Annotated in this window: 226 protein-coding genes and 3 tRNA genes (1 of these 229 cut by a window edge); 112 read left to right on the top strand and 117 right to left on the bottom strand. The window is 62.8% G+C overall.

Features of this window, described 5'->3' with window-relative positions:
- Positions 1–256: 256 nt before the first annotated feature.
- Positions 257–1,306 (bottom strand): LacI family transcriptional regulator, encoded by a 1,050-nt coding sequence (locus tag NKI58_RS09575; RefSeq protein WP_254816774.1) that lies wholly within the window; start codon positions 1,304–1,306, stop codon positions 257–259.
- A gap of 393 nt (positions 1,307–1,699) precedes the next feature.
- On the opposite strand from NKI58_RS09575, the gene NKI58_RS09580 reads away from it, so the two are divergent.
- The 8 genes from NKI58_RS09580 to NKI58_RS09615 all read left to right on the top strand — a co-directional run bounded on the left by NKI58_RS09580 (position 1,700) and on the right by NKI58_RS09615 (position 9,939).
- Entirely contained in the window at positions 1,700–2,938 is a 1,239-nt protein-coding gene (locus NKI58_RS09580) for an ABC transporter substrate-binding protein (RefSeq protein ID WP_292663281.1), read from the top strand.
- Between the two features lie 107 nt (positions 2,939–3,045).
- The gene (locus tag NKI58_RS09585) at positions 3,046–3,939 is read left to right on the top strand and encodes a carbohydrate ABC transporter permease (RefSeq protein WP_352448363.1); all 894 of its coding nucleotides are present in this window, start codon (positions 3,046–3,048) and stop codon (positions 3,937–3,939) included.
- Positions 3,932–4,867, top strand: coding sequence for a carbohydrate ABC transporter permease (locus NKI58_RS09590; RefSeq protein WP_352785465.1), 936 nt, complete (start codon positions 3,932–3,934; stop codon positions 4,865–4,867). The genes NKI58_RS09585 and NKI58_RS09590 overlap by 8 nt, the downstream gene beginning before the upstream one ends.
- Positions 4,868–4,872: 5 nt before the next feature.
- Positions 4,873–5,985, top strand: coding sequence for an ABC transporter ATP-binding protein (locus NKI58_RS09595; RefSeq protein ID WP_352448362.1), 1,113 nt, complete (start codon positions 4,873–4,875; stop codon positions 5,983–5,985).
- Between the two features lie 86 nt (positions 5,986–6,071).
- Positions 6,072–6,818 carry a sugar phosphate isomerase/epimerase family protein gene (locus tag NKI58_RS09600; RefSeq protein WP_352568260.1) on the top strand — a complete coding sequence of 249 codons (747 nt, stop codon included), beginning with the start codon at positions 6,072–6,074 and terminating at the stop codon, positions 6,816–6,818.
- A gap of 12 nt (positions 6,819–6,830) precedes the next feature.
- A complete protein-coding gene (locus NKI58_RS09605) occupies positions 6,831–7,979 on the top strand; it encodes a Gfo/Idh/MocA family protein (RefSeq protein WP_352633787.1) in 1,149 nt (382 codons plus the stop codon).
- A gap of 138 nt (positions 7,980–8,117) precedes the next feature.
- Entirely contained in the window at positions 8,118–9,164 is a 1,047-nt protein-coding gene (gene mgrA, locus NKI58_RS09610; RefSeq protein ID WP_352633785.1) for an L-glyceraldehyde 3-phosphate reductase, read from the top strand.
- A gap of 82 nt (positions 9,165–9,246) precedes the next feature.
- Complete coding sequence (locus NKI58_RS09615; RefSeq protein WP_352568257.1) at positions 9,247–9,939, top strand: molybdate ABC transporter substrate-binding protein; 693 nt, start codon at positions 9,247–9,249, stop codon at positions 9,937–9,939.
- Between the two features lie 47 nt (positions 9,940–9,986).
- Here the strand turns inward: NKI58_RS09615 and NKI58_RS09620 are convergent, their stop codons facing one another.
- Positions 9,987–10,316: a DUF2934 domain-containing protein gene (locus tag NKI58_RS09620; RefSeq protein ID WP_352577436.1), complete on the bottom strand. Its 330-nt coding sequence runs from the start codon at positions 10,314–10,316 to the stop codon at positions 9,987–9,989.
- Between the two features lie 190 nt (positions 10,317–10,506).
- Between NKI58_RS09620 and NKI58_RS09625 the strand changes: the two genes are divergently transcribed.
- Positions 10,507–10,857: a hypothetical protein gene (locus NKI58_RS09625; protein ID WP_023675228.1), complete on the top strand. Its 351-nt coding sequence runs from the start codon at positions 10,507–10,509 to the stop codon at positions 10,855–10,857.
- Positions 10,858–10,924: 67 nt separating this feature from the next.
- Here the strand turns inward: NKI58_RS09625 and NKI58_RS09630 are convergent, their stop codons facing one another.
- On the bottom strand, positions 10,925–12,013 hold the full coding sequence (locus NKI58_RS09630) for a S1 family serine peptidase (RefSeq protein WP_352785472.1): 1,089 nt from the start codon (positions 12,011–12,013) through the stop codon (positions 10,925–10,927).
- Between the two features lie 391 nt (positions 12,014–12,404).
- Here NKI58_RS09630 and NKI58_RS09635 point away from each other — a divergent pair, with 391 nt between their 5' ends.
- Positions 12,405–13,487, top strand: coding sequence for a trypsin-like serine peptidase (locus NKI58_RS09635; protein WP_352568254.1), 1,083 nt, complete (start codon positions 12,405–12,407; stop codon positions 13,485–13,487).
- A gap of 84 nt (positions 13,488–13,571) precedes the next feature.
- Here the strand turns inward: NKI58_RS09635 and NKI58_RS09640 are convergent, their stop codons facing one another.
- From NKI58_RS09640 to NKI58_RS09650, 3 genes are all read right to left on the bottom strand, one after another.
- Positions 13,572–14,276, bottom strand: a complete 705-nt coding sequence (locus NKI58_RS09640; RefSeq protein WP_352785475.1) for a DUF4760 domain-containing protein — start codon at positions 14,274–14,276, stop codon at positions 13,572–13,574.
- Positions 14,273–14,596, bottom strand: a complete 324-nt coding sequence (locus tag NKI58_RS09645) for a hypothetical protein (RefSeq protein WP_352853140.1) — start codon at positions 14,594–14,596, stop codon at positions 14,273–14,275. The genes NKI58_RS09640 and NKI58_RS09645 overlap by 4 nt, the downstream gene beginning before the upstream one ends.
- Before the next feature lie 157 nt (positions 14,597–14,753).
- Positions 14,754–16,955 carry a caspase family protein gene (locus NKI58_RS09650; protein WP_352785478.1) on the bottom strand — a complete coding sequence of 734 codons (2,202 nt, stop codon included), beginning with the start codon at positions 16,953–16,955 and terminating at the stop codon, positions 14,754–14,756.
- Between the two features lie 211 nt (positions 16,956–17,166).
- On the opposite strand from NKI58_RS09650, the gene NKI58_RS09655 reads away from it, so the two are divergent.
- Positions 17,167–17,571 (top strand): Fur family transcriptional regulator, encoded by a 405-nt coding sequence (locus NKI58_RS09655; protein ID WP_023675234.1) that lies wholly within the window; start codon positions 17,167–17,169, stop codon positions 17,569–17,571.
- Between the two features lie 141 nt (positions 17,572–17,712).
- Here NKI58_RS09655 and NKI58_RS09660 read toward each other — a convergent pair whose 3' ends face one another.
- From NKI58_RS09660 to polA, 3 genes are all read right to left on the bottom strand, one after another.
- On the bottom strand, positions 17,713–18,165 hold the full coding sequence (locus tag NKI58_RS09660; RefSeq protein ID WP_352568251.1) for a hypothetical protein: 453 nt from the start codon (positions 18,163–18,165) through the stop codon (positions 17,713–17,715).
- Between the two features lie 94 nt (positions 18,166–18,259).
- Positions 18,260–18,538 carry a type II toxin-antitoxin system RelE/ParE family toxin gene (locus NKI58_RS09665; protein ID WP_352577441.1) on the bottom strand — a complete coding sequence of 93 codons (279 nt, stop codon included), beginning with the start codon at positions 18,536–18,538 and terminating at the stop codon, positions 18,260–18,262.
- A 360-nt stretch (positions 18,539–18,898) separates the two neighbouring features.
- A complete protein-coding gene (gene polA / locus NKI58_RS09670; protein WP_352785482.1) occupies positions 18,899–21,847 on the bottom strand; it encodes a DNA polymerase I in 2,949 nt (982 codons plus the stop codon).
- A gap of 448 nt (positions 21,848–22,295) precedes the next feature.
- Here polA and NKI58_RS09675 point away from each other — a divergent pair, with 448 nt between their 5' ends.
- The 6 genes from NKI58_RS09675 to NKI58_RS09700 all read left to right on the top strand — a co-directional run bounded on the left by NKI58_RS09675 (position 22,296) and on the right by NKI58_RS09700 (position 28,837).
- A complete protein-coding gene (locus NKI58_RS09675; RefSeq protein WP_352853143.1) occupies positions 22,296–23,681 on the top strand; it encodes a M20/M25/M40 family metallo-hydrolase in 1,386 nt (461 codons plus the stop codon).
- A 103-nt stretch (positions 23,682–23,784) separates the two neighbouring features.
- Positions 23,785–24,405, top strand: a complete 621-nt coding sequence (locus tag NKI58_RS09680; RefSeq protein ID WP_352785487.1) for a ribonuclease D — start codon at positions 23,785–23,787, stop codon at positions 24,403–24,405.
- 43 nt (positions 24,406–24,448) lie between these two features.
- Entirely contained in the window at positions 24,449–24,700 is a 252-nt protein-coding gene (locus tag NKI58_RS09685; RefSeq protein ID WP_352568247.1) for a hypothetical protein, read from the top strand.
- Positions 24,701–24,991: 291 nt separating this feature from the next.
- Positions 24,992–27,208, top strand: a complete 2,217-nt coding sequence (locus NKI58_RS09690) for a transglycosylase domain-containing protein (protein WP_352785490.1) — start codon at positions 24,992–24,994, stop codon at positions 27,206–27,208.
- Positions 27,209–27,269: 61 nt separating this feature from the next.
- Positions 27,270–28,022: an SDR family NAD(P)-dependent oxidoreductase gene (locus tag NKI58_RS09695; RefSeq protein WP_023675240.1), complete on the top strand. Its 753-nt coding sequence runs from the start codon at positions 27,270–27,272 to the stop codon at positions 28,020–28,022.
- A complete protein-coding gene (locus tag NKI58_RS09700) occupies positions 28,019–28,837 on the top strand; it encodes a hypothetical protein (RefSeq protein WP_352448345.1) in 819 nt (272 codons plus the stop codon). The genes NKI58_RS09695 and NKI58_RS09700 overlap by 4 nt, the downstream gene beginning before the upstream one ends.
- Here the strand turns inward: NKI58_RS09700 and NKI58_RS09705 are convergent.
- Complete coding sequence (locus NKI58_RS09705) at positions 28,818–30,626, bottom strand: cation:proton antiporter domain-containing protein (RefSeq protein WP_352785493.1); 1,809 nt, start codon at positions 30,624–30,626, stop codon at positions 28,818–28,820. The two genes, NKI58_RS09700 and NKI58_RS09705, sit on opposite strands and share 20 nt — an antisense overlap.
- 227 nt (positions 30,627–30,853) lie before the next feature.
- Positions 30,854–31,303 carry a baeRF12 domain-containing protein gene (locus NKI58_RS09710; protein WP_352448343.1) on the bottom strand — a complete coding sequence of 150 codons (450 nt, stop codon included), beginning with the start codon at positions 31,301–31,303 and terminating at the stop codon, positions 30,854–30,856.
- Positions 31,304–31,743: 440 nt separating this feature from the next.
- Between NKI58_RS09710 and cysG the strand changes: the two genes are divergently transcribed.
- From cysG to NKI58_RS09740, 6 genes are all read left to right on the top strand, one after another.
- Positions 31,744–33,195, top strand: a complete 1,452-nt coding sequence (cysG, locus tag NKI58_RS09715; RefSeq protein WP_352785496.1) for a siroheme synthase CysG — start codon at positions 31,744–31,746, stop codon at positions 33,193–33,195.
- The gene (locus tag NKI58_RS09720) at positions 33,192–33,497 is read left to right on the top strand and encodes a DUF2849 domain-containing protein (RefSeq protein WP_352453967.1); all 306 of its coding nucleotides are present in this window, start codon (positions 33,192–33,194) and stop codon (positions 33,495–33,497) included. The genes cysG and NKI58_RS09720 overlap by 4 nt, the downstream gene beginning before the upstream one ends.
- 73 nt (positions 33,498–33,570) lie before the next feature.
- Positions 33,571–35,241 carry a nitrite/sulfite reductase gene (locus NKI58_RS09725; RefSeq protein ID WP_023675244.1) on the top strand — a complete coding sequence of 557 codons (1,671 nt, stop codon included), beginning with the start codon at positions 33,571–33,573 and terminating at the stop codon, positions 35,239–35,241.
- Positions 35,216–35,980, top strand: a complete 765-nt coding sequence (locus NKI58_RS09730) for a phosphoadenylyl-sulfate reductase (protein ID WP_352453968.1) — start codon at positions 35,216–35,218, stop codon at positions 35,978–35,980. Before NKI58_RS09725 ends, NKI58_RS09730 begins: the two co-directional genes overlap by 26 nt.
- Before the next feature lie 208 nt (positions 35,981–36,188).
- On the top strand, positions 36,189–36,725 hold the full coding sequence (locus tag NKI58_RS09735) for a DUF934 domain-containing protein (RefSeq protein WP_352785499.1): 537 nt from the start codon (positions 36,189–36,191) through the stop codon (positions 36,723–36,725).
- A gap of 137 nt (positions 36,726–36,862) precedes the next feature.
- Positions 36,863–37,483 carry a DJ-1/PfpI family protein gene (locus NKI58_RS09740; RefSeq protein ID WP_352785502.1) on the top strand — a complete coding sequence of 207 codons (621 nt, stop codon included), beginning with the start codon at positions 36,863–36,865 and terminating at the stop codon, positions 37,481–37,483.
- A gap of 148 nt (positions 37,484–37,631) precedes the next feature.
- Here NKI58_RS09740 and NKI58_RS09745 read toward each other — a convergent pair whose 3' ends face one another.
- Positions 37,632–38,654, bottom strand: coding sequence for a fatty acid desaturase (locus NKI58_RS09745; RefSeq protein ID WP_352469420.1), 1,023 nt, complete (start codon positions 38,652–38,654; stop codon positions 37,632–37,634).
- Between the two features lie 126 nt (positions 38,655–38,780).
- Positions 38,781–38,984 (bottom strand): hypothetical protein, encoded by a 204-nt coding sequence (locus tag NKI58_RS09750; RefSeq protein WP_023675249.1) that lies wholly within the window; start codon positions 38,982–38,984, stop codon positions 38,781–38,783.
- 236 nt (positions 38,985–39,220) lie between these two features.
- Here NKI58_RS09750 and grpE point away from each other — a divergent pair, with 236 nt between their 5' ends.
- Positions 39,221–39,856 (top strand): nucleotide exchange factor GrpE, encoded by a 636-nt coding sequence (gene grpE, locus NKI58_RS09755; RefSeq protein WP_352588352.1) that lies wholly within the window; start codon positions 39,221–39,223, stop codon positions 39,854–39,856.
- A gap of 97 nt (positions 39,857–39,953) precedes the next feature.
- Here grpE and olsB read toward each other — a convergent pair whose 3' ends face one another.
- The 7 genes from olsB to NKI58_RS09790 form a co-directional block, all read right to left on the bottom strand.
- Positions 39,954–40,829 carry a l-ornithine N(alpha)-acyltransferase gene (gene olsB / locus NKI58_RS09760; protein WP_023675251.1) on the bottom strand — a complete coding sequence of 292 codons (876 nt, stop codon included), beginning with the start codon at positions 40,827–40,829 and terminating at the stop codon, positions 39,954–39,956.
- 149 nt (positions 40,830–40,978) lie between these two features.
- Positions 40,979–43,267 (bottom strand): PAS domain-containing hybrid sensor histidine kinase/response regulator, encoded by a 2,289-nt coding sequence (locus NKI58_RS09765; RefSeq protein ID WP_352785505.1) that lies wholly within the window; start codon positions 43,265–43,267, stop codon positions 40,979–40,981.
- Positions 43,268–43,355: 88 nt separating this feature from the next.
- Positions 43,356–44,345 (bottom strand): acrylyl-CoA reductase (NADPH), encoded by a 990-nt coding sequence (gene acuI, locus NKI58_RS09770; RefSeq protein WP_352577450.1) that lies wholly within the window; start codon positions 44,343–44,345, stop codon positions 43,356–43,358.
- Positions 44,346–44,396: 51 nt separating this feature from the next.
- Positions 44,397–44,873: a signal peptidase II gene (gene lspA, locus NKI58_RS09775; RefSeq protein WP_352577458.1), complete on the bottom strand. Its 477-nt coding sequence runs from the start codon at positions 44,871–44,873 to the stop codon at positions 44,397–44,399.
- Positions 44,874–44,899: 26 nt separating this feature from the next.
- Complete coding sequence (locus tag NKI58_RS09780) at positions 44,900–45,763, bottom strand: TrmH family RNA methyltransferase (RefSeq protein WP_023675255.1); 864 nt, start codon at positions 45,761–45,763, stop codon at positions 44,900–44,902.
- Positions 45,764–46,825 carry an RsmD family RNA methyltransferase gene (locus NKI58_RS09785; protein ID WP_352453977.1) on the bottom strand — a complete coding sequence of 354 codons (1,062 nt, stop codon included), beginning with the start codon at positions 46,823–46,825 and terminating at the stop codon, positions 45,764–45,766.
- Between the two features lie 88 nt (positions 46,826–46,913).
- On the bottom strand, positions 46,914–47,168 hold the full coding sequence (locus NKI58_RS09790) for a hypothetical protein (RefSeq protein ID WP_352853146.1): 255 nt from the start codon (positions 47,166–47,168) through the stop codon (positions 46,914–46,916).
- Between the two features lie 332 nt (positions 47,169–47,500).
- Here NKI58_RS09790 and NKI58_RS09795 point away from each other — a divergent pair, with 332 nt between their 5' ends.
- Positions 47,501–48,184, top strand: a complete 684-nt coding sequence (locus tag NKI58_RS09795) for a helix-turn-helix transcriptional regulator (RefSeq protein WP_352468341.1) — start codon at positions 47,501–47,503, stop codon at positions 48,182–48,184.
- Positions 48,185–48,270: 86 nt separating this feature from the next.
- Positions 48,271–48,639 (top strand): VOC family protein, encoded by a 369-nt coding sequence (locus NKI58_RS09800; protein WP_352785509.1) that lies wholly within the window; start codon positions 48,271–48,273, stop codon positions 48,637–48,639.
- Between the two features lie 98 nt (positions 48,640–48,737).
- On the opposite strand, the gene lhpI is transcribed toward NKI58_RS09800, so the two are convergent.
- The 4 genes from lhpI to sppA form a co-directional block, all read right to left on the bottom strand.
- Positions 48,738–49,706 carry a bifunctional Delta(1)-pyrroline-2-carboxylate/Delta(1)-piperideine-2-carboxylate reductase gene (gene lhpI, locus NKI58_RS09805; protein ID WP_352568228.1) on the bottom strand — a complete coding sequence of 323 codons (969 nt, stop codon included), beginning with the start codon at positions 49,704–49,706 and terminating at the stop codon, positions 48,738–48,740.
- 52 nt (positions 49,707–49,758) lie between these two features.
- On the bottom strand, positions 49,759–50,091 hold the full coding sequence (locus NKI58_RS09810) for a LapA family protein (RefSeq protein WP_023675260.1): 333 nt from the start codon (positions 50,089–50,091) through the stop codon (positions 49,759–49,761).
- Positions 50,092–50,138: 47 nt separating this feature from the next.
- Entirely contained in the window at positions 50,139–50,423 is a 285-nt protein-coding gene (locus NKI58_RS09815; RefSeq protein ID WP_023675261.1) for an integration host factor subunit beta, read from the bottom strand.
- Positions 50,424–50,504: 81 nt separating this feature from the next.
- On the bottom strand, positions 50,505–51,461 hold the full coding sequence (gene sppA, locus NKI58_RS09820; protein WP_352568227.1) for a signal peptide peptidase SppA: 957 nt from the start codon (positions 51,459–51,461) through the stop codon (positions 50,505–50,507).
- A 308-nt stretch (positions 51,462–51,769) separates the two neighbouring features.
- Here sppA and lptC point away from each other — a divergent pair, with 308 nt between their 5' ends.
- The 6 genes from lptC (at position 51,770) to ptsN (ending at position 57,011) form a co-directional block, all read left to right on the top strand.
- Positions 51,770–52,483: an LPS export ABC transporter periplasmic protein LptC gene (gene lptC / locus NKI58_RS09825; RefSeq protein ID WP_352568226.1), complete on the top strand. Its 714-nt coding sequence runs from the start codon at positions 51,770–51,772 to the stop codon at positions 52,481–52,483.
- On the top strand, positions 52,470–53,069 hold the full coding sequence (locus NKI58_RS09830; protein ID WP_023675264.1) for an LptA/OstA family protein: 600 nt from the start codon (positions 52,470–52,472) through the stop codon (positions 53,067–53,069). Before lptC ends, NKI58_RS09830 begins: the two co-directional genes overlap by 14 nt.
- Positions 53,069–53,887 carry an LPS export ABC transporter ATP-binding protein gene (gene lptB, locus NKI58_RS09835; protein ID WP_023675265.1) on the top strand — a complete coding sequence of 273 codons (819 nt, stop codon included), beginning with the start codon at positions 53,069–53,071 and terminating at the stop codon, positions 53,885–53,887. The genes NKI58_RS09830 and lptB overlap by 1 nt, the downstream gene beginning before the upstream one ends.
- Before the next feature lie 197 nt (positions 53,888–54,084).
- Positions 54,085–55,611: an RNA polymerase factor sigma-54 gene (rpoN, locus tag NKI58_RS09840; protein WP_352568225.1), complete on the top strand. Its 1,527-nt coding sequence runs from the start codon at positions 54,085–54,087 to the stop codon at positions 55,609–55,611.
- Positions 55,612–55,902: 291 nt separating this feature from the next.
- Positions 55,903–56,487 (top strand): ribosome hibernation-promoting factor, HPF/YfiA family, encoded by a 585-nt coding sequence (gene hpf, locus NKI58_RS09845; protein WP_023675267.1) that lies wholly within the window; start codon positions 55,903–55,905, stop codon positions 56,485–56,487.
- Between the two features lie 59 nt (positions 56,488–56,546).
- Entirely contained in the window at positions 56,547–57,011 is a 465-nt protein-coding gene (ptsN, locus tag NKI58_RS09850; RefSeq protein ID WP_023675268.1) for a PTS IIA-like nitrogen regulatory protein PtsN, read from the top strand.
- A 111-nt stretch (positions 57,012–57,122) separates the two neighbouring features.
- On the opposite strand, the gene NKI58_RS09855 is transcribed toward ptsN, so the two are convergent.
- Positions 57,123–57,380: a BQ00720 family protein gene (locus NKI58_RS09855; RefSeq protein ID WP_023675269.1), complete on the bottom strand. Its 258-nt coding sequence runs from the start codon at positions 57,378–57,380 to the stop codon at positions 57,123–57,125.
- A 63-nt stretch (positions 57,381–57,443) separates the two neighbouring features.
- On the bottom strand, positions 57,444–57,869 hold the full coding sequence (locus tag NKI58_RS09860) for an Hsp20 family protein (RefSeq protein ID WP_023675270.1): 426 nt from the start codon (positions 57,867–57,869) through the stop codon (positions 57,444–57,446).
- Between the two features lie 144 nt (positions 57,870–58,013).
- On the opposite strand from NKI58_RS09860, the gene NKI58_RS09865 reads away from it, so the two are divergent.
- Positions 58,014–58,955, top strand: coding sequence for a nucleoside hydrolase (locus NKI58_RS09865; protein WP_352453985.1), 942 nt, complete (start codon positions 58,014–58,016; stop codon positions 58,953–58,955).
- 9 nt (positions 58,956–58,964) lie between these two features.
- Here NKI58_RS09865 and NKI58_RS09870 read toward each other — a convergent pair whose 3' ends face one another.
- The 6 genes from NKI58_RS09870 to NKI58_RS09895 all read right to left on the bottom strand — a co-directional run bounded on the left by NKI58_RS09870 (position 58,965) and on the right by NKI58_RS09895 (position 63,853).
- Positions 58,965–59,324, bottom strand: a complete 360-nt coding sequence (locus NKI58_RS09870) for a hypothetical protein (protein WP_352785516.1) — start codon at positions 59,322–59,324, stop codon at positions 58,965–58,967.
- A gap of 3 nt (positions 59,325–59,327) precedes the next feature.
- Positions 59,328–59,696: a hypothetical protein gene (locus NKI58_RS09875; protein WP_245274634.1), complete on the bottom strand. Its 369-nt coding sequence runs from the start codon at positions 59,694–59,696 to the stop codon at positions 59,328–59,330.
- Positions 59,697–59,748: 52 nt separating this feature from the next.
- Positions 59,749–60,363, bottom strand: coding sequence for a LysE family translocator (locus NKI58_RS09880; RefSeq protein WP_292663261.1), 615 nt, complete (start codon positions 60,361–60,363; stop codon positions 59,749–59,751).
- Positions 60,364–60,467: 104 nt separating this feature from the next.
- A complete protein-coding gene (locus NKI58_RS09885; RefSeq protein WP_352825178.1) occupies positions 60,468–61,928 on the bottom strand; it encodes an amidase in 1,461 nt (486 codons plus the stop codon).
- A gap of 6 nt (positions 61,929–61,934) precedes the next feature.
- Positions 61,935–62,843 (bottom strand): ribokinase, encoded by a 909-nt coding sequence (locus NKI58_RS09890; protein ID WP_352853148.1) that lies wholly within the window; start codon positions 62,841–62,843, stop codon positions 61,935–61,937.
- A gap of 116 nt (positions 62,844–62,959) precedes the next feature.
- Positions 62,960–63,853 (bottom strand): methylated-DNA--[protein]-cysteine S-methyltransferase, encoded by an 894-nt coding sequence (locus NKI58_RS09895; RefSeq protein ID WP_352785523.1) that lies wholly within the window; start codon positions 63,851–63,853, stop codon positions 62,960–62,962.
- A gap of 162 nt (positions 63,854–64,015) precedes the next feature.
- On the opposite strand from NKI58_RS09895, the gene NKI58_RS09900 reads away from it, so the two are divergent.
- The gene (locus NKI58_RS09900; protein WP_352576236.1) at positions 64,016–64,783 is read left to right on the top strand and encodes a class I SAM-dependent methyltransferase; all 768 of its coding nucleotides are present in this window, start codon (positions 64,016–64,018) and stop codon (positions 64,781–64,783) included.
- A 9-nt stretch (positions 64,784–64,792) separates the two neighbouring features.
- Here the strand turns inward: NKI58_RS09900 and NKI58_RS09905 are convergent, their stop codons facing one another.
- Positions 64,793–65,287, bottom strand: a complete 495-nt coding sequence (locus tag NKI58_RS09905) for a DUF2244 domain-containing protein (protein ID WP_023675281.1) — start codon at positions 65,285–65,287, stop codon at positions 64,793–64,795.
- A 22-nt stretch (positions 65,288–65,309) separates the two neighbouring features.
- Between NKI58_RS09905 and nth the strand changes: the two genes are divergently transcribed.
- Positions 65,310–66,131 (top strand): endonuclease III, encoded by an 822-nt coding sequence (gene nth / locus NKI58_RS09910; RefSeq protein WP_023675282.1) that lies wholly within the window; start codon positions 65,310–65,312, stop codon positions 66,129–66,131.
- A gap of 34 nt (positions 66,132–66,165) precedes the next feature.
- On the opposite strand, the gene NKI58_RS09915 is transcribed toward nth, so the two are convergent.
- From NKI58_RS09915 to NKI58_RS09930, 4 genes are all read right to left on the bottom strand, one after another.
- Positions 66,166–67,677, bottom strand: a complete 1,512-nt coding sequence (locus NKI58_RS09915; RefSeq protein WP_352588322.1) for a tripartite tricarboxylate transporter permease — start codon at positions 67,675–67,677, stop codon at positions 66,166–66,168.
- Between the two features lie 9 nt (positions 67,678–67,686).
- Positions 67,687–68,154 (bottom strand): tripartite tricarboxylate transporter TctB family protein, encoded by a 468-nt coding sequence (locus NKI58_RS09920; RefSeq protein ID WP_352568215.1) that lies wholly within the window; start codon positions 68,152–68,154, stop codon positions 67,687–67,689.
- Between the two features lie 79 nt (positions 68,155–68,233).
- Complete coding sequence (locus NKI58_RS09925) at positions 68,234–69,211, bottom strand: tripartite tricarboxylate transporter substrate-binding protein (RefSeq protein WP_352453992.1); 978 nt, start codon at positions 69,209–69,211, stop codon at positions 68,234–68,236.
- A 185-nt stretch (positions 69,212–69,396) separates the two neighbouring features.
- Positions 69,397–69,852 (bottom strand): DUF2214 family protein, encoded by a 456-nt coding sequence (locus NKI58_RS09930; protein WP_352453993.1) that lies wholly within the window; start codon positions 69,850–69,852, stop codon positions 69,397–69,399.
- A 225-nt stretch (positions 69,853–70,077) separates the two neighbouring features.
- On the opposite strand from NKI58_RS09930, the gene NKI58_RS09935 reads away from it, so the two are divergent.
- The 6 genes from NKI58_RS09935 to NKI58_RS09960 all read left to right on the top strand — a co-directional run bounded on the left by NKI58_RS09935 (position 70,078) and on the right by NKI58_RS09960 (position 76,069).
- Positions 70,078–70,617, top strand: a complete 540-nt coding sequence (locus tag NKI58_RS09935) for a GNAT family N-acetyltransferase (RefSeq protein ID WP_352576228.1) — start codon at positions 70,078–70,080, stop codon at positions 70,615–70,617.
- Between the two features lie 207 nt (positions 70,618–70,824).
- The gene (locus tag NKI58_RS09940; protein ID WP_352576226.1) at positions 70,825–71,802 is read left to right on the top strand and encodes a Bug family tripartite tricarboxylate transporter substrate binding protein; all 978 of its coding nucleotides are present in this window, start codon (positions 70,825–70,827) and stop codon (positions 71,800–71,802) included.
- A 157-nt stretch (positions 71,803–71,959) separates the two neighbouring features.
- Positions 71,960–72,493, top strand: a complete 534-nt coding sequence (locus tag NKI58_RS09945) for a tripartite tricarboxylate transporter TctB family protein (RefSeq protein ID WP_352453996.1) — start codon at positions 71,960–71,962, stop codon at positions 72,491–72,493.
- Positions 72,494–72,497: 4 nt separating this feature from the next.
- On the top strand, positions 72,498–74,021 hold the full coding sequence (locus NKI58_RS09950; RefSeq protein ID WP_352785531.1) for a tripartite tricarboxylate transporter permease: 1,524 nt from the start codon (positions 72,498–72,500) through the stop codon (positions 74,019–74,021).
- 15 nt (positions 74,022–74,036) lie between these two features.
- Positions 74,037–75,221 (top strand): CaiB/BaiF CoA transferase family protein, encoded by a 1,185-nt coding sequence (locus NKI58_RS09955; RefSeq protein ID WP_352465929.1) that lies wholly within the window; start codon positions 74,037–74,039, stop codon positions 75,219–75,221.
- Complete coding sequence (locus tag NKI58_RS09960) at positions 75,218–76,069, top strand: citryl-CoA lyase (RefSeq protein WP_352465928.1); 852 nt, start codon at positions 75,218–75,220, stop codon at positions 76,067–76,069. Before NKI58_RS09955 ends, NKI58_RS09960 begins: the two co-directional genes overlap by 4 nt.
- 78 nt (positions 76,070–76,147) lie before the next feature.
- On the opposite strand, the gene NKI58_RS09965 is transcribed toward NKI58_RS09960, so the two are convergent.
- From NKI58_RS09965 to NKI58_RS10025, 13 genes are all read right to left on the bottom strand, one after another.
- The gene (locus NKI58_RS09965) at positions 76,148–76,657 is read right to left on the bottom strand and encodes an NUDIX hydrolase (RefSeq protein ID WP_352465927.1); all 510 of its coding nucleotides are present in this window, start codon (positions 76,655–76,657) and stop codon (positions 76,148–76,150) included.
- Between the two features lie 130 nt (positions 76,658–76,787).
- Positions 76,788–77,093 (bottom strand): hypothetical protein, encoded by a 306-nt coding sequence (locus NKI58_RS09970; protein WP_023675294.1) that lies wholly within the window; start codon positions 77,091–77,093, stop codon positions 76,788–76,790.
- 121 nt (positions 77,094–77,214) lie between these two features.
- Complete coding sequence (locus tag NKI58_RS09975; RefSeq protein ID WP_023675295.1) at positions 77,215–77,907, bottom strand: response regulator transcription factor; 693 nt, start codon at positions 77,905–77,907, stop codon at positions 77,215–77,217.
- Entirely contained in the window at positions 77,904–80,645 is a 2,742-nt protein-coding gene (locus NKI58_RS09980; protein WP_352588308.1) for a DUF4118 domain-containing protein, read from the bottom strand. The genes NKI58_RS09975 and NKI58_RS09980 overlap by 4 nt, the downstream gene beginning before the upstream one ends.
- Positions 80,646–80,698: 53 nt before the next feature.
- Positions 80,699–81,268: a potassium-transporting ATPase subunit KdpC gene (gene kdpC / locus NKI58_RS09985; protein ID WP_023675296.1), complete on the bottom strand. Its 570-nt coding sequence runs from the start codon at positions 81,266–81,268 to the stop codon at positions 80,699–80,701.
- Positions 81,269–81,280: 12 nt separating this feature from the next.
- Positions 81,281–83,374: a potassium-transporting ATPase subunit KdpB gene (gene kdpB / locus NKI58_RS09990; RefSeq protein WP_352785537.1), complete on the bottom strand. Its 2,094-nt coding sequence runs from the start codon at positions 83,372–83,374 to the stop codon at positions 81,281–81,283.
- Between the two features lie 213 nt (positions 83,375–83,587).
- Positions 83,588–85,291: a potassium-transporting ATPase subunit KdpA gene (gene kdpA, locus NKI58_RS09995; protein ID WP_352785540.1), complete on the bottom strand. Its 1,704-nt coding sequence runs from the start codon at positions 85,289–85,291 to the stop codon at positions 83,588–83,590.
- A 25-nt stretch (positions 85,292–85,316) separates the two neighbouring features.
- Positions 85,317–85,406, bottom strand: coding sequence for a K(+)-transporting ATPase subunit F (locus tag NKI58_RS10000; protein WP_023675300.1), 90 nt, complete (start codon positions 85,404–85,406; stop codon positions 85,317–85,319).
- A gap of 333 nt (positions 85,407–85,739) precedes the next feature.
- Positions 85,740–87,221, bottom strand: coding sequence for a hypothetical protein (locus NKI58_RS10005; RefSeq protein ID WP_352785543.1), 1,482 nt, complete (start codon positions 87,219–87,221; stop codon positions 85,740–85,742).
- 113 nt (positions 87,222–87,334) lie between these two features.
- Positions 87,335–87,517, bottom strand: a complete 183-nt coding sequence (locus NKI58_RS10010; protein ID WP_352616425.1) for a hypothetical protein — start codon at positions 87,515–87,517, stop codon at positions 87,335–87,337.
- Positions 87,517–87,705, bottom strand: coding sequence for a DUF3606 domain-containing protein (locus tag NKI58_RS10015; protein WP_023675302.1), 189 nt, complete (start codon positions 87,703–87,705; stop codon positions 87,517–87,519). Before NKI58_RS10015 ends, NKI58_RS10010 begins: the two co-directional genes overlap by 1 nt.
- Before the next feature lie 230 nt (positions 87,706–87,935).
- A complete protein-coding gene (locus NKI58_RS10020; RefSeq protein WP_352785548.1) occupies positions 87,936–88,166 on the bottom strand; it encodes a hypothetical protein in 231 nt (76 codons plus the stop codon).
- A gap of 374 nt (positions 88,167–88,540) precedes the next feature.
- A complete protein-coding gene (locus tag NKI58_RS10025; protein WP_352568200.1) occupies positions 88,541–88,966 on the bottom strand; it encodes a DUF3597 domain-containing protein in 426 nt (141 codons plus the stop codon).
- Positions 88,967–89,287: 321 nt separating this feature from the next.
- Between NKI58_RS10025 and NKI58_RS10030 the strand changes: the two genes are divergently transcribed.
- From NKI58_RS10030 to NKI58_RS10055, 6 genes are all read left to right on the top strand, one after another.
- The gene (locus NKI58_RS10030) at positions 89,288–89,713 is read left to right on the top strand and encodes a cupin domain-containing protein (RefSeq protein ID WP_352568199.1); all 426 of its coding nucleotides are present in this window, start codon (positions 89,288–89,290) and stop codon (positions 89,711–89,713) included.
- Positions 89,714–89,833: 120 nt separating this feature from the next.
- Positions 89,834–90,433, top strand: a complete 600-nt coding sequence (locus tag NKI58_RS10035; RefSeq protein ID WP_352785553.1) for a YdeI/OmpD-associated family protein — start codon at positions 89,834–89,836, stop codon at positions 90,431–90,433.
- 460 nt (positions 90,434–90,893) lie between these two features.
- Complete coding sequence (locus NKI58_RS10040) at positions 90,894–91,166, top strand: hypothetical protein (protein WP_352469463.1); 273 nt, start codon at positions 90,894–90,896, stop codon at positions 91,164–91,166.
- A 270-nt stretch (positions 91,167–91,436) separates the two neighbouring features.
- Positions 91,437–91,844, top strand: a complete 408-nt coding sequence (locus tag NKI58_RS10045; protein WP_023675307.1) for a hypothetical protein — start codon at positions 91,437–91,439, stop codon at positions 91,842–91,844.
- A gap of 405 nt (positions 91,845–92,249) precedes the next feature.
- Positions 92,250–93,500, top strand: coding sequence for a tyrosine-type recombinase/integrase (locus tag NKI58_RS10050; RefSeq protein WP_352853152.1), 1,251 nt, complete (start codon positions 92,250–92,252; stop codon positions 93,498–93,500).
- 132 nt (positions 93,501–93,632) lie between these two features.
- Positions 93,633–95,465 carry an AAA family ATPase gene (locus NKI58_RS10055; protein WP_352853154.1) on the top strand — a complete coding sequence of 611 codons (1,833 nt, stop codon included), beginning with the start codon at positions 93,633–93,635 and terminating at the stop codon, positions 95,463–95,465.
- Positions 95,466–95,519: 54 nt separating this feature from the next.
- Here the strand turns inward: NKI58_RS10055 and NKI58_RS10060 are convergent, their stop codons facing one another.
- Positions 95,520–95,876 (bottom strand): hypothetical protein, encoded by a 357-nt coding sequence (locus NKI58_RS10060; RefSeq protein WP_352853156.1) that lies wholly within the window; start codon positions 95,874–95,876, stop codon positions 95,520–95,522.
- A gap of 109 nt (positions 95,877–95,985) precedes the next feature.
- Between NKI58_RS10060 and NKI58_RS10065 the strand changes: the two genes are divergently transcribed.
- The 3 genes from NKI58_RS10065 (at position 95,986) to NKI58_RS10075 (ending at position 97,933) form a co-directional block, all read left to right on the top strand.
- Entirely contained in the window at positions 95,986–96,471 is a 486-nt protein-coding gene (locus NKI58_RS10065; RefSeq protein ID WP_352853158.1) for a hypothetical protein, read from the top strand.
- Between the two features lie 87 nt (positions 96,472–96,558).
- Positions 96,559–97,137, top strand: coding sequence for a recombinase family protein (locus NKI58_RS10070; protein ID WP_352853160.1), 579 nt, complete (start codon positions 96,559–96,561; stop codon positions 97,135–97,137).
- 175 nt (positions 97,138–97,312) lie between these two features.
- Positions 97,313–97,933 (top strand): hypothetical protein, encoded by a 621-nt coding sequence (locus NKI58_RS10075; RefSeq protein WP_352853161.1) that lies wholly within the window; start codon positions 97,313–97,315, stop codon positions 97,931–97,933.
- 621 nt (positions 97,934–98,554) lie between these two features.
- Here NKI58_RS10075 and NKI58_RS10080 read toward each other — a convergent pair.
- Positions 98,555–98,848, bottom strand: coding sequence for a hypothetical protein (locus NKI58_RS10080; RefSeq protein WP_352853163.1), 294 nt, complete (start codon positions 98,846–98,848; stop codon positions 98,555–98,557).
- The gene (locus tag NKI58_RS10085; protein WP_352853165.1) at positions 98,848–99,069 is read right to left on the bottom strand and encodes a hypothetical protein; all 222 of its coding nucleotides are present in this window, start codon (positions 99,067–99,069) and stop codon (positions 98,848–98,850) included. Before NKI58_RS10085 ends, NKI58_RS10080 begins: the two co-directional genes overlap by 1 nt.
- A gap of 100 nt (positions 99,070–99,169) precedes the next feature.
- Here NKI58_RS10085 and NKI58_RS10090 point away from each other — a divergent pair, with 100 nt between their 5' ends.
- Positions 99,170–99,487, top strand: coding sequence for a hypothetical protein (locus tag NKI58_RS10090; RefSeq protein WP_352853167.1), 318 nt, complete (start codon positions 99,170–99,172; stop codon positions 99,485–99,487).
- 11 nt (positions 99,488–99,498) lie between these two features.
- Here the strand turns inward: NKI58_RS10090 and NKI58_RS10095 are convergent, their stop codons facing one another.
- From NKI58_RS10095 to NKI58_RS10135, 9 genes are all read right to left on the bottom strand, one after another.
- Positions 99,499–99,816, bottom strand: coding sequence for a hypothetical protein (locus tag NKI58_RS10095; RefSeq protein ID WP_352853169.1), 318 nt, complete (start codon positions 99,814–99,816; stop codon positions 99,499–99,501).
- 4 nt (positions 99,817–99,820) lie between these two features.
- Entirely contained in the window at positions 99,821–100,456 is a 636-nt protein-coding gene (locus NKI58_RS10100; protein ID WP_352853171.1) for a hypothetical protein, read from the bottom strand.
- 71 nt (positions 100,457–100,527) lie between these two features.
- A complete protein-coding gene (locus tag NKI58_RS10105; RefSeq protein WP_352853173.1) occupies positions 100,528–101,013 on the bottom strand; it encodes a hypothetical protein in 486 nt (161 codons plus the stop codon).
- A gap of 205 nt (positions 101,014–101,218) precedes the next feature.
- Positions 101,219–102,646 carry a virulence-associated E family protein gene (locus NKI58_RS10110; RefSeq protein WP_352853175.1) on the bottom strand — a complete coding sequence of 476 codons (1,428 nt, stop codon included), beginning with the start codon at positions 102,644–102,646 and terminating at the stop codon, positions 101,219–101,221.
- Positions 102,634–102,861, bottom strand: a complete 228-nt coding sequence (locus NKI58_RS10115; RefSeq protein ID WP_352853176.1) for a hypothetical protein — start codon at positions 102,859–102,861, stop codon at positions 102,634–102,636. Before NKI58_RS10115 ends, NKI58_RS10110 begins: the two co-directional genes overlap by 13 nt.
- A 99-nt stretch (positions 102,862–102,960) precedes the next feature.
- On the bottom strand, positions 102,961–103,359 hold the full coding sequence (locus NKI58_RS10120; protein WP_352853178.1) for a hypothetical protein: 399 nt from the start codon (positions 103,357–103,359) through the stop codon (positions 102,961–102,963).
- A 4-nt stretch (positions 103,360–103,363) separates the two neighbouring features.
- Positions 103,364–103,651, bottom strand: a complete 288-nt coding sequence (locus NKI58_RS10125; RefSeq protein WP_352853179.1) for a hypothetical protein — start codon at positions 103,649–103,651, stop codon at positions 103,364–103,366.
- A 12-nt stretch (positions 103,652–103,663) separates the two neighbouring features.
- Entirely contained in the window at positions 103,664–103,858 is a 195-nt protein-coding gene (locus NKI58_RS10130; protein ID WP_352853180.1) for a helix-turn-helix transcriptional regulator, read from the bottom strand.
- Between the two features lie 750 nt (positions 103,859–104,608).
- Positions 104,609–104,698: transfer RNA gene (locus NKI58_RS10135), tRNA-Ser, on the bottom strand.
- Positions 104,699–105,127: 429 nt separating this feature from the next.
- On the opposite strand from NKI58_RS10135, the gene NKI58_RS10140 reads away from it, so the two are divergent.
- From NKI58_RS10140 to NKI58_RS10150, 3 genes are all read left to right on the top strand, one after another.
- Positions 105,128–105,451, top strand: a complete 324-nt coding sequence (locus tag NKI58_RS10140) for a hypothetical protein (protein WP_023675308.1) — start codon at positions 105,128–105,130, stop codon at positions 105,449–105,451.
- 66 nt (positions 105,452–105,517) lie between these two features.
- Positions 105,518–106,180, top strand: coding sequence for a peptide-methionine (S)-S-oxide reductase MsrA (gene msrA / locus NKI58_RS10145; protein WP_023675309.1), 663 nt, complete (start codon positions 105,518–105,520; stop codon positions 106,178–106,180).
- A gap of 215 nt (positions 106,181–106,395) precedes the next feature.
- Positions 106,396–107,385: a BMP family lipoprotein gene (locus tag NKI58_RS10150; RefSeq protein WP_023675310.1), complete on the top strand. Its 990-nt coding sequence runs from the start codon at positions 106,396–106,398 to the stop codon at positions 107,383–107,385.
- 85 nt (positions 107,386–107,470) lie between these two features.
- On the opposite strand, the gene NKI58_RS10155 is transcribed toward NKI58_RS10150, so the two are convergent.
- A complete protein-coding gene (locus NKI58_RS10155) occupies positions 107,471–107,680 on the bottom strand; it encodes a SlyX family protein (protein WP_031194007.1) in 210 nt (69 codons plus the stop codon).
- A 182-nt stretch (positions 107,681–107,862) separates the two neighbouring features.
- On the opposite strand from NKI58_RS10155, the gene NKI58_RS10160 reads away from it, so the two are divergent.
- Genes NKI58_RS10160 through deoA form a run of 6 tightly spaced genes read left to right on the top strand, consistent with a single transcriptional unit; the run spans position 107,863 to position 114,037 of the window.
- Positions 107,863–109,395: an ABC transporter ATP-binding protein gene (locus NKI58_RS10160; protein WP_352454009.1), complete on the top strand. Its 1,533-nt coding sequence runs from the start codon at positions 107,863–107,865 to the stop codon at positions 109,393–109,395.
- On the top strand, positions 109,392–110,531 hold the full coding sequence (locus NKI58_RS10165) for an ABC transporter permease (protein ID WP_023675313.1): 1,140 nt from the start codon (positions 109,392–109,394) through the stop codon (positions 110,529–110,531). Before NKI58_RS10160 ends, NKI58_RS10165 begins: the two co-directional genes overlap by 4 nt.
- A 1-nt stretch (position 110,532) precedes the next feature.
- Positions 110,533–111,504 carry an ABC transporter permease gene (locus NKI58_RS10170; protein WP_352588275.1) on the top strand — a complete coding sequence of 324 codons (972 nt, stop codon included), beginning with the start codon at positions 110,533–110,535 and terminating at the stop codon, positions 111,502–111,504.
- Between the two features lie 6 nt (positions 111,505–111,510).
- Positions 111,511–111,903 (top strand): cytidine deaminase, encoded by a 393-nt coding sequence (cdd, locus tag NKI58_RS10175; RefSeq protein WP_292657331.1) that lies wholly within the window; start codon positions 111,511–111,513, stop codon positions 111,901–111,903.
- Positions 111,900–112,718, top strand: a complete 819-nt coding sequence (locus NKI58_RS10180; RefSeq protein WP_352588272.1) for a purine-nucleoside phosphorylase — start codon at positions 111,900–111,902, stop codon at positions 112,716–112,718. The genes cdd and NKI58_RS10180 overlap by 4 nt, the downstream gene beginning before the upstream one ends.
- The gene (gene deoA / locus NKI58_RS10185) at positions 112,718–114,037 is read left to right on the top strand and encodes a thymidine phosphorylase (RefSeq protein WP_352588269.1); all 1,320 of its coding nucleotides are present in this window, start codon (positions 112,718–112,720) and stop codon (positions 114,035–114,037) included. The genes NKI58_RS10180 and deoA overlap by 1 nt, the downstream gene beginning before the upstream one ends.
- 111 nt (positions 114,038–114,148) lie before the next feature.
- On the opposite strand, the gene NKI58_RS10190 is transcribed toward deoA, so the two are convergent.
- From NKI58_RS10190 to NKI58_RS10200, 3 genes are all read right to left on the bottom strand, one after another.
- Positions 114,149–114,709, bottom strand: coding sequence for a TIGR02281 family clan AA aspartic protease (locus NKI58_RS10190; protein WP_352588266.1), 561 nt, complete (start codon positions 114,707–114,709; stop codon positions 114,149–114,151).
- 100 nt (positions 114,710–114,809) lie between these two features.
- Positions 114,810–115,439: a uracil phosphoribosyltransferase gene (gene upp / locus NKI58_RS10195; protein WP_254816867.1), complete on the bottom strand. Its 630-nt coding sequence runs from the start codon at positions 115,437–115,439 to the stop codon at positions 114,810–114,812.
- Between the two features lie 162 nt (positions 115,440–115,601).
- Entirely contained in the window at positions 115,602–116,576 is a 975-nt protein-coding gene (locus NKI58_RS10200) for an adenosine deaminase (protein ID WP_352454014.1), read from the bottom strand.
- Between the two features lie 167 nt (positions 116,577–116,743).
- Between NKI58_RS10200 and ubiE the strand changes: the two genes are divergently transcribed.
- The 3 genes from ubiE (at position 116,744) to coaBC (ending at position 120,688) form a co-directional block, all read left to right on the top strand.
- Positions 116,744–117,520 (top strand): bifunctional demethylmenaquinone methyltransferase/2-methoxy-6-polyprenyl-1,4-benzoquinol methylase UbiE, encoded by a 777-nt coding sequence (gene ubiE, locus NKI58_RS10205; RefSeq protein ID WP_352825187.1) that lies wholly within the window; start codon positions 116,744–116,746, stop codon positions 117,518–117,520.
- A gap of 70 nt (positions 117,521–117,590) precedes the next feature.
- Positions 117,591–119,165, top strand: a complete 1,575-nt coding sequence (ubiB, locus tag NKI58_RS10210; RefSeq protein WP_352785565.1) for a 2-polyprenylphenol 6-hydroxylase — start codon at positions 117,591–117,593, stop codon at positions 119,163–119,165.
- Positions 119,166–119,230: 65 nt separating this feature from the next.
- Positions 119,231–120,688, top strand: coding sequence for a bifunctional phosphopantothenoylcysteine decarboxylase/phosphopantothenate--cysteine ligase CoaBC (coaBC, locus tag NKI58_RS10215; RefSeq protein ID WP_352620311.1), 1,458 nt, complete (start codon positions 119,231–119,233; stop codon positions 120,686–120,688).
- Here the strand turns inward: coaBC and NKI58_RS10220 are convergent.
- Positions 120,685–122,142, bottom strand: a complete 1,458-nt coding sequence (locus NKI58_RS10220; RefSeq protein WP_352620313.1) for an MFS transporter — start codon at positions 122,140–122,142, stop codon at positions 120,685–120,687. The two genes, coaBC and NKI58_RS10220, sit on opposite strands and share 4 nt — an antisense overlap.
- A 1,058-nt stretch (positions 122,143–123,200) precedes the next feature.
- Here NKI58_RS10220 and NKI58_RS10225 point away from each other — a divergent pair.
- The 3 genes from NKI58_RS10225 to NKI58_RS10235 are packed head-to-tail and all read left to right on the top strand — an operon-like array spanning position 123,201 to position 126,687.
- A complete protein-coding gene (locus tag NKI58_RS10225; protein ID WP_352785570.1) occupies positions 123,201–124,715 on the top strand; it encodes an efflux RND transporter periplasmic adaptor subunit in 1,515 nt (504 codons plus the stop codon).
- 12 nt (positions 124,716–124,727) lie between these two features.
- Positions 124,728–125,471: an ABC transporter ATP-binding protein gene (locus tag NKI58_RS10230; protein ID WP_352588246.1), complete on the top strand. Its 744-nt coding sequence runs from the start codon at positions 124,728–124,730 to the stop codon at positions 125,469–125,471.
- A gap of 37 nt (positions 125,472–125,508) precedes the next feature.
- A complete protein-coding gene (locus tag NKI58_RS10235) occupies positions 125,509–126,687 on the top strand; it encodes an ABC transporter permease (protein ID WP_352785573.1) in 1,179 nt (392 codons plus the stop codon).
- A gap of 147 nt (positions 126,688–126,834) precedes the next feature.
- Here NKI58_RS10235 and NKI58_RS10240 read toward each other — a convergent pair whose 3' ends face one another.
- The 5 genes from NKI58_RS10240 to NKI58_RS10260 form a co-directional block, all read right to left on the bottom strand.
- Positions 126,835–127,308 carry a DUF992 domain-containing protein gene (locus NKI58_RS10240; protein WP_023675329.1) on the bottom strand — a complete coding sequence of 158 codons (474 nt, stop codon included), beginning with the start codon at positions 127,306–127,308 and terminating at the stop codon, positions 126,835–126,837.
- A gap of 124 nt (positions 127,309–127,432) precedes the next feature.
- Entirely contained in the window at positions 127,433–128,290 is an 858-nt protein-coding gene (locus tag NKI58_RS10245; protein ID WP_352576190.1) for a tetratricopeptide repeat protein, read from the bottom strand.
- 161 nt (positions 128,291–128,451) lie between these two features.
- Entirely contained in the window at positions 128,452–128,724 is a 273-nt protein-coding gene (gene rpsU, locus NKI58_RS10250; RefSeq protein WP_023675331.1) for a 30S ribosomal protein S21, read from the bottom strand.
- Positions 128,725–128,989: 265 nt separating this feature from the next.
- The gene (locus tag NKI58_RS10255; RefSeq protein ID WP_023675332.1) at positions 128,990–129,376 is read right to left on the bottom strand and encodes an SET domain-containing protein; all 387 of its coding nucleotides are present in this window, start codon (positions 129,374–129,376) and stop codon (positions 128,990–128,992) included.
- Positions 129,377–129,484: 108 nt separating this feature from the next.
- The gene (locus NKI58_RS10260; protein ID WP_352576188.1) at positions 129,485–130,243 is read right to left on the bottom strand and encodes an SDR family oxidoreductase; all 759 of its coding nucleotides are present in this window, start codon (positions 130,241–130,243) and stop codon (positions 129,485–129,487) included.
- 198 nt (positions 130,244–130,441) lie between these two features.
- Here NKI58_RS10260 and NKI58_RS10265 point away from each other — a divergent pair, with 198 nt between their 5' ends.
- Positions 130,442–131,182 carry a hypothetical protein gene (locus tag NKI58_RS10265; protein WP_352785579.1) on the top strand — a complete coding sequence of 247 codons (741 nt, stop codon included), beginning with the start codon at positions 130,442–130,444 and terminating at the stop codon, positions 131,180–131,182.
- 48 nt (positions 131,183–131,230) lie between these two features.
- Here NKI58_RS10265 and NKI58_RS10270 read toward each other — a convergent pair whose 3' ends face one another.
- Positions 131,231–131,599 (bottom strand): YrdB family protein, encoded by a 369-nt coding sequence (locus NKI58_RS10270; RefSeq protein WP_352853182.1) that lies wholly within the window; start codon positions 131,597–131,599, stop codon positions 131,231–131,233.
- Positions 131,600–131,805: 206 nt separating this feature from the next.
- On the opposite strand from NKI58_RS10270, the gene NKI58_RS10275 reads away from it, so the two are divergent.
- The 6 genes from NKI58_RS10275 to NKI58_RS10300 are packed head-to-tail and all read left to right on the top strand — an operon-like array spanning position 131,806 to position 137,625.
- Entirely contained in the window at positions 131,806–133,059 is a 1,254-nt protein-coding gene (locus NKI58_RS10275) for a sarcosine oxidase subunit beta (protein ID WP_352785585.1), read from the top strand.
- A 2-nt stretch (positions 133,060–133,061) separates the two neighbouring features.
- Positions 133,062–133,481 carry a hypothetical protein gene (locus NKI58_RS10280; RefSeq protein ID WP_352785588.1) on the top strand — a complete coding sequence of 140 codons (420 nt, stop codon included), beginning with the start codon at positions 133,062–133,064 and terminating at the stop codon, positions 133,479–133,481.
- Between the two features lie 8 nt (positions 133,482–133,489).
- Complete coding sequence (locus NKI58_RS10285; RefSeq protein WP_352644114.1) at positions 133,490–133,786, top strand: sarcosine oxidase subunit delta; 297 nt, start codon at positions 133,490–133,492, stop codon at positions 133,784–133,786.
- Positions 133,783–136,776 (top strand): sarcosine oxidase subunit alpha, encoded by a 2,994-nt coding sequence (locus tag NKI58_RS10290; RefSeq protein WP_352785591.1) that lies wholly within the window; start codon positions 133,783–133,785, stop codon positions 136,774–136,776. Before NKI58_RS10285 ends, NKI58_RS10290 begins: the two co-directional genes overlap by 4 nt.
- On the top strand, positions 136,769–137,347 hold the full coding sequence (locus NKI58_RS10295) for a sarcosine oxidase subunit gamma (protein ID WP_352576180.1): 579 nt from the start codon (positions 136,769–136,771) through the stop codon (positions 137,345–137,347). Before NKI58_RS10290 ends, NKI58_RS10295 begins: the two co-directional genes overlap by 8 nt.
- A 53-nt stretch (positions 137,348–137,400) precedes the next feature.
- Entirely contained in the window at positions 137,401–137,625 is a 225-nt protein-coding gene (locus NKI58_RS10300; protein WP_023675341.1) for a hypothetical protein, read from the top strand.
- Positions 137,626–137,728: 103 nt separating this feature from the next.
- On the opposite strand, the gene NKI58_RS10305 is transcribed toward NKI58_RS10300, so the two are convergent.
- Together NKI58_RS10305 and NKI58_RS10310 are read right to left on the bottom strand one after the other, a co-directional pair.
- Positions 137,729–137,968 carry a DUF680 domain-containing protein gene (locus NKI58_RS10305; RefSeq protein WP_352448260.1) on the bottom strand — a complete coding sequence of 80 codons (240 nt, stop codon included), beginning with the start codon at positions 137,966–137,968 and terminating at the stop codon, positions 137,729–137,731.
- Between the two features lie 190 nt (positions 137,969–138,158).
- Positions 138,159–138,800, bottom strand: a complete 642-nt coding sequence (locus NKI58_RS10310) for a TetR/AcrR family transcriptional regulator (RefSeq protein ID WP_023675343.1) — start codon at positions 138,798–138,800, stop codon at positions 138,159–138,161.
- An 83-nt stretch (positions 138,801–138,883) separates the two neighbouring features.
- On the opposite strand from NKI58_RS10310, the gene NKI58_RS10315 reads away from it, so the two are divergent.
- Both NKI58_RS10315 and NKI58_RS10320 read left to right on the top strand, forming a co-directional pair.
- Positions 138,884–139,015 (top strand): hypothetical protein, encoded by a 132-nt coding sequence (locus NKI58_RS10315; RefSeq protein ID WP_352576178.1) that lies wholly within the window; start codon positions 138,884–138,886, stop codon positions 139,013–139,015.
- Positions 139,016–139,114: 99 nt separating this feature from the next.
- The gene (locus tag NKI58_RS10320; RefSeq protein ID WP_352576176.1) at positions 139,115–139,504 is read left to right on the top strand and encodes a hypothetical protein; all 390 of its coding nucleotides are present in this window, start codon (positions 139,115–139,117) and stop codon (positions 139,502–139,504) included.
- 41 nt (positions 139,505–139,545) lie between these two features.
- On the opposite strand, the gene NKI58_RS10325 is transcribed toward NKI58_RS10320, so the two are convergent.
- From NKI58_RS10325 to NKI58_RS10335, 3 genes are all read right to left on the bottom strand, one after another.
- Positions 139,546–140,040: a MaoC family dehydratase gene (locus tag NKI58_RS10325; RefSeq protein WP_031211357.1), complete on the bottom strand. Its 495-nt coding sequence runs from the start codon at positions 140,038–140,040 to the stop codon at positions 139,546–139,548.
- A gap of 39 nt (positions 140,041–140,079) precedes the next feature.
- On the bottom strand, positions 140,080–140,895 hold the full coding sequence (locus NKI58_RS10330; protein ID WP_352853186.1) for an SDR family oxidoreductase: 816 nt from the start codon (positions 140,893–140,895) through the stop codon (positions 140,080–140,082).
- 505 nt (positions 140,896–141,400) lie between these two features.
- Complete coding sequence (locus NKI58_RS10335) at positions 141,401–142,228, bottom strand: MurR/RpiR family transcriptional regulator (RefSeq protein WP_352576172.1); 828 nt, start codon at positions 142,226–142,228, stop codon at positions 141,401–141,403.
- Positions 142,229–142,374: 146 nt separating this feature from the next.
- On the opposite strand from NKI58_RS10335, the gene NKI58_RS10340 reads away from it, so the two are divergent.
- The 15 genes from NKI58_RS10340 to NKI58_RS10410 all read left to right on the top strand — a co-directional run bounded on the left by NKI58_RS10340 (position 142,375) and on the right by NKI58_RS10410 (position 158,096).
- A complete protein-coding gene (locus NKI58_RS10340; RefSeq protein WP_352448256.1) occupies positions 142,375–143,199 on the top strand; it encodes an N-formylglutamate amidohydrolase in 825 nt (274 codons plus the stop codon).
- A gap of 22 nt (positions 143,200–143,221) precedes the next feature.
- Positions 143,222–144,784 (top strand): amino acid permease, encoded by a 1,563-nt coding sequence (locus tag NKI58_RS10345; protein WP_352568173.1) that lies wholly within the window; start codon positions 143,222–143,224, stop codon positions 144,782–144,784.
- Positions 144,785–144,884: 100 nt separating this feature from the next.
- Entirely contained in the window at positions 144,885–146,255 is a 1,371-nt protein-coding gene (locus NKI58_RS10350; protein ID WP_352568172.1) for a glutamine synthetase family protein, read from the top strand.
- 63 nt (positions 146,256–146,318) lie between these two features.
- The gene (locus tag NKI58_RS10355; RefSeq protein ID WP_352853188.1) at positions 146,319–146,762 is read left to right on the top strand and encodes a helix-turn-helix domain-containing protein; all 444 of its coding nucleotides are present in this window, start codon (positions 146,319–146,321) and stop codon (positions 146,760–146,762) included.
- Complete coding sequence (locus NKI58_RS10360; protein WP_352506370.1) at positions 146,746–147,171, top strand: type II toxin-antitoxin system VapC family toxin; 426 nt, start codon at positions 146,746–146,748, stop codon at positions 147,169–147,171. The genes NKI58_RS10355 and NKI58_RS10360 overlap by 17 nt, the downstream gene beginning before the upstream one ends.
- Entirely contained in the window at positions 147,134–148,570 is a 1,437-nt protein-coding gene (locus tag NKI58_RS10365; protein ID WP_352576168.1) for an aldehyde dehydrogenase family protein, read from the top strand. Before NKI58_RS10360 ends, NKI58_RS10365 begins: the two co-directional genes overlap by 38 nt.
- Before the next feature lie 42 nt (positions 148,571–148,612).
- A complete protein-coding gene (locus NKI58_RS10370) occupies positions 148,613–149,107 on the top strand; it encodes a DUF2569 domain-containing protein (RefSeq protein WP_352576166.1) in 495 nt (164 codons plus the stop codon).
- A gap of 35 nt (positions 149,108–149,142) precedes the next feature.
- Positions 149,143–150,315, top strand: a complete 1,173-nt coding sequence (locus NKI58_RS10375) for an iron-containing alcohol dehydrogenase (protein WP_352576164.1) — start codon at positions 149,143–149,145, stop codon at positions 150,313–150,315.
- A gap of 242 nt (positions 150,316–150,557) precedes the next feature.
- Positions 150,558–151,664, top strand: coding sequence for an ABC transporter substrate-binding protein (locus tag NKI58_RS10380; protein WP_352576162.1), 1,107 nt, complete (start codon positions 150,558–150,560; stop codon positions 151,662–151,664).
- Positions 151,665–151,728: 64 nt separating this feature from the next.
- Positions 151,729–152,643 carry an ABC transporter permease gene (locus NKI58_RS10385; RefSeq protein WP_023675356.1) on the top strand — a complete coding sequence of 305 codons (915 nt, stop codon included), beginning with the start codon at positions 151,729–151,731 and terminating at the stop codon, positions 152,641–152,643.
- A complete protein-coding gene (locus NKI58_RS10390) occupies positions 152,640–153,431 on the top strand; it encodes an ABC transporter permease (RefSeq protein WP_352568166.1) in 792 nt (263 codons plus the stop codon). The genes NKI58_RS10385 and NKI58_RS10390 overlap by 4 nt, the downstream gene beginning before the upstream one ends.
- Before the next feature lie 16 nt (positions 153,432–153,447).
- A complete protein-coding gene (locus tag NKI58_RS10395; RefSeq protein WP_352576160.1) occupies positions 153,448–154,512 on the top strand; it encodes an ABC transporter ATP-binding protein in 1,065 nt (354 codons plus the stop codon).
- Between the two features lie 176 nt (positions 154,513–154,688).
- Entirely contained in the window at positions 154,689–156,239 is a 1,551-nt protein-coding gene (locus NKI58_RS10400; protein WP_352620344.1) for a cation:proton antiporter, read from the top strand.
- Between the two features lie 89 nt (positions 156,240–156,328).
- Positions 156,329–157,243 carry an endonuclease/exonuclease/phosphatase family protein gene (locus tag NKI58_RS10405; protein ID WP_352690468.1) on the top strand — a complete coding sequence of 305 codons (915 nt, stop codon included), beginning with the start codon at positions 156,329–156,331 and terminating at the stop codon, positions 157,241–157,243.
- 7 nt (positions 157,244–157,250) lie between these two features.
- Positions 157,251–158,096 (top strand): EamA family transporter, encoded by an 846-nt coding sequence (locus tag NKI58_RS10410; RefSeq protein ID WP_023675361.1) that lies wholly within the window; start codon positions 157,251–157,253, stop codon positions 158,094–158,096.
- Here NKI58_RS10410 and NKI58_RS10415 read toward each other — a convergent pair whose 3' ends face one another.
- From NKI58_RS10415 to NKI58_RS10480, 14 genes are all read right to left on the bottom strand, one after another.
- Positions 158,097–158,405, bottom strand: a complete 309-nt coding sequence (locus NKI58_RS10415) for a Dabb family protein (RefSeq protein ID WP_352690471.1) — start codon at positions 158,403–158,405, stop codon at positions 158,097–158,099.
- Positions 158,406–158,415: 10 nt separating this feature from the next.
- Positions 158,416–160,044, bottom strand: a complete 1,629-nt coding sequence (locus tag NKI58_RS10420; protein WP_352785613.1) for a GMC family oxidoreductase — start codon at positions 160,042–160,044, stop codon at positions 158,416–158,418.
- A 12-nt stretch (positions 160,045–160,056) separates the two neighbouring features.
- Positions 160,057–160,818, bottom strand: coding sequence for a 3-ketoacyl-ACP reductase (locus NKI58_RS10425; protein ID WP_352785616.1), 762 nt, complete (start codon positions 160,816–160,818; stop codon positions 160,057–160,059).
- Complete coding sequence (locus tag NKI58_RS10430) at positions 160,815–162,329, bottom strand: GMC oxidoreductase (protein ID WP_352785619.1); 1,515 nt, start codon at positions 162,327–162,329, stop codon at positions 160,815–160,817. Before NKI58_RS10430 ends, NKI58_RS10425 begins: the two co-directional genes overlap by 4 nt.
- A gap of 5 nt (positions 162,330–162,334) precedes the next feature.
- The gene (locus tag NKI58_RS10435; RefSeq protein WP_023675366.1) at positions 162,335–163,450 is read right to left on the bottom strand and encodes an ABC transporter ATP-binding protein; all 1,116 of its coding nucleotides are present in this window, start codon (positions 163,448–163,450) and stop codon (positions 162,335–162,337) included.
- Between the two features lie 4 nt (positions 163,451–163,454).
- Positions 163,455–164,399 (bottom strand): carbohydrate ABC transporter permease, encoded by a 945-nt coding sequence (locus NKI58_RS10440; protein WP_023675367.1) that lies wholly within the window; start codon positions 164,397–164,399, stop codon positions 163,455–163,457.
- Positions 164,396–165,355, bottom strand: a complete 960-nt coding sequence (locus NKI58_RS10445; RefSeq protein ID WP_023675368.1) for a carbohydrate ABC transporter permease — start codon at positions 165,353–165,355, stop codon at positions 164,396–164,398. The genes NKI58_RS10440 and NKI58_RS10445 overlap by 4 nt, the downstream gene beginning before the upstream one ends.
- A gap of 144 nt (positions 165,356–165,499) precedes the next feature.
- Positions 165,500–166,753, bottom strand: coding sequence for an ABC transporter substrate-binding protein (locus NKI58_RS10450; protein ID WP_031194023.1), 1,254 nt, complete (start codon positions 166,751–166,753; stop codon positions 165,500–165,502).
- A 59-nt stretch (positions 166,754–166,812) separates the two neighbouring features.
- A complete protein-coding gene (locus NKI58_RS10455) occupies positions 166,813–168,324 on the bottom strand; it encodes an aldehyde dehydrogenase family protein (protein WP_352785622.1) in 1,512 nt (503 codons plus the stop codon).
- A gap of 15 nt (positions 168,325–168,339) precedes the next feature.
- Entirely contained in the window at positions 168,340–169,116 is a 777-nt protein-coding gene (locus tag NKI58_RS10460) for an enoyl-CoA hydratase/isomerase family protein (protein ID WP_352568158.1), read from the bottom strand.
- Positions 169,109–170,710 carry an acyl CoA:acetate/3-ketoacid CoA transferase gene (locus NKI58_RS10465; RefSeq protein WP_352454051.1) on the bottom strand — a complete coding sequence of 534 codons (1,602 nt, stop codon included), beginning with the start codon at positions 170,708–170,710 and terminating at the stop codon, positions 169,109–169,111. The genes NKI58_RS10460 and NKI58_RS10465 overlap by 8 nt, the downstream gene beginning before the upstream one ends.
- Positions 170,707–171,723, bottom strand: a complete 1,017-nt coding sequence (locus NKI58_RS10470; protein WP_352568156.1) for a Gfo/Idh/MocA family protein — start codon at positions 171,721–171,723, stop codon at positions 170,707–170,709. Before NKI58_RS10470 ends, NKI58_RS10465 begins: the two co-directional genes overlap by 4 nt.
- Positions 171,720–172,775, bottom strand: a complete 1,056-nt coding sequence (locus NKI58_RS10475) for a LacI family DNA-binding transcriptional regulator (protein WP_352454053.1) — start codon at positions 172,773–172,775, stop codon at positions 171,720–171,722. The genes NKI58_RS10470 and NKI58_RS10475 overlap by 4 nt, the downstream gene beginning before the upstream one ends.
- Entirely contained in the window at positions 172,732–172,989 is a 258-nt protein-coding gene (locus tag NKI58_RS10480; RefSeq protein WP_352785627.1) for a hypothetical protein, read from the bottom strand. The genes NKI58_RS10475 and NKI58_RS10480 overlap by 44 nt, the downstream gene beginning before the upstream one ends.
- A 28-nt stretch (positions 172,990–173,017) precedes the next feature.
- On the opposite strand from NKI58_RS10480, the gene NKI58_RS10485 reads away from it, so the two are divergent.
- Together NKI58_RS10485 and fcl are read left to right on the top strand one after the other, a co-directional pair.
- A complete protein-coding gene (locus NKI58_RS10485) occupies positions 173,018–174,169 on the top strand; it encodes a dihydrodipicolinate synthase family protein (RefSeq protein WP_352785630.1) in 1,152 nt (383 codons plus the stop codon).
- Between the two features lie 162 nt (positions 174,170–174,331).
- Positions 174,332–175,294, top strand: coding sequence for a GDP-L-fucose synthase (gene fcl, locus NKI58_RS10490; protein WP_352785633.1), 963 nt, complete (start codon positions 174,332–174,334; stop codon positions 175,292–175,294).
- 66 nt (positions 175,295–175,360) lie between these two features.
- Here the strand turns inward: fcl and NKI58_RS10495 are convergent.
- A tRNA-Val gene (locus tag NKI58_RS10495) sits at positions 175,361–175,435 on the bottom strand.
- A gap of 104 nt (positions 175,436–175,539) precedes the next feature.
- Positions 175,540–175,902, bottom strand: coding sequence for a cell cycle two-component system response regulator CpdR (gene cpdR, locus NKI58_RS10500; RefSeq protein WP_006199474.1), 363 nt, complete (start codon positions 175,900–175,902; stop codon positions 175,540–175,542).
- A 153-nt stretch (positions 175,903–176,055) separates the two neighbouring features.
- On the opposite strand from cpdR, the gene NKI58_RS10505 reads away from it, so the two are divergent.
- From NKI58_RS10505 to NKI58_RS10515, 3 genes are all read left to right on the top strand, one after another.
- On the top strand, positions 176,056–176,997 hold the full coding sequence (locus NKI58_RS10505) for an N-formylglutamate amidohydrolase (RefSeq protein WP_352488728.1): 942 nt from the start codon (positions 176,056–176,058) through the stop codon (positions 176,995–176,997).
- A gap of 328 nt (positions 176,998–177,325) precedes the next feature.
- The gene (hisN, locus tag NKI58_RS10510; protein WP_352568152.1) at positions 177,326–178,099 is read left to right on the top strand and encodes a histidinol-phosphatase; all 774 of its coding nucleotides are present in this window, start codon (positions 177,326–177,328) and stop codon (positions 178,097–178,099) included.
- Positions 178,100–178,201: 102 nt separating this feature from the next.
- Positions 178,202–178,711: a DUF1579 domain-containing protein gene (locus NKI58_RS10515; protein WP_352588141.1), complete on the top strand. Its 510-nt coding sequence runs from the start codon at positions 178,202–178,204 to the stop codon at positions 178,709–178,711.
- Positions 178,712–178,731: 20 nt separating this feature from the next.
- Here NKI58_RS10515 and NKI58_RS10520 read toward each other — a convergent pair whose 3' ends face one another.
- Positions 178,732–179,703, bottom strand: a complete 972-nt coding sequence (locus NKI58_RS10520; protein WP_352633671.1) for an alpha/beta fold hydrolase — start codon at positions 179,701–179,703, stop codon at positions 178,732–178,734.
- A 474-nt stretch (positions 179,704–180,177) separates the two neighbouring features.
- Here NKI58_RS10520 and NKI58_RS10525 point away from each other — a divergent pair, with 474 nt between their 5' ends.
- Entirely contained in the window at positions 180,178–180,642 is a 465-nt protein-coding gene (locus tag NKI58_RS10525; protein WP_023675381.1) for an Hsp20 family protein, read from the top strand.
- Between the two features lie 90 nt (positions 180,643–180,732).
- Here the strand turns inward: NKI58_RS10525 and NKI58_RS10530 are convergent, their stop codons facing one another.
- Positions 180,733–181,785: a threonine aldolase family protein gene (locus NKI58_RS10530; RefSeq protein WP_352576130.1), complete on the bottom strand. Its 1,053-nt coding sequence runs from the start codon at positions 181,783–181,785 to the stop codon at positions 180,733–180,735.
- 475 nt (positions 181,786–182,260) lie between these two features.
- Here NKI58_RS10530 and gltB point away from each other — a divergent pair, with 475 nt between their 5' ends.
- Both gltB and NKI58_RS10540 read left to right on the top strand, forming a co-directional pair.
- The gene (gene gltB, locus NKI58_RS10535) at positions 182,261–186,991 is read left to right on the top strand and encodes a glutamate synthase large subunit (RefSeq protein ID WP_352785639.1); all 4,731 of its coding nucleotides are present in this window, start codon (positions 182,261–182,263) and stop codon (positions 186,989–186,991) included.
- Between the two features lie 143 nt (positions 186,992–187,134).
- Positions 187,135–188,589, top strand: coding sequence for a glutamate synthase subunit beta (locus NKI58_RS10540; RefSeq protein WP_023675384.1), 1,455 nt, complete (start codon positions 187,135–187,137; stop codon positions 188,587–188,589).
- A 22-nt stretch (positions 188,590–188,611) separates the two neighbouring features.
- Here the strand turns inward: NKI58_RS10540 and NKI58_RS10545 are convergent, their stop codons facing one another.
- Positions 188,612–189,859 (bottom strand): SGNH/GDSL hydrolase family protein, encoded by a 1,248-nt coding sequence (locus NKI58_RS10545; RefSeq protein WP_352633669.1) that lies wholly within the window; start codon positions 189,857–189,859, stop codon positions 188,612–188,614.
- 26 nt (positions 189,860–189,885) lie between these two features.
- Positions 189,886–191,112: a lytic murein transglycosylase gene (locus NKI58_RS10550; protein ID WP_023675386.1), complete on the bottom strand. Its 1,227-nt coding sequence runs from the start codon at positions 191,110–191,112 to the stop codon at positions 189,886–189,888.
- A gap of 207 nt (positions 191,113–191,319) precedes the next feature.
- Between NKI58_RS10550 and galU the strand changes: the two genes are divergently transcribed.
- Entirely contained in the window at positions 191,320–192,225 is a 906-nt protein-coding gene (gene galU, locus NKI58_RS10555) for a UTP--glucose-1-phosphate uridylyltransferase GalU (RefSeq protein WP_023675387.1), read from the top strand.
- Between the two features lie 132 nt (positions 192,226–192,357).
- Here galU and NKI58_RS10560 read toward each other — a convergent pair whose 3' ends face one another.
- Positions 192,358–194,097, bottom strand: coding sequence for an outer membrane beta-barrel protein (locus NKI58_RS10560; protein ID WP_502896702.1), 1,740 nt, complete (start codon positions 194,095–194,097; stop codon positions 192,358–192,360).
- A gap of 177 nt (positions 194,098–194,274) precedes the next feature.
- Here NKI58_RS10560 and NKI58_RS10565 point away from each other — a divergent pair, with 177 nt between their 5' ends.
- Entirely contained in the window at positions 194,275–195,276 is a 1,002-nt protein-coding gene (locus NKI58_RS10565) for a KpsF/GutQ family sugar-phosphate isomerase (protein ID WP_023675389.1), read from the top strand.
- A 7-nt stretch (positions 195,277–195,283) separates the two neighbouring features.
- Here the strand turns inward: NKI58_RS10565 and NKI58_RS10570 are convergent, their stop codons facing one another.
- The 8 genes from NKI58_RS10570 to NKI58_RS10605 all read right to left on the bottom strand — a co-directional run bounded on the left by NKI58_RS10570 (position 195,284) and on the right by NKI58_RS10605 (position 204,846).
- The gene (locus NKI58_RS10570) at positions 195,284–195,748 is read right to left on the bottom strand and encodes an NfeD family protein (RefSeq protein WP_023675390.1); all 465 of its coding nucleotides are present in this window, start codon (positions 195,746–195,748) and stop codon (positions 195,284–195,286) included.
- A gap of 10 nt (positions 195,749–195,758) precedes the next feature.
- A complete protein-coding gene (locus NKI58_RS10575; protein ID WP_352539357.1) occupies positions 195,759–196,709 on the bottom strand; it encodes an SPFH domain-containing protein in 951 nt (316 codons plus the stop codon).
- 131 nt (positions 196,710–196,840) lie between these two features.
- Positions 196,841–197,905 carry a ferrochelatase gene (gene hemH, locus NKI58_RS10580; RefSeq protein WP_023675392.1) on the bottom strand — a complete coding sequence of 355 codons (1,065 nt, stop codon included), beginning with the start codon at positions 197,903–197,905 and terminating at the stop codon, positions 196,841–196,843.
- Positions 197,906–198,055: 150 nt separating this feature from the next.
- On the bottom strand, positions 198,056–200,083 hold the full coding sequence (locus NKI58_RS10585) for a 5'-nucleotidase C-terminal domain-containing protein (RefSeq protein WP_352785647.1): 2,028 nt from the start codon (positions 200,081–200,083) through the stop codon (positions 198,056–198,058).
- A 187-nt stretch (positions 200,084–200,270) separates the two neighbouring features.
- Positions 200,271–200,645, bottom strand: a complete 375-nt coding sequence (omp10, locus tag NKI58_RS10590) for an outer membrane lipoprotein Omp10 (protein WP_023675394.1) — start codon at positions 200,643–200,645, stop codon at positions 200,271–200,273.
- 186 nt (positions 200,646–200,831) lie between these two features.
- Entirely contained in the window at positions 200,832–202,277 is a 1,446-nt protein-coding gene (locus NKI58_RS10595) for a homospermidine synthase (RefSeq protein ID WP_352785650.1), read from the bottom strand.
- 122 nt (positions 202,278–202,399) lie between these two features.
- Entirely contained in the window at positions 202,400–203,638 is a 1,239-nt protein-coding gene (locus tag NKI58_RS10600; RefSeq protein WP_352785653.1) for a hypothetical protein, read from the bottom strand.
- Between the two features lie 158 nt (positions 203,639–203,796).
- Entirely contained in the window at positions 203,797–204,846 is a 1,050-nt protein-coding gene (locus NKI58_RS10605) for a LacI family DNA-binding transcriptional regulator (protein ID WP_352785656.1), read from the bottom strand.
- Between the two features lie 193 nt (positions 204,847–205,039).
- Here NKI58_RS10605 and NKI58_RS10610 point away from each other — a divergent pair, with 193 nt between their 5' ends.
- Together NKI58_RS10610 and NKI58_RS10615 are read left to right on the top strand one after the other, a co-directional pair.
- Positions 205,040–205,366: a MoaF-related domain-containing protein gene (locus NKI58_RS10610; protein ID WP_352616241.1), complete on the top strand. Its 327-nt coding sequence runs from the start codon at positions 205,040–205,042 to the stop codon at positions 205,364–205,366.
- A gap of 14 nt (positions 205,367–205,380) precedes the next feature.
- Positions 205,381–205,824, top strand: a complete 444-nt coding sequence (locus NKI58_RS10615; RefSeq protein ID WP_352785659.1) for a DUF6640 family protein — start codon at positions 205,381–205,383, stop codon at positions 205,822–205,824.
- On the opposite strand, the gene NKI58_RS10620 is transcribed toward NKI58_RS10615, so the two are convergent.
- The 6 genes from NKI58_RS10620 to NKI58_RS10645 form a co-directional block, all read right to left on the bottom strand.
- Positions 205,821–206,759 (bottom strand): heme-dependent oxidative N-demethylase family protein, encoded by a 939-nt coding sequence (locus NKI58_RS10620; RefSeq protein WP_352785662.1) that lies wholly within the window; start codon positions 206,757–206,759, stop codon positions 205,821–205,823. The two genes, NKI58_RS10615 and NKI58_RS10620, sit on opposite strands and share 4 nt — an antisense overlap.
- A complete protein-coding gene (locus tag NKI58_RS10625; protein WP_023675400.1) occupies positions 206,756–207,043 on the bottom strand; it encodes a YciI family protein in 288 nt (95 codons plus the stop codon). The genes NKI58_RS10620 and NKI58_RS10625 overlap by 4 nt, the downstream gene beginning before the upstream one ends.
- A 17-nt stretch (positions 207,044–207,060) precedes the next feature.
- Positions 207,061–207,723 carry an aminotransferase class IV family protein gene (locus NKI58_RS10630; RefSeq protein WP_352785666.1) on the bottom strand — a complete coding sequence of 221 codons (663 nt, stop codon included), beginning with the start codon at positions 207,721–207,723 and terminating at the stop codon, positions 207,061–207,063.
- Positions 207,672–208,823, bottom strand: coding sequence for an aminodeoxychorismate synthase component I (locus tag NKI58_RS10635; protein ID WP_031211375.1), 1,152 nt, complete (start codon positions 208,821–208,823; stop codon positions 207,672–207,674). Before NKI58_RS10635 ends, NKI58_RS10630 begins: the two co-directional genes overlap by 52 nt.
- 157 nt (positions 208,824–208,980) lie before the next feature.
- Positions 208,981–209,790, bottom strand: coding sequence for a helix-hairpin-helix domain-containing protein (locus tag NKI58_RS10640; protein WP_352785669.1), 810 nt, complete (start codon positions 209,788–209,790; stop codon positions 208,981–208,983).
- Between the two features lie 391 nt (positions 209,791–210,181).
- Entirely contained in the window at positions 210,182–212,017 is a 1,836-nt protein-coding gene (locus tag NKI58_RS10645; RefSeq protein WP_352785670.1) for a M3 family oligoendopeptidase, read from the bottom strand.
- A 152-nt stretch (positions 212,018–212,169) separates the two neighbouring features.
- On the opposite strand from NKI58_RS10645, the gene NKI58_RS10650 reads away from it, so the two are divergent.
- From NKI58_RS10650 to NKI58_RS10660, 3 genes are all read left to right on the top strand, one after another.
- Entirely contained in the window at positions 212,170–213,747 is a 1,578-nt protein-coding gene (locus NKI58_RS10650; RefSeq protein WP_352785672.1) for a sigma-54-dependent transcriptional regulator, read from the top strand.
- A gap of 359 nt (positions 213,748–214,106) precedes the next feature.
- Positions 214,107–215,975, top strand: coding sequence for a peptidoglycan L,D-endopeptidase MepK (gene mepK, locus NKI58_RS10655; RefSeq protein WP_352785675.1), 1,869 nt, complete (start codon positions 214,107–214,109; stop codon positions 215,973–215,975).
- Between the two features lie 78 nt (positions 215,976–216,053).
- Positions 216,054–216,127 (top strand) — tRNA-Gln (locus NKI58_RS10660).
- A gap of 51 nt (positions 216,128–216,178) precedes the next feature.
- On the opposite strand, the gene NKI58_RS10665 is transcribed toward NKI58_RS10660, so the two are convergent.
- Positions 216,179–216,817, bottom strand: a complete 639-nt coding sequence (locus NKI58_RS10665; RefSeq protein ID WP_352785678.1) for a 2-dehydro-3-deoxy-phosphogluconate aldolase — start codon at positions 216,815–216,817, stop codon at positions 216,179–216,181.
- A 169-nt stretch (positions 216,818–216,986) separates the two neighbouring features.
- Between NKI58_RS10665 and trhO the strand changes: the two genes are divergently transcribed.
- The gene (gene trhO, locus NKI58_RS10670) at positions 216,987–217,907 is read left to right on the top strand and encodes an oxygen-dependent tRNA uridine(34) hydroxylase TrhO (protein WP_502898810.1); all 921 of its coding nucleotides are present in this window, start codon (positions 216,987–216,989) and stop codon (positions 217,905–217,907) included.
- A gap of 22 nt (positions 217,908–217,929) precedes the next feature.
- On the opposite strand, the gene NKI58_RS10675 is transcribed toward trhO, so the two are convergent.
- Positions 217,930–218,289, bottom strand: a complete 360-nt coding sequence (locus NKI58_RS10675) for a YybH family protein (protein WP_352785683.1) — start codon at positions 218,287–218,289, stop codon at positions 217,930–217,932.
- A gap of 277 nt (positions 218,290–218,566) precedes the next feature.
- Here NKI58_RS10675 and NKI58_RS10680 point away from each other — a divergent pair, with 277 nt between their 5' ends.
- Complete coding sequence (locus tag NKI58_RS10680; protein ID WP_352576091.1) at positions 218,567–219,313, top strand: tellurite resistance TerB family protein; 747 nt, start codon at positions 218,567–218,569, stop codon at positions 219,311–219,313.
- 222 nt (positions 219,314–219,535) lie between these two features.
- The gene (locus tag NKI58_RS10685) at positions 219,536–220,291 is read left to right on the top strand and encodes an SDR family oxidoreductase (protein ID WP_352825236.1); all 756 of its coding nucleotides are present in this window, start codon (positions 219,536–219,538) and stop codon (positions 220,289–220,291) included.
- Between the two features lie 23 nt (positions 220,292–220,314).
- Here NKI58_RS10685 and NKI58_RS10690 read toward each other — a convergent pair whose 3' ends face one another.
- Entirely contained in the window at positions 220,315–220,695 is a 381-nt protein-coding gene (locus NKI58_RS10690) for a YciI family protein (protein ID WP_254816974.1), read from the bottom strand.
- 22 nt (positions 220,696–220,717) lie between these two features.
- A complete protein-coding gene (locus tag NKI58_RS10695) occupies positions 220,718–221,902 on the bottom strand; it encodes a pyridoxal phosphate-dependent aminotransferase (protein WP_352568120.1) in 1,185 nt (394 codons plus the stop codon).
- 83 nt (positions 221,903–221,985) lie between these two features.
- Between NKI58_RS10695 and NKI58_RS10700 the strand changes: the two genes are divergently transcribed.
- From NKI58_RS10700 to denD, 4 genes are all read left to right on the top strand, one after another.
- A complete protein-coding gene (locus NKI58_RS10700) occupies positions 221,986–222,672 on the top strand; it encodes a GNAT family N-acetyltransferase (protein WP_352568119.1) in 687 nt (228 codons plus the stop codon).
- A gap of 114 nt (positions 222,673–222,786) precedes the next feature.
- Positions 222,787–223,770 carry a cation diffusion facilitator family transporter gene (locus NKI58_RS10705; protein WP_352568118.1) on the top strand — a complete coding sequence of 328 codons (984 nt, stop codon included), beginning with the start codon at positions 222,787–222,789 and terminating at the stop codon, positions 223,768–223,770.
- 62 nt (positions 223,771–223,832) lie between these two features.
- The gene (locus NKI58_RS10710; protein ID WP_352448198.1) at positions 223,833–224,039 is read left to right on the top strand and encodes a hypothetical protein; all 207 of its coding nucleotides are present in this window, start codon (positions 223,833–223,835) and stop codon (positions 224,037–224,039) included.
- Position 224,040: 1 nt separating this feature from the next.
- Positions 224,041–224,674: the 5' portion of a D-erythronate dehydrogenase gene (gene denD, locus NKI58_RS10715; RefSeq protein WP_352785690.1), read on the top strand. The gene runs 338 nt beyond the window's last position; only the first 634 of its 972 coding nucleotides appear in the window; its start codon is at positions 224,041–224,043; the stop codon falls past the right edge of the window.

Below are 224,674 nucleotides of genomic sequence, written 5' to 3' on the forward strand. Positions count from 1 at the left end.
CCCATAGCCCATCGACTGTGGCCCGCGGGTTCCTTCCTCGGGGACTTTCGTACGCCTGCCGGCGCCCGAAACTCTTCACGAAAGCTGAAGGACAGCTAACCACACCGCTGGTTCCCAAAGCGGACTTTCTCCATACGGCCCAAGGCTGCCAGTCAGCAGCGCGCATTTTGCAGCCAAGTGGAATCACTGGCGTCGCAGAAATGCGGATGCCAGTTTCAACGAGCCGGATGCCAGTTCAATTTGAACGTATCCCGCTCTAGTCGGGACGGCGATAGGCCTGCACTTCGCCCGGCTCGCTCAGGCTTTGCAGGGTGCCGGGTGCGGCGCCGCCGATCCAGCCCAGCACCGAGCGGGCGAGTTCGGCGCCGGCCAGTCGGAAGTTCTCGTTGACGACCAGCAATTCGCTGCGAAACAGGTGCAGAAGCTCCGACGATTGTTTGGACACCACATCGACATCGCGGCCAAGCTTGAGGCCGGCGTCTTCGATGCCGGCGACGATGGCGAGCGTCGCGGCGGCGGCGCTGCTGATGAAACCGTCGGGGCGGCTTTCGCGGCGCATCAGCTGTGCGGTCCGCATTCTGATCTGCTCGATCGAATGATCGATCGAAACGGTGTTGAACGGAATCTCGCTGGCGCCGACCTCGCTCAGCGCATCGGCAAAGCCTGCGAGCGTGTGGCCGTGATAGGTCAGCTCGACCGGCGGCGCCAACAGAGCCAGGCGGCGGCGGCCGAGGCCGGCCAGATGGCGCACTGCCTCGGCTGCGAAAGCGTAATTGTCGAAATCATGGTAGGGATGGATCAGCCCCATATCGGTGCGGCCATGCGTGGCAAAGGGGATGCCGCGCTCCAGCATATAACGGGCCCTCGGATCGTTCGGCTGCGTGCGCGAAATGATGACGCCGTCGGCTGAACCGGTTTCCACGAGGTAGCGGATCGGGTCGAGCGGATCCTGCGAGCGCGAGTAGGGTGTCACGATCAAATGGTAGGGCGTGTCGGCAATGACTTCGGAAACGCCGTAGATGATATCCGAGACAAAGCTCATGATCTCGTGCTCGGTGTTGAGCACCAGGCTGATGACATTGGTCTTGCCGGTGCGCAGGCGGACGCCGGCACGGTTGGGCCGATAACCGATCTGCTTGGCGACAAGCTGGACGCGCCGCCTGGTCTCGGCGCCGATCTCGGGCGCATCCTTCAGCGCGCGCGACACGGTGGTGACGCCCAGCCCGGTCATGAAGGCGAGCGTCTTCAGTGTCGGCCGGCCCTGGCCCGACGCTTCGTCGGCCTTCTCTTTTTGATGCCTGTTCATTCATCCCGCCGCGTCAGGCGCATAACAGTTGCCGGACAGGCCGGCAATCGGCCGGCCGCGGGTTCGCCGCGGGCTCTCACCGAATGAAACCGCTATATACTGAAACGTTACAGATTGTCACGACCATCGCCATATCACTGGTGACAGATGCAGAACGAGCGGTGCTGCAGTCGGTGCAAAACCGTGATTCGAACGGGCTTTTCCGATTTTTTGGCGTCGCAGCATTCCATTTTGCAGTGCAACCCCTCTTGTTGCGATGCGGTAGGCCGGCGAGCCGCGCGATTTTATTCGCGCTTCGAAAAAACTTGATGCCACCTTCGCCTGAGGGGTTGCGCGCCTCAAGCAATTGCCGTATCGAAAATCTGTAACGTTTCAGATTCTGGGAGGAACGAAATGCGATACCAACTCATGACTGCTGCGCTGGCTGCGACGGTCGCGCTGCAATTTGCCGGCCCGGCGGCCGCGACGGATCTGGAAGTCACCCATTGGTGGACCTCCGGCGGCGAGGCGGCAGCGGTCGCCGAACTCGCCAAGGCTTTCGACGCAACCGGCAATCACTGGGTTGACGGCGCCATCGCCGGCTCCGGCGGCACGGCGCGGCCGATCATGATCAGCCGCATCACCGGCGGCGACCCGATGGGCGCGACCCAGTTCAATCACGGCCGGCAGGCGGAAGAATTGGTGCAGGCCGGGCTGATGCGCGACCTCACCGATCTCGCCACCAAGGAAAAGTGGACGGAAATCGTGCAGCCGAAGAGCCTGCTCGACGGCTGTACCCTCGACGGCAAGATCTATTGCGTGCCGGTCAATATCCACTCCTGGCAGTGGCTGTGGCTGTCGAACGCCGCCTTCGAAAAAGCCGGCGTGCCGGTGCCGAAGAACTGGAATGAATATGTCGCTGCGGCGCCCGCGCTTGAAAAAGCAGGCATCCAGCCGCTCGCGGTCGGCGGCCAGCCCTGGCAGGCCTCCGGCGCTTTCGACGTGCTGCTTGCGGCGGTCGGCGGCACCGACGCCTTCCTCAAGGTCTACAAGGACAAGGACGCGGAATTCGCCGCCGGGCCCGAGGTCGCCAAGGTCTTCAAGGCCGCGGACGACGCTCGCAAGATGGCGAAGAACACCAATGTGCAGGACTGGAACCAGGCCACCAACCTGGTCATCACCGGCAAGGCGGGCGGCCAGATCATGGGTGACTGGGCGCAGGGCGAGTTCCAGGTTGCCGGTCAGGTCGCCGGCAAGGACTATACTTGCCTTCCGGGCCTCGGTCTCAACGAGATGATCGCTACCGGCGGCGACGCTTTCTACTTCCCGCTGCTGAAGGACCCCGAAAAATCGAAGGCACAGGAAGTGCTGGCCCACACGCTGCTCGATCCCAAGACGCAGGTCGCCTTTAATCTCAAGAAAGGTTCGCTGCCGGTGCGCGGCGACGTCGACCTCAAGGCGGCGAACGACTGCATGAAGAAGGGGCTCGAAATTCTCGCCAAGGGCAATGTCATGCCCTGGACCGACCAGCTGCTTTCGCAGGATACGCAGAAGCAGAAGGAGGATCTTTTCTCCGAGTTCTTCGCCAAGCAGGACATGACCGTGGAAGATGCGCAGAAGCGCTTCGCCGCCATCGTCGGTTCGGCCGATTGAGCGATCGACCAACCACCTCACTCCCGCCCCTGCAAACGCAGGGTCGGGAGCTCGGGTCAAGGCCTCTTGACCCTCCGGCCCTTACCCGATCCAGCGCGGCTGTGCAGATGAGCAAGAGCGAACGCCCTAGCCAACTCTTTCGCAACCTCAATGCGAAGATCGCCTCGATCCCAATGATCCTCACCGCGCTGGTGATCTTTGTCGGCGGCAGCGCGTGGACGGTGCTTTATTCCTTCACCAGTTCGAAGCTCCTGCCACGGCTGAATTTCGTCGGGCTCGACCAGTACTACCGGCTGTGGTCGGTGCCGCGCTGGCTGGTCTCGATCGAGAACCTGCTGATCTACGGCGTGCTGTCGCTGCTGTTCTCGCTGGTCATCGGCTTCCTGCTTGCCGCCCTGCTCGACCAGAAGATCCGGTTCGAGGACACGTTCCGGACCATCTTCCTCTATCCCTTCGCCCTGTCCTTTATCGTCACCGGTCTCGTCTGGCAGTGGCTGCTCAACCCCGAGTTCGGGATCCAGGGAGTGGTGCGCAGCCTCGGCTGGACGAGCTTCAGCTTCAATCCGCTTTATGATTCCAGCATCGTCATCTACGGCATATTGATCGCCGCTCTCTGGCAAGGCACCGGGCTCATCATGTGCCTGATGCTGGCCGGCCTGCGCGGCATCGACGAGGATATCTGGAAGGCCGCGCGGGTCGACGGGATACCGACCTGGAAGACCTATCTGTTCATCATCATACCGATGATGCGGCCGGTGTTTATCACCACGCTCGTCATCATCGCTGCCGGTATCGTCAAGATCTATGACCTGGTTGTCGCCCAGACCAGCGGCGGGCCCGGCATCGCCTCCGAAGTCCCGGCCAAATATGTCTATGACTACATGTTCTTCGCCCAGAACCTCGGTCAGGGGTTCGCCGCCTCGACCATGATGCTGCTGTCGGTGATCATCGTCATCGTGCCGTGGGCCTATCTCGAGTTCGGAGGCAAGAAGCGTGTCTGACCATACCGTTTCATTGCCCGCTATTGGCGGCGCCGGCGGGCTCGAAGCCTACGGGCCGAGCGGGCCGAAGCCGCGGCATATGTTCTCGCGCCGCAACATCTTCCTCTACGGCACGCTCATCGTGGTGGCGCTCTACTATCTTTTGCCGCTCTATGTGATGGTGGTGACGTCGCTCAAAGGCATGCCCGAGATACGCCTCGGCAACATCTTCTCGCCGCCGATGGAGATCACCTTCGAGCCATGGGTCAAGGCCTGGTCGAGCGCCTGCACCGGGCTCAACTGCGACGGGCTGTCGCGTGGCTTCTGGAATTCGGTGCGCATCACAATCCCGTCGGTGATCCTGTCGATCGCGCTCGCCTCGGTGAACGGCTATGCGCTTGCCAACTGGCGCTTCAAAGGTGCCGACACCTTCTTCATCATCCTGATCGTCGGCGCCTTCATCCCCTATCAGGTGATGATCTATCCGATCGTCATCATCCTGCGCGAAGTCGGCCTTTACGGCAGCCTCAGCGGCCTGGTGATCGTCCATTCCATCTTCGGCATGCCGATCCTCACACTGTTGTTCCGCAACTACTTTACCTCCATGCCGGAGGAGCTGTTCCGGGCAGCGCGTGTCGACGGCGCCGGCTTCTGGGGCATCTATTTCCGCATCATGCTGCCGATGTCGCTGCCGATCTTCGTCGTCGCCATCATCCTGCAGGTGACCGGCATCTGGAACGACTTCCTGTTCGGCGTCGTCTACACCCGCCCCGACACCTATCCGATGACGGTGCAGCTCAACAACATCGTCAACTCGGTGCAAGGCGTGAAGGAATACAACGTCAACATGGCAGCCACCATCCTGACCGGCCTGGTGCCGCTGATCGTCTATTTCCTGTCCGGAAAATTGTTTGTGCGCGGCATCGCCGCCGGCGCGGTGAAAGGATGATGGCGATGAACGCAAACGGCAGCATTGCGGCAAACGGCACCAGCGTCTCGATCCAGAACCTGTCGCTGAATTTCGGTGCGATATCGGTGCTGCAGACGCTCAACCTCGATGTCGCCGAAGGCGAATTCATCGTGCTGCTCGGCCCGTCCGGCTGCGGCAAGTCGACCTTGCTCAACTGCATTGCCGGGCTGCTCGACGTTTCCGAAGGCCGCATCTTCATCAAGGGCAAGAACGTCACTTGGGAAGAGCCCAAGGATCGCGGCATCGGCATGGTGTTCCAGTCCTACGCGCTCTATCCGCAGATGACGGTGGAGAAGAACCTGTCGTTCGGGCTGCGCGTTGCCGGCCTCGCCAAGGACGAGATCGCCAAGCGCATCGCCCGGGCCGCCGAGATCCTGCAGATCGAACCGCTTTTGCATCGCAAGCCGGCGGCGCTGTCCGGCGGCCAGCGCCAGCGCGTGGCGATCGGGCGCGCACTTGTGCGTGACGTCGATGTCTTTCTGTTCGACGAGCCGCTCTCCAATCTCGACGCCAAGCTGCGCGCGGAATTGCGCGTCGAAATCAAGCTGCTGCATCGCAAGCTGGAAAACACCATGATCTACGTCACCCACGACCAGATCGAGGCGATGACGCTGGCCGACCGTATCGCGGTGATGAAGGGCGGCGTCATCCAGCAGCTCGATGCGCCGCAGACCATCTATAACCGGCCGGTCAACCGGTTTGTCGCCGGCTTCCTCGGCTCGCCGGCAATGAACTTCCTCGACGGCAGACTGGAGCAAGCGGCAGGCGACTGGCACTTCGTCGCCGAGGATGTGCGGATACCGCTTGCCACCTATGCTTTCGAGAAGGACCCGGTGCCAGGGCCGGCCGTGTTCGGCATCCGCCCCGAGCACGTGGCGTTCAACAGCGGCACGGGATGGCCGTTCGCAGCCACGGCAAATGTCGAGGTCGTCGAGCCCATGGGTTCCGACACGCTGGTCTGGCTGAAGCTCGCCGGCCAGAATTTCACGGTGCGGGTGACAGCCGAGCGCACGCCAAACAACGCCGAGGCGGTCGGCATCGGTTTTGACCCGATGCGCGCCTCGCTTTTCGACGCCGCCACGGGTAACCGCCTCTAGAGCATGATTTAGCCTCCCAAGACTCTTCCACTCCCCAAGACTCATCCCCCCAAAACTAACCATCCACAAGAAAACGGACAGAGACGATGAACTGGTCATTCCAACTTTACAGCGCCCGCAATTTCCAGCCTTGGGAGGGCGTGCTCAAGATGCTGGGGGAGCTTGGTTACAGCCAAGTCGAAGGGTTCGGCGGCGTCTATGACGATCCCAAGGCGTTCCGTGCCGAGCTCGACAAGAACGGGCTCGCCATGCCGACCGGGCATTTCTCGATCGACGCGCTCGAGAAGGATTTCGACGGCGTGCGCAGGACGGCCGACGCGCTCGGCATCACGCTGCTCATCTGCCCGTTCCTGAACGCCGAGTTCAGGCCGGCCGACACAGCCGGCTGGCGCGGCTTCGGCGAACGCCTGGCCAAGGTCGGCGAGACGGCCAGGAAAGCCGGCTACGGCTTTGCCTGGCACAACCATGATTTCGAGTTCAAGGCGCTTGCCGACGGCTCGGTGCCGCAGGACCATATCCTGTCCTCCGCGCCCGACATCGGCTGGGAGATGGACGTCGCCTGGGTGGTGCGCGGCGGCGTCGATCCGCTGCCCTGGATCGAGAAGCACGGCAAGCGCATCGTCGCCGTCCATGTCAAGGACTTGGCCAAGCCGGGCGAGGGCCTCGACGAGGACGGCTGGTCCGACGTCGGCCACGGCACCATCGACTGGCCCGGCCTGATCAAGGCGCTACACGCCAAAAGCGCCGCAAAATACTACGTCATGGAACAGGACAATCCCAACGATATCGAGCGCTTCGCCCGCCGCTCGATCGCAGCCGCCAAGACCTATTAGGAGCACACCAGCATGGCAACAAAACTTGGCATCGGCGTCATCGGCTGCGGCAACATCTCGAAGGCGTATTTCTCGCTGGCGCCGCTGTTTCGCGGCATCGAGATGCGCGCCTGCGCCGACATCAACATGGAAGCGGCGAAAGCGCGGGCAAAAGAGTTCAAGCTGCGCGCCGAGACCGTCGAGGGGCTGCTCAAGGCCGACGATATCGACATCATCGTCAACCTGACCATTCCGGCGGTGCATTACGAGGTGTCGAAGCAGATCCTCGATGCCGGCAAGCACGTCTATTCGGAGAAGCCCTTCGTGCTGTCGGTCAAGGAAGGGCTCGACCTGAAAAAACGGGCGGAAAGCAAGGGGCTGCGCATCGGTTCGGCCCCCGACACCTTCCTCGGCGGCGCGCACCAGCTTGTCCGCGACCTCATCGACACCGGCAGGCTCGGCAAGGTCACCAGCGGCACATGTCATGTGATGAGCCATGGCATGGAGCATTGGCACCCCAATCCGGACTTCTTCTTTCAGCCGGGCGCCGGGCCGGTGCTCGATATCGGACCCTATTACATCACCAACCTGATCCAGCTGATCGGGCCGGTGAAGCGGGTCGCGGCCTTCGCTTCGATCCCGATGACGGAACGCATCATCAGCTCGAAGCCGCGCGCCGGCGAAAAGATCCCGGTCTCCACGCCGACGACGATCCACGGCGTGCTGGAGTTCGAGAACGGCGCCGTGGTGACGCTCAACACCAGCTGGGATGTCTGGAGCCACGGCCACGCGCCGATGGAACTCTATGGCGAGGCCGGCACGGTGTTCGTGCCGGATCCGAACTTCTTCGGCGGCGACGTGCGTTTCACCGAAGCCGCCAAGCCGGTCAAGAAGCTGCCGAAATGGCCGCATCCGTTCGGCGTGCCCAACGAGATGCATTCGCAAGGCATGATGGCCAACTACCGCACCGCCGGCCTTGCCGATATGGCGATAGCGATTACCGAAGGCAGGCCGCACCGCTGCTCGATGGAACTGGCGCTGCATGCCGTCGACGTCATGACCGGCCTGTTGCGCTCGGGCGAGACCGGAAAGTTCGTTGCCATGCAGACCAGCTGCGAGCGGCCCGCGGCACTCGGCGTCAAGGCGGCGAAGGAGCTGCTGGCGAAGAAGAAAACGAAGTAGGCGGCGCACCTCCCAAGGACCGCAACAGCCTCTCCCCGTTTGCGCGGGGAGAGGCTAAGGGTGAGGCTGGAGCCGACTTGCCCGTCATCGCGTCGGCAGCCGTCGGGCGCGTTTCGATATGAGATATGAGGATTTCCCATGCCCTATGTCCCCGCCGAGAACCGCTACAAAAAGATGATCTACAATCGCTGCGGGCGCTCCGGCTTGAAGCTGCCGGCGATCTCGCTTGGGCTGTGGCACAATTTCGGCGACGACACGCCGCATAGAACCAAGCAGGCGATTACGCGCAAGGCCTTCGACCTCGGCATCACGCATTTCGACCTCGCCAACAATTACGGCCCGCAGCCCGGCTCGGCGGAGCGGGCGTTCGGCGAGATCCTGCGGAAGGACTTTGCCGGCTATCGCGACGAGCTGATCATCTCGACCAAGGCCGGCTACGAAATGTGGGCAGGGCCTTATGGCGAATGGGGCGGCCGCAAATATGTGCTGGCCAGCCTCGACCAGAGCCTGAAGCGGATGGGGCTCGACTATGTCGACATCTTCTATTCGCACCGCTTCGACCCCGACACCCCGCTGGAGGAAACGATGGGCGCGCTCGATCACGCGGTGCGCTCGGGCAAGGCGCTCTATGCCGGCATTTCCTCCTACAATTCCCAGCGAACACGCGAGGCCGCCGATATATTGAAGCAGCTCGGCACGCCTTGCGTGATCCATCAGCCGAGCTATTCGATGCTCAACCGCTGGGTCGAGGATGACGGCCTGCTCGATACGCTGGAGGGGCTTGGCGTCGGTTGCATCGTGTTCTCGCCGCTGGCGCAGGGCATGCTGACCGACAAATATCTCGGCGGCATCCCCGATGGCAGCCGCGCCAGCCAGGGCAAGTCGCTGCGCCCGGCATTCATCAACGACAAGTCCGTCGCCAATATCGAGGCGCTGAACGCCATCGCCCGTCGCCGCGGCCAGACGCTGGCGCAGATGGCGCTGGCCTGGGTGCTGCGCAGGGGCAGGGTGACGTCGGCGCTGATCGGCGCCAGCCGGCCGGAACAGGTCGAGGATTGCGTCGGCGCGCTTGAGGCGCTCGACTTCAGCGATGCAGAGCTCGCCGAGATCGACAGCTTTGCCCGCGAGTCGGACATCAATCTCTGGGCGGCATCGGCCGAGCGCAAGGGTCCGCCAAGGAAGTAGGCGACTTCGGCATCTGGTCGCCGAATGAAGGCTTAGATACGCCTTCCAAGGAAGGTCGTTACGATCGATTCGGGGTTAGGCCATGAATCAGGAAATCCGGCTTTTTGGCGCCATTGCGGTCCGCCCCGCCGTCGTTGCGCTCATACCTCGGTTCGAAGCGGCCACGGGATTCACAGTTGCGGTCAAGTGGGAGCTCAATCCGACCGTAAAGAAGCAGATTGAGGCTGGGGAAGCTTTTGACCTCGTCATCACCAATCCGAACCTGGTTCAGGATCTGGCCGCCTTGGGAAAGGTCAAGGCGGGGAGCCAGGTAGCGTTCGGCCGGATAGCAATGGGGGTGGCGGCCAAGGCTGGCAGTCGACCGCTCGACATCGGGTCCGTGGAAGCATTCGAACAGGCGTTGAAGAGCGCCAGATCGATCGCCTACGCCAGTGAAGGAACCAGCGGTGGCTACTTCTCCGGTTTGCTGGAACGTTTGGGGATAGCGGATGAGGTGAAGCCCAAGCTGGTGGCCATACCAGGAGGGCAGACAGCGCCGGCCGTGGGACGTGGGGAAGCCGAGTTGGGGGTCGTTCCCGTGACTTCGATTCTCGCGGCCGCTCCCGAGGTCATGCTTGTCGGTCGGTTTCCGGAAGAACTCCAGAGTTACGTCGACTTCGCCATTGGCATCAGCGCCGATTCAACGGACGCAGAAGCTGCCAAGCAGCTGTCGGAATTTCTGATGTCGGCAGCCGTTGATGACATCCTGGCGGCAAAGGGTGTCGAGCGCCGCTAAAAGCGTGCTTGATAAGCAGCGCTGGGAATCCCCTTCTCAAACACGCTCTAACCTTCGGCTGCCTTGAGGTTCCGCGCGGCTTCCTCGAGCGTCGCTCTGTCGTTGCCAAGCCTGTCGATCAGCTCTTGCGCCTGATCACCGGTTATCCCGGTGCGCATCGCCAGTGCCTCGACCGTCAGAACGTCGGAACTGGCGATCGTTCCAGTGGGACCGTGCTCGGCCGCGCCATCATCTGCCGGCACCGTTGTCGCGTCGTCGAGGTCAAGCTCATGTTTCGCCTGCTGCCAATGACGCTCATGTGCGCCGTGCGGGCGGCCCTCGCGCACCCAGATTTCATAGGCTCGCTGCCGAATTTTTTCATGCCGATCGTCGTCCATGGCGGTTCCTCCCTTGTGGCGTTTTCACCAACGCGGGGAGCGCCGGAACGATCCGATGTTGATGCCGAATTCGCAGACATGCCGGACAAAAGCCGGTTTCTCACCGAACAAACACCGGACATACGCGTTTTGCGGAGGAACCTGCACAGTGGGCCGGCCGTTGAGCCGAGCCTGAGCAAAGGAGATTACAATGGCCGACGAACCGAACGAATCCGCAGCACCGAAGATGACTCAACGTGAAGCTCAGGAAGCCCTGGAGAAGCAGGTCGCGCAGCTGAGGCGCGAGATCAACAAGATCAACCGAACCTTGGCCGAACGCGCGGAAGAGGCGATTGAGGACGCCGGCGATTGGTATGGCAACGCTGCTGAGCGCGCCTCGCGGACGGCACAAGCCCTGCGCAACAGGGCGCAGACAGTGTCCGGGGTTGTCCAGGAGAATCCCGGCACAATATCGTCCGCCTTCATACTCGGAGCGGCCGTAGGGGCGCTACTGGGCCTCGCCTTGGCCGCCACAGACCAGCGCCGCGATCGCTGGTTCTAGTCCCAACCTAAGGTTCCGGGCAGAAACGGCGGGATTGCTCCCGCCGTCATTCAGCAAATGACACCGGTCAGGGCGTGGCGGGCTTCTGCGCCGTGCCGAGGGCTTTGGGCGCTGCCGGCGCTGCCGTCTTCATCTTCTCTTCGATCCAGCCGGTGTAATTGGCCAGCCGCGTGTAGATGCCGTAGGCGTTCTTGTGGCCGCAGGCGGTGCTGCCGTCGGCCGGACCTTCGCCCCAGCTGACGACGCCGACCTGCACCGGGCCATCGGCGCCGGTCATGAATAGCGGTCCGCCGCTGTCGCCGTTGCAGGCGTCGCGCTCGCCGCTTGCGGTGCCGGCGCAGATCATGTTGCCGGTCAGCGGATCGGCCATGTCAGCTGCAATCGCGTTGGCGGCCGCCTCGATGCCCCTTTCCGAGTAACGCATGCGGCGGGCGAGCTCGCCGAGCGCTGCCTTCAAATCATGCGCATAAATCGCCTTGATGCCGCTGTTGCAGGTTGCGTTCGGCTGGAGGTCCAGGTCGGCGACCATCAGCGCGGTGGGAAACGCTCCGTCCTGCATCTTGCCCCAACCGGTGACCGTCGTCTTACCGGTGTCCGGTGTCGGCTCACGGGCAATTTTGATGGTCGGAGCATCGGCCGGCTCGGCCAGCCGGATCAAGCCGAGATCGTTGTCCAGCGTCTGCTCGCTATAGCGCTCGTTGACGATGATCTCCGCCGCCTTGTAGCGCTTGCCCTCGCTGAGATCGGTGGCGCCGGTGAGCACGGTGACCATATCAGGCGAAATCGGCTCGCCGTCGTCATTGAGGCAGTGCGCCGCGGTCAGCACCCATTGCGGCGCGATCAGGCTGCCGCCGCAGAACTGCGCATTCGCCTGCGAGGCCGGGCTTTTGTCCAGTCTGTTGGTGGTCAACAATGCCACCTGGAACGGGTAAGCGCCCTTGTCGGCCTCTTTGCCGCCGTAGACGCGATCGGCGCCGTCGGGGTTCTCCGCCTTGGCCTTGGCCCTGGCCTCGGCCACGCGTTTCATCGGCGAGATCGCCGCCTCCGGCCGCGCGGCCGCGTCCGTGGCATGAACGGAATTGACGGCCGGCAAGGCCGCCGCGATGCCGAGCAGTGCGGCGGCAGCAATCGGTCTGAACCTATGGATGATCTTCACCTCGAACCCCCTGAGACGATGTTCCCGACAGGTCAGTCGCCGACGCATGATCCACTGAAATGGAACCGGCCGGTGAGATCATGCTCCACGGCGAAGCATGATCCGTCACAAAGCCGAGCACCATTTCTGCTAGTCGTGCTGTCGAGCCAAACCCGCCCAAAATCCTATAGCCCCCCACGGGCTATGTGGAAGCAATTTGTCGTTGCCAATGTTGGATTATTTTAGGCAGTATACCGTTGCAGGCATTTTTGGCGGGGACCTAAACTGGCTGCACTGAATAATGGCCCGGTAAAGGCACCGGTAACCAATTTCATTTTTCTGCGCCACCACGATCTCGACAATATTTCTGTATCTTGATCCAGTCCTTGCTGCCTTTTGGGAGAGTCTCACCATGACAAAACTGACATATAGCATTATTGCGTCCGCGTTGCTTTCCACCGCAATGTGGGCGGTTCCTGCCTTGGCAGCCGATCCAGGTTCCGCCAATGCCGGCAACGGCGAAAGCATGCGGGATGTGACATCGGGCGATTACAAGCCCGGCCGGGCGAAACCGATCGCCCCGCCGAAACTGACCGAGGACGAGGCCAACCGCGCCGCGCCGCTCACCGACGAAGCAACGGCCGTCAAATCCTATGGCATCGTCGGCCGCTCCGCCGATGGCAAGGACATCAAGATCGATCCGAACGAGACGCTGAAGGACCTTGTCATCAAGGAAATGAACGCGCCCGCCGAGGGACAGAAGTCCGAGAATTCCGGGCTGAGCGGAGGCGAAGAGGCCGGCCGCCAGGTGTTCGGGACGGACGACCGGGAGCAGATCAAGAATACCAAAACCTACCCGTTCACCGCGATCGGCTACCTCGAAGGCAAATCGAAAAGCGGCAGCTATGGCAGCTGTTCGGCAACACTGATCGGCCCGCGCACGGTGCTCACCGCGGCGCACTGCCTCTACAGCCACGAGGACAAGGCCTGGCTCGACGACATCCTGTTCGTGCCGGCTCTCAACGGCAAGACTGCCGACGACGCACCGTTCGGCGCCTTTACCTATGAAAGCGCCTATATCATCCAGGGCTTCATCGACAATTACCAGGGCTTTTACGGCTCGGTCGTGCCATGGGATCTCGGCATCGTCACCTTGAAGCAGGATGTCGGCACCAACCTCGGCTGGCTGGGCTATGCCAATTATGTGGATCTCGGCGATTTCACCGCCAACATCGTCGGCTATCCCGGCGACAAGCCGATGGGCACGATGTGGAAGGCGACCTGCGAAGTGCTCGCCGAACACATCGCCACCGAGTATTTCCAGTACGACTGCGACACGTATCCAGGATCGAGCGGCAGCTCGGTCTATGCCTACGACAATGGCTCCAAGCAGCGCGTCATCACCGGCGTGAACGTGGCCGAGAGCCCGGATGCCAACACAGCCGTGCGTCTGAACGCCATCAACGTCCAGTGGATCAACAGCCTGTACAAATAGGCCTGCAGAGTTTCCGCCGCGATCGTCGCGGAAAACCGGCCGGCGGCGGAGCATTTCCGTCGCCGGCTTTCGCATTTTCGGGAATTATCTGGACTGGGCCGAGGGTGGCGCCTGGCGGACATAGTTCTCGATCGGCTGGGCGAAAGTCGGTGAACCGGCCTTGCGTTCCTTGTCGATATAGCCGGCAAAATAGCTCCAGAACGAAGCGGCATAGTCGCGGAAATAGGAGTCGGCGACCTCACGCGAGCACAGCCTGCCTTCGACGCAGAAGGAAAGGCGGTTGAGGAAATAGACGATGCGGTCGAAATTGTCGCTGAACTCGGCAAGCGGCATGTCGCCGCCGGTTGCGCTCATCGCTTCGATGCCGATGCGCTGCCTGAACACCTGTTCCTCGGTCGGCGTCGGATTGGCACTGAGCAGATTGCCGTATTTGGCGTTGAGCGCCGCCAGGCGTTGCTTGAGGGCCCGTTGCGCCTGCTGGTAGTCCTTGCTTTCCCAGAGCTCGACCAGCGACATCGTCTGCTCGACGCGCTTCTGCTCCTGGTTCGCTAGGAACTGGTAGACCGAAAAGATCAAGGTGAAGATGATCGCCAGGCGCACCAGCAATCCGGACCAGGCATAGACGAGCATGCGCCAGTCGCGATCGGTGAACGGGTTCGCCTCCTTCTTGACCTCGTGATTGCTCACCCACGGCAGGCCTTCGACGGTTTCCGGCAGCGCCACCGGCTTCTTTTGCGGTACCGGCGCCGTCACTACCTGCTGCGTTGCGTTGCCCCCCGCTTTCGTCATCCGCAGCTGTCCAGTTCTATGGTGGCGGACGGGTCGAGCACGATGCCCGGCGCCTCCAGCTTCTTCTTCAGGCAATCCAGCTGCGCCCGCGAAACGATGAACTGCACGTCAGGCGCCACCTGCGCCTTGCTCGGCGACGGCAATGGTTCGACCACGCCGCGTGAGGTGCAACTGCTGAGATCGACGACAACGGCGGCGTTGCCGGTTTTGGCGATCTGGTCGTACTGGTCGAGAAAGCAACTCGCCAGTTCGGAATTGATGACGACCTCCTTGGCGCAGAGGCCGCAAGCCTCGTCCGCCGAAGCATTCGCGGCCAGCAACAGCCCGGCGACAAGGCCGGCGGTTGTTGCGCGCCAAGAGTACGATCCTGTTCACGAACGCCCTCATCCGTTCCGTTCGGCCGCCGACAGCGGCGGTCGAAGAATGTTCATTATCAGCCGATTAGGCAAGAGGCCCGGCCGGGCACCTGACCCCGCCTCACGCGCGCGGCACCGTCTCCATCGGGAAGATCATCACGGCGCCCTTCGACCCCTTGTCGTCGGTCAGCCGCATGGCCGACCGCGTCGCCGGCGCCATGCCGATATCGGCCAGCATGTCGGCGAAGCTTGGCTGTCCCAGTCCGCGCGTTACCGAGACAACCCCCTCTTGCGCCAGGAAACTCAGATCCTGCTTCTCGCTCTGCGGCGGCGCCTCGGTCAAGACGGCGATCATCCGCTCCATGCCGAAGCTGGTGTCGGTGAATTTGAACAGGCCTTCCTCGAGCACGGCGCCTTCGGTCAGGCGCTCGGCAAGAAAATGCTGGATGGAATAGTCGGAGCCGACATAGAGCACGTTGATGTCGACCAGGTTGGTCGAACCGTTCCTGGCCAGCACGTGGACCTGATCGTCGGGCGAAACACGCGGCACCGTCGACGGTTCGATCGGCTGCAGCGTGTCGCTGTCAAAACGCTTGATCCGGAACTCGACGCTGACCTCTTCCGGCCGATAATCGGAAGCGGCGGCCAGCCTCGACAGTCCGATGGCGCGGAAGATTTTCGTCAGATTCCCTGCGGCGGCCTCGATCAATTTTTCGCGGCCGTCCGGATGAATGACGATCAACGGCGGCTTGCTGCCGCCCTTGAGCGTCATGTCGCCCGAAGCCGGCAGGAACCACAGCGCCGGCGCGTCGGTGGCATCTTCTGCGGCGCCGGCAATGGCGTTCTCGCGCAGCACTGCGAGACGCAGATCTGCGCTCCTGCCCGGCTCGACCAGCGCGATGTGGAACCCTGAGCTCTCCCTGGCCGCCAGTTCGTCGAGAACCGAGTTCGCCAGCGCGGCCTCTTTCTCGAGGCCTTTGGCCGCTGCCGGCCGCGCGACCACGAGCTTGTAGTCGACGGCGAGCTCGGCCAGCCGCGCATAGGCATTGGCGGGGATGTCGGCCAGCTTGAGCGCCGGCTTGCCGCCGAACTCGACCGGCTTGACCCGGCTTTCCAGGTTTTTCGCCGACTGCACCTGGAGATAGCCAAGCGCCTCGGACAGCGGCGACAGCGCCGACGGCAATATTGCGAGCCTGCTGCCCGGGGTGAGGCGATGCAGCAGTCCGGCGCCGATCGTGGCTTTGTCGTTCTCGATGACGATCGGCCATTGCATGACCGCGTCGGTCTTGTCGGTGCCGAAGACGCGGGCGTCGAGTTCCCCTTCGAACAGCGGCGTCGGCCGGGTGCGGCCGTCCGCCGAATATTGCTGCAGCACGGCCTGGCCGAGCTGGCGGTAGGTGATGTTGGGGTTCTCGGCCAGTTTCGACAGGATGGTGAAGGTGAACAGCCCGAAACGCGGTGCATCGGCCGTGCCCTTGGGCAGCGGCATCTCGGGCGTCGTCTCCACCGTCTGCGCCGCGTAGAAGGCGACCAATTTGCCCTTGGTGGTCGGCTCGGCGCCGGTCGGCGTCAGCTTGAAGGCCGGCTTGCGCTGCCCGTCCTCGTCAAAGCCGCGCGGCGCGGCCGACGCAATCTCGTCACAGGCTTTCACCGCAGCCGCCCTGGCAGCGTCGTCGCCGCCGACCAGATCGGCGAACTCGACCTTGCGTTCCAACTCGTCGTCGACCTCGGCGGCGCGCGTCGCAGTGCCGGAATGGCAGCAGTCGAACACGGCCCAGATAAAGGCGCCCTTGTCGCGAATAGCGTCGAGCGCGGTGCCGATCTCGTTGTCGACCAGCGCATTGGGCACGCCCTTTTCGCGGTTCACCCATTTGTCGATGTCGGACGGCAAGAAAATCTCGTCGAGGCCGTCCGTCTCGTCGCCCTTGTTCGCTGCCGGCTGCTGCGCGCCGTGACCGGACAAATGCAGGTAGACGAAATCGTCGCGCTGGACCTTGGCGGCAAGATCGGCCAACGCCGCCTTGATCGCCGCATGTGTCGGCGGTCCGTTGGCGCCTTCGACATCCTTGGCGAGCAGCGTGACGTTTTCGGCCAGGAATTTTACCGGCGCGGGCGTGTTCCCCAGGAGGTAATCGCGCACCAAGCCGGCATCGTTTTTCGGTCCGATCAGCCAGTTTTTCTTCGGCAGGTTCGGGTAATCGGTGCAGGCAACAAGCAGCGCATGGTAGGTGCGCGCCGCTGCGAATGCCCGAAACGGCACCAGGCCGGCAGCGGCCAGCGCGGACGTGCCGGCAAGCAGCGTCCGCCGCGTCACTTTGATCATGATTGCTTCCCCAAGCCCGATCGAATTTCCAAGCACGGCCAGCCTGGCCGAGGATTTTGTCAGTATTTTGAATATGGCGCCGCCGGCCAGCCGACCACCGGCTGCGAATAGAAACAGTAGCAAAAATGGCAGTTCGTCGCTATCTCAGTGGAAGAGGTCCGACTGCTTGCGAAATGGCAGCGATCGGCACGGAGCGGCTTGGAACAGGATCATGGCGGCAAGGGATGTACTGACGAAGAACCAGCTTTGCGTTCTCGAGAAGCTCGAGGCCGCCAGCGGCCCGCTCAGCGCCTATACGTTGCTCGACCAACTGCGCGAGCGCGGTTTTCGCGCGCCGCTGCAGGTCTACCGGGCGCTCGACACGCTGGTGAAATCCGGCTTCGTGCACAGGCTCGAAAGCCTCAATTCCTTCGTCGCCTGTGCCGAGCCGCACGACCACAGCCATTCGATGACGGCGTTTGCCATCTGCGACACCTGCGGCCAGGTGACCGAGTTCTCCGACCACGATGTCGGACACCGGCTCGACGAATGGGTGCGTTCGACCGGCTTCGCCGCCAAGAAGGCGGTGATCGAGTTTCGTGGGACATGTGCGAAGTGTTTGGCTGAAGCGGCTTAGCAAGCCCGAAGGCAACACTTCGAAGGCGGCGGGGCAGTATTCACGCCTCGCTGGTGGGCTCACGATGGTTCCTATGGTTTGGCGATAGCCTCCATGAGGCGGAAGCCGCCAGTCAACAAACGACCCGTTGCAGACATTCGGCTATGAAAGTGCAGTCCAAACTACCCTCTCAAGATCGGGAGAGTAGCGTGCGATGATAGCCTGTTGATCATTTTCCTGCGTGAGAATTATCTGCTTCCCAGTAGCGTCACCGAGCAATCGCATAAAGCGGTCAAGGTGCTCAACCTCGGTTTTTCCGCTGACTTGCCTTGGATCGAAGTCGAACTCAATTTCGATAACGGTGAAGAAGTGACATGCAAGCTGAATTGGCCCGACGTAAAAAGACAGTAAGCTGCCTGTTTCGCTTTCCAGGGCCGCTTCGACGCCCAATGGCATCGACTCGATCTTGCCGGAGACACTGAAACTAGCAGGCGGGGTCCATTCCAGGAGGATGTTCCAGACGCCCTGCCAATCTGCCTCAGACGTGTTCAGAACGTAGATGTCTCGCCATGAGCCGTCCCAAGCGAAATCCGATGCTATCTGTTCCCAATTCATGCATGAACCATTCTTGATGACTGCGGTTCTAGCATGACATACGCCATGAGTGCTTTCCACAAATCCCAAGTCCGCTTTCCACCTAGTTTACGGCCTAGCCAACCGGCTTCTTTGAGGTATGCCGGATGTGCAGGATTTCGATTGCATCGGAACGGGCACGATAGAAAACCTTGTAGGGGTAGCGACCTATGAAGAGAACGCGAACGCCAGGAATATCGGTCGCGTGGCCACTTTCTGGAAATTCGGCAAGTCGCGAAATCCCAGCTTGGATCCGAGAAACAACTGAAAGGGCGCCCTGGGGCGCCCGCTCGTCGAGGTAGTTGAAAATCGCCTCGCGTTCGGCAAAGGCCTGCCGCGTAAATCGGACCTTCATAGTCTGCGGCGGGTGTCTGCCGCGCGAACCGTATCCTCATCTACGAAAGTGCCGTGGTCGGCTTCTGCGAGTCCCGTTGTGATGGCGCTGCGCTCTGATTCCGACGTGGCATACACTCCGGTTCGGCGCGCCTCGATGACGCGGGCATAGTCGGCAAGCTCCTCCTGGTCTTCGCGAGGCCAAGCTTCCGCGTGCTTTACCAGGTTCTCGAGTGTCTTCGTGATCATGGGGGCAGTATACCACACCGCTGCTTTTCGTGAACCTTGAGAAAAGATGGCTCAACGGGCGCGTAGGCTGATGAAGGTAGGCCACATCAGAATATTGGGGCTCCTCAACAGGAAGTCGATATCCGTCCCCGCCCTAATGCGCCTCTTCCCAGTTGTTGGCGGCGCGGGCGTCGACGTGCAGCGGCACCGACATCGACACCGCCGGCATGGCGGCGTTCTCCATGACGTGGCAGACGACCGGGATCGTCGCCTCGACCTCGGCTTCGACGGTCTCGAAGACCAGCTCGTCATGCACCTGCAGCAGCATGCGGGCAGAAAGCCTGGCTTTTTCCAGCGCCTCGTCCATACGGATCATGGCGCGGCGGATGATGTCGGCCGCGGTGCCCTGCAGGCGGGCGTTGATCGAGGCGCGCTCGTTGAAGGCACGGACCGAAGGATTTGACGATCTGATTTCCGGATAGTGGATGCGGCGGCCGAAAATGGTCTCGACGAAGCCGTGCTCGCGGGCATAGGCCTTGGTCGCATCGATATAGTCGCGGATGCCGGGGAAGCGCTCGAAATATTTCTTGATGTAGTCGCCGGCTTCCTCGCGCGCGATCGACAGCTGGTTGGCGAGGCCAAAGGCCGAAATGCCGTAGATGATGCCGAAATTGATCGCCTTGGCACGGCGGCGCACTTCCGAAGGCATGCCCTCGACCGGCACGTTGAACATTTCAGACGCGGTGATGGCGTGGATGTCGGCGCCGTCGGCGAAGGCCTGCTTGAGCTGCGGGATTTCGGCGACGTGGGCGAGCACGCGCAATTCGATCTGGCTGTAGTCGGCGGAAACCAGCTTGTTGCCCTTGTCGGCAATGAAGGCCGTCCTGATCTTTCGCCCCTCCACGGTGCGTACCGGAATGTTCTGCAGATTGGGATCCGAGGACGACAGCCGTCCGGTCGTCGTCGCGGCAAGCGCGTAGGAGGTGTGGACGCGCTTGGTGTCGGGATGGATGAAGCCGGGCAGCGCATCGGTATAGGTCGATTTCAGCTTGGTCAGCTGGCGCCAGTCGACGATCTTACGCGGCAATTCGTGGCCTTCGGCGGCGAGGTCTTCGAGAAGCTGCGCCGAGGTCGACCACTGGCCGGTCTTGGTTTTTGAACCGCCGGGCAGACCCATCCTGCCGAACAGGATGTCGCCGAGCTGTTTTGGCGAGCCGATGTTGATGCGTTCGCCGACCAGCTGGTAGATCTCGTCCTCGAGCCGTGCGGCACCCTGTGCCAGTTCTCCGGAGAGCCGCGACAGGATCTGCCGGTCGACGGAGATGCCGCGCTGCTCCATCCGTGCCAGGACCGGCACCAGCGGCCGTTCCAGCCGTTCATAGACCGAGACCAGGCCCTTGGCGGCAAGCCGTGGCTTCAGCACCTGCCAGAGCCTGAGCGCGACGTCGGCGTGCTCGGCCCCGTAAGCCGTCGCCTTGCCGAGGTCGGCCTGATCGAGGCCGACGAAGCTTCTTCCCGAACCGGCCAGTTCCTTCAGCGGAATGGTCGCGTGGCCGAGCCATTTATCGGCCAGCGCCTCCAGGCCATGGCCACCATGAGTGCCGGCCTCAAGCACGTAGGAGATCAGCATGGTGTCGTCATAGGGGCCGACCTCGATGCCGTGACGGCTCATGACGACAAGGCGGTATTTCATGTCGTGCACGATCTTGAGGACGGATTTGTCCTCGAGCAGCGGCTTGAGCAACGCCAGCGCGTCGCGGATCGGGATCTGGTTTTCGACCGCGCCGCCGCCGAGCAGGTCGCCATTGCCGTTTTTGTGGGCAAGCGGCACATAGGCGGCGTGGCCGGGCGCGACGGCCATGGCAAGGCCGATCAGTTCGGCCCGCATCGGATCGGGCGAGGAGGCCTTAACGTCGAAGGCGACGATGCCTCTCTCCATCGCCTCGGCGATCCAGGCCTTCAGCGTCGCGGCGTCGCGGATGCAGGCGTAGGCGCTGGTATCGATCTTGCGGGCGGTGGCAGCCTCTAGGCGAAGCGCCGAAAGCAGGGATGGGGTGTCGCCTTGCTTGGCTGCGGCCGGGGCTTCGAGTGCCGCTTCGTCCGACGGCGGTGCGCTCTCGGCGGCCGCGGGCGCGCCAAAACCCATATCGGGGCCATGCGCGGTATCGGCACGCTCTATGGTGACGGGGGTGGCTGGAACGTCGCCGGCCTCGGTTCCGGTCGCTTCGGCCACGCGGCGGGTCAGCGTCGAGAATTCCATGGTCTTGAGAAAGCCGATCAGCCTGGGGCCGTCCGGCGCGTGCAACACGAACTCGTCGAGCCCTTCGGTCACCGGCACGTCGTTCTTCAGCGTCACCAGATCACGCGAGATGCGCGCCTTGTCGGCATTGGCGATGATTGATTCGCGCCGCTTGTCCTGCTTGATCTCGCCGGCGCGGGCGAGCAGCGTGTCGAGGTCGCCGAACTGTTCGAGCAATTGCGCCGCCGTCTTCGGCCCGATGCCGGGCACGCCCGGCACATTGTCGACCGAATCGCCGGTCAGCGCCTGCAGGTCGATCATTTTCTGTGGCGGCACGCCCCATTTCTCGATCACCTCGGGAACGCCGATCTGGCGGTCCTTCATCGGGTCGTACATGGCAACCGTTGGGCCGACCAGTTGCATCAGATCCTTGTCGGAAGAGATGATGGTGGTGTCGGCGCCGGCTTCGCAGGCAAGCCGGCAATAGGTGGCGATCAAATCGTCGGCCTCGTAGCCTTCCGTCTCAAGGCATGGCAGGTTGAAGGCCCTGGTCGCCTGGCGGATCAGGCCGAATTGCGGGATCAAATCTTCCGGCGGCGCCGAGCGGTTGGCCTTGTATTCGGGGTAGAGGTCGTTGCGGAAGGTCTTCGACGAATAGTCGAAAATCACGGCGAAATGCGTCGGCACGATGCCGACATCGGTGTTGCGGGCGTCCTGCGTCAGCTTCCAGACCATGTTGCAGAAGCCGAGCACGGCACTGGTCGGCAGCCCGTCGGACTTGCGGGACAGCGGCGGCAGCGCGTGATAGGCACGGAAGATGTAGCCGGAGCCGTCGACAAGGAAGAGATGATCGCCTTTTTTCATGGCACGAGGGATAGCGCGGCGCAGCGCCGCGGTCCATGCCAAAGGCGGCTTGCGCCAAGGGTTCCGGCAACACCCTGACAAATGGCGTGCGAGCTTGGCCGGCCCTGCCGGCCTGGCCGGAGCTTTGTTCGCTCACGCCTATGTTACAAAAGTGTAATTTTTGTGCCCTTGAATCGCCACGTTCGCAGACACAGATAAACGCCATCGGCAGTTTTCGCCGAAGTCCGGAGCAAGGCCCGTCCCCCGCCTATCCCGGACACTTGCGGCAGCCTATCCCCCCTCTCCGGGCTGCCGCATCGTTTCGAGTAAGGCCGCCGTGGTTCCCCCTCCACCACGGCGGCATTTTTTGCCTTTCGACAAGATCCTGCCTTGTGGCCTAACGGTCGCGGGCTTTCCGTTTCGCCGTATGGGCTCTAGATTCGCCGCCAGAATCGAAAGGCCCCGCCAGATGTCAGCAGTTTCCCCCGTCCTCGACCGCCTCGACAAGAACTTCGACCAGAGCCTCGAACGTCTGTTCGGCCTGCTCGGCATCAAGTCGATCTCCACCGATCCGGACTACGCCGCCGACTGCCGCAAGGCAGCCGAATGGCTGGTCGCCGAGCTCAAGCTGATCGGCTTCGACGCCAGCGTGCGCGACACGCCGGGGCATCCGATGGTGGTCGCGCATCACGACGGGCCGGCGGGCGCGCCGCATCTGCTGTTTTACGGCCATTACGACGTCCAGCCGGTCGATCCGATCGAACTGTGGGAAAGCGACCCGTTCGCGCCGGCGGTCAAGGAGATCGAGCCCGGCCACAAAGTGATCACCGGCCGCGGCGCGGCCGACGACAAGGGGCCGCTGATGACCTTCGTCGAGGCCTGCCGCGCCTGGAAGCAGGTGCATGGCGGATTGCCGTGCCGAATCACGATCCTGTTCGAGGGCGAGGAGGAGTCCGGATCGCCGTCGCTGAAGCCGTTTCTCGAGGCGAATGCTGACGAGCTCAAGGCCGATTTCGCGCTGGTCTGCGACACCGGCATGTGGGACCGCGATACGCCGTCGATCTGCGTCTCGCTGCGCGGGCTAGTCGGCGAGGAGATCACGGTGACGGCCGCCGACCGCGATCTGCATTCCGGGCTCTATGGCGGTGCGGCCGCCAATCCGATCCGCATCCTGGCAAAAATCCTGGCCGACATCCACGATGCGGATGGTCACGTCACCATTCCAGGTTTTTATGACGGCGTCGAGGAAACGCCCTCGCAGATATTGCAGTCGTGGCTGTCGCTCGGCGAGACGGCCGAGACCTTCCTCGGCCCGATTGGCCTGTCGATCCCGTCCGGCGAGAAGGCCCGCTCGGTGCTCGAACTGACCTGGGCGCGACCGACGGCCGAGTTCAACGGCATTATCGGCGGCTATACCGGCAAGGGCTTCAAGACGGTGATCGCCGCGCAAGCCTCGGCAAAAGTCTCCTTCCGCCTGGTCCACAAACAGGATCCGGAAAAAATCCGCGCCGCCTTCCAGGCATTCGTCAGGCAGCGCGTTCCGGCCGACTGCTCGGTCGAATTCCACCCGCATGGCGGCTCGCCGGCGATCCAGCTGTCCTACGACTCGCCCTTCCTCGCCAAGGCCAAGCAAGCACTATCCGACGAATGGCCGAAGCCGGCGGTGGTGACCGGCAGCGGCGGCTCGATCCCGGTGGTTGGCGATTTCCAGACCTATCTCGGCATGGAATCGCTGCTGGTCGGTTTCGGCCTCGACGACGACCGCATCCACTCGCCGAACGAGAAGTACGAGATGAGCTCCTTCCACAAGGGCCAGCGCTCCTGGGCGCGCATTCTCGAGGCGCTGACACGCTGAAATTGCGCCAGACTCAAGTTTTTGTTGATTTTTCGCCGGATCGCGGCAAGGACGGGCATGGTCTGTCGCGCATCGCTGCACGGGGCCGCGACCGGAGAAGACGATGAGCGACATACGTTTCCACAAAAACGATCTGCCCGGCCTGCTGCATTACGATGTCGGGGCGGTCGCCATCGACACCGAGACGCTGGGGCTGAACCCGCATCGCGACCGGCTCTGCGTCGTGCAGATCTCGCCTGGCGACGGCTCGGCCGACGTCATCCAGATCGCGCCCGGCCAGAAGAAGGCGCCGAACCTCGTCAGCCTGCTCAAGAACCGCAGCATCACCAAGCTCTTCCACTACGGCCGCTTCGACCTTGCCGTGCTCTACAATGCCCTCGGCGTCATGCCGGAGCCGGTGTTCTGCACCAAGATCGCGTCGCGGCTGACGCGCACCTACACCGACCGGCACGGGCTGAAGGACATCTGCTTCGAGCTTCTCGGCGTCGGCCTATCGAAGGCGCAGCAATCATCGGACTGGGCCGCCGAGACGCTGTCGCCCGAGCAACTCGAATATGCCGCCTCCGACGTGCTCTATTTGCACCGGCTGCGCGACGTGCTCAGCGCGCGGCTGGCGCGCGACAACCGGACCAGGGAGGCCGATGCCTGCTTCCGCTTCCTGCCGACGCGTGCGAAACTCGACCTGATGGGCTGGGATGAAGAGGACATCTTCGCCCACAGCTAATGGCCTTCTGGCACCTTAACGCCGTCGGCCGGGAGGAATTGAAATGGCTGCGCGAAAACCAATCGAGACGGCACCCAGGGACGGTTCCAAGGTCACCGTCTACTGGCAGGACAGCGACGGCGTGATGAACGAGAGCATCGCGCAATACCGTTCGCTCGACCGGCTGAAGGCGGCCGGCGGCGACTGGGACGAAAGCGATGCCGGCTGGTGGGCCTATACCGACGGCCATACGCAAAGGAAGATCGAGCCAATCAGCTGGCGGCCGGCCTCCGACGATGCGGATGCCGACGACTGAGGGTTGTCGCAACCGCCGAACTGAAGTGATTATTCTGAGGCAAAGCATATTTTGTTCTTGCTTTGTGCCGGCAGCTATGCTACTATTTTCGCTATGGTGCTCATTGGCTCCAACGACCCGCCCGCCGAGGCGGGTTTTTCATTTCCGGCTTTGGCGCTGTCGCGGGCCGCAGCCGTTCGGCAAGCGACTGAATACAGTTTATCTCGATTTTTCCCGACTTAACCCGCCTTTAAACCGCCGCATCTAGTCTTCAACCCCAACGCCATAGGCATGGGGAAGACAGCACAGCGCATGGCGAACCGGAAAGACAGCCGCATCGAGCCCAGCTTCGAGGCATCGCCGGGGGCGAGATCCTCGGCCGGTTTTTCGGTAAGCGAGGAGGACCGCGTCGTGCCGAGCAACCGAAAAGCCGCTGCAAAGCGCAAATCGTCCAAGGCCAAGCCCCCGCGCGGCGGGCGCGGCAAAAGCCGGCGCGGCGTGTTCGGCGTGCTTGCCCGGCTGTTCTACTGGTGCTTCGTGCTGGCCATCTGGGGCGGTATCGCCACTGCCGGCATCGTCGTCTATTACGGCGCGAAAATGCCGGCGGCCACCACCTGGGCCATTCCCGATCGCGCCCCCAACATCAAGATCGTCTCGGTCGACGGCCAGCTGCTTGGCAATCGCGGCATGAGCGGCGGCGAGGCCGTCGGCCTGCACGAAATGTCGCCCTATATTCCCGAGGCCGTCATCGCCATCGAAGACCGCCGTTTCTATTCGCATTTCGGCATCGACCCGATCGGCCTTTCCCGGGCCATGGTGACCAATGTGCTGGGCGGGCATTTTTCGCAGGGCGGCTCGACGCTGACCCAGCAGCTGGCCAAGAACCTGTTCCTGACGCCGGACCGCACGCTGGAACGCAAGGTGCAGGAAGTGCTCTTGGCGCTGTGGCTGGAGCACAAGCATACGAAGGTCCAGATCCTCGAAATGTACCTCAACCGGGTCTATTTCGGCTCCGGCGCCTATGGCGTCGAAGCGGCCTCGCGCCGCTATTTCGGCAAGAGCGCCCGCGACGTCACGCTGTCGGAGGCCGCACTTCTCGCCGGCCTGCTCAAGGCGCCGTCGCGGCTGTCGCCGGCGCGCGACCCGAAGGCCGCCGAACAGCGTTCGCAGCTGGTGCTCGCCGCGATGCGCGACGAGGGCAAGATCAGCGCCAAGGAGATGACCACGGCGATGAGCGCGCCGGCGACGCGTTCGCCGTCCTACTGGACCGGCTCGGAAAACTACGTCGCCGATACGATCATGGAAGAACTGCCCGACCTGATCGGCGATGTGCGCCGCGATATCGTCGTCGACACGACCGTCGACCTGACGCTGCAGAAACTCGCCGAGCAATCGATCCGCCGGCTGATCGACCAGAGCGGCAAAAAACTCAATGTCAGCCAGGGCGCGCTGGTGTCGATCGACAATTCCGGCGCGGTGCGCGCGATGGTCGGCGGTTACGACTATTCGACCAGCCAGTTCGACCGCGCCTCGGAAGCGCGCCGGCAGCCGGGCTCGGCGTTCAAGCCGTTCGTCTATATGGCGGCGCTGGAATCCGGCCGTACGCCCGACAGCGTGCGCAACGACGCGCCGATCAAGATCGGCAACTGGACGCCCGACAATTACGGCGGCAAGTATTTCGGCAAGGTGACGCTGGCGACGGCGCTGGCAAAATCGCTGAACTCGGTGGCCGCGCAGCTGACCATGGAAGTCGGGCCGAATGCGGTGGTCGAGGCGGCGCACCGCATGGGCATCCAGTCCGAGCTGACGGCCAACACATCGATCGCGCTCGGCACCTCGGAAGTGACGCCGCTGGAACTGACCTCGGCCTATGTTCCCTTCGCCAATGGCGGTTATAAGCCGGACATCCATTTCATCCGCCGGGTCACGACGAGCGACGGCAAGGTGCTCTACGAAAACAATGGCGGCGGTGCGCCGCGGGTCGTCAAGCCCGATGTCGTCGGTATGATGAACTCGATGATGACCGGCACGGTCGAGATCGGCACGGCCAGGAAGGCGGCGTTCGCCTGGCCGGCGGCCGGCAAGACCGGCACCAGCCAGAATTCGCGCGACGCCTGGTTCATCGGCTATACCGCCAATCTGACCACCGGCGTCTGGTTCGGCAACGATGACGGCAGCGCGATGAAGAAGGTCACCGGCGGCGCACTGCCGGCGCAGGCCTGGCACGAGTTCATGGTCGCCGCGCATGAGGGCGTGCCGGTGCGGCCGCTGCCTGGAACCTGGAAGTCGACGCCGCCCGACACCATCGTCCCAGACGAGATACCGTCCGATACGGCGCCGCCTGCGGCAGCTACCCAGTCGGCTTCGCGTCCCGTGCGTCCTGCCGAGACGGTCGATGCCGGCGGCCTGGCCATGCCGGGCGTCGACGGCACCACCGGATCGATCAAGCACCCGGTGCCGCCCGGCAATGTCGGCGGCCCGGTCAAGAAGCGGCAGACGTCGATCCTGGACATCCTGACAGGCGGCTGAACAACAGGCCCCCTCGCCACCGCTGCCGCGTTCCGCTACATCTCCCGTTTGGAGACCGCGAATGGCAGAGACCGACACCAGAAAGACCATTGTGCTGACCGGCGCCAGCCGTGGCATCGGCCACGCTACGGTCAAGCGCTTTTCACGCGAAGGCTGGCGCGTCATCACTTGCTCGCGCCAGGCCTTTGCCGAGGACTGCCCGTGGCCGGCCGGACCGGAAGACCACATCAAGGTCGATCTCGCCGACCAGGAGGATGTCGGCATCGCCATCTCGGAAATCCGCCACCGGCTCGAGGCGCATGGCGGCCAGCTGCATGCGCTGGTCAACAATGCCGGCATCTCGCCCAAGCTCAAGGACGGCAACAGCCGCATGAACTCGATCGACACGCCGATGCATGTCTGGCGCGACGTCTTCCAGGTCAATTTCTTCGCCCCGATCATGCTGGCGCGGGGCCTGTTCAAGGAGCTGGCGTCGGCCAAGGGCTCGATCGTCAACGTCACCTCGATCGCCGGCACCCGCGTGCATCCTTTCGCCGGTACCGCCTATGCGACGTCGAAGGCGGCACTCGGCTCGCTGACCCGCGAGATGGCGCATGATTTCGGCCCCCACGGCATTCGCGTCAATGCGATTGCGCCGGGCGAGATCGACACCGCGATCCTGTCGCCGGGCACCGAAAAAATCGTCGAGACCATTCCGCTGAGAAGGCTGGGCACCACGGCGGAAGTCGCCGACATCATCTTCTTCCTGTGCTCGCAGCAGGCGTCCTACGTGACCGGCTCGGAAATCCACATCAATGGCGGCCAGCACGTTTGAGCGAGCAGACCGATCGATATGCGCGTTTCACCGAAACCAACGTGGTTGGATCGCTTATTATCTACGAATGGGCCGCCAGTTTAGATATTTCCGGCGCGCGCGACATACTGGATCGCATAGTCGAGGTCCTCGGCTCTGAGCCTGATATCGCCACGGTCACCGACGAAAAGACGGGCAAGGATTATCTCTACCGAAACTTTGCGAAACGCGACGTCATAACCAAGAAAGATTGGCAGTCGGTCGGGTACTTGTGGAAGAGAAGTCCGGATGTGCTATCGGATTTTTCCATAGACATTGGTTGCTCTGTCGATCGTTTCAGGCTCTTCGAGATTCACATCGATCGAGCTGCTAACGCAGACGCGAAAAAAACCTTCGAAAGAATCATCAAACTGCTCGTTCAAGAGCTTCAGCCGATCTATGGCATAGGATTGTCCATGCCATATTTCTGGGGCCCAAGAGCGTTTGCGCATGGCTCAACGTCTTCCCGCTTCGCGACCGTCGACAAAACGTTCTATGGCCCGCCAGAACAGCTACGGGCCCAATCCTTTGTTTTCGGCCGGACCTTTCATGCGCGAAGTGATGAACGGCACCTCGACGTAAATCTCCGTGATGTGTTCCCATTCAACTTGCTGTCCCAGGGGCATTTGGAACGTCGGATCGACCGCAAGCGGTTGCAGAATTGGATTCAAGACAACGCCTATGGTGTCTTGCGGCAACTGTCGCCTGTGTCATGGCGGTGGGATGTTCCGCCCGAAGACATTCAAAAAATCAGAAAATTTCTGATCGATGCAGGAATCACGATTGTGAAAGAGTAGCCGTCGTGGCGGTGTCGGCAGCCAAAGCCGGCTCCGTCCTGCTCGCCGTCACCACTTCGACGATGCCGCGGGCGATCTCGCGTTCGCCCATGATGACGGTGTCGGCTCCAAGGTTTTTGAGGTGCTCGACCTCGGCATCGGAATGGGCGCGGGCGATGATTTCGATTGCCGGATTGGCGGCGCGGGCGCGCAGCACGACCTGCCCGGCCTCGAAGGCGTTGGGAATGGCCAGGATCAGCCGCTTTGCGCCCTCGGGATTGGATGCGGCGAACACGTCGCCGTTCGCCGCGTTGCCGGGTACGGTTTCGACGCCTTCGGCCTTGAGCTTCGCCAACGTCTTGTCGGCATCCTCGATGACGAGGAAGGGCAGGGCGGCCTGCTTCAGCGCCGTGCCGACGAGACTGCCGACGCGGCCGTAGCCGATCAGGATGGTGTGGCCGGTCAGCCTGGTCCTGGGCGGCGGGCCATCCTCGTTAGCAGGCGCCGCGACCGAAGCCACCTGGCCGGGCTCGGTCGCCGGGCCGATCGGCCTTGCTTCGCCGGACGGCGCCGTCCTGCCGGCGCGTGCTTCCAGCCAGGGCTTCATCCGGTCGACGGCAAGAAACATCAGCGGATTGAGGACGATCGACAGGATGGCGCCGGCGAGGATGAGGTCGCGGCCTTGTTCGGGCAGCAGTTTCAGCCCGACGCCGAGTTCAGCCAGGATGAACGAGAATTCGCCGATCTGGGCTAGGCTTGCCGAAATCATCAATGCGGTTGCGACCGGATAGCGGAAGACGACCACGATGACGAAGGCTGCCAGCGACTTGCCGACAACGATGATGGCCAGCGTCGCCAGGATCGGCCAGCCATTGCTGATCACGCTGAACGGGTCGAACAGCATGCCGACCGAAACGAAGAACAGCACGGAAAAGGCGTCGCGCAGCGGCAGCGATTCCTCGGCCGCCCGGTGGCTGAGCTCGGATTCGCTCATGATCATGCCGGCGAAGAAAGCGCCGAGAGCCAGCGACACGCCGAACAGCTTGGCCGCGCCGAAGGCGACGCCAAGCGCAATCGCAAGCACCGCCAACCGGAACAGTTCGCGCGATCCGGTATGGGCGACGTAGTGCAGGATCCAGGGGATAAGCCGGCGGCCGACCACCAGCATGACCACGACAAAGGCCGCGACCTTGGCCAGTGTGACGGCGACGACGCCCCAGACGCCGTAGCTCGCCGGCAGCGACAGCAGACCGCTGGAGTGCACCTCCACCTGCTCTTGGCCGCCGAGCACGCCGGCCAATGCCGGCAAAAGCACCAGCGCCAGCACCATCGCCAGATCCTCGACGATTAGCCAGCCGACGGCGATGCGGCCGCGCTCGGTCTCGATCAGCCGCCGCTCCTGCAGGGCGCGCAACAGCACCACGGTCGAGGCCACGGAAAGTGCCAGGCCGAAGACCAGTCCCGCGCCCATCGACCAGCCGAGCATCCAGGCAAGGCCGGCGCCGAGGGCTGTCGCGAAGCCGATCTGCACAATGGCGCCGGGCACGGCGATGGCGCGGACCGACAACAGGTCCTTCAGCGAGAAATGCAGGCCGACGCCGAACATCAGCAGGATGACGCCGATCTCGGCAAGTTCATTGGCGAGGCCGGCATCGGCGACGAAACCCGGCGTGTTCGGTCCAACCAGAACGCCGGCGATGAGATAGCCTACCAGCGGCGGCACGCGAAAACGGTTGGCAAGTGCGCCGAAGACGAAAGCCAGCCCCAGACCGGCGACGATGGTGGCGATAAGGGGCGTGTCATGCGGCATTGTCTATGGAGCGCCTTCAGGAATCGCGATGTCGGACATGCGCCGTCCAAAAGCCGCCGCCGTGGCAGTATGGAGGCTGCGACAGTCGCGAGACAACCCCGCATTCCTCATGAAATCGATGACAAAGCAGCAAAAGACGGAGAGCCGGCAAGCGTTGCCACCCGGCGCGGCCTGCTCCAAGCAGGCGCTTGCTACGGAAACGAAAGTTGCACGCCGCCGATGCCCGATCAGGTCGCCTGCAGCAGGCTCTCGATATCGGGTATGCTGTGGTTGGTCAGCGTCTTTGGGATTTCGGCCGTTATCTTATCGGTGACCTCCTTGTGCAGTTTCCTGCGCATGTCGCCCAGCACCGGCGGCGGCGCGATCAGCACGATCTCCTTGAAGCTGCCGCGATGCGCGAGCTTGTAGAGCCTGTCGGCAATCTCTTCGGCAAAACGCTCCTTGCCGAGCCGGTGCCAGTCGGTGTCTTCGACCGCACTGCGGTGGACGGAAGGGCCGTCGCTGTAGCGGCCGGGGCGGTCGGTGCCTTGTTCTCGGGTTGCCGGATTTTCCTGCTCCATCTCGTGCACGACCTGAAGGTCGGGATATTGGACGTCTCCACGGTTCTCGAGGAACAGCGCCTTTTCGCCATCTGCCACCACGATCCACAGTCCGCGTTTCAGTCTGACGTTGCTCATGGGGCGCTCCTTTTTTGATTTTTCGAGCCCATCGCCAAGCCTTTGCCGTAGGGGCATGACCGGGCCTGGGCCCATAGGGCAAACGCGTGCCGAGGCGGGAATGTTCCGGTACTCGGACCCGGTATTCCGACAAGGGCCGGCGAGAGCGCGGGGCTGCCGTCGATCGCTCGGTCAGCATCCGGCGGCTTAATCTACTAAATTGATAGAATTTAGAAAAATCTGTTTTGTGGTTAGCTCCTCCAGCCGCTAGAAAGGCAGCGGATCAAGGGCTGCAGCAGCAGCTTCAATCTGCTCCGCATTTGAATGTGGAATATTTTTCTCTTGGCCTTCATGCTTGCAGAAAAGAGATTGCCTGCTACGAAGCGATGCGCGAGTGGGTGCCTTCTGGTTTTTCGCGCCCCCGCGTAGAACTGACAAACGGTTCCAGGATTCCGCTCGTCATGCCGCAAGCCACGCCCAAGCTCAATGCCTTTCCCGTCTTCATGCGGGTCGAGGGCGAAGCCATAGCCATCGTCGGCGGCGCAGAGGAAGCGCTGGCCAAGGCGCGGCTGCTCGCGCAGTCGAGCGCTGTGCTGCGCATCGTCAGCGATGAAACAAGCCCGGAGCTGCTGGCCTTTATCGCCGAGACGGGGGCCGCCCACATCGCCGACGCCTATGATGCAGCACATCTCAATGGTGCGGTGATGGTGTTTGCCGCCAGCGGCGACGAGGCGCTCGATCGCCGCGTTGCCGGGGATGCGCGCCGGCTGGGCATTCCGGTCAATGCCGTCGACCGGCCGGAGCTATGCGATTTCTTCACGCCGGCACTGGTCAACCGCGCGCCGGTCGCCATTGCCATCGGCACGGAAGGTGCCGGCCCGGTGCTGGCGCAGATGCTGCGCAGCCGCATCGACCGCATGCTGTCGCCCTCGCTCGGTCCGCTCGCAACTCTCGCCGCATCGTTTCGCGACACCGCCGAAAGACTGCTGCCGAAGGGCAATGCCCGCCGCCGCTTCTGGAGCGATTTCTTTGGCGGTGCACCGGCCCGCGCTGTCGAGGCCGGCGAGCTTTCGCAGGCGCATGATGCGGCCGTCGGCCTGCTGCTTTCGAAAGAACCGGCATCGGGCCATATCGCGCTTGTAGGCGCCGGTCCAGGCGCCGAGGACCTTTTGACGCTGCGCGCCCATCGCCTGCTGATGGAAGCCGACGTGATCGTCCATGACGCGCTGGTGCCGGAGGCGATCGTCGCCATGGGCCGCCGCGATGCCGAGCGCCTGCCGGTCGGCAAGCGCAAGGGCTGCCATTCCAAGAGCCAGGCCGAGATCAATGCGCTGCTGGTCGAGCTTGGCCACGCCGGCAAGCGTGTCGTGCGGCTGAAGTCCGGCGACCCGCTGGTGTTCGGCCGGGCCGGCGAGGAGATGGCGGCACTTCGCGATGCCGGCGTCGCCTACGAAGTGGTTCCGGGCGTCACCGCGGCCTTCGCCGCCGCCGCCGATTTCGAACTGCCGCTGACGCTGCGCGGCGTGTCGTCGTCGATGGTGTTCACCACCGGCCATGACCTCAAGGGAAATTCGCTGCCAGATTGGGCAAAGCTCGCTATTTCCGGCGCGACGGTCGCCGTCTATATGGGCCGCTCGGTCGCTGCAGAGGTCGCCGGCCGGCTGATCGAAGCCGGCCTGTCGCCGGATACGGCCGTCGCCGTGGTCGAGAATGCCAGCCTTGCCAGCCGCCGCCGTTTCCACGGCACGCTCGCCGACCTGCCGTCGCTGGAGGCGCGCGCCGACCTCAGCGGCCCGGTGATGACCATCATCGGCGACGCGGTCGCCGGCGCCAATTTCGAACGGTCCGAGCCGCTGGCGGCACACAGGCAGGAAAGCGTGGCCCGTGCTGCCGCGCAAGGAGTGAACCAATGAAAGTCCTGACCGCGAACCGCCTCGCCGACGGCATAGCCGTCTGGTACGCCAATGGCGGCTGGGCCGAGACCATCGACCATGCCGACATCGCCCATGACAAAGCGGCCGAGGACCGGCTGGAGGCGATCGGCGCCAAGGCCTCCGCCAACAACGAAGTGGTCGACGTCAACCTGATAGACGTGACCGTGGCCAACGGCACGGTCGAAGCGGTCCGGCTGCGTGAAAAGATCCGTGCCGCCGGCCCGACCACCCGCAACGACCTGGGCAAGCAGGCCCGTCCGCAAGCCGCACGCGCGGCATAGATGACCCAAGCATGATCCCGATCATGCTCGAACGAAGAAAATAACGGGCGGACGCGCCCGGAAAGACCTGAATATGTACCGTTACGATGAGTTCGACCACGATTTCGTCAAGGCCCGCGTCGCCGAGTTCAGCGACCAGGTCGCGCGGCGCCTTGCCGGCGAGATCACCGAGGACCAGTTCCGGCCGCTTCGGCTGATGAACGGAGTCTATCTGCAGCTGCATGCCTATATGCTGCGCATCGCGGTGCCCTACGGCACGCTGAACAGCAAGCAGCTGCGCATGCTCGGCCACATTGCCCGCAAATACGACAAAGGTTATGGGCATTTCACGACGCGCCAGAACATCCAGTTCAACTGGCCGGCGCTGTCGGACATCCCGGCGATCCTGGCTGATCTGGCAAGCGTCGAGATGCACGCGATCCAGACCAGCGGCAACTGCATTCGCAACGTCACTGCCGACCACTTCGCCGGCGCAGCCGCCGACGAGGTTGCCGATCCGCGCCCCTATGCCGAAATCCTGCGGCAATGGTCGTCGGTGCATCCGGAATTCTCGTTCCTGCCGCGAAAATTCAAGATCGCGGTGACCGGCGCCGAGCGCGACCGCGCCGCCATCCAGACGCACGACATCGGCCTGCATCTGAAGAAGAACGCCGCCGGCGAGCTTGGTTTCGCCGTCTATGTCGGCGGCGGCCAGGGCCGCACGCCAATGGTGGCCAAGAAGATCCGCGACTTCCTGCCCGAAGCGGATCTGTTGTCCTACTGCACGGCGATCCTGCGCGTTTACAACCTCTACGGCCGTCGCGACAACAAGTTCAAGGCGCGCATCAAGATCCTGGTCCATGAGACCGGCGTCGAGGAGATCACCCGCCAGGTCGAGGCCGAATGGCAGGAGTTGAAGGACGCCGAGCTGAGGCTGCCGGAAGAAGACATCCGCGCCATCGACGCCTATTTCGCGCCGCCGGCGCTTGTCGACCGGCCGGAAGGCGATGAGGCGGTCAAGCTTGCCCGCCTCGACTCGAAGAGCTTTTCCGAATGGCTGGACCAGAATGTGGTCACCCATCGCCATCCCGACTACGCGGCGGTGACCATCTCGCTCAAGGGCATCGGCGAGACGCCGGGCGATGCCTCCGACAGCCAGATGGAAGCGGTCGCCGACATTGCCGAAAAATATTCATTCGACGAGCTGCGCGTCAGTCACGAGCAGAACCTGATCCTGCCGCATGTCGCGCGGGCCGACCTCAAGGCGGTCTATGACGCGCTTGTCGATATCGGGCTGGCGACGGCCAATTCCAACCTGATCAGCGACATCATCTCCTGCCCCGGCCTCGACTATTGCGCGCTGGCAACGGCGCGTTCCATTCCCGTGGCGCAGGAAATCTCGCGGCGCTTCGCCTCACTGGAGCGCCAGCGCGAGATCGGCGAATTGAAGCTGAAGATTTCCGGCTGCATCAATGCCTGCGGCCATCACCATGTCGGCCATATCGGCATCCTCGGGGTCGAGAAGAAAGGCGCCGAGCTCTACCAGGTGACGCTCGGCGGCTCGGCCGACGAGAACACCTCGGTCGGCGAGATCATCGGCCGCGGCTTCAGTTCGGAAGAGATCACCGATGCCATCGAGCAGATCGTCGAGACCTATCTCGGGCTTCGGCTGGACAGAAACGAAAGATTCATCGACGCCTACCGCCGAGTCGGTCCCGCGCCGTTCAAGGAGGCGCTCTATGCTGGCGAAGCCAAGGCCGCTTGACCGGATCGTCGACGTCGAGGCCGGCATCGCCGCCCAAGCGGCGGGTCTCGACGCGCTCTACGGCCATCTAAAGCCGCTGGAGATCATCGAGCGGTCGGCCCGGGAGTTCTTTCACGGCGAAATCGCCGCCGTCTCGTCCTTCGGCGCGGATTCGGCGGTGCTGCTGCACATGATCGCCGAGATCGACCGGACGCTGCCGGTGATCTTTCTCGACACCGGCAAGCATTTCGAGGAAACGCTCGGCTATCGTGACGCGCTGGCCGCCGATTTCGGGCTGAGCGATATCCGGGTGATCAGGCCCGACGATGCGGCGCTGGCAAGGATCGACCCGACCGGCAATCTGAACGAGACCGACACCGACGCCTGCTGCGACGTGCGCAAGGTCGAGCCGCTGGCGCGCGGCGTCGAGCCGTTCCGCGCCTGGTTCACCGGCCGCAAGCGCTTCCAGGCGGCGACCCGGGCAGCGCTGCCGGTGTTCGAGGCGGTCGGCTCGCGCATCCGCATCAATCCGCTGGCGCACTGGACGACATCAGACCAGGCCGGCTACATGCGCGCACATGCGCTGCGTGAAAACCCGCTGGTCGCCTATGGCTATCTGTCGATCGGCTGTTTCCCATGCACGCAGCCGGTGCAGCCGGGCGACGACGCGCGCAGCGGCCGCTGGGCCGGGCACGCCAAGACCGAATGCGGCATCCATTTGTCGGGGCTGGAAAGGTCGCTGACCGACGCCTCGCTTTAGGGTATGTTGATATTCAGCCGGCCTGCAAACGGCGGCTTCCTGCGCTTCCGGTGCTCACGTACCCAAAGTACGCTCCGCTCCGGTTCTCGGAAGCCACCCAGTTTGGTCGCTTCGCGCCCGCCGTCGGCTTCGGCTCGGCCTGACCTGAATCTCAACACACCCTGAGGTGTTTTGCACTTTAGAATCTTTGGACTTGGGAATTTTCTTGATGAGCGACTTGATAGCCGAAAACGCCATGAGGCTGTGGACACCGGATGAGTTCCGCGAGGACGAGTGGGTTCATGCCGAAAGCGCCGAGGCGCTGGTCGGCAATGGCCGTTTCATCCTGCCGTTGCAGGCGTTTCTCGGCCTCGATCCGGAGGTGCGGCGGTCGACGAAGGAGCGCATCGGTGTGCTGCTGCAGCCCGGCGATCAGCTCGAAAAGATCGCAGGCCTGCTCGATCAGCTGTCGCTGGTGGCGCTGGCGTTTCCGGCGTTCAACGACGGCCGCTCGTTCTCCAAGGGCGAATTGCTGCGCAGCCGTTATCATTTTGCAGGCGCTATGCGCGCCACCGGGCAGGTGCTGATTGATCAGCTGCCGCATATGCTGCGCCTCGGCTTCGATGAATTCGAGATATCGCACCCGGTGCTGCTGAAGCGGCTCGAGCAAGGTCGTACCGGCGGACTGCCGCTGTCCTACCAGCCGGCGGTGAAGCCGGAGGCCAAAGGCCCGAAATATTCGTGGCGGCGGGTGCGCGCCGGCTGATCCGCTCCAGGGGACCAGAAGCCCTATCTGGTCGGACCACATTCCCGATTCAGCCTTTTATTTTGCGCCTCTCCGCCTTAGGATAGGCCCATTATTTCGCGATCCGAATAAATGTGGCCACAAGGGAGGAACCGGGTATGGCTGGCAAGAAGATATTGATGCTCGTTGGCGAGTTCAGCGAGGAGTACGAGATTTTCGTCTTTGAACAGGCCATGCATGCGGTGGGCCACACCGTCCATGTCGTTTGCCCCGACAAGAAGGCCGGCGATATCCTGAAGACCTCGCTGCACGACTTCGAGGGCCACCAGACCTATACGGAAAAGCTCGGCCACGACTACATTCTCAACAAGACGTTTTCTGAGGTCAATCCGGCCGACTACGATGCCGTCTACGCGGCGGGCGGGCGCGGCCCGGAATATATCCGCATCGACAAGCGCGTGCAGGCGCTGGTGCGGCATTTCCATGAGACGGGAAAACCGATCTTCACCATCTGCCACGGCGTGCAGATCCTGATCGCGGTCGACGGCGTGGTGCGCGGCCGCGAAGTCGCGGCGCTGCAATATTGCGAGCCGGAAGTCACGCTGGCCGGCGGCATCTATATCGATGTTGCGCCGACCGGCGCCCATGTCGACGGCAATCTGGTGTCGGCCAAGGGCTGGCCGGGCCTTGCCGCGTTCATGCGCGAATGCCTGAAAGTGCTGGGCACCGAGATCCGCCAGGGCGAGATCCTGATGCGCGACCAGCGCAAGGCGGCTTAAGCTCGGAATGTGGAGCCCGCCGCACCCCTTAACGCATGTCGCGCAAAAGTGTTCAGCGGTTTTGCGATAACGGCATGCATAAACAAGAACCTAAAGCGCGTCGCATGAGGCCGGTCGAGCGCGACGCGCTTTAGGTGCGGCGGTGGGTCTACACGGCCATCCGCGCTTCGCGGAACGATACCAGCTTGCTGCGGCTCTCGTCCCACAGCGCCAGCTTGACGCAGCGCAGGCTGTCGAGGAGTGTGACGCGGCCGATCTCGCGCAACTCCGGATAGTCCCTCAGCACTTCCGGAAGCCGGTAGCATGGCACCTTGGCCGAGAGGTGGTGCACGTGGTGGACGCCGATATTGCCGGTGATCCAGTTCAGCACCGGCGGCAGGTCGTAATAGGACGAACCGTGCAGGGCAGCGTGCTGGAATTCCCACTCGGAGTCCTTTGTCCACTCCGTCTCTTCGAACTGATGCTGGACATAGAACAGCCAGATGCCGGCCGATCCGGCGAGGATGACGATCGGCAAATGCACGACCAGAAACGCGCCGGGGCCAACGAACCAGATGAGCAGCGCGGCGATGACCGCGATGGCGAGGTTGGTCGACATCGACGACACCCAGGGGGTGAAACCGCCCCGCATCATGCCCAAGGGCAGTCTCTGCTCGAAAATGAAGATCCATATCGGGCCAAGGCCAAACATCACCAGCGGATGGCGATAAAGGCGATAGGCGAGCCGGCCCCGCCATGACAGTTGCCGATATTCAGCGACGGTCAGTGTCTTGATGTCGCCGGTGCCGCGCTCGTCGAGGTTGCCTGCGCTGGCGTGATGGGTTGCGTGGGCGCGGCGCCAGCAATCGTAGGGCGTCAGCGTCAGCACGCCAAGCACGCGGCCGATCCAGTCGTCGGCATAGCGGTTGGCAAAGAAGGAGCCGTGGCCGCAATCGTGCTGGATCATGAAGATACGCACCAGAAAGCCGGCTGCCGGAAGGATGAGGACCAGACCCCACCAATGGCCATAGGCATAAGCGGCCGAGGACAATGCCCACAGCGTGGCGAAAGGAATGAGGGTGATGGCGAGTTCGACGGCGCTGCGACGCCTGTCGGGCTTTTTATAGCGCGACAGGATTTTCAACCAGGCGCGCTTGCTGTTTGCCACAGCTTCGGGGGAAATCATGTTCATCATGAAACATAGGCGGAGCGGCGCGCTGCCGCAAGGCGGAGATCACGCAAAGTTACTGCGGGTAAATGTCGCGCGATGGCGAGGAATTGCGGCCGCAATCGCAGGTCGCGTTGCTTGCGACGGTGTCTACCGACGGCGCCCGCCTGCGACCACCTTGGCTTCGACGCCGTCCAGGCGGTCGAGCAATTCCTTCAGACGGTCGGGAATATCGGACTCCGTGCGGAAGGCCGGCAAGGTGCGCAGAAAGCGCTTGGTCGCCTCGGTGCCGAGCTGGCGCCGGATATCGGCGGCGAGCCCGTCGCGTTTTTCGCCATTCCTGCGGGGCATCATCCAAAATCCTGTGTCGGCTTCGAAACTCTTCCAAGGGAGGAATGGTTCCCGCATTGTAGTATGCTGGCAAGCAAAGCCGTCGGGTACGGTAAAGTTTGAATTAAAATCGAAAGGTATGCGCCGTCCGCCATCAAGCCGCGGCAGCGGCTGCAGTAGCGCTTGCCCCTTGATTTTTGGCCGCTAAACCTCGATATCGGGCGCAAATCCACACCATTCGAAAATGACGGGAAACGGCGATGAGCGACCAGGCAAAAGACGAACGCGCGCCCGATGAAGCCGAGAAGACCGAGGCTGGCGCGGAGCCAAGGGAAGGTGGCGTCGACGGCGACTATGAAGCGCTTGTCCGGCTTCTGAAGGAAAACGAAGAGCTGAAGGATCGCGCACTGCGCGTCGCGGCCGACATGGAGAACTTGCGTCGCCGCACCGCCCGCGACGTCCATGATGCGCGCGCCTATGCGGTTGCCAATTTTGCCCGCGACATGCTTTCGGTGTCAGACAATCTGCGCCGTGCGCTGGATGCCATCCCGGAGGAGGCCAAGGCGTCGGGCGATGCCGGCTTCAAGGCGCTGATCGACGGCGTCGAGATCACCGAGCGCGCCATGCTGTCGGCGCTGGAACGCCACGGCGTGAAGAAGCTTGAGCCCGAGGGCGAGAAATTCGATCCGAATTTCCACCAGGCGATGTTCGAGGTGCCCAATCCCGACGTACCGGCCAACACGGTCGTGCAAGTCGTGCAGCCCGGCTATTCGATCGGCGAGCGTGTTCTGCGGCCGGCCATGGTCGGCGTCGCCAAGGGCGGCCCCAAGCATGTCGCAAGCGAAGCGCCAGTGGAGCCGGGGCCGGTCAACGAGCAGGCTGAGAAAGATGCGTGAATGGTGAATGGTTAGTAGTGAATGGTGAGTAGTGAGTAGCCAATTGCTGCTCCAGCAGTCAGTGCTATGTTCTATTCACTATTCACTATTCACTACTTCAGGCCGCAAACCGCTGCGCTTCTCCGCCATAATAATTGACGTAGCGGGCACCGATCTCCTTGACCGGCATAACCACGAACACGTCGACCGTCGAGAATTCACGGTCAATGACGCAACCGTCGCCGATGCGCGCGCCGACGCGCAGATAGCCCTTGACCAGCGGCGGCATCGCGGCGATCGCCGCCTTGGTATTGACGGCCTCGATCGGCATCAGATCCATGGAACAATAGCGCCCGGCGACGGCGCGCACGTCCCAGGATGAATTCGTCCGGCAGTGGTGGGCGAGATAGGTCAGCGCCTCCGCATGTGCCGCAGGCACGGTGCCGTGGAACGACGCGCAGCCGGTCATCACGCCGATGCCGTAGTGGTTGATGTAGGCCCAGATGCCTTGCCACAGCGCCTCGATGGTGCGCTTCGAGCGGTATTCCGGCAGAACGCAGGAGCGGCCGAGCTCGAGGAAGCGCTGGCCGGGATGCCGCGCGATCAGCTTGGTCAGCTCGAATTCACCTTCGGAATAGAAACCGCCGGCGGCCGCGGCAATCTCCTGCCGCAGCAGGCGGTAGGTGCCGACGATGCGGCGATGCTCGGGGCCGGAAAGCGAAGTATCGAAGACCAGCAGATGATCGCAGAGCGGATCGAAGCGATCGGCATCGCGGCGGTCCTGCATCTGAAACAGGTCCTTCCTGGCGCCAAGCTCGTCGTAGAACACCCGGTAGCGCACTTCCTGCGCGGCAGCGATCTCGGCCTCGTTGCGGGCGAGCCGCACTTCGAGATTGCCGATGCGGCCGAGCGATGCGCCTTTTATGACGGCATCGGCGTTCCGGCCGACGAGCAAAGGCCCGCTGGCGTTCGGCCGAGCATCACATTCCGGCATGACTGTATGCACGAGTGATTCTCCTTCGAGCCATCCCTCTTGGCACGGGGATACGGTGTAGGTGCAACAGGATTGTGACAGTACCGTGATACGGCTCTGCGGGCAATACTTCGTCGGCTGGGCAATCTATCAACCGTCTATGTTGTGCCTCAGGCGGCCGCTTGCCCTTCGACCGCATGAACCAGGGCATCGGGGTCGAGCGGCTTGGTGACGAAGCCGCTGGCACCGTGAGCGAGCACGGCGTGGCGGGTCTTTTCCTGGCTGTCGGCCGACAGCACCATGATCGGCACCGGCGGCACCGCGGTCTCCTCCTCATGGCGGCGGATGGCGGCGATGGCGTCCAGACCGTCCATGACAGGCATGTGCAAGTCCATCAGCACCACGTCGTAGCGGTGCTTGTGGCCGGTGCTGATGACCGCCTCGACCGCGGCCTTGCCGTTGCCGACCACTTTCACGCGATGCCCGGCCTTCAGCAGCGTGGCGCGGGCCAGCATGGCGTTGATGTCGTTGTCCTCGGCGATCAGCACCGACAGGCCCTGCTGGCGGGCGCCAATGGCGTGCCCCGCCTGCGCGCCGCGCCTTTGCAGTTGCGGCTCGGCGATGACCGGTGCATGGCTGGTCAAAAGCACGCGCAGCAGTGTCTCGCCGCGCACCGGCCTCGCCAGGAAGGTGGCGTAACCGTTGGCACGGAACTCGCCAAGCATGCCGCGGTCGGTCGGCGCGATCAGCGTCACTGCCTCGCAATCGGCAAATCCGCTCTGGCGCAGGCGCCTGAGCAGCCTGCCGTCGCTTTGCTCCATGGCAGCATCGATCAGAAGCACGTCACAGCCCTCGGCGAAAGCGGTGGCCTGGGCGGCGGCGGTGGCCAGATCGACCGTGCCGCCATTGGCGCGAATGGTGCGGGCGAGGGCTTCGGCCTCGACCAGGTTCTTCGATACGATCACCGCATGCCGGCCCGACAGCGCGTCCTGGCGGATCTGCGGCGCCTCGACGGCGGAAATAGCGGGAATCTCGAAGACGAATTCGGACCCCTGGCCAAGCCGGCTCGACACAGAGATAGTGCCGCCCATGGCGATCACCAGGCGTTTGGAAATGGCGAGACCGAGGCCGGCACCGCCATGCGCACGGGTCGAGGTGCCGTCAGCCTGTTCGAAGTCCTCGAATATGCGCTCCATGTCCTCCTCGCGCAGACCGGGGCCGGTGTCGGTGATGGTCAAGCAGATGCGGTCGGTGGTTTCGGTGCGGACGCGGGCGATGCTTGCCAGGACGCCGCCGCTGTCGGTGAACTTGACGGCGTTGCCGATGAGATTGAGCAGCACCTGCCTGACCCTGCCGGGGTCGGCGGTGATCAGCTGCGGCACGTCGGGTTCGACATGGCAGCCGAGGCCGATATCCTTGGCAAAAGCCCGCGCCGCCAAAAGCTCGATGACATTGTCGGCGATCTCGCGCACCGACATCGGCTGCGGTTCGGGATCGAAGCGGCCGGCCTCGATCTTGGAGTAGTCGAGCAGGTCCTCGATCAGCGCCAGCAGCGCGCTGGCCGAGGTCGAGATGGCGCCGACATAGGTCCGCTGCTCGGGCGAAAGGCTGGTGTCGGCGAGAAGCCGGGCCATGCCCATGATGCCGTTCATCGGCGTGCGGATCTCGTGGCTGACGGTGGCGAGGAAGCGCGATTTGGCCTGGCTCGCATATTCGGCCCGCTCGCGGGCGGTGATCAGCGAGGATTCGGCGCGCTTGCGAGCGGTGATGTCGCGGGCGATGGCGCGATGCGAAACGGCGCCGCTGTCCTTGTCGCGCACCGACAGCTCGATCCAAGAGAACCAGCGTGGGCCGTCCGGCGTGCGAATGGCGACGTCGGTGGAACTCAGGCATTCATGGTCGGAAAACGCGGCGTCGGGGACGATGCCGACATCGATGCCTAGTTCGGCCAGGGTCTTGCCGGCAAGCTCGCGCTGGTCGGTTTCGACAAGGTCGGCGAAAACCTTGTTGGCGTAGACAATGTGGCCGTCGCGGTCACGATGGACGACGAGATCGCCGAGTGCATCGATCAGCCCGCGAAAGCGCTCCTCGCTCTCCTGCATCTCCCACATGCGGTCGGCCAGCGTCTCGATTTCGGCGCGGCTACGGGCGGTCGTGGCATCGAGCAGGGCCACCGCGCGGCGCTCGGTGCGCCTGTTGCGCAGATGCATGGCGAGCCCGGCGATGGCTGTCGCCAAAAGGCCGATGGTGATGAAGATCGGCGCCCCGGTCAGATGCGAAAAGCCTGCCAGCACGACGATGGCGACGAGCGTCAGGAAGGGCAGGCCTTCGCGGTTGGAGGCCGGCAGTTCCGGCGCCAGCGGTGGCGCGGCGACAAGCTGCCGTCCTGGCGCCGCGGGGGCCGTCCCGTCGGCCCGTTCGGCTGGTTCCGCCTCTCTGATGCCGGGTTCCGCAATCATACGGAAATCCTGCCAGACAGAGCTTATCGAAGGTTGTGGTTGATCGCTCGAATTTTAGCGGTCGCGCTCTTTTTTATCCCTTGGGGGCTCACATATCCACCACCACGCGGCCGCGGATCTTACCCTCGACGATGTCATGCGCGGCGCCGATGATGCCGTCGAAGCCGATGCTCGTCGACAGGCTGGCAAGCTTTGCGTGGTCAAGATCGGCGCCGATGCGGCGCCAGGCCTCGAGGCGGACCGCCTTCGGCGCCATCACCGAATCGATGCCGAGCAGCGAGACGCCGCGCAGGATGAAGGGGGCGACGCTTGCCGGCAGGTCCATGCCGCCGGCGAGGCCGCAAGCGGCGACGGCGCCGCCATAGGAGGTCATCGACAGAACGTTGGCTAGCGTGTGACTGCCGACCGCATCGACGCCGCCGGCCCAGCGTTCCTTGGCGAGCGGTTTTGCCGGCTGGGTGAGCTCGTCGCGTGAAATCACTTCCGCGGCGCCGAGGTCGATCAGATAGGGGCTTTCGGCAGCGCGGCCGGTCGAGGCGATGACGTGATAGCCGAGGCTGGACAGGATCGAGACCGCGACCGAGCCGACGCCACCGGCAGCGCCGGTCACCACCACCGGGCCGCGATCGGGCACGATGCCGTGGCGCTCCAGCGCGATGACGCAAAGCATGGCGGTGTAGCCGGCGGTGCCGACCGCCATCGCATCATGCGGGCTCATGCCGTCCGGCAACGGCACCAGCCAGTCGCCCTTGACGCGGGCGCGCCCTGCAAAGGCGCCGAAATGCGTCTCACCGACGCCCCAGCCGTTCAATATGACCTTGTCACCTTCGCGCCAGTCGGGATTGGAAGACGAGATGACGGTGCCGGCGAAATCGATGCCCGGCACCAGCGGCCAGCGGCGGATTATCGGCGCCTTGCCGGTAATTGCAAGACCGTCCTTGTAGTTCACCGTCGTCGCCTCGACCGCGACGGTGACGTCGCCCTCCATCAGGTCTGCCTCGGTAAGCTCGGTCACCGCGACTGACTGGTTTTTCTCGGCGTCACGCGAAACGAGGATGGCTTTGAAGGTTTCGGGCATTTTTTCTCCTCGGGCTTGCAGATCAGAATGTGCGGCGCCAGGCGAGTGAGGTCAATCGCTCGACGCTCCGCGCCGCCAGCCAATGAGTTCGTCGAAGACGACCAGCACCGCACCAACCGAAATGAAGGCGTCGGCGAGGTTGAAGACGGCGAAGGACCAGACCGGCGTATGGAACAGGACGTAGTCGATGACATGACCGTAGATTGCGCGATCGATCAGGTTGCCGAGCGCGCCGCCGACGATCAGTGCGAAGCCGATGCGGGCAAGCAGGTGGCCGGGCGGCGTGCGGGCCGCAAGATAGAGCACGAAAGCGACCACCAGAACCGCGACGACCACCAGGCCGGTGTCGCCGAAGGACGAAAACAGCGAGAACGCGATGCCGGTGTTGTAGGTGCGGTACAGCGCCAGGAACGGAAGCAGGTCGAGCCGTTCCTGAAAGGCAAGACCGGTTTCGACTAGGTATTTCACCCACTGGTCGAGCGCTATCGCGGCGACGACCAGAAGAGCATACGGCCTCCAGGACTTCATGGTTTGCAGTTTCACGGTTTGAGATGTCACGATCTGGCGTCCTCCGGGCCGAGCTTCAGCGCGCCGCGCCGGATCTCGAACAGCATGACGCCGGTGGCCACCGCAAGGTTGAGCGAATCGGCGCGGCCGGCCTGCGGTATCCGCAGCAGTTTATCGCAGCTTGCGGCAAGCTCGTCAGGCAGGCCTTGCTGCTCGTTACCCATCATCAAAAGCACCGGGCCTTTTGAAAAATCGACCGAGCGGTAGTCGACCGCACCCTTCAGATGGGTGCCGGCGACGAGGCCGGGAAAGCTCGTTCGCCAGGCGAGAAAAGCTTCGGGCGACGCCTTGGCGACCGGCACGGCGAAAATCGAGCCCATGGTGGCGCGCACCGTTTCGACCGAAAAGGGATCGGTGGTCTCGCCGACCAAGATGACGCCCCTGGCCCCGACAGCGTCGACCGTGCGGATGACGGTGCCGAGATTGCCGGGGTCGCGGACGCGGTCGAGCGCCACCCAGACGTCGCCGTCACGGGCGCGGATGTCCTTCAACGGCAGGAATTTCTGCGAGAACACGCCGACGACCATTTGCGGATTGTCGCGGCGGGTGATGGCGACCAGCACTTTTTCCGAAACTTCAAGGACGGTGCCGCCGGCAGCGACCGTGCGCGCCGCGATCTTTTCAACCGCCGTATTGCCACGTCCGGCCTTGGCGAAGACCAATGTCCTGATCGACCAGCCGAGATCGAGCGCGTCGATGACCAGCTTCAGGCCTTCGGCCATGAAGGCATTCTGCTGGTCACGGAATTTCTTCAGCGCGAGCGCCTTGATGTCCTTGACCAGCGGGTTGGCGAGGCTGGTGACTTCCTTCACCTGCCCTGGCGCGCCCGCGTGCCGTTCGTACGCACTCATTCAGGCCACCCAGCGTGAGAACAGCGAGGTCGAAAGCGCCCGACCGGCAGATTTCTCGCGGATGATCAATTCACCCGACTCGACCGTGCCGCCCATGCCGGCGAAGGTGTCGCGCATCAGGGCATGGATGGCGAAAAAAGAGGCGCGGATCGAATAGGCGGTCAGTACCACGGCGAGCGGCTTCGGCGTCAGGATCGCGCGGCAGATATCGGTCAGCGCCGGCAGGTCCTCGAACAGCTGCCAGACCTCGCCTTTCGGTCCGCGGCCATAGGCGGGCGGGTCGAACAGGATGATGTCGTAGCGGCTGCCGCGGCGCTCCTCGCGTTCGGCGAATTTCACGGCATCGTCGACGATCCAGCGGATCGGCTTTTGCGACAAGCCCGCCATTTCTTGGTTTTCGCGCGCCCAGCCGATCGCCTTCTTGGAAGCATCGACGTGGGTGACCTCGGCGCCGGCGCGCGCCGCCACCAAGGAGGCAAGGCCGGTGTAACCGAACAGGTTCAACACCTTCACCGGCCGTTTTGCCGCCGCGATCAGTCCGGCCATGTGGTCCCAGTGCGAGGCCTGCTCGGGAAAGACGCCGACATGGCGAAACGAAGTGAAGCGGCCGAGATAATCTATGCCGTCATGCTTCATCGGCCAGGTCTCGCCGAGCGGCGTCTTGGGGAAGCGCCAGCGGCCGATGCCTTCCTCGTCGGTATCGCCGGTGAAAATGGCGTCGGCGCGCTCCCAGTCCCTGGCCGGCAAAGCCTTTTGCCAGATCGCCTGGCCCTCCGGCCGAACGATGCGGTAGGGGCCGTATTGCTCGAGTTTTTCTCCGGCGCCGCTGTCGAGCAGCGCGTAGTCCTGATTGGGGCCGACCTCGAGGATCAGCGGCAGATGTTCGGCAGGCAGCGCGCCATCGCGGCGGGATAGAGGGCGCGGCGCGGCTTTCGGCTCGGACCGGTCCTGCAGTTTAGGCTCCGAACCGGCGGTCAGGCCGGCGTCGCGCCGTCGCGGCTGCTCCGCCCCGCCCTTCGCGGGCGGGCGGCTGTCGCGGCGTTTGTCGCGAAAAGGTTTCAAGAAGGCGCATCTCCGGACGGCGGCTCGCCGCTTCTGCCACAGCACATTGACCGGCGCAACAAAAGGGCTGCCGACGTGTGCAACCGGATCAGCCGCGCCTGATCGACAGCAGGCCGACTGCGAGCGTTATGAAACCAACGGCCTTGAAGCCGGTGACGACCATATGGCCGGTTTCCCAGCTGCTCCGGATACTTTCGAAATTGTCCGGGATCGGTCCAGGCACCCAGGTGGCCAGGACATCGTTTGCCGGTTTGACCAGGGTAAACCACGCCACGAGGGCCATCAGATAAAGCACGATGGCGGCCAAAATCCACCAGAATGCCGGGCGGTCGCTGCGCAGCATCCAGGCGAGAAGCCCCGGACAGGCGATCGACGTCCAGCGGTGCGCCGACAATCGCGAAGAATTGGAACTGAGCGTTGAAGACAGTGGTTTCACGCCAGAGCGAAGGCGGCCAACTGGTCAGCCGCGGCACCGATTCCAGCACATGGGCGAAGGATGGTCCGAGGCTGAGCGCAGCGACGATGGCGGTCAAAACCGACCAGAACAACAGCAACCCGCGTATATCCATAATGGCCAGACAACGGCGTCAGGGCGCAGACGTTCCCGTCCGCCACCATGTCGCTTGCCGCCGAAAGTGCTGGGGCTCTATCGTGATTGAAACTAGGTCATGATTCATGTCCCGTGCTGAACGCCTGCTCGACCTGATCCAGATCCTGCGCCGGCATCGCCGGCCGGTCAGCGGCCGCAGCCTTGCGGGCGAAATGGGTGTGTCGATCCGCACGCTCTATCGCGATATCGCCACGCTGCAGGGGCAGGGCGCGCCGATCGAGGGCGAGGCGGGGTTGGGTTACGTGCTCAGGCCCGGTTTCATGCTGCCGCCCTTGATGTTCACCGATGAGGAGATCGAGGCGATCGTGCTCGGTTCGCGCTGGGTGGCCAAGCAGCCGGACTGGCGGCTTGCGAACGCCGCCACCGACGCGCTGGCCAAGATCGCCGCGGTGCTGCCGGACGATTTGCGCGAAGAGCTCGACGCCTCGACGCTGTTGGTCGGGTCGCGCACCGAGGTCACCGAAGGCATCGATCTCGGCGTGGTGCGGCAGGCCATCCGCGAGGAGCGCAAGCTGAGCTTTGTCTATCGCGACGCCGGCGGCGCTGCCTCCGAGCGCACCGTCTGGCCGTTCGCACTCGGCTTCTTCGACAAGGTGCGCGTCGTCGCGGCCTGGTGCGAGATGCGCCAGGATTTCAGGCACTTTCGCGCCGACCGGATATCCGGCCTCAATGCCACCGAGATGCGCTATCCGCGTCGCCGTCAGGTGCTGCTCAAAGAATGGCGGGCGACGCTCGACACGCCAAGCTAAGGCTGCTGCTCAGTTGAGACTGCTGCCAGAATCTGGCAGTGGCGTACGGTATGCTCCTCCAGTCGAAACCATCTGGAGAGCAATTCATGACACCGCCCAATTTCGTCATCCTCTTTGTCGACAAGCCTGAGCAAAGCGGCGCCTTCTACAGCGCGCTGCTTGGGCGGCAGCCGGTCGAGACCTCGCCGACCTTCGTGCTGTTCGTGCTCGACAACGGCTTCAAGCTCGGCCTCTGGTCGCGTCACACCGTGGAACCGGCCGCCGCGGCAGCAGGCGGTGGCGCCGAGATCGTCTTTGCGCTGGACACGCCGGGTCCCGTCGACGCCACCCATGCCGAGTGGGCCGGCCGCGGGCTGAAAATTCTGCAGACGCCGACCGACATGGATTTCGGCCGCACCTTCGTCGCGCTTGATCCCGACAGCCACCGGCTGCGGGTTTATTGGCAAAGGCAGTAGGGCAGTAGGGCAGTAGGCGAGAGCAAAGTAGCACTAGGCGCGGCGCCGCACGATTAGCACGGTTTCCTACTGCCCTACTGCCCTACTGCCCTACTGCCCTACTGCCCTACACTTGCCCGATACACGGCAATGCCGGCGGCGAGGTCCTCGAGGGCCGCGCCGACCGACTTGAACAGCGTGATGTCATCGTCGTTCTGCCGGCCTTTTTTCTGGCCGCGCGCCAGTTCATAGAGATCGGCGACGATGGCTTCCGGCTTCAGAACGCCGGAGGCCAGCGGCTGGACGATATCGCCTGCCTCCTTGGTGGCGCCGGCGCGGGTGTCGACATAGACCCGGGCGCGTGCAATCGCGTCGTCGTCGCTTTCGCGCATCGCCGGCGTGAAGCCGCCAACCAGATCGACATGGGCGCCGGGATTCAAGAGTGCGCCCTTGATCAGTGGCATGGTGGTGATGGTCGCCGACGACACGATATCGGCCTTTCCGAGTTCGGCGTCGAGATCGCCTGCTGCTTCGGCCGCAAAACCCTCGGCACGCAATCTTGCCGCGACCTTTTCGGCGTTGGCCGGCGTGCGGTTCCAGATGCGGATGTTCTTGATCGGACGTACCGCCGAATGCGCCTTTGCAAGGAACGGCGACAGCGCGCCGGCGCCCACTATCAGCAGCCGCGATGCGTCCGCGCGGGCCAGATAGGAGGCGGCCAGCGCCGACGCACAGGCCGTGCGCCACTGTGTCAGCCGCTGGCCATCGATCAAGGCCTGAGGCTCGCCGGTGGCGCCGTCGAGCAACAGGTAAAGCCCCATCACCGCGGGCTTGCCGACGGCATTGTTGTCGGGCGACACGGTGACGATCTTGACGCCGATATGGCCATCGGCCGAGGTGCCGGCTGCGTTGAAGTCGGTCCAGGCCGGCATCAAAAGCAGCGTCGAGGCGGCGCCATCGGGCCGCTCAACCGTGTGATGGTGCCTGACCGGCTGCACGGCGCCATCGCGAAAAGCGGCGCGCAACGTCTCGACCAGCCCGGAAAAGGTCAGCGCGCGGTCGACCTCGGCGGCGGAAATGGTCAGCATGAAAGGCTCCGTGGAGAACTAGGCCGGTTGTGCTTCAGGCCCGAGCCGCGGCTCAGTTCGTCGGCTTCGGCAAGGCTGGGCCCTGCGACGCGGTGGGCGCGCGGCTGACCGCCTGGCGCAGGTTCTCTGCCTCGGCGCCGCGCTGGCGCGCCAGCTTGCGGTAGCGGCCCTGCTTGGTCCAGGTCGCCAGGCTGCCGACGATCATGCCGATGGCCAGCGCCAGGAATAGGAAAATGAAGAGCGGCATGGTCAGCGTCAGCGCCGGATTGCCGGGGTTGAACGGATCGAGCGTGAAGGCGACCGGTTCGCGGTTGGCGACGGCCAACGCAATCAGGATGACGGCCAGCGGCACGAAAACCACGATGAGGAGAAAGCGATTGAACATGTTTTTCCGTTCGGAAGAAAAGGCGGGAGCGGTGGCGGGCGCCGCGCCTATTTGCCTCCGTTCAGCCTTTCACGCAATTCCTTGCCGGTCTTGAAGAACGGTACCCATTTCTCCTCGACCTCTACGGATTCGCCGGTGCGCGGGTTGCGGCCGGTACGGGCAGGGCGGTTTTTCACCGAAAACGCGCCGAAGCCGCGCAACTCGACCCGGTTGCCCTCGGCAAGCGCGTCGGTGATTTCATCGAAGATGGCGCTGACAATGTTTTCGACGTCGCGCAGGAAAAGATGCGGATTACGCGTGGCGATGATCTGCACAAGTTCGGATTTGATCATGAAAAGGCTCCCCGTAAAAGCAGTGCCGCCGAAATTATCAGAATGATTTTATTTGGTTTTTCACTCGTCCCAAGCGGTTCCTCAAGGGTGCCAGACGGAAACGAGACCGTCAAGAAACAAGCGGTCCGCTCCAATTTCGTGAAGGACGTCGCCGCCATGGCCGGGCAGGCCAAGCGCAGCACCGACGGTCTGCGCCATCGCCTTGGAGAACAGGAAACCACCACGTTTTTCCGTGTCCTTCCATTCCACCACCTTGAGCTTGGCATCGACACCCTTGCCTGCAAGCCAGTCGATTGCTTCGGCCTCGCCGCCGACCGCGTCGATCAATCTGTTGGTGACCGCCTGCCGGCCGGTGAAGATCGACCCGTCTGCGAGCGCCAGCGCCTCCGGCTTGGTCATGTTGCGGCGCTCGGCGACGATGCCGACGAACCAGTCGTAGCTGTCGAGGATGAGCTTGCGGACCATGGCGCGCTCATCGTCATTGGTCGGCTTGAAGGGAGAAGGCGAGGCCTTCAAGGGCGAGGATTTCACCTCCTCCAGCTTGACGCCGAGCTTGTCCATGAGGCCGCTGACGTCCGGGTACTGGATCAGCACGCCGATCGAGCCGACGATCGAGGATTTGCGTGCGACAATATGGTCGGCCGCGGTGGCGATCATATAGCCCGCCGAAGCCGCGAGCGTGCCGACCTCGGCCACCACCGGCTTGTCGGCGGCGAGCTTGCGCACTGCCTCATAGATCGACTCGCCACCGACGGTGGTGCCGCCGGGTGAATCGATCGACAGGATCACAGCCTTGACGCGCGGCGACTGACGGATTGCCTCCAGCCGCTTGATCAGTTCTTCGTCTTCGGTGATGGTACCTTCGATCTTGACCTTGGCGATGTGGTCGACAGCCGCGCCGGTGAAGTCGTCACCATAGATCCATGCCGAGAAGGCGATCAGTCCGGCTGCTGCGACGATAATCGCCGCAACACGCCAGAATGTCAGCTTGCGGCGCAAGCGGCGGCGGTCGATCAGGTCGTCGGCTCTCAATGCCATGGTCAGCCTCGTAGTCGGTGGGAGCAGATGCTTTTAAAGCAACCATTCGCGCCCGGCTACCGTTTCCTGACGGCCTTGCGCCAAAGGCCGTCTTAGGCATTCGCGGCAAGCCTCAACCTGTCACGTTCTACAGGCTCTAACACTGTGCGCCCATATCTGGTATGAGGTACAGGCTGCGCTGGGGCCATTTTCATTGTACAGGGGCGGCTGTCACATTTTTGCGGTTTTCCTCGGCTTGTGCTTGCTTGAGGGCGCCGGCACCCCACCTATAGGGCGGCCTGGCGGGCAGGGGTTTAGAAGAAGCAGTCATGTTAGCGGGACCAATCGAACCGACCAACACCGAGACGGAGTTGGCTCCCAAGGCCGCAGGCCGGGCGCGGGTCGACGCGTTTGACGTTGCGCAGCGTCATTCGCGCCGGGTCCGTATCCTCAAGCTGGCCGTGCCACTGGTCGCTGCCGTGATTGCGGTCGCGTTTCCGGTCTATTCCTATCTCATGGCTCCCGCTGCAATCGAGGTGCAGGCCGACGGCGGCGCCTTTGCCGATGGCAAGCTGGTGATGGCCAATCCCAAGCTCAACGGCTTCACCAAGCAGGACCTGCCCTATTCGATGACGGCCCTGCGCGCCATACAGGACGTCAGCAAACAGGGCATCATCGATCTGGAAGGCATCAAGGCCAAGCTGCCGATTGCGGCCGACAACACGGCCGCCATCAACGCCACGCACGGCACCTACGATCGCGACGGCAACACGCTCAGCCTGACCAGCGATGTGACCGTGTCGACGACGGATGGTGTGGTGGCAAAATTCAAATCAGTCTATCTCGACATGGGCGAAGGCACTATGAAGACAAGCGAGCCCGTCGATGTCAGCCGCGGCGGGTCGCGGATCAGGGCGGATTCGATGTCGGTCCAGGACAATGGCAAGGTCCTGGTTTTCGAGAACAAGGTGCGCGTCGACATCGATCCCGCCAGTTTGAAGGCGGCAGAGGCAAAGAGCGGAGAGACCAATGCGGTTCAGTAGTTCGGCACGGCGCCTCGCCGCGATTTCGGCGTTGCTAACCTTGGGGCTGACCTTGGGGACGGCGCCGTCGCTGGCGCAGTCCAAGGCCACCAGCCAAATGTCCGGCCTCAGGCTGTCGGGCGACAAGCCGATCCAGATCGAAAGCGACAAGCTCGAGGTGCGCCAAGCGGAAAGCGTTGCCGTCTTCACCGGCAACGTCAACGTCGTCCAGGGTCCAACTGTGCTCAAGGCCGGCAAAATGACGGTCTATTACGTCAGGGATGCAGGCGCCGCCAAAAGCGCCCAGCCGGCGGGTGCCGCGGCAATGACCGGATCCGCCAACATCGACCATCTCGAGGTCGACGATAAGGTCTACATCAAATCGGACAATCAGGTTGCCACCGGCGACCGCGGCACTTTCGACATGAAGACCGAAGTGCTGGTGCTTTCGGGCAGCAAGGTCGTGCTCTCGCAAGGCGACAACGTGCTTGTCGGCTGCAAGCTCACTGTGCAGATGAAGAGCGGCCTTGCCCAGGTCGACGCCTGCGGCGGCCGCGTCATGATGTCGATCACGCCGCCGGCGAAGTCTGGAGCAGCGAAACCCTGATGACCGGCATATCGTCGCTGCTGGCGCGTCTTCCAGGGCGCGCCGCCAGCCAACTTGCGGCACCGGCCAGGGTCACCGTCGAAGCGGCAAAGTTCAAGGGAACCTTGATCGCCAAGGGGCTGACCAAAAGCTACAAGGGCCGCAAAGTCGTCAGCGGCGTGACGCTGGGCGTGCGCGCCGGCGAGGCGGTTGGGCTGCTCGGCCCCAACGGCGCCGGCAAGACGACCTGTTTCTACATGGTAACCGGCCTGGTGCCGGTCGATGAAGGCACGATCGAAATCGACGGTTTCGACGTCACGTCGATGCCGATGTATCGCCGCGCCCGTCTCGGCATCGGCTATCTGCCGCAGGAAGCCTCGATTTTTCGCGGCCTGAATGTCGAGCAAAACATCCGGGCCGTGCTCGAAGTGGTCGAAAAGAGCCGCAAGGAGCGTGAGCGCCTGCTCGACGAATTGCTCGAGGAATTTCACATCAGCCATCTGCGCAAGGCTCCGTCGCTGTCGCTCTCCGGCGGTGAGCGGCGACGCCTCGAAATTGCCCGCGCCTTGGCAACCCGCCCCGCCTACATGTTGCTCGACGAACCTTTCGCCGGCATCGATCCGATCGCCGTCGCCGACATCCAGCAGCTCGTGCGCCACTTGACGGCACGTGGCATCGGCGTTCTGATCACCGACCACAATGTCCGCGAGACACTTGGCCTGATCGACCGCGCCTACATCATCCATGCCGGCCAGGTGCTGACCCATGGTCGAGCCGACGAAGTGGTCGCAAATGCCGATGTGCGGCGGCTTTATCTCGGCGAGGGATTTACGCTCTAAGTGCGAAATTCCGGCTCGAGCGGGATTTCCGGCGTAGTCCAGCAGCTTTTTCTTCAATTTTCTGCCTGAAAACGCTCCGACAGGCGAGTTTTACCGCTCCTCGCCTTGACAAGCAAAAGCCGGGCCAGTTTCTATGCTGGCCTGGAAAATTCCTTCCAGCAGTGCGGGTGCGTAGACGGAGCGTTTGAAACCGAACCATGGCGTTGGCGGCAAAACTACAGCTACGACAGTCGCAGTCGCTGGTGATGACGCCGCAGCTGATGCAGTCGATCCGCCTGCTGCAGTTCACCCATCTCGAGCTGGAACGCTTCATCGACGACGAGATCGAACGCAATCCCCTGCTGGAACGCGCCGAACCGCAGGAGGACGCCGCCAGCGACCAGGCGCAGAAGGGCGACGCCGCATCGGAACCGGCTGCCGACGGCGACTGGTTCGAGGCGGAAACGGCGTGGAGCGCCGAGGCGATCTCGGAAAAGCTCGATACGTCGCTGGAAAACCTGTTTCCTGACGATCCTGGTACGAGCGAGCGGCTCGGGCCCGACCTGACGGCACAATGGAAATCGGCGTCCGGCAACGGTTCCACCTCTTCCTCCGACGGCTTCGACGTCGCGGATATGGCGGCGGCGGCCATCACGCTGCGCGACCATGTCGGCGAGCAGGTGGCGCTCGCCTTTGCTGATCCGGCGGCGTGCCTGATCGCCGGCGAGCTTGCCGACGGCCTCGACGAGGCCGGCTACATGCGTGCCGACATGGCCGAGATCGCCGCCCGCCTCGGCACGGACGCCACGGCGATGGCACCGGTCCTGGCGGTCTGCCAGACATTTGAGCCAGCCGGCATATTCGCCCGCGACCTCGCCGAATGCCTGTTGCTGCAGCTGGCGGTGCGCGACCGGCTCGATCCGGCGATGAAGGTGCTGATCGCCAATCTCGAACTCCTGGCACGGCGCGATTTCCAGACGCTGAAGCGGATTTGCGGCGTCGACGAGGAGGATCTGCTCGACATGCTGGCCGAGATCCGGGCGCTCGACCCGCGGCCTGGAATGGCGTTTTCGCGCGGTGCCAGCGATGCGATCGTGGCCGACGTCGAGGTGCGTGCAGCCAATGACGGCAGCTGGACGGTCGAGCTCAATGCCGAGACGCTGCCGCGCGTGCTGGTCGATCACATCTATTTCGCCCAGGTCACGCCACATGCGAAAAACCAGGCGGAAAAGGATTTCCTTGCCGAATGCCTGCAGAACGCCAACTGGCTCACGCGCAGCCTCGACCAGCGGGCGAAGACCATTCTCAAGGTGGCCTCTGAGATCGTGCGCCAGCAGGACGCTTTTCTCGTCCACGGCGTGCGGCACCTGAAGCCGCTCAACCTGCGCACGGTGGCGGACGCCATCGGCATGCACGAATCAACGGTCAGCCGGGTCACGGCAAACAAATACATGCTGACGCCGCGCGGTGTGTTCGAGCTGCGCTATTTCTTCACCGCCTCGATCGCTTCGTCAGGTGGCGGCGATGCGCATTCGTCGGAAGCGGTGCGCGACCGCATAAAGCAGCTGATCGACGAGGAGAAAGCCATCGATGTGCTTTCCGACGATGCCATCGTGGACATGCTGCGGGAAAGCGGCGTCGACATCGCCAGGCGCACGGTGGCCAAATACCGGGAAGGCATGAACATACCCTCTTCGGTGCAGCGGCGGCGCGAAAAACGCGCTTTGGCCAGCGCCGGCCGTTGATCTCCGGCGGAATTTCCACAGCTTTCGCCCTTCATTGACAAGCGGCGACGAAGTGGCTAGAAGCCCGCCCGCATGAGACGGGCTGGCGAGTGGATTTGAGTTCGCCGATGCCCGCACGAGAGATGGTCCGTCACGACGTAGGCCACGGGACGGCCAAGAAGGCGGCTTGTGATCAACCGGAAAGTTCGGATCTAAAATCGGCGCAAGTGACGCCGCAAAAGCTTGTGCGCGCGGACCACGAGTATAAACTCGGGACAGTTTGAAGCCTGAGCAAGGAAGGTCAGTTTTCAGATGACACTGCGCATATCGGGAAAACACATGGATATCGGCGATGCGTTCCGTACGCGCATCAACGACCGTGTCGGGGAAGTGATCGGGAAATATTTCGATCGGGGCTTTTCAGGGCAAATCGTAGTCGTCAAATCGGGGTCGCGCTACACGGCCGATTGCATGATCCGGCTGGACTCCGGTGCTTCGCTGCAGGCGACCGGCGATGCCCAGGATCCAACGCTTGCCTTCGATACTGCGGCAGACCGTCTGGAAACGCGCCTCAGGCGCTACAAGCGCCGGCTGAAGTCGCACAATTCAGGCAATAGCAACGGCGAGCTCACCGACGTCGCCTATACGGTGATGGCGCCGCTTGCCGACGACGAGGAGGACATACCGGAGAATTTCGCGCCGGCCATCGTCGCCGAATCGACTATGACGCTGCGGACCATGTCGGTGGCGTCAGCGGTGATCGAACTCGACACCAAGGACAGCCCGGTCCTGGTCTTCCGCAATGCCGGAAATGACCATCTCAACATCGTCTATCGCCGGCCGGACGGGAATATCGGCTGGATCGACCCGTCCACGGCCAAGGTCGCGCAGGGGTAAAGACCAGCCGCACGCGAGCGTGGGGACTGGCGACGGCAGGCGAACAAGGGATTTCAAGCATGGATCTGAGCGATCTCGTCAGCGTTCCGGCAATCATGCCGGCGTTGAAGGCGAACTCCAAAAAGCAGCTGCTGCAATTGCTGTCCGAAAGGGCGGCGGCAATTTCCGGCATTCCGGAGCGAGAGGTGTTCGACACCATCCTGCAACGCGAGCGGCTCGGCTCCACCGGCGTCGGCAACGGCATCGCCATTCCGCACGGCAAGCTGGCTGGGGTGAAGCGGATCGCCGGCGTTTTTGCCCGGCTGGAGACACCGGTGGACTTCGAGGCCCTCGATGATCAGCCGGTCGACCTGGTGTTTCTGCTTTTGGCTCCCGAAGGTGCCGGCGCCGACCACCTCAAGGCGCTGTCGCGCATCGCGCGGGTGCTGCGCGACGCCGACACGGTTGCCAAGATCAGGGGCACGCGCGACGCCGTGGCCATCCATGCGCTGCTGTCGGACACGCAGGCCTCGCACGCCGCTTGAGGTTTTGATTAAATCCTTTGAAGGGCCGCCGTGAGCGGCCCTGTCCGTTTCCAGCCAGATCGCTGCGCCGTATTTGTCAGTCGATGGCGCCAATGTTGGTGGATAGCGACGTTAGTGGATAGCGACCGGGGTCAGATCGTTTTCCAGCGCGCCAGCCAGTGCCCGGTCGCGAGCGTCCGAAAGCAGGATCGGCTGGCCATTAGCGGCAAACAGGGCCCACAGTTCCAGACCCGGCGCGATTTCGCCGAGGCCCGGGAAACGGCCGCGCAGATCGTCGCTCGACACTTTCCTGAGATAGGCGACCGAACCTTCGCCGAGATGGGCGAATTCGCCGCTGGTCATGATGATATTCTCGTTAGTTCTGGTCATTTCAAGCCTCCTTGCCGCGAGACGCCGCTCAAGGCCATCCCGCATGAGAGCTATCGGCAAAAATCAGTCTTTCACCGATATGTTTATTTTTCGTACCAGCCGTTCGGATTCCGGCCGATCGAGATCGATCGACAGAAGGCCGTTCTTCAATTCCGCCGCAATCACCCGCATGCCGTCGGCCAGCACGAAACAGCGCTGGAACTGGCGCGCGGCGATGCCGCGGTGGAGAAATTCGCGCTCGGTGTCGTCGTTCTGACGGCCGCGCACGACCAACTGGTTCTCCTCCGTTGTGACATCGAGATCGCTTTCCGCGAAACCGGCGACGGCGAGCGTGATACGCAGCCTTTCGGTTTTGCCGTCGGCACCGCTGAGGCGCTCGATGTTGTAGGGAGGATAGCTGTCACCGGACTTTGCCAAGCGCTCCAGCGTCTTTTCCATGGAATCGAAACCGAGGAGAAGCGGGCTGGAAAAAGGCGTCATTCGGCTCATGTTACAGTGTCCTCTCAAGAGCGACATAAAGTGGAAAAACCCGGATGGCATTTTTCCCGATGGTCTTGATATGGTCCGCCGCCCGGCAGACTTCAAGCCGTCACACGTCCCGCCCAAAAAGACTTGCCAAAACAAGGAATTGAAATGCCCCAATCCCGCAGGATCATCATCGACACTGACCCCGGCCAGGACGATGCCGTCGCCATATTGCTGGCGCTCGGCAGCGCCGAGCTGGAGATCGTCGGCATCACCGCGGTGGCCGGCAACGTGCCGTTGAAACTTACCGAAAAAAACGCCCGCAAGATCTGCGAGCTGGCCGGCCGGCCGGACGTCAAGGTCTATGCAGGCGCCATCCGGCCGCTGGCGCGCGAACTGGTCACCGCCGAGGAAGTGCATGGCAAGACCGGCCTCAACGGGCCGCAACTGCCCGAACCAAAGATGAAACTGCAGGAAGAGTATGCGGTCGATTTCATAGTCGAGACACTGATGAGGGAGGAGAGCGGCACGATCACGCTTTGCGCGCTCGGGCCGCTCACCAACATTGCGTTGGCGCTGATCCGCGAGCCGAAAATCGCGCCGCGCATCAAGGAAATCGTGCTGATGGGCGGCGGCTTCTTCGAGGGCGGCAACGTCACGCCGACCGCCGAGTTCAACATCTATGTCGATCCGCATGCCGCCGATGTCGTGTTCAAATCCGGCATTCCGATCGTGATGATGCCGCTGGACGTCACCCACAAGGCGCTGACCACCGCCAAGCGTACGAAGGCCTTCCGTAAGCTCGGCACCAGGGTCGGCACGGCCACCGCGGACATGCTGGAATTCTTCGAACGTTTCGACGAGGAGAAATACGGTACCGACGGCGGCCCGCTGCACGATCCTTGCGTCATCGCGTATCTGCTGAAGCCGAAGCTGTTCAAGGGTCGCAACTGCAATGTCAGCGTGGAAACCGCCTCGGAGCTCACCATGGGCATGACGGTGATCGACTGGTGGGGGGTGACCAAGCGGCCGAAGAACGCCATGGTGATGCGCGACATCGATCATGATGCGTTTTTCGCGCTGTTGCTGGAAAGGCTGGGGCGGCTTTAGCGCCGTCTTTCATTCCCGAAGCAGACGATACGTTTCGGTGTCGTGTATGCGACGCTGTCGCTCGATCAAAACTTGCGAGCCGATGGCGCGCGGCGCGCGCGGGTCGCCATACACGAACACCAGGAGGTTACTTTCTTCGAGACGGATTCCATAGAGATAGCGGAATCCGTCACCGACCGCCCCTTCAGCATTGAGGACGTTAACCACCGTGCCTGTCACGCGCTCCACATCGACGATGGGGCTGCTCCGCCTTGCAATCAGTGCACCGATTGCCAAAATGCAGACGCCCACCACAAGGCTGGTGATAATGACGCCCCGGAGGTTTTCCCGCAGTATCAACAAGGTGAAGGCCAGCCGCGCTCTTGCCATGGTTCAATTTGCAAACCGGTAAAAGACGAAGCCATTGTCGCGCGTGACGCGCTCGATGCCGACGCGCGAGCCGATCAGATGCGGGAGGTCGTCGTAAACGAGGACCGTCGAACCGTTCTCAAGGACCAGCAGATATTGGATATTGCGCCCTTTACCCTGTCCACTTTTGATCGTTGCATCGACCGGGTCGACCGACCGGATCGGACTTGCGTCATTCGCCCATTTGTTCAGAGCCGACGGAACCATCGCCGCGAACAAAGCGATGGACAGGATCACGCCAAACGCGTTCCTTTTCAAATCCGCGTAAGTCCACGGCATAGACATGAATCCCCAACTGTTGATCCATGTGGTGGCCTGAAGGCCGACTTTCAATCGGCCTTCCTATTCCAGGATGTTGCTGTTGGCGTCGCCGGGCTCGCGGCCGTTACTTCGCCTTGGAAAACGCCAGCCACAGGCCGCCGCCGACCAGGAAGCTGCCGCTGATCCTCGACAAGAGCTTGACGCGGCCGGCCGACAGCAGACGCCCTGCGCGGCCGGCGGCCAGCGCGTAGGTCGAATCCGAGACTGCGGCGAAGATCATCGCGGTGAGACCCATGACGCCGATCTGTAGTGCGTAATTGCCTTCGGGAGCGATGAACTGCGGAAAGAAGGCGCCGAAGAACACCAGCGTCTTTGGATTGCTGATCGCCACCAGCAGCCCCTGCAGGAAGAAGCCGCCACGCGGCCTTTTTGCCGTTCCGTCGGCGTTAAGCTTGCCTTTCGAGCGGAACATCTGCACGCCCATCCAGATCAGGTAGGCGGCGCCGATCAGCCGGACCCACTCGAACCAGTGGCCCATGCCCGCGATCAGCGAAGTCAATCCGATGCCGACGATGGCGATCATGATGGCCAGCCCGGCCTGGGTGCCGGCGACATTGGCGAGACCGGCGCGCGAGCCGTGGCGGATGCTGTTGGCGATGATCAGCGTCACCGTCGGCCCCGGCACCAGGATGATGACGATGCAGGCGACGACGTAGGTGGCGTAGAGTTCCAGCGACATTTTTTCCCTCCACAGAATGCCGCTCGTGCGGCGCGCTGTCGCGATCAATGCATGGCGATGAGTTGCGTGCAAGTCGGCGAGGCGCCGACAATGCGGAGTTGATTTCAGCAGGCGCCGGCCTGCCATGGCAGCGTTGCCTCATAGGCGGCAGCCGCCCTCAGCACGGAGAGGTCACCGCGCGGTCGCCCGATCAATTGCATGCCCATTGGCCTGCCCCTGGCGTCGAAGCCCGCCGGTACGTTGACCGCCGGGCAGCCGCCCAGCGTGGCGAGCGCTGAGACCTGCATCCAGCGATGATAGCTGTCCATGGCACGCCCGGCCACTTCCCTTGGCCAGTGGGTGACGACATCGAAGGGAAAGACCTGTGCGGCTGGCAGCGCAACGAGATCGAAACGCTCGAAGAGCGACAGCAGCATTCGATGCCAGGACGAGCGCCTCACCGTGGCGGCGTGGATCTGCGGCGCGGTGAGGCGCAGTGCATGTTCCACCTCCCAAACGGCCTCCGGCTTCAGCAGACTTCGTTTCAGGAGATCGTCGTAATGCGCCTTGAGTGCACAACCGCTGCTCGCCTGGCGAAGCGTTACAAAGGCTTGCCACAGCGCTTCGAAGTCGAATTCCGGCATCAGCGGCTCGGCCTCGAAGGATACATCCGCGAACCGGCCGAGTGCTGCCTCGCAAAGCTGTAGAATGCCTGCTTCAACCGGCAGATGGCCGTTAAGATCGCCGAGCCAGGCGATGCGCCCGCCGGCCGCCGGTGCTTCCAGCCCTTCGAGGAACGAGCCTGGTTTATCATGCGACAGCGGCGCGCGAGGATGATAGCCGGCCTGAACGTCGAGCAGCAACGCCATGTCACGCACGTTACGCCCCATCGGCCCTTCGACGCCCATTTGCGCAAGAAACACATCAAGGTCAGGGCCGGCCGGCACCAATCCCTGCGATGGACGGAAGCCATAGACATTGTTGTAGGCAGCGGGATTGCGCAGGGAACCGCCAAAATCGCTGCCATCGGCAACGGGAACCATGTCGAGCGCCAGCGCGACCGCCGCACCGCCGCTCGAGCCGCCGGCGGTCAGCGCCGGGCCAAATGCGTTGAGCGTCTGTCCGAACACGGTGTTGTAGGTGTTGGAGCCGAGCCCGAATTCGGGAACGTTGGTCTTGCCGATGATGATCGCGCCGGCCTTGCGGACGCGCTCGACGAAGAAGTCGTCTTCCTCAGGCACAAAATCGGCGAAGATCGGCGAGCCGAAGGTGGTTCTCAGGCCGTTTGTCAGCGCAAGATCCTTAATCGCGATCGGCAGGCCGAACAGCGATCCGGTATCTCCTCCTCGCGCCAGATGGGCGTCAGCGCTGTCGGCCTCGCGCAGGATGTCGGCACGCTCACGCAATGAAACGATAGCGTTGACCAGCGGGTTCACCGCCTCGATCCTGTCGAGGAATGCCGCGACCACTTCGCGCACCGAAAGCTGCCGGCGCCTGATCTTCCCGGCAAGCGCCACGGCAGACAGGCGGCAGATGTCGCCGGCGGGCGGCACCGCATGCTTGGTCGTCGGGCGCATGGCTGTCATCCGGCTTCAGCCTGTAGATTTCTGCAGGGCGGCATCGACGTCCCTGGCCAGCGGGATGGCCGGCTGTGCACCGGCTTTCAGGCAGGCCAGCGAACCGGCTGCGGCAGCGCGGGCAAGCGCCTGGTCGAGCGGCAGGCCGGCTGCCAGCCCGGCTGCAAAATAGCCGCAGAACGTGTCGCCGGCACCGACCGTGTCGAGCGGGGTGATCTTCAGCGCCGGAACCATCAGGAGATCGTCCGGCGTTGCCGCCAGAACGCCGTCCGAGCCAAGCGTGACGACGATGGTGCGGCCGGTTCTCGCGGCATAGTCGCGCATCCGTGCCGGGCGGTCGCGGCCATTCAACGACAGCGCCTCGCCATAGAGGTCGAACTCGGTTTCGTTGGCGACGAGATAGTCGGCCTTGCCGAGGAAGCCGGCCGCGTCGCCATGGAAAGGTGCGGTGTTGAGCACGGTCATCGCGGCGGCTGTCCTTGCCGCGTCGAGTGCTGCCTCGACGGTCTGCAGCGGGATCTCCAGTTGCAGCAGCACGACGTCGCCGTTTTTTACGAAAGCCTTGGAAAGGTCACCCGGCACGACCGAATCATTGGCGCCCGGCACAACGGCGATCACGTTCTCGCCGTCGGCGCCGACCATGATCAACGCGGTACCGGTCGAGGCAAAGGTCTCGCCGACGCCGGACAGGTCGATCTTGCCGTCGCGCAGCAGCGCGAGAGCGTCGCTGGCGAAGCTGTCCTTGCCGACCGCGCCGACCATGCGCACCTTGGCGCCGGCGCGGGCGGCGGCCCGCGCCGGGGTTGCGCCCTTGCCGCCGGGGGCAGTAGCGAAACCGGAGCCGCGCACGGTCTCGCCGGGACCGGGCAAGCGGTCGACACTGGCGATGAGATCGAGATTGATGGAGCCGATGACGACGATCAAGAAGTGCCTCCCGCTAGCGCATACCACTCTAATTGCGCGGGAAGCTACTCCGTAAGATCGCTGCTTGTCACCCTAGCGGTCCTTGCATCGCTCCAATCGTTCCATTCGTTGGCTATTCAAGAAGAGACCTGTCCCGCCTCCCAGCCGAGGATGGCGCGTTTGCGGGTCAGGCCCCAATGGTAGCCGGTGAGTGCGCCGGACTTGCCGAGAGCCCGGTGGCACGGCACGACGAAGGACATCGGATTGGCACCGACCGCGGCACCGACAGCCCGGCTGGCGCTCGGTGCGCCGATGCGCGCGGCGATCGAGGAATAGGTGCAGGCCTGGCCCATCGGAATACGCAGCAAGGCCTCCCAGACACGGACCTGGAAGTCTGTGCCGATCATGACGACGCGCAGCGGCTGGTCGGCGCGCCACAGCGACGGATCGAAGATGCGCGCGGCATAGGGCGCCGTCGCCGCCATGTCCTCGACATAGGTCGCATTCGGCCAGCGGCTGGACATGTCGGCAAAGGCCGCACGCTCGCCGCCGGGATCGTTGAAGGCGAGGCCGGCAAGGCCGCGGTCCGTCACCATGATCAGCGCGATGCCGAAAGGTGAGATATGATAGCCGTAGCGGATGGTGAGCCCTGCGCCGCGGGTCTTGTAATCGCCCGGCGACATCGCTTCGTGGGTGACGAACAGATCGTGCAGCCGGCCTGGGCCGGACATGCCGAGTTCGAACGAGGTTTCAAGCAGCGGCATGCCGGCATCGAGCAGCTTGCGCGCATGATCGAGGGTGACGGCCTGCAGAAAAGCCTTGGGCGACAGGCCGGCCCAGCGGGTGAACAGCTTCTGCAGCCCGGTCGGCGTCTCGCCGACCTCCTCGGCCAGCACTTCCAACGAAGGCTGGTCGCGATAGTCGAGGCTGATCTTTTCGATGGCACGACGGACGATTTCGTAGTCTCCACCTTCAGCCGTGATGTCTTTCTGAAGGATTGCTGTCGTTTTGAGAGGCATTTGGGCGTTCATGGCAGTATCTCCTTGAGTGCGAATATCGTCCTTCGCGGCGCCGATCACCACCCGAAACTTGCTTTCCCGCAGCATGTACCCAGATAGAGTCGGCTTTGAATGGGAAGGACGGTCGTGGCTGGTGAAAAAGTAAACTTGACCGGGGCAAAGGAGACTTTGCTTTTGACACTTTACGGCAAGGCGCTGGAGAGCCGGCTGCCCAATTCGCTGCTCAGGGACTACTTTGCCGACGAGGCGGTGCGCAACATCGATTATGATTTCTCACGGCTCAAGGTCGACAACAATCTCGGCATCGGTCTAGCAATCAGGGCAAAGACGCTGGACGTCTGCGTTCAGGACTTTCTCGCCCGAAATCCTGACGCCATCGTACTGCATCTCGGGTGTGGGCTCGATACGCGCATATTCCGTATCGACCCGCCAGCCGGCGTGGACTGGTTCGACGTCGACTATCCCGAAGTCATCGATCTCAGGCGCAAGCTCTATCCAGTGCGGGATCACTACCATCTGATCGCTTCGTCGGTCACCGAACCTGGATGGCTGAACAAAGTACCTCGGGATCGCCCGGCCATAGTCGTGGCGGAAGGCCTGACTCCCTACCTGGGTGCCGAGGAGGGGCAGCAACTGTTTTCTCGTTTGGTGGGACATCTTTCGAGCGGCGAACTGGTTTTCGATGCCTATAGTCGCCTGGGACTGAAGATCATTCGCCTCAATTCCTCCTTCCGCGCCACCGGCGCCGAGGTCCACTGGAGCATCGAGAACCCGCATGAATTGGAGCGAGCCGTTCCGAAGCTGCGGTTCGTCGAGGACATCCCTGCCTATAAGCCGGAACATGCCGCTCGCATGCGCTGGTTCGCGAAACTGTTCGTTCGCCTTTGGAAATACATTCCAGCATTGCGCAAGATCGGCAGGCTGTTGCGCTATCGGTTCTGAAACGCTGGCTCAGCGCGCCTTGGCGGCTGCCAGAGCGCGCGAAAATGCGGTGGCAAAACTTTCGCGGTCGGCAGGGTTGAGGAAGCCGCCGATCGAGACGGTTTTTCCTTGCGCCTCGACCGCCATTCTGGTGATGCCGATCTCGGCGTGGCGGGCGATCGAAAAGCGCGCCCAGAACGGATTGAAGCGGTGTGCTTCCGATTTGCCTGACGGGGCAGTCTTGCGGATGTCGAGGCTGGTGCGCGACACCGATACCTCCTCGCGAGCCCGGGCGGCACGATAATTGGCGCGGAAGGCGATGTAGACGGCGATCACGTCGAGGCCGAAGAAGCCGAACACCGGCCAGGCGCCGCGCGACAGAAAAAAAGCTCCGGTCACCAGCCAGCCGAACAGCAGGGCGCCCATCAGGATGGCAAAGCCGGTCTTGCCCAGCGACCGGTGCGGTGTCAGCAGCGCCTGGAAAAATGGCTCGTCGGCCTGAAATGAGGCGTTTGTGTCGCTCATTGGGGAATATTATAGGAAGGCAATGACAAGCCCCAAGCCCAAAAACTCTTCTGCGCTAAAAAAAGACCTGTTGCCCGGCCGCCGCGACGGCTCGAACGTCAAGCCGCGTCCGCGGCCGGCGAGATCGCGGGCGCTTTACAGCGCGGCCGAGGTGCATGAGATTTTCCGGCGCTTTTCCGTTCAGCGGCCGGAACCGAGGGGCGAGCTCGAACATATCAACGCCTTCACGCTGTTGGTGGCGGTGGTGCTTTCGGCTCAGGCGACGGACGCCGGCGTCAACAAGGCGACGCGGGCGCTGTTCAAAATCGCCGACACGCCGCAAAAGATGCTGGCGCTAGGCGAGGCCAAGCTCGGCGACCATATCCGCACCATCGGGCTATGGCGCAACAAGGCCAAGAACGTCATCGCGCTGTCGGAGGCGCTGATCCGCGACCATGGCGGCGAGGTGCCTGAGGATCGCGATCAACTGGTCGAGCTGCCGGGTGTCGGCCGCAAGACCGCCAACGTCGTGCTCAACGTGGCATTCGGCCAGCATACGATGGCGGTCGACACGCACATCTTCCGCATCGGTAACAGGCTCGGCCTGGCGCCGGGCAAGACGCCGGAACAGGTCGAGCAAGGTTTCCTGAAGATCATTCCGGATGAATATATGCGGCACGCGCATCATTGGCTGATCCTGCACGGCCGCTATGTCTGCAAGGCGCGCAAGCCGGATTGCCCGGCCTGCGTCATCGCCGATATCTGCAAGGCCAAGGAAAAGACGACCAGCGTGCCTGCACCGCTGGTCGAGATCGCGCCGCTCGGGCCAGTAGAAGCGGCTACTGAGTCAGTGCCCGGCAAGTGACTCTGAAGTTCCTCGTATGTGGCGCCGTCCACATTCAGGAACTCTCCTCGACGAACACCTCCTCGCGCTTCTTCCTGACCGCGGGGAGAAACACGATGACGAGCACGGCAAGCGCGATGAGGAGCAGGCTGGCGCTGATCGGCCGCGTCACGAAGGTGCTCGGATCGCCGCGCGAGAGGATCATGGCGCGGCGTAGGTTTTCCTCGAGCAGCGGACCGAGCACGAAGCCGAGCAGCAGCGGCGCAGGTTCGCAGCGCAGCTTGGTCAGGAGGTAGCCAAGCAAGCCGAAGAAGGCGACGGCATAGAGGTCGTAGACGTTGGTGTTGACGCTGTAAACGCCGATCGAGCAGAACGCCATGATGATCGGGAAGAGCACATAGTAGGGGATGGTAAGAAGTTTCACCCAAAGCCCGATCAGCGGCAGGTTCAAGATGATCAGCATCAGATTGCCGATCCACATCGAGGTGATGATACCCCAAAACAGTGCAGGCTGTTCGATGGCGACATTGGGGCCGGGCACGATGCCCTGGATGATCATCGCGCCGATCATCAGCGCCATTACCGGGTTGGCCGGAATGCCGAGCGTCAGCATCGGGATGAAGGAGGTTTGGGCGCCGGCATTGTTGGCCGATTCCGGTCCGGCGACGCCTTCGATGGCGCCCTTGCCGAATTCCCCGGGATTTTTCGAGACACGTTTTTCGACGGTGTAGGAGGCAAAGGCGGCAAGGATCGCGCCGCCTCCCGGCAGGATGCCGAGCGCCGAACCGATGATCGTTCCGCGCACGATGGGAGCCGCCATGCGCCGAAAATCTTCGCGGGTCGGCATAAGGCCGGAGATCTTTCGGATCAGCACGGAACGCTCATGCTCGTTTTCGAGGTTGCGCAGTATCTCGGCGACGCCGAAGACACCGACCGCCACTGCGACGAAATTCAGCCCGTCGGCATATTCGCGGATACCGAGTGTGAAGCGGGGCGTACCGGTGTAGATATCGGTGCCGACAAGTCCCAGCAGCAGGCCGAGCACGACCATAGCCAGCGCCTTGACGATCGAGCCGTGGGCGAGCGCGACGGACGAGACCAGGCCGACGATCATCAGCGAAAAATACTCGGCCGCGCCGAATCTCAGCGCTATCGCCGTCAGCGGTGGGGCAAAGATGGCGACGAGGAAGGTCGACACCGTGCCGGCAAAGAACGAGCCTATCGCCGCGGTCGCCAGGGCTGCTCCGGCGCGGCCGTTCCTGGCCATCTGATAGCCGTCGATTGCGGTGACGGCCGACGAGGATTCGCCGGGCATGTTGATGAGAATGGCGGTGGTCGAGCCGCCATACTGCGCGCCGTAATAGATACCGGCGAGCATGATGAGAGAGGAAACCGGGTCGCCGATCTGGAAGGTGATCGGCAACAGCATGGCGATGGTTGCGGTGGCACCGATGCCGGGCAGAACGCCAATCAGCGTGCCGAGAAGGACGCCGATCAGGCAGAAACCGAGGTTTGCCAAAGATGTGGCTGTCGAAAAGCCGAGTGCGAGGTTGTTGAGGAGTTCCATTTCATCTCCTCACAACGACAGTGGCAACCACGGGCCGAAACGCCGAAACGGCAGGCCGAGTGCGTAGCTGAAGACGACGAATGCGAACAGCGTCAGGCCGGCTGACAGCACGAGTGCAGTCAGCGGCTTCATACGGCCGCTACCGAAAGATGCGATCAGCGCCGTCAGGAAGATCGACGGGATGAAGCCGAGGCCGCGCACCGTCAGGCCGAAGAAGATCGGAGCAGGCAGGATGAACAGCATGCCGCGCCACGCAATGTAACCGATCGGCTCACTCTCGAAGCGCACTGCCTCGACTAGGATGACGGCGCCGAGCAGAATGAGCACGATCGCCAGAACCAGGGGGAAATAGCCCGGCCCCATGCGAAAGGCGGTGCCGATTTCGAGGCCCAGCGACTGCAGCGCGAAAAAGGCGCCAATAAAGATCAACAGCGCGGCGCATATGCCGTTGGTTCTGTCGATTGCGAAAGGTTTCATGGCGTCCTCCCGGCCCGCCTCACGGGCGTGCCGATGCCGGTGTAAAAACGGGGCGCTGGCGGCGCCCCGTTGAAAACCTTTAGTCGGCGTACTGGCCGGCCGCTTCGATGATCGGCTTCCAGCGCGCAATCTCACTTTCCAGCTTGGCCTTGAGCGCGGCCGGCGTGGCATCGGCCTCGGGCGACGGCTTGGTGCCGAGTTCGGCAAATCGGGCGACGACGTTCTGGTCCTTCAGCGCCACCTGCAGAGATTTCGACAGGCGTTCGGTGATCTCGGCCGGCGTGCCCTTGGGTGCATAGATGCCGTGCCAGATGCCGACCTGCACCTGGGGAAGACCGGCCTCTATCGTCGTCGGCACGTCCGGCAGCACGTCTAGCCGTTGCGGCGAGGTTACGGCATAAGCCTTGATCGTGCCGCCCTGGATCTGCTTGGTGGTATTGGTCGTCTGGTCGCACATGATGTCGACCTGGCCGCCGAGAAGATCGGTCATGGCCGGGCCGGTGCCCTTGTAGGGTACGGTGACCAGCGGCGTGCCGATGGCGCTCATAAACAGCATGCCGCACAGATGCGAGGCGGCACCGATCCCGGCATTGGCAACGGTGATGCTGTCCTTGTTGGCCTTGGCGTAGTCGACCAGCCCCTTCAGATCGGTCGGCTCGAGGTCCTTGCGGCCGACGATGGTCATCGGCACCTCGGTGACGAGGCCGACATATTCGAATGCGTTCAGCGTGTCGTAGGCGAGCTTTCTGTAGAGCGTAGCACTTGTCGCCATGCCGATGTGATGGAGGAGCAGCGTGTAGCCGTCAGGCTCGGCATTTGCGACGCGGCCGGCGCCCAGTGTGCCGCCGGCGCCGCCGACATTCTCGACGATGACCTGCTGGCCGAGGTCCTTCGACATGGCTTCCGCGACAAGACGCGTGACGGTGTCAGTAGGGCCGCCGGCCGAAAACGGCACGACAATGGTGATGGTGCGTTCGGGGTAGGTCTGCGCGCCAGCGGCCGGTGGGTAAAGCATGGCGGCCGCAGCGACAGCCAGCGCGGCGACGAATTTTCTCATCGTGATTCCTCCCATGATACGAATTACCAACCGCTGCGTGGAGTTCCTCTCAAAACTGACTGTAGATGGAGCAATAACTAGCGCAACCCGACAAATGACAATCGGGCTCAAACGGCAAACTGCACGTCTATCCGCGCAAATGAGTGGGAAGGCTGGGCCGTGCGATGCCCTTCCTCCAACCTATGCTAGTAGCCATAGCCGCGCGCCATCGCCGCCGCGAACACCGGGATCAAGAGGAAGATGAAGGCCGCGGTGCGGACATAGGTGCGAACGGACGCTAGCTCCGCCGCAGGCACCTGGAAGCCGGAACTGGCGCTCGCCTGCCTGTTCCAGGACAGGAATCGGACGGTCGGGATAATCGACAACAGGCCGACAATTGCGAAAGCGGCCATCTTTGCCCAGAACATCCAGTTGTAGACGTAGAATTCCCAGCCCTTGAGACCATAGATGACGCGGCCGATGCCGGCGACGATGATCAGCATGGCGATGATGCCGTAGTGGCGATCGATGCCGACAAGCCGCTTCAGCGTCGCGGCGGACAAGTCGCTGCGGATCAGGACGAACTCGGCGCCGATGATGCCTGCCAGCGAAAACACCAGCAGATGATGGAAGATGGCAAGCACAAGGTCGGTGGTGTCCATGCTGTTCCCCTCTGTCGGACGGCAGCGCCGAAACCGAACGCACGTGAACCAATACTGGCGAAAAATAACACTGCTTGGCAGAATTCACATCAGCCTGGAAGATAATCTACACAGCCTTGGCTCTTGTTTTACGCAACGGATTTTGATTCCCCGTCTCATGCATGTCGCTGTCCTAACCGTTGGATGACCTGCATTAGGCACCGGCAACACAACCGAGACATGACCATGGCCAGTCCGCATACAATTGTCGCCCCAGTGATTGAGACCTCTCGCACGGTCCTGCGGCCGCACCGGCTGGACGATTTCGACGCCTATGTCGCAATGTGGGCCGATCCCGTCGTCACCCGTTTTATCGGCGGCAAGCCGCGCACGCGGGAGGAAAGCTGGATGCGTTTCCTGCGCCATGCCGGCCTGTGGTCGCTTCTGGGCTACGGCTTCTGGGCGATCGAGGAAAAGGCGACCGGCCGCTTCATCGGCGAGGCCGGCTTTCACGATCTGAAACGCGACATGACGCCGTCGATCGAGGGCATTCCGGAGGCCGGCTGGGCTCTGGTTTCGGGCGTGCATGGCCAGGGGTTGGCCAGCGAAGTCGTCGCACGGGTGCTTGCCTGGGGCGATGAGGCATTTGCAGCCGCGAAGACCGTCTGCATCATCGATCCGGAAAACACCGGCTCGCTGAACGTCGCGGCAAAATGCGGTTATGGCGAAGTGCTGCGAACCGTCTACCAAGGCAAGCCGACCATCCTGCTGGAGCGGCAACCCTGACGGATGCTGTTTGGCACTGCCTGCCACGTCGTCTTCGGGCGTCCGGTCCGCCAGCCTGAAAATCGCGCAGGCCGATTGTGCCGCATGCGGCGTGTTCTGTCTTTGACAGGAGGACGCAAACTCGGCATGAATTTTATCGAGCGGGTCTGAAGTCAGGCCACGTTTCTGGCAGGCACCGGAGGAGGTGTCGCGATTTGGAGGAATCCCATGCTGAACAGACGCCGATTCTTGATGAGCACCGCGGCAGCAGGTGCTGCCGGACTCGCGCAATCGCATTTTATCCCCGCCTTCGCGCAGGACGCGCCGCAGCTGCAGATTTTCGTGCCGGCGGCGCCAGGCGGCGGCTGGGACCAGACGGCGCGCGCCATGGACCAGGTGCTGCGCAGTGAAAAACTGATCTCCGGCTCGCAGATCACCAATGTCGGCGGCGCCGGCGGTACTGTCGGCCTGCCGCAATTCGTCAATCAGTGGAAGGGCAAGGGCAATGCGCTGATGGTGGCTGGCATGGTCATGGTCGGCGCGATCATCGCCAACAAGGCGGCTAACAACCTTACCGAGGTCACGCCAATCGCCCGCCTTACTGGCGAGTTCGAGGCGCTTGTGGTGCCGGCCGCCTCGCCGTTCAAGACGGCCGCGGACTTTGTCGCTGCTCTCAAGGCTGACCCGACGCAGGTTCCGGTTGCTGGCGGTTCGGCCGGCGGCTCGGACCATATATTGTTCGGCCTCATCGCCAAGACCGTTGGTGTTCCGGCCACCAATCTTTCCTATGTGCCGTTCGCCGGCGGCGGCGAGGCGCTTTCGGCGCTGCTCGGCAACCAGGTCGCGGCCGGCATCTCCGGCTATGGCGAGTTCGCCGAACAGGTCAAGGCGGGTGCGCTGCGGCTGCTGGCCATCTCCGCGGACAAACGCCAGGAGGGGATCGATGCGCCGACGATGAAGGAAGCCGGCATAGATGTCGAGCTGTTCAACTGGCGTGGCGTCTTCGCACCGCCCGGCGTCTCGGACGCCGACAAGGCAGCAATGATCAAGCTGATCGAGACCATGGCCAAGAGCGACGCCTGGGCCACCGAATGCAAGAACCGCAACTGGACGCAGATCCTGCTCACCGGTGACGATTATGCGAAATTCGTCGCAGAAGACACGGCCCGCATCGGGACGATCCTCAAGGACCTCGGCCTAGCGTGATGCTCTCGGCAAGGGGGGCAGCCTGCGCCAACCCTTGCCGACTTTCGCCAGCCGCATGGACATACGCGGCGCCGGAGGTGAAACTACGCCGAGATCGGCCGAGTGAGACCGGTCCAAGGAGAACCGGCCCGAAGGGACCGACATTGGGAGGACGATGATGAGCACCAGCGACCAGCCGGCGCCGCCGCGCCTTGCAGTGCCCGAACTGCTGATCGGCGTCGGGCTCCTCGCCTGTGCCGGTGCGGTTGCCTGGCAGACGCTGGCAATCCCGGTGTCGCCGCTCTATTCCAAGGTCGGTCCGACCGTCTTTCCCTACATCACCATGACCGGGATGATGATCCTGTCGCTGCTGCTCATCATTGCCGCCTTGCGGGGCGGATGGCAGCCGGAGGACGAAAAGGAGACGCCGACCGACTGGAAGGCGATGGGCATCGTCGCCCTCGGACTGATCGCCAATCTGGTGCTAATCCAGCCGCTCGGCTTTACCGCTGCATCTGTCATCATGTTCGTTCTCATCTGCCACGGTTTCGGCAGCCGGCGTCCGCTGCGTGACGTGCTGCTCGGGCTGATCCTGGCGCTGGCCGCCTATTTCGGCTTTGCCAGGGCGCTTGGCGTCAATATCGGCGCCGGCTTCATCGAAAACCAGCTGAACGCGATCGTCGATTCGGTCGTTGCCATGCTGAGGGGCTGACGCCATGGAAACGCTCGGCCATCTCGCGCACGGATTTTCGGTCGCCTTCTCGCCGATCAATCTCATATGGTGCCTGGTCGGCACCACGCTGGGGACTGCGATCGGCGTGCTGCCCGGCCTCGGGCCGGCACTGACCATCGCGCTGCTGTTGCCGATCACCTATCAGGTGGCGCCGGAGGCGTCCTTCATCCTGTTTGCCGGCATCTACTACGGCGCCATGTATGGCGGCTCGACGACATCGATCCTGCTCAACACGCCTGGCGAAAGCGCCACCATCGTCACCGCGCTGGAAGGCAACCGGATGGCCCGCTCCGGCCGCGGCGGTGCGGCCCTGGCGACCTCGGCGATCGGCTCCTTCGTCGCCGGCACGCTGGGCACCATCGGCGTTGCCTTCCTGGCGCCGATCGTCGTCAAATTCGCGCTGGCCTTCGGCCCGGCCGAATATTTCTCGCTGATGGTGCTGGCCTTCATCACGGTTTCGGCAGTGCTCGGCTCGTCGTCGGTGCGCGGCCTGACCAGCCTGTTCGTCGGCTTCGTCGTCGGCATGATAGGCGTCGACCTGCAGACGGGGCAGCCGCGCTTCACCTTCGGCACGAGCGAATTGCTCGACGGCGTCGACGTCATCGTCGTCGCCGTTGGCCTGTTCGCCGTTGGCGAGACGCTTTACATGGCCTCGCGCCGTTATGCCGGTAAGGACGATATCGTGCCGTTGAAAGGGTCGCTCTATATGACCGCGGCCGAATGGTCGCGCTCGTGGAGGCCATGGCTGCGCGGCGCCCTGATCGGCTTCCCGATCGGCGCCATGCCGGCCGGCGGCGCCGAAATCCCGACCTTCCTGTCCTATGCGATCGAGAAGAAACTCTCCAGACACAAGGAGGAGTTCGGCACCGTCGGCGCCATCGAGGGCGTTGCCGGGCCGGAGGCCGCCAACAATGCATCCGCGGCCGGCGTGCTGGTGCCGATGCTGACGCTCGGCCTGCCGACCTCGGCGACGGCCGCGATCATGCTGTCGGCGTTCCAGAGCTACGGTATCAATCCGGGGCCGCTGCTGCTGACGACACAGGCCGACCTGGTGTGGGGGCTGATCGCCAGCCTGTTCATCGCCAATGTCATCCTCGTCGTCCTCAACCTGCCGCTGATCGGGCTCTGGGTGCGATTGCTGAAGATCCCGGCCCCGCAACTCTATGCCGGCATCCTGGTGTTCGCCACGGTTGGCACTTACGGCATCTCGCAATCGCCGATCGACCTCGTCATCCTCTATCTGCTCGGTGCCGCCGGCTTTCTGATGCGGCGTTTCGATTTCCCGACCGCGCCCGTCATCATCGGCATGATTCTCGGGCCGCTTGCCGAAACGCAGTTCCGCCGCGCGATGACCATCTCCAACGGCGATTGGACGGTGTTCTACAAGCATCCGCTGTCGCTGACGCTGCTGACGCTGGCCTTCATCGGGCTGGTTGGACCGCATATCTGGGCCTACATCGAGCACAGACGCATGCGTGGACCGGAGCACGTGCCGGGCGATGCCTGAGCTGTTCGTGACGTCATGACAGACCTGCTTTCCGGCATCCGCATCCTTGACCTGACCAATGTGCTGGCCGGCCCCTATTGCGCCTACCAGCTGGCGTTGCTCGGGGCCGACGTCATCAAGGTCGAGACGCCGCAAGGCGGTGATCTGGCGCGCCAGCTCGGCGCCTCGCCGGAGCTCAACCGGGCGGGCATGGGCGCTTCGTTCCTGGCGCAGAATGCCGGCAAACGCTCGGTGGCGCTCGATCTCAAGCAGGAGGCCGGCCGCGAACGCTTCCTCGATCTGGTCGCTTCGGCCGACGCGCTGGTCGAGAATTTCCGCCCCGGCGTAATGGACCGGCTGGGGCTTGGCCATGCCAGGCTGAAGGAGGTCCGGCCAAGCCTTGTCTATTGTGCGATATCGGGCTTCGGCCAGACCGGGCCGATGCGCGACAATCCAGCCTACGACCAGATCATCCAGGGTCTTTCCGGGATTATGAGCATCACCGGTACACCGGAAACGGCGCCGCTGCGTGTCGGCTATCCGGTTGCCGATACGCTTGGCGGGCTGGTCGGGGCGTTCGCCATTACCGCCGCATTGGTCAAGCAGAAGACGACAGGCGAGGGCGCGTTCCTGGACGTGTCGATGCTCGAATGCACGCTTTCTGCGCTCGGCTGGCCGGTGTCGAACTATCTGACGGCGGACGTCGAGCCGCAGCCGATGGGCAATGAAAACATGACGGCCGCACCGTCTGGCGCGTTTCGCACCGGCGACGGCTTGCTCAACATCGCAGCCAACAAGCAGGAGCAGTTCATCGCGCTGTGCCGATTGATCGGCCGGCCGGAGCTGGCCTCGGATGTCCGCTTTGCCGAGCGAGAAACGCGCAAGCAGAACCGCATTGCATTGAAAGCGCTGATCGAGGATGCCTTGGCGAGCGGCTCGGCCGCCGCCTGGGAGGAGACGTTCAATCGCGCCGGCGTGCCGGCAGGCCGGGTGCTGACAATCCCGCAGATACTGCAGGAGCAACAGGTGATCGAGCGCGGCATGACGGCGCGCTTCCAGGCTGTGTCCGGAATGGACAAGCCGCTGACCGTGGTGCGCGGCGGCTTCATGGTCGATGGCAAGGCACCTTTGCCGAGCAGGCCGCCGCCGGGGCTGGGCGAGCATATGGACGAGGTTTTTGCCGACCTGCCGCCACGCGCCAAGAAAAGAGCGAAGGCATGAGCGGAACGCAAAACAAGACTGGTCGCGCGCGCGGCGAGGAATGGTGGCAGACCGGCATCATCGAGATGCGCCCCGGCGTCATCCGGCTGCGCGGCTATGAAATCCAGGATCTGATCGGTCGCGTCAGCTTTCCGGCAATGATCTGGCTCATGCTGCGCGGCGAAACGCCAAGCGAGGAGCAGGCGGCGCTGCTTGGCATCGCGCTGGGTGCTGCCGTCGACCATGGGCCGCAGGCGCCGTCGATCGCCATCGCCCGTATGGCGATCACCTGCGGCGTCGGCATCAACAGCGCCATGGCATCAGCCGTCAACGTGCTTGGCGATGTGCATGGCGGCGCCGGCGAACAGGCGCTTTCCTTCTACGGAGACATCGCTGCCGAACTGGACGCCGGCATGCCGCTTGCGGACGCCGTGTCGGCGCGGCTCGATCGTTTCCTTGCCGGGGAAAACGGTTATGTGCCCGGGCTCGGCCATCGTTTCCATCCGGTCGACCCGCGGGCGCCCCGCCTCATCGAGCTAACCCGCGACTTTGCCGCGCGCGGCATCGTCAGCGGGCGCTTCGCCGATATCGCCGAGGCGATCGAGGCCGAGGTGGCGCGGCGCAAGGGCAAAAAAATCCCGCTCAATATCGACGGCGCCACGGCCGTCATCTACGGCGAGCTCGGCTTTCCGCCGCCGCTGACGCGCGGCCTTTTCGTGCTGTCGCGCTCGGTCGGCATCCTCGCACATGCGTGGGAACAGTCGCAGGAAAGCGACCGCAACAAGGGGCCGCTGCCGCGCGAATGGCTGTGGGCCTATACCGGCACGCCGGCGCGGCCTCTGCCCGAGGAAGACGATGGCAGTCAGTGAGGCATCGGTTCAAGAGACGGCGGCGGCGGGCGCTGGAACCAATTCCATCCCGACACAGTCGGGGCAGGCCTCCATCTTCTATTGAGCGGGATCTTTTCCGAACGCCGGACCCTGCTTTTTGGGATTATGCTCCAGCTCGGCAATCCTGATGTTCCTCACCAGCGTCGAAAGATCCGGCTCGTCGATGAGCAACGCCGCGTCGGCTGGTGCCAGCCACGCACGCTGACGCCTCTTGGATTCCTGCCAGTCGGCAAGTTCCTCGGTTACCTCCAGCAAATAGACGACGACGTCGACACGGACGAAGCGGTTCGCCAGCCGCTTCCAGTAGCAATAGGTGCCGGCCGGCTGTTTCAGTGTCTTGCCGAGAACGCCGGCTTCTTCCTGTGCTTCGATGGTGGCCGCCTTGCGGCCGCTCTTGCCCTTCATCGGCCAGCCCTTCGGCACAATAAAGCGCCTTGTCGTTCGCGATGTGACCAGCATCACCTCGACTTCGCCATGCTCGTTCAGCCGAAACGGAATCGCCGCGACCTGGCGAATCCGGTCGCCCTCCCTTGCCTTGCGTACGACCTTCTTCTTGCTGGCTGCCATTCGATAATCCAGTCGAGGCGGTGCCCAAACGGCAAGGGCAGCGTTGCAAAGTCGGCCGCTTTCAATGGGGCGCAAGCGGAGCGGTTTCCACAATATATAAGTCGGCTAAATAAATGGAAAGGGCCGGTCGTCAGCGGCAGGTGCTGACAAAGCCGCTCCCCGACGGCAGCAACTGGCAAGTTGGCCTCATCTGCGGCACCTCCTGCCGTTGCGGTGTTGGGATTTGGCGATCCTGGGCACGGTACTGCTGTTGCTGCTGCTGGTATTGCTGCCGCCGCAGCCTGTTCTCCAACATCTGCAACTGGTCTTGCTGGATCAACACGTTGCGGTCGGCGGGACTGACGACCTGTGCCGATGCAGCAGGATTTACGCCCGACAGCATCGCCGCGGTCAGCATTGCCGACCCTAAAAACGTCAATAGACGAAGCCGTGACATCCATTCATTCCCGCACAAAACCGATCTTTCCTTAATATAGGGCTTTTGTCCGACGACACCATGGCCGCCGCTGATTTGAAGCGGATTGGAAGAGGCATTTCGGCTTCGGATGCTCCTCGCGTCAATCGACTTCGCGCAGCCGGTATCCGACGCCGGTCTCGGTCGTGATATAGCGGGGCTGGTCGGGCGTCTTCTCAATCTTTAGCCTGAGTTGCCGGACATAGACTCTGAGATATTGAACGTCGGTGGAATCGCCCCAGACCTGCTTCAGCAGGAACTGGTGGGTGAGAACCTTGCCGGCGTGCTGCACCAAGGTGCGAAGAATGTCGTATTCCTTCGGCGAGAGCTTTATCTCCTTGTCCTCGACCTTGACGACGCGCTTCACCAGATCGACGGAGAGGTCGCCGGTTTGGAACACCGGTCTCTCACCCTGCTGCTGAAACTTGTGGCGAAGCGCTACGCGGATGCGTGCGACAAGCTCGTTCATACCGAACGGCTTGGTGACATAGTCGTCGGCGCCGAGTTCGAGGGCGGACACGATGCCGGCCTCATCAGTGCGGCTGGAAAGAATAACCACGGGAATGTCCAGGCCATCATCCCGCCATTTGCGCAGCAAATCATGGCCGCTCATGCCGGGGAGGCCGAGATCGAGCAGCACAAGGTCCGGCTTTTCCGTCTCGATGAGTTCAATCGCCGCCCTGGCGTTCGGCGCCTCGCTGATCGCGTAGCCTTGGCTGCCAAGCCCGACGCGAAGCAGTTTCCGGATCGGCGGTTCATCGTCGACCACCAATATCCTGACGTCCAGGCTCGTCATGCCAGATCGTCCATATTTTGATGGCCCGCATCGGGTTCGCCGAGATTGGGCAGTTCCGCCGGCACCAGTTGCATCCTGATGGTGAAAACCGCCCCCGAGCGGTCGGACCTGTTTGCCGCCGAGAGCGTCCCGCCCATCGCTTCGATGAAGCCGCGGCAAATCGACAGGCCGAGCCCCGTGCCGGCACGCACCTGGTCACCCTTGCGCACACGGTAGAAAGTGTCGAAAACGCGCTCTAGATCCGCTGGCGGAATGCCTGGTCCCTCATCCATGATCTGCAGGATGACGAAGCCGTTGTCGGCCCAGGCTTGCAGGCGGATCGTCGAACCTGGCGGCGCGTATTTTGCAGCATTGTCGAGGAGGTTGAACAGCACCTGTTCGAACAGAACGGGGTCGACCCGCAACATCGGCAGATCCGATGGAATGTCGATCTCGGTCTTATGCTCGCCGACGATTTTGCGGGCCCGATACAGAGCTGAACCGACAATGTCGCCGAGATAGTGAAACGCATAGTTCGGCTCCATCGTGCCGGATTCGATCTTGGTCATATCGAGCAGATTGGCAATGAAGCGGTTAAGCCTCTCCGCTTCATCGAGCACGGTCGACAGCAGTTCCGTCCGGTCCTGCTCGGGAAGTGCGGCCTCGAAGTCCCTGAGTGTTCCGGCCGCGCCCATGATGGCGGCAAGTGGCGTCTTCAAATCGTGGGAAATGGAGGTGAGCAAGGCCGAGCGCAGACGGTCTGCCTCGGCCGCGAGCTTGGCCCGGTCAACATCGGCGACGAGCTGGATGCGCTCGATGGCGACCGCCGCCTGGTCGGCGAGCGCATCGAGCAGACGCTGCTGCTCGGGTGTCAGCAGCGGACCTTGCTTGTCGTTGTCGAGGCCGACAACGCCCACCGCCGTGCGTCCGGTCCGCAAGGGCAGATAGAGGCGCTTTGCTCCGGGCAGCGTGTCGGCGCCGCGCCCGGCGGCGCGGTTATGCTCCCAGGCCCAGCGGGCTGCTGCGATGTCGGCCTCGGCCAGCGTGTCGTCGGGCGGGTAGCCGGCTTTGACCGCAATTGTGCCGTTCTCCGGCAGAAGCAGCACCACGCGCAGCTTCAGCATCGAGGCGATCTGGAAGGCAGTCGCCCAGAGAACGTCATCAAGCGTCCCAGCGCCGGCGAGCTTCTTTGAGAAGAGATAAATATCTTCTGTGGCGCGTGCCCGCGAGCGCGCAGCGACCGCCTGACGCTGCACGCGCGCTGTTAGATTGCTGGCAATGACCGCAACAACCAGGAAGACAGCCAGCGCAACGATGCTCTCCGGATCCTCGATCGTCAGCGTGTAGCGTGGTTCCAGGAAGAAATAGTTGAAGGCAATGGCGCTGATGAGGCAGGCATACAAAGCCGGCCAGAGACCGCCGGTCACCGCCGACGTCAGGACCCCAATGAGAAAGATGATCGCCAGATTGCGGACGTCGAGAAACTGGTCGAGAAGAACGGCGAAGGCGAGCGAGCCAACAACATAGGCCGTGGCCCTGAGATAGGGCCAGATCTCGAACTGCCACTGCTCGTCCGCCGCCTTGACGGTCCTCGACGTCGCCTCGGCGTTGCGTTCGTTTCCCGAAATGACATGGACGCTGATGTCGCCGGCATTGCGGATGAGATCGTAAGTGAGCGAGCCTTCGATCAATTCCCGCCAGCGCGATCGGGTCGGCCTGCCGATCACGATATGGGTGAAGTTGTTCGCCGTCGCATGCCGAACGATGTCTTGCGCGACGTTCTGACCCGGAATGGTCGTCACCTCGGCACCGAGCTGCTCGGCAAGGCGCAGCTGCGTCGCCAGCCGATCCTTGTCCTCCTCGGGCATGGCCGCTGAATGAGGGGTATCGACATGAAGCGCCGTCCAAGGGGCGCGGAGCCGGTCGGCCAACCTCCGCGCATAGCGTACACGGGCCGCCCCGCCCGGACGCGCATCGACGCAGACGAGAACCCTTTCCCCCGCCGCCCAAGGCCCGGGTATCGCGTGGGCCTGCATGTGGGTCAGCAACTGCTCGTCGACCCGCTGGGCAGTGCGGCGGAGCGCCAATTCCCGGAGCGCCGTCAGATTGCCCGGCGAGAAATAGTTCTCGATGGCGCGCTGGGCGGTGCTGGGGATGTAGACCTTGCCTTCCTCAAGCCGTTTGATCAGATCGTCGGGGGTGAGGTCGATGATCTCGATGTCGTCGGCCTGGTCGATTATGGAGTCGGGGACAGTTTCCCGCACCCTGACGCGGGTGATCTGCGCCACGACATCGTTCAGGCTCTCGACGTGCTGGATATTCAGCGTCGTGTAGACATCGATGCCGTGCGTCAGGATTTCCTGGACGTCGAGATAGCGCTTGGGGTGACGGCTGCCGGCGACGTTGGTGTGGGCGAGTTCGTCGACCAGAACTAGCGCCGGGTGCCGGGCGAGGATGGCGTCGAGATTCATCTCCTCAAGGATCCGCCCCTTGTAATCGATCTCAAGGCGAGGAATGACCTCGTAGCCTTCGACCAGCGTCTGGGTTTCCTTGCGGCCGTGCGTCTCGACGATGCCGATCACCACGTCGACCCCGTCGGCCAGCCTGGCGCGGCCCGACATCAGCATCTCGTAGGTCTTGCCGACACCGGGGGCGGCGCCGAGAAATATCCTCAGGCGACCGCGCTCCTCCCGCTCGGCATGCTCGAGCAGCGCGTCGGGAGAGGGCCTGGTTTCGGCGGTGCGGCTGTCGTCTGGCATAAGGGTCAATCATGAACGGCGCCGGCTTCGGTGTCGATCCCGGCGCCGGTCCTTCACTGTTTCATCGCATCGTCCAGCGCAAGGTTGAGGGCCAGCACATTGACCACCGCCTCGCCGATGAATCCCAATTCGCGATCTTCGACATGGCTGTCGACAAGCGATTTGATCCTGGATTCATCGACGCCCCTGGCCTTGGCCACCCTGGCAACCTGAAAATAGGCCGCATCGGGGCTGATATGCGGATCGAGGCCGCTGCCGGACGTGGTGACCAGATTCATCGGTACCGGCTGGCTCGGGTTTTCGGCTCTCAGCTTTTCGGCGTCGCTCTTGATCCTGTCGATGAGCTTCGGGTTGGTCGGGCCGAGATTCGAGCCGCCCGAGGCGGCGGCATTGTAGCCGTCGCCGGCAGCCGACGGGCGGCCATGGAAGTAGCGGTCGCTTTCGAAAGCCTGGCCGATCAGCTCGGAACCGACGAGCTTGCCGTCCTTCTCGATCAGGCTGCCATTGGCCTGGCGCGAAAACAGCGCCTGGGCAATGCCGGTCATGCCGATCGGATAGACCAAACCCGTCAGAATGGTGAAGAAGACGATCATGACGATCGCGGGCCTGATTTGATTGAGCATCGACGTGGTTCCTTAGGCGAGACCGAGAGCGGTGATGGCCATGTCGATCATCTTGATGCCGACGAAGGGCACTACGACGCCGCCAAGGCCATAGACAATGAGATTGCGGCTGAGCAGCGCACCGGCGCCGACCGCGCGGTATTTGACGCCCCTCAGCGACAGCGGGATCAGCGCAATGATGATCAGCGCGTTGAAGATGATGGCCGAGAGGATAGCGCTCTGCGGCGTCGCCAGATGCATGACATTGAGCGCTTGCAGCGGCCCGGCGGTCTGGCCCGGGGCGATGTAGAAGACGGCGAATATTGCCGGGATAATGGCAAAATACTTGGCCACGTCGTTGGCGATGGAGAAGGTGGTCAGCGAGCCACGCGTCATCAGCAGCGCCTTGCCGATTTCGACGATCTCGATCAGCTTGGTCGGATCGCTGTCGAGATCGACCATGTTGCCGGCCTCGCGCGCCGCGACCGTGCCGGTGTTCATGGCAACGCCGACATCGGCCTGCGCAAGGGCCGGCGCATCGTTGGTGCCATCGCCGCACATCGCGACCAGTTTGCCTTTGGCCTGCTCGTCGCGGATCAGCTTCAACTTGTCCTCGGGCGTCGCCTGGGCAAGGAAGTCGTCGACGCCGGCTTCCGCCGCGATCGCCGCCGCGGTCATCGGATTATCGCCGGTGATCATCACCGTGCGGATGCCCATGCGGCGCAATTCGGCAAAGCGTTCTGCGATGCCGCCCTTGACGATGTCCTTCAGATGGACGACGCCGAGCAGGCGCCCGTCGCGCTCGACCGCGAGTGGAGTGCCACCCGATTTGGCGATCTCGTCGGCGATCGCCTGAAGGTCGCGGACGGTGTCGCTGCCGGGGCGCGTACTGCCCGTGGCAACGGTCGAGAGGTTGACGTGGGCAAGTACCGCATCGACTGCGCCCTTGCGGACCGAGGAGCCTTCCAGATCGACACCGCTCATGCGGGTTTGCGCGGTGAAGGGCACGAAAGTCGCGTGCAGACTTGCCATGTCGCGGGCGCGGATAGCGTATTTTTCCTTCGCCAGGACGACGATCGAGCGGCCTTCCGGCGTTTCGTCGGCAAGCGAGGCAAGCTGAGCCGCGTCGGCCAGTTCCTGTTCGGTGACGCCCTTGACCGGACGAAATGCCGTCGCCTGACGGTTGCCCAGCGTGATGGTTCCGGTCTTGTCGAGCAGCAGCGTGTCGACATCGCCGGCCGCCTCGACGGCGCGGCCCGACATGGCGAGCACGTTGAAGCGCACCAGGCGGTCCATGCCGGCAATGCCGATAGCCGACAGCAGGGCGCCAATTGTGGTCGGGATCAGGGTAACGAACAGGGCGACCAGCACGGTCACCGAGATATAGCCGCCCGAATACGAGGCGAAGCTCGGGATCGTCGCCGTCGCCAGCACGAAGATCAGCGTCATGCCGACGAGCAGGATGTTGAGCGCGATCTCGTTGGGTGTCTTCTGGCGCTCGGCGCCCTCGACCAGCGAGATCATGCGGTCGAGGAACGTATGGCCGGCAGCCGCAGTGATGCGCACGCGGATCCAGTCGGACAAGACCTGCGTGCCGCCGGTCACCGCCGAACGATCGCCTCCGGATTCGCGGATGACCGGTGCGGATTCGCCGGTGATGGCCGCCTCGTTGACCGACGCCACGCCTTCGACCACCTCGCCGTCCGAGGGGATGATGTCGCCGGCTTCGACAAGCACGATGTCGCCGACCTTTAGGCTGGTGCCGGGCACCAGTTTGAACTTGCTGCGGTCGCCACCGTTCAACAGCTTGGCCTGCGTCTCGGTTCGCGCCCGACGCAGCGAGTCAGCTTGCGCCTTGCCGCGGCCTTCGGCCACCGCTTCGGCGAAATTGGCGAAGAGCACGGTGACCCACAGCCAGATGATGATCTGCAGCGTGAAGCCAAGATCGCCGCCGCTGGTAACGAGATCCTTGACGAACAGCACCGTGGTGAGCGCCGAGACGACGCCGACGACAAACATCACCGGATTTCGCATCAAGGTGCGCGGGTTCAGTTTTCTGAAGGAACCGCCGATAGCGGGCCACAGAATGCGGGTATCCATGATGCTCACGGATTTCGACGGGCTCATTTGGCAGCTCCAGTGTCGATGTTGTTGACCGGTCGATCGTGTGCCGAACGAAGGTGCGGCGGCCCGTAAGCCAGCAGCCAGATCATGATCAAGGCTGCCGCAATAGCGAGGAATGTGGACAGCGTCGGGAAAGGAGGGGGCGTTTTCTCCCCCTCCGGCTCGGGGCGATGCCGGACCTTTCGAGGTATGATCTTGAACCAGGGCATCGCCGTTTCAGAATGTCTGGCCGTGAATCATCGCCAGGTGCTCGACGATCGGTCCGACCGCCAGGGCCGGGAAGAAGGTCAGGCCGCCGACGATCAGGATGACACCGGCCAGCAGCCCGACGAACAGCGGACCGTCGGTCGGGAAGGTGCCGGCGGAGGCAGGGACGGTCTTCTTTGCAACCAGCGAGCCAGCAATCGCCAACGCCGGAATAATGACCAGGAACCGGCCCATCAGCATGCCGATGCCGAGCGTTACGTTGTACCAGGGCGTGTTGCCGCTGAGGCCGCCAAAGGCGGAGCCATTGTTCGCCGCGGCCGAGGTGTAGGCATAGAGAACCTCGGAGAAGCCGTGCGGGCCGGCATTGGCGATGGAAGCAACGCCGGTCGGCAGCACCACCGCGATAGCGGTGAAGATCAGCATTGCAAGCGGCAGGCAGAGCACGGCCAGCATAGCCATCTTGACCTCCTTGGCCTCGATCTTCTTGCCGAGATATTCGGGCGTGCGTCCAACCATCAGCCCGGCGACGAAAACGGCAATGACGATGAACATCAGGATACCGTAGAAGCCGGCGCCGACGCCGCCGACAATGACCTCGCCGAGCTGCATGTTGATGATGGGGATCATGCCGCCGAGTGCGGTGAAGCTGTCATGCATGGCGTTGACCGCGCCGCAGGATGCGGCCGTGGTGATGACGGCAAACAGTGCCGACAGGGCGATCCCGAAGCGGCTCTCCTTGCCCTCCATGTTGCCGCCGTCGACGCCCAGCGCATGGACGAGCGGATTGCCGGCGGCCTCGGCCCAGTAGCAGACGGCAACGCCGGCGATGAACAGCACGCCCATAGCCGACAGAATTGCCCAGCCCTGGCGCTGGTTGCCTACCATGCGGCCGAAGACATTGGTCAACGCCGCGCCGAGGGCGAAGATCGTCATCATCTGGATCAGGTTGGAGATTGCATCGGGATTTTCGAAGGGATGCGCTGCATTGGCGTTGAAGAAACCGCCGCCATTGGTGCCGAGCATCTTGATGGCAACCTGGGAAGCGACCGGCCCGACCGCGATAGTCTGTTGCGCGCCTTCGAGCGTCGTCGCGTTGACGTAGGCAGCGAGCGTCTGCGGCATGCCGAGATAGACATAGACCAGAGTCAACACGATGCAAAAGGGCAAAAGCAGGTAGAGCGTGCCGCGGGTCATATCGACCCAGAAATTGCCGATCGATTTGCCTGAGGCCCTGGCAAAGCCGCGGATCAATGCGACCGCAATGGCGACGCCAGTCGCCGCCGACAGAAAATTCTGCACGGTCAAGCCGGCCATCTGCACGAGATAGGACATCGTGCTTTCGCCGCCGTAGTTCTGCCAGTTGGTGTTGGTCATGAAGCTGGCGGCGGTGTTGAAGGCCAGCCCAGGTTCGACGGCGGTCATGCCGGCCGGATTGTAGGGCAGGCCGCCTTGCAGCCGTTGCAGCAAATAGAGCACCAGGAAGCCGGCCAGGTTAAAGAACAGCAGGGCGGCCGCATAGGAGGTCCAGTGCTGCTCCTCGCGCTCGCTGGTTCCTGATATGCGGTAGAGCCCGCGCTCGAGCGGGGCCAGAATTGACGACAGGAATATGCGCTCGCCGCTGAAAACGCGATGCATGTAGCCGCCGAGCGGCTTGGCCAGCAGAACGACGATCCCGCAATAGACGAGGATCTGCAGCCATCCGTTGATTGTCATGGGGTTGGCTCCTTGCCAGCGGAGATCAGAAGCGTTCCGGGCGAACGAGGGCGTATGTCAGGTAGGCGAGAAGAAACAAGGTCACGGCGCCGCCGAGGATATAGTCGAAAAGCATGTTACGATCCCCTAAACTTACAGCTTGTCGCAAGCTTTGATGTAGCCGAAGCATAGAGCAAAGAACGCGATTCCAGTCGCGACAACAACTATGTCCACCGCGCATTTTCCTTATGTTGTATTTGTTTGTTTACTTTAACAAACTATCCAAACTCGTCGCCGCATCATATCGGCGGCTGGATACACCGCTCCTGTGAATATGGATCAAAGTGCCATAAAGGTTCGAGACGGGACGCGGAGCAAAGAAATCAAAATCCCATAAGGATTTCGCCGCCTCGGCGCTGGCCACAGCTTCAGGAGGGAGGTGCGCACCGGCGCGCGAAGCTGCCGGGGCTCAGTCCGCGCGGGTGTAGATCACCGCGTAATCGTCCGCATAGGCCCGCTTCCAGCCCAGTTCGTCGAAGAACGGAATGCGGCTGTCGTCGGCGGTCAACAATGCCCAGCCTATCGTATATTTGTCGACTTGGGCTTTCAGGATCGGCTTGCCCCGGCTGTGCCCCGTCTGCTCATCCGTTTCCGTAAAGCCATTCAGGAAGAGCTGATCCGCCCGGCCGTCGATAAACGTCTTGACGCCGTGGAAAATCAGCGTGCCGCCGAAATTGTAGGAGTTCAGCAGATTGCCCGACAGATTATGGGTTTGGGCAAAGGCCAGTGCGTCCCTCGCCGAGGTCTTCTGGCTCGGCGCGACCGGATAGGTCGTGAACGCGGCAGCCGCCAAAACCAGCAAAACGGCAAGTCCAGCACAAATCCTGGAAAATTGTCGTGCGAAAAATTGTTCAAATCCGTCACGCTTTTCCGCCGCCCATTTCTCGGCTGAAAGCGCTGGATATTGTTGCGCGACCTCGACGGCAAGGACCACCGGCACGAGAAGAAAGAACAGGTACATGAACCGTATGTGGGTGAGATAGACGTGCAACGTGAAGACAAGGAACAGCGCCTTGGCCCAGCCAATGCGCAATCTCGACACGAGCAGCCCGAAAAACGCCACCAGCAGGGCCACCTCCTGGGGGGTGTGCCGCGAGGCGTCGAAGGGTTGCCACTCCGCAATGTAAGGCACCGCCTCATTGCCATAGGCCACGGTGAATGTGGCGAGTATGGCCTTGACGCCATAGGGATTGAGCAGGCTGACCAGCGGGCAAAGCAGCCCGAAAACGATCCACTTGGCCAGCAGCCGGGGGTTCGACAAGCGTGTGCGCATGACGAGATCGACGCCGGCGAAGGCGGCGATGACGAAACCGAAGGTGAAGGTGGCATGGAGATTGGCCCACAGGCAAAGCGGCGCCAGCAGCCATAAGGGCGGTGCTTTCTCGTTGCGGGCGGCCTGGAAAAGACCGGCGGTCCAGACGACGATGATGGGCAAGGTAAAGATGTGCGGCCGGGCGACATAGATTGGCCCGATCAAGAGCGCGAGAACCAGCGTCAGTCCTATCGCCAGCGTCGGCTTCAACCACGCGCTGAGATACCACGACGTCAAGAAGACCGTCAGCGCGATTACTGCAGTCGCCAGCAGCACCACGCCGTTCCAGCCGCCGGCTTCAAAGGCAATTGCAAGGAGAACCTGGCTAAGCCATTCCTTGGCGATCCATGGCTGGCCGGCAAAAGTGTAGGAATAGATGTCGACGGTGGGGAATGTGCGGCTTGCCAGCATATCCATGCCGACCTTGATGTGCCACCAGCTATCAGGATCCTGCAGGAGGGAGGTGGCAAAGGCGAGGAGCGCCGCCGCCATCACGACCGCCGCCAGCAGGCAAAACATCAGCCTCACACGCCGTATGTCGTCTATCGACGGCCTCGCCTCACCAGATATCCCGCGCATATGGCATCCCTGAGCCGCGATAGCGGAAGGGATAGGCCGAATTTGTTAGAAAACCGATAAGCTGCAGGATTGCGGCCACAACCCTGTGCCGCGCGTCCAATCGGCTCGGCGACTTAGCCCTCGGCCTTGAAGTTCTTGGCTTCCTTCTCGACCTTCGGGTTGTCCTTGCCGTGCTTGCGCATCAGATCCTTCGCCTGCTTCGGCGAAACGTCGGTGGTTTCGGCCAGACGCAGAGCCTCCTTTTCGTCCGGATCGCGCGTCTTGCGGTCGGCCATTGTGGTTTTCTTGTCAGCCATTACGACGCTCTTATGCTTTCGGCGATTTCGTTCAGCACCTTGCGGTCGGTGCCGTGGCGCTTGATCAGCGTGCGTGCCTGATCCGGGGTGATGCCCGCTTCCTCGGCGAAGTGACGTACCTCGTAGTCTTCGCCGCCCGCCATTCGTGAGCGGTCGCGACTGTCGGTCTTGGTTTTGTCGTCGGCCATGGCAGCTCTCCTCATCTCGACGAGAGCATAACGGGCAAGATTTCAGCGAGTTCCTTCGAGCGTGTCGCCCAATTACCGCCTTCGGGCATGACCCGGCATGCGCGGCGGTTTGCTCAAAGCAGGGGCTTGGCGTCAGGCCGGCCTTCGCGCACAAATAGGCTGCCTCTTTGGCGGCGCTGCCCACCGCCCGCCACTGCTCCTGGGCGCAGCCTGGTATTCGTTCCGGATTGCTAATGGGAGCGATGGTCGAACACGACGCCCATGGTCCTACCAACCGCCGTCATGACGATAAGCTCGACCAGATCGTCGTCACTGTTGCCGCAGGCCGGAGCCGTCCTGCGAACGATGTCCAGCATCGCCCTCGTCGATATGGTGTCGCCGGCACCGAACCGTGAAAGCGCAGATGAAACAAGCTTTTGGGCTGTCAAGTCGGCGACCATCACCCGCTGCACCACGTTCATTGGCTTCCTCCCACCATGAACCCTCTCCCGGGAGAATGATACGCCGAACGTCGCGTTTCGCCAGCAAAATGGTGGTCCTACCAGCGCGTGGGCAGCGACCGAAATCGTCGGTTTTGCGGGAGGCAATCCGGGCGCGAGGCGGCAGCGCTTTTGTGCCATGCGACTTCGCCATAGACCCAATCCCGGCGGCCGGGATCGGTCTCAATTTTATTTACTGGCAGTCTAATGCTTGGCAGTGTGGTCTGCTCGGTTGCGGCCGAAGCCGGCGCAGCAAGAACCACGGTGCGGGCAGAACCGGTCTGTCTTTTTTGTTTGACGCAATTCCGGACGGAAAGCCGTTCACACGTTTTCCTGGAATTGCTTGTCTTGTGACTCTAGGCGGCCAGGTCGCTCGGAAGCTTGCCGCCATTTTCGGCCAGCTTTTTCATCAGTGCGTCGTGCAGCCACAGATTCATCGTTACAGTGTCGTTCATATCGCCGGTGTAGTTCAGCTCGTGGGCAAGCTCCTTGCGGGCGCCGAGGCTGCTGTCGATATTCAGAGCCTTCATCAGGTCGACGATCGAATTCTTCCAGTTGAGTTTCTGCCCCTTCACGGCCACCGCCTTGTCGAGAATGGCAGCGATGTCCGGGGCAGAGGACGGCGCGGCCGGAGCCGGGGTTGCAGCCGGGGCGGATCGGGTAGGCGCCGTCGGCTGGGTGGCCGTGCTCGAAGCAGGCGCGGGAGACGGTTGCGCCGGCGGCGCTTCGGCCGCAACCGCGTTTCCGAAAATCGCACCTTTGATACTATCGAAAATGCCCATTGCTATCTCCTGTGTTGGCTCGACGGTGTGTTGCCTTGACGGTCGGTGAGGCGACCGTTGCCGAATGCCGCATTGAGCGCCCTGGTTGTACCGGACCACGAACGCAACGCAGGGGCAACTCAAAACTGACTAAAAGGTAAAGGCTTGGTTGCATTGGGGGATCGGCTCAGTGATCCGGCCCGAGAGTAGAATAGATTGGATCGCGGCCCGACAAATCGTCACGCGCAATGGACGAGGGAACGGTCAGCAGCCAGTTTTGCTGACGCAGACCAGAAAAATCATCTAGATTCGTGTTCGCAATTCGCTGAGAGGAACGAAGCCATGACAGCAGTCGTCGCATCCGACAGGCTCGAACGTTCGCTGGTTTGGGCAGAGGACGATCCGTCGGTCAAATGGGCTGGCGCTTTCGCGGTTTACGGCGGGCACGGCACCACCCAGTCCTCGGTCATTGTCTACGAGATCGAGCCCGGCAAGCGGCTTGGTTGGCACACCGACGCCACCGAAGAGACGCAATACATCATCGCCGGCACCGGCGAGCTGTACATCGAGGGCGGCAGCACCCACCCGGTCGGGCCCGGCAGCGTCCTGGTACTTCCGACGCCGGTCCGGCACGACCTCGTCAACACCGGCACCGAAACCCTGCGCGCCGTCGCTTTCTTTGCGGCGGCGATGTTCACGCAGACATTCGACGATGTCATGCTGCCGCCGAAATCCCATGTCCTCGGCACGCCCAATCGTGCGGGCTGAATGCGTGCCGGCGAGAATCACCAGGCCTGCGGATTGCGGACTCGGAGCTGATATGAGCGCGCGCGCGGCCGGCAAGCGGTTTGGCGTCGTTACGCGCTCGCGTCATGGGCGGACCGGCTGATGGCGCCCGTCAAGGTCGATCCCGCCAAGGTGCGCGAGTTCAGGGATGCCGAAAGCTTCCATGCCTGGCTTGGCGAGCATCACGACAGCGAGGACGAAGTCTGGATCAAGATCCATAAGCTCGATTCGGGACTGCCGTCGATCACTCCGAAGCAAGCCATCGACGTGGCGTTGTGCTGGGGCTGGATCGATGCCGTGCGCAAGGCCTTGGACGGCAAAAGCTACCTGCAGCGCTACACCCCGCGCGGCAGGAAGAGCACCTGGAGCCAGATCAATGTCGACAATGTCGCCCGGCTGATCGAGGAGGGCCGGATGACCGAGCACGGGCTGAGGCAGGTCGATGCGGCCAAGGCCGACGGCCGCTGGGCGCGCGCCTACAAGAGCGGCAAGGAGATGAAGATCCCCGACGACCTCCAGGCGGCAATAGACGCCGAGCCCACGGCGAAAGAGATGCTGGCAAAGCTCAGCGGGCAAAACCGCTTCGCACTCGCCTTCCGCATCCACAACATGAAAACCGAAGCCGGACGCAAGAAGAAGATCGCAGCGTTCGTGGAGATGCTGAAGCGCGGCGAGACGATCTATCCGCAGGGCAGAAAGTAACATCTGACGAGGCGTGCCGGCGCTGCGTCTTGTGCTTGTCCCAGTCGGCGAGCCCCGAATGCGGCCGGATCGCTGCTGAGGCCCACCTTCGATCCAGGCGATGTCGCCGACGATTTGTTTTCGACGAGCGTCGCCCGGCACTTCGACACCAGCTCTCATTCGTTTAGTTGATGCAGGAAAAAGTCTCGTCCTCACAGTCGGCATAGTATATTAGCAGGCGCTGTTATGAGGTTTTTGCCCGTTCAGGAGCCGACTGGCACGTGGGCCGTGTTTGATGCGACCGTGGATGTGCCTGCGGATTTCGCTGGCAGTTGCCTTATCGGCTTGCCGCGGGAGCGGGCGGAGTGGCTCGCAGCAAGAGCCAATCGAGATGCTGCAAGGCACTTCGATTTGCCGGTTGTCAGCTGCCGGACCGGCATAAGCCGCGGTTCTTAGACTTAGACCGATAGGAGAGATTTCGATGATGCAAGAAAGGGTAATGGCGGCTGCGTTGGCAGCCAGGAATCAGGAAGCGGATATTCGTGGTGTCTTCGATATCACCAACAAAACCGATGCGCCAATTGGCCCCCGCCGATTGGGCGAGGCTATCCACTTTGTCGCCAATGCACCTATCGTTGGCTATGATGTTCACGCCGCCGTCATCAGATATGGCCCAGTCGGAACCCCCAGCCTCAGAGCAACAGATTGCGCACAGCTGTGGGAGAAGTTCGGCGAGGCCTTGCTGCAACACTGACGGGCAGACCTTTGGCGCGTATGGCACCACCATCGTGCAGGACACTTCCCTGGCGAGAACGACATGGAAGCCTGGCCGGTAATGTTGCAATTAAATTAGCGTGAGTGCATATTTTTTGCTGGCTGGACTCGCAACCGGCCAAGCCCGGCGGCCGGCCGCCAACGGGCTGTCGGGCTGGCGACAAATGGTGCCGCAGGCCCGACGGTCCCTTGGCAAGATCGCCGGAACCACAGCATGATGCGGCGGCAAAAACGGGTTTGGGAGAATGACATGCCTAAGGTTTCGGAACTCTTTTTCAAGACAGCCATCATCTTTCTTATTTTGGGAATTGCAGCTGGCCTGCAGATGGCAATTTCAGGCGATCACGGTGCGTTTCCGGCTCACGCGCACATCAACCTGCTGGGCTGGGTCACCAGTGCAATATTCGGCGGCTATTATGCGCTGAACCCGGCGAAGGCTGCCCGCAGGAGCGCGATGATCCACTATGGCGTCTACAATCTCGGCCTGGTCGTGATGCTGCCGGCGCTTTACCTGATGCTGCAGGGAAATCCGGCGCTCGAGCCGATCGTCGCCACCGGCTCAATGATCGTCGCTGTCGCCGTGCTTATCTTTGCCTTCGTGGTTTTCTCCGCCGAAACAGAGCGCTCGGTCTCGGGGATACAAGCGGTCCCGCGCTAGACGGGGCGGCGATGGTGCCGAGTCGACCAAGCCCGCGCTTCTGGTGAAGCGCGGGCCGATTGGTTGTAGGCTGATCTGAGGTAACGGTGCGGCGAAGATGAAAGCCGCTCAGTAGCCTTCGCGCGCCCCTCTGCCTGCCCCAAGATACCTGCACCGCAGCGGCAGTAGCCGTCCAGTGTCCCTTTAGGCTGGCGAACCGGTGAGATTTAACTGGCGGAGAGAGCGTCCGTCCGCCTAACTCACGCCTAGTTCCGCTGAGTTCCGAAAGCTCAATAAGAACATTGCGATGGCAGCCTAAATCGATCCGAAGAGTTCTGCCCAATTCCGGCTAAATCCAATGCTTGTTTGTGGGTTGGATTGTAGGTATGTTTTGCCCATTGCAAAATAAGAGCGTTGGGAGGGCGTATGGCCAGGTCGATTAACAAATTAAGCGCCGTCGAGGTAGCGAAGAAATCAAAGCCAGGCACCTACGGTGACGGCAACGGCCTTTATCTGCAAGTGGCGAAGAGCACTGCGAAGGACGCGCAGGAGGGCAATGTCACCAAGTCCTGGCTCTTCCGCTTCATGCTTGCCGGCAAGGCCCGGTATATGGGGCTTGGCGACGTCAACACCTTCTCCCTGCAGGAGGCACGAAAAAGGGCCCGTGAAGCCCGCCAGAAGGTCGCTGATGGCATCGATCCAATCGAGGAACGGAAAGAGAAGAAATCTACCCATCGTGCCGACGAGGCCAAGCGGATCACATTCAAGCAGGCGTCCGAGCGCTATATTGCCTCGCAGAAGGCGGGTTGGAAGAACGCCAAACATGCCGACCAGTGGAAGAACACGCTGGAAAAATACGCGTGGCCCTTCATCGGAGACCTACCAGTGGCGAAGGTCGAAACCGCCCATATCCATCAGATATTGGACCCAATCTGGAAAACTAGAACCGAGACCGCTTCGCGTGTCCGAGGCCGGGTGGAGTCGGTGCTTGATTGGGCCACCGTGAGGGGCTTTCGTCCAAAGGGCGACAACCCGGCCCGGTGGCGCGGCCATCTCGACAAGACGCTGCCCGCACGGGCGAAGGTCGCGAAGGTCCAGCATCACGCGGCGATGCCTTACGACGAGCTTCCCGCGTTCATGACGCGCCTTCGCTCGATGGACAGCATCTCGGCTCGAGCGCTGGAGTTCACAGTTCTGACCGCTGTTCGCACTGGCGAGGCCATCGGCGCGACCGAGGACGAGTTCGACTTCCAGAAGAAGCTCTGGACGATCCCCGCCGAGCGCATGAAGGCGGACCGACCGCATCGGGTGCCGCTCTCAGATCGCGCGATCGCCATCCTGAAGAGCGTCCCGCGAGAGGCCGACAGCCATTACATTTTTCCCGGCGCCCGAAAGGGCAAACCGCTCAGCAACATGGCAATGTTGGAATTGCTGCGCGGCATGGATGGGATAGAGGGCCTGACCGTTCATGGCTTCCGTTCCACGTTCCGCGATTGGGCAGCGGAGCGTTCGAACTTCCCGCGTGAGGTCGCTGAGGCGGCGCTGGCGCACATCCTCTCTGACAAGACGGAGGCGGCATACCAGCGCGGCGACATGCTGGAAAAGCGCCGGCGGCTAATGACTGCGTGGGCAGGATATTGCAGCACCGCGCCAACAAAGGTTCGAGTCAGCGCATGAGTTTGCGATAATTGATCCGCGAGGTTGTGACTCCATTGCCCGCTAAAATCCGGGAGGACGGAAGAGTTTAGACAGCGTCTTGTGCTGGCAGTGGGATGATGGTTGGGTACCGCTCGAAGAGGGAGCGTACCTGTGAAGATCGAAAGATTTCGAGACCTTAACTATAGCAGCTTTCCTGATACAGGTTGGATTTCCCTGAAGCCGGGCGTCAATATCATCGTTGGCGAAAACAATGCCGGCAAAAGTGCTCTTCTCCGCTCGATACATACCCTCGATGACGCCCCGCATAGGAGCTTGCGTGAATATCGCGCAGAGCGCTTAGGTCATTCCCTACAAGAGGTAGAAGTTTCATTAAGCGGAGAGTCAATTGAGGGTGTTTTGCTTAAGAATGTTAACTTGGTAAATTGGGCAGTCGGTGAAAACGGATTTAGAACTGTAGAGCGCCTCATAAAAGAGATCATAGTATCTCCGAATTTTCATTTCAGATTTCGCCGCCTACCTGATGGTATGCATCGAATGTATTATCCAGGGGAAGAGGATCTTGCTGCTGATAACTCTGGTGTTGCTATGCTCGGTCGTGTAGGAGATTCGATTGGATATCGAGGTAAGACGAATAGCAATCCGGATAATACTCGAGAGTTGATAAGTGCAATATGGAATGAATTCGTATTTATGTTTGACGCTCAGCGCTACGGATTAGGACGAGGAGGATTTTCATATCCTGAACGCCTCAGTAGCTCTGCGAATAATCTGGCTGCAGTTTTAAACCGCATTCAGGGTGAGCGCACCGAATTATTTGTGAGGCTTGTAGAACATATCCGCGAGATTTTTTCTACGATCCGTAACCTAAGTGTCCGGCCCACGCAGCAACAAGATTTGGAGATTTTAGTATGGCCTATTGATGAGCGAGAGTATCCGGAATTAAGCGTTGGGTTGGATAGGTGCGGCACAGGGGTCGCTCAGGCTATCGCGATTTTGACCGTGGCGATGACGCTGGAAGAAGCGGTCATTATTGTGGATGAGATCAGTAGTTTCCTTCATCCGGCCGCAGCCAAAACGCTCCTACGCATCCTTCAGACAAACTATCCGCGGCATCAGTACATTATTTCTACCCACTCGCCCGAGGTGCTAAGCGCAAGCTCCCCTTCGACGGTCAATTTCGTCCGCAAAATTGGTTTTGAGTCTTCGGTTACGCCAGTCGACCTCAACAACTTAGAAGACTTGCGTCAGGTTACGGGCCAACTTGGAATTTCAATGACCGATGTGTTTGCGGTGGAGCGGATCATTTGGGTAGAGGGACCGACCGAGGAGCTCTGCTTTCCGTACATCTATACGCAAGCAGTCGCCCCTATGCCTCGCTCGACCATGTTCGTACCAGTGATCGCCACTGGAGACTTTAGTAAGACGGGTACTCGGTTGGAGTTGGTGCTTGAAATTTATGAGCGCCTTAGCCGCGCGGCTACTCCCCTCGTTAAGTCAGTGACTTTCGGCTTCGATCTTGAGGAGCTCTCAGACCGTGAGAAAGACGACCTGTTGCGGCGATCGGCAGGAAACATCCACCTGCTCCCTCGTCGGCATTTCGAGTGCTACCTGCTGGATCCTTCGGCAATAGCCGATCTGCTGGTTGCGCACGTTCCTGACTTAAGTCTGGACGAAACACGCAGGCAGATCGAGGAGCGCCTACTGGAGTTGGGCGGAGCCAAAGAGTTCAAGGCCAGCAAAGTTTTCAATGGCGATCTAGCACAGCGGCTATGGCTTGCCCAGGTCGATGCGGCAAAGCTTATCAAACGAGTTTGCTCGGAGGTAAGCGGCCAACGGTTTGAATTTGCAAAAAAGGTTCATTCTCTAGAACTGTTGAAATCACGAATGGCAACTGAGACAGGCAGAGTCGACCTTGCCGAGCTCATCGCCTACGTGCACGAACTTGTTGACGGCTCCAAGGATCGGCTAGCTCCAGGGTCTTAGAAAATCCCACAAAATTTGCGAGGGACGTGGTTGGGGGGATGGCCGGGGGTGGCATCAGCGAAAGCCTCTCTGCATCGAATGAAAACGAGGGGGGTGGGGGTCCTCAAAAGCCGTATCGATGTGCGCCCCGCACATGGCCCACAACGCGCGCCGGGCACGGTCCGGCCATCGCATGCCCGATGACGTTGAACGCGCGTCCACGGCCCGCCCACGGCCACGGCCACGACGATAACGGCGGCCCGATCCACCATCCGCCATGATCGGCAACACGCCACCTTGAGCCATATCCCAGGCCTCCGATCCGATCCGCACCCGCCGCGATGCGTGTTCAAAAAACCCCTGAAAAACGCCCGCGCCGAAAGGGCGGAAATCCGGGCTTTTGAGCCTGTCATGTTTGCGTTCAAAAACCATTTGTTTTTCGCACAAAGCGCTTGACTGTCGCGCATAGCAGAGCGACATTTTTCGAGTAAATTCAGAGACTTAACGCGGACCAGCCGCACCATTGAACGGAGATACACCTATGCAAGTCACGCGCACGTTTTCACATCGCGAGTTTGGCCATCTGGGCGAGGCAACCTTGGCCGTCGAAAAAGGCAAATGGACGCTGGACGGCCAAGCCCTTCCAGACGCCTCGGTCGAATATCTCATGGGCTTCGCCCTCCAATCCCTGCAGGACGCATACGCGGGCGCTAAGAGCCAGGGCGCGGCCACCGCTGCTTTCGACGCCAAGCGCAAACGGCTGATCGAGGGGGCGATTGGGCGAACGGCTGGCCCGGCCGAAGAACCGCACGTTCGGTTTATCCGCCAGATGGTCCGCAATGCGCTCAGCCCAGACAATAAGGCCCGATATGAGCAGACCGACGCGAAGGACCGGAACAAGTTCCTCATGGGGCTTTTTATTGGGCTTCCCACCACGAAACGCGACCGTCTCGACACCCAAGCCCGCACTGCCCACGAGGCATCGCTCGCCGCGAAGGCCGCGACTGAGTTTGAACTGACCATCTAACGGCGCATCGCTAACGTTCTGCTGGGCGGCTCGCGAAAGCGCGCCGTCTAGTTGAACCCTAGGGCTCACTTCGAAAGGGCGAACGCCATGCGCGCCGCACTCTATCTCCGCGTATCCACCGACCAGCAAACCACCGATCGCCAAGAGCGTGAATTGCGGGAGGTCGCGGCCCGCACGGGATGGGAGATTGTCCAGGTCTACCGCGACCATGGCGTTAGCGGAGCAAGCGCTAAGCGACCCGCCTTCGATGCCCTCTGCAAAGACGCTGCCCGGCGCCGTTTTGACGTCGTGATGGCATGGAGCGTCGACCGGCTGGGCCGTTCGCTTCAGGGCCTCGTCGCCTTCCTTTCCGACCTCCACGCCCTCCGCGTTGATCTATTCCTCCACCAGCAGGGCATCGACACGACCACCCCGGCAGGCAAGGCCATGTTTCAGATGATGGCGGTGTTCGCCGAGTTTGAGCGTGCGATGATCAGCGAGCGCGTCAAATCGGGCCTCAATACGGCTAGGGCGAAGGGCAAGAAGCTAGGACGCCCCCGCGTCTCCAAGGTGACGGAGGAGGCGATTGCCCGGGACCTGAGTTCGCCATACGGGAGCGTCCGCGCTCTCGCGGCTAAGCATCACGTTAGTGTCGGCACTGTCCAGCGGATCAAACACCAAGCCTGAAGGGGCGAGGGCCTGACGGCACATGCGATCGCAGCAAAGTTGGGGATTGGGCGGGCGAGTGCGTTTCGCATTTTGAGGGATGCGGTGCAGTAGCTTGGTATATTTCAGAAAACTGACTCGCCAGTGGAGCCGTCAAGCTGTAAATCAGAATTGCTGAATGTTTGAGGGGGCGACAATGTGGGCCGATAAGAGCGCTCGCTGCGCGTTGGTGACATTCTCTTTGATCGCAAGCAGCGTTTCCGCTTTAGCGGCGGAAAATACTTGTGAGTGTACGAAAAATCAAAAAGCGTCGGCCAGCGCAGAAGGAACATGCTCGGTCGCCGACCTGCCCAGCAAATGTACAGTTACATTCGAGGCTGGGAAAGCGAAAGCTGTTGCTCTGCAAGAAATCGAAAAGCAGGGCTATCTCAATGGCCTGCAGTTTTTCAAAAGCGGTGAGGGCGATCCAATTACCCAAGGATTGCGATTTCTCAACGACCCTAAGGACGTTGTCGGACCAGCAGTAAGCGATCCCACTGCGTTTGCAAACACTCTCTTTTTGGCGCTTTCGCCCGCGATCGCGCAAGCCGATCCCTCGGCTTTGAAACTTTCCCTCGACCTTCTGCAGAGCAATTCGCAGGACGTCGCTACTACGTTCGCAAACTTTGATGCCAGCTCTCCCAAGCAAATAAACGGCATTAGCGATAGCCGGCTTTTTGTGCAGCACGGTTGCGTCGCCATAGCAAATCAGGCTTGGCAGGCTTTTTTGAAAACAGATTGGTCTTCAGCCTCCTCAGCGGGCTGCATACCTCAATAGAAAGTAAAGCTATGCTTACAGCAATTTGGGATGCAATACCGAAAGTTCAATCAACTTTTACTTTAGCCGCTTTTATCGTAGCGGCTTGCCTAACTGCCTACATTCTGTATCTGAGAAATCGTGCGAAAATAATTACAAACGCCGCCCCTGATCAACAGCGCGATTTGGTAAATGCCCTAAACGAGTCGTTTCATGTAAACACTGATAGTATGTCTTCGACTCAAAAATTTAATCTTGCTATGCAGACTCTTAAAGAGCGCAGAACAAGGCTTGGGATGTTTTTGTTTTTCATCGTGGTTGTGCTTCTAATTCTAGCTGGCTGGACGACCTATTCAACTGTACAAAATTTGGTGTCGTTCCAAGGTAAGCTCTCCGCGTTGGTCGTATCGATGAGAGACGACCCAAACTCTCCGGCTGTGACGAACTCGTCTGACGTTTCCGACTTTTGGGTTTCGAGCACGACAGCCGCGTCATCGCGAGCACTAATCCTGCGCATTTGTGAGACGAATTCTTGTCTGGCGTGCGAACAGGATGGCACAACGATACGGGTCTCAGCGAATGGACCGCTTAAATCGTACAAGGACAAGAACGGGGTGGCGCTCAAGAGCTGTCAGTAAGGTCTCACCCATTTCCGCCGATTTCGCTTTCCTCATCCAGCGCATGGGGCACCGGCACATACGCATTCGCCACCAGCCAATCATCCAAGATCGTCTCGACCAGATCTAGCTTGGCCTTGCCCATCTCCGCCGCCAGCCCCGCGAGGATTTCCTCGGTGCGCGGCTCCAAGCTCAGCCCGCCCACATTCCGCAGCAAGAGCGCTGCCCGGCGAAGCAACACCTGCAGATCGGCCCGCGATGCATCTGCGATATGATCGGCCGCGCTTTCTAGTTCTTGCACGAGTTGGTGACGAGACACTAGTCTCGCTCCTCAGGCAGACTATCAAAATGCCCAATCCGATTGCCGTTCTTGTCTTTGATCTCGCCCATGTCCTCACCCTGCTCAAGCCGGTCTGCAACCTCTCTGAGGGACAGCACGGTCTGCGCTAAGCATTCTTCCATTAGAGGTAGCTCGACGTTGATTTCCACGGTGAGAGAAATGGCATGCCCTTCAACTTCCCAGTCGTCCGGTGCGCTCATTCCACCCTCCACTAACCGGTTCCTGCGGCAGTGAACGAAATAAGAACAAAAGTGTCAAGAGACCCTTGACCGGAGAGGAATATGTTCCTCATTTCATAGCATGCCTGAGCAACCCGACAAATGGCCCAAAGGCGCGCCTTGGACGTTGATGCATGCCCATAATGCGGGGCAGGTTGCCCGCATTAGCTGCGGGCACTGCAATATCAAGCGCTTTTACATGCCGCAGGAACTGCGGGAGGTGATCGGCAACGTCACCATTGATCAGGTGCGGGCAAAGGTCCGCTGCGAAAAGTGCGGCCGGAAGGAATCGATGAGAGCGGAGTTATTCCATCCTGTCGGGCAGGAACTAGAGACCATCCGGTTCCGGCGGCTGGTCGAGATCCGATGGGAAAGGCGGGTGGTTTGGAGGGATGAGTGAAACTGCGAGACCTATTTCGGATAGCCATTTTTTAGATAATACATAAACGCTTCGCAGAACGTATTCTGTGTTCCACTTCTGAGAACGTAGTCTCGGATATGCCGATCTCGCTTAGTCGCTCTGGCAATCACCGTTTCTCTTGGCAATGCCTGTTGTACCATGGCTGAGCCGATAGAGATCATGATGGTTTCATCCTCCACGGGTTGGCGGCACACGTCTCTATACACACCAAGGAGGGCGGCTTGCTCAATGAATTCGGTTTCCTTAGCGGTAGCCGGGGCCGTAGCCATCATAAAGGCAATTACAGCATTTAAATGATTAAGCTTCATGGCATCAGAATGGTCTTGTCCTGCCCGCTTTCGTTTCGGCCACGTACACAAGGAACTCCTTACCCATGTCTGTAATGCTCACCGACTCCCCATCAGTGGCGACGAGGCCGCTTTCCCTGAGATAACGGAACCAATCGGTAAACGTGTTAGACGCGTAGAAGTCTTGATGTTGGCTCTTAACCTGTTCGAAATGCTTTTCGGCTTGGGCCGTTGAAGCCTTCCCGCCCGTATCCAATAGAAGCCTTAGCGCCTCGATCTGGCTCCCGAAAATGACCCAGAAAATTTCCTCAAAGTGCCGCGCCAATCTGGCCAATGCGAGTTGATGGACCAAAATGGGGATACGCCGACTGTCCTGGATTGCCTGTAGGTCAGCAAGTATCGCTTCCTCCACGGCATGCTGCACAGGGCTGCTGTTCGAAGAGGCAGTGAGTTGCAGCTCCTTCAGCTTCTCCGCTTCCTGGCCTTGCTGGGGGCGAAATGTGACGCCGGTTGGCCCCGCTGTCTCTAGGTCATCGAACTTCTTTTTGATCTCATGGCGAAATGTGTAAGCGATGAGGACGACCGCCGCAGGCCAACCGAGACCGACCAGCAGCTGAGCGACGACTTTGAAAACTTCTAGCCAAGCAATGGAGTTCTGCATCCAAGCCCCCAAGGAAACATGACTGTAGTCTCTCTTATAGGGAGATTGAGCGCAAGCTTCACTGCTCCGCGCTAAGCATCAACTGTGGGGCGATTTTGCCTAATAATCACTTTCAGCCGGGCCTTCTCCAGCCGGCTCCCCAGCCCATCCACCTCAACCGCCCTGCATTCCACCGCTTCCAGCCCCCGTGCCCAATCCGCCGAAGCGGGGTGCCACTTGCCCTCCCTGAAAAGCGCGAGCCGCTTCTGCGAATGAGCGAGCCTCATTCCGAGTTCGGCCTGGGCCTTCGTATCCGCTGCCTTCGTGATGCCGGGAACGACGCGGCGGGCTTCCACTTTGCGAATGAGCTTAAGAGCCTCCAGCTTCAGCCCCACGTCCTGCCGGTCATCGTTCGCCACGCCCATTAGGAACTGGTAGGTCAGGCCGAACACCTCGGGCGGGGCCTCGAACTCAATGATCGCCTTAGCGGCGTCAATGGAGCGCGCAACCGGCACCTCTGGCGAGGTCATGATGTCCAGCAGCTTCTTGAGCGCCGGGCTGATTTCAGTGTCAGTCATTTTTCTTCCTCGTTCTGGGCAGACCTGCCCCTTAAAGCGGTAGATGGGGTAGCGGGGTGGTAGCGCATTAAATCGTTGTTTTGGAACGGCTTCTACCGGTTCTACCGGTTCTACCGGTCCATTGACCATTGTTGGGTTGGGATGTTCCGCCGGGAAAAGTCTATAGGCGCTACCGGTAGCGACCGGTTACACCGGTAGCGCCATATCACCCGCTCAACTTCAGGGGCGCTTTCCAGTAGCCCTTCACGTTGGCGCCATCGAGCCGGAGGACCTTCGGTCCACTCCAGCCAAGCTGCCGCATGCAATCGCCCAGGCGCCGGTAGTCGGCCATACGCGCGTGTCGCATTTCCATGTTCATGATCTTCTCGAAGACCGTCTGAGTGGATATCCGAAGCTCGCCTTCCGCAACTTTCGCATACGCGGGCAAGGCGCTCAGCAGCACGTCCTCCCACGGATCGCCCGCCACGCGCTCGGCCTGCCGTTCCGCAGCCGCCGCCCACAGCGTCTCGGGGATCGAAATCGGATCGGCGGCCTCGCGTTCCGCCATCGCAGCCTCGGCCCAAAGCTGGGGCATATCTTCCGCCAGCGCCTTCAGATCGATCTTGCCCACCGTCACCGGCCAAAACCTCCGGTTCCCGGTCGCATCGCGGAGGTACTGAGAGTCATTAGTGGTGCCGACGAAAATGCAGCGCCGAGGCATCTCCTCCACTGAGCGCTGGAACGCCCCTCGCGCCCGGTCGTGCGTCTTTGTGATGAACTGCTTAACCCGACTAACCTCCGCCCGATTTAGTCCGGCCAGTTCGGGAAGTTCGACAATCCACTTTCCAGAAATTAATTCCTGCTGTTCTTTGTAGCTAACGCCGATAGCGATCTCATCGGAAAAGAAATCTTCGCCGCCTGCCATGATCTTCAGTACGCTCGACTTACCGCGCCCCTGCGGACCTTCAAGCACCAAAACACAGTCAAATTTACTGCCGGGTCGGCGCGCTCTCCGAACGCCCGCGACGAGGACCGCTCGCCCAAATGCCCGGTTCAACTCGTTGTCTTCGGCTCCAACATAGCGAATGAGCCATTCGTCTATTCTTAGCCCTCCATCCCATTGCTGAGCGTCGATGAAGTCGAGCACCGGGTTGAAGGAGTTCTCTTGTGCCAGAAGGCGGATCGCATCCCGTGTGTGCGCTGGCTCTGGATCGAAGCCAAGCGTCTGGATCACGGCCTTCCGGACATGCAGCACAATGTCATCCATCGTCACGCCGACCCGCCCTTCCAAGCCCTCGCAGACCACCTTTTGTCGGAACTCATCAAACCGAAACACGACCCCGAGCTTCCGTATCGCCATCACCGCATTGTCCAGCGAAGGCACAATTCCGCTGGGATTCCGCACACGGCTAAGTTCCGCCGAGGCGTCCGCTGTCTTGGCTGGTGCGGCGGACGCCTGCTGCTTTATCGCCAGCCGCTCCGCAAACATCTTCACAAGCGGACCGTTACCGCCCCCCGTCGTCTTTTCTTGCCCCCGCTCAAACGCCCTCCACTCCGCCTCGGCCTTCGCCGTCAGCGCCCCCATATCCTCCTCCGTGAGCGGCCCCACCACTTCCCACTCCATCGCCTCCGCCACCTTCATCACCTCATGCACTGGCCCCGCCTCCTGTTTTCCCTTTCAAGCATCACGGCCAATCCCCGCAGGAGCAGTTCCCGCGCTCGCGCCGTCCTCGGCGTTTGAATGGTCTCGACCAGTTCCAGCGCCTCGAAGATGGACTCCCACGCTGCCACAAACGCCTCATCGACCAGCGGATCGGGCGGCCTCCGCCGCTTTGCCCGCACTTCATTCAGATTGATTATCGTTGCCATCGTTCGGCTCCTTTCATCTCGCCAGCACGATCCACACAATCACCATCACTGAAAAAGAGAGGGCCGCGAGCGCAGGGAGATGTCGCGGCCCAACTCATCTCAATGCACTCCGGCGCCGGGGACGAGTTGGCCCCGCCGCTCCAATTCCCGTTTAGCCATGTCGGCCAACTCGCCAAGCAACTCGACCAAGCAGGGGGGCATCTCGTGGCCGTGCGCCCTCATTGTCGCCAGCGCCGCACCCAGCCGCTCGACTTCTGGCATCGCGGCCAGCTCCGCGAGCCATTCGTCCGTGTGCGCCATCACCTGCCGGCGGAACTCGGCTTCGGCGGTCCGCCACCCCTCCGACAGCAGGGAGAGCGCCCGAAGCACGGCGGGGACAGTTTCCGGTCCCGCAAGATGCGCCGCCACTTGCTGCCCCACGTTTTCTCCGGCCCCCGGCGGAAGCCGAAGACCTCGAAGTATGCACTGGACGAGGTGCTCGGTTTGCTTTTTGCCCACGGCGTCATTTCCCCTCCAGGCTGCGAGCGGCCACCAGCCCGATCAAGTAATCCCTCACCTCAGTATTTTCGCCGGCGAGGGCTACGAGGACGTGCGGCGCACCGTCGGCTTTGATCAGCTGCTGCTTGGCCTGTGTTTCGCGATGGAGTTCCAGATCGCGCTGGTGGGCCTCGCGAAGTTCGGAGCGCCACGGTTCGTTCGTCAGTGGCATCTCGCTGGCGCGCTTGGGTGCGCTCTCCGCGTAATATTTGTCGCCTTTAGTAAGTATGGTGTGGGAGTTTTGGTCTGCCATGTTCATTCCTCCTTACGCTGCTGCCGCATCGCGCTTCGCGAGGCGCTCCGCCTGCCAATCCGCAATCTCAGTTTCGTCCCAAGCCACTGCCTTCGGGCCGATTCGGATCGGCCTCGGAAAATCGCCAGCGGCCATCCGCTCGTAGATCGACGAAGACTTCAGCCCGGTCCGCCGCTCTACTTCGGCGCGCCTGATAAATGTAGTCATTGCTAGCTCCAAATCAAATAAGACACGGAACATCTTTCCGCATTAATCAATATAACCGGTCGGATCATGGGGCGCACGGGATTTATTTTCGCGAAAATCCCATGTGTCCCTGATTTGTCCCTGGTGTGGTCACCCGGTACATTCATCACACTTTGTTAAAGCCATACCAGTTACTCGTGAATACGTCGGCCATTTGCGCTTTACTCTCTCTGGTCAGACTGCGCTGGGTGTGGTGGGGTCGTGAGTCCGCTTGCGCCGGTGAGTCTCACCGGTTGGGCGCGGGGAAGGAGTCGCGAGGGGCGAGCTCGGCCGCGCGGAGTCAACGTGCATCAGAACTAGGCGCTATCGCGAGCCAGTTTGGGAATATGGAGGTGTTCCATCTGGCCACGTCGATATCGCCGCCGAGTCCTGACAGGTCGCCAAGCAAGGAGTGGCTTATGTGGCTGATAGACGTCGGGGTGTGCTTTTCGGGGCGGCGGCGCTGTTTGATCGTAATCGTACCCAGCCCCGTGTATGGCTTTTAACCCTTGGGCATTAGCCATATCAAAAACTGGAGGTGCGCCCTCTCAAGTCGGCTTGGCGGACACGGGTTGGCCGAGAGTGGACGCCGGAGTTCCTTCCGGGCAAGTCGCTTCGCTCGCCGCCTGACGGACGGCTCAAATAGGAAAATATTCCCATGTAGGTAGGATTGCGGGTCTAAACAACCGCTTTTTGTTAAGCATTTGGTTTTGTTGGTGTATTTTTAATAATTGGCGGAGAGAGCGGGATTCGAACCCGCGTTACGGTTTCCCGTAAACACACTTTCCAGGCGTGCGCCTTCAACCACTCGGCCACCTCTCCGTCTCTTTAGCATTTTCGACGCGGCCGGTTTCGCCGCGCGGGTTGGGGAGATGCATCTCCTTTGGGATTCCGGTGCCGGAATTCCGGCCGTGGGCGCCGTCAACCAGCGGATACCCTTTCCCCGCACCTGAGCCGTCAAAGCAACAGGCGCGGGGCTCATCTAGTCGATCCGGTGCCGAATGCCAAGACATAACGGCAGTCTATTCGCTTTGCCGGATAGGGATGCTCAGCCCATGTTATCGGAGCACCCGTTGGGAGCCTATCGAAACGATCGGCGGAGGTGTGCTTGCCGTCCGGAGCGCCACCGGTTCCGGCGAACCGGCGGTCGCGGGTTCAACTTCACGTGTCGCGATTGTGCAATAAGCGGGTAGATCCTATCTAACAGTCCGACACGACATTCTGATAAACTCCTGGGGAGGAAGGGTCCGGATGTTCCGCTTCGTCTTTCGTCTCGCTGCAATGGTCGCGCTTTCGGTTTCGGTCATCATGGCCGTGCTCGATGCGACCCGCTCGGTGGCGGCTTCGGCGCTGGTGATGACCCCGCTCAACACCAGCTGGCTCGCTGTCTCGCCGGATACGCGCAGCGCCTTCGAAAGCTTCGTCCGCGATAAGATCAACCCGCTGCTGTGGGACGGTGCCATCGCCTGGGTGCTCAGCCAGCCCGGCTTTGCCGTGTTCGCGGTGCTGGCGTTCATTCTTTATGCCATCGGTTACAGGCGGCAGCGCCCCAGCGGGCGGTTCGCCGCAACCTGACATTTCCAGCCTGACCCGGTGTTCCCGTACCGGGGAGGCTCAACCAAGAAGAAAAGGAACCCACACATGTTTCTCAGCGACATGCTGAACAAGAAGCTCAACCTGCCGAAACCCTCCGAGGCGTTGCCCGGCCGCGACCGGCCGATCCCGACCGCATCGAAGCACTTTGTCTCGAACAGGCCGCTCAAGGGTCCTTATCCCGAAGGGATGGAAACGGCGATGTTCGGACTGGGCTGCTTCTGGGGTGCCGAGCGCCTGTTCTGGCAAGTCGAGGGCGTCTGGGTCACGGCGGCCGGCTATGCCGGCGGCGTCACGCCCAACCCGACCTATCAGGAAACCTGCACGGGGCTCACCGGCCATGCCGAAGTCGTGCTCGTCGTCTACGACCCCAAGATCGTGTCTTATGCCGAGCTCTTGAAGCTGTTCTGGGAAAGCCACGACCCGACGCAAGGCATGCGCCAGGGCAATGATGTCGGCACCACTTACCGCTCGGCGATCTATACGTTCAACGACGCTCAACACCAGGCTGCGATCGCCTCGCGCGACGCCTACGAGGGTTCGCTGCGCGGCGCCGGACGCGGCAAGATCACCACGGAGATCGCGCCGGCGCCGGAATTCTACTTCGCCGAGGAAGACCACCAGCAATATCTGGCGAAGAACCCCTACGGCTATTGCGGCCTGCAGGGAACCGGCGTCTCCTGCGCCATTCCGGCCGCCGTCTCCGCCTGATTTTATGCCCCTGACGCAAGGAATATGCTGTGGCGCCGCGATGCGGCGCCATGCTTTTCCAAAGGGTCAAAATTCCACGTGAATTTTGTTTCGGGCCGTGCCAGATTGACCCGAAGCGGGAGGAAGACACTCCTGCCCGACACCGTATGCCTGCCGGAGAACCGGGCCGGCATGCGGTGCATAATGGACAAATAACCGACAGGGGTGTGGATCACATGAAACGTATCGTTCTCGGCCTTATGGCCGCAGCTGCAATGGTTCTTCCGGCCTTCGCCGCGGACATTCAACCCGCGATCCTCTATGATCTCGGCGGCAAGTTCGACAAATCGTTCAACGAGGCGTCGTTCAACGGCGCTGAAAAGTTCAAGACCGAGACCGGCATCCCCTATGTGGAATTCGAGGTCAGCAACGCCACCCAGCGCGAGCAGGCGCTGCGCCGCTTCGCCGAGGACGGCCGCAACCCGATCGTCATGGCGGGCTTCTCCTGGGCAGATGCGCTGGACAAGATCGCCACCGAGTTCCCCGACACCAAATTCGCCATCATCGACATGGTCGTCGACAAGCCTAATGTCCGCTCCCTGGTCTACAAGGAGCAGGAAGGCTCGTACCTCGTCGGCGTGATGGCGGCGATGGCTTCCAAGACCAAGAAGGTAGGCTTCGTCGGCGGCATGGACATTCCTCTGATCCGCAGGTTTGGCTGCGGCTATGTCGGCGGCGCCAAGGCGGCCGGCGCCACCGACGTCATCCAGAACATGACCGGCGATACGCCCGCAGCCTGGAACGATCCGGCCAAGGGCGGCGAGATCGCCAAGACGCAGATCGACCAGGGCGCCGACGTGGTCTACGCGGCGGCAGGCGGCACCGGTGTCGGCGTGCTGCAGGCAGCGGCCGACGCCGGCAAGCTCGGCATCGGCGTCGATTCCAACCAGAACGGCCTGCAGCCCGGCAAGGTGCTGACCTCCATGGTCAAGCGCGTCGACGTTGCCGTCTACAACACCTTCATGGATGCCAAGGACGGCAAATTCACGGCCGGCGTTAACGATCTCGGCCTCAAGGAAGGCGGCGTCGACTACGCCATGGACGACAACAACAAGGCGCTTGTCGACGATGCAATGAAGGCGGCGGTCGAAAAAGCCAAGGCCGACATCATCGCCGGCACCATCAAGGTGCACGACTACATGTCGGACAATGCCTGCCCGTATTGATCGATTGCCGTTATTGATCGACTGGTACTGCTGAACTGACGAGCCGCCGGGTGAAAGCCCGGCGGTTTTGTCTTGTCGGCCCGCCTCACCAGTGCGGCGGCTTTGTCACCGGCACGTCGGGTGCGGCCTGTTCCTCCAGCGCCAGGAAGCGCTCGGCCAGCGCGTCGAGCTTGCGCTGCATGCGCTCGATCACCTTCCACTGCTCGGCGATCTGGCCGGACAGTTCCTCGATGGTCTTCTCCTGCTCGGCGGCGCGGATTTCCAGCGTCGTCAGCCGGTCGTCGGGCATGGTCATGTGAAATCCTCGATCAGGCGATTGTGCAGGGGTGCGGCCACGTTGGAAATTGACAAGCATGGCGGGATTTGTCGAGAGTGAACCCTGCTCCGGCCAATTGGTACGGACCCAATTGGCACAGACTGGGCGTCATGCTAGGCGTTTGACCAAGCGGTAAAAAAATAACAGTGGGAACAGGCTGCATGGCGCAAGCCGCAATCGAGCTGATCGGCATCGACAAGAGCTTTGGCGCCGTGCGCGCCAACCGCGACATCAATCTGGAGATTATGCGCGGCACTATCCATGGCATAGTCGGCGAAAACGGCGCCGGCAAGTCGACGCTGATGTCGATCCTCTATGGTTTCTACCAGGCCGATTCCGGCGAAATCCGTGTCGGTGGGCAGCCGGCATCGATCAAGACACCGAACGATGCGATCGCGCTCGGCATCGGCATGGTGCATCAGCATTTCATGCTGGTCGACAATTTCTCGGTGCTGGAAAACGTCATTCTCGGCGCCGAAAGCGATGCGCTGCTGAAGAAGAGCATCGCCAAGGCGCGTTCCGAGCTGGAGCGGCTCGAGCGCGAATACGGGCTCGAAGTCGATCCGGACGCCATCATCGAGGAGTTGCCGGTCGGCCTGCAGCAACGCGTCGAAATCCTCAAGGCGCTCTATCGCGGCGCCGAGATCCTGATCCTCGACGAGCCGACAGGCGTGCTGACGCCGGCCGAGGCCGACCACCTGTTCCGCATCCTCAGGCAGCTGAAGGAGCAGGGCAAGACGATCGTGCTGATCACCCATAAGCTGCGCGAGATCATGGCGATCACCGACACCGTCTCGGTGATGCGCCAGGGCACGATGGTGGCGACCAGGGAGACCAAGAAGACCACGGTCGAGGAACTGGCCGAGCTGATGGTCGGCCGGCGCGTGCTGCTGCGCGTCGAGAAGGGCGAGGCGAAGGCCGGCGGCGTCAAGCTCGCGATCAAGAACCTGACGGTGAAGGATTCCCGCGGCGTCACCATGGTCGACGACGTCTCTTTCGATGTCCATGCCGGCGAGATCGTCGGCATTGCCGGCGTCGCCGGCAACGGGCAGTCCGAATTGCTCGAGGCGATTTCCGGCATCAGGCATGCCGTTTCGGGCTCGGTCATGCTCGACGGCAAGCCGATCGACCTCACCGGCGCCGCCGACCCTGGCGAGCTGCGCGAGCGCGGCCTTGCCCATGTGCCGGAGGACCGCCATCATGTCGGGCTGGTGCTGGCCTTCGAGGAGAACGAGAATTCGATCCTCGGCTACCAGGACGACGAGCGCTATCTGAAGGGGCCGTTCCTTGACATTGACGCCATCCGTAACGATGCCCGGGACAAGATCGTCAAATATGATATCCGCCCGACGGACTGCCGCCTCAAGACCGCCAATTTCTCCGGCGGCAACCAGCAGAAGATCGTGCTTGCGCGGGAAATGGAACAAGATCCCGGCGTGTTGATCGTCGGCCAGCCGACGCGCGGCGTCGATGTCGGAGCCATCGAATTCATCCACAAGCGCCTCATCGCCATGCGCGACCAGGGCAAGGCGGTGCTGGTGGTTTCGGTCGAGCTCGACGAGATACGCTCGCTGTCCGACCGCATCCTGGTGATGTTTGCCGGCCGCATCGTCGGCGAACGCGGCCCCGACGCGACCGAGGGCGAGCTCGGCCTGCTGATGGCCGGCGTCGAGCAGCGCGAGGCGGCGGAATGAGCACTCCCTATGCCAAGCTGCCGGCCTGGGCCGACTACGTCCTGATCCCGCTGATCAACCTGTTCGTCGCCTTCGTCGTTGCCGGCTTCGTCGTCATATTGGTTGGCGAGAACCCACTGCGCGCAGCCGTCGTCCTGGTCGAGGGTGCCTTCGGCCGCGGCCAAGGCATCGCGTTCACGCTTTTCTATGCCACCACCTTCATCTTCAGCGGGCTTTCGGTGGCGGTTGCGGCGCATTGCGGCCTGTTCAACATCGGTGGCGAGGGCCAGGGCTATATCGCCGGTCTCGGCATTGGCATTGTTTGCCTGGCCTTCGACAGCGTGCTGCCTTGGTGGCTGACCTTCCCGATCGCCATTATCGCCGCCGCGGCGATGGGCGCGCTGTGGGCGCTGATCCCGGCCTATCTGCAGGCCAAGCGCGGCTCGCACATCGTCATCACCACCATCATGTTCAATTTCATCGCCGCCAGCGTCATGGTCCGTGCGCTGGTCGGGTACTTGAAGCCCCCCGCCTCGATGGCACCGCAGACCCGCACCTTCCTCGAAGGCGCGCAACTGCCGAAGCTCAACTGGGTCATCGAGTTGTTCGGCGCCAAAATCCGTTCGGCGCCATTCAACGTCAGTTCCCTGCTGGCGCTAGCCATGGCCTTCCTGGTGTGGGTGCTGATCTGGCGCACCAAGCTCGGCTACGAGATGCGCACCTATGGCCACAGCCCGAAAGCGGCGCGCTATGCCGGCATTTCGGAGATCCGCATCATCATTATCGCGATGATGATCTCGGGCGCGCTAGCCGGCATGATGGCGCTCAACCCGACGATGGGCGACCAGCACAATGTCGCACTCGAATTCGTTTCGGGCGCCGGTTTCGTCGGCATCGCGGTGGCGCTGATGGGCCGCCTGCATCCGGTCGGCATCGTCATGGCGGCAATATTGTTCGGCATGCTCTACCAGGGCGGCGCCGAACTCGCCTTCGAGATGCCGGCGATCAGCCGCGACATGATCGTTATCATCCAGGGCCTCGTCATCCTGTTCGCCGGCGCGCTCGAGCATATGTTCCGGCCCTACGTCCAGGCGTTGTTCGCCTCGCTCAGCCCGAAATCGGTCGGCATGGAAGCGGTCAAGGGGAAGGGCGCCTGAGATGGATTTCTTCAACGCCATCGTACAGGTCCTGGACTCGACCATCCGCCTGTCGGTGCCCTTGCTGCTCGCCTGTCTCGCCGGCCTCTACTCGGAGCGGGCCGGCGTCTTCGACATCGGGCTCGAGGGCAAGATGCTTGCCGGCGCCTTCGCCGGTGCGGCCGCCGCCTCGGTCTTCCACTCGGCCTATCTCGGCCTCGGCATGGCCATCCTCATTTCGGTCGCCTTCGCGCTAATCCACGGCTTTGCCTCGATCACCCATCGCGGCAACCAGATCGTTTCCGGCGTCGCGATCAATTTCATTGCCGCCGGATCGACGATCATGCTCGGCCAGGCCTGGTTCCAGCAAGGCGGGCGCACGCCGGCGCTGGCCGCCGGCGAGCGGTTCGAGGCAATCATCTGGCCGGGCGCGGAGGCGTTCAGGAGCGTGCCGATCCTCGGGCCGATCTATTCGGAACTCATCTCCGGCCATTCCGTGCTGGTCTATCTCGCCTTCCTGGCCGTGCCGTTCACCTGGTGGGTGCTGTTTCGCACCCGCTTCGGCTTGCGCCTGCGCGCCGTCGGCGAGAACCCGGCCGCGGTCGACACCGCCGGCATATCGGTCGCCTGGCTGCGCTACCGGGCGCTGATCTGCACCGGCGTGCTCACCGGCATTGCCGGTGCCTATCTGTCGATGGTGCAGAATGGCGGCTTCGTGAAGGACATGACCGCCGGCAAGGGCTATATCGCGCTGGCCGCGCTGATCTTCGCCAAATGGAAACCGGTCAACGCCATGTTCGCCTGCCTGCTGTTCGGCTTCCTCGACGCGGCGTCGATCCGCCTGCAAGGCACGCCGCTGCCGCTGATCGGCAAGGTGCCGGTGCAATTCATGCAGGCGCTGCCCTATGTGCTGACCGTCATCCTGCTTGCCGGGTTCATCGGCAAGGCAATCCCGCCGCGCGCCGGCGGCGTGCCTTATGTCAAGGAACGCTGATCTATCATGGCTCATGATCTGTTCGAAGCGGCGAAAGCCGCCATGGCCAAGGCCTATGCGCCCTATTCGAAATTTCCGGTCGGCGCGGCGTTGCGCACCGAGGACGGCCGTGTCTTTGCCGGCGCCAATGTCGAGATCGCGTCCTATCCGGAGGGCTGGTGCGCCGAAACCACCGCACTTGCCAACTACATCATGGGCGGCGGCGGCAAGATCACTGAAATCGCCGTGATCGCCGAACGCGTGGCAAAATGCTCGCCCTGCGGCGGCTGCCGGCAGCGGCTGGCGGAATTCTGCCGGCCGGAGACGAAGTTCTATCTCTGCGATGATAGCGGCGTGGTTGAGACCGTGACCATGGGCGAGTTGCTGCCATACGGGTTTGAAGGCGATGTGCTGAAATGAAGGAAGCGCTCGATCACCTCGTCGAAAGGCTGGACGGGCTGGCGCCGACCACCGCCTTGGTGCTGGGGTCAGGGCTTGGCGGGCTTGTCGACCAGGTCGAGGATGCGGTGCGCATCTCCTACGCCGACTTGCCGGGGTTTCCCCGAAGCGGCGTCAGCGGCCATGCCGGCGAGGTGGTGGCCGGGCTCTTTGCCGGCACGCCGGTGCTGATGCTGTCCGGCCGGGCGCATTATTACGAGCACGGCAACGCGGCGGCGATGCGGCCGGCACTCGAGGTGCTCGCCGGCCTCGGCATCTCCGGGCTGATCCTCACCAACGCCGCCGGTTCGGTCGATCCCGGGATGGGCCCGGGCTCTGTGATGCTGATCACCGACCACATCAATTTCTCGGGCTCCAACCCGCTGATCGGCGAACCGAGCGACCGCCGTTTCGTCGGCCTGACCGAAGCCTACGACGCCGGTCTCCGCTCCGCCATCGAGCAGGCGGCGAAGGCCACCGGTACCACGCTGCACAAGGGCGTCTATATGTGGTTCTCCGGCCCATGCTTCGAGACGCCCGCCGAGATCCGCATGGCGCGCGTCATGGGCGCCAACGCGGTCGGCATGTCGACGGTGCCGGAGGTCATTCTCGCCCGCTTTCTTGGGCTGCGCGTCGCCGCGTGTTCGGTCGTGACCAACCTTGCCGCCGGCATGACCGGAGCCGAGCTGTCGCACCAGGAGACCAAGGACATGGCGCCGGTCGGCGGCGCGCGGCTGGCGACCATTCTGCAGCGTGTTTTTCAGGACGGGCTTCCGGAGCACAGGGTCGACGCCTGATGCTTCCCCAGGAAATCATCCGCCGCAAGCGCGACGGCCAGAAGCTCTCGGCTGAGGAGACAGCGTTCTTCATCGAGGGTCTGACCGCCGGCACAGTCACCGACGCGCAGGTCGGCGCCTTTGCCATGGCGGTGTTCTTCAACGGCATGAGCCGCGACGAGGCGGTGGCGCTGACTATGGCGATGCGCGATTCCGGCGATGTGCTCGACTGGTCGGATCTGCCCGGCCCGGTCACCGACAAGCATTCGACGGGCGGCGTCGGCGACAATGTCTCCTTGATGCTGGCGCCGATCGTCGCTGCCTGCGGCGCCTATGTGCCGATGATTTCCGGCAGGGGTCTGGGCCATACCGGGGGCACACTGGACAAGATGGATGCGATCCCCGGCTATATCAGCCAGCCGGATGTTGCGCGGTTCCGCAAGACCGTGCTCGAAACCGGCTGCGCCATCATCGGCCAGACCGCCGATCTGGCACCCGCCGACGCCAGGCTCTACGCGATCCGCGATGTGACGGGAACGGTCGAATCGGTGCCGCTGATCACCGCCTCGGTCCTGTCGAAGAAGCTGGCCGCCGGCCTCAATTCGCTGGTGCTTGACGTCAAGGTCGGCAACGGCGCCTTCATGGAGAAATCGCGCGACGCAACCGCACTGGCCAACAGCCTGGTCGACATCGCCAATGGCGCCGGCCTTAAGGCCTCGGCGCTGGTGACCGGCATGAACGAGCCGCTGGCGTCCGCCGCCGGCAATGCGGTCGAGGTGCGCAACGCCGTCGATTTTCTCACCGGCCGCTTTCGCGACCGGCGGCTGGAGGACGTGACGCTGGCGCTGGCCGCCGAGATGCTGCAATCGGCAGGCCTTGTGTCGTCCAACCAGGACGGCCTGCGCCGCGCCGCCGAAACGCTGGCCGGCGGCCGCGCCGCTTCCATCTTCGCGCGCATGGTGGCGGCACTGGGTGGTCCCGTCGACTTTGTCGACAATCCGGAAAAATATTTGCCGAAAGCGGCAACGGAATTCGCGGTCAAGGCGAGCGCGAACGGCTTTGTCACCGGCATCGCGACCCGCGAGATCGGGCTTGCCGTAGTCGGGCTTGGCGGCGGGCGGACGCGGCCCGACGACAGGATCGATCACGCCGTCGGCATCACCAGGCTGTTGCCGGTCGGCGCTGAAGTGCGGACCGGCGAAGCGCTGGCGCTGGTCCATGCCCGCAATACCGGGGATGCCGAAGCGGCCGCGGCCGCCGTGCTTTCGGCCTATACGATCGGCACTTCCAAACCGGCCACGGAGAAAACCGTCATCCGGCGGATCCTGCCGCGCGGGTAGAGCCATTCCGACGGTATCGGATGGGCTCTATCTTTCTTTGGACCACGATCTTGTCCGAAGACCGGTCCCCAAACTTTTCGCTGGCGCGGACCTGCGGTTCGGGATCACGTTCTACTGAACCAGCAGCAGCGTGCCGTCTTCGACCTGGTATTTTTCGAGCCGCTGCAGAAAGCTCATGCCGATCAGGTTGGTGTGCAGCGCCCTGTCGTCGAGCACGACGGCCTCGACGCCCTCGACGGTGATCCTGCCGATCTGCAGGCGATCAATCGTCACCACGGCGGCCTTGATCGCCCCATTGGCGGTGTTGACCTGATGGCTGAAGTCCGTCGAATTGAGCGAGATGCCGATCCTGCGCGCGGTCGAGGTGTTGATGGCGACGAGCGTGGCACCGGTATCGATCATGCCGTCGATCTGGCGGCCGTTCAACTTGAACACCGACATGAAATGCCCGCGCGCGTCCGCGGTGACGACGACCTTGCGGCCGAGCGGCTGCGGCGTTGTGGGCCTGTCCGGGACGGCGGCGAGATTCAGGTCGGTTTGTCTGTCGGCCGGCCTGGCACCGATGGCGGATTTCAACAGCCGCTCGATTACCTGTGAATTGGACTGATACACGATCGGCAGCGATGCCGACGTTCCGGCAAACACGCCAAGGATGAGGAGCTTGCGCAGCATGGACCGGCCTTTGTGGTTGCCGATCCTTAGTCCGACATGGTGATTGCCGCTTTAACGAGTGCGGAAACCAGCCGTTTGCGTAAACAATCGGTAAACGGATCTATTTGGTGCCGTACATGCGGTCGCCGGCATCGCCGAGACCCGGCATGATGTAGCCCTTTTCGTTGAGCTGGCGGTCGATGGAAGCGGTGAAGACCGGAACATCGGGATGCGCGTGGGTAAACCGCTCGAGGCCCTCTGGTGCCGCCAACAGGCAGAGGAAGCGGATGTTGGTGGCACCGCGGCCTTTCAGCTTGTCTATCGCCGCGATCGCCGAATTGGCGGTCGCCAGCATCGGATCGACGACGATCACCAGCCGGTCGGCGAGGTCGCCCGGCGCCTTGAAGAAATACTCGACCGCTTCCAGCGTCTCATGGTCGCGATAGAGGCCGATATGGGCGACACGCGCCGCCGGCACCAGATCGAGCAGGCCTTCGAGCAAGCCGTTGCCGGCGCGCAGCACCGAGGCGAAGACCAGTTTTTTGCCCTCCAGCGTCGGCGCCTCCATCGTCTCGATCGGCGTCTCGATCGTAGTCGTCGTCAGTTCCAGGTTGCGGGTGACCTCGTAGCCGAGCAGCAGCGAGATCTCGCGCAGCAGCCGCCGGAAGCCGGCCGTCGAAGTTTCCTTCTTGCGCATGATGGTCAGCTTGTGCTGGACAAGCGGATGGTCGACGACGGTAACGCCCTTCATGGTGTTCTCCAACTGCGCAGGTGAATAGTGGATGGTGAATGGTGAATAGTGAATAGTGAACTGGTTTGCGAGTCCTTGGTTGCGCGGAAAACTCGCGGTTGACGAACCGAAGCGCCGGGTTCACCATTCACCATTCACCATTCACCATTCACCATTCACCATTCACCTGCCCTTGGCGCCGAGCCTGCCCAGCAGCACCGCCCTGGTCTTCCTGTCGACGAAGGCTGCCTCGATGGCCGTCCTGGTGACGGCGGTGAGCGCCTTGTCGTCCATCGCAAAATGCTCGGCAGCGATGTCGTATTCGCGTTTCAGCGAGGTCCAGAAATAGGGCGGGTCATCGGAGTTGAGCGTCACCTTGCAGCCCGCTGCCCGCAAGGCGGGGAAGGGATGGTCGGCGAAGCTGTCGAAGATTTTCAGGGCGATGTTGGAGCCAGGGCAGCATTCGAGCACGACGCCTTCGTCGGCGATGCGCCGCACAAGCTCGGGGTTCTCGATGGCGCGCACGCCATGGCCGATGCGAGACGGGCGGATGTGGTCGAGTGCCGCCTCGACGCTCTCCCAGCCCATCAATTCGCCGGCATGGACGGTGATGCCGAGGCCGGCCTCGCGGGCGATCTCGAAGGCCCTGACATAATCTTCCAGGTCGCCTATCCGCTCGTCGCCGGCGACGCCGAAACCGGTGACCAGCGGATGCCCGCAGCGCGCGGCGAAACGCGCCGCCCGCTCGATCGATTCGACACCGAAATTGCGCACGCCGGTGACGATCATGCGGCCTTCGATGCCGGTCTTCGCCTTGGCGCGGGCCATGCCTTCGCCGAGCGCGTCGGTATAGGCCTTCGGCGACAGCCCGGCCTTGCTGGCATGGTCGGGCGAGGTGAAAACCTCGGAATAGATGGCGCCGTCGCGGGCGAGGCTGGTCAGGTAATGGTCGGCCAGCCGCGCATAGTCTTCTTCGGTGCGGAACAGGTCCGACGAGAAGTCGTAGGCGGCGAGGAAAGAGGTGAAGTCGTGCCAGACGAAGGAGCCGTCCTGGATGTAGGGCGAGGCATCCTTGCCGTATTTCTCAGCCTGGCGGAGGACGAGTTCAGGCGCCGCTGCCCCTTCGATGTGGCAGTGCAGTTCTGCTTTCAAAGGCATTCAATTATCCCGTCAGGCTTTTTCTTATGACGCAGGTTCCTGTCGGAAAACCGTGTGACACTTTTCCGGAACCTGCTTCGAAGCGCGGCCGAACACCGCGCCTTAAACAATAGCGCCCGCACCATCGATCGGCTATGGTCCCGCCGATTTTATGGCGGATCAAAACGATGTCGGTTGAAAGAACCACGGCTGCGGGCGGCATGGAAACCTCCTATGGTTTCAGGCGGGTAGGGCCAGGCGACAAGCAGTCCCTGGTCAATGACGTTTTCCACAAGGTGGCGAACCGCTACGACCTGATGAACGACCTGATGTCGGCCGGGTTGCATCGGTTGTGGAAGGACGCCATGGTCGCCTGGCTCAATCCACCGAAGCGGCCGGGCTGGAGCGTTCTCGACGTTGCCGGCGGCACCGGCGATGTCGCCTTCCGCATCGTCGAGGCGAGCGGCAGGCACGCTCATGCAACGGTTCTCGATATCAACGGCTCGATGCTCGCCGTCGGCCGCGACCGGGCCGAGAAAAAGGGCCTGTCGGCAAATACCGATTTCGTCGAAGCCAATGCCGAGGAACTGCCTTTTGCCGACGCTACTTTCGACGCCTACACCATCGCTTTCGGCATCCGCAACGTGCCGCGCATCGATGTGGCGCTTGCCGAAGCCTATCGCGTGCTGAAGCCTGGCGGGCGCTTTCTCTGCCTTGAATTCTCCGAGGTCGAGATGCCGCTGCTCGACAAGGTCTATGAAGCATGGTCGTTCAACGCCATTCCGCGGATCGGCAAGGTGGTGACCGGCGATGGCGAGCCCTATTCCTATCTGGTCGAATCGATCCGCAAGTTTCCCAATCAGCAGAATTTCGCGGCGATGATTTCGCGCGCCGGCTTCGACCGCACCTCGTTCCGCAATTATTCCGGCGGCATCGCCGCGCTCCACTCGGGCTGGAAGCTTTGAGGCTGGCCCGTATCTTTCGTACTCAATGTGCTCTTCGCCGGTCTAGGAAATCGGCGAGGCAAAGCCAGCCATGAGCAGCATCGGCGCTGGTTTCAGGCTCGTGCGGGCCGGCTGGGTGCTTGTGCGCGAGGGCGTCATCGCGGCTTTGCCCGGCGACGAGCTCTTCGGCTTGCCGAAATTCGGCTGGCGCATGGCCCGGCTATTCACCCGCCGTCGCGCGCTTGCCTATGAGCGCGGCGACAGGCTGGCCAAGGCGGTCGTGCGGCTCGGCCCATCCTACGTCAAGCTCGGCCAGTTCCTGGCGACACGGCCGGACGTCGTCGGAAACGATATCGCGCTCGATCTCGCCATGCTGCAGGACAAGATGCAGACGTTTCCCAAGGCCGAGGCCATAGCGGCGATAGAAGCATCGCTCGGACGCAAGATCGACGAGCTCTATGTCAGTTTTGGCGAGGCCGTCGCCGCCGCCTCGATCGCCCAGGTTCATACCGCCGAAGCCCTGCAGGACGGCGTCATTACCCGGGTAGCAGTAAAGGTCATCCGGCCGGGCGTGCGCCGCCGCTTCTTTCGCGATCTGGAGAGCTATTTCCTCGCCGCCCGGCTACAGGAAAAATACATCCCGTCGTCGCGCCGGCTGCGGCCGGTCGAGGTGACGGAGACGCTGGCCCAGACCACCAAAATCGAAATGGATTTGAGGCTGGAGGCGGCGGCTTTTTCGGAGCTCGGCGAGAATACCAAGGACGATCCCGGCTTCCGTGTGCCGTCGGTCGACTGGGAGCGCACCGGTCGTGACGTGCTGACCATGGAATGGGTCGACGGCATCAAGATGAACGATATTGCCGGCTTAGCCGCCGCCGGCCACGACCTGAAGGCGATTGCCGCCAACCTCGTTCAGTCGTTTCTGCGCCATACGCTGCGTGACGGTTTCTTCCACGCCGACATGCACCCGGGCAACCTGTTTATCGAGGCCGACGGCACCATCGTCGCCGTAGACCTCGGCATTGCCGGCCGGCTCGGCAGGAAGGAGCGCCGGTTCCTCGCAGAAATCCTCTACGGCTTCATCACGCGCGATTATCAGCGCGTCGCCGAAGTGCATTTCGAGGCCGGCTACGTGCCGCGCCAGCACAATGTCGCGGCCTTCGCCCAGGCGATCCGGGCGATCGGCGAACCGATTCACGGCCAGCCGGCCGAGACCATCTCGATGGCCAAGCTGCTGACGCTGCTGTTCGAGGTGACCGACCTATTCGACATGGCGACGCGATCCGAACTGGTGCTGCTGCAGAAGACCATGGTCGTTGTCGAGGGCGTCGCCCGCACCCTCGATCCGGCCTTCAACATGTGGAAGACGTCGGAGCCGGTGGTCAGCGGCTGGATTGCCCGCAATCTCGGCCCGCGCGCGCTGCTGGCCGATGCGCGCGACGGTGCCAACGCGCTGCTGGCGCTGGCCCGCCAGGCGCCAGACCTCGCCGCCCGCACCGAGCGGCTGTCGCGTGAGATCGACCTGATGGCCGAAAACGGCCTGCGCTTCGACGAAAGGACTGCGCGCGCCATCGGCAAGGCCGAGGCACGCTACACCCGCTCCGGCCGGCTGGCGCTGTGGGTGATCGCGCTGACGCTGGTGTATATCGCCTGGCGTATATTCTAGCGCTTGTTGCAAAGTGATTGCATTGCTATCATTGCACTCAGAACTTCCGGGCAAGGTGCAATCAGATGGCCAGCATCACGATCCGCAACCTTGATGACGAGGTCAAGGACCTGCTGCGCCGACTGGCGGCGGAGAATGGCCGGTCGATGGAAGACCAGGCGCGGGTGATGATCCGCGCAGCGGTCGAAGGTCAGTTCGGTTCGGCCGGTCGCATCGACCAGATCGAGAAAACACTGCGCGAACTGACGAGTTCGCAGAGTCCGGCAACGCCGGTGGTCGCCGTCTCCAGCCCGCGAGGCATCCTCTCCGGCAAGCGCATCCTGCTGATCATCGGCGGCGGCATCGCCGCCTACAAGGCGCTCGACCTGATCCGCCGGCTGCGCGAGCGCGGTGCGGCAGTGCGGGTGGTGATGACCGCGGCGGCGCAGGAGTTCGTCACTACGCTGTCGGCCGGGGCGCTGTCCGCCGACCATGTTTTCACCGAACTGTTCGATCGGCAGGACGAGCACGACATCGGCCATATCAGGCTGTCGCGCGAGGCCGACCTTTTGGTCGTGGCGCCGGCCACCGCCGACCTGATGGCAAAGCTCGCCAACGGCCACGCCAACGACCTTGCCTCGACGGTGCTCATCGCCACCGACAAGGAGGTTTTGATGGCGCCGGCGATGAACCCGAAAATGTGGGCGCATCCGGCGGTCCGCCGCAACCGCGCGATGCTGGGCAAGGACGGCGTCGCATTCGTCGGCCCGGCGAAAGGCGAGATGGCCGAAAGCAACGAGGTGGGCGAGGGCCGCATGGCCGAGCCGCTGAAGATCGTCACCGCGATCGAGGCGCTGCTCGACAGCCGGCCAAAGCCGCTGGCAGGCAGGAGGATCATCGTCACTTCCGGACCGACGCATGAACCGATCGACCCGGTGCGCTACATCGCCAACCGCTCGTCGGGCAAGCAGGGCCACGCCATTGCGGCGGCGCTGGCCAGGCTCGGCGCCGATGTGCGTCTCGTCTCCGGCCCGGTCGGCATTGCCGATCCGGCCGGCGTTGCCACGCTGCACGTCGAAACCGCCGTCGAGATGAAGGACGCGGTCGAGCAGTTGCTGCCGGCCGACGCGGCGGTGTTCGTCGCGGCTGTCGCCGACTGGCGCACTCAAAGTTCGGCCGGGGAAAAGATCAAGAAGATGGCGGGCGAGGGGCCGCCCTCGCTGCAGATGGTGGAAAATCCCGATATTCTTGCCGGTGTCGGGCACCACAAAAAGCGGCCGATGCTGGTGGTCGGTTTCGCCGCGGAGACGCAGGATCTGGTCAGGAATGCCGAGGCCAAGCTCGCAAAAAAGGGCGCCGATCTTATCGTCGCCAATGATGTCTCCCATGAAGATGGTTCCCCGGGCGTGATGGGCGGCGACCGCAACAAGGTGCGAATCGTCTCGAAGGCCGGCGTCGAGGAATGGCCGGAGATGAGCAAGGACGAGGTGGCGACGCGGCTCGCGGCACTAATCGCCGACCGGCTGAAGACGGTCGTTGTCTAGTCAATCTCCCCCACGGAGATTGACAGCTTCGCCGGCTTCGTGTCGGTCGTCCCCGAAATCCGCAGGGCGGCGAGGCATCCCAGGATGCCGAGCGGTATGAAGGCGAGGAACAGCCAGGCGGCGACGTTCGCCGCGGCCTCGCGGTTCAGGCCTTCGGAAAAGCCGCTGGCGTTGGCGACGATGCCGGTCAGTGCCGCACCCACGGCATAACCGATGCGCTGCATGGTCGGCACAGCGGCCGAGGCGATCGTCTGCTCGCCTTCCTTGGCCGATGCCACGATCACACGCGTGACGAACGGCCAGGCGATGCCGAAACCGCCGCCTTGCAGCAAGGCACAAAGCAGGATCAACGGGATAGAGCCCGCCGGCACCGTATAGGCGAAACCGGCGACGCCCGTGGCGATCATCAGCGCCCCGCCGACGATGATCAGCCGCTCTCGCTCTGGCGGCGCATTGGCGACGAGGATCGACAGGATCGACCAGGCGATCGATTCGGCGGCGATGATGTAGCCGGTGGTCAGGATCGGAATGCCGTGCAGGCTGGTCAGAAGCAGCGGCCCGTAGACCGCGAACGAGCAGGTCGCCACCGAAAACGCAGCGACCATAGTCATGCCCGCGCCGACCGGCGAGCGCCATGAGAACAGCCGCGACGGGAACAGGCGCGAGCGCGGCTTCAGTGCGTCGATATAGATAAACAGCGCCAGGCCGATCAGGCCGAGGGTGAGCAGCAGCGACGAGCGCAGCAGGGCGATGTCGACGCCGGCAGTGGCAATCAGCACGACGCTGCCGGCGAGGCAGCCAAGTGCCGCAAAGGGGAAGGGCGGCGCCGAGCCGCCCTTCGCCTGCGGCCTCGTTGCTTCAGGCGTATCGAGCACGAGGAAGCTTGCCAGCGCCATGGCCGTGCCGCCGAGGGTGAAGACGCCGAAGGCCCAGCGCCAGGACGAGAATTCGGTCATGACCGCGCCGAGCACCGGCCCGCTGAAGGCGGCGACACCCCAGATCGCCGACATGACGCCGAAAAGCTGCGGCCAGATCGCGCGGGCAAACAGCCGCTCGACCGAGACGAAGGCCAGCGACACCAGCGCGCCGCCACCGAGCCCTTCGATCAGGCGGCCGCAGAGGAACAGCGGCATCGAAGGCGCGGTGGCGCAGACCAGCGCGCCGACGGCATAGAGCATTGCGGCGACCATCATGTTGGTACGCAGCGCGACATAGCTCACCAGCCGTCCGGCGGCCGCACCGGCAACGATGGCGCCGAACTCGTAGATCGCCAGCGACCAGCCGACCAGTTGCACGCCGGCGAGGTCGCCGACCATGGCCGGCATGACCGTTGCTACCATGGTTTCATTGGTGGCGTGCAGCAGGATGCCGAGGCCGATAAAGCAGAAGCGCGCCAGGTCGCCGCTCGCCCACAGCGCGCGCCAATCGACCCCGTTTGTGCTTGTTTTGGTCATCCAGCCCCCCGAGCTTCCCTAGACGCTGGTCTAAAATATTGGAGCGCTCTTCGTCTCCAAATAGGCACGCGGCGCTTCGGGGACGGCTTGTAAAACCTCAACCGCAGTTGAGTTCAAGCGGTTTCCGGTGTGCTGAGATGATGATGTAGGCGGGAAGCCAGGGTGATCGTGCATCTCGGCTCCACGATCAACCCGCTCTGCGGCGCAACTGATACTGGCTGACGCCGATTGCGATGTTCACGCCGTTCTACCAATCGATTTAGCAGCACCTCAACCGACGTATATCCCAGATACTGGTTGCCAGCTTCCGCAAATATGGTTAATATATTAGCAAGAAGAAATATTCCCGCTTACAGTCGTACTGGAGCACGACAATGGGCGCTGCCGATTTGCGCAGGCCAAGTATTGCGGCGATTCTGTGCGCCGCAGAGGGCCCTTCATCCGAAAGAGTCTTGTCACTCGAAAGAGTCTTGGGAGGCCCGGCGGCTTAAAGCCGTTGCTGGCGGCCTCATAACTTCCGCATCCCCCAACAGCATAATCGATCGAGCCGAATCGAGGGCTTTGTTGCGCCCTCATGCTGCCGACCAGTGCCAGAGATGGCCTGCGCAGCACCCTCTAGCTCTGGCAAATTCGGAGGAGAATATGATTGTTGGACATAGTGGTTTAAAGATAGCCGCGGTTGCGGCTTTCTGGGGTGGAACACTGTTGCTCGGAACAGGCGGGGCGCTGGCGCAGAACGCCTGTCCTGGCGTGTCGGCGACGCAGTGCACGGACTTCTGCGGCACCGCTGGCGTGGCTTCCTGTACAAAGACGGGGTCGGTTCCGGACTGCGTGTGCAATGAGACCCCGAAGGATGTAAATGGCAATGCGTTCGGCACGGCAACGCAGGACACGGCTGAAGGCCAAGGCAACATTGGCAACAAGACCGAGACGGCCTGCGAGGGTAATCCCGGCCAATGCAAGCAGTAACATCCGGAATTTTCGAATCAACGTCGATGTATTTGGCTGTTGACAGGTTTATTCTATAGGTTTGTAGAATTCCTCTGCGGCACTGCCAAGTGCAGATTAAAGAGCCGGAAGGGATTACCTTTCCCTTCCGGCTCAGAGGTGGTCAGAACATGATGCGCAGCGTTTTGTTCGTTACAGTAATCCTCGGCGCGGCGGTAACGCCCGGGAGTTCGATGGGACCGACGCCATCGGCGACTTCCGGCCAGGTTTTGTCGGCCTTCAATCAGCTCTCAGCTCTCCTCAAGCCGTCCTCCATCAGGCCCGATACCCCCGCCTATCGCTCGCAAGCCGTGGAGCGCGGCCATATCGTCACAACGGTGCAGGCGGCTGGCACGCTGAACGCGCTAGTTATGGTGGAAGTCGGTTCTCAGCTCTCGGGTCGGGTGAAGGAACTCTATGTCGACTTCAACTCCAAGGTCACCAAAGGCCAGGTCATAGCCCGGGTTGAGCCGGAGATTTACGAAGCGAGAGTAGCGCAAGCCCTTGCCGAACGGGAGATGGCGCAAACGCAGGTTTCGGTACATCGGGCGCAGATCGAGCGGGCCAAGGCAGAGATGGAGACCGCCGAGGCCAGATATGATTCTGCAGCCGCACAGACTACACGCGCCGAAATCGCGCTCGATGGCGCGGCGCAGGAAGTGAACCGCAAACGTTCTCTGGCTAAGCAGAAGATCATCGCGGTGGGAGAATGGGAGCGGGAGAATACCGCGCACAATTCTGCCAAGGCGCAGGCGACTGCCGCCCAGGCCGAGGAACTGTCGCAATCGGCAGTCGTTCGAGCCGCCAAGGCGACCCTTAACATGGCAGAAGCGGAGCTCGCCAACACGCTTGCCCAGGTGAAGCAGAAGGAAGCGGTGCTTCAGCAGGCCCAAATTGATCTTGACCGCACCTATGTACGCGCGCCGGTCACCGGCACAGTGGTCAATCGCGCCGTCAGTGGCGGTCAGACCCTGGCGGCTAGCCTGCAGACCCCGATACTGTTCACCATAGCTCAAGACCTGACTGAGATGCAGGTGGAAGCTTCTGTGGTGGAAGCCGACATTAGCCGTTTTGCGCTCGGGCAGCCGGTTACTTTCACTGCCGATGCCTATCCCGACCGAATTTTCACCGGCACGGTAAAACAGATACGCAAGGCACCGCAGGTCGTTCAAAACGTCGTCACATACATAGTGGTGGTCGGTACGCAAAATTCCGATGAGCTGCTGTTGCCCGGCATGACCGCCAATCTGAGCGTGGTAATGGCCAAGCGACAGGGGGTCTTGAAAGTGCCCAATGCGGCCCTGCGTTTTCGGCCGCCGAGTGATACCGGGGACGAGGCGCGATCGACCGCGCCGGCCATTGCCAAAACGGGCGTAGAGGCGGGAAGCCCGGGCGAGGTATTTGTATTTGGGCCAGACCGCGAGCCGAAGCTTGTCTCGCTCCGGCTTGGAATCACCGACGGTCGTGCAACAGAGGTGCTGGCAGGCGACCTGACTGAGGGGCAGCAGGTCATTACGGGGCTTGCTACTACTCCGCGTCGGGACGATGACGCGTCTTCCGTCCTGGTCAAGTTCCGGTTGTGGTGAGGTCAGGTATCCATGGCTCTGATTGACGTCGACCGGCTGCGCCATTGCTACCGTGTTGGCGGAGAGCCGGTGTGGGCGCTCGAAGGGGTGACCATGACGATTCAACGAGGCGAATTCGTCGCGGTGATCGGATCTTCAGGATCGGGCAAGTCTACCTTCATGAACATACTGGGCTGCCTCGACAGTCCCAGTGAAGGCCGCTATCGGCTGAACGGGGTAAACGTCGGTGGACTCCATCACGATGAGCTCGCTGCGATCCGCAATCGCAACATCGGTTTCGTGTTTCAGTCGTTCAATCTGCTGCCGCGGGCCAGCGCACTGGAAAATGTGGAACTGCCGCTTGTCTATCGCCGCATGTGGGCTGGTGAGCGGCGGCGCGCAGCGCTGGCGATGCTGGCCAAGGTAGGGCTCGCCGATCGGGCCAGACATACTCCTGCCGAACTCTCGGGCGGACAACAGCAGCGCGTTGCCATTGCCCGTGCCCTGGTGACGGAGCCCTTACTTTTACTGGCCGATGAACCCACTGGTGCGCTCGACAGCCAGACAGGGCTGGAGATCATGGCAATTTTTCGCCGACTCAATGGAGAGGGCCTGACCATTGTGCTGGTCACCCATGAGGCTGAGATAGCTGCCCATACGGATCGCATTGTAGCCTTTCGAGACGGCCGCGTTCTGTCAGACACCCCTGTCATACAGCAGGTCCGACCTTTGGATGACACTCGCCGTCTAGCGCTGGCGTACAACAATGTCCGGTAGCACAAGAACCGCCCTGCGATCATTACGCTCCCATCGTATGCGCAGCGCGCTCACCATGTTGGGCATCATCATCGGTGTGGCCGCTGTCGTGGTGATGATCGCGATCGGGGTTGGTGCGCGCGAACGGATCACCGCGCAGATCCGCAGCCTCGGCGCCAACCTCATCAGCGTCAGTCCGGGCAGTGCGAAGATGGGCAGCGTGCGGCTTGGGGCCGGTGGCGCGCCGCGGCTGAGTGAAGAGGACGCGGCGGCGATCGGAATGGAAATCCCCGGCGTCGTGGTGGCGGCGCCACTCCTCCACGCCCGCGAGCAGTTCACGATCGGCTCCGCCAATTGGCAAGGCGTGCTTCGCGGCGTGACGCCGGAATATTTCTCAGCGCGCGAGTGGAGGGTTATTGCCGGGCAGGAGATGACCCCGGAGGACAACAACCGCGTCGCCAACGTGGTGCTCCTCGGAACGACGATGCGGGAGAAGTTGTTCGGAAAAGCCGATCCGCTGGGCGCCGCGATCCGCATCCGCGACGTGCCGTTCACGGTGATCGGACTGCTGGAGCGGAAGGGCCAGAGCGTGTGGGGCGATGATCAGGACGATGTGGCACTTGTGCCGCTGAGGACGGCGCGACGTCAGTTCATTGGCACGAGCCGTGCCAATCCGACCTTCGTACACAACATCACCGTCAAGTTCGCCGATTGGACCTCGGCCGAGGACACGATGGCAGCGATCCGCCAACTCCTGTGGCAGCGTCACCGGTTGCGGACGGGTCAGGAAGACAGCTTCATGGTGAGCAACCTCGCCGAAGCTGCGAATGCCGAAGGTTCGACCACACGGGTGGTGTCGCTGCTGCTTTCGGCGGTGGCCTCAATTTCGCTGGTCGTGGGCGGGATCGGCATCATGAACATCATGCTGGCGACGGTGACGGAGCGGGTCCGCGAGATCGGACTGCGGCTTGCGGTGGGCGCGCGACGGCGAGATATCCTTGCCCAGTTTCTCGTTGAGGCAGCAACGCTTGCCCTGCTCGGGGGTATTCTAGGTGCTGGTATTGGGATTGTTGCTGCAATCGCCGTTGGGTCTATCGCTCAATGGCCGGTGATCATCGATCTCAGCGCCGTCCTGCTGGCTATCGGCTTTGCCGCGGCTGTAGGCGTCTTTTTCGGCTACTATCCCGCCCGCAAGGCCGCAAGCCTACAGCCGATCGAAGCGCTGCGCGCAGAATGAGTTTGGCGCCACCGCGCGATCATCGGTCAATTTCGAAGCCGCATGGCGCCCAATCAAAAGGCTGCCACGCGCCGGCGACTACGCGGCGCGGAACCGTCCTATCCCGGCGCATGATGAAAGGCCACGGGCCGTATTTGCCAGAGGCCGCTATTTGAACGAATGGATCAGGTCCAGCGAAGTGACGGCGACCGCCAGGTTGACGCCGGTCTGTGCCTGGACACTGAGCGGCTGCAGCGAAAAGGCGCTGTCGAGGCCGCCGACCAGGAGATTGGCGCCGCCACCGGTGACCACGCTGGCCTCGGCGTTCACGCCATAGTAGCTGCCGGCAAGGTCACCTTCATCGTGGTTGCGGGTCGCCGCCAGAACCGCCCATACCAGCTGGCCCTGATGCGTCCGGCCGACATCGACGCCGAGCTTGGAAATCACCCCGGTATAGACTTCGGAGGGGCCGCCACGATGCGGACGAAAGACACAGGAAACACCCTTGTTGGAGGTGACGAGATAGGCTGTGCCGCCGTCGATGGTGCAGTCGAGCACGCCGAGCTGGAGCTTGCTGGCGCTGGCGGGAGCGGCAACGACGGTCGTGGCGAGAGCAGCGGCACAAGCGAGTTTCTTGATCATGGCAGGGTCCTTTCGAAATTGCCTTGTACAAACGGCTGAGCACGCCGAGCGTTCCGCCGAAAACTTGGCGCCAGCAAGGCGAAGCTAAACGCAGGGTTGTCGGAGTGCGGAAACGGAGGCCCGATTAACCGGCCGCTGAGCCGGCACTGGTGCGGGCCAGGCCGTCCTTGGCCGGCTGGTAGGTCGGATTGAGGTGCACGGCTTCGCGGTAGGATTTCGCGGCCCTGACCTTGTCGCCGCGCCGCTCGTAGATCAACGCCTGGTTGGACCAGGCCTCGGCATTCTTGCCGTCGAGCTTGATGGCCATGTTGAAGTCGGCGAAGGCATTGTCCTCGTCGTTCATGGCAAGGTAGGAGAGGCCGCGCCCATTGTAAGGCTCGGAGGCATCCGGCGCCAGCGAAATGGCGGTCGAGAAATCCTCGATGGCAAAGGCGTGCTGGCCCTGACTCTGGTAGATCAGGCCGCGATTGTGATAGGCGCGCGCATCGGTCGTGTCGAGCTGGATGGCCTTCTGGAAATCGTTGAAGGCTTCCTGGACCCGGCCCGCCCTGCGGTAGAGATTGCCGCGGCCGATATAGGCGGCGTCATAGTTGGAATTGATCTGGATCGAGCGGTTGTAGTCGGCGAGCGCGCTGGCCTGATCGCCGAGGAAGCGCTGGATGAGCGCCCGGTTCGAATAGGCCTGGTAAAAATTCGGATTGAGCTGGATGGCGGTGTTGAAGTCCTTCAGCGCCGCCTGGTACTGGCCGCCGCGGCCATAGGCCGAGCCGCGCACATTGTAGGCTTCCGGATCCTGGGGGTTGCGCTGGATCACCGCCGACAGCGAGGAGATGTTCTCGCTCGAGGCTTGCGCCTTGTCGATGTTGTTGAACTCGCCGGTCGGAACGCTCTGGCAGCTGGCAAGCGCCATCCCGGAAAGCAGGGCTGCCGTCAGGGCGAGGCCGCGCCACGCGGTTCTGCGCTCTACGGTGATTGCGTCCATGTCTGCCCTGTCCTTACTGCGCCGTCTGGTCCGTTCCCCCTCCGAACCGGCATCTCTCCCAACCGGTCCTCCCGGACCGGGTCGAACTCACAACAAAAAGGTGGCGGCGATTCCGCATCGCGCCACCTTGGATATCCTTGGAAAAGGACGAAAAATTGACGTCAGAACCGCGGCGGACGCGGAGCACCGGCACCGGCAGCACCGGCCGCGACCGGACGCGGCGTCATCGGCAGCAGGCCTTCGCGCTGGGCGCGCTTACGGGCCAGCTTGCGGGCGCGGCGCACGGCTTCCGCCTTTTCACGGGCGCGCTTCTCGGAGGGCTTCTCGTAATGTCCGCGCATCTTCATTTCGCGGAAGATGCCTTCGCGCTGCATCTTTTTCTTGAGCGCGCGAAGCGCCTGATCAACATTGTTGTCGCGGACGAGTACCTGCACGTGCAATCCTGTCTTTCGGGTTTGAAATCAACAGGCAAGCGGCCATAGCCGCAAGCCTCCGCGGCGCGTTACACCACGAATTGGGGCGGCTGATAGCAGAATCAAGGGGCGCTGTCCACAGCCAATTGAGAGGCGGTGCCGATCCCGAAACGAAAAACCCGCCTCGGCGGGGGTCGTTGGTGTGAATCAGCACCATATCGAGTTTAGTAGCATAGCTGCCGGCACAAAGCAAGAACAAAATTCGCCTCGGGCCAGATAGGCGCCGCTACGCGGTGGCCAGGTGGAGCTGCTCGAAACCCTCGAAGAACTCGCCGTAGTCGCAGGTTATCTCCTCGCCGGCGGCGATGTCGCGGGTTGCGGTGGCCCCGCCATATTGCGAAAAGTCGGTGTTCGGCTTGTCGGCGTGGTTCATGAAGCGGCCATTGTCGACCTCATAGACCATGAAGCCCGGCCGGTCCGGACTGGGATAGGCATATCTGTCGAGCAATTCCTTGAGGTGCGGCGGCGCTGCCTCGTATCTTTCCATCGGGATCAGCCGGTCGAAGTCCGGATCGAGCCGCCAGATCTGCGCCCCTTTCCGGATAGGCTCGGCGGCGAACACGCCGACGCCTTCGATTGCGCTCGCGGCGATATAGGTTCTGATCAGCAGCATGTTTCCAATCCGTCTTCGAGGCGAAGACGGAATCGTCAAATCGCCGGAAAAAGCAAGACCGGTTTTCAGGCATTGCGGCGTGCGGGCCTACGCCAACCGCGAAACGCTTCACGTCCGGGTGATCGAGACACCGCCGTCGGCGAACAGTGCCGTGCCGGTGGTGAAGCTCGATGCATCGGAAGCCAGGTAAAGCGCCGAGCGGGCGATCTCGTCAGGCTCGGCGACGCGCTTCAAGGCATGCAGGTTTTCGACGAAGGCCCGCGATTCAGGTGTCTTGAATGTCGCCGAAGGCGTGTCGGTGCCGCCCGGCAGCAGCGCGTTGACTCGAATCCCCTTGGCGCCAAATTCGGCGGCCAGCACCTGCGTCAATCCGATCAGTCCGGCCTTGCTCGCGGCATAGCTGGTCATGCCGGGCATGCCGACCGTGTAGCCGACGAAGGTGGAGGTGAAGATCAACGAGCCGCCGCCGCGTTCGACCATCGCCGGCACCTGGTATTTCGCGCCGAGAAAGGCGCTGGTCAGATTGGTATCGAGCGTCTCGCGCCAGCCCTCCAGCGACAGCTCCGAAACCGGCCCCATCCTACCGACCGAGCCGGCATTGTTGAAGGCGATGTCGAGCCCGCCGAATTTCTCGACCGCCAGGTCGACCAGGGCTTTTGCGTAGGCTTCGTCACGGACATCGCCGGCAAGGGCGACGGCCGTGCCGTCGGCGTCTTCGATTTCGGCAACCAGCGCATCGAGTTCCGCCTGGCGGCGGGCGGCGACGACGAGCCTGGCGCCTTGCTCGGCAAAGAGCTTTGCCGTGGCGCGGCCGATGCCGGAACTGGCGCCGGTGACGATGGCAACTTTGTTGGCAAGTGCGAGCATTTTTTCTGCATCCTTTTTTCGCGCCGGCTCTGGCCGGCAATCGGGATGCTTGGTCGCAAATCGGGGCGGCGTGAACCACCCGATACACGCGCTGCCCTCGACAGCGCTTCTTGACGTCCGCTTGCCACCAGGCTACGGACCGTCATCCAAAACTCGCGGGTGGACGCGCCACCCATTCCAATGACCCCCCAAGACATAATGAGCAAGTTGTTGGCCCCCGGCTTCGAGGGCGACAGCGAGTTGACGTTCGCTCTTCAATCGGCATTTGGCAAAGGCTTTCCGTTAGAAAACCTCCGGCCGCTGCTGACGTCCGGCAACCTTCATACACAGGCCGCCGCCGTCTTTTTGACGGCGGAAGCCGGTTCCAAAATTAGCTACAAGATGAATTGCGTCGTCGCGGAGATCGCCGATCTGCTCGACAGCGAATCTTCGGGCATCCGGTTCGACGCGATCGAGGCGCTTCTAGGGTGCACGACCCCTGCGGACGGCGCCATCCTCGGCCGCGTGATGCTGCGGCTGGATGACGGACATGCCGGCGTTCGGTGGAGAGTCGTCCAGTTCATCTGCTTTGCAGAGCGCTGGCAGCTAAGGCTTGCGGTGGAAAATGCTGCCGCGCTTCGCCCGGACTCGGCTTTCACGACACTGGTCAATGCTTATGGTCACTATATCATGCCGAGTGCCAAGGACCTGCCACGGTTGCTCGCGAATCCGGATGCGGTGTTGCGGCGCTTTGCTGCGGCAGTGGCTATCAGGCCGCGCGAGGTGATCGTCGAGCGCTTCGTGGCCATGGCGGAGCAGTCGGACGATGCGGAAATTCGTCAAATCGCTGCCGATTGCCGCAAAGGTTATTTGCGGGCGACCTATGCGATTGGGCCGTCCATCCTGAAGCGTGCTCCGGCTGACCCCTCAAAAGGCGAAGCTCAGAAGAGCGACCAGTGAAAGCACGGCGCAAAACGGCAAGCGCCGTCGCAAACAGGGGCAAGGCGACTATTGCCTAAGCAGCCAGCCGAGCCGATCGAGCGAAAATGCGTAGCTGACGGCGATCAGCAGGGCGACGGCAATGCCGGCTGTCGTGTAACCGGCCAGGTTGAATCCGGCAGCGCCGCCGAACAGGATGACGAGTTCGAGCACCAGCCGCAAACCGCCCGGCACCGGAACCGGCGCCCGCCCCGAGCGGCTCGGATCGTTCGGCACCGCGAAGATTCCCCAGAGCGCGGCGGCAACGAACGGCAATGCCACGGCAAGTATCCAGCGCCACATGCTCGCTGAGAGGCTCCAGCCCGCCATGCCGAGGCCGAGCAAAGCGGCGAGCTCCAGCAAGAAGCGCAATGTCAGATTCCACCAGACGTTACCCACCGCCATAATCCTCCGACCGTCAGGCGACGGATAGCGGTGGAAGGCAATTGCATCAACCTGCCCGGATGCGGCTTTTTCGCCACGGCGCAAAACGGCAAGCGCCGTCGCAAACAGTGCAAGGCTGGCAGCACGGTTTCGCTAGTGATACAAGCTCGCGCGCCGGGGTTGGCTGATCTGCCCGGCCGCCATTTGCGAGGCCTGCGACGTTGAAGAAATACTCGGTATTCGCCATTGCCCGCGAGGCCATGCGCGGCCATAGAGGCTGGGAGGAACAGTGGTCCTCGCCGGAGCCGAAGAAGGAGTACGACGTCGTCATCGTCGGCGCCGGCGGCCACGGCCTGGCCACCGCCTATTATCTCGCCACCGTGCACGGCATCACCAACGTCGCGGTATTGGAAAAAGGCTGGCTCGGCGGCGGCAATACCGGCCGCAACACCACCATCATCCGCTCCAACTATCTCTATGACGAGAGCGCCGGCATCTACGACCACGCGCTGAAACTGTGGGATGGGCTCAGCCAGGAGCTCAACTACAACGTCATGTATTCGCCGCGCGGCGTCATGATGCTCGCCCACAACATCCACGACATCCAGGTGCTGAAGCGGCACGTCCACGCCAACCGGCTGAACGGCATCGACAATGAATGGCTGACGCCGGAGCAGGCCAAGGAATTCTGCCCGCCGCTCAACATTTCGCCCGGTGCGCGCTACCCGGTTATGGGTGCTGCCCTGCAGCGCCGCGGCGGCACGGCGCGTCACGATGCGGTCGCCTGGGGCTATGCGCGCGGCGCCTCGGCGCGTGGCGTCCACATCATCCAGAATTGCGAGGTCACCGGCGTCAAGCGGGCGCCGAACGGCGCGGTCACCGGCGTCGAGACGACGCGCGGCTTCATCGGCGCCAGGAAGGTCGGCGTGGTTGCCGCCGGGCACTCATCGGTGATCATGAACATGGCCGGCGTGCGCATGCCGCTGGAAAGCTATCCGCTGCAGGCGCTGGTGTCGGAGCCGGTCAAGCCGGTGGTGCCTTGCGTGGTGATGTCGAACACCGTGCATGCCTATATCTCGCAGTCCGACAAGGGCGAACTGGTCATCGGCGCCGGCACCGACCAATATGTCTCCTATTCGCAGACCGGCGGGCTGCACATTTTGCAGCATACGCTGGACGCCATCTGCGAGATGTTCCCGATCTTCACGCGCATGAAGATGCTGCGCTCATGGGGCGGCATCGTCGATGTGACGCCGGACCGTTCGCCGATCCTGGCCAAGACGCCGGTGCCCGGCCTCTATGTCAATTGCGGCTGGGGCACAGGCGGCTTCAAGGCGACGCCGGGTTCGGGCCATGTCTTTGCCCATACGATCGCCAGGGACGATCCGCACCCGATCAACGCGCCCTTCACCATCGAGCGCTTCCGCACCGGCCGCCTCATCGACGAGGCGGCGGCGGCGGCGGTGGCGCACTGAAGATGACCGTGATGGCCGTCGCCATGCCGCTGATGCTCGCCGGCGAGCAGGGCCTGTTCCATATCCCCACGCCAGAGGAGGTGCGCCTGCAGCCCATCAGCCGCGTCGGCAATGAAGCGGATTGGCCGTTTTCCGTCGACGAGGGTGTACTCGCCTGCGCCTGGAGCGCCGGTCAGAGAGTGGTCACCTTTATGGAGAACCGGCCAGCCGATCTCGAGGAAGGCGAAAAATTCGAGCGGCGCTACGTCATCGTGACGACCGAACCGATGACGCTTTCGGTCGGCAATATGGCATATCGCGACCTTTTCCGCCCGGTAGCCAGCATCGAGCAGCGCATCCGGCTGGTCGCGCCCTTCGTGACGATGGGCCAGAGGCTTTGCGACCAACCTGCCGGCGCTCGCGTCGGCCACGGCGAACTGTAGGACCAACCATGCTTCTCATCCGCTGCCCCTATTGCGAGGAAGAGCGTCCGGAGCTCGAATTCCGCAACGCCGGCGAGGCGCATATCGCGCGTTCCCCCAACATCGCCGGCGAGACTGACGACGACTTCGAAAAGTTCTTCTTCATCCGCTCAAATCCCAAAGGCATCATCTATGAGCGCTGGCGGCACATGCATGGCTGTGCGCGGTTCTTCAATGCCGTGCGCGACACCGTCAGCGACAGGTTCCTGATGACTTACAAGGCCGGCGAACCGAAGCCCACCAAGCTGCCCGGAGCCGCCAAATGAGCGCCACGTTCCGCATTGCCGGCGCCGGGCGGCTCAAGCAGGCAAAGTTAGCTGGCTTCAGCTTCGACGGCCGCCCCTATAGCGGCATCGAGGGCGACACGCTGGCCTCGGCGCTGCTTGCAAACGGCGTCCATCTCGTCGGCCGCTCGTTCAAGTACCACCGGCCGCGCGGTTTTCTGTCGGCCGGCGCCGAAGAGCCGAACGCGCTGGTCGAGATCAAGCGCGACGCGGCACGCAAGACGCCGAACGTGCGTGCCACGGTGCAGGAACTCTATGACGGATTGACCGCACAGTCGCAGAACCGCTGGCCGTCGCTCGCTTTCGACATCGGTGCCGTCAGCAGTATTGCCTCGCCGATGCTTTCGGCCGGCTTCTACTACAAGACCTTCATGTGGCCGAAGGCCGCGTGGAAAAACCTCTACGAGCCCAAGATCCGCGCCGCCGCCGGTCTCGGCGTCGCTCCTGACCAGCCGGATCCCGACCACTATTCGGCGCGCTTCGCCCATTGCGAGGTGCTGGTGCTTGGCGGCGGTGCCGCGGGCATCGCCGCGGCATTGGCCGCGGCCGAGACCGGCGCGCGCGTTATCCTTGCCGACGAGCAGGCGGAATTCGGCGGCAGTCTGCGCTTCGAGATCGGCGCGAAGATCGAAGGCCAGGACGGCTTTTCCTGGGCGCAATCGGCTCTCGCCAAGTTGAGCGCGATGGACAATGTCCGCGTGCTGCCGCGTACCACGGCCTTCGGCTATTACGCGCAGAATTTCGTCGGGCTGGTCGAGCGCGTCAGCGACCATCTGCAGAACCCCGGCCGCGACCTGCCGCGCGAGCGGCTGTGGCAGGTTCGCGCCAAACGCGTGGTGCTGGCGACCGGCGCCATCGAGCGCCACATGGTGTTTGCCGACAACGACCGGCCGGGCATCATGCTGGCGTCGGCGGCGCGCACCTATCTCAACCATTACGGCGTCGCCGTCGGCAGGAATATCGGCGTCTATACGGCGAACGATTCCGCCTATGCGGCGGCGATCGACCTGAAAAAGGCCGGCATCAACGTGGCGGCGATTGTCGACCTGCGCGACAACCCGACCGGGCCGGCGATCGACGAGGCGAGGGCGCTCGGCATCGAGGTCAATTTCGGCCGCGCGGTGATCCGCGCCGGCGGCAAATTGCGGGTGTCGTCGATGACCGTACAGCCGAAGAATGGCGGCGGCGAACGCACCATGCCGGTTGACGCAATCCTGATGTCGGCCGGCTGGACGCCATCGGTGCATCTGTTCTCGCAATCGCGCGGCAAGGTCGCCTTCAATGACGAGACCAAGCGCTTCGTGCCCGGAATTTATGCGCAGGACTGCGTATCGGTCGGCGCCTGCAACGGCACCGACGGGCTGTCGGCGACGATCGACGAGGCCTACGCGGCCGGCGCCAAGGCGGCCAAGGACGCCGGCAGCAGGCCGGCCAAGGGCACCAAGCCGAAGGTCGACGCCGGCGAGAGCTGGTCGCGCGGCATGCTGGGTGCAGCACCCGGTGCCGGATCGGATACGACGGTCAAGGCCTTTGTCGACTTCCAGAACGACGTCACCGCCAAGGACATCCGCCAGGCAGTGCATGAGGGCATGCGCTCGATCGAGCACGTCAAGCGCTTCACCACCAATGGCATGGCGACCGACCAGGGCAAGACCTCCAACATGCACGGCCTGGCGATTGCCGCCGAGACGTTGGGCAAGCCGATCCCGCAGGTCGGGCTGACGACGTTCCGCGCGCCCTATACACCGGTGACATTCGGCTCGATCGTCGGGCACGCGCGGGGTCCCCTGTTCGACCCGACCCGCAAGACGGCGATCCATCCCTGGGCCGAGCGCCAGGGCGCTGTATTCGAGGATGTCGGCCAGTGGAAGCGCGCCTGGTATTTCCCGAAGCCGGGCGAGGACATACATGCCGCCGTCGACCGCGAATGCGTCACGGTGCGCAAGACAGCCGGTCTGTTTGACGCCTCGACGCTGGGCAAGATCGAGGTGGTCGGGCCGGATGCGGCCAAATTCATGGAACTGCTCTACACCAATCCATGGGAGAAGCTCGAGCCCGGCCGCTGCCGTTACGGCATCATGCTGCGCGAGGACGGCTTCATCTATGACGACGGTGTCGTCGGCAGGCTTGCACCCGACCGTTTCCATGTGACGACGACGACCGGCGGCGCGCCGCGCGTCATGAACCATATGGAAGACTATCTCCAGACCGAGTTCCCGCATCTCAACGTCTGGCTGACCTCGATCACCGAGCAATGGGCGGTGATTGCCGTGCAGGGACCGAAGTCTCGCGACATCATCGCGCCGCTGGTCGAGGGCATCGACATGTCGGATGAGGCGCTGCCGCATATGTCGGTGCGCGAAGGCCGGATCTGCGGCGTGCCGACCAGGCTGTTTCGCATGTCGTTCAGCGGTGAGCGCGGCTTCGAGGTCAACGTGCCGGCCGATTACGGCGAGGCAGTCTGGGAAGCGCTATGGGCCGAGGGCCAGAAGCATGGCGCCTGTGCTTACGGCACCGAGTCTATGCATGTGCTGCGCGCTGAAAAGGGCTACATCATCGTCGGCCAGGATACCGACGGCACGGTGACGCCCAACGACGCAGGGCTCGACTGGGCGGTCGGCAAGAAGAAGACCGACTTCGTCGGCATTCGCGGCATGGCGCGGCCGGATCTGGTCGCCAAGGGCCGCAAGCAGCTTGTCGGCCTGAAGACGAGGGATCCCAAGGTGGTGCTGGAGGAGGGCGCGCAGATCGTCGCGGACCCGAAGCAGGCAATCCCGATGAAGATGATTGGCCATGTCACCTCGAGCTATTGGTCGCAAAATTGCGGCCGCTCGATCGCGCTGGGGCTGGTCGCCGGCGGCCGCGAGCGCCAGGGCGAGAGGCTCTATGTGCCGATGCCGAACGGGGTGATCGAGGTGGAGGTCACCGGCATGGTGTTCTTCGACGAGAAGGGGGAGCGCCTCAATGGCTAAGGCCGCTTTGAAAACCGACGCCGCCGGACCCTCAGTCGAACGCCGTCCGGCTCTCGCCGGCCAGTCGCTTTCCGCCGCCGGCGTTACACTTGCCGTGCTGCCGCCGGCCGAGCGCATATCGCTGCGCGCGCCGGAAGCCTCGATTGCGGCTCTTTCGAAAGCGCTCGGCGTCGTCCTGCCGCAAAGGCCGAAAACCTCGGCGGCAAAGGCCGGACGCACGGCCTTGTGGCTCGGGCCGGACGAATGGCTGGTCATCGACGAGAGCGGAAAAGATCCGCTCGCCGACTGCGCCAGCATTTCCGTACTGCATTCGGCGGTCGGCATCTCGCACCGCAACGTCGCCATATCGGTTACCGGTCCGGCTGCCGCGGCGACGATCAATGCCGGCTGCCCGCAGGATCTGTCGCTCGACGCCTTTCCGGTCGGGGCGGCGTCGCGTACCATTCTCGGCAAGGTCGAAATCGTGCTGTTGCGCACGGCGGTCGACGCGTTCCGCGTCGAATGCTGGCGTTCCTTTTCCGATTATGTCTTTACTTTTCTGTCGGAGGCAGCGCGCGACGCGGCAGCATAGGCATGTTCGCCGCGCCCGACCGTTCTGCGACAGCGAGCCGAGGGAGAATGCAAATGCCGCCGAACTCCGCGCCGAAGTCGCCGGTCAAGACGCCGGCCGTGCGCTCTTTCGAAGACGAGCAGCGCACTGGGACGGATATCGAAGAGGAACTCGAGGAAGGCCTCGAGGATACATTCCCGGCCAGCGATCCGGTGTCGATCACCGGAACGGCCATTCCCGGCGCACCGGCAAGACCCGGCAAGCCCAAAAGCGTGGTGGGACAGAAGCGCAAGAAGTGATCTGCGCGGGGTGACAAAAAGCAGGGCTGAGGCCGGCACGATGGGCGGCCGGAAATTGCTGCCGCCCTTTCGTTTCCTCACCGCGTATTGTCGCCCGATCGGCTCAGAAGCTGCTTGGCACGATCCACGGGTCGATGCCGATGCCGAGCCTCGGGCCCTTGCTGCCGGCCTTGTGGGCCGCGGCGTCCGCCTTTTCAAGCGATCCGGTCGGCGCGCAATCAAGCTTCGCACCGGTCTTGGTATCGATGCAGGTCACTTCTTGCTTGCCTGACTGATTGCTGCCGGCAAATGCGGCGCCAGAGAGCGCCAGCAGGGCGGCGAGCGTGAGGATTGCCTTCTTCATCGTCGGTCTCCGGTTTCCAGTTATTGGATTCGTACATGTACGGCATTGCGTACAGATACGCCCAAGACTTATGGAGTTCAAGCAAAATCGTACATGTACGGAGAAATTGAGCGCAGGAATTGCAGAACGCTCGGCGCCGGGGCGCGGATCGTTCGGAGAAGATCCTGCAGATCGGGAGGAGCGCCGCTCTTCAGCAGTTGACCGGCGGCGTGAGCGGCGCAATCTCATGCGCGGCGATGGCTTCGAGCATGATGTCGCCGATCCGTGTGATGAACGTCGTCTGGTCGCCGAACGGGTAGAACGGGAAGGTGATCAGCAGCGAGATGGCGCCGTGGCCGACCGCCCACAGCATGGTGGCGATGGCGCGTGGATCGCCTTTGAGCCTGCCGGCGGCAACGCAGGCTTCGACCCTCGCGATCAGCACTTTCATCGCCGGGTTGCCGCTCTCCATTTCGGCGAAGGTCTTTCCGGCTGGCGGCCTGACTTTTTCGGTCATGAAGACGGTGCGGTATTCGTTGGGATTTTCCAGTCCAAAGGCGGCGTATTCGACAAGCACCGCCTTGAGCGCCTCGATCGGGTCGTCGGCCGTATGATTTGCGATGCGCCTGGCCAAGGTCTCGAAGGCATCCTCGGCCAGCGCGAACAGGATGTCCTGCTTGTCGGCGAAATAGGAATAGACCGACATCGGCGCATAGCCAACGCGCTTGGCGAGCTTGCGGATGGTGAGGCCGTCATAGCCTTCTTCCTGGACAAGCTTGTGCGCGGCGTCGACAAGTTCGGAACGCAGTTCAGCCTTTTGTTTTTCGCGGCGCTCCTGGACGCTTAGCTGCAACTTTCTACTGCCTTATGACTGATGGCTGGATGCAGCATATATACGCTGTACGGCGTCGGGCAAGGGTGGCACGAAGCAGAAGCTTGACTGTCGCATGGCTGGCGATCGCGCTCGGCTTCGCCATGGAAGCTCTCATTCTGACCGTCAGATTTGCGGCAGGTGCCAACCCCGCGACGACGCAGTTTCTGATCGAACTGGCGCAAGGCGTGACCTAGTCGTTCTTCGTCTGCGCCGGCGTCAGCCTCGGCACGGCGCTCACCAAGGTGCGAGGCTCGCTCGGTGGCCTGATCGGTGCGATTTCGGAGCCACTGGCGATGGGCATCGCCAAAGGGACGCAAAAGGTTATGGTCAGCGCGCTGGACGCGGCGGCAAAGCCGGCCATCCTGTCGCTCACGACGCTCGGTGTGCTGCGGGCGATCGAATACGGGCTGCTCGGCTGGGCACTGGCGTCGCTGGCATCGAAGGAAGAACCGCGTCCGCTCCATTTCGCGCTGGCAGGCGCCCTGATAGGCGCGGTATTCGGCGGCGGCACCACGGTGCTGACCATCGAGACGGCCGCGGCAAATGACGCTGCTCTCGCAATGCCACAGGCGATCGCAACCGGCCTCAACGAGATCGTGTTCCCAATCGGTTGTTCACTGGTCGTCTACATTGCGCTGCAGGTCAGCCGCCACATGAAGTACGTCGCGGCCGAAGCTAAATAGATTTGGCACAGATAGATTTGGGCTTCTCCGCCTGACGAGAGTCAGACCGCTTCCGGCTGGCGTTCGATCAGGGTCAGCGTCAGCCAGCGCGCGGTCAGCGCCGGTTTTTTCGAGCCCTCGATCTCGATCGTCACGTCGTGCGCCGTCTGCACCCACCCCGACGGCCTGACCTTGACGTCGGCCAGCACGAAACGGGTGCGGATGCGCGAGCCGGTCTTCACCGGCGCCAGGAAGCGCAGCGAATCGAAGCCGTGATTGACGCCCATCTTGCTGTTTTCCAGCGGCGGCATGGTTTCGAAGGTCATCGCCGACAACAGCGAAAGCGACAGGAAGCCATGCGCGATGGTGCCGCCGAACGGCGTTTCGCGGCTGGCGCGTTCCGGATCGCAATGGATGAACTGATGGTCGTCGGTGGCATCGGCGAACTGGTCGATCATGCGCTGGGTGACGACCCGCCATGGCGACACGCCGACTTCCTTGCCGACGTTGGCCAGAAGCACATCGAGACTGATCGGTTCCACGCTGATGTCCTCCATCTTCACCCCCGGCATTTCACTCGCCGGATGGCGTGCGTCTCATTCCTTGAACAATGTCAGCCCGTGTTGCACCGACTGCCCGCCATCGATCGGCAGGATGGCGCCGCTGACATAGCTGCCGGCCCGGCTGCACAAATAGAGCGTTGCGCCGGCAATGTCATCCGGTGCGCCGATGCGGCCGATCGGAACGTGGTTGCCGATATGTCTTGCCTGGTCCTCGGTGCCGGTGGCGAAGGCGGTCATCCGGCTCTGGAAAGGGCCAGGCGCAAAGGCGTTGACGGTGATGCGGCGGGCGGCGAACTCGATTGCCAGGATGCGCGTCAGGTGGTGAACCGCGGCCTTCGAGGCCGAGTAGGAGTAGGCATCTTCGGCCAAAGGCTGCGTGCCCATCACCGATCCGAGGTTGATCACCCGGGTCGGGTCGGCATCGCTGGCGGCGGCCTCGAGCAGAGGCAGCAATTCGCGCGTCAGGTGGAAGACCGCGGTGACGTTGACGCCGAACACCTTGGCCCAGGCATGGTAGGGAAAGCTTTCCAGCGGCGCGCCCCAGGAGATGCCGGCATTGTTGACCAGAATATGCAGCCGCTCGGTCCGCGCCCTGACCTCGGCCACAAGCGCCGCAATGCCGGCCTCGCTGGAGACGTCGCCGGCAAAACCTTCCGCCCGGCCGGATGCGCCAAGGCCGTTCAACTCGCCCGCTACCCTGACGCAATCCTCGCTCTTGCGCGAGGCGATCATCACCGAGGCGCCGGCCATGACCAGAGCGGTCGCCGCCATGCGGCCGATGCCGGTCGCGGCGCCGGTGACCAGCGCCGTCTTGCCGGCGACTGAGAACAGCTCGTCCAGATAGCTCATCGTACCCTCCGTGCAGTTCACCGCGCTTTGGTTCAAGGAAGCGGCTTCACGTCGACAAGGCTAGCCGAACTTCGATCATGCTTGCCATGGGTAAAGTAGCTGGGGTGGGGCACGCTTAGCGGCTGAATGGTTAAGCCCGAAATGCAAGGTGGTCATTCGGCCGTGACATGGGTCGGATGAATGATGCGGCCGTGCCCGTTAGCGAGCACCTTGGTAAGCTGTTCATTTCGTGCGTGAACCAGTCGTCGTTACTCCTCCGCCCCAGCCGCAGGCGGGTCTTGAGGAGTTGGGAGGTGGCCGAGCAGTGGGGCGGGACTGACATTCGTATTCGTGGACGGGGACTATGCTTTCGGGGGGAAAGCCATGGGTAAGAAGCAACGCACCGTCCTGCTGGCAGCGGTTTTTGCGACTGTATTTGGCGTCTTTTTGCTGATCCTGATTCTGCAGATGATCAGTTTTTTAGTGGACTAGACCGAAGCGAAATGCGTCCCTTTCCGGAGGGGCTCTACCGCAGGCTTTCCAGTTCGCGGATGCGTTTGGCGCCGTCGGCTTCGAGCTGCCTTGTGACCGCGCCGATCAGCGCTTCGGCAACGACGAAAAGTGCGGCGGATGAGTCCCAGGCCGAAGGCACGGCGGTGCGCCCGGCAATGACGTGGCGGGCGAAGCGGGCGATCGGCGACAGCCACTGGTCGGTAAACAGCACGATCTGCACGCCGCGCTGGTTGGCGGTCTCGGCGAAACGGACCAGGCTATCCTGGTAGCGCCTGATGTCGAAGATCACCAGCACGTCGCGCTTGCCCATGTCGATCAGCCGGTCGCGCCAGACGCTTTCCTGGCCGGCGAGATGGAAGACGTTGGGTTTGATGATAGCAAGGTGGGCCGCCATGTAGCGCGCCAGCGGGTCGGTGAAGCGGCCACCGATCAGGAATGTCTTGCCGCGCCGGTCGGCCAGCTTGGCGACGATGTCGGCAAGCTGCTTGTCAGAGAGATGCCGGAATGTCTCGCGCATATTGTCGAGCGTCGCCTCCAGCATCGGCGACACGGCGCTGCTGCCCGGCGACGGGGAATTGAGTGTCCGTGACGCCGGCGACTGCAATTGCGCCGCCAGTTCGTCTTGCAGCGCCGACTGGAATTCCGGATAGTTCTGAAAGCCGAGCCGGGCGACGAAACGCAGGATCGTCGGCGATGATACGCCGGCCGTAGCCGAGAATTCGGCGACCGTCTTCAGCCCGATCAGCGGATAGCTGGCGATCAGCGCTTGCGCTGCGCGCCGCTCGCCGGCCGGCATGGTGCCGATGCGGTCGGAGATCAGTTCGGCAATGCTCGAAACCATGCTTTTTCCCCACCCTGGCCGTGCCGTTAGCGCATTATCGAAATCGCGTTTGACAAAGCCGGCCAAACTGTATGAAATCATCCGCAGGGACGCAATGAGGCAAAATACGTAACATACGATACAGCGCTCCCCGGGGACAGCAGACAATGGAGACAGCACGGCCCGCCAGCCTTGCATCGCCTGAAACCGTAAGGGTGACGAACCCCGGCGGATCGAGCCCCTTCGTGCTGACCTGCGACCACGCCTCCAATTTCCTGCCACCGGAATTCGGAACGCTCGGCCTTGCCGCCGAGGATCTTTCCCGCCACATCGCCTGGGATCCCGGCGCCTTGCCGGTGGCGCGCCGCATGGCCGAGGCGCTCGATGCGACGCTGGTCGAGACCTGCATCTCGCGGCTCATCATCGACTGCAACCGCCCGCTCGACGCGCCGGACCTGATAGTGACGGTCAGCGCCAGCGAAAAAACCGTGGTCCCGGCCAACCAGGGACTTTCGGCCGACCAGCGGGAGGCGCGCATCGCGCTGGCGTGGCGACCGTTTCACGAGCGGATCGCAACGGTCATCGACGAGCGCCTGGCGGCCGGGCGGGAGACCAGGCTGGTCTCGATCCATTCCTTCACGCCGCTCTACAAAGGCAAAAGCCGGCCCTGGCACATCGGCATCATCCACGACGAGGATCGCCGGCTGGCGGCGCCGCTGATCGCGACACTGAAGCGGCTTGCCGGCGTCAGCGTCGGCGTCAACGAACCCTATTCGCCGGCCGACCGGGTCTATTTCACGCTGGAACGCCATGCGCGCTCGCGCGGGCTGCCCTGCGCAATGATTGAAATCCGCAACGACGAGATCGCCGGCGCGGCCGGGCAGCGGAAATGGGCGGATCTGCTCACCGGTATTTTTCTCAATCTGGAGCCCGAAGCGGCCAAGGCCTCCAGACCAAGCGCAGTCGGAAAGTCAGTTCAATCGGCCAGCTAAGAAACCAAAAGGGGACTTTAAAATGGTAGCACCGGGTTACAGCGAAGTTGACAAGAAGGAGGACCTGAAAGTTCTCCACGGAATGGGCTATGCTCAGGAACTGTCGCGAAGCATGAGCCGCTTCTCGAATTTCGCGATCTCGTTCTCGATCATCTGCATCCTCTCAGGCGGCATCAATTCCTTCGCGCAAGCGACGTCGTCCATCGGTGGCGCCGGCGCTGGCATCGGCTGGATCGTCGGGTGCATGGTTTCGGGATTTTTCGCGCTCGCCATGGCCCAGATCGCCTCTGCATTTCCGACCGCCGGCGGCCTCTATCACTGGGCATCCATCCTAGGGAACCGTTTCACTGGCTGGCTCACCGCATGGCTCAATCTGCTCGGCCTGATCACCGTGCTCGGCGCCATCAACATCGGTACTGCTTTCTTCTTCGTCGGCACTTTCGGCGGAGCCTTCGGCATGACCGGCACGCCTGGTGAGATCGTCGGGTTTGTCGCGTTCATCACCGTGTTGCAGGCGCTGCTCAATCATTTCGGCATCAAATTGACGGCTATGTTGACGGACGCCTCCGGCTTCCTGATCCTGGCAACGACAGCCGTGCTGATCGTCGCCTGCCTGATGTTTGCTCCAGCGATCGACATTACGCGGCTGTGGACGTTCACGAACTATTCGGGCGACGCGGGCGGCGGTGTTTTCCCGCAGTCCGATTCCATGACGTATCTCTTCCTGCTCTGCCTGCTACTGCCGGTTTACACCATCACTGGCTATGACGCGTCGGCGCATACTTCGGAAGAAACGTTGAGGGCGGCGCACTCGGTTCCGCGGGCAATCGTTTCGTCCGTAGTCTGGTCGTCGCTGATCGGCTGGGTGATGCTGTGCGCGATCGTACTGGCGATTCCGGATCTGGCGGCCGGCGCCAAGCAGGGCTGGAGCGTGTTCTTCGCCACGATGGACGCGATCTTGCCGGCGTGGCTGAAGACACTGCTCTATCTGGGCATCCTGATCGCGCAGTTCCTCTGCGGTCTGGCAACGGTCACCTCTGCCTCGCGCATGCTTTTCGCCTTCTCGCGTGACGGCGGCATGCCGGTCGGCTCGGCCTCGCTAGCCAAGGTCAGCCCGACCTGGCGCACGCCGGTCAATGCGATTTGGACGGCTGCTGTGCTCGAGGTCATCTATGTCTTTCTTGCCCAGTTCATCTCGGTCGGCGGCACGAACATCTATACCATCGTCGTCAATTCGACATTGGTGTTCCTGTTTCTGTCCTTCATCATTCCGATCGTGCTCGGCATGATGGCTTTCGGAACGGAAAAATGGCCGAACCCCGGCCCATGGAACCTCGGCGCCGGCCTGTTCAAGCTGTTTTGCATCCTGTCGGTCATCGGCATGGCGATCATCTTCTACATCGCCATCCAGCCGCCGAACGACAAAGTGCTCTATATCACCCTGGGCTTCATTGTGCTGACCGCGGTGCTTTGGTTCGGTTTCGAGAACCGCCGCTTCCAGGGTCCGCCCATTGGCGACCAGATCGCAAAGCGCCAGGCGGCAATCAAGGCAGCCGAGGTAGCCATAGGCGAAGCCGGCGCCTGACGCCCTCTCATGACCATGGCCGGCATTCGCGCCGGCCGTGGTTTTCGTTTCCTTTTCAAAGTGACAAGCCCGAAACGACAAGCGCTGGAGTGCCAAAGGAATGGCCGGAAATTTCTCGTTCGATCAGTTGAAGCAAGCGGTCTCCAGCGGCGAGGTCGACACGGTGCTGGCCTGCATCGTCGATATGCAGGGGCGGCTCGCGGGAAAGCGGTTCCTGGCCCGGTATTTCGTCGATTCCGCGCATGACGAGACGCATGGCTGCAACTATCTGTTGGCCGCAGACATCGATATGGAACCGGTGCCCGGCTACAAGGCGGCGAGCTGGTCGAAAGGCTACGGCGATTTCGTCATGAAGCCGGACCTTGCGACGCTGCGGCGCGTTCCGTGGCTGGAGAAGACGGCGCTGGTGATCTGCGACGTGCTCGACCACCATACCCATGACGATCTGGCGCATTCGCCGCGCGCCATGCTGAAGAAGCAGGTCAAGCGGCTGCAGGAACGCGGCTATATCGGCTATTTCGCTTCCGAGCTCGAATTCTATCTGTTCAGCGAGACCTACGATTCCGCCCGCAAGAAGCACTGGCAGGGCCTCGAGACGGCATCGCCCTACATCGGCGACTACCAGATCGGCATCACCACAAAGGAAGAAGGCGTCATGCGCCGGCTGCGCAACGAGATGGAGGCGGCCGGCATCCCGATCGAGAATTCGAAGGGCGAGTGGGGGCCAGGCCAGGAAGAGATCAATGTCCGCTACGCCGAGGCGCTCGACATGGCCGACCGCCACGTCATCCTGAAGAACGGCGCCAAGGAAATCGCCGAGTCCGAAGGCAAGGCGATCTCGTTCATGGCCAAGTACAATTACGGGCTGGCCGGCAATTCCAGCCACATCCATAATTCGCTGTGGAGCGCCGACGGCAAGACGCCGCTGTTCTACGATAAGAATGCCGAGTGGACGCTGTCGACGCTCGGCCAGCAATGGGCGGCCGGCCAGCTCAAATATGCCAAGGAATTCACCTGGTTCCTGGCGCCCTACATCAACTCCTACAAGCGCTTCCAGGCCGGCACCTTCGCGCCGACCAAGATCATGTGGAGCGAAGACAACCGCACTGCCGGCTTCCGTCTTTGCGGCGAGGGCACCAAGGGCATCCGCATGGAATGCCGCGTCGGCGGCGCCGATTTGAACCCCTATCTGGCTTTCGCCGCGCTGATCGCGGCCGGGCTTGCCGGCATCGATGAAAAGCTTGAACTGCAGAAGCCCTTCGTCGGTGATGCCTACCAGGCCTCGCAGCTGCCTGAAATTCCAAAGACATTGCGCGACGCCACCGCGACGCTGGCGGAATCGAAAATGCTGAGGCAGGCGCTCGGCGACGATGTGCTGGAACATTATGTCCACACGGCACACTGGGAACAGTTCGAGTACGACCGCCGGATTACGGACTGGGAACTGCACAGGGGGTTCGAGCGGTATTGACGGCGTTGCGCTTTACGCAATATTGTTGCGGTTATCGCACCAGCAACACGCAGGAGGCAGCGTTTGCCCAAAGGTAGAGCCCATGTCGACAAGGCGTGGTTCATGAGTCGAATGAAGGAGCGCAAGCTCACCGTACGCAGCATGGCCGGCCGCATGAACATACACTACAGCGCCTTGTCGCGGACACTGAACGGTGAGCGGCGTATGCAGGTCGACGAGATACGCAAGATTGCTGAAATTCTCGACCGGCAGGAAAGCGAGATATTGGTGCACCTCGGAAGTTCCAATGATGCGGCGAGGCCACCGGAGCCTGATCGCCGGTCTGGTTTCAAGGAGGGGCAAGTGGATTTCGTGGACGACATGAACGGCAACAAGGAAGAGTACATCGTGCCGCCTCGGGGTGCCGATCCGTTGTTTGGATGCATGGCCGGGACGCTCACCCTGCTTCCGGACGTCGACTATACCGCGCCCGCCGATCCGGATTGGGGCAATGTCTATGACGAGTGAGGGGGTTCTGCTCGACACATGCTTCATGCTGTGGCTGTCAACGGAGCAGCCGGTCACGAGGGCTGCGGTCGAGAAGGTGACCAGCGCACGCAAAAATGGCAGCGTGATCGCCGTTTCCGTGATGTCCGCCTGGGAAATCGGCATGCTTGTAGCCAAGGGCCGGTTGCCATTCATCAAGTCACCGCTCGCATGGTTCGAACGGTTCGTGCAGACCGGGGCAGCGAGCGTCGAGGGGATCGACAGTGAGCTTTTGGTCGAGTCTTCGTTCCTGCCCGGCGTCGTTCACAACGATCCAACGGATCGGATCATCATAGCCACGGCGCGCTCGAAAAACCTCGAGATCATCACCCGCGATCGCGCAATCCTTGCCTATGGCGCGGCCGGCTTCGTCAAAACAGTGCCTTGTTGATTTGGAGACCTCTTTGGAAACCGTGAAGATAAAATCCCCCGTCGACGGTTCGATCTATGCCGAACGGCCTCTTGCCACCGACCAGGCGATCGGTGCCGCGGTCGAACGTGCCAAGGCGGCGCAGGAGAAGTGGGCTGAGACGCCGGTCGTCGAGCGCGGCAAATACATGCCTGCCATGCTGGAAGCGCTGGTCGCCATGACCGGCGAGATCGTGCCGGAGATCGCCTGGCAGATGGGCCGGCCGGTGCGCTATGGCGGCGAGTTCGGCGGCGTCAGGGAACGCGTCAGCTACATGGTCGAGATCGCCGAGGCGGCCCTGAAGCCGGTGATGGCCTCCAACCCGAAGGACGGCTTTCGCCGTTATGTGAAGAAGGTGCCGCTCGGCGTGGTCATGGTGATCGCGCCGTGGAACTATCCCTATCTCACTGCGGTCAACACCATAGTCCCGGCGCTGATGGCGGGCAGCGCCGTCATCCTCAAGCATGCGGCACAGACATTGTTGGTCGGCGAGCGGTTTCAGCAGGCGTTTGATAAGGCCGGCCTGCCCAAGGGCCTGTTCCAGAACCTCGTCCTGAACCACGCGCAGACTGAAAGGCTGCTCGGCTCCGGCAAGATCGACCATGTCAACTTCACCGGCTCGGTCGCCGGCGGCCGCGCCATCGAGAAGGCGGCGGCGGGCACCTTCATGACGCTCGGCCTCGAACTCGGCGGCAAGGATCCGGCCTATGTGCTGCCGGACGCAAAGATGGACCATGCCGTTGCCAATCTGGTCGACGGCGCCTTCTACAATTCCGGCCAGTGCTGCTGCGGCATCGAACGCGTCTATGTCCACGAGAAGGTCTACGATGAATTCGTCGAGGGCTTCATTGCCGAGACCAGGAACTACGTCGTCGGCAATCCGCTCGACCAGGCGACCACCATGGGGCCGATGGCGCAGGCGCGCTTCGCCGACCTGATCCGCGAGCAGAAGGCCGAGGCGTTGCGCAAGGGCGCCAGGGCGCACATCAATATGAAGGTGGCCAACGACAGGCAGGGTTCGCCTTATCTGGCGCCGGAAGTGCTGACCCAGGTCGACCACCAGATGAGCGTCATGCGAGAGGAAAGCTTTGGCCCGATCGTCGGCATCGTGAAGGTGCGCAACGACGAGGAAGCGATCGCGCTGATGAACGACAGCCCCTATGGGCTGACGGCCTCGATCTGGACGCGCGACATTGAGCATGCGGCGGCGATCGGCGATCGTGTCGAGACCGGCACGGTGTTCATGAACCGCTGCGACTATCTCGATCCGGCGCTGGTCTGGACCGGCGTCAAGGACACCGGCAAGGGCGCGGCACTGTCGGCCATCGGCTACGATAATCTGACCAGGCCGAGATCATACCATCTGCGCGAGGTGATCTAAGGTGGCGATCGACAAGCATGCGATCGCTGTTGAGGGGGAGTAATGGCGGATACACAACAATCGGCTTTGCCAGATCGTGAGGGTCCCGAGGGTATCGGCGGATGGCTTGTCCTGCCGATGCTCGGGTTGATGCTCACGCCGATACTGGGGTTGGTACAACTGCACAATACCGACTATCTCGGCATGTTACAGAACTGGCAGGCCTTCAGTTTGTCCCAAGGTGTGCGGATTCTTGCCGAATTGTTGATATTCGGCATACTAAACCTATCGGCCCCGGCCCTATTATTGTTCTTCATGTTCAAGCGCTGGCAGATATTCCCCGGCTGGTACATGATTTGGGCATTCGCGATGCCGGTATATGCCGTTCTCGATCCATGGGCTGTGCATCTGGCTTTTTCCACCGCCGTTCCAGAATTGGCCGACGCGTACGACGCAGACACCGTGGGCGGAATTTCGCGCTCGATATGGGCCGCAGTCATCTGGGTTCCGTACATGATGCGGTCGGAACGTGTGGCCAACACCTTTGTGAACGAATGACATCCAAGAGCACGAAAGCAGTCAAGAAGGTCGAAATGACAAAACTCGTTTCCAAATGGAATTACCCGACGACCGTCCGCTTCGGCGCCGGACGCATCAAGGAGCTGCCGGAGGTGCTGGCGGCGACCGGCATCAAGCGGCCGCTGTTCGTCACCGATCCGGGACTGGCCAGGCTGCCGGTGGTGGCCTCGACGCTGAAGATCCTCGACGACGCCAAGGTGCCGTATGGCGTGTTTTCCGAGGTCAAGCCGAACCCGGTGGATTCCAACCTGACCGCCGGCATTGCCGTGTTCAAGAAGGGCAAGCATGACGGCGTCATTGCCTTTGGCGGCGGCTCGGCGCTCGATCTCGGCAAACTCATCGCCTTCCAGGCCGGGCAGACACGGCCGGTCTGGGATTTCGAGGACGTCGGCGACTGGTGGACACGCGCCGATGCCGATGCGATCGCGCCGATCATCGCCGTGCCGACCACGGCCGGCACCGGCTCGGAGGTCGGTCGCGCCGGCGTCATCACCAATGAGGCGACCCACACCAAAAAGGTTATCTTCCATCCCAAACTCTTGCCGGCGATCGTCATCGCCGATCCGGAGCTGTCGGTCGGCATGCCTGGCTTCATCACCGCCGGCACCGGCATGGATGCGCTCGCTCACTGTCTCGAAGCCTATTGCGCGCCGGGCTATCACCCGATGGCCGACGGCATCGCCGTGGAAGGCATAAGGCTGGTCTTCGAAAACCTGCCGAAAGCCTATGCCAACGGCAAGGATCTGGTCGCCCGCGCCAACATGATGAGCGCCGCCGCCATGGGAGCGGCCGCCTTCCAGAAAGGGCTTGGAGCGATTCATTCGCTGTCGCATCCGATCGGCGCGCTCTACGACACCCACCATGGCATGACCAACGCCGTGTTCATGCCCTACGTGCTGGCCTTCAACCGAGAGGCGATCGAGCCGCGCATAGCCCGGCTCGCCGCCTATTGCGGCATCAAGGGCGGCTTCGACGGTTTTGCCAAGGCTGTTGTCAAGCTGCGCAAGGAGCTCAAGGTGCCGCACGCGCTGCCCGGCCTGATCAAGGGCCTCGACATGGACAAGAAGCGCAAGGGCCTGATTGCCGACATGGCGGTGGTCGACCCGACCGCCGGCGGCAACCCCGTCAAGCTGACCAAGAAGGCGGCGCTGACGCTGCTCGAAAACGCCATCGCCGGCGCCGTCTGAGACAATTTTCGCATCGGAAATCGAGTTAGGAAAAGAGGCAAAGGAAAGGGGGAAAGATGAAAGGCAAGATCGAAACTAGTTAGCCGGAAAAAGAATCGCGAAGCGATTGCTACAGCCGGTTAAAAAGAGTTTACTTTTTCGTACTGCGGGGCATCGCTTTCACAAAGCTTTCATCTGGCTGTCACACGAAAACGATACCGCATCGCAGGCGTCCAACGGCGTCAGTTCAACGGAGAGAACACATGTTCAAATTCACGGGAAAACTGCTTTCCCTTTCGGCCGTCGCCCTGATGGCGACTTCTGCCATCTCGTCGGCCCAGTCCATGGATGAACTGGTCGCCGCAGCCAAGGCTGAAGGCCAGCTCACCACCATCGCGCTGCCCCATGACTGGTGCGGCTACGGCGCGGTCATCGACGGCTTCAAGGCGAAATATCCGGAAATCACCATCAACGAACTCAACCCCGATGCCGGCTCCGGCGACGAGGTCGAGGCGATCAAGGCCAACAAGGACAACAAGGGCCCGCAAGCGCCCGACGTCATCGACGTCGGCCTGAGCTTCGGCCCGACCGCAAAGAAGGATGGCCTGATCCAGGCTTATAAAGTGTCAACCTGGGACTCGATCCCGGACAGCGCCAAGGATGCCGAAGGCTTTTGGACCGGCGACTACTACGGCGTGCTTTCGTTTCTGGTGAACAAGGACCTGGTCAAGGAAGCGCCGGCCGACTGGGCCGACTTGCTGAAGCCGGAATTGGCCAATACCGTGGCGCTCGCCGGTGACCCGCGTGCTTCGAACCAGGCCATCCAGGCAGTCTATGCCGCCGGCCTTTCCGGCGGTGCGGCTGCCGGCGAAGCCGCCGGCACGGCTGGTCTCGACTTCTTCAAGAAGCTCAACGCCGCCGGCAATTTCGTGCCGGTCATCGGCAAGCCCGCGACGCTTGCCCAAGGCCAGACGCCAATCCTGGTGACCTGGGATTATAACGCGCTTGCCGGCCGTGATACGCTGAAGGGCAATCCGCCGGTCGACGTCGTCGTGCCGAAGACCGGTGTCGTCGCCGGCGTCTATGTTCAGGCGATTAGTGCCTACGCGCCGCACCCGAATGCTGCCAAGCTATGGCTGGAATATCTCTATTCCGACGAAGGCCAGATCGGCTGGCTGAAGGGCTATTGTCACCCGATCCGCTTCAACGACCTCGCCAAGAATGGCAAGCTCCCGGCTGACGTGATGGCCAAGCTGCCGCCGGCCGAGTCCTATGCAGCCGCGGTGTTCCCGACGCTCGACGAGCAGGGCAAGGCCAAGGAAGCCATCACCAAGAACTGGGATGCCGTCGTCGGCGCCAACGTCAAGTAAGACTTGAGATCAGCCGGGCGGCTTAGATCGCCGCCCGGCATACCTCCAGGACGGTAGCCGGCGCATGACCGATATCTCGTTGTCCGATCACGCTGTTGCCGGGAAGACCGCGCCTCCTGCCGACGCCCGCAGCATGAGGCTGCCGACGCAATGGCTTGGCGTTGCGCCTTTCTTCATCTTCGCCATCATGTTCCTGATCCTGCCCACGCTCTATCTGATGCTGGGCGCATTCCGGAACGATGCCGGCGAATTCACTTTCGAAAACATAGCGGCCTTGGCGCAGCCGTCGATCGTTGCCGCCTACTGGATCTCAATCAAGGTCAGCCTTGCCTCGTCGCTGATCGGTGCTTTCGCGGGACTTGCCATTGCCATCGCCATCGTGCGCGGCGGGCTGCCGGAGTGGATACGCTCGGCGACACTGACCTTTTCCGGCGTGGCCTCCAATTTTGCCGGCGTGCCGCTGGCCTTCGCCTTTCTCGCGACGCTTGGCCGGCTCGGGCTCGCCACGGTGCTGCTCAACGTCTTGGTCGGCTTCAACATTTATGCCCATGGTTTCAACATCCTGTCGTTCTGGGGCCTGACGCTGACCTATGTCTATTTCCAGATCCCGCTGATGGTGGTGATCATCGTGCCGGCGATCGATGGGCTGAAGAAGGAATGGGGCGAAGCGGCGGCAACGCTTGGCGCGACCCAGGCGCAGTTCTGGCGCATGGTCGTCATTCCGGTGATCTGGCCAAGTTTCCTCGGCACCGTCATCCTCTTGTTCGCCAACGCCTTCGGTGCCATCGCCACCGCTTACGCTCTGACCGGCTCCTCGCTTAACATCGTCCCTATCCTGCTCTACGCGCAGATCCGCGGTGACGTGCTGCACAATGCCCATCTCGGCTACGCCATCGCCTTCGGCATGATCGTCATCACTGGGCTGGCCAATGTCTTCTACATCTGGTTCCGGACGCGCTCTGAGAGGTGGCTCAAATGAAGTCCGGCAGATTCTGGGCCTGGATCGTCTTCGCGCTGGGCGCGGCCTATTTCTTCATTCCGCTGATCGCGACCGTGGAATTCTCCATGCGCATGCGGCGCGGCGCCTATTCCTTCGATGCCTATCAGGTCGTGCTCGGCGATCCCCGCTTCCAGGCGACCTTCATCTATTCGGTGGTCGCCGCCATCTTCACCATCGTCCTTGGCGTGCTGGTGGTGGTGCCGGCGGCGTACTGGATTCGTCTGCGGCTGCCGCAGCTAAGGCCCGTCGTCGAGTTCATCACGCTGTTGCCGCTGGTCATCCCGGCCATCGTTATCGTCTTCGGCTACATCAGAATGTACGGGTCGAATTCACCGCTGCCGTTCCTGGCCAGCGACACAGGAGCCAATGCCTTGCTGGTCATCGGTTATGCGACACTGGCGCTGCCCTATATGTATCGCGCCGTCGACACCGGGCTTCGCACAATCGACGTGCGGACACTGACTGAGGCGGCGCAGATCCTCGGCGCCGGCTGGGGCACGATCATCACTCGGGTCATCCTGCCCAACGTGCTGATCGCGGTGCTGTCGGGCGCCTTCCTGACCTTCGCCATCGTCATTGGTGAATTCACCATGGCCAGCCTGCTCAACCGGCCTGCTTTCGGACCCTATCTGCAGAACGTCGGCGCCAACCGCGCCTACGAGCCGGCGGCGCTTGCCATCATCGCCTTCGCCATCACCTGGGGCTGCATGTCGCTGATCCAGATCCTATCGCGCTTCGCGCCGCGATCGGCGAACCGTCCGAACTGACCCGAAGGAAAAAGCCATGACCGAGCCATTCCTCTCAATCCAGCATGTGCGAAAATCCTTCGGCCCCATCACCGTGGTGCAGGATTTCAACCTCGACGTCGAGCCGGGCGAATTCGTCTCCTTCCTTGGCCCGTCGGGCTGCGGCAAGACGACGGTGCTGCGCATGGTCGCCGGTTTCGAAGAGCCATCCGCCGGCAAGATCGTCGTGGCCGGCAAGGACATCACCCGGCTCAAGCCCAACCAGCGCAATGTCGGCATGGTGTTCCAGGCCTATGCGCTGTTTCCGAACCTCACCGTGGCGCAGAATATCGGCTTCGGGCTGAAGGTCGCCGGTATGCCAAAGGCCGATGCCGACAGGCGCGTTGCCGAGATGCTCGATATCATCAAGCTGCCGCAGATGGGCGACCGCTATCCCTACCAGCTTTCCGGCGGTCAGCAGCAGCGCATCGCGCTGGCGCGGGCGATTGCGCCCAAGCCGAAACTGCTGCTGCTCGACGAGCCGCTGTCGGCGCTCGACGCCAAGGTGCGCGTGTCGCTGCGTGAGGAAATCCGCTCGATCCAGAAGAAGCTCGGCATCACCACCATCTTCGTTACCCACGACCAGGAAGAAGCGCTGTCGATCTCCGACCGCATCGCCGTCATGTATGGCGGCAAGGCCGAGCAGGTCGGCACGCCGTTCGAGATCTACAACCGGCCGGCAACCAAATTCGTCGCCAATTTCGTCGGCACGCTGAACGTGCTCGAAGGCACGGTCACCGACGCCGCTTCGGGCAAGGTGCGCGTCAACTCGCAAGAGGTCTCGCTCAAGGGCAAGCTCAACGGCTCGAAATCCGGCGACACGCTGTCGCTGGCGTTGCGGCCCGAGGCGATCTCGCTCGGCCGACACCCCGGCCGCGATTCCAGCCTTTCGGGCGAAATCGCCGAGGTGCATTTCCTCGGCTCGGTCATCCGGGTTCGCGTCGGCATCGGCGGCAGCACGGTCTCGCTCGACACGTTCAACAGTCCGGCCACACCGCCGCCGGCCGTCGGCGAAAAGGCCGAGATTTCGTTCTCGTCGGGCGACCTGCTGGTGCTGCATTAGGAGAAGAGTGAATGGTGAATAGTGAATAGTGAATAGTAAGAATGCGCTTTACGCGCCGAAATTCCTCTGCAAGCAACCATTCACCATTCACCATTCACCATTCACCATTCACGAGCAGCCAAAGCCGTCGTCGTTTTTGCAGTGCCAATCGCCCGGCTTCACCGCTACGATAAGGCATGGCGCTTTTTGAACTCACCCTTGTCCTGCTTCTCATCGCGGTCGCCCTGACCGCGCTGTCGCGGCGCCTGCAGATTCCCTATCCGTCATTGCTGGCGCTGGCCGGCGCCGGCATCGCCTTCCTGCCGTTTGCCCCGACCATCGAGATCGACCCGGAGCTGGCGCTCGCTCTGTTCATCGCGCCGGTTCTGCTCGACGCGGCCTATGACACGTCGCTGCGCGATCTCAACCGCTACAAGGTTTCGCTCATCCTGCTGGCGCTTGGCGCCGTCATCTTCACCACCGTGACGGTCGCGCTGGTCGGCTGGACGATGGCAGGCCTGCCCATTGCCGCGGCCATAGCGCTCGGCGCGATCGTAGCGCCGCCCGATGCGGTGGCGGCGGCGGCCGTGCTCGGACAGTTTAAGGTGCCGCACCGCATCACCGCCATCCTGGAAGGCGAGAGCCTGCTCAACGACGCCACGGCGCTGCTGATCTACAGGATGTCGGTTTCCGCAGCCGCCGGCTCCATCCTGTTGAGCAGTGCCGTTCCAATGATCCTGCTGTCGACGGTCGGCAGCCTTGCCGCAGGCTATGTGCTCGGCCGGTTGTCTCTCGCCATACTCGGCCGCATCGACGACCCGGCGAGCGGCACCGTGGTGCAATTCGCCTCAACCTTCGGCGTCTGGATCCTGGCCGACAGGATAGGGCTTTCTGCCATCATCACGATCGTCGTCTATGCCATGACGATCGCACGTACATCGCCGCGCCGCATGCCGGCAAGGAATCGTGTCAGCTCCTACTCGGTCTGGGAGACGGCGGTGTTCGTGCTCAACGTGCTGGCCTTCGTTCTGATGGGCCTGCAAGCGCGGTCGATCGTCGGTCGACTTGCCGAGCAAGGGCAAAGCGAGGCGTTCGTCTTTGCCCTGGCTGTGCTGGCCGTCGTCATCGTATCACGGCTCGTCTGGGTGCTGGGCTGCGGCGCGATCCTCAGAGCGCTGGCACGTCTGGGCGACGAGGACAGGCGGAAGGACGCACCGACATTCCGCGGCGGCGTGCTCATCGGCTGGTGCGGCATGCGCGGCCTGGTGACGCTTGCGGCAGCCTTCGCCTTGCCGGCCGACTTTCCCGGCCGTGATCCGATCGTGCTCGCCGCTTTCACGGTCGTGCTCGGCACATTGGTGCTGCAAGGCGTCAGCCTGAAACCGTTGCTGCTTCTGCTCAATCTCGACCTCGACCGGACGGTCGACCGGGAGGTGGCGCAGGCGCGCGTCGCCATCATGCAGGCGGCGCTGGACGTGCTCAGCGGCAAGACATCGAGCGCGGCCGGGGCGGTGCGAGAGCAATATGCCGCCCAGCGCGCCATCGCCGAAAACCCGGAGGATGCCCAGGCGGCGACCGAGTATGACAGATTGCGTCTTTACGCCATCAAGAGCCAGCGGGATGCGCTGGAGCGTTTGCGCATCGACGGAACGATCGGCGACGAAGCCTACCACCGCCTTGAGGAAGAAATCGACTGGTCGGAACTGGCAGCATCCCCGCCCGGTCGGTTCCAGCCGCTGACCACTTAGCATCTGGCCCAAGCTCCCTCCGCCCGGCTGCACATTGCAAGGCTGTCAGCGAACGGCTACTGCCAGCAGGAAACTGAGCCGGATAAGCAATGAAGCTGGTCAGCTATAACATCCAGTACGGCTTCGGCAGCGATGGCCGCTACGACCTGGCGCGTTGTGCCAAGGTCGTGGCCGGCGCCGACATCGTCGCCTTGCAGGAGGTGGAACGGCACTGGTTGCGCAGCAACGAGGACGACCAGCCGGAACTTCTTTCGCAATTGCTGCCCGACTATCATTGGGTCTACGGGCCGGCCTTCGACATGGATGCCAGCCACCGGCGTGAAGGCCGCATCGTCAACCGGCGGCGGCAATTCGGCACCATGGTTCTGTCTAAGCTTCCGATCGTCTGGTCGCGGCTGCATACGCTGCCGCTCAGGCGCACGCTGCGGCCGCTCAACACCCGCAATGCCGCACTCGAATGCATGATCCGCACCCCTGCCGGTCCGGTGCGGGTGCTGTCGTTGCATCTGGCGCATATCGCGGCCGAGGAGCGGCTGGAGCAGATCGACTATTTGCTGGCCGAGCATCGCCGCGCGCCGTCCGAGGGCGGCCCATGGAGCGGCGCCGACGACGAGCCGGCGCGCAACTGGAGCAATGGCGAACAGGAGCCAGAAAACCCCGTAGCGGCGATCTGGTTGGGCGACTTCAACATGGAGCCGGATAGCGCCGAGTACCGGCGCATTGTCGGCAGCGCGCCCTATCATCGCGGTGCCGCCTATCTCGACGGTTTTGTCGATGCCGCCGCCGTCGCAATGGAACCGACAGCGGATTTCCACACCCATGTGAAGACTATCGATGGCAGGCTGGCAAAGCGCCGGCTCGACCATTGCTTCGTCGGCGGCATGTTTGCCGGGCGCGTGCGCTCGGTCAGCGCCGATATCGACCAAATCGCTTCCGACCATTTTCCGCTCTGGGTCGATATCGACCTGGAGACGCCGATCGTCATCGGGACGGGCGGCGGATGAACCGCCGATGAGCCTGTTTGTCTTTTTCGCGGTGCTCGCCGCCGCTTCCATGCATGCGATCTGGAACGCGCTGGTCAAGGTCCATCTCGACCGTTTCCTGTCGATCACACTGATGACGCTCGGCATGGGTGCCGCTGCGCTGGTGACGTTGCCTTTCGTCGAGGTGCCGAAGCCGGAAGTGTGGCCATACATCCTCGCCTCGGTTGTCTTCCACATGGGCTACAGGACGTTCCTGATCGGCGCCTACAAGGCCGGCGATTTCGCCCAGACCTATCCGCTGGCGCGCGGCACCGCGCCATTGCTGGCCGCTTTGGGGGGCGTTGTGGTGGTTGCCGAGATGCCGGCGCCGCTCGCCATTCTCGGCATCCTCTTGTTGTCGGCGGGCACGCTGGTGCTGTCGTTTCGCGGCGGCGCGCATCTGGAGAAATTGAACCTGCGCGCCGTCGGCTTCGCGCTGGGCACATCGATCTTCATCGCCAGCTACACGCTGTCGGACGGCAGCGGCGCGCGGCTGGCCGCCACCGCGTCGAGTTATGCCGCCTGGCTGTTCGTCTGCGATGCGCTGTGGGCGCTGGTGCTATGCGTCGTCTTTCGCGGCCCACAGGCGCTGCCGGTGCTGGCGCGCGACTGGAAGGCCGGAATCTACACCGGCGTGCTCAGCGGCGGCGCCTACTGGATCGTGATGTGGGCGATGACCAAGGCGCCGATCGCCTCGGTGGCGTCGCTGCGCGAAACATCGATCCTGTTCGCCATGATGATCTCGGTGTTCGCGCTCGGCGAGAAGATGACGGCATGGCGAGGTGCCGCGGTGCTTAGCATCGTTGCCGGCGTCGTTGCGCTGAGAATGGGATAGTCACGCGATCTCCAGGTCAAACACCATCAGCCCGTCGGTGCCTTCGAGCGCCGCGACCAGTTTTGCGCCGGCTCGCTGATGCGCTTCATGCTCCAGATAGGCATCGCGTGCCGCAGCGTCGCGAAAGTCGATGGTGAAGCCGTGCGTGAAGCCGCGGGCGAAGGGTTCCGGGCTGGTATTGGCGCTGAATTCGACCCTGCCCATGCCGTCGATCACCGCCCGCAACGCTTCGAGATCGGCATGGATTGCCGCGCGCTCGGCGTCGGCGACATCGTTGCGAAATCTGACGAAGACACAGTGCCTGATCATTCTTTGTCCCTCATGCCGCTTGGTTGGTGGAAAACACCGCCGGCGGCAGCGGCTCGCGGCCAAGGATCAGATCGGCGCCTTTTTCGCCAACCATGATCGTCGGGGCATTGGTGTTGGAGGAGGGGATGCGCGGCATCACCGAGGCGTCGCAGACGCGCAGGCCCTCGATACCGCGCAGCCTGAGATCTGGCGTCACCACGCTCATTGCATCGTAGCCCATGCGGCAGGTGCCGACCGGGTGGTGGTCGGTCTTGGAACTGCGGCAGGCGTAGTCGAACAGCTCGTCGCCGCTCTGCAGGTCGGGTCCCGGCAATATCTCGCGCAGCACATAGGGCTGCAGCGCCTTCTGCCGCATGATCTCGCGCGCCAGCCTCAGCCCCTTGATCGACATGTCGCGGTCATAGGGATCGGACCAATAGTTCGGATCGATCAGCGGGCGGTCGGCCGGGTCGGCACTGTTCAGCCGCACGGTGCCGCGCGAGCGCGGGCGCAGGAAGGCCGAGTTCAATGTCACGCCCGGATTGTTCAGCTTCTCGACGCCGGCCTCGATGCCGGAGCCGAGGCCGAGATGCAGCTGGATGTCGGGAGAGGCGGCGGTCGGATCGGCGTACCAGAAGCCGCCGGTCTCGAACAGGCTGGAGGCTACCGGGCCTTTCTTCAGGAGCAGATACTGCAGGCCGGCCCAAGCCGTCCAGTGCAGCTTGGCGTAGTTGTCGTAGGTGTGATCGCCGGTGCATTCGGCGATGACGAACAGGTCGAGATGATCCTGCAGGTTGGAGCCGACGCCGGGCAGATCGTGCACCGGTGTCACGCCGACCGCCTTCAGATGGTCGGCCGGGCCGATGCCCGACTGCATCAGAAGCTTCGGCGAGCCGATAGCGCCGGACGAGACGATCACCTCGCGCTCGGCGCGCAGGATCGTTGGCTGGCCGCCCGGCCTGTCGACGATCTCGACGCCGACGGCGCGGCCCTTGTCGACGACGATGCGTGTCACCAGAACGCCGGTCCTGATGGTGAGATTCTTGCGCTCGCGGATCGGCCTGAGATAGGCGACCGAGGCGGAGGAGCGCTTCGCGTCCTTCTGCGTCAATTGGTAATAGCCGACGCCCTCCTGGCTGGCGCCGTTGAAGTCGGGATTGAAGGGGATGCCCATCTCTTGTCCGGCCCGGAAATAGGCCTCGCAGATCGGCAATGGTGCAATCGGGTTCGACACGCCGAGCGGGCCCTGGTCGCCGTGAAAATCGTTGGCGTAACGCTGGTTGTTCTCGGCGCGCTTGAAGTAGGGCAACACATCGCGATAGCCCCAGCCGGCAAGGCCTTCTTCCTTCTCCCAGGCGTCGTAGTCGCGGGCGTTGCCGCGCGTGTAGATCTGGGCATTGATCGAAGAGCCGCCACCGATCACCTTGGCCTGCGTGTATCGGAAGACACGGTCCTGCATGTGCTTTTGCGGCACCGTCGACCAGCCCCAGGCGGCGATGCCCTTGGTCATCTTGGCAAAACCGGCCGGCATGTGGATCAGCGGATGCCAGTCCTTGCCGCCGGCTTCGAGCAGCAGCACCTGATGCGACGGATCATCGCTCAACCGGTTGGCGAGTACGCACCCGGCCGGGCCGGCGCCGACGATTATGTAGTCCGTCATGGCGTCACCTGTTCATAGCCTCGGCACCGACAGCGCGCCGTCGACATTGATGACCGAGCCGGTCGAAAAGCCGAACTTGCCACCGGCGAGTGCTGCCACGGCGGCACCGATATCTTCGCTCTCGCCCCAGCGCATCGCCGGCACCAGCCCGCCGTCGATCAGCCCGTCATATTTGGCGGTCACACCCGCGGTCATATCGGTGCGGATGATGCCCGGGCGCACCTCGAACACTGCGATGTTTTCGGTGGCAAGCCGCAGCGCCAGGTTCTTCACCCACATCGAAAGCCCAGCCTTGGAGATGCAGTAATCGGAACGTTCCGGCGAGGCCATGGCGGCGCTGACCGAGGTGATGGTGATGATCGATCTCGCACCATCGCTTGGCAGGCCGAGCATCGCTTTGGCGACGGCCTGGCTGAGGAATACGGTGCCGCGCAGATTGATGCCGAGCACCCGGTCGAAATTTTCGGGCTTGAGCTCGAGCAGATCGCCGCGCAGGACGGCGCCGATGCCGGCATTGTTGACCAGGCAGTCGATGCGGCCGAAGGCGCTTGTCGCGGCATCAATCAGCGCTGCGTGGCCGTCGAGGTCGGCGATGTCGCTGCTGGCATAGGCGAACTTCGCGCCGCGCCCGGTGATGTCGGCGGCGAGCCCGTCGGCGGCTTCGTCGGCAAGGTCTGAGAGGAGGATGTCGAAGCCTGCGTCGGCCAGCGCCCCGGCGCAAGCAAGGCCGATCCCGCGCGCGCCGCCGGTGACGATCGCTGCCGGGCGGCTCATGTTGCAAGCTCCGTCTTGCGGATATGATCGGCGACGCGCAGCGCCTGTGCGGCGATCGACAGCGCCGGATTGACGGCGGCCGAATTCGGCAGGAAGCCGGCATCGACGACGAACAAATTGCTGTGGTCGAAGGAGCGGCAGAACGGATCCAGCGGCGAGGTCGCCGGATCGTTGCCCATCTTCACCGTGCCGCACTGATGTGAGGGCGTGCGCTTGTCAAACGGACGCGACAGGACGATCGGATAGCCGCAGGCGCGGAAATTCTCGCGCATCACCTTGGTCAGTCCGTCGAGCGACTGCATGTTGGAGCGCCGCCACTGCATGACGATGTCCTTGCCGTCGACCATGATGCGGCTCTCGGGATCGGGCAGGTCCTCGCACATCAGATACCAGTCGACGGCGTGGCCGGCCATGAAATCGAGCGCGAATTTGGGCGCGCGCCTGACATTGGCCTTGAGGATGTTGCCGTCGATCTTGCCGAGGAGCTGGACATTGCCGAGCGGCTTGCCGCCCTTGCCGTCGGACAGATAATAATCGTTCAGCATCAGCGTCTTCTGGTAGACGGATCTGTTCCGGCGGCGTGGATCGATCGCCAGCATGGCGCTCGAATTGTGGTTCATGAAGTTGCGGCCGACCTGGTCGGAGCGGTTGGCCAGGCCTTTGCCGCCGCCTCTGCCCTGAGGGGTGGGCGAGCGCAGCAGGATGGCGGCGGAATTGACTGCGCCGGCCGATAGGATGACCAGCTTCGGCGCGACTTTCTTCAGCGTACCGTTCTGTCGATAATGGACGGCGATGATCGTCCTCGCATCCGGCGATGCCTCGAGATATTCGACATGGGCGCCGGTCTCGAGCTTGATCTTCTGGTCGGCAAGGGCGGCGGCCAGCGGTCCCGTTTGGGCGTCGACCTTGCCGACGCCGGTGTTGGGAAACGCGTCCCACGGCGTGCTGCCGTCTTTCAGCCAGGCTTCGATGTCGACGCCGAGCGGCAGCGATGCCGGGTGCAGGCCGAGGCTCCTAAGCTCGGCGCGGGCGCGCGCGATCGGCGGCTCGTCGGGTACCGGCCCGAAAGGGTAGGGCATCGAGTGGAACGGCTCGGTCGGGTCTTCACCCAGCGCACCGCGCACGCGGAACAGCTGCTCGGCCCTGGAATACCAGGGTTCGAATTCCTCATAGGAAAACGGCCAGGCCGGCGAGACGCCGCCATAGTGCTCCATCTCCGAAAAGTCTTGCCTGCGGTAGCGGATCAGCACCGCGCCGTAGAATTTCGAATTGCCGCCGACATAGTAGTAATTGCCCGGGTTGAAAGGCGCTCCGCCGGCCTCGAGCCACATCTCCTTCGGCCGATAATGGCCGTCGACGAAGATCGCGCGGGTGTCGCGTGTGTGCGACGTTGCTGGCAGTGGATCGCCGCGCTCCAGCATCAGGATCGAGGCGCCACCGCCGGCAAGGCCGGAGGCGATCGTGGCGCCGCCTATGCCGGAGCCGATGATGACGATGTCGGGATTTGTCATGGCGGTCAGACGATGCGTTTCTCGGTCGCCGGATCGAAGAACACCGCCTTGGTCAGGTTGAAGGCGAGCGGCGTGACCGTGCCGGGCTGGATTTTGGCATCGGCGCGCAGCCGCGCCACCACCGCCTTGCCGCCGAGATTGGTGACCGCGAACGTATCCGAGCCGGCCGGCTCGATGACCTCGATGTGACAGTCGGCGCGGGCGATGTTCGAGGCATTGCGTTCGGCACCCTCGGGATCGGTCAGTGCTTCCGGGCGGACGCCGAAGATGATCGGTTTTCCCTGGAATGCCGACAGGCCGGCCGGCGCATTGCCCAGCGGCAGCGAGATCGGCTGGCGCGCCTCGCGCTCCATGACGACGGAGAAGCCGCTGCCGTTGCTGCCGATCGTCGCCGGGATCAGGTTCATCGCCGGCGAGCCCATGAAGTCGGCAACAAACAGGTTGACCGGATTGTTATAGATTTCGGCTGGCGTGCCGAACTGCTGCACCTCGCCGTCGCGCATCACCGCGATCTTGGTGGCCAGCGTCATCGCTTCGATCTGGTCGTGGGTGACGTAGACGATGGTGGTGCCGGTGGTGGCGTGCAGGCGCTTGATCTCGATGCGCATGTCGACACGCAGCTTGGCATCGAGATTGGACAAAGGCTCGTCGAACAGGAACAGCTTTGGATCGCGCACCAGCGCCCGGCCCATGGCGACGCGCTGGCGCTGGCCGCCGGAGAGCTGGCTTGGCTTGCGCTTCAGCAAATGGCCGATCTGCAGGACCTTCGCCACCTTGTCGATCGCCTTCTGGCGCTCGCCGGCCGGCACGCCGCGCATCTCCATGCCGAAGGCGATATTGCCGGCAACCGTCATGTTCGGATAGAGCGCGTAGCTCTGGAAGACCATGGCGATGTCGCGCTTGGAAGGGTGGAGATCGTTGATCGTGCGTCCGTCGACGCGGATTTCCCCTTCGGTGATGGTTTCCAGGCCGGCAATAGTGTTGAGCAGCGTGGACTTGCCGCAACCGGAAGGCCCGACCAGCACGAGGAAGCCGCCCTTTTCCAGGTCGAGGTCGATGCCTTTCAGGATCTCGACCGCTCCGAAACGCTTCTTCAGCCCGTCAATTTCCAGAAAAGCCATGCGATTATCCTTTGACGGCGCCGGCCATCAGGCCGCGCACGAAATAGCGGCCGGCGAGCACGTAGACGAGGAGCGTCGGCAGCGCGGCGATCATCGCCGCCGCCATGTTGACGTTGTATTCGACGACGCCGGTCGAGGTGTTGACGACATTGTTCAGCGCCACCGTCATCGGCATCACGTCGCCTGAGCCGGCATAGGCGGAAGCGAAGAGGAAGTCGTTCCAGATGTTGGTGAACTGGTAGATCACCGTCACCACGATGATCGGCAGCGAGTTGGGCAGCATGATGCGCCGGAAGATCTGGAAGAAGCTGGCGCCGTCGATCTGCGCCGCCTTCACCAGCTCGTTCGGAAACGCTTCGTAATAATTGCGGAAGAACAGGGTGGTGAAGCCGATGCCGTAGACGACATGAACGAACACCAGGTTCACGGTCGGATTGCCGAAGCCGAAGGTGAGGCCGGTCGCGTTCTGCAGCTTGACGCCGAACCGGCCGAGGCTGCCGAGGATCGTTGCCATCGGCAAGAGGACGGACTGGAACGGAATGAAGCAGGCAAACAGCATCAGCCCGAACACCAGCGTCGCCCCGCGAAAGCGCCACTTCGTCAGCACATAGCCGTTGAGCGCGCCGAGCAGGGTCGAGATGATGACGGCCGGAACCACCATCTTGATCGAGTTCCAGAAATAACCCTTCATGCCGACGCAGGTGAGACCCGAGCAAACCTCGCTCCACGCCCTTATCCAAGGTGCGAAGGTCGGCTCCTGCGGCAGCGCCAGCATGTTGCCGTTCTGGATTTCGTCCATGGTCTTGAACGAGGTCACCAGCATGACGAACAGCGGCATCAGATAGAACAGCGCGAACAGCGCCAGCAGCCCGTAGATGACAATACGGTTGACCGTCCTGGCGCTGATACCGCCAGTGCTCTGGCGAGCAGGCGTGGCCACGGCGCTCATCGCGGCTTCTCCCGAAGCTCGGAATAGAGATAGGGAACGATGATCGCGGTGATGGTCATCAGCATGATCACGGCGCTGGCCGAGCCGACGGCCATCTCGTTGCGCTTGAAGGTGTACTCATACATGAAGTTGGACGGCAGCCAGGCCGAACCGCCCGGCCCGCCGCTGGTCAGCGCGACCACCAGATCGTAGGATTTGATGGCGAGATGCGCGAGGACGATCAAGGCGGACAGGAAGATCGGCCGCAGCAGCGGGATGACGATGCGACGGTAGAGCTGGAAGGTGGTGGCGCCGTCGATCTGCGCCGCCTTCAGGATCTCGCCGTCGATGCCGCGCAGGCCGGCCAGGAACATCGCCATGATGAAGCCCGACGCCTGCCAGACGCCGGCGATGACCACCGTGTAGATGACGAAATCCTTGTTCTTGATCCAGTCGAAATGGAAGCTCGTCCAGCCCCATTGGTGCAGCGTCTGCTCGAGGCCGAGGCCGGGGTCCAGAAACCATTTCCAGGCAACGCCGGTGACGATGAACGACAGTGCCATCGGGTAGAGGTAGATCGGCCGCAGCACACCTTCGCCGCGGATCTTCTGGTCGAGCAGGATCGCTAGGAACAGGCCGAGCGCCAGGCAGATGGAAATATAGAGGAAGCCGAAAATCCCCATATTGGTGATCGACGTGTACCAGGAGGACGGCGGATCGCTTTCGAAAGTCCAGCGCCATAGCCGCTGATAGGCGCGTGGCCCGGTGATCGCATAGGAGGGAAAGGTCTTGGAATTGGTGAAGGACAGATAGATCGTCCACAGGATGAAGCCGTAGACGAAGACGATAGTGGCGGCGAAGCTCGGCGCCAGCACGAGCTTCGGCAGCGCGTCCTGAAGGCGCGAGCGCACCGTGGCGCCCGGACGGGCATCGTGCTCCGGCGTCAGCGTGATACTGGTTTCAGCAACTGTGCTCATCTGTCCATTCCGTATGGCGGGTCCGGAATTCTGCTGTCTCGGGCTCTGCGGCACGAAAGCGTGCCGGTCGGCGCAACCGCAAAACCTCGCCGCAGGGGATCTCCCCGGCTTGCGCCGGGGAGATCATTCACATGGGCGGGTGCCTTACTTGGCGTCTTCGATCGCGCTGACCAGTTGGGTCACGGCCTCGTCTGAGGTCTTGATCTGGCCGTGGACGAATTTCGAGACGACATCCTTGTAGGCGTTGGCAACCGCGGGAGGCGCGCCATAGCCCTGCGCCAGCGAACCGAACAGCGTGCCGCCTTCATTGGCGGCCTTCAGGTCGGCCATGCCCTTCTTGCCGCAAGCGTCGAAATCGGTGTCCGGCACGTCGGTGCGGGCCGGAACAGAGCCCTTGACGACGTTGAAGGCCGACTGGAAGCTCTTCGACAGCGTGGCGGTGGCCAGGGCGATCTGGGCGGCCTTGCGGTCCTCCGGAACGTTGAACATGCCGAACATGTCGGAGTTGTAGACGACGCTGCCGTCGGTGCCCGGGAAGCGGTAGCACAGGAAGTCGGTGCCCGGGACCTTCTTGGCGGCGTTGAATTCGCCCTTGGCCCAGTCACCCATCACCTGCACCAGCGCATCGCCCTTGATGACCATGGCGGTGGCGAGGTTCCAGTCCCGGCCCGAGAAGTTCGGGTCGACATAGGTGACGAGCTTGGCGAGATTGTCGAACGACTTCTTCATCGTGTCGGACTTCAGCGACTCCTCGTCGAGGTCGTTGAAGGCCTTCTTGTAGAACTCAGGCCCGCCGGTCGACAGCACGACTGAGTCGAACATTGTCGCTTCCTGCCAGTTCTGGCCGCCCAGCGCGAGCGGGATGACGCCCGCCGCCTTGGCTTTGTCCAGCAACGCAATGAAGTCGTCGAAGGTCTTGGGCTCGGTGCCGCCGATCTTGTCCATCACCGCCTTGTTGATCCATAGCCAGTTGACCGAGTGGACGTTGACCGGAGCCGCGACCCACTTGCCATCATAGACGGAGAATTTCTGCAGGGCCGCGGGAACGGACTTGTCCCAGCCTTCCTTTATCGCCGTCTCGGTCAGGTCGCCCATAACGCCGGCTGCGGCGTAATCGAGCACGGTATAGCCAAGCATCTGCGAGGCGGTCGGGTAGTTGCCCGCTGCCACCATCGCCTTCAGCGCGGTCATGGCAGCGTCGCCGCCGCCGCCGGCCACCGGCACGTCCTTCCAGGCAAAGCCTTCCTTGGCCAGATCCTGCTTGAGCACGTTCAGAGCGGCAGCTTCGCCGCCCGACGTCCACCAATGCAGCATCTGGACTTCCTTGACGTCCTCGGCATGGGCCGCGAACGCAACGCCCGATGCGAGAGCCGTCCCGATAAGCAGTTTGCGCAACATGTACTTCCTCCCTTGTTGAACTTACACGACCGGCGGATGCCCACCGGGTTCTTCCCAACTCAGCCGACCCACCATCCGGTGCGCTGGCCGCGATGAAACTGGATTGTCTTTTCCTCGGTATAATCCTCGACGGCGCGCTTGCCGAGTTCGCGTCCGAGACCGGACTGCTTGTAGCCGCCGAAAGGCAGCTCGGGGTAACCCTCCATGAACGTGTTCACCCAAACGGTTCCCGAACGCACATTCCGCGCCACCGACATGCAGGTATCGATGCTGGCGCTCCACACGCCCGCCGACAGACCATAGGGCGTGTTGTTGGCGATGTGCAACGCCCTTTCAATCGATTCAAAAGTCAGCACCGAGAGCACCGGACCGAACACTTCCTCGCGTGCAATGGCCATGTCTTCGGTGACATCGCGAACGATGGTCGGATCAAGATACTGGCCGGCGCCCGAAGCAAGCTGATTGCCGCCGCTACAGATCCGGCCGCCGCCGTTTTCCGCTGCCGTCACGTAGCCGGTGACCTTGGCCATATGGTCGGCGGAGATCATCGCGCCGACCTTGGTGCGGTCGTCGAGCGGGTCGCCGACAACCACCTTGGCGGTGAGGGCTTTGACGGCGCCGAGGAACTCGTCGGCGATCGCCTCATGGACGATCAGCCGGCTGCCGGCATTGCAGCATTCGCCGGCATTGAAGAAGCCGCCGAACACCGCCGCGTCGGCGGCGGCCTCGAGGTCGGCATCGGGAAAGACGATCTGGCCGTTCTTGCCGCCGAGCTCCATCGCGACTTTCTTCAGCGAGTTGGCGGCAGACGCCATGGTCATCTTGCCGACGCGGGTGGAGCCGGTGAACGACACCATCTCGACCAACGGATGGCTGACCATCGGTGCGCCGACATCGGCGCCCAACCCGGCAAGGATGTTGACGACGCCGTCCGGCAAGCCGGCCTGCATCAGTATCTCGCCGAGCACGAAAGTCGAGGCCGAGGTCATCTCGCTCGGCTTGACCACCGCCGTGCAGCCGGCGGCGAGCGCGAAGGGTAGTTTCTGGCTGACGATAAGGAACGGGAAATTCCACGGCGTGATGATGGAAACGACGCCGATCGGTTCGCGCAGCACGACGCCGAGCATGGCGTCGCCGAGATTGGCGTAGCTTTCGCCGTGAAGCGTGCGGGCAAGTGCCGCGGCATAGCGCCAGATATCGACGGCGCCGCCGATCTCGCCGCGCGCCTGCGCAATCGGCTTGCCGGATTCCAGTGCGTCGAGCCGGGCAATCTCGTCCAGCCGCGCCTCGATCAGGTCAGCAGCTTTGAGCAGGATCGCGGCGCGTTCGGCTGCCTTCATGCGCGGCCACGGGCCGGTCTCGAAGGCCTTGTGCGCGGCCTGAACCGCCGCCTCTACGTCCGCCGCGCCGGCCTGTGCATAGCGCGAGACGGTGAAGCCGTGGCCGGGGCTGCTGCGCTCCAGCGTGCGGCCGTCCTGGGCGTCGATGAACCTGCCGCCGATCAGCAGCCGGTACCTTTTCGGCGCTGCGGCTGCCTCGGCGGGCATGGCGATGTTGAGGGGTGCGTTCATGTGATTTCCAGGTTCCTAAGATCTTGAGAACGCCGGCTTCTGCTTGGTCTTGAAAGCCTCGACGCCGGTCCTGAGATCGCTTGTCAGCGCGATGAAGCCGCTGGCCAGCGCTTCGGTCGCGGCAGCACTCTCTTCGCCCTCGGCGATTGTAATCATCAGCTTGGCGGCTTCGGTCGCGAGCGGGCCGCGCTCGGCGATCTTGCCGGCCCAGGCCTTGGCTTCGGCGAACGCCTTGCCGGTCTCGACCACCCGGTCGACAATCCCCAGAGCAAGAGCCTCGGTAGCCAGAAACACCTCGCCGCCGAGCGCCATCCGCCGCACTGCCTGCGCGCCGAAGCGGCGCACGGCGCGCTGGGTGCCGGACCAGCCGGGAACGACGCCGATCGAGGTTTCGGGGAACCCCAACTTCACCTGCGTTTCCGCCACGCGAAAGTCGCAAGCCGCCGCCAGTTCCAGCCCGCCGCCCAGCGCATGGCCGGCAAGAACGGCGATCGTCGGCTGCCGCAGCCGCGCCAGCCGGTCGAAGACGCGGTGGCCGTAGCGCACCCATTGCACCTGGAAATCGGCAGCGCTCATTTCTGCCCAAGCCTCGACGTCGCCGCCGGCGCAAAAGCCCTTGCCTTCGCCGCAGACCAGCACGACGCGGACGCCGGTTGCTGTCTCGGCCTCGTCGAGTGCCGCTTCCAGCGCCCGCAGCATCGGAATATCGAGCGCGTTGAATTTCTCCGGCCGGCGCAGCGTGACAATGCCGATGGCGCCGTCGGTTTCAAAGGTTACCAGACGCTCAGCCATGTGCGCCTCCAAGCGACGCGCCGCCATTGAGCGATAGGCCGATCGGCCGGTCCCGGTAGAGCGCATCCGGCGTCACTTTCAGGTCGTTGGCGACGGCGAGCGGGATCTCGGCCTGCGCCAGCACATCGCGCTCGAGGTCGATGCCCGGCGCCAACTCGGTCACCATCAGCCCCGCAGGCGTCAGCTTCATCACGCAGCGCTCGGTGACATAGGTGATATCCTGTCCCTGCGCGACGGCACGCTTGCCCGAGAAGGAGATATGCTCGACCTCGCCGACGACTTTCTTGACCTTGCCCTCCTGGTCGATGCGGATGCCGCCACCGGCAAGCGACAACTTGGCGCCGGCATTGAAGAAACCGGAAAAGACGATCTTCTTCGCCCGCGCGGTGATGTCGACGAAGCCGCCGGCGCCGGCGGTGACATGCGGCCGCGCCGAAAGCTTCGAGACATTGACAGAGCCGTGGCGGTCGATCTGCAGGAAGGACAGCAGCGAGGCGTCGAAGCCGCCGGCCTGGAAATAGATGAACTGGTGCGGCGAAGGCATGAAGGCGTCGGCATTCGACGAGCAGCCGAACTTGAAATCGAGCAGCGGCACGCCGCCGACCGCGCCCTGTTCGATGACCCAGGTGACCTTGCCGTGCTGGCCTTCCTCGAGCAGGATGCGCGGCACATTGGCCGAGATGCCGAAGCCGATATTGACCGCCATGCCGTCGGCAAGCTCCATGGCGACGCGGCGCGCAATGACCTTCTGGACGTTCATCTCGGCGTTGCGAAAGCTCGACAGTGGCCGGAAGATCTCGCCGGAGATGGCCGGATCGTAAGGCGTCAGCGTCGTCTGCAACTGGTCGGGCGCCACCACGATATGGTCGACCAGCACGCCGGGCACGCGCACATCGTGCGGCTTCAGCGTGCCGTTCGCGACGACGCGCTTGACCTGCGCGATGACGATGCCGCCATTGTTGCGGGCGGCCAGCGCCTGTTCGAGGCCGCCGAGATAGGCACCCTCATGCTCATAGGTAAGGTTGCCGCGCTCGTCCGCCGTGGTGGCGCGGATGATCGCGACCTGCGGTACGATCGAGCGGAAATAGAGCCATTCCTCGCCGTCGAACTGCTGCACCGAAACGATCGGCTCGCTGGCGGCAGCATTCATGGCGCAACCCTGATGGCGCGGGTCGGCAAAGGTATCGAGCCCGACCTTGGTCAGCACGCCGGGGCGCTTGGCCGCGGCCTCGCGATGCATGTCGAACAGGATGCCGGACGGCACGTTATAGGCGGCGACCGAATTGTCGCCGATCATCTTCCAGATCTGCGGCGGTTCCGACGATGACGGCCCGGACGGATAGGAGCCGCACAAAGTGCGCTTCAACAGGCCGGGCTTGGCTAGATGGTCGATGCCCTTGATGCCGTACATGTCACCGGCGGCGATCGGATGCAGCGTCGTGATGTCCCTGGGATGGCCTTCCGCGTCGAAGCGCTCGCCGACGGCAGCCAGCACCGCATCCGGACAGCCGAGGCCGCTCGACGATGACACGGAAACGACCATGCCATCCCTGATCAGGCCGGCAGCTTCAGCCGCTGAAACGAGCTTGCTCACGCGGCGCTCCCGAGCTTCGGGTCGATGGCAACGGCGTTTCCGGACCTGGCCGATTGCAATGCCGCCTCGGCTGATGTCAGCGACCAGACGCCGTCCTCGCCGGTGGCGGACGGCTGGCCGTCGCCACGGATCGCTGCGTGGAATTCGCGCAGCGAACGGGCATAGAGGTCTTCGCGGTCGAAGCTCAATTCCTCCTCGCCCTGTGCCGTGCGAAGCAAGACCGAGCCGACCGGCTTCTGCGTCATCACATTTTTGGCGATCAGCGAGCCTTCGCTGCCATGCACCTCGAAGCCGGTGCCGGCGAATTTTGTCGTGAAGCCCTCATGCGATTGGGCGATGACGCCCGATGCGAAGCGCCAGAGGCACATGGCGCCGTCTTCCAGTCCGCCGGCGGCCATGCCGGCCGACTGCGTGAATGCCGAGATCTCGACGGGATCGTCGCCGAGCACGAAGCGCAGCGTGTCGGCATCGTGAACGGTGATGTCGAGCACCACGCCGCCGCCGGCGTCCGGCCTGGTGATGCGCCAGCCCTGCAGGTTTTCCGGCAGATAGACGGAGTGGAAGACGCGCGCGGCGATCAGCCTGCCGATGCGGCCGGCAGCGATCGCTTCGCGCATCGCCCGATGCGAGCCGGCATTGCGCAGATGGTGATTGGTGCCGAGCACGACGCCGGCGGCCCTGGCCGCCGCGACCATCTTGCGCGCGTCGGCGCTGGTCAGCGCCAGCGGCTTTTCGCACAGCACATGCTTTCCCGCCTCGATGGCGGCGAGTGCCTGTTCGAGATGCAATTCGTTAGTGGTCGAGATGTAGACGGCGTCGATATCGGATTTGAGCAGGGCGTCGAGCGTCGAGACCGCCGCCGGAATGCGGTTTTCACTGGCGTAAGTGGCGGCGCGCTCCGGGCTGGAGCTCATCACCGCGGCGATCTCGCCGTCCTTCTGCGCGCGGATGGCGCCGATCATGAACTGTCTTGCGATCGTGCTGGCGCCGATCAGCCCCCAACTGACGGTCATGCCGCGTCTCCCATTCCTGCACAGCCATGCTCGTTGCGATCGGGGCCGCAGCTTTCCCTGACCACGAGGTTGACGGCGCCGATATGATCCTCGGCGCGCGTGGTGCGCGATTGGATCATCTTCAGCACGACATGGGCGGCGCGCTCGCCGAGGCCGGCGGTGTTCACCGCGACGCTGGTCAGCGCCGGCATATAGTGCTCGGCCTCGGCGACGTCGTCGAAGCCGACGACGGCAAAGTCCGCGCCGGGTTCCAGGCCGCGCTTGCGCAGCGCCAGCAAGACGCCGAAGGCGACCGCATCGTTGAAGCAAAGGGCCGCGGTCGGCGGCGCGGCCATGGCAAGTGCGGTTTCCAGGCAGGCAATACCGCCCTTGCGGCTGGTTTCGCCCTCGAAGACCAGCCTGTCGGCCGGTTCGATGCCGAGCGCTTCACAGGCCTCGCGAAAGCCGCCCAGGCGCTCGTGATAGACGACAAGGTCGGACGAGCCGCCGAAGAAGGCCAGCCGGCGATGGCCCTTGCCGATCAGATGGGCGGTGGCGAGATAGGCGCCGCGATGATTGTCGGGCGTGATCACCGGGATACGGCTTTCGGGAAGCCGGCGCATGACGAAGACGACCGGAACGCCTGCGGTCTCAAGGCGACGGAACGCGCCAGGCGTGGTGCCGCGCGCCGGCGACACGACGAGCCCGGCGACACCCTGCTCCATCAACGATTTCAGAACCTCTTCCTGGCGCACCGGGTTTTCAGCCGTATTGGCGATGAAAGGCACGACGCCGGCCGACTGGAAGACGCGCTCCATGCCGACCGCGAGCTCGGCGAAAAACGGATTGGTGAGATCGTTGATGACCATGCCGATGACGTTGGAATGGGCCTTGCGCAGATTGGCGGCGCCGCGGTTGTAGACATAGCCGACGTCCTCGATCGCCTTGCGCACCTTGAGCGCGGTTTCGGGCCGGATCAGCCCGCTGCCTTGCAGCACCAGCGATACCGTCGATTTGGACACGCCCGCCTCACGGGCTATGTCGAGTATCGTTGCCTTGGCCCGGCTGGCCATCCAGATCTGTCCTCCCGGTGGTTTCTTGTGCGATTTTATTGGAACGATCTAATCCCTGGGGCGCATTTGAGTCAATCGCGTTTTTGCGAACCCGGGAAAAATGCGGCTCGGTGGCGCAATCCTCCGGCAAGCAGGCTTTCGGCTGCTGCGATGCAGCAATTTTTGCTGCACGAGGCAGGGCGGCAAAATATCTTGATTTGTTGGAACGTTCCATTTAATAGGCGTTGGTAAGGGAGAGAGCCATGGACATCACCTTGCCCGGGGAAGGCGCCGGCCGTGTCCGCTACCGGCTTGTCGGCCAGCCGGTGCAGCCTGTGGCCGGCGCTCGCTTCTCGCGCATCGCCTACGCCGCCGCCCATGTCGCTGCCGATCCCCTCGCCATGGCCGATCCGTGGTCGAGGCCCGCGGTCGACTGGGACAAGACGATGGCGTTTCGCCATCACCTCTGGCGGCTTGGCTTCCGTGTCGCCGAAGCGATGGACACCTCTCAGCGCGGCATGGGTTTCGACTGGGCGAATGCCAAGGAATTGATCCGCCGCTCGATCGCCGAGGCGCGCAGCGTCGAAGGCGCCGATCTTGCGTCGGGCGCCGGCACCGACCATCTGGCGGGGGGCGCCAGCAGGCTAGACGATGTCATCGCGGCCTATGAAGAACAGCTCGGCTTCATCGAAGGGCTTGGCGGCAAGGCGATCATGATGGCCAGCCGGGCGCTGGCGGCGGTCGCCAAAGGCCCCGACGACTATATCGGCGTCTACGACCGCATCCTGTCCCAGGCCTCCGGCAAGGTCATCCTGCACTGGCTGGGCGACATGTTCGACCCGGCGCTGAAAGGCTACTGGGGCAGCAGCGATTTCGAAACTGCGCTGGAGACGGTGGTCGCGATCATCGAACGCCATGCCGGCAAGGTCGAAGGCATAAAGATATCGCTGCTCGATGCCGGCAAGGAGATTGCGCTCAGGGACCGGCTGCCTGAGGGCGTGCTGATGTTCACCGGCGACGATTTCAATTACCCCGAGCTGATCGCCGGCGACGGCGACAGACATTCGCACGCGCTGCTCGGCATTTTCGATGCCATCGCGCCGGTCGCCAATGCAGCGCTGGCAAGGCTGGCCGACGGCGACCGCGCCGGCTATGACGCGCTGATGGCGCCGACAGTGCCGCTGTCGCGCAAAATCTTCGAGGTGCCGACCGAATATTACAAGGCCGGCATCGTCTTCATGGCATGGCTGAACGGCCACCAGGAGCATTTTTCGATGGTCGGCGGCATGCAATCGGCGCGCGGCATCCGTCACTATGCCGATGTCTTTCGCCTTGCCGACCAGGCAGGGTTGCTGGCCGACCCCGAGCTTGCCATTGCCAGAATGACAAGCCTCTGCGCGGTAGCGGGCGTCTGATCGCGAGCGCCACAGCGTCCGATCCAAAGGTTGCTTCGGGTGGCTTTGCGATTTGCCTTGTCTGGGCAAATCTGTATGCGGTATGCGTCCGGCAACAGAGAAGCCGATCCGGCGCTCCGCCGGCCAACTGGCATAGCTGCCGTTCTGCAATGGGGTAAGCTGATGACCTTCGACCTTCAGGGCAAGCGCGTTTTCGTGGCCGGACATCGCGGCATGGTCGGCTCGGCCATCCTGCGCAGATTGGCCGACGAGGATTGCGAAATCCTGACCGCCTCGCGCGCCGAGCTCGATCTTCTCGACCAGGCCGGCGTGCGGCGCTGGATGGCCGACCGCAAGCCGGATGCAGTGGTGATGGCGGCGGCCAAGGTCGGCGGTATCCTGGCCAACAACAGGCTTCCCGTCGATTTCCTGCAGGACAATCTCGTCATGCAGAACAATGTCATCGACAGCGCCTTCCGCAACGAGGTGCAGAAGCTGCTGTTTCTCGGTTCATCCTGCATCTATCCCAAATTCGCGGCGCAGCCGATCTCCGAGGACGCCTTGCTGACCGGGCCGCTCGAGCCCACCAACGAATGGTATGCGATCGCCAAGATCGCCGGGCTGAAACTGTGCCAGGCCTATCGGCGCCAATACGGCGTCGACTACATCTCGGCGATGCCGACCAATCTCTACGGGCCGGGCGATAATTTCGACCTCAATTCCAGCCATGTCGTGCCCGCTCTGATGCGCAAGGCGCACGAGGCCAGGCGCGCCGGCCGCAAGACCCTGGAGGTGTGGGGATCGGGCACGCCGATGCGTGAATTCCTGCATGTCGACGACGCCGCCGACGCGCTGGTCTGGCTGCTGAAGAATTATTCGGGCGACAGCCACATCAATGTCGGCTCTGGGGAAGACATCACCATTGCCGACCTTGCCCGCACCATCGTGTCGGTCGCTGGCGCCGATGCCGCGATAACGTTCGATGCGACGAAGCCGGACGGCACGCCGCGCAAGCTGATGGACGTGTCGCGTCTGTTCGCCACCGGCTGGCGCCCGCGCTATTCGCTGCGCAGCGGATTGGAACAGACCTATGCGTGGTTTCTGGAGCACGTCGAGAGCGGCGATCTCCGCCTCGGCGCCGCCTGAGGCCGGTATAGGCCGGGAACGTCAGTCGACGAAAAATACCGACGGCCAATTGAGGGATTGTCTGGATGGTGGGCGTGACAGGGATTGAACCTGTGACCCCTGCAATGTCAATGCAGTGCTCTCCCGCTGAGCTACACGCCCATCCGAAGCCGCGCATACACCATTTTTGGTTCTGCACGTCAATAGCGGGAAAGGGGAAAGAATGGCTGGCTTGCGGCGTCGGTCAAGACGCGACAAAAAGCGCGTCAGGCGGCCTGCAGCATCTTTTCGACTTCGTTGACGAGGTCGCGCAGGTGGAACGGCTTCGATAGCACCTTGGCGTCTTTCGGCGCCTTGGAATCAGGGTTCAGCGCGACGGCGGCGAAGCCGGTGATGAACATCACCTTGAGGTCGGGATCGATCTCCGTGGCGCGACGGGCGAGCTCGATGCCATCCATCTCGGGCATGACGATGTCGGTCAAAAGCAGCGAAAAAGGTTCCTCGCGCAGCCGCTCATAGGCACTGGCGCCATTGTCGAAATCGCTGACCTGATAACCGGCGCGCTCCAGCGCCTTAACGAGGAACCGGCGCATGTCGTCGTCGTCTTCCGCCAGCAGAATGCGTGCCATCTTGTCCCGTCCGAATCACCCAACCGACAATGCCGTGCGGCAAGCCCGTTAACCATGCTGTATATGAGGAGGTGACGGTAAACATCAAGTGAACGTTGGCCGCACAATCCTGATTTGGCTGGCGCTTCGGCGGCTGGACATGTGGGCGGCGAGGTGGCACTTTCCTATCATGATGCATTGGTATTCCCGGGTTCGTTCAAATTGAAAACGGCAGCCGAGGATTTTTCGGTCGTTCCACCCTTCGAAATCCGATCGGGCGCCGAACAGCGCGTTCCCTTCCTCTTCAACTCGCCGCATAGCGGCCGCTACTATCCGGACCGGTTCATGGCTATGGCCAAGCTGGACCGCAACGCTATCCGCCGCTCAGAGGACTGCTATGTCGAGGAATTGTTCGGCGGCGCCGTCGCGCTCGGGGCGCCGATGCTGGCGGCAAACTTCCCGCGCGCCTATCTCGACGTCAACCGGGAGCCGTGGGAACTCGACCCGCGCATGTTCGCCGAACCGGTGCCGTCATTCTGCAACATCCGCTCGGCGCGGGTGGCCGGCGGGCTCGGCACCGTGCCCAAGCTGGTCGGCGAGGGGCTCGACATCTATTCCGGCCGCTTGCCGCTGGCGGAAGCCGTGGCGCGCATCGAAGCGGTCTACAAGCCCTATCACGAGACGCTGAAACGGCTTTTGACCAGAACCCATGCGCGCTTCGGCTACGCCGTGCTGATTGACTGCCACTCGATGCCGGCAAGCATAAGGGTCGGCGACAGCGGATTGCGGCCGGACTTCATCGTCGGCGACCGCTTTGGCATTTCCGCCGCGGCGGCGTTGACCGAGACGGCGATCGGCCTGCTCACCGGCATGGGCTACAGCGTCGCCCACAACAAGCCCTATGCCGGAGGCTTCATTACCGAGCACTATGGCCGCCCCGTGCGCCATCTGCATGCGCTGCAGATCGAGGTCAATCGCGGGCTCTACATGAATGAGCGGACGTTCCAGAGATCGGCTGGTTTCGACGCCCTGGCCGACGATCTGGCGCGGTTTTCGGCCGAACTGATGGCGATGCCCGATCACAATTTCATGGATCTGCCGCTGGCCGCCGAATAGCCGCGGAATCGCGGCACTCGCCGCTCATGCGGCAGCGTAAAAAAAGACCGCATCGTTTGCACGACACGGTCGAAGTCTAGGGAGGAAACGCCCAAGGAGGGCATGGACAGGAACCCCTGTCCGAGAACAAACGTATTGTGCGCTGCACAAATGTCAAGGCGCGTTCCGGCTTTTTTAATTCATTGTGAAGTGGAAATTGCATTTCCATGACGGCGGCGTTGCATTCGAGCAACAGTTGGCACCATGCGAAAGGCTCCGAACGCCTTTGTTTCGGCATAAATCCGTAGGCAAACGGGCATCTCCAAACATGCTGGAGCGGGAGAATCAGTTGGACATCAGCATCGAGTTCATGCGGCGCATTGCGCGTGCCGCCGCAGCCGAGACCTTGCCGCGCTTCCGCAACCAGGGCGCGGTCACCAACAAGGAGCGCGGCAGCTTCGACCCGGTCACCGAGGCCGACCGCGAGGCCGAGCGCGCCATCCGGGCGCTGATATCAGCGCAGTACCCCGATCACGGCATTCTCGGCGAGGAACATGGCGGCGAAAACATCTCCAGCCGGCATGTCTGGGTGATCGATCCGATCGATGGCACGCGCGCCTTTATTTCCGGCCTGCCGGTATGGGGCACGCTGGTCGGGCTGACGGTCGACGGCGATGCCGTCGCCGGCATGATGTCGCAGCCCTTCACCGGCGAGCTGTTCTACGCCAATGCCTCGGGCTCGCATTATGAAGGTCCCGGTGGCCCGCGAAAACTCGCGACGCGCAAGACGACGAATCTCGCCGAGGCGACGCTGTTCACCACCACGCCGGCGCTGTTCAAGGGAGACGCGCGCCTGCGCTACGACCTGTTCGAGCAACAGGTCCAACTCGCCCGCTACGGCACCGACTGCTATGCCTTCGCCATGGTGGCGGCGGGCAGCGTCGATATCGTCGCCGATCCCGGATTGAAGCCCTACGACATCGTCGCGCTGATCCCGATCATCGAGAAGGCGGGCGGCGTCATCACCACTTTCGAAGGCGGACCGGCGGAAAAGGGCGGCGACATTCTGGCAGCGGCGACACCGGAGCTGCACGCGGCAGCAATGGCGGCGCTGCGCGGCTGAGATTGGCCATTGCTGCCCAGGCAAGATCGTTGCCATACCTCCTGACAGGATGATGTCAGTTGGCATGCGCTATGGAACGCTGTCAGCCGGGGAGGACCATAGATGCCGACGCAGCCAGCAGCCAGCCATTCCGATGCTCCGGCGGACGGGCGGAGCGATTTCGATTTCTTTTTCGGGCGCTGGACCGTCGGCCATCGAAGATTGCAGAAGCGGCTGCAGGGCGACGGCAACTGGGATGTGTTTGGCGGCACGTGCGAGGTGCGGCCGATCCTTGGCGGCCTCGGCAATGTCGACGACAATTGGATTGAATTGCCCGGCGGGCCCTATCGCGCCGCCACCTTGCGGACCTTCGACCCTGCGGCGAGGCAATGGTCGATCTGGTGGATCGACGGCCGCAATCCGTCGACCATCGATGTTCCGATGCGCGGCACTTTCGTGGCGGGCGTCGGCACGTTCCTGTGCGAAGACGTCTTCGACGGCCAGCCGATCCAGGTCCGCTTCCTGTGGTCGCGGATCACGGACGGGTCGGCGCGCTGGGAGCAGGCCTTTTCGCCGGACGGCGGCAAGGCATGGGAGACCAACTGGATCATGGATTTCGCCCGCACGAGCTGAAGCCGGACAAGGTATGTGGCTCAGACGTCACCGGTTCCGGGGATGAAGGCATCGAATGCGGCTAGCAACTGCTCGCGATAGAGATCGGCTTCCTGCAGGATCTCATGGCGGGCGCCGTCGATCATCACTAGCGAGCCGACGCGCAGACGTCTCGCATAGGCCTCGACTGCCCTGGTCGAGACGACCTGGTCGGCGCCGGCGGCGATCATCAGCAAGGGCACGTGGATCTTGGCCATGAAATCCGGGTCGCTGACGATCAAGGACGCCTCCGTCGCCGCCTTCAGCCAGCGGATCGTCGGTCCGCCGAGCGCCAGCTGCGGATAGGTTTCGTAGATCAGCGTATTGCGCCGATAGCGTTCCGGGTCGCTGGTCAGCTTGTTTATGGCGAAGGGCACCGATTCCTTGGGCCGCGGCCCCCATGCGGCATAGAGTCGGCCAAGGCCGAGAAGGCAGAACAGCGAACAGATGCGGCGGACGGTTTTTACCGAAACCGGCAGGTCCGGCACGGTGAAGAACGGTGCGATCAGCACCATGCGGCGCACGCGGTTCGCCATCGAGGGCGCGGCGAGCAGCGCAATCACCGCGCCGGCCGAGTGGGCCAGTATGTAGTAGGGTCCTCGGCAATCGGGCAGCACGATCTCCTCGAAGAACTGCTCCAGATCGCCGGTGTAGTCGAAGAAGCTCCGGACGAAGCCGCGCTGTCGGTCGCCGATCAGCCGGTCGGAAGCGCCCTGGCCGCGCCAGTCGAGGGTTGCCACGCCAAAGCCCCGGTCGGTAAGGTTGCGAATGGTCTCGAAATACTTCTCGATGCACTCGTTGCGGCCGGTCAGGACAACGACGGTGCCCTTCATCGGGCGGGCAACCGCGGCAAACAGCCCATAGCGGATCTTCTTGCCGTCGCGCGTGGTGAAGAAGCCGCCGGCCGTGTTTTCCGGCAGCGGATTGCCCGGAGTTTCGTGGAAGAGAGGGGGCTGGTGGAGAAGATCGGTCATACGGTGTTTGGTTGGTGTCGGTGCCGGCGTGGGCGCAAGTCAGGCATAAACGCCCATGCGCCAAAAGCAAAAGGAATTCGGGACGCCGGGGAGGTCGACCCAGGCAGCGAACAAGTAAGGCCGGAAGCAGCCTTGGCGTGCTTCCGGCCTCTGTCGACCGGGAGGAAGGGACGTTACACCCGGTTCGGCCTCGTCGTGTCGCCTTTTCCGGCGACCTGTTCGTGATCTCGAGAACAGTTTTAGTGCCGCCTGGCTGAACGCTCGCCGAAGCCACGGTTCATCTGCCGTTCATCGGCATCGGGACGTGGGCCGGGACCGGTTCCGTTCGGACGCGGGAAAATCTTGAAATGCCGTCGCCGGCTTCCCAAATTTGTCATGCGGTCGCCAATGTCGGGGCCGCTGGTCCATCCGGAACGCCGTCACGGGTTTCGCACCGGCCATACGCAACCTTGTTGCTCAACAGGAGAACACACCATGCGTCACGTTGATTTTTCCCCGCTCTACCGTTCGACCGTCGGTTTTGACCGGCTGTTCACCATGCTCGATTCGCTTGCGCAGCCGGAAGGCCAGACGTATCCGCCTTACAACATCGAGCGCACGGGCGAGGATGCCTATCGCATCTCGATGGCTGTGGCCGGCTTCTCGGAAGATGAGATTTCGATCGAAGCTCACCGCAATGTGCTGACCGTCAAGGGTGAGCGCAAGGAGGAAGGCAATGGCGAAGGCTCCGAACTGCTCTATCGCGGTATCGCCAGCCGAGCCTTCGAGCGCCGCTTCCAGCTTGCCGATCACGTCGAGGTTGTCGGCGCCGCGCTGAAGAACGGCCTGCTCTTCGTCGACCTCAAGCGCAACATCCCCGAAGAGCTGAAGCCGCGCAAGATCGCGATCACCTCGGCTCCGGCCAAGGCCAAGCAGATCGAGGCCAAGACTGCCGCCTAAGCCAGGCAGCTAAACTCCGGGACGCCAACTCCCCGGGAAGAAAGGGCGGTGCAGCAATGCGCCGCTCTTTTTGCTGGTGGGCAAGGCTTGCTATCCGGCGAGCAGGTAGCCGAAACGGTCGACCTCGTCGGGCGTGGTCGCGAAGCTGGTGACAAAGCGATAGAGCGCTTCGTCTTCGCCAATGTAGCTGTCGTAGCCGAGCGGCCTGTGCCAGTCGTGGAAGGCCGCCCCTGCCGCTTGCATTCTTTCGGCCTCGGCCTTTTTCATGACTGCGAAGACCTCGTTCGCCTGCGGCAGCCAGGCCAGCCGGGCCGAAGGGGAATCTTCTATCGCCGCGGCAAGCCGTGCCGCCATCGCATTGGCGTGCCGTGCTGTGTCGAGCCATAGCCCACCCCTGAAATAAGCATCGAATTGCGCGGCGATGAAGCGCGATTTCGAGAACAGCTGGGCCGCGCGCTTGCGCAAAAAGGCCAATTCCTTGGCTCGCTCGAGGTCGAACAGCACGATCGCCTCGGCGCACCAACAGCCATTCTTGGTGCCGCCAAAGGAGAGGATGTCGACACCGTGCTTCCAGGTCATTTCGGCCGGCGTCGTTTCCAGCGCGACGAGCGCATTGGCAAAGCGGGCCCCATCCATGTGCAGCGGCAGTCCATGCTGCTTTGCGATCGCCGAAATCCTGGCGATTTCGTTCAGCGTGTAGACGGTGCCGACTTCGGTCGACTGGGTGATCGAAACGGCAACCGGCCGCCCGGAATGGACGTTTTCGGGTGCGAAACGGTCCACCGCCCGTTCCAGATTGCCGGCATCGATCCTGCCGAGTGCGCCTTCGACTGTATAAAGCCGCGAACCGCCGGTGAAATATTCCGGTGCACCGCATTCGTCCTCGATGACGTGCGATTCGCGATGGCAGAAGGAAATGCCGCCTGGCTTGTTATAGGTAGTCAGCGACAGCGAATTGGCAGCGGTGCCGGTGGCGACGAAAAACACCGCGACCTCGCATTCGAAGATTTCATTGAAGCGCTGGTAAACGGCCTTGTCGAGGGCACCGTCGCCATAGGCGGTGGAGAAGCCGTCGGCATGGCCCGACAGGCCGGCAGCGATACGGGGATGGGCGCCTGCCCAATTGTCGGAAGCGAAAATCATGCGTCTGCCTATGCTGGGGAAATCGATGCGAGCTTGGCCGCTTTCGCATGTCGGCCGCAAGTGGCAGATGCCGAAAATCCGCTAAAGCCAGCGAAACGCATGAGCGTAGATGCGGCGACTGAAGGCTACGCTGACACGGCGTTCCGCGCAATTTTCTGTCGCGAAAGCCTCAAGAATTTTGTGAATCGGTCTTGTGTGCATCCAAAATTTCTGTCATAAAAATTTAGGACAGTAGTGCTGTCTTATTTTGTCGCACAAAACTGGCCGCATTGGCATATGATTGCGCCTCTGCGGCATTGCCGCGAGCGACAGCTAGACAGCCTGGCTCCGGCCTGTACGAATACCATATGCGAACCATGCGGAAAGCCGCACGGTCGGCAAGAACTTCGCAAGACGTGCCGCAAGATTGAAAGGGGAGCCACGCGCTTCCCGACGGAAACCAGCGCCCGAAGGGGACGGAACGGAGGACAGGACGATGACGGACATGACGCCATCTGCGACGAAGGCCGCGCAGACGAAAGCGGCAGCCGTCAAAAATCCGTCCCTGACCAATATTGGGCGAACCAGCACCGGCTATGCCGCGCACGGCCTCTATGATCCGCGCAACGAGCATGATGCCTGCGGCGTTGGCTTCATCGTCAACATGAAGGGCGGCAAGTCGCATCAAATCGTCGAGGACGGCCTTGCCGTGCTCGAAAACCTGACGCATCGCGGCGCCGTCGGCGCGGATCCGCTGATGGGCGACGGCGCCGGCGTGCTGGTGCAGCTGCCGGACCGCTTCTTCCGCGAGGAGATGGCCAAGCAAGGGGTCGAACTGCCGAAGCCCGGCCACTATGCCGTCGGCCATGTGTTCATGCCGCGCGACCCGGAGCTGCAGGCGCATATCGAAGGCATCATCGCCGAGGTGGCGCAACTCGAGGGCCAGCCGCTGCTCGGCTTTCGCGACGTGCCGGTCGATAATTCGTCGCTGTCCAAGGCGCCCGACATCGCCGCTTCCGAGCCGGTGCACCGACAGGTATTCCTGGGCCGCGGCGCCGAGATCGAGAACGACGACGATTACGAGCGGCGGCTCTACATCCTGCGCAAGGTCATTTCCGGCCGTATCCACGAAGAGACCAAAGGCGTCGACAACGGCTTCTATGTCGTCTCGATGTCGTCGCGGACCATCGTCTACAAGGGCATGTTCCTGGCCTATCAGGTCGGCGCCTACTACAAGGACCTCACCGACCCGCGTTTCGAGACGGCGCTGATCCTGGTCCACCAGCGCTTCTCGACCAACACGTTCCCGTCGTGGAAGCTGGCGCATCCCTACCGCATGGTCGCCCACAATGGCGAGATCAATACGCTGCGCGGCAACGTCAACTGGATGGCGGCGCGGCAGGCCTCGGTCGATTCCGAACTGTTCGGCAACGACATCTCGAAGCTGTGGCCGATCTCCTATGAAGGGCAGTCCGACACCGCCTGCTTCGACAATGCACTCGAATTCCTGACGCAGGGCGGCTATTCGCTCGCCCACGCCATGATGATGCTGATCCCGGAAGCCTGGGCCGGCAACAAGCTGATGGGTCAGGACCGCAAGGCCTTCTACGAGTATCACGCAGCCCTGATGGAGCCGTGGGACGGGCCAGCGGCGGTTGCCTTCACCGACGGCCGCCAGATCGGTGCCACGCTCGACCGCAACGGGCTGCGGCCGGCGCGCTACATCGTCACCGACGACGACCGCGTCATCATGGCCTCGGAAGCCGGCGTGCTGCCGGTGCCGGAGGAAAGGATCGTCAAGAAGTGGCGGCTGCAGCCCGGCCGCATGCTGCTGATCGACCTGGACAAGGGCCGCATCGTTTCCGACGAGGAGATCAAGTCGGAGATCGCGACCAGGCACCCCTACAAGAGCTGGCTCGCCAACACACAGCTCATCCTCGAGGATCTGAACCCGGTCGAGCCGCGCGCCCTGCGCAGGGATGTCTCACTGCTCGACCGCCAGCAGGCGTTTGGCTACACCCAGGAGGACACCAAGCTGTTGATGTCGCCGATGGCGACCACCGGCCAGGAAGCGGTCGGCTCGATGGGTACCGACACGCCGATTTCGGCAATGTCGGACAGATCAAAGCTGCTCTACACCTATTTCAAGCAGAATTTCGCACAGGTCACCAATCCGCCGATCGACCCGATCCGCGAGGAGCTGGTGATGAGCCTGGTGTCCTTCATCGGGCCGCGGCCCAACATCTTCGATCTTGTCGGCAATTCGCGCCGCAAGCGGCTCGAAGTGCGCCAACCGATCCTGACCAATGGCGATCTGGAGAAGCTGCGCTCCGTCGGCCACACCGAAGACCGTTTCGACACCAAGACGATCGACATCACTTACGGTTCGAATGAAGGCGCGGCCGGCATGCAGGGCGCCATCGACCGGCTATGCGAGCGCGCCGAGGCGGCGGTCGCCGGCGGCTACAATATCATCATCCTGTCGGACCGTCAGCTCGGCCCGGACCGCATCGCCATTCCGGCACTGCTGGCGACTGCGGCCGTGCACCATCATTTGATCCGCAAGGGATTGCGCACGTCGGTTGGGCTCGTCGTGGAATCCGGCGAGCCGCGCGAGGTGCATCATTTCTGCTGTCTCGCCGGCTACGGCGCCGAGGCGATCAATCCCTATCTCGCTTTCGACACGCTGCTCGACATGCACAAGCGTGGCGAATTGCCGGCGGAGGTCGATGCCTACGAAGTCGTCTCCCGTTACATCAAGTCGATCGGCAAGGGCATCCTGAAGGTGATGTCCAAGATGGGCATCTCCACTTACCAGTCCTATTGCGGCGCGCAGATATTCGACGCCATCGGGCTCAAGTCGGACTTCGTGCAGAAGTACTTCACCGGCACGGCGACGCTGATCGAAGGCGTCGGGCTGGACGAGATCGCCGCCGAAACGGTCAGCCGCCACACCGACGGCTTCGGCAACGACCCGGTGCTGCGCAACAGCCTCGAGGTCGGCGGCGAATACATGTTCCGCATGCGCGGCGAGGCCCATATCTGGTCGCCCGACGCAGTGGCGACCTTGCAGCACGCCGTGCGCCAAGGCTCGTGGGAGACGTTCAAGGACTATTCCGCCCAGATCGACAGCGAGACGGCGCAGGCGCAGACCATTCGCGGCCTGTTCAAGATCAAGCTTGCGCAAGAGACCGGGCGTAAGAAGGTCAAGCTCGACGAGGTGATGCCGGCGGCCGATATCGTCAAGCGCTTCTCGACCGGGGCGATGTCCTTTGGCTCGATCTCAAGGGAAGCGCACACGACACTGGCGCGCGCCATGAACGCCATCGGCGGCAAGTCGAACACCGGCGAGGGCGGCGAAGAGGCCGACCGCTATCTGCCACTGCCGGGCGGCGGCAAGAACCCCGAACGCTCGGCAATCAAGCAGGTCGCTTCGGGACGCTTTGGCGTCACGGCCGAGTATCTGGTCAATTCCGACATGATGCAGATCAAGGTCGCGCAAGGGGCGAAGCCCGGCGAGGGCGGCCAGCTGCCGGGCCACAAGGTCGATGCGACCATAGCAAAGGTCAGGCACTCGACGCCGGGCGTCGGCCTGATCTCGCCGCCGCCGCATCACGACATCTATTCGATCGAGGATCTGGCGCAGCTCATCTACGACCTGAAGAACGTCAATCCGGCGGCCGACGTATCGGTCAAGCTGGTCTCGGAAGTCGGCGTCGGCACGGTTGCGGCCGGCGTCGCCAAGGCGCGTGCCGACCACATCACCATATCAGGCTATGACGGCGGCACCGGTGCCTCGCCGCTGACCTCGCTCAAGCATGCCGGCAGCCCGTGGGAGATGGGCCTTGCCGAGACGCACCAGACGCTGGTGCTCAACGGCCTCAGGTCGCGCCTCGCGCTGCAGGTCGATGGCGGCCTGCGCACCGGGCGTGACGTCATTATCGGCGCACTGCTCGGCGCCGACGAGTTCGGCTTTTCGACCGCGCCGTTGATCGCGGCCGGCTGCATCATGATGCGCAAGTGCCATCTCAACACCTGCCCCGTCGGCGTCGCGACACAGGACCCGGTGCTGCGCAAGCGCTTCAAGGGCACGCCCGAGCACGTCATCAACTTCTTCTTCTATGTGGCGGAAGAGGTGCGGGCGCTGCTTGCCGAGATGGGCTACACCCATCTCGACCAGATCATCGGCGACACCGACCTTCTGGAAAAGCGCGAGCTGATCCAGCACTGGAAGGCACGCGGGCTCGACTTCAGCAAGATGTTCTACAAGCCCGATGCGCCGCACGAGGCGGTGCACTGGACCGAGCGGCAGAAGCATCCGATCGACGACGTGCTCGACCGCAAGCTGATCGAACTCGCAAAGCCGGCGCTCGAAGCCAGGCAGCCGGTCAGTATCGAACTGCCGATTCGCAACGTCGACCGTTCGACCGGCGCCATGCTGTCGGGCGAGGTGGCAAAGCGCTTCAAGCACAAGGGCCTGCGCGAGGACACGATCTCGGTCAAGCTCACCGGCACGGCCGGCCAGTCCTTTGGCGCCTTCCTGGCGCGCGGTGTCTCGTTCGAACTGGTGGGCGCTGCCAACGACTATGTCGGCAAGGGCCTGTCGGGTGGCCGCATTGTCATCCGCCCGCCGGAGAACACGAAAATCGTTGCTGCCGAGTCCATTATTGTCGGCAATACCGTGCTCTACGGCGCAACCGAGGGCGAGGCCTATTTCTGCGGCGTTGCCGGCGAGCGTTTTGCCGTGCGCAATTCGGGTGTCGCCGCCGTCGTTGAAGGCGTCGGCGACCATGGTTGCGAATACATGACCGGCGGTATCGTCGTCGTCATCGGCCAGACCGGCCGCAACTTCGCCGCCGGCATGTCGGGGGGCGTCGCCTATGTGCTCGACGAGGCGGGTGATTTCGCCGAACGCTGCAACATGGCGATGGTCGAGCTGGAGCCGGTTCCGGAAGAGGACGACCTGATGGAAAAGCTGCTCCACCATGGCGGCGATCTCGACCATAAGGGCCGTGTCGACGTATCCGGCGATATGACCAGCCATGACGAGGAGCGGCTCTACCAGCTGATCTCCAACCACGTCCACTACACCGGCTCGGTACGAGGTCGCGAAATCCTCGACGACTGGGCGACTTTCCGGCCGAAATTCCGGAAGATCATGCCGGTCGAATACCGCCGCGCGCTGATCGAGATGGAGCGGATGCGCATGAACGTGGCGGCGGAATAGATTTGGAAATTGCCGGGAGGCCGTGCGTCCCGGCAACCCTCTTCATCAACAATCCTGACCTCGGACTGAAGGTTGCCACAGCTGCCTTATGAGGTTAACGGGTGCGTCGCCAGGCGTGCCTTCCGGACAGTAGGGACTGGACTATGGGCAAGGTAACAGGGTTTCTCGAGATCGACCGGCAGGTGCACAAGTACCAGCCGGCTTCCGACCGCATCCGGCATTTCCGCGAGTTCACGCTGCCGATGTCGGACAAGGAGGTCGAGAAACAGGCCGCGCGGTGCATGGATTGCGGCATTCCGTATTGCCATGGACCGACCGGCTGCCCGATCCACAACCAGATCCCGGACTGGAACGACCTCGTCTACAATGGCGACTGGGAAAACGCGATCCGCAACCTGCATTCGACCAACAATTTTCCGGAATTTACCGGCCGCATCTGCCCCGCACCTTGCGAGGAAGCCTGCACGCTGAACCTCGAGGATATTCCGGTCGCCATCAAGACGATCGAGCAGGCGATTGCCGACAAAGCCTATGAAACCGGCCATATCCGGCCCTATCCGCCGGAACGGAAGACCGGCAAGCGCGTCGCGATCATCGGCTCGGGGCCGGCAGGCATGGCGGCTGCCCAGCAACTCGGCCGCGCAGGCCATGACGTTCACGTCTATGAGCGCGAGAGCCGGCCGGGCGGGCTGATGCGCTACGGCATCCCCGATTTCAAGATCGAGAAGCATTATATCGACCGGCGCATCGAGCAGATGCAGGGCGAAGGTGTCAGCTTCCATTGCGGCGTCAATGTCGGCGTCGACAAGCCGGTCGCCGAACTGCTCGCCGAATATGATGCCGTGCTCTATTGCGGCGGTTCCGAAACGCCGCGCCCGGCCAACATCCCGGGCGACGATCTCGACGGCGTGCACGACGCCATGCCCTATCTGGTGCAGCAGAACAAGCGTATCGGCGGCGAGCCGATCCAGTCGGTCGCATGGCCGTCGCGCCCGATCGTCGCCGGCGGCCAGCATGTCGTCGTCGTCGGCGGCGGCGACACTGCCTCAGACTGCGTCGGCACCGCCTTCCGCCAGGGCGCGGTGCGCGTCACCCAGCTCGACATCCGGCCGCAGCCGCCGGAAAAGGAAGACAAGCTGTCGGTCTGGCCCTACTGGGCGACCAAGATGCGCACGTCATCGTCGCAGGCCGAAGGCGCCGAGCGCGAATTCCAGGTGGCGACGCTTGAATTCATCGGCGAGGACGGCCAGCTGACCGGGGTCAAATGCTGCGAGGTCGACGAAAAGCGCAAGCCAATCGCCGGCACCGAATTCGTCATCCGCGCCGATCTCGCGTTCATCGCCATCGGCTTTGCCGGGCCAGCCGCTCGCGGGCCGGTCTCGGAACTCGACGGGCAGATGAAGATCGTCACCGACAGCCGCCGTTCGAAGAATGTCGAGGCCAATGACCGGGACTACAGGACCAGCGTCGAAAGGCTCTATACGGCGGGCGACGTGCGGCGCGGCCAGTCGCTGGTCGTCTGGGCGATCCGCGAGGGCCGCCAGGCGGCGCGCGCCATCGACGAGGCGCTGATGGGATCGAGCGTGCTGCCGCGCTGAGCCCGTTCCGAAGAGGTTCTGTTTACTGGCGGATCGCCGTCGTCGTATCGGATGCGGCCGCCGTCGCAGGCTGTGTCTTGGGTGGCCACGAGAAATCGTCGGCACGGCCCGGTGAGGCGTCGGGCGCCTTGCCCTCGATGACAAGCCTTTCGCCCGGCAAATGCTTGTCCGCTTTTGCCGGCGGGGCGGCGCCGAGAAGTTCCGAGCCGCCGTCCAGCGCCGGATCGCTGAGCAGCATCGGCACGGTGCGATCGACAGCTATCGGTGCGGCAGCAGGTGACGGCGCCTCGACGGGAGCGCCGGCCGGGGCAGACGCTGTCACCACGCTTCCCGGCGCGGCCAGCCCAAGGATCTTCATCAGCGGCTTTTCGGTATAGAAGGCGAGCTTGCGCTTGCCGGCCTTCGACATGTTGATGCCGTCGTCGGAGCGCAGGCGCACCGATTGGCCGTTGATGTCCGGTCCGCTGGTGATGAAGGCGCCGTTCTCGTCGACGAACCCGTCCCAGACGTCGACGAATTCGCCGCCGTGGCTTTCGGCGGACGAGCGGAAGATGTCGTTGAAGGCCAGCATGTCGGAGGTCATTTTCGAGACCCGGAAGGCCGGCATGCCAACCCACAGATACGGCACCTTGGTTGCTGCGATGGCCTTGCCGAACGCTTCGGTCCGGCGCTCGTATTCCTTGGTCCAGTTTTCGGATCGCGGCTGCTCGCGCACATCGCCGACGCGCATCTGCTGCCGGTCGTTGGATCCGAGCATGACGACGACGGCTGCCGGTTTTTCGGCAGCGATCAGCGACTTGACCTGGTCTGGCCAGTTGTAGACATCGTCACGCACGAAGCCGGACGATCCGTTGGCACGGACGACGATCCTGACGCCGGTGTTCTCGGCAAAGGCGGCGTCGAGCCCCTCAGCCAGCCCAGACGCCATGAAATCGCCGACCACCAGAACGACGCGTGCATCCGGCGCCTTCTCGGCCACCGGGGTTGTCGGCTCGGCCGGCGGCGGCCGGCGAACTGACCGGGGCTTTCTCAGCTTGGGCCTGGGCTTTGTTCTCTGGAATTCTCTCTGGAATTCGGGCGGCGGCTGCTCAAACCGCTCGCTTCTGCGCGGAAACAACAGGTCGCGCAGCGACCAGCCACGACTTTCCGGCTCCTGCGCCATGGCCGAGGTATGAAAGGCACTGGCGGCGCCGACTGCCAGAACGGCGATCGCCAGAACCAGGATCGGCACGCGACGAACGATTAACCGGATGCGCGCAGCCGAAACCAATCACCCTCTCCATCCCGCAACCGGCTCTAGTTCTGCCTGAGCCATTTGAGCACTTCCTTGCTCGGATACCCGTCCTGGGTCAAGCCGGCCTTTGCCTGGAAGGCCATGATGGCGGTTTTCGATCCGTCACCGATCTTGCCGTCGAACTTGCCGTCGTAATAGCCGTGCTCGGAAAGTCGCTTCTGAAGCTCCTGCCTTTCCTCGAAGGAGAGCTTGGTAAACGGTCGCTTCCAGTCCTGCACAAGCCCGCCATAGCCGGCAATTTCGTCGGCAAGAAGGCCCACGGCGAGCGCATATTTGTCGGCATTGTTGTAACGCTTGATGACCGAGAAATTCTTGATCATCAGGAAAGCCGGCCCGCCGCGGCCGCCGGGCAGCTTCAACGTCGCCTTGTCCGCACCGTTCTTGAACGGCTTGCCGTTGGCACGGCTGACCCCCAGCGCCTGCCATTGCGACAGCGACTTCGAGCCTCCGGGCAGCTTCTTGCCGTCCGGAAGGCTGACCTCATAACCCCAGGTCTTGCCTGCTTGCCAGCCGTTCTTCCTCAGCAAATTGGCGGCTGTCGCCAGTGCGTCGGGAATCGAATTCCAGATGTCGCGCTTGCCGTTGCCGTCCATATCGACCGCATAGGACTGGTAGCTGGTGGGGATGAACTGGGTATGGCCCATCGCGCCGGCCCATGAGCCGCTGAGATGGCTTTCGTCGATGTCGCCGGTCTGCAGGATCTTCAGCGCCGCGATCAGCTGGGTGCGGGCAAATTTCGCTCGCTTCGGGTCGGCATAACCAAGCGTCGCCAGCGAGCGCACCACATTGCGCATGATATCATCGCGCTTGAGGGTTTCGCCGTAGTTCGATTCCATAGACCAGATGGCCAGCAGGATGTAGCGGTCGACGCCGTATCTTGCCTCGATCCTGTCCAGCCAAGGCTTCCATTTCCTTGCCATCTGCTGGCCGACGGCGACCGACTGGTCATGGACGCGGTTGTCGAAATAATCCCAAGCGGGTGCGGTGAATTCGGGTTGAGTACGGGCCTTTTCCAGCACCACCGGGTCAGCATCGTTGATGCCCTTGAATGCCTGGTCGTAGACGGAGCCGGAAACGCCGCTCGCCACGGCGGTAGCACGGAAGCTGGCGACCCATTGGCGGAAGCCGGCATCGGCAAAAGCCGACCCGCTGGGCATGAGCAAGGCAAGCGAGAGGCTGGCGGCCGTCAGGACGCTGGTGAAGCGCCTTGCGGCGTTGCGAACGGACATCTTTTCCTCCTTCTTCATCTCAGGAAGACTATTCATCGCCGAACCCGGTTAGCATTTGGTTTACCATAGGTGTCGTCCGGGGTGAAAAGATGCGTCAATGCTTTACCAGCTGAGATTTCTGACCCGCCGTTCAGTAATCCTCGATTTCGGCATGAAAATGTCTCGAATCGGGATTGCCGAACAGTCATGCAAATGGATAATTGGCACATGAAGAGAGTTCGCAAGGCAGTGTTCCCGGTTGCCGGTCTCGGCACGCGCTTTCTCCCCGCCACCAAGGCCATTCCCAAGGAAATGCTGACGGTCGTCGACAGGCCGGTCATCCAGTATGTGGTCGATGAGGCGCGCGAAGCCGGGATCGAGCATTTCATCTTTGTGACCGGCCGCAACAAGGCGGTCATCGAGGATCACTTCGATGTCCAGTTCGAGCTCTACGACACGCTTGCGCAGCGCGGCAAGGACGACCAGCTCGCCCGCCTGCAGCGGCTGCAGCCGGCGCCGGGGCAGACCAGCTTCACCCGCCAGCAGGTACCGCTCGGCCTTGGTCACGCCGTCTGGTGCGCGCGCGAGCTCGTCGGCGACGAGCCCTTTGCGCTGCTGTTGCCCGACATGATCATGCAGTCGGAAAAAAGCTGCATGAAGGACATGGTCGAGCTTTACGCCGAGACCGGCAACAACATCGTCGCCGTGCAGGAATGCGATCCGGCCGAGGCGCACAAATACGGCATTGTCGGCCGCGGCGAGGACGCGCATCACGGTTTCCGCATCACCGGCATGGTGGAAAAGCCGAAGACCGGCACGGCGCCGTCGAACCTCTACATCAACGGGCGCTATATCCTGCAGCCGGAGATATTCAAGATACTCGAAGGTCAGGAAAAAGGCGCCGGCAACGAGATCCAGCTCACCGATGCAATGCTGAAGCTGCAGAAGCAACAGTCCTTCTACGGCTACCACTACCGCGGGCGGACGTTCGACTGCGGCTCGCCCGAAGGCTTCGTCGAGGCCAACGTTGCCTTCGCACTGTGGCGCAGAGACATGAATGCCAGCATGGCCGGTGTCATTCGCACGCTTCTCGACGAACTCGCGCCGTCAGAACGCCGCGGCGTAGCCTTGTAGTTTCAACACCGGTTGCCGCGCTGATCGGCTAAAGCGCGCCGCGTTCGACCGGCCTCATGCGACGCGCTTTAGGTTCTTGTTTTACGCAAGTCGTTATCGCAAAACCGCTGCACACTTTTGCGCGACATGCATTTAGCGCTGCAACTTCAAGCCGACGAAGATACTGTTGGCCGTGTAGTCGCGCCCAACCAGGTTGCTGGTCAGTTTTTCAGTCCTGGCGCGGGTGGTGAGCCCGGTGTAGCGGTTCAGCCACCACGTCAGCCCAGCCTCGGCGCTCAGCGTCAAATCATGATCGTCGGAGCCGGTATAGTCGCGCCATTCAAGGCCGAGAGCGGCATTTCCGGTCAGGTTGGCGCGGATCTGCCGCTCGCCGGTGAGGCTGCCGGAATAGAGCATGTCGCCGCTTTCGCCCGCATTCGTCGTGTTCTCGGCGGTCGTCTGTGCGGTGAGCCCGATCGTGGTGCCGCGTTCCGGCGACCATTTGAGATCGGCATTGACCGTCGCGCCCGAAATAGCCGGCAGGGCATCGTCGTCGATAGCTTCGCGCAGCCAGCCGACCGAGAACTCGCCGCTAAGCTTCTCGCGGAGATCGAGCTCGACGCCGGCCCGTGCGCCAAGCCTGGTCGAGGAGCGCTGGAAGCCGTTTGGATCGACGCGCAAATCATAAGCGCGCCGGCCGATCTCGATTTCGGTGAACGGGGTGATGGCAGGCGAGATCTCGTAACCGGTACGCAAAATGGCCGTGTAGAGCGTCGAGTCGCGGCCCTTCTGCGACAGCGATCCGCCCGACGAAAGCTTGGCGTCGCCAAAGATGTCGTGCTCGACCGCGCCAGTCAGCGCGAAGCGCATTTTGCCGGCATCCTTCTCGACGGCGAGACTGCCGTTCACGGTCTGGCGCACCGGCTGGCCAACGGCGCCGACGACCGCGTCCGGCGCCGAGGCCGATTCGGGCAAGGCCTCATAGCCCAGCTTGGCGATGGCGCGCAGATCATTGTCGAGATCGATGTTGAGTGTGCCGTCGACGCGGCCTTGCGCCTCGTGAATGTCATAGCCGGACAAGGTTTCGCGGAAGATGCCATAGCCCTCAACCGTCGCCGAATTCTCCCGCCAGTCGGAGACGGCGTTGAAGCGCAGCGTCGTTTCCGACAGCAAGGCCGGCTTGCCGAGGCTGCTCGAATCGGCGTTTGTCGAAGACGTCAGGCCTTGCTCGAGCGTCGGCCGGATCACGAAGGAGCCGAGCTTGATGCCGGTGGCGGCGAACGGGTCGTCCTCGTTCTTGTTGTCCTGGCCTTCGATGGCTTCGGTGCGCTCGGCGCCGGGGTCGAGCTTGAGCCTCTCGGCGGAATCGATGGTGACGGCACGGCGGTTGACCGTATCCTGCTCGTCTATGGCGGCGGTATCGGTGTCGTCGGTCGCCGCCGCGGCTGCAGTCGCGGTTCTCTTGCGCTTCTGGCTGTCAGCGGTCTCGTCTTCGGCGTTGGCCGCATTGGCGGCGCGTTGCGTCGCGCTTGGCCGCCGTCGGGGGGGCGGAGCAGGGTTGTCGGGAAATGGATCGCCGATGGCCGCTGGTTGATCGAAAGTGCCGCCGGTTTTGGCCGCCTCGCCCGTGCCGTCGTCAGGCAACGCCCCTTGGCTGGCCGGGCGATAGGTAGGCAGCGGCGTATTGTCGTTGGCGGTTGCAGCAGCCTGCGCGGCTTGGGTTCCGGCTATGCTCGATTGCCTGATCTTGTACTGCTGGTCGTCCAGGATTGTCGATTCCGAAACCTCGCCGCGCAGCTCGGTTTCCTGGGCGCAAAGCAGTGCCGGCCGCGACAACGCAAAGACACTGGTTGCCAGCAGCAAAGCGCAGACCGCCTTGCCCTTTCGTCCCATTTTGTTTTGAGGCTGAAACCCGGACATCGGCACCACTGCTTGCGCGGCGCACGCGCGCCATACTTACGAAACCGTAAATGGGGATGGTTAACGGAGCGTTGAGGCATAGCCCGTCAGGAGGTTCGGGACGGCAATTCCGTTGGACAGGCGCGCGCCGAAGCGCTAATCGCATCGTCCATGGACGTGAAATCCCCAGACAGGAAGCGGCATGACGGGCAGGCCGCGATTGCCTCGGCGCTGAGAACCGTGGCGACGGAGCAGGCCGGCGTCGCGGCACTGGCAGACGCTCTCGAAAACGGGCTGGCCGAGCCGTTCGCACGAGCCGTCGGCATGGTGTCGCAGATCGATGGCCGCGTCATCGTCACCGGGGTCGGCAAAAGCGGCCATATCGGCTCGAAGATCGCCGCAACGCTAGCCTCGACCGGCACGCCCGCCTTTTTCGTCCACCCTGCCGAAGCCAATCACGGCGACCTTGGCATGATCGCCAGAAACGACGCCATAATCGCGCTTTCGTGGTCGGGCGAAAGCCTTGAGCTCAAGGGCATCATCGCCTATTCGAGGCGCTTCTCGATCCCGCTGGTCGCGGTCACCGCGGGTGAAAAATCGGCTCTGGCGCGCGCGGCCGACGTTGTGCTTCTGCTGCCGCGAGCACCGGAAGCCTGCCCGCACGGGCTTGCGCCGACGACCTCGACACTATTGCAAATGGTGATGGGCGATGCGCTGGCCATAGCGCTGCTCGAGGCACGCGGCTTCACCCCGGACCATTTCCGCACGTTCCATCCCGGCGGCCAGCTCGGAGCCAACCTGACGCAGATCCGCGAGATCATGCATGTCGGCGACAGGCTGCCGCTGGTGTCGTCAGGTACCGGCATGCGCGAGGCAATCCTCGAATTGTCGCGCAAGGGGTTTGGCTGCGTGGCCGTGACTGCCGCGGACGGCAAGCTGATCGGCATCATCACCGATGGCGACATCAGGCGCCATATCGGCAGCGATCTCCTGGCAATGAGCGTCGATCAGGTGATGACCAGAGAGCCGAAAATGGCCGCGCCCGACACGCTTGTTGCGACGGCGCTGCAGACGATCAACGACTCGGCTATCACCAGCCTGATGGTGGTCGAAGGCAGGCGGCCGATCGGGCTCGTCCATCTGCACGACCTGCTGCGCATCGGTGCTGCCTAGCGGGCTTCTAGACCGCCTCGACCGTCAGTTCCAGGTCGGTATCAGCGGCGCCCGTCACGCGCACTTGCGTGCCGGCCGGCAGGTCAGGACCGGAGACGCGCCACAACGTGTCGCCCAGCTTTACGCGGCCGCGCCCGTCCTTGATCGGCTCGGCAAGGGTCGCCGTCCGGCCGACCATCTGTGCGCCGCGACGGTTGAGCAGGGGCTGGTCGGTTTCATCATGGCGCCCGCCCACCAGCCGCTTGCCGACATAGGCCGAGACCAGCGACAGCGCGAGGAAGGCGAGGACCTGGACTTGCCAGGTCCAGAAACCGGCATCCCAGATGAGCAGTGAGACGACGCCGATCAACAGCGCGGCAATGCCGATCCACAGCATGAAAATGCCCGGCGCGATGACCTCCATTACCAGCAGGACGAAGCCGAGGACCATCCAGCTCCACGGGCCGAGTTCGGAAACAATGCGGTCGAGCATGGCTGTGGCCTCAGGTTTCGCTCGGACGAACGACCGGCGGGCGGGCGGCCTGTCGTGCGGCACCGGCGGTGCCTTCGCTTCGGAAAACTTCCTTGGCGATTTCGCCAATACCGCCGAGCGTGCCGATCAGCGATGAGGCCTCCATCGGCATCAGCACGAGCTTGCTATTTGTCGCTGAGCCGATCCTGGTCAGCGCTTCGGTGTATTTCAGCGCGACGAAGTAGTTGAGCGCCTGCACGTCGCCTTTGGAAATCGCCTCCGACACCACCTGCGTGGCGCGTGCTTCAGCCTCGGCCGAGCGCTCGCGCGCCTCGGCATCGCGGAAGGCGGCTTCCTTGCGGCCTTCGGCCTCCAGGATCTGCGATTGCTTGAGGCCTTCGGCGGCGAGGATCTGCGCGCGCTTATTGCGCTCGGCCATCATCTGTCGGCCCATCGATTCGACGAGATTGGCCGGCGGGTTGATGTCCTTGATCTCGACACGAGTGATCTTGATGCCCCAGGGATGCGCCGCCTCGTCAACGACGCGCAGCAGGCGCTCGTTGATGGCGTCGCGGTTCGACAAAAGTTCGTCGAGGTCCATCGAGCCCATCACGGTGCGGATGTTGGTCATCGTGAGATTGAGAATCGCATTCTGCAGGCCGGAGACCTGGTAGGCGGCCTGCGCCGCGTTGAGCACCTGATAGAAGGCGATGCCATCGACGGCAACGGTGGCATTGTCGCGGGTGATGATCTCCTGCGTCGGAACGTCGAGCACCTGCTCCATCATGTTCATCTTGGCGCCGACACGGTCGACGAAAGGCACGATCAGGTTGAGGCCTGGGTTCAATGTCTTGGTGTAACGGCCAAAACGTTCGACGGTATAATTATAGCCTTGCGGAATTGTTCGAATGCCCTTGATAAGCACCAGCACGACAAGGGCGACAAGAACAAGAAGCGCGATATCAAAACCACTGAAACCCATTTGGCTCTCCCCTCAAAGGCCGGCCATGTTGGATATTCCACGCGACCGATTCCCATCAAACACTTAAGTGTGTTTCAGCAATGTTACAATCAGGTGATCACGGATTGCGGGTGCATAGACGGGTGATCTGTTCAGGCCCAGCCGGACAGCTCGCGCCGCACCATCGCCTCGATCACCGCCATGCCCTCGGCACTGTCGTTGAGGCAAGGGATGTGTGCGAACTTTTCGCCGCCGGCATGATGGAAGGTCTCGGACGCTTCCCTGCCGATCTCGTCCAGCGTCTCGATGCAGTCGACGGAAAATCCTGGATTGACGATGGCGACCGATTTCACGCCTTCGCGCCCTAGTCTTTCGACCGTCTTGTCGGTGTAGGGCTGCAGCCACTCCTGCGCGCCGAAGCGCGACTGGAAGGTGGTAATCAGCTTGTTTTCATCCCAGCCGAGCTTTTCGCGCAGCAGTCGGGTCGTCTCGAGGCAATGGGCCTGGTAGGGGTCGCCCTTATCGGAATAGGGTTTCGGAATGCCGTGATAGGAAGCGATGACAATTTCCGGTTCGAATCCGAGGCTCGCCAGATGCTTTTCGATCGAACGGGCGAGCGCCTCGATATAGGCCGGCTCGTTGTAATAGGGTGGCACGCTGCGAATGGCCGGGGCGCGGCGCATCTTCATCAGCGCGCGAAACAGCTGGTCGTTGGCAGTCGCAGTCGTCGTCGCCGAATATTGCGGATAGAGCGGGAAAGACAGGATGCGGTCGCAGCCTTGCTCGACCAGTCTCTCGGCCACGCTCTCGGTCGAAGGGTTGCCGTAGCGCATCGCCCAGTCGACGACGACATTGGGTAGCTCGCCGAGCGCGAGCCCGAGCTTCTCGGCCTGGGCGCGGGTGTAGGTTCGCAGCGGCGACTCGTTGCGCTCCCGGTTCCATATCCTGGCATAGTTGGCCCCTGATTTCTTCGGCCGGGTGGTGAGGACCACGCCGTAGAGGATCGGATACCAGATCGCCTTGTTGAGCTCGATGACGCGCGGATCGGACAGGAACTCCCGGAGGTAGCGCCACATCGGCTTGAAGCCGGTGCCGTCCGGGGTGCCGAGATTGATCAGCATGACGCCGACCTTGCCGGTCCTGACCAGAGGGCGCCCTGCCGACGGCGAGGCGGCAGTCTTCTCGGCTTTGATTTCAGCAGGGTTGGCAAGCGTCATGAGGTTCTCCAACACCGCGAACCAACGGTGCCGCGGCGAAAGTAGCGATGCCGCGCCGGTTTTCAAATGCTGCGTCTGGCCGCACCTTATCCCAGAAATGCAACACCCGCCCGGTCTGCCGGGCGGGTGCATTGCGTTCCTGCGGCTGGATTACTTCGAGGCCGCCGGGATCGTCAAGGTTGCGCCGACCGGAAGGCGGCGTGGCTCGTAGGCTTTGTTGGCATCGGAGATTATTTTCCATTTGGTGCCGTCGCCATAAGCCTTCACCGCGAGATCCCAATAGGTATCGCCGGCGACGATTACATGGCTGCTTTCGGCCGGTGCCGGCTCAGCCGGAGCAGGGGTCGCCGGAGCCGGTGTGGCCGGAGCCGCAGGTGCCGCCGGCTGGGCCGGCTCGGCGGGTGCGGGTGCCGGCGCTGTTTCAGCCGGGACGGCCGGTGGTGTTTTGGAAATGTCGCCAGAGCCGGCCGGCATTTCGGGCATTGCCGGCTCAGCAGGCTTTGCCGGCGCAGCCTGAGCAGGCTTTGGCGGTTCGGCAGGGTTGGCAGGTTCTGCGGCCGGGGCCACGGTCGCGGCGATCTCGGTGATGCGGCCGTCGAGCTTCGGCGTATAGGGCCGGTGCGCGCCTAGGTAGTCGGCGACGACCTGTTCCAGCCCCGGGCCGTAATCATAAGCGTTCTTGGCCTTCTCGGCGAACACCTTGTAGCCGTCGCCGCCCTGGCGGACATAGTTGTTGGTGGCGACCAGGTAATCCTTGTCCGGCTTAATCGGCGTCCAGGCGCCGCCTTCCATGACCTCGACCGATTTGACGCGTCCGTTAGGCGGCGCCGATTTGTCGAACGCATATTTCAGGCCGGCAACCTGCGGGAAGCGCCCGGCGCCGTCCTCGACCTGGCTGAGGCCGCTTTCGAGGCCGGCAACCAAATCCTTGCCGGAGATCTGGAAGGTCGCCAGCGTGTTCTGAAACGGCAGGACGGTGAGAACCTCGCCCATGGTGACGGTGCCCTGGTCGATGGAGGCGCGCAAGCCGCCGCCATTCGAGATGACGATCTCGACACCTTGGCCCTTGACCCGGTCGAGGACGGCGTCGGAGACCAGATTGCCCATCTCGCATTCGCGGGCGCGGCAGTTTTCGCGACTGCCGTCGATCGCCTTGGTGGTCTCGGCGACTTCCTTGTTCTTCAAGGCCTCGATCGGCGCGCCGAGTTCCTTGATGCGAGCAAGCACGGCGGGGTCGGGCGTGATCGATTTGTCGAGATGGATGGGATCGCCGCTTGCCTCCTTGACGACGCCGTTGTCGTCGAACACGACCTTGAACTCGCCGAGATATTTCGAATAGGACGCCGCCTGCACGACAGGCACTTTGTAACCGTCCGGATTGTCGACCATCGTCGGATATGGGCCTTCCGCCTTGGGGTCGGTGTTGGACAGCAGCGAATGGCTGTGGCCGCCGACCACCACGTCGATGCCCGGGATATTGGCGATCACGTCGCGCTCGCGCTTGTAGCCGATATGGGTGACCGCGATGATCTTGTTGACGCCCTCTCGCTTCAGTTTCTCGACCTCGGCGGTGATCGACTTGACGTCATCTTCAATGGCGATGTTCGGGCCAGGCGAGGCAAGCTCCGGCGTGTCGTTGGTGACCGCGCCGACAATGCCGATCTTCTGGCCGCCGACCTCGACCACGATCGACGGCTTGACGCGGTCGCCGAGCTTGGATTGCGCATTGGCCTTCACATTGGCGCCGAGCACCGGAAACTTGATCATGTCGAGGAACGGCGCCAGCGCCGACTCGCCATCGTCGAACTCATGGTTGCCAAGCGCCTCGGCGTCGAATTTCATCTGGTTGAGGAATTCGCCCTCGGTCTTGCCCTTGTAGGTCGTGTAGAAGAGCGAGCCCTGGAAATTGTCGCCGGCGCTGAGCAGCAGCACGTTCTGGCCCTCCAGCTTCTTGCGCTCCTGCGCAATCGCGGTGACCAGGCGGGCGGCACCGCCGACGCATTCGCCCTTGGTCTCCTCCTCGGCCGAGCAGGTCGATTCGTACTTGTTGTTGCTCTCGATGCGGCTGTGCCAGTCGTTGATGTGCAGGATGTTGAGCGTGTAGTCGGCAAAGGATACCCCAGCCGACAGGCCAAGCGCCGATGCCGACAGCGCGGCGATGGCAGCAATCTTCTTCATTCTCGTCTCCCGGGTGACTTGACCAGTGGCGTTAACGCTCTTGTTTGACTGGGATGTAACAGCCCTCTCAGGCCATGTTCACATCGCGTTTCAGTCGATGCAAGCTGAAATCGGCATCAGCTTTGCCGGCGCAAGAAGACGACGGCTTGAAGCCGCCGCCCTTGTGCAAAGTAAATTCGGAAGGATTTCAGGTGCGCCTGGTCAGCACAAAATTCTGTCCGCTCGCGCTGGTGCAATTGAGCTGGCTGGTGGAGACCATCAAGCAGTTGAAGCTGATTGGCGTCTGGCGGATCAGCGAAGTGCCATGGATCTCGACCGAGGTGCCGCCGGTCATGGTGTAGCTGCCATCGGCAAGCTTCTGGCCGGTATCGGTGGCGACGGTCGCGAAGCTGCCGCCCTTGAAGGTCGACAAGCCCGTGCCCTGCGCGTCGATCCAGGAGCCTTCAACCCCCTTGGCCGTGATCACCGGCGGCTCGCCTGAGCCGGTTGTCGTGCAGGCCGCCAACGCGACCGTAGCGGCCGCGGCAATGCCAGCCGAAAGCAGTCTTTGCGCAATCGTCATCTTCAAGATCCTCTCCTCTCGCATCGGCCCAAAATCGATCCGATTTTCGGAAAGCACGATGCGCACATTCAAAGTGCTAGAGCGTACTTTGTGCGTCCAAATGGACGCACGTCGCTCTAGGCCGCCCCTCTTCAATCGCCCGATTTCCGGGCGATTGCAAGCTGGCGGAGTGTCGAGGCAACGCTGCTATCGAACGAGGATGTTGCGGAATTGCCACGGGTCTTTGGTGTCGAGATCCTCGGGAAACAGACCAGGCCGATTGTCGAGCGGCGTCCAGTCGGTATAATAGCTCCTGACCGGCCCGAGATATGGGTTCTGCACGTCGAGGCAGCGCTTGTAATCCATCTCGTCGGCTTCGACGATGCCGGCCTCGGGATTTTCCAGCGCCCAGACCATGCCGGCCAGCACCGCCGACGTGACCTGCATGCCGGTGGCGTTCTGATAGGGCGCCAGCTTGCGCGCCTCGGCCAGCGACAGCTGCGAGCCGTACCAGTAGGCGTTCTTGGCGTGGCCGTAGAGCAGCACGCCGAGTTCGTCGACGCCATCGACCAGTTCATTTTCGTCGAGCACGTGATGCACGGGCTGAGCCTTGCCGGCGACACCGAACATCTCGTGCAGCGACAGCACGGCGTCGTTGCAGGGATGATAGGCGTAATGGCAGGTCGGCCGGTATTGCACCTTGCCCTTCTTGCCGCGCAGCGTGAAAAAATCGGCAATCGAGATCGCTTCGTTGTGTGTCACCAGGAAACCGTATTGCGGGCCGGGCGTCGGACACCATGTGCGCACGCGTGTATTGGCGCCGGGCTGCTCCAGATAGATCGCGGCCTTCGAACCGTTCTTGTGGCTTTTGGCGTTCTTCGGCATCCACGCCTCATGCGTGCCCCAGCCGAGCTCGGCCGGCTGCAGCCCTTCCGAAATGAAGCCTTCGACCGACCAGGTGTTCCAGAACACGTTCATCGGCTTGGGCTTCTTGGTGCGCTGGGTGTCGCGCTCGGCGATATGGATGCCCTTGACGCCGGCCTTCTTCATCAGCCTGGCCCAGCCTTCGCGATCGTGCTGCGCGGGTTCCGAGAAGTCGAGGCCAAGATCTGTGGCGAGATTGACCAGTGCCTGCTTGACGAACCACGAGACCATTCCCGGATTGGCGCCGCAGCACGAGATCGCCGTGGTGCCGCCCGGGTTCTTCGCGATTTCAGTACGTACGGTCTCGCGCAGCGCATAGTTGGTGCGTGAGGCGTTGTCGGCCTTTTCGTCGAAATAAAAGCCGAGCCAGGGCTCGACCACCGTGTCGATATAGAGGACACCAAGCTTGCGGCAGAGCTTCATCAACTCGAGCGAGGAAGTGTCGACCGACAGGTTGACGCAAAAGCCCTGGCCGCCGCCATTGGTCAAAAGCGGTGTCAGCAGCTTCTTGTAGTTCTTTTTGGTCACTGCATCCTGCATGAAAGTGATGCCGCGCTCGTCGAGCAATTTGCGGTCGGCGTCGCGCGGGTCGATGACCGTCATGCGCGACTTGTCGAATTTGAAATGGCGCTCGATCAGCGGCAGCGTTCCCCGTCCGATCGAGCCGAAGCCGATCATCACTACAGGGCCGGTGATCTCACCGTAAACGGGCCAGTTTTCATTCGCCATTTATCGATTACTCCCTCAAAAAACGCTTCGGAACAGCGGCTTGGCCGCGGCGCGACAAACCATAGATCATTGTCACAATAAAGCGAAAAGCGGACGGCCGGCCTCCCGCCGCGCCATCCCGGCTACGGCTCGACCAGTCTTGCGAATGCAGGCTTGAAGAGGTCACGTGCCTCGGAGACCGGCAGTTCCAGCAGATCGTCGGCGCAGGCCTGGATGGCATGCGGCAGGGTCTGGAGCCCGAAAACCAGAACCTGCTTGTCGCCCTCACGCCAGAGGCTGACCGCTAGATATTCGCCGATGAGATCGTCCATGCCGCATTCGGCTTCGTGATCGATATCGGTCTGATCGATCGGTTTCTTGCGCCGCTGCTTGACCAAGGAGGCGAGGGAAGGACCGGGCTTGCCATCCACCGTATCCAAGAAAATGTCCTGAAGGCCAAGCAGGACGCCGCCCCGTACATCCATGATGTAGGCGTCCGAATAGTTGGTCGGATGCGCTCCGCCGCAGAAGATGCTGCCGGACTCCCGCCAGCTCATCAGCCGCGGAGTCAGCGAGGTCACTTCGAATGTGCTGTCCTCATAGCCTCCGAGGGTGCCGTCGTTTACACCGTCAATCGGCCCGCCTTCGTTGAAACCGGCATATTGCGCCGCCACGCAGCCCAGTGCGCCGATGTTGGCGCGCCAGTGCCTGTCTTGCAGCAGAGCATTCGCGGCCTCGATCGGAACGTTGCCGGACAGTTCGACAATGCGCGGCGTGGCGAATTTGGTGCGGGGGTCGACGACATAGCGGTAGGTTGCGTCCGGCCAACCAGTCGTCTTGCCGTTATCGAGCTGAGTGTCCATCCGCAGATAGTCATAAGGGGACGTTTCCATGGTGAGCGGCGTGTCATTGCCGAAGAAGTTCATGAAGCTGAAATCGTAGAGATCGAGCGGGGTGCTGGGCTCGTTCCCGGTCCCTTGCCGACTTGCGACCCGTTCCAATCTGAGCGGCAGCGCCCTCTTTCCGTTCCAGCTGCCTTCAAGGGTCTTGCCGTTACTGGATGAGGCCAGGCGCCACACAGCGGCGATCGGCGCGGCATTTCCGTCATCGCAATTATCGGCGCCGCATGCCTCCTCCTCGGCCAGTTCGAACTTGCTGCCCTTCTGCAACTTGGCCTGCAGCGGGATATCGACGCCCTTCGAGCGGTAGAAGTAGCGGCCGGCCAGCGGGCCGTCGGCGGTCGCGGGGTCGCCGGTGAATTCGACGACGATATCGCTTTTTCCAAGCTTGCCGGCATAAGTCACCGGCTCCGCCTCAGCTGCTGTCGACAGTGCCAGGATCGCGGCCATGAACGTGACCGGCCTGCCAAGATGCTGGATCATTGTTCCCCCAAGCCACAAGTTACAGTTGTCTTCCGCCGACAGTCACGGTCGGCTGTCAGGCCCTTATAGTCAAGTTGTGCCCCGTTCAGTGTCAGACGCTGCTTAGCGAAAAGACGCTGCCAGCGCCGCCCCTGATGCGGATGGCGCATCCGCGCGTTTCAGCGGACTTTTGCCCTCGGCCCGGCCGTGGAGGCTCGAACCACCAGTTCTACCGGCAGAACGACCTGGCGGGGGGCCTCATTGTCAAGAACCATTCGGGCGGCCAGCCTGCCTTTTCCGATCACGTCTTGCGCCACAGTGGTCATCGGAGGCGTGGTGCGTGCGGATTCAGCGGTCCCATCGAAGCCAACGACCGATACGTGGCCCGGCACGTCGATGCCGCGGCGAACCGCCTCGTCCAGTATTGTGATCGCCTGCCAATCCGACATGGTCAGGATCGCGGTTGCTTCAGGCGCCCTGTCGAACACCACTGCTCCGGCAGACGGCTCGCCTGGTATCGTCTCGATGATCGGGACATCGTCGATCGACAAATTCGCCTCCGCCAAACCCTGTTTGAAACCATCGAGCCTTTCATCGTCGAGCGGGAAGCCGGCCAGAAGCGGGCGCGTTGCCTGTCCGGGCATGTGGACAATCGGCGGGCCGGGAGTCCGGCGCACCGAAAGGATGGCAAAATGCCGGTGCCCCAGCCCGATCAAATGCCGGACGGCAGCTACCGCGCCGCTCCAGCCGTCGATCTTTATCGAATTGATGTCGGGACCTGCGTCGCTTTCGAGAATGACGAAGGGCAGACGCCGTCTCTGGACCGAAATTATGAGACCGATATCGGCGCTGTGACCAAGGATAAAGCCGTCAACCAGCGCATCGCGGATGCTGGCGAAGCGCGTGTCATCGGTGCCGTTTACAAGGCTGAGCGTCGTTCCAGCCTCGTCGCAGGCGAGCGAAACGCCGAGCACCAGCTCGCGGCCATAGGGGCTTCTCATCACTTCGGAGATGGCGTAGGCGCCAGGCGGCATGAACCCGATGGCATTGAACTTGCCGTGCCGCAGCAATCGTCCTTTCGGATCGGGGCCGCCAAACCCGAGCGCTCGCGCGGCCGCTTCGACGCGCTCGCGCAATTCGGGCCTGACCAGCTCCGGCCGGTTGAAGACGTTGGAGACAGTCCCCCGGGAAACTCCGGCAGCCTTGCCGACATCGGCTAGGGTTGGCATTGGCGATTCACTCGTTTTTCCTGAGGTAGACCATTTTTTGGAGCGCTCCAAGAATTTTATTGACTCAAAACCGAAATAGGCGGATCGTATTCCTTGGAGCGCTCCAAGGGCATATATTCGGAATGTTTATGCGACTGCGACACCGAGAATCGTCAAATGGCGTGGCCGCAGCGGCCATGCCAAGGAGAGGATGATGGCAGAAACCGATGCTTTTCCAGCTTCGCTCGTCGGCAAGACTTTCGACTGCGTTTTCGGCCCCTTCGTACCACGGCTGACGTTTTTCTCGCCGCAGGAATTGCATATCCAGGCGTCGATCGGGACCACCGAAATCGACGAGGTGGTCAAGGTCGACCTGACCAGCGTACGCCCGAATCTCGTGCTCGCGAGCTGGACGGAGCAGAGCGGCAACTTCATCGTGCAGTTGCAGGATCACGAGAAGGGGATTGTCCATAATTATGCGCGGCTGGCCGATGGGCAGCTCTTCTGTGCCCAGGGTGCCATTCAAGTCGTTCCTGCATAAGGGAGGAAAATGCGATGGAGCTCGCTTACGATAGTCATCTGCTTGCCCGAATTCTGCTAAGCGTCGCGAACGTGGGCTACGGTGTAGCGACGATCAAAGCCGACTTCAACGCCACACATGCAACCAATCCGTTGTGGACCCCACACGCCCGGTTTCATGTCGTCTGGCAGGTGCTGAGCTACACCGGTGTGGCGCTGATTGCGCTCGGACTTATCTGGATCAAGGGACAACTCGAAGCCGAGCGGCTCTATCTCGCCGGGGGATTGGCCGCGGCTATGTATGGAGCATTCTTCGCGGCCATGCTCTCGCGGCCGATCTATGGCGGCGTGCTGTATGACGAGAACGGCTATCTGCCGTTCCGGCCGCCGTTTGGACCGGCGGGCTGGCGGTGGGATGTCAACGTCACCGTCTTTACCGCGATGTCCGCGATCCTGCTGCTGGGCGTGGCTGCTATTTAGGACAGCACTAGCGCCCTGAGCCACGCGACCAGCCGGTCACGGTCGGCGGTCATCCCCTTGTAGTCGAGTTGTGCCTCGTCCAGCGCCAGAAGTTGTTCGGCCAAGGACGCCGCGAGCGCCGCGCGGTCGGGGTGGCGTTCCAGCACGGCGAGCGGGTCGAGATGGATGCGGATGGTGAAGAGTACGTCGCCCGAAACGGGGAGCTTTCTCAGCGTCTGCCGCTCGACGCGGATAAAGGCATGGGCGTCGATGTCGCCATCCGGGAATCTCGACGGGCGACTGCTGGCGCGGTCGATGCGTTCGAGGTTGGAGAGCGGATGGTAGAGCGCGTCGCCCGCCTGGATCGACCAGTTGTAGCGCTCGATGGCTTGGCCCTGGAGGCCGTCGAACATGCGGTTGATGAGATCGGCCGGGCGTGTGCCCGGGCCGAAACCCGGTACCGGCGCGTGGATCTGCTGCAGCGGCTTGCCGAATTTTTCGGTCAGCGACCATGACGACGGGAAGCAGAGCGAGCCGGCCGCCAGACGCCAGCCGCTGTCGTCGCGGCGCATCAGGATCAAATCCTCCTGGACGAGCAACGAGGCCGCGACAAGCGGCGCATCGGTGAAAGAAGCTGAGGTGCCTGAGCCCTCGAGATTGTCGATTCCGCCGATCACCTCGATCGCATTGTCGGTACGCCTGTGGGTCTCAGGAAAGTTCGCCGCCAGATGCGCACCGAGCAGATCGAGCACTTCGCGCTGAGCGTCGCGCGTTGTTTGCCCCTCGACAAAAACCTTGCCGGGAATTTCCGCATAAAGCCGGCGTTTCTCGGCAAGATAGGGCAGCAGATATTCGTCGACCTCGATCCAGCTATCGAGATTGAGCGGCTTCAGCCCGATGGTGAACAGTTTCGACGAGCCGTCATAGGGTGTGTGGGTCGGCGGGCGGAAGCTCATGCCTCTTTGTAGGCTTCCAGTGCGGCGGCGGCCATTCTCGCCGTGAATTCGGTGATTTCGTAATCGGCGGCACCTGCCTTGGCGAAGGGATCGTCCGCCAGTCTGGCATCGAGCTCCTCGCGTGGACCGCGCGCGATGATGATGCCGCCGGTCCTTGGCCGCTTTGGCCCGGAGGCGACAAAGATACCTTGCGCATAGCAGGCCTTCAGCCATTCGACATGCGCTTGCTGCAGCCGGTCGATCTCGGTCAGCGGCACCTTGTAGTTCAGCGAAACCACGAACATTGTTGTCTCCAGATGCTTCAGCCCAGCCGCGCCGGGATCAATCCGCGCAGCGAGTTGCCGACGAACAGCGCCTTGGCCGATTGCAGTTCGTTCCACGTGTAGACCGCTTCACCGGCGCGGCCTTGATCCAGCAGTTCGCCGCGCAGGACGCCAGGCAGCAGGCCGCAATCGAGCCGCGGCGTGGCCAGCACGCCGTCACCGAAATCGGCAAAGACATTGGTGATCGTGCCCTCGCAGATTTCGCCGCGCTCATTGGCGAGCAGCACCTCGTCGGCGCGGCCGGCGAGATATTCGGCGCGGGCGCGTATATAGGATTGTCGGCGGCTGGTCTTGTGACGCAGCAGCGTGTCGCTCGAATCAAGCCGCACCCGTGCCAGTTGAAGTGTCCAGACCTTGTCTGCGGCGAGCGGCTCGTAAGGCTGCGCCGAAACCGCGACTTCGCCCTTGCGCGACAGGACGAGGCGTGTGCGCAACGCGATCTGTTGGTGGCCGACCGCATTCATCAGCGCTTCGCCGACCCTTTGCGGATCGCAGGCGAAACCGAGTTCGCTTGCCGAGCCGTAAAGCCGCGCGAGATGGCGGTCGAAACGGAGGAAACCAGAGCCGGGTTCCCAGCGCATTGTTTCGATCAGTTCGAAATCGGCAGTGTTCCCGTCGCGAAACGGGCTTTCAGCAGACACTCCTGGTACTCCTCTTCGGCTGTCGAATCGAAGACGACGCCACCGCCGACATTGTAGACCGCCTCGCCATTGGCAAAGAGCGAGATGGTGCGGATCGCCACCGAAAAGCGCATCCGGCCGCCGGGCGCGATCCAGCCTATGGCGCCGCAATAGACATCGCGCGGGCCACTTTCCAGCTCGCGCAGGATCTCCATGGCGCGGATCTTCGGTGCGCCGGTAATCGAGCCGCAGGGGAACAGCGCGGCGAAAATCTGGCGGATGGCGAGGCCGGGCAAGAGTTTCGCCCGCACACGGCTCACCATCTGGTGGACGGTCGGGTAGCTCTCGATGCGGAAAAGCTCCGGCACATCGAGCGTGCCAACCTCGCTGATCAGTGAAATGTCGTTGCGCAGGAGATCGACAATCATCCGGTTCTCGGCCTGGTTCTTCTCGTCGTTGCGCAAGAACGCTTTCAGGCGATCGTCCTCGGCTTTTGTTGCGCCGCGCGGCGCGGTGCCCTTCATCGGATGCGTCTCGATCATGCCTTCCGCGTCCACCTCGAAGAACAGTTCGGGCGAACGCGACAAGACGATCGGATCGCCGAGCGCGACCAGCGCCCCATACTTCACCGGCTGGCGTTCGGTCAGCGCGTCGAAGGCGACCAGCGGATCGCCCGACCATTGTGCGTGGACCGGAAAGGTCAGATTGCCCTGGTAGCAGTCGCCCTTGCGGATATGGTCATGCAGCCTGGCAAAGCGTTTGGCGTAGTCGTCCGAAGACCAGGCTGCCTTGGCGTCGAAGATTGGGCCGTTGCTAGCCGGCAGATCGCCTGGCGCGATCGTCTCCTCGACTGGCGCGTCGAACACGCCGAGGCAGAAAAGCGGGGCGCGGCGGCCGGCCGGCAGCAGCGGAACGAGCTTGGGTTCGAGCAGGTAACCGGCCTCGTAGGAGAAATAACCGGCCAGCCATTTGCCGCCGTCATGTGCTACCTGCGCGGCTTCCAGCGCAGGCAAAAAGTCCGCCTCGCCATGCGCTGCGATTATCTCGGCCGGCCGGTCGAAAACGAGCTGCCGCGCGGTCTCGTCGTTCCTGAAAATTGCAAAGGGCAGGGGCAGGGACATAAGGCTCGAATGCTGCGGTCACCAGCGATCGATCTATATGGGGGCTCGACCGTGTGCAATCGAGGGAGCGGCGTCTCAAGACGCAAAGGCGCGGCGGCAAAAACAAATGCGGCGCCAGTGGGCGCCGCCTTGTTCCAAAATGCCACCTTGCGATGGATCAGGTGTTGCTGGCTTCCCCCGCGGTCGGGAAGCGGCGCGCAAATTCCTTCTCGTCACCGGCGGCAAGCAGTTTCGCCTGCTCGATCCAGCGTTCACGTTCGATACGGCCGTCGAAATTCAACGTCGCCTCGATCCGCTTGACATCGTCGGGTGTCCAGGCGGCGATCTGGGCATAGGTCGTGACCCCAAGCCCTTTGAGCAGCCGCTCGTTGGTCGGGCCGATGCCGATCAGGCGACGCAGATCGTTGGCTTTGCCTGCCGCGGTGGCTGTTGCCTTGCCGGTCGCGGCTTTCTTTGCAGATGGCGCGGCCTTGCTTGCCGCCGGCGCAGCCTTGCTTGCCGCTGGCGCGGTCGTCGGCGCGGCGCTCGCTTTCGATGCAGGCGGTTTCGGTGTTGCCGTTTTCGCGGCACTTGCGCGTGGCGCGGTCGCGGCCTTCGCCGTTGCAGATTTCTTCGGCGCCGGTTTGGCCGGTCCGGATGTCGACATCAGCGTTGACGGCGCCTGCATCGCGGCTTTGGTCGCGCCGGTCTTGGCGGCTGGCGCCTTGGCTGTTGCCGCCTTCGCGGTTGGCGCCTGGGTGGTTTTCGCCTCGCCCAGCCGGCGTTCGAGATCGGCGCGGGCGCGGCCGCATGCATCCAACTCACCGGTCAGACGGTCGCTATCGGCCCGCAATCTGTCGCGTTCGCTGCGCGTGCGGTCTAGATCGCCGCGCAAACTGTCGAGTTCGCCACGCAGGCGTCCCCAAATGAACCAGCCAACCAACACACCTACCAGGAACGCCAGGAGCATGTAGAAAAAAGTGCCCATTGTCTTTCTCTCTCCAGTCCGATCCGTCCGCCCTGGCCTGTGGAGCCATGACCTCGGCGAAGGACCATTCGATGGTGGTTCCGCAATTTGCAGAACAGCCGGCTTCGATCGAGCTGTCGGCGACCGGTTTGCCCCTGGCCAACAACCGTTGTCGCATCCGCCGACACGCCATGACCGGTCGGGATTTTCCGACCGGATCCATTCGTGCCCGGCTGAGCTTGAGGGCGGACGCTATCATACAGCTTACGGGAATCTAACGGAAAACTTCCATGGAAAGTTATTTAAGAACAAATATCCAAGACAAGAATAGAACCATCGCCAATATGCATTGCAGCTAAACTGTTCTGGAAAACCCGGTCATCCGGTGTTGCGCATCACCCAGTGTTGCGCATCAATTGTCCAGTGCTTCCAGCTCGTCGATCAGTCCGCTGATCACGCCAAGCCCGATCTGCCAGAAGGCAGGGTCGGCCGCGTCGAGGCCGAACGGCGCTAGAAGCTCGGAATGATGCTTGGTGCCGCCGGCGCGCAGCATGGCAAAATATTTCTCCTGAAAGCCGCGCTCGGCGTTCTGGTAGACCGCGTAGAGCGAGTTCACCAGGCAATCGCCGAATGCATAGGCATAGACGTAGAAAGGCGAGTGGATGAAGTGCGGGATATAGGTCCAGAAAATCTCGTACCCTTCGCGCAGCTTGATCGCCGGCCCGAGGCTTTCCGCCTGCACTTCCAACCAGAACTGGCCGAGCTTGTCGGAGGTCAGTTCGCCGCTCCTGCGCTCGGCATGCACTTTGCGCTCGAACTCGTAGAAGGCGATCTGGCGCACGACCGTGTTGATCATGTCCTCGACCTTCTGGGCGAGCATGGCCTTGCGTTCGCGCTTGTCGGTGGTCTGCTCGAGCAGCGAGCGGAAGGTCAGCATTTCGCCGAACACCGATGCGGTTTCGGCCAGCGTCAGCGGCGTCAACGCCATCAAGGCGCCCTGGCCGCCGGCCAGCACCTGGTGCACGCCGTGGCCGAGCTCGTGCGCCAGCGTCATCACGTCGCGCGGCTTGCCCATGTAGTTGAGCAGCACATAGGGGTGCGCCGAAGGCACGGTCGGATGCGCGAAGGCGCCAGGCGACTTGCCGGGTCTCACCGGTGCATCGATCCAGTTGCGGTCGAAGAAAGATCTGGCGATCTCCGCCATGTCGGGCGAAAAGCGCTGGTAGGCGGAAAGCACGGTGTTCTTGGCCTCGTCCCAGCCGATGACCGCCTGCGGGGTCTCCGGCAGGGGCGCATTGCGGTCCCAGTGGTTCATCACCTCCATGCCGAGCCAGCGCGCCTTCATCGCATAATAGCGATGCGACAGGCGCGGATAGGCGTCGCGAACCGCGGCGGCGAGTGCATCCACTACGCTGCGTTCGACGCGGTTGGCGAGATGGCGGGAATCGGCAATGTCCTCGAAGCCGCGCCAGCGGTCAGAAATCTCCTTGTCCTTGGCCAGCGTGTTGGTGACCAGCGTAAAGACGCGCAAATTCTTGCGGAATGTCGTGGCCAGCGCCTCGGACGCCCGGCGGCGCACCTCGCCGTCTGCGTCCTGCAGGCGATTGAGCGCCGGCTCCAGCGTCAGCTCCTCGCCGTCGACGTCGAAGCGCAAATCGGTCATCGTCTCGTCGAACAGGCGGTTCCAGGCCCCGCGCCCGGTGATCGACTTTTCGTGGAAGAGTTGCTCGATACGGTCTTCGAGCTGATAGGGCTTGTCCTTGCGCAGATCGAGCACCCAGGGCCGGTAGTGGGCGAAAGCGAGATCGGCGGCGAGTGCGTTTTCGATCGCGCCATCCTCGATGAGGTTCAGCTCGAGCGCGAAAAACAGCAGGTGCGCGCTGGCATCGGTCATCTTTTCCTGGATGTCGCCATAGAGCTTGGCGCGCTGTGGATCCGACGTGTTGCCGGCATAGACAAGCCCGGCATAGGAGACGATCCGGCCGATCAGCTCCTCCAGCGCTTCATAGGCCTGAAGCGCCTCGCCCAGCCTGCCGGCGCTGCCACGCCCGGCCTCGGCGGCGAGCGTGCCTTTCCAACGGCTCTCGAAGGCGATGGCATCGGCGGCGGCCTTGGCGATGTCGCGCTTCAACTCGGGCGCTTCCATGCCCGAATAGAGATCGGCCAGATTCCATTCCGGCAGGTCGCCAAGCTCCGCCACGCCCTGACCGGGCGCCGCCGCCAGCTTTCGAGCAAAAACCATGCGCATTGCCGATCCTTCCAGACACAAAAATTCGAGGAAACGAGAAGCCGGTCAAATCCTAAGGAATTCATTCACCGGGTTTTTTGAAAGCTTATTTAGAACCCTGTGCCAAGATGATCCATAGGGCGCATTCTCGGGCGGGCACGGTCGGATCAGTCATGGCAGCTTCCATACTCATAGTCGATGACGATCCCGTGCAGCGCAGGCTGCTCGAGGCGGCGGTGACGAAATTCGGCCACACCGCGATCGTCGCCGATGGCGGCGAGGCCGGTCTCGATCTCGTCGACGGGCCCAATGCGCGCGACGTCTCTGTGGTCATCCTCGACCTTATGATGCCCGGCCTCGACGGCATCGGCGTGCTGAAGGCGATGCGCGAGCGTGGCATCCACATTCCCGTCATCGTGCAGACCGCGCAGGGCGGCATCGAAACCGTCGTTTCGGCAATGCGTCACGGCGCCTTCGACTTCGTCGTCAAGCCGGCCTCTCCCGACAGGCTGCAGGCGTCGATCGGCAACGCCCTCAAGGTCGAAGCGCTCGAAGGCGAACTGAAGCGCTCGTCACGGCAGCGCGGCGGCCATCTGACGTTCAAGGACATGATCACCCACAGTCCGGCGATGGATCGGGTGATCCGGCTCGGCCGCAAGGCGGCGGCGTCCAACATTCCGATCCTGATCGAAGGTGAATCCGGCGTCGGCAAGGAACTGGTGGCGCGCGCCATCCAGGGCAGCGGCGACCGCCGCTCGAAACCCTTCGTCACCGTCAATTGCGGCGCCATCCCCGACAATCTGGTCGAATCGATCCTGTTCGGGCACGAGAAGGGCTCGTTCACCGGCGCCACCGAAAAACATACCGGCAAGTTCGTCGAAGCGCACACCGGCACGCTGTTCCTTGACGAAATCGGCGACCTGCCGCTCGACGTGCAGGTCAAGCTGTTGCGCGCCGTACAGGACGGCGAGGTCGATCCGGTTGGCGGGCGCTCGACCGTCAGGGTCGACATCAGGCTGATCTCGGCAACCCATCGCAACCTGCTGCAGCAGGTCAAGGACGGCAAGTTCCGCGAGGACCTGTTCTACCGGCTGAACGTCTATCCGATCTTCGTGCCGCCATTGCGCGACCGTCGCGACGACATCCCCTATCTGGTCGAGCACTTCATGGAGAAGGTGGCACCCGCCGATCCGCGCCACCGCCTGCGGGGCATCTCGGCTGCGGCGCTTGCCATGCTGCAGGCCTATGATTGGCCGGGCAATATAAGGCAGCTCGAAAATGCCGTCTTCCGGGCTTCGGTGCTTGCCGACGGCGACATGCTGACCGAAGAAGAGTTCCCGCAGATCCGGGCGCAAGTCGAGGGCACGGTCAATCTCGATTCGGGTATCGCCTTGCCAGCTCCAGGGTGGCCAGCTTCAGGGGGGCCAACTCCAGGGTGGCCAGCTTCCGGAGTGGCTTCGGGCAGCCAGCCGCGCGACAACATATCGGCCGCTGGCGGCATCGCAGCCGCCGACGCCGATGCACCAGCCAAGCCTCGTTTCGGCACGCTGCGGGCGCTCGACGAGCGCGGCAATGTGCGTGCGCTGGCCGACGTCGAACTCGAAATGATCAAGCTCGCCATCGATCACTATAACGGCCAGATGAGCGAAGTCGCCCGCCGCCTCGGCATCGGCCGGTCGACGCTCTACCGCAAGCTCAAGGAATACGGCATCGACCCGGAAACCGGCCGCGTCGAACGGCTCGCTTCCTGAGTCATAGGGCCAGGCCGGTTCTCATCCGGACATCATTCCACGCAACTGCGCCTCGAAATGATGTGTTCGCCACAGTGTTCACGTATTAAGGCGGACGGTAACAGATCGTGTTTCGAGCTGGCGCCAAAACATGATCTAAACCAACGGTTTACCAAGATATCCTGCGCAATATTTTTGGCGGGATATCGCCACCGTGTTACCGCATTTCGGCTTCAATAAGCGATGATTAACCATTAGGATCGATATTCGGATGCACACACCTCGCATCCGTTTGGTCAAATCCGGGGACAAAACGGCAGCCTGCAAGGCCTTTTGATTTGAACAGAATCGAACGACACAAAAACGGACGGCATTATCACATGAGCGTCTGGCCGAGATGGCTGGCAGCGGTGATTGTTGCCGTCGGGTTCCTTGCAGCGGCGGCAACCGGCGCCAGCGCCGAGACACGTTCGCTGAAGCTCTATCATCTCCACACGCATGAAAAGGCGGAGATCGTCTACAAGCGCAATGGCCGCTACGACCAGGCGGGCTTGCGAAAGATCAACATCATCCTGCGCGACTGGCGTCGCAACGAGCCGACCAAGATGGATCCGCGGCTGCTGGACCTTGTCTGGGAAGCGTACCGGGAGAGCGGCGCGACCGACTACATCCAGGTCGTCTGCGGCTATCGTTCGCCGGCCACGAATTCGATGCTGCGCAGCCGCAGCAGGGGCGTCGCCGAAAAAAGCCAGCACATGCTCGGCAGGGCGATGGATTTCTATATTCCCGGCGTGCCGCTGAAGAAGCTGCGCGACGTCGGCCTCAGGATGCAGGGCGGCGGCGTCGGCTACTATCCCAGCTCCGGCTCGCCCTTCGTGCATATGGATGTCGGCAATGTACGCCACTGGCCCGGCATCAGCCGCCAGGAACTGGCGCGCGTGTTCCCCAACGGCAAGACGTTGCATGTGCCGAGCGACGGCAAGCCGCTGCCTGGCTATCAACAGGCGCTCGCCTCCTACAAAGCCCGCAAGGGCGCCGGCGCGCCGGCCATTGAACTCGCCAGCGCAAGCGGCGGTGCCAAAAAATCCCGTGGCTTCCTGGCAGCCCTCTTCGGCGGTGGCGACGACGAGGCGGACGACAGCGCCGACGTGGCGATGGCCGAGCCGGCGCCAAAGCCCCGTAACGTGAAGCCGGCGCCGTCCGCCAAGAGCAGCAACCTGCCTGGCATTGCCATCGTGGCGCCTCAGGATGCTAAGCGCGCCGAGATTCCGGAAGTCGCCGATGCTCCGGCGCCTGCGCCTGAACCGGAGAACGACACGCCGGAGACGATCATCGCGGCATTGCCTGCCCGCAGCATCCCGCTGCCGGATTTTGCTCCGCGTCCGAAGACCGACGTCGGCGCTCAGCCGCCTGAAAACGTTCCGTTCGGCGTGGCGGATGCGGCTGGATCGACTGAACAGGCGGTGGCGACCGCGCAATCGCCGGCAAGCGTGACGCCGGCCAGTGTGGCATCGGCAAATGTTCCGTTCGGCATAGCAGACCCGTCTGCCGCGGCCGGCCCGGTGCAGGTCGCTGCAAACAACATTCCCGTGCCGAGCTGGCGGCCCGATCATTCGCTGCCGGCCGATCTTTCGCCGGCGGGTCTTGCGCCGCAGGACAAGCAAGTGTTGCTGGCGCTGGCGAGTGCGGCCGAGCGGAGCAACACCGCCACCGACGCATTCTCGGTATTGCCGTCGGCGCGGCCCGACAGTTCCCAGCCCGACGAGGTCAAGGCCGTTCTGGAACGGGTCAGCGCGACCGACGAATACAAGGTCGCGTCGCTTTCCGAGCAAGCATCGGTGTTCGAGGAACCGGCGAGCGACGACGGGGCATCGAGCGACGGGGCATCGCCGCGCGAGGCCATCGTTGCCCGCCCGGCAGGCTCCGATCCGGCTGCCGTCATCGGAGCGGGCGTGAAGACCACACGCAAGGAACCCAGGGCCACCGCCCGCGACCTGAAGCCCGGCCCCAAGCCGGTGGTGGTCGCCGCCGCGCCGCAGGCCGCCCGGTGGGCGCTGCACAGCGGTGAGTATGTCGCAACCGTTTCAGATGCGACAACGGCGCCGCGCTACGCCTACGACTTCGTCCGTACGGCGCCAAGCGAGGTCTATACGATAGGCTTCCAGCCGGGCAACGAGATGGCCGACGCCAACCGGTTCACCGGCAAGGCCGTCAAGTTCATGTCGGTTGCCCGCTTCAAGACCGAGTAGGCCGCGCCCTCGCGCGGCTGCCTCCACCGCCGGCACTGGCTTCCTTCATCCAGGGATGCTAACCACTGGTCGGCATTCTCCCGCTTCGTCTAATGGTAGGACAGCGCCCTTTGAAGGCGTGAATCGTGGTTCGAGCCCATGAGCGGGAACCAGCCGGCGAACCGGATCGGCCAGATCGGCAGCGGCTTTTGATGCAGAAGATGCTAGCGCCCGAGCTTGCTTGCCGCGCGCGCCAAGGCTTCGATCTCGTCCCATTTGCCGGCCTTGACCAGATCGTCCGGCGCCACCCAGGAACCGCCGACGCAGATGACGTTGGGCAGGCTGAGGTAGTCGGCGGCGTTCTTGCCGGTGATACCGCCGGTCGGGCAGAATTTCACGTCGGCAAGCGGCGAGGCGAAAGCCTTGAGCGAGGCGATGCCGCCCGACTGTTCGGCCGGGAAGAATTTCAGAAAGCGCAGGCCGGCTTCGCGGGCGGCCATGACCTCTCCCGGCGTGATGGCACCGGGCAGCAACGGCACGTCGCTGTCCTTGGCTGCCGCGAGAAGCTCGCGGGTGATGCCGGGGCTGACGATGAACTTCGAACCGGCGGCCGCCGCCTCGCCGAACTGCCGGGCGTCCAGGACGGTGCCGGCGCCGACGACGGCGTCTTCGACCTCGCCCGCCACCCGGCGGATCGCCTCCAGCGCGTCGGCGGTGCGCAGCGTGATCTCGATCGCCGCCAGGCCGCCGCGGGCCAGCGCCCGGGCCAGCGGCACCGCGTCGGTGGGATTGGCGATCTTCAGCACCGGTATGACCGGCTGGCCGTTGAGGAGCGACAGGAGCTTTTCGGTCGTGCTGGGCATTCGTCGTCTCTCCTCTGTTGATCAAGTCGACCGGTTAGCAGAAGGCGGTTTTTCTGTCCACGAAACGCGGCGTGTCGCGATGTCACGCGTGGTGTTCGAAACCTTCCGCGGTCAGACCGCTCCCGGCTCTGCCTTGATCCGGCTGTCGTGAGCGTTTAGTGGCTTGGTGATGACACTTCCCAGCCAAGCCTTCCGCGTTGCCGCGCTTTACCGCTTCGCCCGGCTCGACACCTTCGAGGCGCTGCGCGCGCCGCTCGCCGCCTTCTGCTGCGCACGCGGCATCAAAGGCACGCTGCTGTTGGCGCGTGAGGGCATCAACGGCACGGTCGCCGGCAGTGAAACGGCAATCGCCGCGCTCATCGATCATCTCGAATCCATCGACGGTCTCGCCGGCCTCGAGATCAAATACAGCAACGCCGCACCAATGCCGTTCCACCGCATGAAGGTGCGGTTGAAGCGCGAGATCATCACCATGGGCGTGGACAATATCGATCCGGCCGCAGGTGCAGGCACCTATGTTGCGCCGGCCGACTGGAATGCACTGATCTCGGATACGGGTACCATCGTCATCGACACGCGCAACGCCTACGAGGTGTCGCTCGGCACCTTCAAGGGCGCTGTCGATCCCGCTACTGCCAGCTTTCGAGAATTCCCGGCCTGGGTCGAGCAGCATCGGCATGAGCTCGAGGGGCGCAAGGTCGCCATGTTCTGCACCGGCGGCATACGTTGCGAGAAGGCGACCGCCTATGTGAAGTCGCTGGGCTTCGAGGATGTTTTCCACCTCAAGGGCGGCATTCTGAAGTATCTCGAAGACTTGCCCGCCGAACAGAGCCTCTGGCAAGGCGAATGCTTCGTTTTCGACGAGCGCGTTTCGGTATCGCACGGGCTGCTCGAAGGTGAGGCCGAGCTCTGCCGCGCCTGCCGGCATCCGCTAGCCGTGGAAGACCGGCTGTCGCCGGAATATGCCACCGGCGTTTCATGCCCGCATTGCTTCGATGCCCGCTCGGACGAAGATCGCGCCCGCTACGCCGAGCGCCAGCGCCAGGTCGAACTGGCGCAAGCGCGCGGCGATCGCCATATCGGAAGTTAGCTTCACGTTAAGCAACTTCACGTCAAGCAACAGAAAAGCGATCGATGACCCACAGCCATGTCCCGTCGTTCTGCCGGCGCGCGACCTCGGTGGTGATGGTGCCATCGGGAAGCCGGGTCGAGGTGAGCGCCAGGTCGCCATTGACGACAGCCGGGCGCTGATCTCCGGACTGAAATTTTCGGCCGGTTGCGGTGATCTCCGAGAACAGCCCCCGGATGGCTTCGCGGCCGAACGTCAGTTGTCCGCCACCGCTGTCGATGACGGCATGCTGCTCGAAAAGCGCTGCCATGCCGTCAATGTCTCCGACCCACTGCCGCGAAATCAGCAGGCGCTCCAGCTCCTGGGGATCGCGTGCCGGCTGGCGGTCTGTCTCATCGGTCATGCCAGGCTCCTCTCAAGCGACATGCCGCGACATTAGTCGAAGTCGGGGGCGGTTTCGACACGTCCAATGTCCCGAGCGTCGCGTGTTTTTTGGGCGCGGAAGGAGGCTGCAGCACTGTAATTTCCGCGTGAAATCCCAGCAGATGTCGGTGCGAGGTCATGCGTGGCAGCGGGCAAAAGGATGCGCCGCGTCATTGTAATGTCAAACTGCGGGACCTAGGTCTTCGACGTGCAAACCTGCCCGCGCACCTTCGGCCGGGCCAATTCTGGAGGCATAGATGTTCGATCCCAAGAAGCTCCTCGACGATCTGCTCGGCTCGCAAATTCCCGGCACCGGATCGACCGTCCGCGACAAGGCCGGGCAGGCGGTGCAGATGGCCAAGGACAATCCGCTTGCCGCCGGTGCGCTGGCCGCGGTGCTGCTCGGAACCGGCCCAGGCCGCCAGGTCACCGGTGCGGCGGTGAAGCTTGGTGGGTTGGCCGCGATCGGCGGCCTCGCCTACAAGGCCTACCAGAACTACAAGAACGGCAACGCGCCGGCCGAGACGCAAGCTGCAGGCGAACCGGAATTGCTGCCGCCGCCGGCCGATACCGCCTTCCATCCGTCGCAAGCGCCGCAGGGCGAAGACGAGTTCACGCTGACGCTGGTCAGGGCGATGATCTCGGCGGCGAAGGCCGACGGTCACGTCGATGACGAAGAGCGGCAGAAGATCGCCGGCAAGCTCAGCCTCGCCGGCGTCGGCGCCGAAGCGGAGAAATTCCTGATGTCGGAACTGGAGGCGCCGCTCGATCTGGATGTGCTGATCGCCGGGGCCAAGACCGATGCGCAAAAACTGGAACTCTACACCGCCTCGCGTCTTGCCATCGATCCGGACACGCGGGCCGAACGCGGCTATCTCGACCTGCTTGCTGGCCGTCTCGGCCTGCCGGACGCGCTGGTCGATCATGTCGAGGCGACGGTGACGGCGGCGAAGGTGCCGGCAGCGGGCAGCACGGCCAAGCCGGTGAGCGGTTCGCGCTGGTAGCTTGGGGGAGGAGCCTCGGAGAGCTCGGCGGCATTCGCGTTAGCTTCTCGTTAATCCGGTGGGCGCATGATTCAGGCAGTCGGATCGGCTTTCCTCCTCCCAAGCCCGGTTCGGATCAGGGGCGGTCGCTAATGGCCGCCCTTTTTGTGAGCACAGGCTTTGGGCCGGCTTGCCATGGTTCCCGTCATTTGCGATGCCTCGTCCCTTTCAGGGAGTACAGCCATGACCGACTATAAAACCGCCATCGTCACCGGCGCCGGTACGGGCATCGGCAAAAGCGTCGCCACGGCGCTGCTCAAGGCCGGCTGGAACACGGTCTTCTGCGGTCGCCGCAAGCCGGTGCTGGAGGATGCGATCGCCGCGGCCGGGCCGACGCAGGCCAAGGCATTGGCCTTCGCCTGCGACATCAGCAAGGCCGATCAGGTCGACGATCTGTTCGAGACGGTGGCGGCGGCTTTCGGGCGCGTCGACCTGCTCTTCAACAATGCCGGCACGAGCTACAAATCGACATTGATCGACGATATCCCGGTCGAAGTGTGGAACGACGTTGTCGGGGTCAATCTCACCGGCTCGTTCCTGTGTGCTCGCGCCGCGTTCGGCGCCATGCGCAGGCAGCAGCCGATGGGCGGCCGCATCATCAACAACGGCTCGGTATCGGCCTATGCGCCACGGCCGGGCTCGGTGCCCTATACGGCGACCAAGCACGCTATCACCGGGCTGACCAGGACGCTGGCGCTGGACGGCAGGCCCTTCGACATTGCTTGCGGTCAAATCGACATCGGCAACGCGCTGACCGACATGGCGCAAGCGATGACGGTCGGCGTGCCGCAAGCCAACGGCACCATTGCCGCCGAAGCGGTGATGGATGTCGAGCGCGTCGCCGATGCCGTCCTCCATATGGCCAGCCTGCCGCTCGACGCCAACGTGCTGTTCATGACCGTGATGGCAACCAAGATGCCATTTGTCGGGCGAGGCTAAATTAGTCTCAACCCGGTCCTAAATCAGGGCCGGGTGACCGGAAGCGGCACGCCGGGTAAATATAGCGAAATCGGGCGGATTTCGTAGACGGCGGTCGGATTGACGCGGCGAAGGTCGCGCGCAATGTCGATGGCGGCGTCACGGTTGGCGCAGTCGACGACATAGAGCCCCAGCAATTGTTCCTTGGTCTCGGCGAAGGGGCCGTCGATAACCATTCCGGTGCCTGGCCCGCGCAAGGTGCAGGCGTCTTGTGTCGCGCCGAGCCGGGCCGCCGGCCCAAGGGTGCCTTGCCGGTAGAGCCGATCGTTGATCTGGAGAAGATCGGTCATCAGCGCCGCATCCTGCTCAGGCGTCAGTGCCGTAATCGCTTCTTCCTCGTGATAGGCAAGAATGGCATAGAACATCTGGCGTCTCCTTTCGTCGTCCTCACTTCGCCAGGAACGCCTCGATCCGCTCCAGCGCGCGCAGGATGTTCTCCTCGGAATTGGCGTAGGACAGCCTGACATAGCCTTCGCCGAGAATGCCGAAATCGGGGCCGCCGATCAGCGCCACGCCGGCATCCTCGAGCAGCGCCGAGGCGAGCTTCTTGGCCTTCCAGCCGGTCTTGGAAACATTGGGGAAGGCATAGAAGGCGCCTTTCGGCGTAATGCAGGAAACGCCGGGCAAGGCATTCAACCCCTCGACCACGACCTTCCTGCGGCGGTCGAAGGCGCGCATCATCTTGTCGACATCGTCCTGCGGGCCGTCGATGGCGGCAATGCCGGCATACTGGCTCGGCGCGTTGACGCAGGACCAGCAATTGACCGCCAGCTTGCGCACCTTGTCGTAGAGATGCGCGCCCTTGTCGCCATTCGGCCAGATCGACCAGCCCATGCGCCAGCCGGTCATCGCCCAGGTCTTCGACCAGCCGTTGAGCACGATCAGCCGGTCGCGGATTTCGGGGAAGGCGAGCAGCGAGCAGTGCGTCTCGCCGTCATAGGTCATCACGTCGTAGATCTCGTCGGAGAGGATGGCGACGTCCGGGTGCGCTTCCAGCCCCTTGACCAGCTTCTCAATCTCGGCGCGCGGCGTGACGCCGCCGGTCGGATTGGCCGGCGAGTTGAGAATCAGCAGCCTGGTCTTCGGCGTGATCAGCGCCAAGGTCTCCGCAGCCGAAAAGGCAAAGCCGTTCTCCTCGCGCATCGGCACCGGGATGGGGGCAGCACCGGTGAACTCGATCATCGAGCGGTAGATCGGAAAGCCGGGATCGGGATAGAGAATTTCGGCGCCCGGCTCGCCGAACATCAGGATGGCCGCGAACATGGTCGGCTTGCCGCCGGGCAGGATCATCACCGCTTCGGGCGAGACTTCGACGCCGGTAGTGGCCAGCGTGCGGCGGACCACCGCTTCGCGCGTCGCCAGCAGGCCGTTGGCCGGCGTATAGCCGTGATGGCCGTCGCGCAGCGCCTTGATCGCGGCCTCGACGATGTGCTGCGGCGTCTTGAAGTCGGGCTGGCCGATGCCGAGATTGACAATGTCGCGGCCCTGGTGGGCAAGTGCCGTGGCACGCGCCAGCACTGCGAACGCATTTTCCTCGCCGAGGCGGTCGAAGGCCGAAATCGTGTGGAGCATTTTTCCTGTCCGTGTGGTTCTTTCAGCGAGCGTGCGTTTTTGTGAGCGTCCGCCCGCAAAAGTCAAACGGATTGGAGTTTTCGGTGTCGGAAAATCTCAAGAATTGGCAACCGCGCCCGCGGCCCGAACGCAAGGTGCTGGAGGGGCGAACTGTCAGGCTGGAGCCGCTCAACGCCGAAAAGCACGGCGACGGCCTGTTTGAGGCCTCGTCGGTGGCCGATGTCGACGGCCGCTTTGCCTGGCTGCCAGACTACCCGCCGGAGAGCCGCGCCGCCTTCCAGCCATGGCTGGACAAGGCGGAAGCCAGCGAAGACCCGCTGTTCTTCACGGTCATCGACAAGGCCAGCGGCAAGGTCGCCGGGCGCCAGACGCTGATGCGCATCGACGCCACCTACGGCGTCATTGAGATCGGCAACATCTATTGGGGCCCGCTGATCTCGCGTAAGCCGGCCGCGACGGAAGCGCAGTTCCTGTTCATGAAGTATGTCTTCGACGAGCTTGGCTATCGCCGCTACGAATGGAAATGCAACAATCGCAACGAGCCGTCGAAGCGCGCGGCGGAACGTTTCGGCTTCAAGTTCGAGGGCATTTTCCGTCAGCATCTTGTGGTCAAGGGCGAAAACCGCGATACCGCGTGGTATTCGATCATCGACAGGGAATGGCCTGATCTGCGCAGAGCCTATGAGGCGTGGCTCGATCCGGCTAATTTCGACAGCGATGGCCAGCAGAAGCGGCGGCTCGAGGATTTCCGCGCCGAGTTCGGCGCCTGACCATGCTCCCGAAAAGTGGTATCCGGTTTTTCGGGTAAGATCATGGTCAAATAGAAAGATAGAGCCTCCATCCCGAGTCTGCCGGGATGGATCAGGCTCTAGCAGGGGCTATAGATGGCGCATACCCACGACCACGCTTCGCAGGTCCACGACCACAGCCATCGCGCAGGTCATGTGCACGGCTCGACCGACAAGAAGCGCGTGCTGATCGCTGCCTGCCTGACCGCCGGCTTCATGGTCGTCGAAGCGCTTGGCGGTCTCTTGACGGGATCGCTGGCGCTGCTGGCGGATGCCGGCCACATGCTTGCCGATTGCGTCGCGCTCGGCCTTGCCTGGTATGCCTTTCACCTTGCGAGCCGGCCGGCGACCGTGCGCCTCACCTACGGCTTCGGCCGGGTCAAGACGCTGGTCGCCTACACCAACGGCATCGCCATCTTCGCCATCGCGCTGTGGATCGTCTACGAGGCTTGGGGCCGCTTGCAAGCGCCGGCTCCGGTGCTCGGCGGGCCGATGCTGGTCGTCGCGATCGCCGGCCTGCTGGTCAATCTCGGCTCGTTCTACGTGCTGCATGGCGGCGACCGCGGCAGCCTGAACATGCGCGGCGCCATCCTGCACGTGCTTGGCGACCTGCTAGGCTCGGCCGCGGCGATCGTGGCGGCGCTGGTGATCCTGGCGACGGGCTGGACGCCCATCGATCCGATCCTGTCGGTGCTTGTCGCGCTGCTGATCCTGTCCACGGCCTGGTCGCTGATGCGCGAGGCCGCCCACGTCCTGCTCGAAGGCGTGCCGGCAAGCCTCGACCGCGACCTGATCGCCAGGGACATCGAAGGCTCGATCAAGGGCGTGCGCGAGGTGCATCACATGCATGTCTGGTCGATCGACGGTTCCAGCAACATGGCGACGTTGCATGCCTGCCTCAATGACGGCGTCGACGCGCATATGGCGGTCAGCGCGATCAAGAAGCGGCTTGCGGCGGAACATGGCATAGCCCATGCCACGGTCGAACCGGAATTCGGCCGATGTGCCGACAGCCATGAGCATGATGACGAGCACGATCATGCGCATGATACGGCACCGCACCGCGGCCATTATCACTGACTTCGGGAGTTCTGGGCATTGGCAACGATTGACATGAACTCTCGCCACCCTGGCGCCGCGTGATGGACCGCGACACCCGCAATGCGGCGATCGGCGCCGCCTGGGTTTTGCTGCTGTTCGGCATCGCAGCCTATTATCTTCCAACAGTGATGCTGGCGGTCGGCAAGGTCTCGACGGTGCTTGCCGGCGTCGTCGCGGCGATCTTCATGGTGGCAATCTTCGTCGTGTTCTGGCTGCGTAGCCGCAGCCAGCGCAAAAAGGGAAAGTGACATGCGCATTCTGATTACCGGCGCGGCAGGCATGGTCGGCCACAAGCTCATCGCCAGGTTGGCCAAGGACGGGACGCTCGGCGGCCGCAAGATCGCCGCGCTCGACCTTCACGACATCGTGCCGCCGCAGGCGCCGGTCCTCGACAGCGTCGGCATTAGCGTCCACACCGGCGACCTTGCAGCGCCGGGCGCGACGGCAAATCTGGTCGCGCCGCGCCCCGACGTGATCTTCCATCTCGCCGGGGTGGTGTCGGGCGAGGCGGAGGCCAATTTCGATCTCGGCTATCGCGTCAATCTCGACGGCACAAGGGCGCTGTTCGATGCCATAAGGCTAGCGGGGTTTGCGCCGCGCGTCGTCTTCACCTCGTCGATCGCCGTGTTCGGCGCCCCATTCCCGGATGTCATCCCGGACGAGTTCCATCCGACGCCGCTGACCTCCTACGGCACGCAAAAGCTGATCGGCGAGGCGCTGCTTGCCGACTACACGCGGCGCGGCTTCTTCGACGGCATCGGCATCAGGCTGCCGACCATCTGCGTCAGGCCGGGAAAGCCGAACAAGGCGGCCTCAGGGTTCTTCTCCGGTATCATCCGCGAGCCGCTGAGCGGCCATGAAGCGATCCTGCCGGTGCCGCGCT

The organism is Mesorhizobium sp. M0522 (assembly GCF_040321085.1).
Lineage (GTDB): Bacteria > Pseudomonadota > Alphaproteobacteria > Rhizobiales > Rhizobiaceae > Mesorhizobium.

Bases quoted from the DNA above. Each gene is read 5' to 3' on its own strand.
- NKI58_RS09575 (WP_254816774.1), bottom strand. From the start codon at position 1,306: ATGAACAGGCATCAAAAAGAGAAGGCCGACGAAGCGTCGGGCCAGGGC.
- NKI58_RS09580 (WP_292663281.1), top strand. From the start codon at position 1,700: ATGCGATACCAACTCATGACTGCTGCGCTGGCTGCGACGGTCGCGCTG.
- NKI58_RS09585 (WP_352448363.1), top strand. From the start codon at position 3,046: ATGAGCAAGAGCGAACGCCCTAGCCAACTCTTTCGCAACCTCAATGCG.
- NKI58_RS09595 (WP_352448362.1), top strand. From the start codon at position 4,873: ATGAACGCAAACGGCAGCATTGCGGCAAACGGCACCAGCGTCTCGATC.
- NKI58_RS09600 (WP_352568260.1), top strand. From the start codon at position 6,072: ATGAACTGGTCATTCCAACTTTACAGCGCCCGCAATTTCCAGCCTTGG.
- NKI58_RS09605 (WP_352633787.1), top strand. From the start codon at position 6,831: ATGGCAACAAAACTTGGCATCGGCGTCATCGGCTGCGGCAACATCTCG.
- mgrA (WP_352633785.1), top strand. From the start codon at position 8,118: ATGCCCTATGTCCCCGCCGAGAACCGCTACAAAAAGATGATCTACAAT.
- NKI58_RS09615 (WP_352568257.1), top strand. From the start codon at position 9,247: ATGAATCAGGAAATCCGGCTTTTTGGCGCCATTGCGGTCCGCCCCGCC.
- NKI58_RS09620 (WP_352577436.1), bottom strand. From the start codon at position 10,316: ATGGACGACGATCGGCATGAAAAAATTCGGCAGCGAGCCTATGAAATC.
- NKI58_RS09625 (WP_023675228.1), top strand. From the start codon at position 10,507: ATGGCCGACGAACCGAACGAATCCGCAGCACCGAAGATGACTCAACGT.
- NKI58_RS09635 (WP_352568254.1), top strand. From the start codon at position 12,405: ATGACAAAACTGACATATAGCATTATTGCGTCCGCGTTGCTTTCCACC.
- NKI58_RS09640 (WP_352785475.1), bottom strand. From the start codon at position 14,276: ATGACGAAAGCGGGGGGCAACGCAACGCAGCAGGTAGTGACGGCGCCG.
- NKI58_RS09650 (WP_352785478.1), bottom strand. From the start codon at position 16,955: ATGATCAAAGTGACGCGGCGGACGCTGCTTGCCGGCACGTCCGCGCTG.
- NKI58_RS09655 (WP_023675234.1), top strand. From the start codon at position 17,167: ATGGCGGCAAGGGATGTACTGACGAAGAACCAGCTTTGCGTTCTCGAG.
- NKI58_RS09660 (WP_352568251.1), bottom strand. From the start codon at position 18,165: ATGAATTGGGAACAGATAGCATCGGATTTCGCTTGGGACGGCTCATGG.
- NKI58_RS09665 (WP_352577441.1), bottom strand. From the start codon at position 18,538: ATGAAGGTCCGATTTACGCGGCAGGCCTTTGCCGAACGCGAGGCGATT.
- polA (WP_352785482.1), bottom strand. From the start codon at position 21,847: ATGAAAAAAGGCGATCATCTCTTCCTTGTCGACGGCTCCGGCTACATC.
- NKI58_RS09675 (WP_352853143.1), top strand. From the start codon at position 22,296: ATGTCAGCAGTTTCCCCCGTCCTCGACCGCCTCGACAAGAACTTCGAC.
- NKI58_RS09680 (WP_352785487.1), top strand. From the start codon at position 23,785: ATGAGCGACATACGTTTCCACAAAAACGATCTGCCCGGCCTGCTGCAT.
- NKI58_RS09685 (WP_352568247.1), top strand. From the start codon at position 24,449: ATGGCTGCGCGAAAACCAATCGAGACGGCACCCAGGGACGGTTCCAAG.
- NKI58_RS09690 (WP_352785490.1), top strand. From the start codon at position 24,992: ATGGCGAACCGGAAAGACAGCCGCATCGAGCCCAGCTTCGAGGCATCG.
- NKI58_RS09695 (WP_023675240.1), top strand. From the start codon at position 27,270: ATGGCAGAGACCGACACCAGAAAGACCATTGTGCTGACCGGCGCCAGC.
- NKI58_RS09705 (WP_352785493.1), bottom strand. From the start codon at position 30,626: ATGCCGCATGACACGCCCCTTATCGCCACCATCGTCGCCGGTCTGGGG.
- NKI58_RS09710 (WP_352448343.1), bottom strand. From the start codon at position 31,303: ATGAGCAACGTCAGACTGAAACGCGGACTGTGGATCGTGGTGGCAGAT.
- cysG (WP_352785496.1), top strand. From the start codon at position 31,744: ATGCCGCAAGCCACGCCCAAGCTCAATGCCTTTCCCGTCTTCATGCGG.
- NKI58_RS09720 (WP_352453967.1), top strand. From the start codon at position 33,192: ATGAAAGTCCTGACCGCGAACCGCCTCGCCGACGGCATAGCCGTCTGG.
- NKI58_RS09725 (WP_023675244.1), top strand. From the start codon at position 33,571: ATGTACCGTTACGATGAGTTCGACCACGATTTCGTCAAGGCCCGCGTC.
- NKI58_RS09730 (WP_352453968.1), top strand. From the start codon at position 35,216: ATGCTGGCGAAGCCAAGGCCGCTTGACCGGATCGTCGACGTCGAGGCC.
- NKI58_RS09735 (WP_352785499.1), top strand. From the start codon at position 36,189: ATGAGCGACTTGATAGCCGAAAACGCCATGAGGCTGTGGACACCGGAT.
- NKI58_RS09740 (WP_352785502.1), top strand. From the start codon at position 36,863: ATGGCTGGCAAGAAGATATTGATGCTCGTTGGCGAGTTCAGCGAGGAG.
- NKI58_RS09745 (WP_352469420.1), bottom strand. From the start codon at position 38,654: ATGAACATGATTTCCCCCGAAGCTGTGGCAAACAGCAAGCGCGCCTGG.
- NKI58_RS09750 (WP_023675249.1), bottom strand. From the start codon at position 38,984: ATGATGCCCCGCAGGAATGGCGAAAAACGCGACGGGCTCGCCGCCGAT.
- grpE (WP_352588352.1), top strand. From the start codon at position 39,221: ATGAGCGACCAGGCAAAAGACGAACGCGCGCCCGATGAAGCCGAGAAG.
- olsB (WP_023675251.1), bottom strand. From the start codon at position 40,829: ATGCCGGAATGTGATGCTCGGCCGAACGCCAGCGGGCCTTTGCTCGTC.
- NKI58_RS09765 (WP_352785505.1), bottom strand. From the start codon at position 43,267: ATGATTGCGGAACCCGGCATCAGAGAGGCGGAACCAGCCGAACGGGCC.
- acuI (WP_352577450.1), bottom strand. From the start codon at position 44,345: ATGCCCGAAACCTTCAAAGCCATCCTCGTTTCGCGTGACGCCGAGAAA.
- lspA (WP_352577458.1), bottom strand. From the start codon at position 44,873: ATGAAGTCCTGGAGGCCGTATGCTCTTCTGGTCGTCGCCGCGATAGCG.
- NKI58_RS09780 (WP_023675255.1), bottom strand. From the start codon at position 45,763: ATGAGTGCGTACGAACGGCACGCGGGCGCGCCAGGGCAGGTGAAGGAA.
- NKI58_RS09790 (WP_352853146.1), bottom strand. From the start codon at position 47,168: ATGCTGCGCAGCGACCGCCCGGCATTCTGGTGGATTTTGGCCGCCATC.
- NKI58_RS09795 (WP_352468341.1), top strand. From the start codon at position 47,501: ATGTCCCGTGCTGAACGCCTGCTCGACCTGATCCAGATCCTGCGCCGG.
- NKI58_RS09800 (WP_352785509.1), top strand. From the start codon at position 48,271: ATGACACCGCCCAATTTCGTCATCCTCTTTGTCGACAAGCCTGAGCAA.
- lhpI (WP_352568228.1), bottom strand. From the start codon at position 49,706: ATGCTGACCATTTCCGCCGCCGAGGTCGACCGCGCGCTGACCTTTTCC.
- NKI58_RS09810 (WP_023675260.1), bottom strand. From the start codon at position 50,091: ATGTTCAATCGCTTTCTCCTCATCGTGGTTTTCGTGCCGCTGGCCGTC.
- NKI58_RS09815 (WP_023675261.1), bottom strand. From the start codon at position 50,423: ATGATCAAATCCGAACTTGTGCAGATCATCGCCACGCGTAATCCGCAT.
- sppA (WP_352568227.1), bottom strand. From the start codon at position 51,461: ATGGCATTGAGAGCCGACGACCTGATCGACCGCCGCCGCTTGCGCCGC.
- lptC (WP_352568226.1), top strand. From the start codon at position 51,770: ATGTTAGCGGGACCAATCGAACCGACCAACACCGAGACGGAGTTGGCT.
- NKI58_RS09830 (WP_023675264.1), top strand. From the start codon at position 52,470: ATGCGGTTCAGTAGTTCGGCACGGCGCCTCGCCGCGATTTCGGCGTTG.
- lptB (WP_023675265.1), top strand. From the start codon at position 53,069: ATGACCGGCATATCGTCGCTGCTGGCGCGTCTTCCAGGGCGCGCCGCC.
- rpoN (WP_352568225.1), top strand. From the start codon at position 54,085: ATGGCGTTGGCGGCAAAACTACAGCTACGACAGTCGCAGTCGCTGGTG.
- hpf (WP_023675267.1), top strand. From the start codon at position 55,903: ATGACACTGCGCATATCGGGAAAACACATGGATATCGGCGATGCGTTC.
- ptsN (WP_023675268.1), top strand. From the start codon at position 56,547: ATGGATCTGAGCGATCTCGTCAGCGTTCCGGCAATCATGCCGGCGTTG.
- NKI58_RS09855 (WP_023675269.1), bottom strand. From the start codon at position 57,380: ATGACCAGAACTAACGAGAATATCATCATGACCAGCGGCGAATTCGCC.
- NKI58_RS09860 (WP_023675270.1), bottom strand. From the start codon at position 57,869: ATGAGCCGAATGACGCCTTTTTCCAGCCCGCTTCTCCTCGGTTTCGAT.
- NKI58_RS09865 (WP_352453985.1), top strand. From the start codon at position 58,014: ATGCCCCAATCCCGCAGGATCATCATCGACACTGACCCCGGCCAGGAC.
- NKI58_RS09870 (WP_352785516.1), bottom strand. From the start codon at position 59,324: ATGGCAAGAGCGCGGCTGGCCTTCACCTTGTTGATACTGCGGGAAAAC.
- NKI58_RS09880 (WP_292663261.1), bottom strand. From the start codon at position 60,363: ATGTCGCTGGAACTCTACGCCACCTACGTCGTCGCCTGCATCGTCATC.
- NKI58_RS09885 (WP_352825178.1), bottom strand. From the start codon at position 61,928: ATGACAGCCATGCGCCCGACGACCAAGCATGCGGTGCCGCCCGCCGGC.
- NKI58_RS09895 (WP_352785523.1), bottom strand. From the start codon at position 63,853: ATGAACGCCCAAATGCCTCTCAAAACGACAGCAATCCTTCAGAAAGAC.
- NKI58_RS09905 (WP_023675281.1), bottom strand. From the start codon at position 65,287: ATGAGCGACACAAACGCCTCATTTCAGGCCGACGAGCCATTTTTCCAG.
- nth (WP_023675282.1), top strand. From the start codon at position 65,310: ATGACAAGCCCCAAGCCCAAAAACTCTTCTGCGCTAAAAAAAGACCTG.
- NKI58_RS09915 (WP_352588322.1), bottom strand. From the start codon at position 67,677: ATGGAACTCCTCAACAACCTCGCACTCGGCTTTTCGACAGCCACATCT.
- NKI58_RS09920 (WP_352568215.1), bottom strand. From the start codon at position 68,154: ATGAAACCTTTCGCAATCGACAGAACCAACGGCATATGCGCCGCGCTG.
- NKI58_RS09925 (WP_352453992.1), bottom strand. From the start codon at position 69,211: ATGAGAAAATTCGTCGCCGCGCTGGCTGTCGCTGCGGCCGCCATGCTT.
- NKI58_RS09930 (WP_352453993.1), bottom strand. From the start codon at position 69,852: ATGGACACCACCGACCTTGTGCTTGCCATCTTCCATCATCTGCTGGTG.
- NKI58_RS09935 (WP_352576228.1), top strand. From the start codon at position 70,078: ATGGCCAGTCCGCATACAATTGTCGCCCCAGTGATTGAGACCTCTCGC.
- NKI58_RS09940 (WP_352576226.1), top strand. From the start codon at position 70,825: ATGCTGAACAGACGCCGATTCTTGATGAGCACCGCGGCAGCAGGTGCT.
- NKI58_RS09945 (WP_352453996.1), top strand. From the start codon at position 71,960: ATGAGCACCAGCGACCAGCCGGCGCCGCCGCGCCTTGCAGTGCCCGAA.
- NKI58_RS09950 (WP_352785531.1), top strand. From the start codon at position 72,498: ATGGAAACGCTCGGCCATCTCGCGCACGGATTTTCGGTCGCCTTCTCG.
- NKI58_RS09955 (WP_352465929.1), top strand. From the start codon at position 74,037: ATGACAGACCTGCTTTCCGGCATCCGCATCCTTGACCTGACCAATGTG.
- NKI58_RS09960 (WP_352465928.1), top strand. From the start codon at position 75,218: ATGAGCGGAACGCAAAACAAGACTGGTCGCGCGCGCGGCGAGGAATGG.
- NKI58_RS09965 (WP_352465927.1), bottom strand. From the start codon at position 76,657: ATGGCAGCCAGCAAGAAGAAGGTCGTACGCAAGGCAAGGGAGGGCGAC.
- NKI58_RS09970 (WP_023675294.1), bottom strand. From the start codon at position 77,093: ATGTCACGGCTTCGTCTATTGACGTTTTTAGGGTCGGCAATGCTGACC.
- NKI58_RS09975 (WP_023675295.1), bottom strand. From the start codon at position 77,907: ATGACGAGCCTGGACGTCAGGATATTGGTGGTCGACGATGAACCGCCG.
- NKI58_RS09980 (WP_352588308.1), bottom strand. From the start codon at position 80,645: ATGCCAGACGACAGCCGCACCGCCGAAACCAGGCCCTCTCCCGACGCG.
- kdpC (WP_023675296.1), bottom strand. From the start codon at position 81,268: ATGCTCAATCAAATCAGGCCCGCGATCGTCATGATCGTCTTCTTCACC.
- kdpB (WP_352785537.1), bottom strand. From the start codon at position 83,374: ATGAGCCCGTCGAAATCCGTGAGCATCATGGATACCCGCATTCTGTGG.
- kdpA (WP_352785540.1), bottom strand. From the start codon at position 85,291: ATGACAATCAACGGATGGCTGCAGATCCTCGTCTATTGCGGGATCGTC.
- NKI58_RS10000 (WP_023675300.1), bottom strand. From the start codon at position 85,406: ATGCTTTTCGACTATATCCTCGGCGGCGCCGTGACCTTGTTTCTTCTC.
- NKI58_RS10005 (WP_352785543.1), bottom strand. From the start codon at position 87,221: ATGCGCGGGATATCTGGTGAGGCGAGGCCGTCGATAGACGACATACGG.
- NKI58_RS10010 (WP_352616425.1), bottom strand. From the start codon at position 87,517: ATGGCTGACAAGAAAACCACAATGGCCGACCGCAAGACGCGCGATCCG.
- NKI58_RS10015 (WP_023675302.1), bottom strand. From the start codon at position 87,705: ATGGCCGACGACAAAACCAAGACCGACAGTCGCGACCGCTCACGAATG.
- NKI58_RS10020 (WP_352785548.1), bottom strand. From the start codon at position 88,166: ATGAACGTGGTGCAGCGGGTGATGGTCGCCGACTTGACAGCCCAAAAG.
- NKI58_RS10025 (WP_352568200.1), bottom strand. From the start codon at position 88,966: ATGGGCATTTTCGATAGTATCAAAGGTGCGATTTTCGGAAACGCGGTT.
- NKI58_RS10030 (WP_352568199.1), top strand. From the start codon at position 89,288: ATGACAGCAGTCGTCGCATCCGACAGGCTCGAACGTTCGCTGGTTTGG.
- NKI58_RS10035 (WP_352785553.1), top strand. From the start codon at position 89,834: ATGGCGCCCGTCAAGGTCGATCCCGCCAAGGTGCGCGAGTTCAGGGAT.
- NKI58_RS10040 (WP_352469463.1), top strand. From the start codon at position 90,894: ATGATGCAAGAAAGGGTAATGGCGGCTGCGTTGGCAGCCAGGAATCAG.
- NKI58_RS10045 (WP_023675307.1), top strand. From the start codon at position 91,437: ATGCCTAAGGTTTCGGAACTCTTTTTCAAGACAGCCATCATCTTTCTT.
- NKI58_RS10050 (WP_352853152.1), top strand. From the start codon at position 92,250: ATGGCCAGGTCGATTAACAAATTAAGCGCCGTCGAGGTAGCGAAGAAA.
- NKI58_RS10060 (WP_352853156.1), bottom strand. From the start codon at position 95,876: ATGGTTTTTGAACGCAAACATGACAGGCTCAAAAGCCCGGATTTCCGC.
- NKI58_RS10065 (WP_352853158.1), top strand. From the start codon at position 95,986: ATGCAAGTCACGCGCACGTTTTCACATCGCGAGTTTGGCCATCTGGGC.
- NKI58_RS10070 (WP_352853160.1), top strand. From the start codon at position 96,559: ATGCGCGCCGCACTCTATCTCCGCGTATCCACCGACCAGCAAACCACC.
- NKI58_RS10075 (WP_352853161.1), top strand. From the start codon at position 97,313: ATGTGGGCCGATAAGAGCGCTCGCTGCGCGTTGGTGACATTCTCTTTG.
- NKI58_RS10085 (WP_352853165.1), bottom strand. From the start codon at position 99,069: ATGAGCGCACCGGACGACTGGGAAGTTGAAGGGCATGCCATTTCTCTC.
- NKI58_RS10090 (WP_352853167.1), top strand. From the start codon at position 99,170: ATGCCTGAGCAACCCGACAAATGGCCCAAAGGCGCGCCTTGGACGTTG.
- NKI58_RS10095 (WP_352853169.1), bottom strand. From the start codon at position 99,816: ATGAAGCTTAATCATTTAAATGCTGTAATTGCCTTTATGATGGCTACG.
- NKI58_RS10100 (WP_352853171.1), bottom strand. From the start codon at position 100,456: ATGCAGAACTCCATTGCTTGGCTAGAAGTTTTCAAAGTCGTCGCTCAG.
- NKI58_RS10105 (WP_352853173.1), bottom strand. From the start codon at position 101,013: ATGACTGACACTGAAATCAGCCCGGCGCTCAAGAAGCTGCTGGACATC.
- NKI58_RS10115 (WP_352853176.1), bottom strand. From the start codon at position 102,861: ATGGCAACGATAATCAATCTGAATGAAGTGCGGGCAAAGCGGCGGAGG.
- NKI58_RS10125 (WP_352853179.1), bottom strand. From the start codon at position 103,651: ATGGCAGACCAAAACTCCCACACCATACTTACTAAAGGCGACAAATAT.
- NKI58_RS10130 (WP_352853180.1), bottom strand. From the start codon at position 103,858: ATGACTACATTTATCAGGCGCGCCGAAGTAGAGCGGCGGACCGGGCTG.
- NKI58_RS10140 (WP_023675308.1), top strand. From the start codon at position 105,128: ATGTTCCGCTTCGTCTTTCGTCTCGCTGCAATGGTCGCGCTTTCGGTT.
- msrA (WP_023675309.1), top strand. From the start codon at position 105,518: ATGTTTCTCAGCGACATGCTGAACAAGAAGCTCAACCTGCCGAAACCC.
- NKI58_RS10150 (WP_023675310.1), top strand. From the start codon at position 106,396: ATGAAACGTATCGTTCTCGGCCTTATGGCCGCAGCTGCAATGGTTCTT.
- NKI58_RS10155 (WP_031194007.1), bottom strand. From the start codon at position 107,680: ATGACCATGCCCGACGACCGGCTGACGACGCTGGAAATCCGCGCCGCC.
- NKI58_RS10160 (WP_352454009.1), top strand. From the start codon at position 107,863: ATGGCGCAAGCCGCAATCGAGCTGATCGGCATCGACAAGAGCTTTGGC.
- NKI58_RS10165 (WP_023675313.1), top strand. From the start codon at position 109,392: ATGAGCACTCCCTATGCCAAGCTGCCGGCCTGGGCCGACTACGTCCTG.
- NKI58_RS10170 (WP_352588275.1), top strand. From the start codon at position 110,533: ATGGATTTCTTCAACGCCATCGTACAGGTCCTGGACTCGACCATCCGC.
- cdd (WP_292657331.1), top strand. From the start codon at position 111,511: ATGGCTCATGATCTGTTCGAAGCGGCGAAAGCCGCCATGGCCAAGGCC.
- NKI58_RS10180 (WP_352588272.1), top strand. From the start codon at position 111,900: ATGAAGGAAGCGCTCGATCACCTCGTCGAAAGGCTGGACGGGCTGGCG.
- deoA (WP_352588269.1), top strand. From the start codon at position 112,718: ATGCTTCCCCAGGAAATCATCCGCCGCAAGCGCGACGGCCAGAAGCTC.
- NKI58_RS10190 (WP_352588266.1), bottom strand. From the start codon at position 114,709: ATGCTGCGCAAGCTCCTCATCCTTGGCGTGTTTGCCGGAACGTCGGCA.
- upp (WP_254816867.1), bottom strand. From the start codon at position 115,439: ATGAAGGGCGTTACCGTCGTCGACCATCCGCTTGTCCAGCACAAGCTG.
- NKI58_RS10200 (WP_352454014.1), bottom strand. From the start codon at position 116,576: ATGCCTTTGAAAGCAGAACTGCACTGCCACATCGAAGGGGCAGCGGCG.
- ubiE (WP_352825187.1), top strand. From the start codon at position 116,744: ATGTCGGTTGAAAGAACCACGGCTGCGGGCGGCATGGAAACCTCCTAT.
- ubiB (WP_352785565.1), top strand. From the start codon at position 117,591: ATGAGCAGCATCGGCGCTGGTTTCAGGCTCGTGCGGGCCGGCTGGGTG.
- coaBC (WP_352620311.1), top strand. From the start codon at position 119,231: ATGGCCAGCATCACGATCCGCAACCTTGATGACGAGGTCAAGGACCTG.
- NKI58_RS10220 (WP_352620313.1), bottom strand. From the start codon at position 122,142: ATGACCAAAACAAGCACAAACGGGGTCGATTGGCGCGCGCTGTGGGCG.
- NKI58_RS10230 (WP_352588246.1), top strand. From the start codon at position 124,728: ATGGCTCTGATTGACGTCGACCGGCTGCGCCATTGCTACCGTGTTGGC.
- NKI58_RS10235 (WP_352785573.1), top strand. From the start codon at position 125,509: ATGCGCAGCGCGCTCACCATGTTGGGCATCATCATCGGTGTGGCCGCT.
- NKI58_RS10240 (WP_023675329.1), bottom strand. From the start codon at position 127,308: ATGATCAAGAAACTCGCTTGTGCCGCTGCTCTCGCCACGACCGTCGTT.
- NKI58_RS10245 (WP_352576190.1), bottom strand. From the start codon at position 128,290: ATGGACGCAATCACCGTAGAGCGCAGAACCGCGTGGCGCGGCCTCGCC.
- NKI58_RS10255 (WP_023675332.1), bottom strand. From the start codon at position 129,376: ATGCTGCTGATCAGAACCTATATCGCCGCGAGCGCAATCGAAGGCGTC.
- NKI58_RS10260 (WP_352576188.1), bottom strand. From the start codon at position 130,243: ATGCTCGCACTTGCCAACAAAGTTGCCATCGTCACCGGCGCCAGTTCC.
- NKI58_RS10265 (WP_352785579.1), top strand. From the start codon at position 130,442: ATGAGCAAGTTGTTGGCCCCCGGCTTCGAGGGCGACAGCGAGTTGACG.
- NKI58_RS10280 (WP_352785588.1), top strand. From the start codon at position 133,062: ATGACCGTGATGGCCGTCGCCATGCCGCTGATGCTCGCCGGCGAGCAG.
- NKI58_RS10285 (WP_352644114.1), top strand. From the start codon at position 133,490: ATGCTTCTCATCCGCTGCCCCTATTGCGAGGAAGAGCGTCCGGAGCTC.
- NKI58_RS10290 (WP_352785591.1), top strand. From the start codon at position 133,783: ATGAGCGCCACGTTCCGCATTGCCGGCGCCGGGCGGCTCAAGCAGGCA.
- NKI58_RS10295 (WP_352576180.1), top strand. From the start codon at position 136,769: ATGGCTAAGGCCGCTTTGAAAACCGACGCCGCCGGACCCTCAGTCGAA.
- NKI58_RS10300 (WP_023675341.1), top strand. From the start codon at position 137,401: ATGCCGCCGAACTCCGCGCCGAAGTCGCCGGTCAAGACGCCGGCCGTG.
- NKI58_RS10305 (WP_352448260.1), bottom strand. From the start codon at position 137,968: ATGAAGAAGGCAATCCTCACGCTCGCCGCCCTGCTGGCGCTCTCTGGC.
- NKI58_RS10320 (WP_352576176.1), top strand. From the start codon at position 139,115: ATGGGCATCGCCAAAGGGACGCAAAAGGTTATGGTCAGCGCGCTGGAC.
- NKI58_RS10325 (WP_031211357.1), bottom strand. From the start codon at position 140,040: ATGGAGGACATCAGCGTGGAACCGATCAGTCTCGATGTGCTTCTGGCC.
- NKI58_RS10330 (WP_352853186.1), bottom strand. From the start codon at position 140,895: ATGAGCTATCTGGACGAGCTGTTCTCAGTCGCCGGCAAGACGGCGCTG.
- NKI58_RS10335 (WP_352576172.1), bottom strand. From the start codon at position 142,228: ATGGTTTCGAGCATTGCCGAACTGATCTCCGACCGCATCGGCACCATG.
- NKI58_RS10340 (WP_352448256.1), top strand. From the start codon at position 142,375: ATGGAGACAGCACGGCCCGCCAGCCTTGCATCGCCTGAAACCGTAAGG.
- NKI58_RS10345 (WP_352568173.1), top strand. From the start codon at position 143,222: ATGGTAGCACCGGGTTACAGCGAAGTTGACAAGAAGGAGGACCTGAAA.
- NKI58_RS10350 (WP_352568172.1), top strand. From the start codon at position 144,885: ATGGCCGGAAATTTCTCGTTCGATCAGTTGAAGCAAGCGGTCTCCAGC.
- NKI58_RS10360 (WP_352506370.1), top strand. From the start codon at position 146,746: ATGTCTATGACGAGTGAGGGGGTTCTGCTCGACACATGCTTCATGCTG.
- NKI58_RS10365 (WP_352576168.1), top strand. From the start codon at position 147,134: ATGGCGCGGCCGGCTTCGTCAAAACAGTGCCTTGTTGATTTGGAGACC.
- NKI58_RS10370 (WP_352576166.1), top strand. From the start codon at position 148,613: ATGGCGGATACACAACAATCGGCTTTGCCAGATCGTGAGGGTCCCGAG.
- NKI58_RS10375 (WP_352576164.1), top strand. From the start codon at position 149,143: ATGACAAAACTCGTTTCCAAATGGAATTACCCGACGACCGTCCGCTTC.
- NKI58_RS10380 (WP_352576162.1), top strand. From the start codon at position 150,558: ATGTTCAAATTCACGGGAAAACTGCTTTCCCTTTCGGCCGTCGCCCTG.
- NKI58_RS10385 (WP_023675356.1), top strand. From the start codon at position 151,729: ATGACCGATATCTCGTTGTCCGATCACGCTGTTGCCGGGAAGACCGCG.
- NKI58_RS10390 (WP_352568166.1), top strand. From the start codon at position 152,640: ATGAAGTCCGGCAGATTCTGGGCCTGGATCGTCTTCGCGCTGGGCGCG.
- NKI58_RS10395 (WP_352576160.1), top strand. From the start codon at position 153,448: ATGACCGAGCCATTCCTCTCAATCCAGCATGTGCGAAAATCCTTCGGC.
- NKI58_RS10400 (WP_352620344.1), top strand. From the start codon at position 154,689: ATGGCGCTTTTTGAACTCACCCTTGTCCTGCTTCTCATCGCGGTCGCC.
- NKI58_RS10405 (WP_352690468.1), top strand. From the start codon at position 156,329: ATGAAGCTGGTCAGCTATAACATCCAGTACGGCTTCGGCAGCGATGGC.
- NKI58_RS10410 (WP_023675361.1), top strand. From the start codon at position 157,251: ATGAGCCTGTTTGTCTTTTTCGCGGTGCTCGCCGCCGCTTCCATGCAT.
- NKI58_RS10415 (WP_352690471.1), bottom strand. From the start codon at position 158,405: ATGATCAGGCACTGTGTCTTCGTCAGATTTCGCAACGATGTCGCCGAC.
- NKI58_RS10420 (WP_352785613.1), bottom strand. From the start codon at position 160,044: ATGACGGACTACATAATCGTCGGCGCCGGCCCGGCCGGGTGCGTACTC.
- NKI58_RS10425 (WP_352785616.1), bottom strand. From the start codon at position 160,818: ATGAGCCGCCCGGCAGCGATCGTCACCGGCGGCGCGCGCGGGATCGGC.
- NKI58_RS10430 (WP_352785619.1), bottom strand. From the start codon at position 162,329: ATGACAAATCCCGACATCGTCATCATCGGCTCCGGCATAGGCGGCGCC.
- NKI58_RS10435 (WP_023675366.1), bottom strand. From the start codon at position 163,450: ATGGCTTTTCTGGAAATTGACGGGCTGAAGAAGCGTTTCGGAGCGGTC.
- NKI58_RS10440 (WP_023675367.1), bottom strand. From the start codon at position 164,399: ATGAGCGCCGTGGCCACGCCTGCTCGCCAGAGCACTGGCGGTATCAGC.
- NKI58_RS10445 (WP_023675368.1), bottom strand. From the start codon at position 165,355: ATGAGCACAGTTGCTGAAACCAGTATCACGCTGACGCCGGAGCACGAT.
- NKI58_RS10450 (WP_031194023.1), bottom strand. From the start codon at position 166,753: ATGTTGCGCAAACTGCTTATCGGGACGGCTCTCGCATCGGGCGTTGCG.
- NKI58_RS10455 (WP_352785622.1), bottom strand. From the start codon at position 168,324: ATGAACGCACCCCTCAACATCGCCATGCCCGCCGAGGCAGCCGCAGCG.
- NKI58_RS10460 (WP_352568158.1), bottom strand. From the start codon at position 169,116: ATGGCTGAGCGTCTGGTAACCTTTGAAACCGACGGCGCCATCGGCATT.
- NKI58_RS10470 (WP_352568156.1), bottom strand. From the start codon at position 171,723: ATGACCGTCAGTTGGGGGCTGATCGGCGCCAGCACGATCGCAAGACAG.
- NKI58_RS10475 (WP_352454053.1), bottom strand. From the start codon at position 172,775: ATGGCCAGCCGGGCCAAGGCAACGATACTCGACATAGCCCGTGAGGCG.
- NKI58_RS10480 (WP_352785627.1), bottom strand. From the start codon at position 172,989: ATGGAACGTTCCAACAAATCAAGATATTTTGCCGCCCTGCCTCGTGCA.
- NKI58_RS10485 (WP_352785630.1), top strand. From the start codon at position 173,018: ATGGACATCACCTTGCCCGGGGAAGGCGCCGGCCGTGTCCGCTACCGG.
- fcl (WP_352785633.1), top strand. From the start codon at position 174,332: ATGACCTTCGACCTTCAGGGCAAGCGCGTTTTCGTGGCCGGACATCGC.
- cpdR (WP_006199474.1), bottom strand. From the start codon at position 175,902: ATGGCACGCATTCTGCTGGCGGAAGACGACGACGACATGCGCCGGTTC.
- NKI58_RS10515 (WP_352588141.1), top strand. From the start codon at position 178,202: ATGCCGACGCAGCCAGCAGCCAGCCATTCCGATGCTCCGGCGGACGGG.
- NKI58_RS10520 (WP_352633671.1), bottom strand. From the start codon at position 179,703: ATGACCGATCTTCTCCACCAGCCCCCTCTCTTCCACGAAACTCCGGGC.
- NKI58_RS10525 (WP_023675381.1), top strand. From the start codon at position 180,178: ATGCGTCACGTTGATTTTTCCCCGCTCTACCGTTCGACCGTCGGTTTT.
- NKI58_RS10530 (WP_352576130.1), bottom strand. From the start codon at position 181,785: ATGATTTTCGCTTCCGACAATTGGGCAGGCGCCCATCCCCGTATCGCT.
- gltB (WP_352785639.1), top strand. From the start codon at position 182,261: ATGACGGACATGACGCCATCTGCGACGAAGGCCGCGCAGACGAAAGCG.
- NKI58_RS10540 (WP_023675384.1), top strand. From the start codon at position 187,135: ATGGGCAAGGTAACAGGGTTTCTCGAGATCGACCGGCAGGTGCACAAG.
- NKI58_RS10550 (WP_023675386.1), bottom strand. From the start codon at position 191,112: ATGTCCGTTCGCAACGCCGCAAGGCGCTTCACCAGCGTCCTGACGGCC.
- galU (WP_023675387.1), top strand. From the start codon at position 191,320: ATGAAGAGAGTTCGCAAGGCAGTGTTCCCGGTTGCCGGTCTCGGCACG.
- NKI58_RS10560 (WP_502896702.1), bottom strand. From the start codon at position 194,097: ATGGGACGAAAGGGCAAGGCGGTCTGCGCTTTGCTGCTGGCAACCAGT.
- NKI58_RS10565 (WP_023675389.1), top strand. From the start codon at position 194,275: ATGGACGTGAAATCCCCAGACAGGAAGCGGCATGACGGGCAGGCCGCG.
- NKI58_RS10570 (WP_023675390.1), bottom strand. From the start codon at position 195,748: ATGCTCGACCGCATTGTTTCCGAACTCGGCCCGTGGAGCTGGATGGTC.
- NKI58_RS10575 (WP_352539357.1), bottom strand. From the start codon at position 196,709: ATGGGTTTCAGTGGTTTTGATATCGCGCTTCTTGTTCTTGTCGCCCTT.
- hemH (WP_023675392.1), bottom strand. From the start codon at position 197,905: ATGACGCTTGCCAACCCTGCTGAAATCAAAGCCGAGAAGACTGCCGCC.
- NKI58_RS10585 (WP_352785647.1), bottom strand. From the start codon at position 200,083: ATGAAGAAGATTGCTGCCATCGCCGCGCTGTCGGCATCGGCGCTTGGC.
- omp10 (WP_023675394.1), bottom strand. From the start codon at position 200,645: ATGACGATTGCGCAAAGACTGCTTTCGGCTGGCATTGCCGCGGCCGCT.
- NKI58_RS10595 (WP_352785650.1), bottom strand. From the start codon at position 202,277: ATGGCGAATGAAAACTGGCCCGTTTACGGTGAGATCACCGGCCCTGTA.
- NKI58_RS10600 (WP_352785653.1), bottom strand. From the start codon at position 203,638: ATGATCCAGCATCTTGGCAGGCCGGTCACGTTCATGGCCGCGATCCTG.
- NKI58_RS10605 (WP_352785656.1), bottom strand. From the start codon at position 204,846: ATGCCAACCCTAGCCGATGTCGGCAAGGCTGCCGGAGTTTCCCGGGGG.
- NKI58_RS10610 (WP_352616241.1), top strand. From the start codon at position 205,040: ATGGCAGAAACCGATGCTTTTCCAGCTTCGCTCGTCGGCAAGACTTTC.
- NKI58_RS10615 (WP_352785659.1), top strand. From the start codon at position 205,381: ATGGAGCTCGCTTACGATAGTCATCTGCTTGCCCGAATTCTGCTAAGC.
- NKI58_RS10620 (WP_352785662.1), bottom strand. From the start codon at position 206,759: ATGAGCTTCCGCCCGCCGACCCACACACCCTATGACGGCTCGTCGAAA.
- NKI58_RS10625 (WP_023675400.1), bottom strand. From the start codon at position 207,043: ATGTTCGTGGTTTCGCTGAACTACAAGGTGCCGCTGACCGAGATCGAC.
- NKI58_RS10635 (WP_031211375.1), bottom strand. From the start codon at position 208,823: ATGTCCCTGCCCCTGCCCTTTGCAATTTTCAGGAACGACGAGACCGCG.
- NKI58_RS10640 (WP_352785669.1), bottom strand. From the start codon at position 209,790: ATGGGCACTTTTTTCTACATGCTCCTGGCGTTCCTGGTAGGTGTGTTG.
- NKI58_RS10645 (WP_352785670.1), bottom strand. From the start codon at position 212,017: ATGCGCATGGTTTTTGCTCGAAAGCTGGCGGCGGCGCCCGGTCAGGGC.
- NKI58_RS10650 (WP_352785672.1), top strand. From the start codon at position 212,170: ATGGCAGCTTCCATACTCATAGTCGATGACGATCCCGTGCAGCGCAGG.
- mepK (WP_352785675.1), top strand. From the start codon at position 214,107: ATGAGCGTCTGGCCGAGATGGCTGGCAGCGGTGATTGTTGCCGTCGGG.
- NKI58_RS10665 (WP_352785678.1), bottom strand. From the start codon at position 216,817: ATGCCCAGCACGACCGAAAAGCTCCTGTCGCTCCTCAACGGCCAGCCG.
- trhO (WP_502898810.1), top strand. From the start codon at position 216,987: ATGACACTTCCCAGCCAAGCCTTCCGCGTTGCCGCGCTTTACCGCTTC.
- NKI58_RS10675 (WP_352785683.1), bottom strand. From the start codon at position 218,289: ATGACCGATGAGACAGACCGCCAGCCGGCACGCGATCCCCAGGAGCTG.
- NKI58_RS10680 (WP_352576091.1), top strand. From the start codon at position 218,567: ATGTTCGATCCCAAGAAGCTCCTCGACGATCTGCTCGGCTCGCAAATT.
- NKI58_RS10685 (WP_352825236.1), top strand. From the start codon at position 219,536: ATGACCGACTATAAAACCGCCATCGTCACCGGCGCCGGTACGGGCATC.
- NKI58_RS10690 (WP_254816974.1), bottom strand. From the start codon at position 220,695: ATGTTCTATGCCATTCTTGCCTATCACGAGGAAGAAGCGATTACGGCA.
- NKI58_RS10695 (WP_352568120.1), bottom strand. From the start codon at position 221,902: ATGCTCCACACGATTTCGGCCTTCGACCGCCTCGGCGAGGAAAATGCG.
- NKI58_RS10705 (WP_352568118.1), top strand. From the start codon at position 222,787: ATGGCGCATACCCACGACCACGCTTCGCAGGTCCACGACCACAGCCAT.
- NKI58_RS10710 (WP_352448198.1), top strand. From the start codon at position 223,833: ATGGACCGCGACACCCGCAATGCGGCGATCGGCGCCGCCTGGGTTTTG.